This window comes from Microcoleus sp. FACHB-68 (assembly GCF_014695715.1).
Taxonomy (GTDB): domain Bacteria; phylum Cyanobacteriota; class Cyanobacteriia; order Cyanobacteriales; family Oscillatoriaceae; genus FACHB-68.
This window is the reverse complement of the sequence record NZ_JACJOT010000013.1, coordinates 1-230,686: the sequence shown is the minus strand read 5'-3', so window position 1 is coordinate 230,686 and position 230,686 is coordinate 1. Positions and strand designations below refer to the sequence as shown.

The window sequence follows — 230,686 nt, the reverse complement described above, 5'->3', positions numbered from 1 at the left end:
AGGTTTGATAATTATTTTGTACGTCCACATCTACATGAAGACCATCGAGTGGTATGCCGTAATCCCAATACTTCTGAACGACCCATTCAAGCGCCTTCCGATCTTCATATCCGTAGCATCCTTGGTGGTATCCCAAAGCGTAGCGGGGTTTCAGGCGAGAACGACCGACAAGTGAAGTAAAGCCTGACACAATATCAGCCGCTGTATAGCCCAGGAAGCAGTAATAGTCGAGATCGCCGAAGCGAGTCCCGACCATATACCGACTGGAGTTTGCATAGCCGATATCAACCAAAACTTGAGCAGGATTGTCAATATAAATGCCGTAGACGCTATCTTCTTCAGGAACGCCGTTAAATTCAAGGAAGAAGGGATCGGAGTGATAAAGGGGTTCTCGCCCATCCAAAGGTCCGACATTATAGACTTGGCGATAGCGCATATTGTCAAAGTTGAAATAATTGACTTGCGCCGTATTTTTACACAGAGATTTTCCGCCTTGTTCCCCAAATCCAATATATTTAGCCGTTGCTGGCTTTTTAATCGCCTGAATGATAGCGTAGTCTTCTTTTTCGTTACCGTTCAAAGTGTAGTAAATTCCTGGTTCTGCAGTTTCCCAAACTTTGAAGGCTTCTTGCTTGCCAGGATTATACTTGTTAGTGTAGTTGAAGACTTGAATTTTGAAGGGATTGTAAGTAATAACTACCTTCATTTCCAGCCAGATTATTCCATTCTCCTTATAATTTTCATCTTCAGACTTTGTGACTAGCTCGATCCTATCTTCATATTCAAGTTCGTTTTTCTCTATGAAGAAGGGTTCTTGACTTTCCAAAATTGTTCTTAAATCTTCAAAGGTATCCTGAACGACAGAACGGGTGTTTTTAGAAGTGTAATCATCTGCAGTTTTTAAAGGATTAAAGCGAACCCTGAAAATATCTTTTTGCAGGAACTGGAGGAGCATAGAGCAGCGTTTCCCCGCTTCTCCATCAATATTGTCGAACTCGATAATTAATGTCTTGTTCTCTTGATCGAATGATGCAGAAACAGCCTTTTCGAGTTTGTGCCATTTTTTGTAATCAGCAAAGTATTCTTCAACCTTGACAAATCTGTAGGAGTGGGAGTTGGAAATTGAAATGGAATCAGACATCAGAATCTCCTGGATTAAGTCTTAAAAAGCAACTTCAACAAAATACAAACGCATATATTTACGCACTCAACATCAAGAAATAGAAGGGCTATCTCTAAAAATTGAGATGGAAATAAGGACGAGAATCGAATGCCTCAATTTTTCAGCACTGATTAGCTAGCTTTAGTAGGGTAATATTCGATCGCTAACCAAATACAGTCTGTATCGGCATAGTATTGATGCCAAGGATAGACATATTTTTGATTTTCCTGTACCTCACAAAATGGGACAGATGTGGTATACCCCGGACTCATTAACATATCTTCGTAGAGAGAGTCAAATGCTTTAACTTTAAATTTCTGCATTCTTCCCTGACCAAAGATTTGGGTATGAATCTCGATAAAGTCATGCTGGTTATGGATGGCACAATCAGAATTAGAAGGAGCAAACCATAAGTTAACCTTGACAGTAAACCTTTCTTTTTGCTGGGGCGTACTCGATTGTTTGGTCATCAAATACGGATCGAGTTCTACGATTCCCGCATCATCCTTGGGAGAACGCCACAGTGGTACATCTTTGGGAAAACCATCAATCAGATTACCTAATAAATCCCAGTTCGGATCAAAGACGATCTTGCCAATGTTCCTGGTTTCAACCACCTCAAGCAAAAGTAAGGATTCTGCTTTGTGGATGATGGTATCGTTCAGAATAGTGGATGAAAAAGCAGGAATAACGCTGGCAGGAGTTTCGTTGAGGTGGGCATCCGAAGCTTCAGGATTGATGACGATAGTACGGTTTTTGATGGGATAGTTTTCGACGTTTTCCACGTACTTCGCATCTATGTAAGCACCAGAAAAGTTAAGTCGTTTGACTTTGTTGGCTTCCATCAGTTTTTGAGGTTAATTGAAATGACTAATTGTTGGAAATGTAATTGAAGCGATCGCACAGCTTCAAACTCCTCTACTTTTTGGCAAAGTCGTTGTAGTAAACAACAATGGATGGATTTTCTGCACAATAATATCCACCTACCGAATAGCCGATAGTGGCAAAATCTAATCTGCCATCACCATCGAAATCTGCAACAGCGATTCTAGCAGCCGAATCTTCAGAAACACGCCATTTAGCAAACACGCCATTTTTCACATCGATAGCCTTGTAGTAAAACACGCCTTGCCAGGGCATTGGCCCTCTCAAAGCAACCAGAAACTCATCATCGCCATCTTGATCAAAATCTGCACAAACTACAAAATGTCCTGGCCCTTCTCCAATTGCATTAGGATCGCCATAAATATCTAATACAACTCTTTTCCAACCGCAATTAGTTAGAGAAGAATTACTCTCCTTATCCTTGCAGTAAACAACTACTGTATTGCCATGAAATGGTTCGACGGCGGCAATATAGGCAAAATCATCATCTCCTACCTTACCTGCGTCTACATCACCACTACCTTTAAAACCTGTTTTATTTATTTGAGTTATTTCACCCTGGCCAATCGCTTTCCCATACCATACGCCATCTTCTGGACTGAAATAGATCAATGTAATCCCTTCTTCAGAAGCAATCAGTGCAGAATCAAGATTCGAGCCTGACTTGTTTCTATACTTCTTCACAGATACGCCATGAATGACGTGGAAGTAGAGCAAACCAGCATCACTTTCGGGATTTGGTTTTTTATTGTGCGTCTCGTAGTAGTTCTTGTCATATATTTTAAGAATTTCCTCTTTCCACTCTTTTGCTCCATAAAGATCGTCAGGCTGAGTAAATAGCACTATGGGTGTAATAGAGTGAACATCATTTGGTTTCCCAACAATCGGTAGGGCAAGAACTTGCAGTTTTGTTTTTTGGGTAAAATAGCCTACCTTCAGACGGTGCATTGAAGTGGCTCTGCCAATATAATGATTTTTCCAATACGGCTCGGAATTACCTGGATTTTCAAGCCATTCAATTTTGCCTCCTTCGGGATCGCAATTTACCATAGTCTGACCGTATTGGTAACAAATGACGATATCATTGCGACCATCACCGTTGATATCTACATGATGCATACCAACAGGACCAAAATATCTGGCGATTAATGTCTTTTTCCAATCATTGTTTCGATACCAACTTACTTCACCTTGACCGAGTCCATATCCGACGATATCCGGCTTAGAATCGCTATCAATGTTGAATGCTTCTATCCAATAGCCGTCTAAGCGACGATCTTCAACAAGCTGCCGTCTAAATTTAGGGAGAGAAAATTCGTACATTGGCTTCTATTCTGTGGCTGGTTAGTTTTTGAAGCATCTATTTAAACAGACGTTTTTAATGCTTAATTGTGAATTTTCTCATCCACAATCTAAACTCGAATAACTCTAAATAAATGAACCATTATCTTCATTCCCGACAGATTTTTGACAAAGGGCTGAAAATAAGGAAAACGATACAAAGGAGGAGAGCGGGATGAGCGCAAAAATTCTCCCCATCCTTTCCCCACAAGAGGCTGTTGTTGCATCCTCTGCACCGGCAGACAAGAATTCCCCCAACATCCAGGTTCTTCATCAAATTGTGCCAAAGCCAAAATAGCTGTATGCGGCAATTCACACAGCGCTACCTCAACGCACCGATAACCATCACTCTTGACTTCTAACTTCCCTTCAGTTGTTGCAGCAACTCTCACCGACTTTCTGTGCTGCACCGATTGCCAAGGGCAGCAGGCGAAGCCTAATCGCGCTACGTCAATCGATTCCTCTCCCACAGCACTCTCTACTTCCCCCACCGCAACAGATAACGTCACCGTCTCGCCTGTGATCGGTTCAACTCCCGCATAAACCTTGGCTATTTCCCCAGTCGTTGGAACCGATAATTCCGTATTAGTCCCTTCCTCTCCGATAAAATATCCCCTCAACTGCTCTCGCAGAATTTCCCGCGCCTGGGAGATGCGCTTGCAGACATTCTGGTAGGAAATCTCTTGCCGTTGGGCTATTTCTGGATAAGACAATTCCTTATAAAAGTGCATGATAAACGTCTCGCGCAACCTTATTGGTAAATTATCAATGGCACGACGAATCACAATCCTTTTTTCGCCAGTTTCCATTGCACAATAAGGCGTAGCCTCACTCCGTACCAGTCCTTGCTCCTCACTAAAAGCGTAACCTTCTATATCCTCAACTCGATTCGCCCCCCGACTGCGTTCACGATAAATGTCCACGCACAGATTGCGAGTCAGCGTCGTCAGCCATGCCTTTAAATTAGAAATTTCCCCCGCTGCGTACTTTTGCACCTTTTCCCAAGCTTTAAGCATCGCCCGACTCAGGGCATCTTCAGCATCAGTCGGGTTCCCCCCCATCCACTTAATGCAGCAACGGTAAAGATAATCTCCATACTGCTGCCATTGCTGCCAAAACCCTTTCCCTAATTCTTCTGAACTTCCCCGCCGGCTTGATGCACTAAGTGTTTGAAAATCTGACATAAATCAATCACTGGTAGTCAACACAATTGAGGCCAAATAAAACTATTGAAAAACTGTCCCTTCTCGAATCCCAGTTGCATCCCAATTCCTGCAGAAACTCTACCCAAGCAGACAATATCGAATGAGTACCATCAACTAAACAGAGTGTATGACCTGTCCTACAATGGGAATCTGTTTTTTATGGGATGCTCCCCCACACTTACCGCAAAAAGCCTGTGTTCTCACGCTTCCACCTCCCAGGCATAAGGAAGGTGAACCAAAAGCTTGTAGGATGCACATGAGTTCAGCTTACTTGGGAAAAGTCGATAAACCAGGCCATGTCGGGTTTATCGACTTTTGACCAACTCAATAACTGTTACTCCTTAATATGAAATGTGTTTGAGTATGGGGTGTGAGATGAAAGTCGAATTATCATGCTTGTAATGTTCGCAATGAGTCTAACCTCTACCCATAGGGGAATGTCAATAGCAATACGCTGGCAATACTAAAATTTTCTTTTAGGGCTGAGTATTACGACGCTTTAAACCAAGGCTAGACAAAGGCTCCAGATAGAACGAGAGGGAATTTCAACTGTTTGTAAAGGTTTATAAACGTGCTTTCGCGGAGCAGGCTCTACTTAAACGCGAGTACCGCAACTATCGTTTTGAGTGGATGATTCGTATGGGTGGACTCCAAGTTGTACTCGACGGCATTGAGAAAGACAACATTCGATTCGGTTACGATTTTGCTTGAGAGCAACTAGAAACCTTATAACGCCGTGCGTAATTTTTCGCAGCGTGACGACCTCGCTGGCGCTGGTTACGAGCAATGGTTTTGCCCACGTACAAAATCACCCCTGTCTTAGAGCATGTTTCTAAACAATTGTTAAGTTGGCTGAAGTGATTTTCCTAAATGACGTAACATCAAATGAATCATTGCTCCATGAATCATGGCTTGACTCATCTCTGGTAACACTTCATAGTCTTTACTTAAACGTCGATAGTAATTCCAGCAAGCAAAGGTTCGTTCAACAATCCAACGCTTGGGTAAAATCTCAAATCCAGCGCTTTGACGGGCGTTTCACTTCAACCGACGCCCCTGTTAATTGTTTCACCACTCGGGCAAAATTCGCTCCACTAAATCCCTGATCTACCCAGATGACACTGAAGTCTTGTGTGCCGAACTCACAGGCTTCGAGAACAACGCTTGCTCCTGCTAATCGCTCAGCACAACCCGCTTCCAAGACAACGACCCCGATTAAGAGTGCGAGTCTATCGACAAGGGCAACCCGCTTGCGTCCTTTGACCTTTTTAGCTGCTAAGGCTTCGCCTCGCCAAAGGCGAACATAACCGCAGAGTTCCCCCTTTTTTCCGGCGTTTTGACGGATTGGGAATCGAGAACAGAGGCACTGGCTGGCGCTGTTTTCCCGACAGCTTGCCGAACTTGTGTTCTCAATTGGTCATGAATTTGTTGCCAAACACCGAGTCTTTGCCAATAGCGTAAGTAGTTATAGACCGTTTGCCAAGGCGGGAAATCACCCGGCAATCCTCGCCAAGGAATGCCTTCTCGCTGAAGATAAAAAATGGCGTTAAGAATTTCTCTTAAATCGACTTGTCTGGGATGACCAATGACCGGTTTCTCTGGCAGCAAGGGTTCGATAAACTTCCACTCAATGTCAGTTAAGTTGCCCGGATAGGTTTTACGAGACATCTTTGTGAGGCTGAACGCTGACTTCAGCTTGACTCAAAAGTTTGGCTTTGGTTGCTCACTTTTACATTTCTTTAGAAACAGGCTATCACGCACCCCAGGGCAACTCAAGATTTTTTGCCAAAACGCTGCCGCAAGCGGGAGACAAAAATATCCAGCTCTGGTAACTTCAACTGGATAGCCAATACACCAAAAATTGCTAATCCCACCCCACCGGCAAGACAGAGTTGCAGCAGTTGCACCAACAAACCCTCACTTCCTAAAGCCTTCTGAGACAGCCAAAGCGTTCCCCAGCAGGCAGCGCCGGCAAGGACACTCAAACCAGTGAGTGCAAAAATTGGCCCACACCACTCTTGCCAGGATAAACCATGCAGTTTGCGATCAAGCAGCACCAATAGCACCACCATAGAGACAAGGTTGACCCCAACGGTGGCTAACACCAAACCCGGTGCGCCAAATGCCTCAACCATGATGTAATCGAGCACGACATTGAGCAGGATATTCGCCACACTGACTCGAAACGGCGTTTCTCCATCGCCCAAAGCATAAAACACCCGCACCACGACATCGCGTCCCAAATAGACAAACATCCCGATGCTGTAGGCGATGAGCACCGGCGCAACGAATTTAGAAGCATCTGCATTGAAAGCACCGCGTTCGTAAACAACGCGCACGATGGGCACTGCGAGGGTGACCATTAGGGCGCTGAGCGGTAGCATGGTGATGCCGGTGAGGATTAAACCCTGACGGATTCGCACCTTTAACTCTGGCCAATCGGCGGGATCGGCTAGCCGAGAAAACATCGGCAGCATTGGCACCAACAGCACATTGGAAATAATACCGAGGGGTGTTTGCACTAAAAGGCCGGCATATCCCAAGGCAGCCGCCGCTTGGGGGATAAAGGAGGCAAACCACAAATCGGTGTAAACGTTGATTTGCAGCATCCCAGAGGAAAAGGTGGCCGGCCCTAAAATATTCATCACATCCCGCACCCCAGGCTGTTTAAAATCAAACCGCAGGCGCAATGTCCCCATGCCGGCTCGCCACTGGGCGGCAAGTTGCACCAGCCATTGTAAAATCGCTCCAGCCACGGTTCCGAAGGCAAGCACGAGTCCGCCGGTGAGGGCGTACTGCGGCAGTGTAATTTTATTGCCTAACTGTAAAGCCAGCAGTCCTAATCCACCAATGACGGTGACGCTGGAAAACAAAGGACTGATCGACGGCAGCCAATATTGATCCGCTGCATTCAGGGTGCCAAAACCAATGCCAATCAAGCCGGCTAGTAAAGCCATCGGGGCCATGATCCGGAATTGCTGGATGGCGATCTCTCTCGTTTGAAGAATGGTTTGGAATTGTTCTGAATTGATCCCACGCGTTGCTGCCTCTGCCGCCGTTACGTTTAAGCCGGGTGCCACGACGTTAATAAGAGGGCCGGCGAAAATCACTAAACCAACTGTCACCAGCAAAAGCACCCCACCCACCAGCGTGGTGATCGTCTCCACCAATGCCGCTGATTCTTCCTGCTTCCGCTTGGCCAAAACACTGACAATGGCGCTGTGAAATGGCCCGTTAATCCCACCCAACAACACGAATAAAAAGCCAGGAATGACGTATGCGTAGTTATAGGCATCAACAGCAGCACCCACGCCGAAGGCTGCGGCAATTGCTTGCTGGCGCACTAAACCAAAAATTTTGCTAATTAGGGTGGCCACTGCCACAATGCCGGCAATCCCAGCCAGGGAACGAGCGGGTTTTTTGATGTCAGACACGAATTGTTAAAAGTAGCTAAAGTGCTTCACACTATTTAACCTGAATTTGGTAACGCTGACCCCAGGTTGAGCGCCACCGCAATTTTCAAAGCAGGTATCTCGGTACAATAATGCTCTGTTTCGCTCCCTAATTCAGGACAGCGACTCAGCGAATCCAGCTATTGCGGCTAAACACTAACATGATGTCCGATTGGCTTTATCAATATCCACCTCTCTACCCAGGCATTTTGCTCAAGCGTTATAAGCGGTTCTTTGCAGATATTGAACTGGCTTCAGGGGAGGTGATTACGGCACATTGTCCCAACACCGGCCCGATGACTGGTGTCTGCACAATTGGCGCAAACGTGCAAGTCTCTTACAGTGACAATCCTAAGCGTAAGCTGGCTTATACCTGGGAGATGATAGAAGTTTGCGACACCGAACCAACTTGGGTGGGAATTAATACGGCGCTGCCGAACCGAGTCATCAAGCTAGCGTTGGAGAAGCGACTTTTCCCCCAGTTAGGCAATTATGAGCGAATTCAGGGTGAGGTGCCTTATGGTTTGGAAAAGAACAGTCGGGTGGATTTTGTGTTATTTCAATCTCTCGAACAAAGCTACAACTCTGTTCAAGTTAAAGCAGGTTTAAATTCTACCATTTCCCAAAGCAATTTATTGCCACAAGACGGGGAACTAATATCACCTACTTACCTGAATAAATTAAATAACGTTTGTGCTTCTCTCACCTCCGCTTCTCTTCTTCCAAAGTATTCTTTTAATGAAAAGGAATTAACCCTCCCACCTCGCACGATTTATTTAGAAGTGAAAAATACGACATTTACAAATGGCAAATTAGCGCTATTTCCAGATACAGTCACAGAACGAGGACAGAAGCACCTGCGGGAGTTAATGGCGTTATTGCCGGCTATTCGTCCGGTCATGCTTTATTTTATCAATCGCGGTGATTGCACCAGCTTTGCGCCTGGAGATAATACCGATCCGGTTTATGGAAAGCTGTTGCGAGAGGCTGTTGCCAAGAGTTTGGAGATATTGCCTTGCCGGTTTGAAGTGACGCCGGTGGGGATTCGCTATTTGGGTTTGGCTAAGTTTGAGGTGTCAGAAAGTTAGCAAACTGAAACAATCTGATTGGTGACTTAGTGGTATTGTTGAGACTGTTTTAATAAATGCTCTCCTCAAAATCGACGTGACCATTCGTGTTTCGTTCTCTGGGGTTCAAAAAACTTGCCTTGCTTTAGTTGCCGCCGCCGGCAGTTTTGTTGCTAGTGCTCTCATGCCGGTTGATCCCCCTTCAGAACCGGCAACTTTAAATCTAACAAACTTATTCAAGCCGGCAATTAAATTAGATTTAGAGTTTTCCCGTGTAAAAGCAGCCGCGAATCAGCGGGTTGAACAATGGAGAAATTCGATCACTCAAGGGGAAGATGAAGAAAAGAAAAGTTTTTTCTTTTCGTCCCCGGCAAGTTTTCATGGGAAAATTGTCCAGCAGGCAGAATTAGCCGGCCAGGAAAAAGTTATTGCCCTAACATTTGATGATGGCCCTTGGATAGGAACCACAGAAAAGGTATTAAATATACTTAATCAATATCAAGTTAAAGCAACCTTTTTTTGGATCGGGAAACATCTCAAACTTTACCCACATATTGCAAAAAAAGTTGTAGCGGAAGGTCACGCAATTGGCAACCATACTTGGCATCATCCCTACCGCGTAAATACATTCCAAGCGACTAGAGAAATTGAAGACACAGCCACACTCATTTATCAAGTCACAGGCGTAAAAACTTCTTTATTTCGCCCGCCTGGAGGTGTGCTAAATAATGGCTTAGCCGCTTACGCTCAACAACAGAAATATACTGTTATGATGTGGTCTGCTGATTCTAGAGACTGGAACACCGGCATATCAACATCAACGATTATTGACAATGTTCTGCGTAATGCCAGATCGGGGGGAATTGTGCTGCTGCATGATGGGGGAGGCAATCGCTGGCAAACAGTTGAAGCGTTGCCGGTGATTATTGCAGAATTCAAAAATCGTGGCTACAAATTTGTGACGGTGCCAGAGTTGCTACAAATGGAGGAAAATGAAAATAAACTTCAATCGAAATAGAGGATTGTCTTAACATTAATTTTGCAAAGTTTTATGAGATTTTCTAATTTATTTAGTTACAACTAGAGGCAAAAAAATAATTTTTCAATAATGCAATTTGACAAAAATAAATTAAAATAATAATTTGTAAACTTGCGTTTTTGAGAAAGGATGTTAAAGCATATTTTGTTTAAATAGTTGTAAGTGAAATCGCCTAAGATATTCACTGAAAAACAAGTTTAAAAAGTTTGAACTGAGAGCTTTGTTTTTGCACATAAAATAAAGATTGCAAAACATGAGGCCGGCAGCGCTCAGCAGCAGCAAAAAAGAGACAACGATTCCCCTGACGCTTTTTGGATTCGGTCCTTCTAAAAAGGGAAGCGTATAAGACATTTTTTTTAATGCGAGTATGGTCAGTGATCGAAAGTGTCTACCAACGCGATCAAAAAATAGAGTTTCCGATATGCTGTGGAACAGGCTAAGGGACGTTGGTCACGCGAAGACTTGGCTTTTGCCCAATGCCGGCATCACTAACGAGCCTCCTCACATCAAGCATTTTCAACGGGTGCAGTACAGAAAACTCAATAATCGGCAACGCCTATTCGTTACAAAGTCGTACATGAATGTGATTGGTGCCTCTATCGCGATTAGTTTTTTAATGACCGGACTTTCCCAAGGATTGCTGCCGGCACTATCGCTGTCAGAACCGCTTGCGGAAAAACAAGCTTTTTTCCTCTCATCCAAGCTCAACGCAAAAAATTCAGCCGGCCAAGATAGAAGGCTAGCTTTTAAAGACTCTCAAGCGGACACACATATAGAGGATGTGCTAGAAAATCAGTGCCAGAAGGTGCCCTTTGGGGCGGGGATTCCAGGGTTTAAACCGGGGACACCTAAAAGTCATGTCCGTCAAATGTTTGGTGTACCAAGCCGAACGGTGACTGGCTACTGGCCAAATACCACTGCGATGATTTATGACTTAATTCCAGATAAAGTTAGCTTGGGCTTTTTATTTGACACAAATTCTGAGTACCTTCGCCAAACAGAAGCATCCTTTGCCGACTCAGTCGAGTTTGATGCGATCCAGATTACGTTAAACAGTATGCTAGGCTGCCGGCTCAACGAGCAAATTAAACTGGGATTACAACTGGTGCAGAAGGGTCAGTCCAGTCGTTACTTCTTTTTTTTAGAAACCCTAAAAGGAGTGATCGAGCGGGATGAACGCCAGCGCATCTACATCGGTATCTGGGAAGCAGACTTGCACTAAATGAGCGTACCAGGGGAAAGGTGAAACAAACTTTACCCTTCACCCTTTACCCTTCCTGGTTTGCCTTGACTCAGTAAGATTGTCCGCGTCGCTTCTGCGCTTCCTGTTGAGCCTTTTCACTATTCTGACGATAAAGCGCCGCTCGGTTTTGAGCGATTTTGTAGCGGGGATTAGTCGGCGGGACAGTACCCATCAGATCCCCCGCCTGCTGCCATTTCGCGGCAAGGGCCAACCAATCAGCCGGAGATGCGGCAACTTTACCGGCAGCCGAAGCTTGCTCAGCCAGTCTGACAGCATCGGCAAAGCTATCCCGGCTGGGAGAACTCCCTGGCTTGACTGAACCGGCAGGCTTTGGCGTTTGTGCTTGCATCGGGTTGCTCAACTTCAAGCCAAGCCAATTACTGAGCGTCCAGCCCAATACCACTAATAATAAACTGAGGCCCAGACCCCCCACCAAGATGCCGCGCCAGAATTGACGTTGCTCTCGCTCGAAACGAGATGTGACAGTCTGCTGAGGAAAAGCCGGCTCCTCAACATCTCGCTTGCGATCTTCCCTATCTTCTGCGAGTCGTTTCAAAAAGTTCGGCTTGGCGAGCGTAATGTCTTGGGACCAGAGAAGCTGACTTTCGGGATCGCGATTAATTTCTTCTAGCCAGAGTAACTGCTGCTCGCGGACAATGCGACTATTAATTTTTACCCGGTGAATATTACGTGGTGCCAAAGACTCTAAAATCTGCCGGATGCGCTCAACTAAGCTAGATTGTTCAAGCTGTTCGGCCTTCGCCGCCTCGCATAGGAGTTGCAGCACCCCATTTTCCAAAACAGCTCGGGTTCTAACGCCGGAGTGGGCGAGTTTATCATTTAAAACTTGAATAATCGCCGCCACGCTTCCCTGGCGTGCCTGTCGGGCGATGTTATCAATCGAATTTGCCATGTTTTATACAGCCGGTGATTAATCGCTACCCCTGAGTTTTTGACTTAAGTCCTTTAGCCAGATATGCTGGCTTTTTGTTGACGATAGTCCAGGCTCAGAATATAACGAATCATAACGATATTATCAACTGGTTGCTCAGCAGAAATTCGGGAAGAAAGTTTCAAACAGCACCGATAGGTTGTAATCCACTCTGTGGCTAGAGAAGCGCTGTTTTTTGGGCATTGAGCGTCAGATGTCAGCGATGCTTTGCCTACGCGAGTTGCACCGGCATGAGTGCAAGCCGGCAGCAAGTTGTGCCGGTGTTCCCTCAAGCAGCATCTGCCTCCATTCCCGAAGCAGGGTAGAATGCAAGGTGAAAACCTTAAACAGCCGAGGCAAAACAGGGATCTTAATCATGGGCAAAGTGATTCGCGGCCTCATCTTTGTGCTAGATGACAACATTGATACCGATCAAATTATTCCGGCTGAATACCTCACGCTAGTTCCCTCTAAACCGGACGAGTATGAAAAACTGGGTAGCTATGCCTTAATTGGCTTACCAGACCGCTACGGCAAGTTTATCGATCCGGGTGAGATAAAGACCCGTTACCCCATTATTATTGCCGGCGAAAATTTCGGCTGCGGTTCCTCACGAGAACACGCACCCATTGCTTTAGGCGCTGCCGGTGTCGAGGCTGTGATCGCCCTTTCCTACGCTCGCATCTTTTTCCGCAACTGCTCAGCCACCGGCGAACTCTACCCTTGGGAATCCGTTGAGCGGCTGTGCGATCAGTTTGAAACCGGCCAAGAAGTTACCATTGACTTTGAACAAAACCGGCTGGTGAATCACACGCTGGATAAAACCTACGACCTCAAGCCACTGGGAGAAGTTGGCCCCGTCATTGATGCCGGCGGCATTTTTGCTTACGCCCGTCAAACCGGCATGATTGCTGCCAAGCAATCCCGCTGACATTAAAACATTTAAATTACACAAAAAGCGGCACGAAAGTATAAAAGCTTTAAACTTTAAGAAAGCCTTTCCTCTAGCTGCCGCTTTTACATCTATATAATTTAAATGTAAAAATTTTCTCGGCATGGCGTGTATCTGCTAACTTCACCCCCTCTTCTCCTAGCCCCTCTCGCCGGCTTATTGTGCCGACACAGGTTTCATAGTCGTCTCAGTAACTAAAGGTGTTTTTGGCTGATACTCTGGCACAAGACCCTGCAGTTCTGTCCGGATGCCGGCAGGGTCGGCAAGTCGAGCTTGTGCGAACAGCGCTTCCAAGCACGGTTCCAAACAATTCCAGCGAATTTTAGATTCATGAGCACAGAAAATCTTGGGATGGTTTGTCGCTTGAGCATTGGCGCTATCAATCAGCAATTCTTCATGAATCTTTTCTCCAGGTCTTAAGCCGGTGATTTCAATCTCAATGTCCTCTGCCGGTTCCAAACCACTCAAACGAATCATCTGCACAGCCAGATCGTAAATCTTTACAGGTTCACCCATATCCAATAAAAACACCTCACCGCCTTTGGCCATCGCTCCCGCTTGAATCACCAAAGAAGCGGCTTCAGGGATAGACATGAAATAGCGAGTCATCTCTGGATGGGTCACTGTAATGGGTTTACCCTCAGCAATTTGTTGGCGGAACCGGGGGACAACGGAACCGCTACTATCTAGCACATTGCCAAATCGAACCATCGTGAAACAGGTAGGAGTTTTAGGGCGTTCGGCAAGCGCCTGCAAGATCAACTCTGCCACTCGCTTCGTTGCGCCCATAACATTGGTGGGGCGTACTGCCTTATCTGTAGAAATCAAGACAAATTTGCTGACCCCAGACTCCATCGCACAACGGGCTGCGGTTAATGTCCCTAAAACATTATTCCAAATTCCCTGGGCAGGATTTGCTTCCACCAGGGGAACGTGCTTGTAGGCAGCGGCATGATAAACCGTATCAACCTGATATTTACTCAAAACATCCTTGAGCTGGACTGAATCGGTTACACTTCCCAAACAAGCAACTTTGTGAAGTGTGGGATAGTTTTCAGCCAATTCCATGTCAATGCTGTAGAGGGCAAACTCGCCCATTTCATAAAGCACCAAGCATTTAGGGTTCTGTAAAGCGATTTGCCGGCATAACTCAGAGCCTATTGAGCCACCGGCACCCGTGACTAAGACCGAGCGACCCGTCACATTCATCTGTAATAAGTCTAAATTAGGCGCAACTTGTTCGCGGCCTAACAGGTCGGCAATATCAATGTTGCGAATCTTACTAATAGAAACTTTGCCAGCCAGAATCTCTCCGATGCTGGGTACAGTTTTGACGACCACAGCTAAAGACTGCAAGCGCTGTAAAATCTCAAACTTGGTTTTCCCGTCCACAGAAGGCATGGCCAAGAGAATCGTATTAAAATGCTTTTTCTCTCGGAGTTTGGGTAAATCCTGCGGTGAGTAAACATTCAGTCCCTGAACAACTTGGTGATGGAGAGAGGAATTATCATCAACAAAGGCAATCAGGCGATAAGCAGGGTTCGCTGATAAGGATTGTGCCAATTCCGACCCAGATGCCCCTGCCCCGTAAATCACCACTCGTTCTACCGGCGCTGTTGCACAAGCCATCGAGTTGAGTTTGTAAACGAGCCGGCGCAACGAAAGCCGAAACCCAACCACGAACAGCAGGGTCAGCATTCCATCTATAATCAGAACCGAGCGAGGCAGTGACCACAGATCCAGGAAATAAGCGAGGCTAACCAGTGTAGCCGAACTGAGTGCAACTGCTTTAAGCGCCGCAGTTAGCAAAAACTCCAAGCTTGTGTAGCGCAGAATAGGCCGGTAAAGACCCATAACCCGAAAAACAGTGAGTTTAATGCCAATCAGTAAGGCGATTAACCCACTGTAGCGATAGATTTCTGGCACGGAACTCATGGAGCTAAAGCGCAGCCCCAACGCGCTATAGATGGCGACCAACAGCAGCACAGCGTCGATGGCCATGAGAAAATAGCGTTTTTGCCGTCTGGATAGTGAAGAAGCCGCACTCAGAAGCACAGCTTTTATCTGTTGGATTAGCAAGTTCACGGAGACTCTACAAATTGCTATGATTTAATTCGTATTTGTAAAGATTTGCATAAATCTGGCTCTATGTTGCTAAAATCTACCACTCGCCATATCCACATATTCACCGCCGACGTTGAAAACAACGAACTCGTTCCTAACGACCAGGTATTAACCATCGATGTCGATCCAGACAACGAATTGCTCTGGAACCAAGACACCTTGCAGCAGGTCTACCGCAAGTTTGATGAGCTGGTTGAATCCTATAGCGGGCAAGACCTAACAGAATATAACCTCCGCCGGATTGGTTCCGATTTAGAACATTTTGTGCGCTCGCTCCTTCAAAGTGGCCAAATCAGTTACAACTTGAACAGCCGCGCCCTCAACTACAGCATGGGACTTCCTCAAGTGGTTGCCCAAGATAGTTAGAGAGCAGCAGCGCATCCAAGCCATGCCTATTTATACCGCAGCCAAGACCGGCAGCCAAGGAGAGAGCAAGCTGAATTTTCCTCAGATTTTCTTTCCATCGCCCAGATAATGGGTTGGCAGATCAGTGAGATTGCTCACCTTGGTGCCGGCGCTGTAAAAACTGTTTGTGGGCAATTTGACGGTTGGCCATAAACCGGCTCCAAAAACCCGCGATAAACTGATCCATCGTTTCAGAAAGCACCCAAGCGTTGAGGCGCATCATCTGATAATTCATCTCCTGAGACTGCTTCAGCGCTGCGAGTGTTTGATTCATATCCAGGCTATCAGGGCATTCTGGCTCCTCAATGCTGGGATTGGAAAACGGATCAAAATTAGGAGTGGGCATGGCAATTACCAATAGAGGTGAATAAATTGATCTGGTAAGAGGATTTCCTGGGGCTAAGAAAACCTAAAGAGTAAAATCAGGATGAATGCTAGAAAAATACTGGCGCATGGGTGACTAACATCTTTGAGCAAATAATTGGAGCGACTTTAAGTTTTCACTTAAAAGCTCCCTTACCCTTCTGTAAAGGGTAAATTTTTAAAACGAAGTAGTGAAAACGCTCCCCGGCATCCCTTACTAGGACGCTACAATTACTCGCATCCTGAGCGAAAATGAAGAGAAGCCGTTTGTGCGGTACTTTCACCAGCAATCGCCCACCTTTGAAGAATCAGGCACTACAATAAACCACATCTGCAATACTGCAACTTAACAATTAGAGCCTCAACCAGCTAGCTTGATAAGGCGTTTGCTAAGCAAGGCTGTAGCAACAACAGCTGATAGGCGCGAGGAATCCCATGCAAAACGATGCGGCAACAATTGACTGCCCCAAGGCAACCTGTCAGACTTCTAACCCGGAGACTCACAAGTTTTGCCAGAAATGTCGCGCACCCTTACCGCGACGATACCTTTGGGCTGTAGGGAAAGGACTACCCGCCTATAAACCCGGACAGATATTAGCCGATCGCTACTTGCGAAAGTCTGAGCAGATTTTACTGGATACTAAACCAGGATTTCCGCCGGCAATACCAGAAGAAATCCCCGAACCGCTCGCCGCCTATCTTAGATTATTCCCCTACCGGCTGCACATCCCTCAAGTCTATGGACAACTGCATCCGCGCTCAGAAGGCCGGCAAACCCCTGACATTTGGCTGTTAGACCCGGCCCCCGTTGACCTCGATTCCGAAACAGTCAACCTGCAATTGCGCCCGCAGCTAACCACCGCCTGGAAAAATGCCAGCGCCATGCGCCAAATGAATTGGCTGTGGCAGATCGCCCAGTTGTGGCAGCCGTGCAGCACAGAAAACGTGGCTTCCAGTCTGCTCAATCCAGAACTGCTGTGGGTAGAAGGGCCACTCGTTCGATTGTTACAGTTGCAACGTGATCGAACCCCTGCAACCCTAGCGCAACTCGGCCAGATGTGGTCGCAATGGGTGCAAGCAGCAAAACCCCTGGTCGCTCCCTTCCTCAATAAACTATGCCAAATGCTCATAGAAGGGCGAGTGCGAACCGGCGAACATCTCGTCGCTCTTTTAGATCGAGGGCTAGCCATTTGCGGACAAACACAATCTCGCACCTATGAAATTTCCACGCGCACAGACACCGGACCCAGCCGCCGGCGCAATGAAGATGCTTGCTACCCAGTCAGTGGCACTAACCAAACCTCAGCAACCGAATCCTTAACCATTGTTTGCGACGGCATTGGAGGCCATGAAGGGGGCAATGTCGCCTCTGCCATTGCGATTGAAGCTATCCGGCAGCGGGTAAAGCAGTTGCAGTCCCATTCTCAAGATTTAGACCCTCAAAGCCTGATCGCTGAACTAGAAGAATCAGCCTGTGCCGCCAATGATGCGATCAGTGACCGCAACAACGATGAACAGCGTCAAGGTCGCCAGCGGATGGGCACAACCTTGGTTATGGCTTTGGCAAAAGCTCACGAACTTTATATTACCAACATTGGCGACAGTCGAGCTTACTTGATCTCTCACAGCGGCTGCTATCAAGTAACCCTAGACGATGATGTGGCAACTCGTGAAGTGCGGCTGGGCTACGCTCTTTACCGAGATGCCGTACAACAGCCGGCAGCAGGTTCCCTCGTTCAGGCACTGGGAATGGCAGCCTCAGGAATGCTGCACCCCTCGGTTGGGCGCTTTGTAATCGACGAAGATTGTCTTTTTCTCCTGTGTTCCGATGGGCTGAGCGACAACGACCGCGTCGAGCAATACTGGGAAAGTGAAATTCTGCCGGTGTTAACCGGCCAGACCAATGTAGCCACGGCAGCAACCCGATTAATCGCCCTCGGCAACAGCCAAAATGGCCACGATAACGTTACCGTCGGGGTAGTTTGCTGTCGGGTGAAAGAAAACAAGAACGCCAACATCTCTCCTGAATTGCTGCTAGCCCAGCTGGACGCTGCCGACTTACCAGAAAGGACAGCAGCGTCCAATCAGACTGTTTTATCCACTGCCCCCACACAGCTAGTAGAGCGTCCACGTCGAGCCAGTAATCCCCTGCCACTATTGTTGCTCATTACGATGTTACTAGGGCTTCCCGTCCTAGCCTACTGGCTCATCCCAGGAGTCAAAGAAGGGGTCGATCCCTTGATTGGCCGGGTGCCGGTTTCTAACCCCGATCCTGAGCCGGCTACTCCTGTGGTCGATGCCTCTGTAGAGTCCTTAAACGTGGGTTCTCTGATCCGAATTCAAAATTTGGCACCTGAAGCTGTTCAAGGCCAAACTCAACTAGCGCAGTTACTCACCCAACCGGGACAAGCAGATATTGCCGGATCAGTGGCGGCAGGCAGTGTTGTGAAAGTTCTTCGCAAACAGACAACCGCAGATCGGATGAGCTGGCTCCAGCTCCAGGTCTGCTGGATACCGCCCCGAAGTCGGGTTAACTCAGCCGCTAGCCAGCTACAGCCAGCTGAACGTGAAGCTGTGCCCGTTAACAATAACACTGAGCAAAGTTTAAATACTCCCAGTCCCCAGCAAACACCGGCAGTCAAACCCGGCGGCAAAGCCACGACTGCCGAACCAGTCACTCGGCCTCCTGTGCGACAAAATCCGATTGGCTGGATGGCAGAAGAGAAAGTTCGCTCAGTTGCCCTTGCCATTCCCGATCCGAAACCAGAACAGTTGGGTGAGTGCGTTCAAGAACCGGCAGCCGCCCCACCAGCCGCCGCCATACCAACCCCAACTGCTTCTCCACCAGCCGCTACGCCGGCTCCATCTGCCTCTCCCCAGCCAAGTCAGCAGTAACGGAGAGTTTCACCAAATCTAAACAATTTTTCAGGAAAACCTTCCCCTAAAGGAATTGGCATTGACCCGCTCACACTCATCTGGCACCCCACATCTAAGCCCATTGCCACTCTTTAAGACCGTTTTGTGTTGTGCCTGCCGGAAATAAATCGGGCAGTCCCAGCCGGAAGTTCTTCTTGCTGTAAAGGTGTAGGCACCTCAGTCGCAATCTAAAATCTCAATCTAAAATTTAAAATGATAGGAGCCGGCAATTTCCGAGTATAGAGCTGTCTGATGCCCAAACGTTTGACTATCGAGCCTCACTTAAGCCTTAAAGACCTAGAGACTCGCTATCGTAAAGCCAAAGACCCCGTTGCTCGCAGTCATTGGCAGATTGTGTGGCTGTTGGCTCAAGGCAAACCAACCCACTCGGTGGTTGAGGCAACCGGCTATTCTGCCACCTGGGTCAGAAAAATTGCCGGTCGCTATAACCAATGTGGACCCGAAGGACTAGGCGATCGCCGGCACGAAAATCCAGGGGGCGAACCCTTGCTGTCGGAACAGCAGCAGCAACAACTCTGGGAAGCTCTACAAGGCCCAGCCCCCGACGGTGGGCCGTGGAATAGTCGCAAAGTGGCAGAATGGATGGCGACCCAAATCGGGCGTCAGGTATCGGATCAGCGAGGCTGGGATTACCTGCAACGGTTAGATATTAGCGGACAGCGCCCAAGCCGGCGAGAAACGGTTGATAAGTAATGGGGCATGGGGCATGGGGCATGGGGCATGGGGCATGGGGCATGGGGCATGGGATAAGAAACGTTTCTCCCACTCAGGACTCAGGACTCAGGACTCAGGACTCAGGACTCAGATCCTTTCACAAGCCGGTGAGCAGACACAGCAGGAGTGCTTCTGTCCATTCCACAACAGCGCCGTAGGTATCGCCGGTGTGACCTCCTAATTTTCGATTAAACCAAGCGCCGGTAAGTACGGCAATCGCACCGCCACCTAAAGCCATGCCTACGGCAACTAGCCATTGATCACGATTTAGAAGAATTTGTAAGCCACTCAAACCTAGGAGTAGCAACAAACCCGGCAAAAGATCCAGCGGGGAGTGCATAGAAGCTTTGTGAATTGCGCCTTTGCCGGTGGCTTTGAGGTAGGGATAACGAGCAATCGCCACCAGTTGGCCCCATCGGCCCCAACCGGCAACCGCCATCAAGGCTAGCCAGCGATAGCCATCTAAGTCATGCAGCGCGGCTGTTTTGAGCAACAGCAGGGCGACCGCCGCCATTGCCCCAAATGCCCCCGTCACACTATCTGCCATCACTTGCAGACGCCGCTGAGGGTCAGGCACGGCCAGCCCATCGGCAGTATCCATCGCACCATCAAGGTGCAATCCGCCGGTTAAAGCAATCCAAGTGACAACCACTAAGGCTGATCGCGTTAGCACCGGCATTGCTAGCTGCTGTAAGCCGGCATCTAAAAGGCCCAAAAGTCCCCCAATCATGATGCCAATCATTGGGGCCATCCGCGCGATTCCTCGAAATTCTAGCGTCCAAGCCGCTGGCACCGGCAAACAGGTATAAAATGCAATCGCAGCAGCTAGAGTCTCTCCTTGCCGGCGCATAAACTGGATGCTTTCTCTGGCTAACCTTTGATGCTCCGCCATATAAAAATTCCTATTTTTCCTTGTGCAGGGGACTAGCTTGCCCCCCTGACCTGTGCCAGAATTGTACCCAGAACACCTATTCGCTGCCCGTTCCGGTGGGTGTTAATACAAAAATAAGGCTCCCACTGGATGCCGCCGGTTTCGCTGCAAGCAAGGATTTGACACCAGAGGCTTTTCCCCATGAATTCTGATCAATCAAACATCAGGGTGCCCGCCCCCTGTATCATAGACACTGGCATTGTTGTGAACAAGCTAGATATGCGACGCTTGCTCGCCGATCTGGGGCGAGTTCACTACATCCACACCCAAGATGGTAAATGGCAAAGCGAGGGTGAAGGATTTGTGATTGAGGTGTTTGCTGATCCTCATCGCTCTACTCTTGTCGCTAACCACGCTCTTTATCTAAATGTCTACAGTTTTGACTATCTAGAGCTGAAGCGCTCTGGTGACCGGGAAAGTTATTTTGAACTCGTTCAGGATAACCGGCATCTGCAGCTTATCCCCCTCTCTAACCCCCTGCAAGAGCAAAACACCAGCCACTTAAATGCTGCTGCCTTGGAGGCTGTACTCACTGAGGTACTTTCCGCCAAGTTGGATGCTGAAATGGACGACGAAGGAACCTTCCCGTTTTAAAGTTAAGGGTGAAGCACAAACGCATTTGCGTTCAACTGTTAAAGCGCTCAGTTTTTAGCTGACAAATCAATTCAAACCTCTCCAACTGCCTGTTGATTTTTTATTTTGCTTGACAAATTTAAATTTAAATGCTTAAAAACCTGCAGCCATACCCATGCGCGAGCAGGAGTTTTTTTGACGCCTCACGGGCCGGTGGAGACACCTTGCTTTATGCCGGTGGGGACGTTGGCGACTGTAAAAACGGTGACGCCTGACCGGCTGGAAGCAGCAAATGCCCAGATGGTTTTGGCAAATACCTATCATCTTCACCTGCAACCGGGAGAAGAGATCGTTGCCGGTGCCGGCGGCTTGCACCAATTTATGGGGTGGAATGGGCCAATTCTGACGGATTCTGGAGGGTTCCAGGTTTTTAGTTTGAGCAAGCTCCGCACCATCACAGAAGAAGGTGTGACCTTTCGCTCTCCCAGGGATGGCAAACTGATCCACATCACCCCAGAACGCTCGATTCAGATCCAGAATCGACTGGGGGCCGATGTGATTATGGCCTTTGATGAGTGCCCGCCTTACCCCGCTAGCCGGGAAGCGGTTGAGTTAGCGACAGAACGTACTTATCGCTGGTTAGAACGCTGTATAGAAGCGCACCAGCGTCCCGATCAAGCGCTGTTTGGCATTGTTCAGGGGGGGGTCTATCCGGATTTGCGCGTCGCTGCCGCCAAAGCGTTGGCCAAGTTGGAGCTACCGGGTTATGCCATTGGTGGGGTGAGTGTGGGTGAACCGGCAGAATTCATTGCCCAGATCGCTCAAGTCACAGCGCCGCTGCTGCCGGCAGACAAACCCCGCTATCTCATGGGAATCGGCACTTATCGAGAAATGGCCAAAGCCATCGCTGCCGGTGTTGATTTATTTGACTGCGTCATTCCCACCCGTTTTGCCCGTCATGGAGCAGTTCTGGTGCGGGGTGAGCGCTGGAACATTAGAAACGCCCGATTTCGAGAAGATTTTACGCCACTGGATGACACTTGCCCCTGCTATACGTGCACACACTTCAGCCGCGCTTATTTGTGCCATCTTATCCGCAGCAAGGAAATTCTCGGCTACACATTGCTATCGATTCACAACATCACAGAACTGATTCGCTTTAACCGGCAAATTCGCGACGCCATTCTCGCAGATCGCTTTACAACAGAATTTGCCTACTGGTTGAGCGAGGAGCCGGCTCAAGTATGAGCAGCTCATGTTACGATCCATGTCAATTATTAAAACTGTGTTGGAGAGGTAGGTATCTGTATGGACGCAGCACTGCTGTTGGCAAAACTGCCTGAAGCTTACGCAATTTTTGACCCCCTGGTAGATGTTCTACCGATCATCCCCGTATTTTTCCTCCTGCTGGCTTTTGTTTGGCAAGCTGCCGTAGGTTTCAGATAAGAAGAGGGATTAGGGGCTAGGGGCTAAGGGCTAGAGGCTAGGGAAGAGTGGAAGAGTGGAAGAAATGCCTCATCCCTCTACTCTCCCACTCAGCACTCCCCTAACCCCTTGCTTTTACTAAGCGCGGCCTCCTATTGCCTTTTGGAATGCCGGCCTAGAGGATATGCGCTGGATATAATCCACCACAGCCGGGTACTCGCTCAGGTCTAGTTTGAGCATCATGGGGATATAAGCCAAAATAGACCCAACTGCTGCATCTGCGACACTGAACTCCTCACCCAGCAAAAAAGATTGCTTCTGGAAAATTTGATTCAGCGGCGTCATCAACTTCTTCGTTTCACGTTCGCGGCTGGCTTCAACAAAAATCCCTGGCCCTAAGGTAGCATTGGCAAAAATCACCCACTGGTCGATCTCGGCACGTTGTTCTAAGGAAGAAGGCATCTTGCCATACTTCTCGGCCAAGTAAATCAAAATTGCCCCAGACTCCCAAAGTTTTAAATCACCATCCACAATGGCCGGCACTTTACCCATCGGGTTGATGGCCAGGAAATCAGGGTTTAAATGCTCACCAGCTTGCATATCGAGCATGACAAACTCGTAAGGAACTTGAATTTCCTCTAAATACCACTGCACGATTGAGGCGCGACTGCGAGCACCGCCATAGAGTTTTAACACGGATTTAATCCTCAGCCTTAAACACAACGATTATGATGTTAAGGCAATTCCAGCTAAACCAAAGCAGTCAGTGCTGCTGATGTGTTGCTTGACATTAGGTAAGACAAAAATTTAGTTGCATTGCAAGACCCTTGTGCCACAGAACTGCAAAATATTGAGTAAAAAACAGCCCTTTCAAACCGGCTCATTTTGTTGATCCAGTTCTCTACTAGGTTCCAACCTATTATTAATTTTTGTTAAATTTAATGTCTTTAAGTCCATTTATTGACACTGATGTGAATGATTGGCTAAAGTTCCAAATTATTAATTTTTGTTAAAAATATAATTTTTAAGCCAGCTTGTTAAAACTGATGTGTCCGCTTTGCAAGTGCTTTCCTCAGTATTGAACAATCCGTTGAATGATTAGCAGAGAAATCACGGATGCTGCGCTGGGTGAGCGCAGTGTAATCTGGAATTTAGACAGGGTCAGTTGTCCCGGACACGCTCTGTCGTCTTTATGCCCAGAGCGTTGAGGAACCAGTTGCCTGATTTTTTTTCTTCATGTTGCTGACCATCTTGCTAAAGATTTAGCACCCGATGGTAATTCCTTTGTCAAGAATATAAACATAATGCTCAGGATGCCAGCTAGGACTTAACTGTGTGCAATCAATTCACAAGAAACGACATAGATTTGCAGACTCTTAATGAGCAGATGGGAACGCCTGCACATTTAAGTCGATCTTGTCAAGAGGCGAATTCGCGATCTTCAGGACACAGCCCGTTCATACAGGAAGTGTCACTTTCTGAAAGCGCCACGCCTACTAGAAACAGATGTGTGTGTCAGCATAGTATTCAGCGTTTGGTGACAGCGCCAGTTAGGGTAGAGTCTGTTATACCACAGGCACACTGCCCTAGTGAAACCTTTCCTATGCAGGCACACCGAGTGCAACTCATGCAGCAACCGGCCCGTCCCATCGATTTAGGGCAACAAATTGCTCACATTACCCGGACGATCTCTGATCCGGAAACGTTGCTAAACGCAATTGCGACTGCGCTGGGGCAAGCGTTCGAGGCAGATGGCTGCCTGGTTATGGTTCAGCAGAACCATTTGCCCGTACAGGCGATATATGGATATCCTAGCAGCACTCAAGCGGTGCTCAGTTCAGAGCCTGTTCAGCAGATTGCGCCGGCAGCCATGCAAGCGCTGCTGGATGATTCTGACCTTCTCGCCATTTCTAATCTTGAGAGCGATGAGTCCAATCGCTCGAGGGCCGTTCTATGGCAAGCACTGCAAGTCCAGGCGATTTTAGGAATTCAAACACGGTTTCAAGGTCAGGTAAATGGAGGGATCGTTGTGATGCACTCGCAGCCTTACTGTTGGACAGACTCAAATAAAGAGTTGCTGCAAGCAATTTCAGAGCCGGTGGCCATCGCCATGTCTCAAGTTTTACAAGCAGGGGTAATCGGGTCTTTGCAGAAGCAGGTGGGGTCCTTCACCCAACACCGAAACCTGATTAACAAGTTAACTATGGCTATTCATAATGCCTTAGACCTGAATCAGATTCTCCAGATGGCCATTGATGGAGTCGCGCAAACGTTCCAGGTCAATCAAGGTCTGATTTTGCTGTTGAAATATGCAGATCCCTTATTTGCCACTCGCTCTGTGCCGGCACAGGTGAAACGCATTCCCAAGGCTAAGGCAACCATTGTTTGTGAGGCGTCCAGTGGGAGTGAGCTGTTGGCTGCCGGCGAACCAGAACCGCAGCAACCGGCCAGCACCCTGCTAAATCAGTCTTTTTGGGTGTCGGAGTGTGCTTTGTGTACGTCAGCCTTTACAGAGGCCCCCAAGCCCCTCGCCATCGCTGACAAAAGCCAGGTTCTGACTTTAGATTCAGACACAAGGATCTCGTCGATTTTTAATCCAGAGGGAATGCCGGCGCTGCTGTTAGTTCCCTTGGTAGGCGTGCCAAGCGGTTCGATCTCAGCCGGCACTATTTTAGGATTTTTAGCCCTACAGCACTCCTCACCTCGTCCTTGGGCCACAGATGAATTAGAACTCGTAGAATTAGTGAGCGCTCAAGTGAGTACCGCCATTATCCAAACCCAGACAATGCAGCACGTCCAAGCCCTTGTTGAAGAGCGCACCGCTCAATTGCAACGCAGCTTGGAAGTTCAAGGCAAATTGTATGAAAAAACGCGCCAGCAAATTGACCAGCTGCGCCGGCTAAATCAGCTCAAGGATGAATTTTTGGCCACAATGAGTCATGAGCTGCGGACGCCGCTGACAAGTATGACGTTAGCCATCCGAATGTTACGCCAACCAGGGCTGTCAGAAGATCGGCGGGATAGATATCTAGATATTTTAGAGCAGCAATGCAACCAGGAAACCAATCTGATCAACGACTTGCTGACACTACAGAAGTTGGAATCTAATCAAGCTGACCTACAACTAGAAAAGGTAGATTTAAAGCACTTAATCAGTGAGATCAGGCAGCCTTTTGAAAACAAATGGGCTACTAAGAAATTAACACTGCTGTTAGATTTACCCAAGCAAGCCTTGAAAATCCAGACAGATAAAGACAGTTTGAACCGGATTCTTGAAGAACTTTTAACCAATGCCGGCAAGTATGCTGAGCCGGGAACCGCCGTTGTCTTGCGTGCCCATCAGCAAGTTAATCAAAGCAATCATGAATTTGTTTTGAGTGTGTCCAACACCGGCCAAGGAATTTCTCCAGAAGAATTGCCTCATATTTTTGATAAGTTTCGGCGCGGCCAAGGAGTAACGCAACAGGCAATTGCCGGCACCGGCTTAGGGTTAGCTTTGGTCAAGTGTTTAGTGCAGCATTTAAATGCCACCATTAATGTGTCTAGCAGTCCTTTAGACGCTGCCCCCGCTTGGGAAACTTGCTTTACCCTCACCCTTCCCCAGGTTTTTGACAGCTCCAAAATCTAGACACCGCTCAAACTTGGCATTCAATGGTGGTTTATATTGATTATTGGTAGGGTGGGCATTGTTCACCCTATTATTTGTTGCCCGATGGGTAAAAAACTTTTCCTTACAATCAGGACAGTAAGCGGTTTCAAGCCGGCAACGGCATTCATAGATGCCTGAGGGCTTATATAATATCAGTTTAGATGGGTAGCTTTTAAATGTTGCCTTAAACAATTCCTGTCGGCAAATTTCGCCCTGCAAAATCTAGGCAACTATTTTGCAAAAGATCATAAGGGATCTACAAATAAGTAATAATGCTTCAAAAGATCGTACCCCCCAAGCCACTACGCTGGCAACGGCCTCGATATTCTCCCATAGCCCGTCAAATCGATGTTTTTGGGGCCGCCGGCAAGTTTATCTTTTTTTTGTGGTGGGATGGAAATTTTAATCACAAATCTTCAAGGCGTAAAAAGCAACGCGCTCAGTGGTTAGTCAAGACGCTGCTCAATTTAGGGCCGACTTTTATTAAAATTGGGCAGACGCTCTCCACCCGTGCCGATCTGCTCCCCATAGAGTATGTAGAAGCGTTATCGCAGCTGCAAGATCAGGTGCCGGCATTTAGTGGGGAACAAGCAACCGCGCTGGTTGAAGCAGAACTCGGAAATTCTATTTTTGCTTTATATCGGGATTTTGACCGGATTCCCCTTGCGGCTGCCAGTCTGGGACAGGTACACAGGGCACGGCTGCACACAGGAGAAGAAGTCGTCGTCAAAGTACAGCGTCCAGGCTTGCAGCAGTTATTTGATGTGGATGTGATAGCGGTGCGTAAAGTCATGCGCCTTTCCCAGCGCTATTTTTCGTGGACAAAAAAGTACGATTTAGATGCAATTTATAAAGAATTTTTTACGATTTTATATCAAGAAATTGATTATCTACAAGAGGGAAAAAATGCGGATCGCTTCCGCCAAAATTTTCATGGCTACCGGGGCATTATTGTGCCGAAAGTTTATTGGGAATACACGACTAAAAAAGTGCTGACCCTGGAATATTTACCTGGAATCAAGATAGATGACCGTCACACATTGCAAGCGTGTAATATTAACGTTAAAAAGCTTAATCAACTCGGAATTTGTTGTTATTTAAAACAGTTATTGCAGGATGGTTTTTTTCAGGCTGATCCCCATCCGGGAAATCTGGCGGTAAGCCAGGATGGAAGCTTGATTTTCTATGATTTCGGGATGATGGGGGAGGTACACGCTCTGGCAAAAGACCAGATGATTAAAAACTTTTTTGCAGTTTTGAGGAAAGATACTGATGAGGTTCTTGAGACATTAGTTAAAATGGGTTTAATTGAGCCGGTGCCAGATATGACGCCAGTGCGCCGGCTGATTGCATTTCTTTTAGACAAATTCACTGAAAAACCTATAGATTTACAGGCATTTAATGAAATTAAAGGTGAATTGTATGTGATGTTTGAGCAGCAGCCATTTCGCTTGCCGGCGCAGATGACCTTCATTTTAAAAGCATTAACAACGCTTGATGGCATTGCTAGGACACTTGATCCTGAATACAATTTAATGGCAGCCGTTCAGCCTTTTGTGAAAAGTATTACTGCCTCTAAGGGACAGGGCAATACAATCGGCGAACTTGCCAGACAAGCACGAGATTTTATTAAATATAAGTTGAATCAGCCCAGCGGCGCTGAAATTTTAATCGCCCGGTTAGAAAAACGAATTGAAGACGGGGAGTTACAAGTGCGGGTGCGTTCACTAGAGAGTGATCGCGCCCTCAAGCGCATTCATTTAGCGCTTAAAAGCTTAATTTATGCTTGTTTTACAGGATTTATCTTTATTGCCGGCGCGGTGATGCTGGTGGGGAAATTTAAGATTTGGGCAATCGCAGCCTTCAGCGTATCGGGAATTGTCTTTTTGGTGCTGTTGCACTCTTTAATTGTTCTAGGGATTAAGGAAAAACTAGACAAATTGGCTGAAAAATAAAGTAGGGCTTGGTAAAGTCGTGGTTGCCGGCTTTACTGGATTAATACAATAAATTTTAAATCACTTATTTTTTGGTAAGATGATTTTAATCCTTAATACTTTAATAATTATTAGATTAGCAAAATAATAAATTTTAAATTTTCCGAGCTTGCAATCATTGAATTTCGCTTATTCTAAAAAAAATGTTTTTGAAAAATGCGAATATTTTTTCAATGATTTATAAATAATAAATAAAAAATCACCAAACGCGGTCATCTTCCCCTATTTCTCCTAAAATCTCAATGTAGACCAGTCGGAGAAAAACACTTTGAGTCTAACGCTTTATTTCCTCCGCCACGGGCAGACAGCCCGTAGTCGAGAGAATGTCTTTTGCGGTTCCATTGATCCAGAATTAACCTCAGAAGGGCTGGAAATGGCACAAGCTTTTGCAGATGCCTACCGTTCCACACCCTGGAGTGCTATTTTTTCCAGTCCCATGCTGCGAACGAAGGCAACAGCACAACCGCTGTGCGATGCAGTGGGCTTGGAAATGCAACTGCGGGACGGGCTGAAGGAAATTAACTATGGCAAATGGGAAGCTCAAACCGTAGAAACAGTCAGCCGCGAGTATCACGATGACTACATCCGCTGGACAGCCGATCCCGCCTGGTATCCCCCGACTGAGGGAGAATTAGCGGTTGCGATCGCGACTCGCGCTTTGCACGTCATTGAAGAAATCAAGCAGCACTACAACACCGGCAACGTTTTAATTGTCGCCCACAAGGCAACCATCCGAATTATGCTGTGCAGCCTGCTAGGAATTGATGTAGGACGCTTCCGCTTTCGCTTGGGATGTCCAGTCGGATCAGTTAGCATTGTTGAATTTGGCTCTAATGGGCCATTACTTCATAACTTGGCTGATCGCACGCATCTCAGTGAGCGTTTGCGGACATTACCGGGGACATAAACTTACATTTTGTACCGGATTTTTGGCATTTTCTCTCACTGCAATAGCGGTACGAAATTTAACGAAAACAATCAGCCGATATTGTCAGGAAAACAACAGTCTTAAACTGGCAAGCTTGAGAACTTGCCAGTAACCTTTTGTGTAGAACTATTCAGCGTGGAGATTTGCTTGTGGATGCCATATTAGAGAAAGCCTCAGAACTAAAACAAGATGTAATTGAGTTTGTATTTGAGGCAGAAGGAGATTTGGCCGTTGCGCTAGAGGCGTATGTGGCGGCGCAGCCCCATCGAGGAGAGCAATTTGATAGAGCTGAAAGGGATTTGGTGATTGATACTTTTCTAATAGAAGGAAAAGTTGGCGAGAAAACCCCGCTGGAGCTATTTCTAGAAAGCCGGCCCGAATTATCAGAGAGTGAGCGCAATTTAGTGAGAGGTTGGCAGCGCAGCTTCACCAGTTTATTTGCGGTTAGCCAAAATTTACCGGAAGGCTTTGAACTGATGAACTGGTTGACCGCAAAAAACTATACGGTCAAGCCTAATAATCAGCGAGCGCGAGAAGAAATGGCATCCTTTAAGCAGGGAGAAATTTTACTAACGCGAATTGCGCCGGTAACGGAGACTTACTGGATGTTTTCTGGCCCTTGCACGCAAATGGGGAGTTTAGGCAAACCCAAACTGGCTGTGGCAATTGGGAATTTTAAGGATAAATACAGGAAACATCTGTACAGCGACGCGCCAGAATTGCTGGAGCAGGCGTGGCAGTCGGTAGAACAATATCACGAAAATTTTCTTGAGTTTTTCGGCAGTGAGGAAGTGACAATGCCGGGATATCAGTTGAGCAAGAAGATTACTGAGTTTCAGGAAGTGATGACAAAAAAACGTCTGGCAGCAGCCGGCATTGATGAATCTAAATCGCTTTCTGAACTGGCTCAAGAAGCAGGCGTTGAAGAAGAAGAAATTAAAGCTGCGGCAGAAGCTGCCGGCGCTGATTCAAAATCGATTGATAAAATGTTCGATCCCCAACAAGCCGGCAAAATGGTGACGCCAAAGATTGAGCTGCCGGCAGAGTTGAAGAAAGCCGAACAGGTGACGGTTCTTGCTCATCCGCGCTGGGGTCAGATGTTTCTCCCAACCTACAGCCGGTTTAAAACTTTGCTGGAAGCCGAAGACTGGCAAACAGTGGAAGGTGCAGAAAAACTGGTTCGCAAATATCTGGAAGATCCCGCAATTAATGTTTTCATCTGGCGACGGCTGGCTCAGCAGTATCCAACTGGGATGGAAAAGCTGTTGCAAGGTGTCTTAGGGCGTCCCGACTTCAATCTTAAGCAGGATTTAGACGCTCTAATGAAGGAATTTAATAAGCCTTTAGACCCAGAACTTCCAGAAATTGCCAGTGTGCCGGTGCATCTGCACGATCTGTTTCAAGAAGCGATTGCAGAAGTCAATAAATCTCAATCCAAGTCTAAAGGAAACAAGAAGGCGGCAAAAGGTTTTCAACGGTCTTAAACAGCCCTGGAGTAGGCGAAAAAGCTTAGGCGGGATTGCCGGCACAACAGCCCCCTGACTCGTACTGCCGGCAGCCAAACGCGAGGGTTCTGGTCTATATTCTGAGCGACTTCTGCGGTTAGATTAGACGGTTGCATACAAAAATCATATTAGGGGCGGGGAAGCCAAGAAAATGCAGGAGCGTTTAACGTTTAATTTGCTTCCGACTCGCCCCTCATCCTCGCCACAATCTAAAGGATGAAAAACCACTTGCATTTGAATAATTCAGTATTTTTACCGATCACTTAATTAAACGTTATAACTAGAGACAGATTTTAGATAGGAGAATCCCGCCTTTCTAAAATTCGATGCTTAAATAGTAAGAAGAGGGCAGCAGGAGTAAGGGATTTGCGCCGGCCTAACAAAATTGGTGCGAAGATAACGCAGCGGTGGTGTGGTATTTATCTAGGCTTTAAATCAGCCTCATAACAAATCTTTCCCGACTCCAGCGCCCGTCCAGTCACGGATCGGTATGCAAAAGGAGCATTAATATGAAACGACTTTTAACTATCCTTCTGTCTTTGAGCGGTGTTGTGTTCATCAGCACGAATGCACTTGCTAAGGAAGAAAAGCTTTACATCGCCCTTCAAGACAATTCCAACCCAGCTAACAACCAAAGCGTCAGTCAGGCAGAACTGCTGAAACCAATTGAGCCGGCAGTTGATCCTGCACCTCTGCAAATTGCAATTGATGAAGCAAATCAACAGCTACAATCGCCGCGCAGCCGGCAAGGCAACTTAAACATTAACAACGAACCGAGCCTTGTTGAGCCGCTGTGTCTTGAGCCTTGCGCTCCAATACAGTCTAGTCCTGCTGATCGTCCTGACGGAGTAGGGGTGCAATGGCCGGTGAAGTAGCCGATGTTGAGTGTCCAGTGGGGCGGTTGCAATAGTATTTAGTGAGCTGAAAAGCTTTCAGAAGTTTTGGGGCTATTCATCACACAACATGGGATCGCTTCAATGTACGTTACTCTAGGGAAAGATAGTAACTTTCTCTTTTGCTGTGCTGCCTTATCGACGTTCTGCTGCATTTGTTGGCTTAGCTGCTTGCTTGCTGATCTCTGTGACGTCTTGTGCCAATAGCCCCACCGGCAAGGCGCTGGAGCAATCTTTAGCGGCAGATCCCCGACTCCAAGAAAATCCTGCTACCTTCACCCCCCCACCGGCTCAAAGTAGTCGGCCAGATGAGGCTGTCTCTGAGCTGCCGGCTGATTTTCCGAGTGAAATTCCCCTCTATCCAGACGCTGAACTACAGGAAGTTAAGCCGCTGCTTGATGCTGCCGGCAACCCAGATGAACAAGGGCAGGTGACGCGCTGGACGACTTCCGACTCAAGTACATTAGTCCAGAACTTTTACCGCAAGCAGTTTCAAGAAAACAAATGGCAGTTGGCCAGCCAACCGACAGACGACCAGAAAGGCTCATTTGAAACCTCCCTGGATAATTTACAGGTAAAAGTGTTTGTCGAGCCGGCAGGCCAAAAATTAACCGCTGGCGCGAATTTGGTGATCAAGTATCGGCGCGATGGGGGTGAAACCGCCCAGCCGAAACCCGACAAATCACCGACAGCGATTGTCGGCGGATCTACGAGTTCAACAACCGCTTCACCCAGCCCAACCCCAACCGAACCGGCTAAGTCCGGAAGCTTTACAGACTTGAATAAAGCGCCGGCAGAATTGCGCCAGTCTGTTGAAGATTTGGCAGCGTTAGGGGTACTGACGCCAGAAAATGCCGCAGTTAAAACAAAAGAATCGGCTGCCGGTGACAAGTTTGAGCCAAATAAAATCATCACTCGCCGGGAATACGCCCGTTGGCTGGTTGCGGCAAACAATCAAATTCATAGCAACCAGTCGGCGAGAAAAATTCGTTTAGGATTAGAAACCGCTGAACCGGCTTTCTCAGATGTCTCCCGCAAAGATCCGGATTTTGCCGTCATTCAAGGACTCGCCGAAGCCGGCATCATTCCCAGCTCACTTTCTGGAGACGGGACAGATGTCTCGTTTCGCCCCGATGCCCCACTGACGCGGGAGCAACTGCTGCTTTGGAAAGTACCATTAGATACGCGCCGGTCTTTACCAACTGCCTCAACTGAAGCAGTGCAGCAAACGTGGGGTTTCCAAGATGCGGCAAAAATCGATCCCAAGGCATTGCGTGCGGTACAGGCAGATTTCCAGAATGGTGAACTGTCCAATATTCGTCGGTCTTTTGGTTATACAACTCTGTTGCAACCCAGTAAGCCGGTGACTCGCGCAGAAGCCGGTGCAGCGCTTTGGTATTTTGGCTTTCAGGGCGAAGGACTATCTGCCAAAGATTTGCTGCAAACTAAACGTCAGAGCAACTAACGGTTTGGCGGTAAGGCGATCGCAACAGCTTTCCAATTCCTAACTTGATCCGCTGCTACAAGCTGAGCTAACTAGGCCGGTAAAGGCAGAGTCCCATTGAATTTGCACCTTCTCTTGGGAGTCTGCCTTAAAATTACACAACACAGCAGGAAGCACTAAGCGACCTTTAGCCGCAAGAAGCCGGATGTACTTCTGGCTCAGTTTACCAATTTTAAGGCAAACTACAGCCGAGGTCATGTAAATCTAAAGGTTGCTGTGACACATACTTATTGTGTCCCGCTTATCCTTATAATGATGTGGGTCAATCAGCCTTTAAGGGACTACCTCAAACCGCCTAGTTCGTCAACATAATTTCCTAGATGCTCAAAAACTGCATCAAGAAATTTCTAGCAACGAAAGCTGTTCAACGACTCCATTGAGCTAGTTAACCGAAAAGCCTAAATAGTTGACTCGCACAAAAAGTAGCTAAATTCGGGCTAGAGAAAAGGGGCCGTTATATGAACTTGAGCGGCAAAAGTAAGATTTCAGAGATTATTAAAACTGATCAAGCCCAACTGTTGGGAGATTGGCTCTCTGAGCAAGCATCTGTAGGTATCCGCAAAGACCTAATTAGGGAGACAGAACTGCGGGAAGAGTGCAGGGAATTCCTTGAGCTGTTAGCAGTCGCGACTGGCGAGGGTAACTTCAGCAACATTGAATCGCCTGAGTGGCGTAGCGTGCGTGAGATGCTTAGCTCAATTTCGCGATCACGCAGCCAGAAAGGCTTCACGCCATCAGAAACGGCAACGTTTGTTTTCTCTTTGAAGCAACCTTTGTTCACGCGCTTGCGCTCAAAACTTGCACAGGATAGCGAAAGCCTGCTTGAAGAGATTTGGTCGGTTAGTACGCTCTTAGACAAGCTTGGCCTCTGGACAACTGAGAGCTATCAGAAAGCCCGAGAGGAAGTGATCCTGCGCCAGCAAGAAGAACTGATGGAACTGTCAACGCCGGTTGTAAAACTGTGGGATGGCATTTTAGCCCTGCCCATCATTGGCACCCTCGATAGCGCCCGCACCCAAGTGATGATGGAATCTCTCTTGCAGAAGATTGTAGAGACGGGTTCGGAAGTCGCCATCATCGATATTACGGGAGTGCCAACCGTCGATACTCTAACGGCTCAGCACTTACTCAAGACAGTCACTGCGGCTCGTCTGATGGGCGCTGATTGCATCCTGAGCGGGATTCGTCCTCAGATTGCTCAAACGATTGTCTACTTGGGCGTGGATCTCGCTGATGTAATTACCAAGGCGTCCCTAGCCGATGCCTTTCTTCTAGCTCTCAAGCGAACTGGAGCCACGATTTCTCGCTCGCAAACACGCACTTAAGGAGTTTTATGGAACGTATCCCTATACTCCAGATGGGCGACTTCCTTCTGGTGACGATTCAAGTCGATATGCACGATCGCCTAGCGATGGCTTTGCAAGACGACCTGACCAACCGCATTAACCGAACAAGTGCCCGGGGTGTGTTGATAGATATTTCAGCACTGGAGATCGTTGATTCTTTTATTGGACGGATACTGGGAAACATTGCCAAAATGTCGCGTGTACTTGATGCTGAAACGGTCGTTGTTGGAATGCAGCCGGCAGTCGCCATCACGTTGGTAGAGTTGGGACTTTCCTTAACCGGCATTCGCACAGCCTTAAACGTTGAGAAGGGAATGGCACTCCTGCGTAAATCGTTGGAGGCTTCTCCTGGGGGGAGCATAGATGGTCTTGCAGAGGTCTGAAACGATGAGCATCCAGTCCTCCGCAGACGTTGTGATCATCCGGCAAGCCGTGCGTCAGTTTGCGATAGAACTGGGTTTTAGCTTGGTAGATCAGACTAAGATCGTAACGGCGGCAAGTGAGCTGGCACGCAACACGCTAGACTATGGCGGTGGCGGGACTGTAAAACTGGAAGCTCTAGAGCAGGGAATTCGTCGGGGTCTGCGATTGACTTTTGAAGACACTGGCCCAGGGATTCCGGATATTGATCTAGCCCTCAAAGATGGCTTCACAACTGGCGGCGGACTGGGTATGGGTTTAAGTGGGTCAAAGCGACTGGTAAACGAATTCAATATCGTTTCCCGTGTTGGCGAGGGCACAAAGGTGACTATTACAAAGTGGAAGTGAGTTAATCATGAACGATCCCGTCGCTTTGCCCATTTTAGAGTCTAGTCAGGCTGGTGAAGCGCGACGGATAGCGATGGCAATTGCCACTCGTCTCGGCTTCAACGAAACTGAGCGGGGGCAGGTTGGTATTGTAGTAACTGAGGTCGCAAATAATCTAGTTCGGCACGCTAAGGACGGTCTGCTGCTGCTACAGGCTGTAACCAAAAACGACATAACGGGTATGGAAATCCTAGCCTTAGACAAAGGGCCGGGAATCAGCGATATCCAAGAGTGTTTGCGCGACGGTTTTTCTACAGCAGGGACTCCTGGAAATGGTTTGGGGGCAGTTAGCCGCCTTTCTGCTTTTTTTGAGATTCATTCTACTCCCAAGGTGGGGACAGCTTTATTAAGCCACCTCTGGGCTAGCCCCATGCCGGTGAAGCAATCGAACAACAATCTAGAGATTGGTGTCGTGTGCCTGCCAATGGCCGGGGAGGAGGTGCCGGGTGATGGGTGGGCAACCGACCAACAGGCCGGTCGCAGTCTGCTATTAGTCGCAGATGGTCTGGGTCATGGCCCTTTAGCCGCCCAGGCGTCCTTAGAAGCCGTGAGAATATTTCGAGAGAATGTCCGCAAAAGTCCTGCAGAGATTATTGCAGCGGCTCACGCGGCTTTGCGGAGCACTCGTGGAGCCGCTTTAGCGATCGCCGAAGTGGATTTTGAACGACAAGTTGTTCGTTTTGCCGGCGTTGGAAATATCTCTGGCTGCGTTTTTTCTCCCGAAGGAAGCTACAGTATGGTTTCTCACAACGGTACTGTGGGGCATGAGGTGCGTAAGATTCAGGAATTTGTCTATCAGTGGCCTAAAGGAGGGCTTTTGGTAATGCATTCCGATGGGTTGAGTACGCAGTGGCGTTTGGATCGCTATCCTGGTCTTATAACCAGACATCCCAGCCTGATCGCTGGCGTTTTGTACCGAGATTTCTACCGAGGTCGCGATGACGTAACTGTGCTGGTTGCTCGCGAAGAAAACTGAGGGGCAAAGGAACACAGGAGCAGGGGCTAATGAACAATCAGCAATTAGCAATCCTTCTATTAGTAATTGACCAATGACTAATCTCCTCACTGTAGAACTACGCTACGAGCAAGATGTTGTTATGATCCGTCAGCGGGCACGGCAGATTGCTCAAGCTTTGGGGTTTGACTCTCAGGATCAGACACGCATTGCTACTGCTGTATCTGAAATTGCCCGCAACGCCTTCCAATATGCCGGTGGGGGAAAAGTTGAATTGCGGGTGGAGGGCGAATTGCCTCAAAGCCTGATGATTTGCATTCGTGACCAAGGGCCGGGCATCACCAATCTGAAGACTATTCTGGATGGCCAGTATAAATCACAAACCGGCATGGGCTTAGGGATCATTGGCACCAAGCGCCTGATGGATCGGTTTCAAATCACCTCAACCCCAGGGCAAGGAACAGAAGTGCTAATGGCAAAAACCTTGTCTAAGCCGGCACCCATCTTGACAGCAACCCGCTTGGCGCAGATTGTTGATGAGTTAGTCATGAAATCGCCTCAAAATCCATTTGAGGAAATTCAGCAACAAAACCAAGAACTGCTTCGCACCCTAGCAGAACTCGAAAAGCGTCAAGCCGAGTTGGCCCAAGTCAATCGCGAGCTAGAAGATACCAATCGAGGTGTTGTGGCATTATATGCCGAGTTAGACGAAAAAGCAGTTTCCCTGCAGCGAGCCAATGAACTCAAAACTCGCTTCCTCTCTAATATGAGCCATGAGTTTCGCACGCCGCTCAACTCGATTATGTCGCTCTCCAGACTGCTGCTTGATCGGATGGATGGTGAATTGACACCCGATCAAGAAAAGCAAGTAACATTTATCCGTCAATCGGCTGAAGGTCTTTCCGAGTTAGTGAACGACCTTTTAGACTTGGCAAAGGTCGAGGCGGGAAAAATTGTGGTTCATCCGAATGAGTTTGAACTTAGCGATTTATTCGCGACTCTTAGAGGAATGCTGCGCCCACTTCTGACTGATAATTCCTCAATTTCTCTGGTTTTTGAAGAACCTGTTGGCTTTCCCACGCTCCGCACCGATGAGGGCAAAGTTGCCCAAATTCTAAGAAATTTTATTTCTAATGCATTGAAATATACCGAAAAAGGTGAAGTTCGCATTAGAGCAGAACTGGATAGAAACACGGTTGTATTCTCTGTGGCTGATACAGGTATCGGAATTGCTCCTGAGGATACTGAGCGAATCTTTGAAGAATTTATTCAGGTTAATTCTTACCTTCAAAAGCGGGTCAAAGGAACAGGTCTCGGACTGCCACTTTCGCGCAAGTTAGCCGAATTACTTGGAGGCAGTGTCTCTATCAAAAGCTCACAAGGGCTTGGTTCCACGTTTTTTGCCACCCTACCACTTGTTTACAAGACTGATATAGAGGAGGCAGATGAAACCGATGCTCCCTTACAGTTAGATGCGACTCGCTATCCGCTATTAGTTGTAGAAGATAACCCAGAGACACTCTTCATTTATGAGAAGTATTTTGCGGGTTCAAGTTATCAGATGATTCCAGCAAAATCGCTCAAGCAAGTCAACCAAGCTTTTCAAAAGTTTAAGCCACAAGCTGTGCTATTAGACATCTTGCTTGAGGAGCATAATACTTGGGATCTTCTTTCTCAGATGAAAGCAAACGTTGCGACACGAGAGATCCCGATTGTCGTCATCACTGTTGTTGACAATGAGAACAAAGCTCGCGCATTAGGTGCAGATGCCTTTTTTGTTAAACCAGTGGAACGATTAGCCCTTCTCGAAAAACTCAATACTTTAGTCAAGCGAGAGCATTTGCCAAAACTTTTGATTGTTGACGATGACCCAGTATCCCACTATCTACTCAAGCAATATTTAGCCAATTGTATGGGGACTGCTACTGGGAAAAATTGCTTTGATTTTAAGATAATTGAGGCAACTTCAGGGGGCGAAGGCATCCGTTATGCCGGCCAAGAAAATCCTTCTTGCATTTTTCTCGACTTAGTTATGCCAGATATGAGCGGGTTCGAGGTTTTGGAACAGCTAAAAGCCGATCCAGCGACTAAAAATATTCCGGTAATTATTCATACTTCAAAGCTTCTTGAACCAGAGGAGCGCTCGATACTTGTTGAAAACACAGTTGCAATTCTCTCAAAAGAAAGCCCATCGCGTGAAGTGGCGACCTCTCTTGTGCGAGAAGCACTTCTTTTAGCTGGCCTAGGGCTGGAAACTGGAGAGGAAGACCATGTCTGATAGCACCCTTGTCACGATCTTGCACGTAGACGACAACGAAACCAACCGCTATGTCGTCAGTCGGATGCTTCGGAATGCAGGATTTAAGGTTCAAGAGGCTGCCACCGGCTCAATGGCGCTGCAATTGGTCGGGCAGCAGCCGCCCGACTTAATTATCCTTGACGTGCAACTTCCTGACATTAATGGGTTTGAGGTTTGCCACCGGCTCAAGGCAAACCCTGCCACTTCCTTTATTCCCGTGCTGCATCTGTCTGCTAGTTTTGTCGAGAGTAAGGACAAGGCACAAGGGTTAGACAGTGGTGCAGATGGCTATCTAGCCCAGCCGGTGGAGCCAATCGAGTTGCTCGCAACGGTGAAAGCTTTGCTCCGCATCCGAGAGGCTGAAGAGTCGGCACTGGCTTTGGCAAAGGAGTGGCAAACGACATTTAACGCTATGAGCGATGGTGTTTGTTTACTTGACAGGGTTGGAAGAATCTTGCGATCTAACAGCGCCATGACGAATCTTCTAAAAAAATCGTTCGGCGAGATCGAGGGTTGCTTTTATCAGGAGCTAATGCAAGCGCTACTGGGCTGCGTTGAGGTCGCTCCCTTGACTCGTGTTCAGGAGACTCGTCGCCGGGAGAACGAGGAGCTACAGTGTGGGGAACGATGGTTTTCTGTAACGACAGATCCGGTGTTCAATGAGGGGGGAATTTTCACGGGTGCGGTTTATATCGTCGCTGACATTACAGATCGCAAGTGGGCATCAGAAGCACTGCGGGCCAGCGAAGAGCGCTTCCGCCTATTGTTAGAAAATGTGAAAGACTACGCTATTTTCTTCCTCGACACAAAGGGGCTTGTTCTTCGTTGGAGCCTTGGGGCAGAGCGCATTTTAGGTTATCAGGAAGTTGACATCTTGGGTCAACCTTCCTCAATCACCTTTACACCTGAAGACTTAGAGTGCGGGGCCGATAAGCAAGAATTGGAAATAGCAGTAACAGAAGGCCGAGCTGAGAATGAACGCTGGCACGTGCGTAAGGACGGCACCCGTTTCTGGGCAAGTGGTATCGTAACGCCCTTACAAGATGAGGCTGGGCAACTACGCGGCTTTGCTAAACTCATGCGCGACTTCACTGAACGTAAGCAAGCTGAAGACGAACGCAACCAACTACTTGCCTCGGAACAGGAGGCACGCGCGGCAGCGGAGTCAGCAAACCGGATGAAGGATGAGTTTTTGGCAACGCTCTCCCACGAACTGCGCTCACCCCTCAATGCAATGCTGGGGTGGATTCGATTACTCAATACCCGCAAATTTGACGAGGCGACGACTGCGCGGGCGATGGAGACGATTGAACGCAGCGCTAGATCACAAGCTCAGCTCGTGGAGGATTTGCTGGATGTTTCCCGCATTATTCAGGGTAAGTTGTGCCTTAATGTCTGCCCCGTTGAGCTTGCTTTGGTTGTTGAGGCAGCTCTTGATACCGTCCGCCCAGCGGCTGATGCTAAGGCCATTCGACTCCAAAGCATACTCGATCCGGCGGCAGGGCCGGTTGCCGGTGACTCAAACCGCTTGCAGCAGATCATTTGGAATTTGTTATCCAATGCGATTAAGTTCACACCTAAAGGAGGAAGCGTCCAGGTTCGCCTCGAACGAATTAACTCCCATGTTGAAATAACTGTCATTGATACCGGCGTTGGCATCAGCTCTGACTTTGTGCCATTCGTTTTCGACCGCTTTCGGCAAGCGGATAGCTCGATTACGCGGACATACAGCGGGCTTGGTCTTGGTCTAGCGATTGTCCGCCACTTGGTGGAATTGCACGGCGGGACAGTTCGTGCAGACAGTCAAGGTGAGGGGCAGGGAGCAGCATTTATCGTAACGCTTCCGCTTATGCCTGTCCTCATAGAGACGAGGGAAGTAGAAGGGATTCCCCCAAGGGTTGGAAGGAAAGTTCCATTTGATAATCCACCTTCGCTAGAAGGTTTACAACTACTCGTCGTGGACGATGAAGCTGATTCACGTGTGTTTCTCACTACGGTTTTGGAACAGTGCGGAGCTTCTGTGCGTGCCGTTGCATCCGCTGATTCAGCAATTGAGGCCATCAAATTTCTTAAACCAGATGTTCTATTAAGCGATATTGGGATGCCAGAAGAGGATGGCTACACTTTTATCCGTAGAGTACGGGCGTTAAAGGCAGAGCAAGGGGGGCGAATTCCTGCTGTTGCCCTAACCGCATACGCTAGGGCTGAGGATAGGATGCGAGCAATTGCTGCCGGATTTCAAATGCACATCCCTAAACCTGTGGAGCCGGCGGAATTAGCGACTGTGGTGGCGAGTCTTGCTGGACGCACCGGCATTCATTAACTTTAGACGACAATAAAGTTATCTAAGTTGATGAGAACGCAGAAATTTTTCAATGTCTATGTATTTAGGATTCCAAGATATTAACAATATTATTTATGGGTAGTGATCTATTTTAATGACCACCGGCGATCGTCTATTTAAAATAAGTTCATTGTGCCGGTTTAATAAAATTAATTGGGCTAAAACTATCAAAATCATTTTTCTCCGACGACCTGTTGGATGAAACCTAGCCGGACTCCTAAATCTTCCCATCCAAATTAAAGCCTCTTCTACTTTATATCGGCAGCTTCTTCCGTTTTTGGAAATTTGGAAAAATTGACCCGGTATATACTCTCCTTTATTTGCCCAATAAGCATACTTTTCTCCTAGTGTAAAGTAGTGAAATACATTTCTGGCTTTGGATGTTTCTGCTAATTTTTGAGAAACGCCAAGGGAGTTAAACGTAACGGTTGAGCGAATGAAATCTGGGTACTTTACTGCGATTTGTTGAGCGACTTTTCCGCCTAAGCTTTCTCCGATTACGTCTGGCTGATTTCCCGCTTCAGATTGTTGCTTCAGCCAATCCACCGCTCCTTGAGTTTCTGCTGATTTAAAATGCCGTTCCATGCCGGCCATAAAAACATCTGGAGTATCTTCTAGCACTCCCTCGAAAGGATACCATGAGCCGTATCCCCGGATAACCAGAACAGGCGGATTCGTTCCAGAAAGTGGAACTCGACCCTCAGCATAAAAACCCGTCTGGGGATCTTCAAACACTATTTCAATTTTGTATCCCCCTAAAATTTCCTGTCCTTCTAGATGTCTGATATAAATTGAAGGCTCGTTAGGTTTGAGCGCCGTACTGAGTTGGGGTTTTGCGAACTGTTCATAGAGAATATCCAGAGAGTGTCTTCCCGTCGCTGGATCGACAAAATCAAGGCCGGCAGTGCTTGTCGTATCGTCTTTAACTAAAGGCCGGCTAGTTGGATCTAGAGCCGATTCATGTTCGTCAAAATCTTCTGTTGAAAAAATCACATTGCAACTTCCTTTAGATGCTGTCTATACCCAACTTTCCCTGTGTAATAACAGATTACTATTCGTTTTCGTAACTATTATTATTTTGTTTCTATCTTAAAATTCTTTAAGATAAAATCTATGACAATTTTATCTAATTCACCAAGAATAGTAAATATATTCTCGCTCTCGCTTCGTCTCAGGACAGGAATGCCGGCGATGCTAAACTTTAGCATTTCCAGTTTGAACTATTTTTGTCGTTCAATCCCAAGCTTTAGAAAAAACGCTATTTCAGTTTTTCTAAGACTATTGAGCAACAGGCTTAAAAGTGAAAAAGACTTTTTTTGTTTATTGCTCTCGGATTTCCATTAAATTTAAAGCAATTTTTCTAATCTTCTGACTCACTAATTTTTCAGCGGAAATACCAATGATAAAACCGCACAGAAAAACAGTCAGGAGCTTGAGATATAAATTAAAATCTATAAAGATTGACAGCGCCAGCCCAGCAACACCGGCAGCGATATAAACCAAAATCAAAGCGAGTGGCTGATTTTTTAAATCTCGAATGAGCGCCGCATCATGATTGCTAAGTTTCATAGAACCCTGTATTTAATATTTATCTGCGAACTCAAGAAGGTGTTCAACTTTTACTCGTGTTTGAGTTTTCTGGCGCGGATTCGATTTAAAGAAACCGGCACTCGAAAATTAGGTTAACTCAAGCCATTTCCAAATTTCGCTGTGTGACTCCCCCATTGAACGGGCAGAACTACTTTACTGTGACGGCATTTAATAAAGAGGGTTAGGGTGAAACTCAAACCCTACAGAGCCACAGCCGGCACGCTCAGAGCTTTTATAACTCTATCCGCCTATGCCATCTTACTTAAATAAATAATGATAATCATTTATTGTGCTTCGATAGGCAGGGCTAATCTACTGCCAAAGTATTTTCTATCTTACGAAGCCGGCAAGGGGTTGACACTTTGTAACGATTTCGTTACATTTATTTACATAACGTAACAAACCGGAGCAAACAAATGTACACCACCGACGACAATGGCATTCTCAACAACTACGCCACTGAGCCTGATCTGTACTATGCTGAGTTCCCTTCCCCAGAGCAGCAGCGTCAATACGCCTTTGTGGGCGGGTTTGCGACTTTGTTTGTCAGTTTGTTGGTGTTAGTTGCTTTCTCTGCCGGCTAAACGCGAGGTTTTCTGTTTTCTTGTCAATTCTTCTTTAAATTCTTGTTTAAATTCTTTTTTAAGAAGTCTCTGTAGACTCTGTCTCCTAAACTCAGTCGGTTGGCTGAGTTTTTTTTTGTTGATTCACCAGATGCCTTAAAGTAGTAGGCTCGAACACAATAATCTCAGGTAGTGGTATCAGCCAGATTTGTGATCGAGCCTTGTATGGTAATTCTTCATCAGCTTTCAGATTTTATTGGCTGTAATGCTGCAACCGCCGGCTTATCGCCTCGCTATTACTATGAAGGGCGCTGTCCTCAAAGTGGTGAGATCCTGAGACTGCCCCGCACTCCTTTGGTAGAAGCGATCTCCAGAGGTTTAATGCAATACCTTGCCGGCAATGAGTCTTACTCTGGTGAGGGCAAGATGTATGGGGTATTGCTGGTTGAACTGCCGGCAGGCGAACAACGGGTGTTAAAAGCCTTCTCCGGGCTTCTGAATGGTCAAAGTCTTGTGGATGGCTGGGTTCCGCCCATTCCAGGACGCGATCAAGTTGCCCTAGAAGAAGCCGGCACATTGGCTGAATTGGAGGCTATCAAACAGCAACTGATTACCCTTAAGCAACTTCCACAACGGCAACAATACGAAATACTATGTCGTGAGTTTGACCGGCAGTTGCAAGAAATGAGCGCTCATCATCAAGATTGTAAACAGCAACGACAGGAACAACGGCAGAGACTCAGTGAAACGCTGACCGGAGAAACACTCACTGATGCTCTCGAACAACTTGATGAAGAAAGCCGCCGGCAAGGAATTGAGCGACGAAGACTCAAACGCCTGCGAGATGAAGCGTTGCAGCCGATCAAGCAGGAGATTGAACAGGCGGATACGCAGATGAGGGAACTGAAACAACAGCGTAAAGCACTTTCCCGGAAATTGCAGGCTCAGATGCACGCTGCCTACAGCCTGACGAATTTTTCAGGGCAATCTTTATCGTTGCAACAATTGATGCCAGGAGGCTTGATGCCCACCGGCACAGGAGATTGTTGCGCCCCGAAGCTACTTCACTATGCGGCAACCCAAGGTTTAAAACCCCTTGCAATGGCGGAGTTTTGGTGGGGTTCGGCGTCTGTCAGTCAGGACAAAATTCAGGGACAATACTATGGAGCCTGTGCGGAACGCTGTCAGCCATTGATGGGGTTTTTGTTGTCCGGATTAGGGAAAGTGGGAGAGAGGGAGAAATTCACTTTATCACTCGATCCTCGACTCACTGCTTTCTCTGCTGAGATCCCCATTATTTATGAAGATGAATACCTGATTGCGGTAAACAAGCCGGCAGGATTACTATCGGTGCCTGGGCGTTATCGTGATAACCAAGATAGTGTCCTCAGCCGGCTGCGTCATCTGTTGCCGGATGGTATGACATTGGCGGCTGCACATCGTCTAGATCAAGAAACCTCTGGAATTCTTCTGTTAGCACGCGATCTCGACACTTATCGTCAATTGAGCCGGCAGTTTCAACACCGGCAGATTAATAAAGTTTATGAAGCGATCCTTTCGGGTGTGGTGCCGGTGGAAGAAGGTTTCATTGATTTGCCACTGTGGGGAGATCCAGGAAATCGCCCCTATCAGAAAGTGGATCAAACGCGGGGTAAACCTAGTTTGACTCGGTTTCAGGTGATAGCGAGGGAAGGTGGCTACACTCGTGTGGAGTTTGTGCCGGTGACGGGACGCACCCATCAGCTAAGGGTTCACGCGGCTGATGCACGAGGACTGGGAATGCCTATTTTAGGTGATCGCCTTTATGGATGCGATGCGGTTGCCAGCCGGCTACATTTGCACGCCAGAGAAATCAGCTTTGGACATCCCCAATCTGGGCAAACTCTACATCTACAAGCAAATACGCCGTTTTGACAACCATTAAAAGGAGTCCTCAATGAGCCGGCAGATTCCCCGCATCTGGAAATCTTCCAAAACTGGGGGCAACCCTCCTCAACCTAGACAGGGTCATTCTGCCATTCGATCTCAAGACTCCCTGATTATTTTTGGCGGAGAAAATAATGTAACTCACAAAATGCTTTGCGATATTCACCAGCCACAGCAACACTTGTTAAGCTCGTCTTCTTCCAATGTTAAGTTATATGATTATTATCTCCGTGTTTTCCTAAAATTCCAAGCCTGTGTTAAAGTAATGGATAGGAATGAAATTCGGTGGCAGCGTTTGTTTTTAGTATTGACAGGCATTTTCCTTTTGGTATTGGCAGGCTCCTCTCCGAAATCTCACCCTCCACACCTCTTAGATTTTGGAGACAACACATGTCTATTTATGTAGGCAATCTTTCTTACGAAGTTACTCAAGAAGACCTGAGCGCCGTTTTTGCAGAATACGGTTCTGTAAAGCGCGTTCAGCTACCTACTGACCGGGAAACTGGCAGACTCCGTGGCTTTGGTTTTGTGGAAATGAGTAGCGATGCTGAAGAAACGGCAGCTATTGAAGCACTTGACGGTGCTGAGTGGATGGGCCGTGACATGAAAGTGAACAAGGCTAAGCCCCGTGAAGATCGTGGTTCTGGTGGTGGTGGCGGCGGTCGTCGTAACGACAGCTTTTCTCGCCGGTACTAAGCTCTAAGATTAATCACTTTTAGCTCCTCAGTCCTAGCTGATTATAAATCACTTGTCGCTGTCTGAGCTTTGTTAATCTTATTCACTGAATAGTTATCTAGAAAGGCTCAAGCAGCGATGCTTGGGCCTTTTCTATATTCTTGCAGTCGCCAGGAATGATCTCATAAAGTTTGAGTCGCGATTATTGCATCACGTCATCCGTCGCCGGTTCGCCTGGATAAAAGCAATCACTCAAAATATCTTCTAAAGGATAAGGGCAATTTGTCGGGAAGGTTTTTAGAGGCAGGTTTGTTTCTCCCGAAGCTAATGCCAGTCCTTTGGCGTAGGCTGTTTGGAGAGCTTCTTGCAGATAAGGCTTAAGACTCGGATTTTCTTTGAGCAACTCTAATACGTCCATACGCTGGATGCGAATTGTATTCAACCAGCTACGACTTCGTTTTGAGATTTGGTATTCCCATTTAAGCAAATGCCCAATCAAAATACTCAAGCGATTTCTTAATTCCGCGCGTTGTTGTTTTCCCAACGACTCAATTTCCTCGATTAAATTAGACAGATCGAGCCGGCTCCATTGCTGATCTTTAAGGAGTTTTGCTTGTTCCTGCGTCCAGGCATAAAAGTCAGTTTCATAGAGACTGTGCATTGAGGTTTTCGCTGTTTGTTCGGTTTGAGGTGTTTGCATAAAAAGGTGAAAACCTAGCGTTCTTTCCTTAATTCTAAAAAATTAGATTCGCTGCTGGTAAAATCACCCTATCCCAAAAACAATTTGTAAGCCGGATTTTGACTTTCATCCCAATAGCGATAGCCAAGGGTTTCAAGAAATGCCTGCCACTCTTCCATTTCATGAGGAGGAACTTGCATCCCAACAACAATTCGCCCGTAGTCGGCACCGTTGTTGCGATAGTGGAACATACTAATATTCCAATCGGGACTCATAGAACTGACAAATTTCATTAATGCACCGGGACGTTCGGGGAACTCGAAACGGTAGAGTAATTCATGATGAGCGAGGCGAGAACGTCCACCAACCATGTGACGCAGGTGCAATTTCGTGAGTTCGTCATCCGTTAAGTCAAGCGTTTTGAATCCGTAAGCTTCAAAACTTTCTGCCATTTTTGCAGCATCGGCACGGTTTTGAATTTGCACGCCGACAAAAATATGAGCTTCTGTTTCATCCGCAATGCGATAGCTAAATTCAGTCAGATTGCGTCTGCCAAGACATTCACAAAACTTGCGAAGACTGCCCGGTTCTTCGGGAATTGTGACAGCATAAATGGCTTCGCGGCGTTCACCAAATTCTGCTCTTTCTGCTACGAAACGGAGGCGATCAAAGTTCATATTGGCACCGCAGGCAATAGCAATTAAAGTTTGCCCTTCAATTTGCTCCCGTTCAACGTATGCTTTGGCACCGGCGATCGCTAAAGCACCTGCCGGCTCTAAAATTGAGCGCGTATCTTCAAATACGTCTTTAATCGCAGCGCAGGTGGCATCTGTATCGACCAGAATGATTTCATCGACATACTGCTGACACAGCCAAAAGGTTTCTTCTCCAACTTCCCGTACTGCTACCCCATCCGCAAATAAGCCAACCTGGGGTAATCTCACTCGTTTGCCGGCTTTGAGGGATCGATACATGGCATCGGCATCGACAGGTTCTACGCCAATAATTTTAATATCGGGACGAATTCGCTTCACGTAGGCTGCAATCCCAGAAATTAATCCGCCCCCGCCAATCGCCACAAAAATCGCATGAATCGGTTGCTGGCATTGCCGCAAAATTTCCATGCCGATTGTACCCTGGCCGGCAATAACGTGGGGATCGTCAAAGGGATGAATAAAAGTTAAGCCCTTTTCTGCTTCCAGTTGACGGGCAAACGCGTAGGCATCATCGTAAGTATCCCCATGCAATACCACCTCTCCCCCACGGGCTTTAACTGCATCTACTTTCACCTGGGGCGTGGTTACGGGCATGACGATGATCGCGCGGGTTCCTAGCCGACTCGCACCGAGGGCGACGCCTTGGGCATGGTTGCCGGCGGATGCGGCAATGACTCCCTGTGCGAGTTGTGCCGGTGACAAATTCACCATTTTGTTATAAGCCCCCCGCAGCTTGAAGGAAAACACAGACTGCATATCCTCCCGCTTCAGCAGGAGTTTGTTATTCAGCCGTGTAGATAAATTTGGGGCATACTCCAGGGGCGATTCCTGGGCAACATCATAGACACGGGCAGTGAGGATTTGTACCAGGTAGTCGCAATACATGAGGGTCAACAGGTGTGCGAAGGGCGGATGTAAAGAAAATTTTACTTTACTTGGGTTCCCATTCCGTTCACTACGACAGTTTCTCTCGCCTAATCGTTGTACGTTACAACCAACTGGTTCATTATCTTCTTAGCAACGATTTACAATTACTTATAGATAGTTATTAGCAGCTAACGCTATATTTCGGGCCGATTCTGATAGCAGCGTTGCCGATAAATTTGAGCGACTTTATCGCCTGGATTGATACTCAGGCACTCTTCAAACAGTTGCGCCGCCTTATTGAACTGTTTCAGATTGTAGAGCGATAGGGCTTCTGTAAATGATTGTAGGGTATTTAATTTACCAGCTTTAAGTGCCGGCGGGTCAGCTTCAAAGATTTCATAAACTGTGACGGCTTGGGATTTGCCTTTAACATTTACGGTGTCAATCGTGCGAATTGCATAGTCTGCCGGCTTCGTCAATCGTTCATAAGTTTGTTGGGTTATTAATAAGGGCAGGCCATAATTTTTGGTTAAACCTTCTACGCGCGAAGCTAGATTTACCGCATCACTAATTACGGTGCCATCCATGCGATTTTGTCCGCCAACGGTTCCTAACATTAAGGTGCCAGTGTTGATACCGATGCCAATTTGAATGGGATGATAGCCAGAACTGGTGCGATATTGGTTGTATTGGGCAAGCCGGTGGAGCATAGAAATGCCGGCTTTCACGGCATTATCTGCCTCGCCGCTAAATAATGCCATAATTGCATCCCCGATATATTTATCGATAAAACCATTATTTTCAACGATTGCCGGTTCCATGCAAGACAGATAAGAATTAATAAACTTGAAATTCTCCGGCGGAGTAATCCCTTCCGAAATCGTTGTAAAATCGCGGATATCGGAAAATAGAATCGACATTTCTAATTGGACAGAATCTCCTAACTTTGCTTCTGTCAACTTTTGATAACCCAGCAAAGATAAGAATTGATTGGGAACAAAGAGACTTGCTGATCTAGAGAGTTCTAATTCTGCTTCTAAAGCTTGCTCTAAATCCAAGTTAAGTTGAGCAAGCCGGCTCTCATTTTCCCTAACTTCCGTATAAAGCTTAGCATTTTCTATAGAAACTGCCGCTTGAGAAGATAATAGTTTAATCACTTCCACGCGTTCAGCAGTAAACGCGCCGGCTGTGAGATTATTTTCCAGATAAACAATACTCACCAGTTTTCCTTGATTAATCAGGGGTACGCAGAGAACCGATTTCGGCTGATGTTCTTGGATGTACTGATCTTTGGTAAATTGCCCCTCACGAGCCGCATCATTCAAAACCACACTTTCTTGAGTACGGCAGACATAATTGATAATTGCTTGAGAAGCGCTTTGGAACTTCTCAAACGGCATTGATTGAAGTACGTTCACCTGCTCAGAATCGATTGCCCCTTCCGCTTCAATTAGCAGCTTTCCTCGATTTTCTAAAATGAGATAGCCTTTTTGTGCGCCGGCATTTTCAATCAAAATTTTCATCAAGCTAGACAGTAACTTATCCAGCACAATTTCACCTGAAATTGCCTGAGAAGCCTTCATCACTGTGCCAATATCAAGACTGTGTTTTGACCCGGTAGTCGGTGTTGTGGTCGCTTTAGTATTTTGACTACTCTCTTGATTTGCAGCCAATAAGTTGCCGTGTCGCATTTCTAAATGCTTGACCTTGGCCGTTGCTCCCCAAAGCTGATAGCAGTACCGAGCCTCCTGCATATAAGCTTTAGCTGTTAATTCTTTTCCTTGGAATAGATAAAACTTGGCAGCAAGTTCGTAAGCAAGAGCGGCTTCGTGGATGTATTCGTGTTCTTTCGCAAGGGAAATCGCGCGATCATAAAATTCTATGGCTAAGGCATATTTTCCCCTAATTCGACAAATCTCAGCCTCTACCAAATAATATTTATGCAGGTTATTAGCTGGGGCATGGTGTGCCCATTTTTTCATTTTTTTCTGGTTGCTAACAACCTTCTGTATTTGGCGACTTTGTTCTGACTGCTGAGCATCTGTTGCCACGGCTAGACGCGCTAAAGATTCATAAAAATAGAAGTGAACAACTGTGCAAGTAGATGTGTTGCCATCAAGGTATTGTTCACCTAATTCAACATTTTTAATTGCCAGATCTAGTTCACAAAACATAACGCAAAGCATCAATTTATTGAAGTAAAAAATACCAAGTGTGGTGCGATCATTTTGGCTGTTTAGTCTTGGCAGCATCACCTGCTCGTCGAAAGCTTTGCCAATTAAATTACAAGGGTTTTCAATTTTACTTAGCAAATTTAAAACAACTTGATGCACTACGTCTTGCATATTAAAAGCTGTTTCTTGTCCCATTTGACGCAGATTCTGAGCATAAATTTCCATCTCTGGTTCCAATTTCACCAATTCCGAGCCGCTCAGAAAGCTCATGGAGCAGTAGACGTGGATTGCATAGCTACCGAATTGCAAATCTCCTGTTTGCAGTCCAAACGTGTAAACTTCCCGCAGTAAATTTACTACTTCCTTGAGAGGCTCTACCCAGTGCGTGATAAAGGTAGAGACAGTATATCCCGTCATGGTTCTAAAAGCCCTTGCATCAAGTCGGGAGATCACATTAAGAGCGAGTTTACCAAATTGACTGCCACTCTGAATATCTCCAACTACCCCACAGAGAATCATTCCATATAAACTATAGCTAAAAGCAGAGTCACTCGTGTTTCCCCACTTAATAGATAAGTGAATTTGTTGAAACACAATAACTGGCAATAGAAGCGTTGCAGCAAAGTAGGTGGCGGGGGCAATTCTTGTGAGGATACGCATCGCTGCTTTTGGGTAAGGATCACTCATCACCGGCAAGTCCACTAAGCTTGCAATTGATTTAAACCCGATCCTAAACTTTGTTTGCAGCAGTCCCCTTAAAACATCTACTTTATTAGGTTGTTTAGGCAACTTTACTCCTAGTAAATTTAACACTTCTAGTCCAATATTGATGGCTTCATTAAACTTGCTTTGTACAGTCTCTACCAGAATTTTTACCTCATACACTTTCACTGTGTCTAAGACTGTTTTTGCTTGGGACACGACTGCCTCAAAAAATTTCTCCATTAAGACAAAGTCAGCGTTGAGATAGGCAATTTCAGCTGCTTCTGTGTGCAGTGAGAGGGTGAGTTCATACTGTTGCTGCCAGCAATTGGTTGCTAAGAGGTTGATGCCGGTTTGCAAATAACTTAAAGCCGGCTGATAGGCTGCGGATAATTTTGCTTTCTTGCCGACAACTAAGTTTAACTGTGCTAGTTCATTTCTTTCTAGCTGGTTAGAGATCAGTTTAATGCCAAAATTTAGTTGATTAACAATGTCAAAGATTTTCTCTTCTCGTTTGCTTTCAGGAAGATTTTTTAGCAGCAGTTGCCCGATGTGCCGGTGGATAACAGGCTTATCTTGTTCGACAATTAGGGAATAAGCAGCCTGCTGAATTCTATCGTGAACAAATTTATATTCCAGGGATTGGGATGAGACTGTTGGTAATGAGCGAGTGGTGAGTTCAGTTGCATCAATTGCTAATTCTATTTCTCCCATATTGCCAATAGGAACCACTAAATTCTCAGCGACGGCTGGATATAAATCGTCAACCGTTTCTCGCAAAAGTTTAGCGTCAATCAAGGCAAGGGTATTTAAGTTAAATTGATTACCCATGCAGGCAGCTTGCTTTAACAAATCTTGCGTATTTTTTGGCAACTTTTGAATCTTGTCGGCCATGAGTTCAACGACGTTATCGGTGAAGCCGCGCGATTGAATTTGCTCTAAACTCCACTGCCACTGGCGAATTTCAATATCAAATTTTAACAATTCTTCTGTATAAAGTGATTTCAAAAATTCATTCATAAAGAAGGGATTGCCGCCGGTTTTAAACTTCACTAACTCAGCTAAATGCTGAACTCTTTCCGTTTCACACTTGAGGGTATCGCCAATTAGGTGTGTGATAGTTGGTAAGTCTAAGGGCGATAGAAAAATGCGCTCGATAATTGCGCCGGCTTTGGTAATTTCATCTAAAGTTAACATAACCGGATGTGCTGCGGAAACTTCGTTGTCCCGATAGGCACCGATTAAAAATAATCCAGGGGAGGCGGCACTCATTAAAAGCTGCATTAATTTTAACGATGCGCCATCTGCCCACTGCAAATCATCGATAAATAATGCGAGGGGATGTTCAGGTTTCGTAAAGACTTTAATAAAGTTTTGAAAAACTAAATTAAACCGATTTTGAGATTCATTTGGGCCGACTTCTGGGACAGGGGGTTGCTTGCCGATAATTAATTCGATTTCTGGAATGACATCGGTAATGACTTGCCCGTTAATTCCCAAAGCTGTTAATAACTTTTCTCGCCATAGATTTAGTTGCGCTTCACTTTCAGTTAACAGGTTTTTGATTAATTCTTGAAAAGCGATAACAAGGGCGCTATAGGGAATATTACGCTGATATTGGTCGAATTTACCGGAAATGAAATAGCCGCGTTTTTGGGTAATGGGTTTATAAAGTTCTTGTACTAAGACTGATTTACCGATTCCAGAATAGCCGGCAATCAGCATTAGTTCGCTCTGGGCGTGAGTGACGCGCTCAAAAGCGGTTAATAAGGTGGCAACTTCTTGTTCTCTTCCATAGAGTTTTTGCGAAGTTTGAAATCGCTCTGAAATATCTTCACCGGCTAGTTCAAAACTTGCTATTTTCCTCGTTAAATTTAACTGGTTTAAACATTTTTCTAAATCCGCTTTAAGTCCCCAGGCACTTTGATATCTTTCCTCAGCAGTTTTTGCTAAAAGTTTCATGACGATATCTGAGAGAATGGGGGAAATTTCTGGATTTAACTCAGATGGCGACACCGGCACCTTAGCAATATGGTAGTGAACTAATTCCAGCGCATCATCCGTTTCAAAAGGTAATTGATTCGTCAGCAGTTCGTAAAAGGTAACCCCAAGCGAGTAAAAATCTGTGCGATAATCTAAAGCTCGGTTCATCCTGCCGGTTTGTTCCGGCGACATATAAGCTAAAGTACCTTCTAAAACGTTAGGATTTTTTAAAGCCGGTGTTTCCCGCGTTAACTTGGTGGAGATTCCGAAGTCAATAATTTTTAATTGGTTGGTTTCTTTGTTGAAAACAACGTTAGATGGATTAATATCTTTGTGAATAATATTCGCGGCATGAATGTGCCCTAATGCGTCTACTGTTGCAATCGCAATTTTGAGAAATTCCTCTAAAGGAAATTGGCATTGCTGCAGCCAATGCTTCAAAGATATTCCGCCAAAATCTTCGAGAAACATCACCAGGGTATTTTGATATTTCCGTAAGTCATAAGCCTTAACCACTCCTGCCAGATCCAGAGATTGGGTAATGTGATACTCTGTGCGATAGCGACTGAGTTGAGCCGGCGTCGGATAATCTTGTTTAAGAACTTTGAGGATCAGGGGTTGAGCATCTGACTGTCGAATTCCTCGATATACAATGGAGTTGGCGCTTTCATAGATTTGCGCTGTAACAGAAATGCCAGGAATGGTAAGCATATTAATGATTTTTTGACGCCGTAAATAATCACGAATCTATCTTTACATAAATGCAATTACCCTAAAACTTTAATCCTAGCCTAACTTCTCCGTGAGCCGGCACCCTATCACCTGCTATCTATTTCTTTTTTGTATGGAAATTAAGGGTGAGAAGAAAACAGAGAACAAAAATATGAAAGTTTTAGCCTGTCGCTTCGGCGCTGCCGGCAGGCAATACAAAAAACCAGAGTGCATCTCAGTCAAAATATTATTGGAGTGGGAGCATCTTGCTCCCTGAGACGACAAGCGGGCAAGATGCCCGCATTACAAATTTACAAAAATGGGATGATCCCAAAAACCTTTTCTTGTAAACTTTCCCAGCCTCCTACTCAGCACAAACCCGTCAAAAATTTGCCTCGGAGAAGCGCCAACAATTCAAACTTACCCTATGTCACAGACTAACATTCAACGCATCGGAACTACAGGTAAACCCGTATGATCCGAAGCTGCGATAGCGCTCGTCATTTCCACATTCACAACCGGCTGATTCACAAAAAGTTAAGGGGTGAGTGCGCGTTGAAATGCAATAAAACGGCTGGAGCAGTTCGCTTACGGCTTTCTTGGTTTGTTCAATTCTGTGCACTTCGCCGCTGCTAAATTATAAGCAGTTTGGTAATCATTTCCCCCTAACATGACATCGCCATAATACTCGTAAGGGGGATCGCCATGAATCGGCAGCGGGTCGTCCTCTGGATAATCTTCTTTTGATTCTTCTAGAATTGCTTTGAGTTGCTTGACTTTCAAACGCTGTGCGGGAAAGTAATAGAGGTTTTCAGCACTTTGGCCAAGGTGGGGAAAGGTGGGATCGACAATCTGCCCATCTATCTCTATCCAGCTATACTCAATCGGTTTGTACGGCCCTCCAGCTATCGCCAAAAAGCCTTGAACATAGATGGCTCCCTCGGTTGCTAGTGCTGCCTTACAAGCATTGTCAAAGCAGGTTTTAGCTTTGCTCTTGAAGCGCTTTGCAATTTCTCTCGAAAGCATTTCATTTAATGGTTCAGTCATAATGCCTTCCCTCCATGTACGGGAGCTGGATAATGGAAAAATTGGAGACGACAAACCTCTGACATCTCACACCAGTACAGAGGCTAGGTTTGCCAACTGCCGGCCTAGACGAGAGAAAAGAGCGTGAAAGCAATTGATCGCCAGAACAATGTCAACTCTTCTTGCCTACCCCTTGAATATAGTAAATTACTATATCCTCGCCTCACGGCTAGTTTACATTCTAAAACACTTAAAGAAATGTTAGCCATTTACGATGGGCGCATCAACCAATCATTGCTGACTCGACAGGAGCCTGAAAGCGATTAATCTTAACCGCTTAAACATTGAATAAATTTAAGACTCGGTCGTTAAAAAGTGAAGTGCCTCAACTTTTAATATATGATTATAAAATACTTCCTGCATGAGCTTGATAATCAAGAGATGTTCTGGGTTGATGTATTAATTCATTTTACGACTTTCTTTACCGGCTCTGATTTGACCATTTTAAAATGAGTTGGCTGAGAAAAAACTGTCCCGTCTCAGGAGTGTATCAAACGTGAAAACAGTTATCCTCGTTCTCTCTGCTGTAGCCGTGGCCGCTATCGCACCGGCAACCCGAACTTTAGCTGCAATGGCCATTCCCCTTAACGCGTCCTTCGCTCAAGCAATAGATAGCACTTCTGCGCCGGCGATTAATCCAACTGAACTGAATCGCGCTAAAAACCTCGCGCGTCAAGCGGCAGAGATGGCGAACGGCGGCTTAAACGAATATCGTGCTGAAAATTCCATGCACGGCCCTTCTATCGAGTCTCCCTTCGTCGATAACGGCGATGGCACTTGGACATTCACGTTTAAAGGCGGCAGTCCTGGATCGATGACTCCGACAGTGGAAAGCATCGTTACTGTTGATCAAAAAACTCTTCAAGTCACCGTAGACTACAATGGGCCAATCCAGAACCCCTAGCACTATCACTGATTCGTTCTCGCGCCACACTTGCACCGGCAACGGATCAGATCAACTCGGCTGGCGCTGAAATCTCGGATTGGGATAGCTGAATTTTCATCTCTATCATGCCGTGTCTGGTATTTTTCACAGATCCAGAATCGGCCTGATAGCGACAATCCGCCAATTTGTTGAATGACTCCACGAGAAACGAGTGGCTATCCTCTCTTGCCTGATTTAATTCAGACGCATTCATCTCAACATAAAATAAATCGGCAGTGCAGGAGTTGAACCTGCCTATGGCGAATTATGAGTTCGCTGCCTGAACCGCTCGGCCAACTGCCGGAAAAGATTGGTATTAGTATAGCGGATTGCTATCGGACTTAAGGATGAGTGGGCAGTTTTTTTGCCGACTTTCCTAGTCTAGTCCTCTAATCTTACCAAACGTAAAAAAAATTATAACCTAAACCGGCTGCCGGTGTCCACTTATCTGGGCAGGCCGCAATCGTTGACTGCACGTCCTACCGTTTAAATTTCCCGAAGGTCGTGCTAAAACTTTGAAACTACAATAAAGTTTATTGTTGCCCTTAGCATAGCCATTTGGTCACTTCCTCACCAACACCATGAAATTGAATCCAACTGTGGCGCTCACGTTCACTCTACTAGCCCTGATGTTTACAGCCGGCATGGTGAGCGGAACCTGGGGATTTGCCTTAGGTCGTGAAGCACTCAAAGGAATTACGCAGCCGGATGTCCGCCCAACTAATAATGTCGGGAACCGCAAGGGAACTCCGGCCAATCGGGATCAGATGCTCATTCTCAAAGAGCCAGATATCTTGAAAAATGTTAAAGCCCACATGGAAGGCAAGGGGGCGAACACACAAAAAAATCCGGCTGAGAGCGAAGATCAAAAAAATCAGCAGTCTGCTAAACCGGCAGATCCCCAGAGGCGACTGCTGAGCGCCAACAACCAGGAGTTGCCAGAACAATCGCTCCAAAGGGTGAGTCCTTTTCTGGTAAGTTGAAGATTCCGACAGCCCTAGTGAACCAGGCATCGCAGCTTTCGCTCAAGCTGACAGCCGGGTTTCATCAACCCTGGCATTTGCAAATGTCTGGCATCCTAGAGGTGAGCTAAGCAATAGGAATGAAGCGAAAGAGACAAGAGAGAAGCGAGAATTATCCTGGGGAAACTCCCTTGCAACTTCTCGTTTTTTAAGTTTCTCTTTTCACGTTTCAGTCCCCAATCATTAATTAAGCCGGTGCCTGCTTTAAACCCTTTCTCTGTTTGGTGGACGAACACTGCCGCTGTCGCTGTCTTGGAGGCAGCTAACAGCAGTTTAGTGAATCGAACCTCTCCCGCTGTTGACTTAACGCCGTCAGATGTCGCGCTGCGATTGCTATCAGTGTTTCTGCTGATTGCAATCAATGCTTTTTTTGTCACCGCTGAGTTTTCGATGGTGTCGGTTCGGCGATCACGAATTAACCAGTTAGTCGATGCCGGCGATGTCCAAGCAAAAACCGTCCAAGACTTGCAGCGCAGTATAGACCGGCTGCTGTCCACTACTCAGTTAGGAATCACCCTCTCCAGTCTCGCCTTGGGCTGGATCGGTGAAAATACAATGTCTGGACTCGTTGCCGGCACCATTGTGCACCTGCCCCTGCCAATGGCCATGAAGCAGGTTATGGCCCATTCTCTCTCCATCCCCATTGCCTTTTTCCTAGTTGCCTACCTGCAAATTGTTTTAGGCGAGTTGTGCCCCAAATCTGTTGCCTTGCTCTACTCAGAGCAGCTCGCCCGCTTCTTAGGATCGCCCAGTTTAGCCATCGCCCGCATTTTCAACCCCTTTATCTGGATTCTCAATCAATCAACTCGCTGGCTGCTGCGGCTTGTGGGAATTCGCTACACCGGCCAAGGTTGGTATCATCAAGTCACCCCAGAAGAGTTACAGCTGATTATCGCCACCTCCAGCGAGTCCACCGGCTTGCAAGCAGAGGAGCGAGAACTGCTCAATAATGTCTTTGAGTTTGGGGACGTATCAGCTGGGGAAATTATGGTTCCTCGCACCAGTATTTCCGCCCTTCCCACGACAGCCACCTTCCAAATGCTACTGACTGAAGTGGTGGCTAACGGCTATTCCCGTTATCCTGTCATGGAAGAATCCTTAGACGATATTCGCGGCATTATTGACTTCAAAGAGTTGGCTGAGCCTTTATCTCAAGGTATTCTCACCCCACAAACGCCCGTGCAGGCTTGGATGCGACCGGCTCGGTTTGTGCCAGAATACACGCCTCTGCGCGAACTGCTACAGCTGATGCAGCGATCCAACACTTATATGGTGATGATCGTCGATGAATTTGGTGGCACTGCCGGTTTAGTCACGATTAAAGATGTGATTGCTGAAATTATTGGTGATAGCGTAGAGCCGGCAGACACAGAAGAGTTGAACGTAGAAATTTTAGACGACCAAACATTTATTGTGCAGGCTCAACTAGACTTAGAAGAAGTCAACGATCTGCTCAATTTAGAGTTGCCCCTAACCGATGAATACCAAACTCTCGGAGGTTTCCTGATTTATGAAATGCAGAAAATTCCGACAGTTGGGGAGATATTAAAATATCAAGATTTGGAACTCACCGTCATCTCAGCCGAAGGCCCGCGCTTACATAAAATTCAAATTCATCGCCTGGAGTCTTCACCAGAAAGCAAACAGCTTAATCAATATGCAATCGAAGACATCGTAGAAGTGCAGCCTGAACACTCTGAATTTGACGATCCAGGAAATCCTTAAAAATTTTGTTTCAATAATTTAAAGGAATCGTCACCGTGAATGTAGTGCCGGCTCCGGCTTCACTACTCATTGTGATGCTGCCGCCGTGTAATTCCACACACTTTTTTGCAACCCCCAATCCCAAGCCGGCACCGGAAACTTTGCCCACATTTTCTCCCCGATGAAACAACTCAAACAGTCGTTGCTGGTCTTTTAAAAGAATTCCGATGCCTTCATCTTGGATGCGAAAAACAGCAACTTCAGAAGGTTGGAAATTGTCACCGGCAGCCTCTTGATTTTGTCCTAAATTGCTTTTTCGTTCAGGCAATTGATAAGACAATTTAAACCAAACCGTGCTGCCGGCAGGAGAATACTTAATCGCATTTGACAGCAAATTTGTCAAAATAGAATGCAGCAACTTTTCATCCATGCGAGGCATTCCAAATCCTTTGCCACCTTCAAGACGTGATTTGTCTTGCACAGTTGAGGGTGCGAGGGTACGCGGCAAAGAAACATCCCCAGCATCCAAAGTCTCTCTGCCATGACTGACAAAAACGAGCCGGTGCTGATTGTTATCCGCTAACTGCATTTCTTCCACTAAATTTGCACAAAAGTTTTCTAAATTTAGCGGCGCAGGGTTGAACTCAAGTTTTCCAGCTTCTGCCCTAGTAATTGTCATAATATCCGCTAAAAGTTGCGTTAAGCTTTTGGCGGCTGATTGAATTCGCAGGATATTTCTAAGTTTTTTCTCATCCATCCATTCATCCTGACAACTTTCAAGAATTTGAGCTGAAATCAAAATTGTGCTAATAGGCGTGCGAAACTCGTGAGAAGTCATTGAAAAGAAGCGGAGTTTGAGTTCGCTTAATTCTTGTTCTTTTTCTAGCGCCATGCGAGTTTCTTCAGCTCGCTTGCGTTCGGTGATATCGCGAGAATTAACAACAACATTAATCGTTCCCGACAAATCCAAAAATTTCTGACCGATAGCTTCCAGAATAAGCCAAGAACCGTCTTGATGTTGAAAGCGAAACTCAATAGATAGAGCAACCCCCGAATTTTCGATGGCATGAGTGAAAGTCTTAAGGGCAGTCCCCACATCATCCGGGTGAATATATCCAAAAAAGTCTTGATTCACCAAGCTTTCTGGTTTGTATCCTAAAACTTTTTCAACGGATGGACTTTCATAGCGCACTGTGCCGCGTTCGTCCAGAACCGTAATAATATCTAAAGCATTTTCAATCAAGGAACGGAAGCGTTCTTCGCTCTCCCGCACAGCCATTTCAGCTCGTTGGCGCTCGATAATTTCAGCTTGAAGTGATTGATTCGTTGCCGCTAATTCTGCGGTTCGTTCTCCCACTCTAATTTCTAATTTTTCATTCGCCATGCGGAGCGCCTCTTCTGCCTGCCGGCGTTTTTTGTTCTCGCGATGAAGGAGAGAGTAAACTAATAACAGCAGCGCAAAACTAAGGCCGGTGCCAATGGAGCCGGTGAGCATTGCCTGTCTGACGCTAGCTGCGGCGGCAGCTGAGCGTTGTTTTAACAACTGTTGCTCCTCGTTTTGCATCTGCCGGATCTTCTGGCGGATCTCATCCATAATCCTTGTGCCCTCTTCTGTTAGGGCAATCTGCAACGAAGCGCTATTGCGTTGGCTTTGCGACAAGGCGATCGACTCCTTCAAACCAGCCACTTTCTCGGCAATTAAGGGTTCAAGGATATCGAGCCGGCGCTGCTGGTTGGGGTTATCCGCAGTTAACTCTCGCAGATTTTGGATTCGTGGGTTAATTGTTTCAATTGCTGCATTGTAGGGTTTGAGCAGATTCTTATCACTTGTGATAATGTAGCCCCGCCGCCCCGTCTCTGCATCTTTGATAGTAGAAAGCAAACCTTCTAGGGTTACCTGAACCTCGTAGGTGTGCTGCACCCATTTAAAAGTGTCAATCAGTCGAGCCATACTTTGATATGAAATCGCACTAACGCCACTCAAAATGAGCAACGCTAAACTAAACCCGCTTGGAATAATGTTTTTTGAAATCAACTTTTTCATGAAAGTTATCCTCTTTAAAACTAATATTCTTCCATCCTGTAGCAGGAGAAAGTGTGAGCGCTTTCAAATTTCAACACAAATTTAACGATGAAAATTCTTCTGGTAGAAGATGATGTGCGTCTTGCTGAGGCTTTAGCTGAAGCCATCGGAGATCAGCGATATACAGTAGATGTTGTAACGGATGGGGAAGCCGGTTGGCAGCAAGTCACAGGGGTGGATTATGACTTGATTTTGCTAGATGTCATGCTTCCTAAGTTAGATGGAATCGCTCTTTGCCAGCGCCTGCGCTCTCATGGATATGACCTCCCTATCCTCCTGATTACGGCTCGTGACACCAGCACTGATAAAGTTAGAGGCTTGGATGCCGGTGCTGATGATTATGTCGTTAAACCAATCGATCTGGCAGAGTTGTTGGCGCGGATACGCGCTTTGCTGCGCCGGGGGCCTTCAATCCCGGCAATTTTGATCTGGGGGGACTTGCGCCTTGAGCCGAGTACCTATGAAGTCACCTACGCAGGCCAACCTCTGCACTTGACCCCTATAGAATATTCTCTGCTAGAAACTTTTATTCGTAATGGCCGGCGGGTACTGAGCCGGCGGGTACTACTCGAACAAGTTTGGGATGATCGCGATCTTCCAGAAGAAGAAACGGTTAAAGCTCATATCAAAAGCCTACGGCACAAACTCAAGGCTGTGGGAGCGCCGAATGATTTAATAGAGACCGTCCACAGCGTGGGTTACCGGCTCAAACAAGTTCCTTAGTCTGGCCTTTGTTAGAAAGGAACGCTTTATTTTCAGCCGATTGGTATCTTCCCGAAATCTTCCCGATTTCCTGCCCGGTTTTTTTACTTGCACCATCTATCTTTGAAACATAGCGTGCAAACCCAATTGAAGGCGTCCTGATGCTCAACAGCTAAAATGCCTTTCTCAATCGGTTGGGTAAAGCCACTCACAAAAAAGACACAAAGTTAGATGATTATGAAGGCTAAGCTAGATAATATGACGGCTGAAGAACTTCTGAAGCAGTATGAAACAGGGGAAAGGAGTTTTTACAACCTTAACCTAGAGAAAGCAGACTTGCGCGGGGTGAAGCTAGTTGAGGCGGATCTGCGACGGGCCAATCTAGCTGGGGCGGATCTGCGACGGGCCAATTTGACTGGGGCGGATTTATGGCGGGCGGATCTGCGGGGGGCCAACCTGAGAGGGGCAACTTTAACGAGGGCTAACCTGGTTGGGGCAGACTTGACCAATGCCGATTTATCTGGAGCAACATTGATTGAAACAAACTTGACTCAGGCAAACTTGACTTCAGCATTGATGTTTGAGGCAGATTTGTTTATGGCAAATTTGACCGAAGCAATGCTAGCTGGGGCCAACTTGACCAAAGCGATCCTCATCGGGGCTATCTTGGTTGAGGCAATTCTGGTGGCATCAATCCTAGTGAGGGTTAACCTGACAGAAGCGGATCTCAGAGGGGCGAATTTGCTAGAGGTCGATTTGACAGATACAGATTTAACGGTGGCAAAGCTGAAGGGGTTGGTGATGCCAAATGGAAGTATTTACTACTAAACCGGCATTGTCTCAAACTAGGCTGTTGCTTCCATCCAGTGGTGGGGCGTAGGGCAAGGGGTCTGTTAAGCCTAATTCTTCAAAGGCTGCTAGACGCAACCGGCACGAGTCACACACGCCACAAGCTTCTTCTGCGCCGGCATAGCAAGACCAAGTTTGCTGCCAAGGCACTCCCAATTGATTACCCAGTTCGATAATTTCAGTTTTCTTAAGGTCTATTAGGGGCGTCACAATAGTAATTGCCTGTCCTTCTCGCCCCTGTTTAGTTCCCAAGCGGTACACTTCCTGCATGGCTTGGATATAGTCAGGCCGGCAGTCCGGATAGCCGGAATAATCCAAAGCATTAACGCCAATATAAACGCGCTCGGCATTAATTGCCTCAGCATAGGCGACGGCAAAACTTAAAAAGATTGTATTGCGGGCGGGAACATAAGTGATGGGAATATTTACAGCCATCTCTGCCAAACTGCGTTCACTTGGTAAATCCAGCCGGTCGTCCGTCAAGGCAGATCCGCCCCACTGGCGCAAGTCAAAGCTGACAATTTGATGTTCTACAACACCGGCACAGTGGGCGATTTGTGCAGCGGATTCTAACTCTCGCCAGTGTCGCTGCCGGTAATCAAAAGAAAGGGCATAACACTCACAACCATCAGCTTTGGCTTGATACAAAACTGTCGAGGAATCTAATCCCCCAGATAATAAGACAACGGCTTTCATTCAGGTTTAAGGAGTTTTGAGTTTTGAGCTGAAGGAGTTTTGAGTTTTGAGTTGGGAAGAGAAGTTTTGAGTTTTGAGTGCCCATACCGTTCTTGTTGGCAAAGCCTTGACCCATGCCCCATGCCCCATGCCCCATGCCCATTTTAAAACCCAGAATCACTGCTGCTGTAGAAGTGAAGCCGGCCATATCCAAGAAATTGAGCGTGCGCTTTTTCGCCGGCAGGAAAAGCGGTGACGCCAAAAAGATAGATGCCGCTATAACGTGGGTTTTGGTAGGGACGCAGGCCGATTGTGACGGTTTTGCCGGGAGGAATAGGCGGATCAAACCTGACCGAAATACTGCCCGTTTGCGGGTCTTTCGCAACCGGCCCTAGGGCTAATTTCGTGCCTTTGTCCCAGCGCGTTCCTTCAAATGAGCGGGTGTCTTCCAGCTCAAATCGCACTTGATCTGTGCCTTCAGCTTGGTTGAATGTTACCTGCTGAAGCGGTTCGCCGGCATTTTCTGGCACACTTAGGGTGAAATAATAAGTTGCGCCCCAAACATAGGTGCCTTTTTGGGTTGTGGTTGCTTCAACCAAGCGGGGTGGCTGAACAAAATAAACGGTGCCATCTGCCAGCTGAACTGCCGGCAAGGGCGGGCCGGTTATTGCCCAAGTTGCTGCCGAAATTGCTAAGCTTGCTCCTAATCTCGCTACAACACGCATATTTCAATTCCCCATCGGGTTTCAATGCGATTGTCCCTAACAAATTTAAACCGGATTTTTATCAATTATACTTTTCGGCAAGCCGGCGCTGCAAAAATGTCTTAAGAATTCCTAGAATAAATCAGCAGAAATTAACACAATTTTTTTTAAATAAATTGCAGCTTTATTCGTAAAAATACTTCATACTTGTTCGGTCGAATCTTGGCTAAGCTAAAGATAAGGCAGCAAGAGGAAATTCTATGGCGGCTATGTCTCAAAATGAATTCAAGCGACCCTCCTGGCAAACCGTTGTCATTTTTACGCTGGCATTCTGGCTTGGTGCCAGCTTGCTTGTTGATTTCGTAATGATGCCCGGTCTTTATACGGCAGGGATGCTCACTCAACCGGGGTTTGCTTCGGCAGGCTATTCAATTTTCTGGGTGTTTAATCGCCTAGAGTTAGTTGGTGCAGCTTTAGCACTGACGGGGTCATTAGTTCTTCTCAACACCCACTATCTACCGATCTCGCGGGGGCGCACAGCAATTATTTTATCTCTGCTCCTGTTGGCGGTTGCTTTGGTGGATACTTATGGCCTAACCCCTCACATGAGCGCTTTGGGAATGCAGCTAAATTTGTTTGAGCCGGCAACTGAAGTTCCCACCGCAATGAATCAGATGCACGGCAGTTATTGGGTTTTAGAAGCGCTCAAGCTAGCATCAGCAGGGATGCTGTTGAGCTTGTGCTACCGGCAATCACCGGCTGAAGCAATCAGTTAATCGTCTCATTTGATAATGTTTAAAGCCCCTCCGATTCTAGGGGCTTTTGCTTTTTGTGGGGCAAAAGAGGAGGCACACGCTCTTCCCTAATCCCCAACCCCTTCTTCCAAACTTTCAGGCGAATCTTTCTTGGGCCACAGCAGGCGCAAAGCCATAAGTGCAAAGCCAACTGCGGCAACTGTCTTCACTAAACGAGCCGGTAAAAGTTGAGCTGCGCCTTCGCCAACAATCACACCCAGAAAACTAGCTAATAACAAGGCGGCAACGCTTCCCCAAAATACTGTCCAAGGCGATTTAGAACTGCCACTGAGTGCAATTGCTGCTAGTTGACTTTTGTCTCCTAATTCAGACAAAAATACCGTGATAAAACTTAATCCGATTAGTTGCCAGTCCATGATAAGTAGTCCTGAGTGCTGAGTGCTGAGTATATTTAATGGAACGAGCTTTTATCGCAATACATCCCAAAACAGCAGTGCGGAAATCAGGAGCATACTCACACCGGCTGAGGTTTCCAAAGTTTTCGGAGAAAGCCGCTTTGCTAGCCACTGACCTAATAGAACACCGACTAAGCTGGTAGCAACAAGTGCTGTGCCGGCACCGGCAAACACTAGCCAAGGCGAGTGAGATTCGGCACTCATTAGCAATGTTGTGACTTGGGTTTTATCTCCAAGTTCAGCTAGGAAAATAGTTATAAACGTAGACCAAAAAACGGATAATCCCTTGCGCGTCTTCGGTTTTGCCGCCCGTTCTGCTGTCTGAAAACTTTTAATTTCGCTACGTTCAGCCGGCAATGCCTCACCACTATCGTTCAATACTCGCTTGCTTGAGTGTTGGGGGCTATCCAGTCCAGAAACCTGGAACTCAGGAGCCGGCAAGGTTGAAGGCGCAGATAAAAGTTTCACAAGCAATTTTGCTCACCGCTATTAATTTCATATTCCTTTCATTTTCTCAGAAAAGGGGATCAAATATCAAGCCTGCCGGCAGAGATTGCTGATGTGGGGCATAGGGCATGGGGCATGGGGCATAGGGCATGGGGCATGGGGCATGGGGCATGGGACATAGAGAGTGAAAATCTCGGAGTTTTATTCAGGCACTTCTGTGTTGCCGGCAGGCCAAACGCTTACTACCCTCGTCAGGTATAGGGTAGTAAGCGTTTGATGGTAAGAGTAAAAAGGCCGGCAACGCCAGAAGATTGCTTTAAATCCCCACAGCCTGGTCAAATCGGTGCATTTCCAAGCTGCGCTCACCGTACATATCCTCAATATGTTCCCGGCAGCAGTCAATGGCAAACTCGTTTAATTCTTCAGGCTCAATGCCGTATAAATCTTGAAAAACATTAACTTGGACACGGCAGAAGCGAGGCCGATCTTCGTAAATGCGACATTCTCGCGTCGCCCGATCAAAATTAACGCACCACCCATCCTCACCCACCATGCTGAGGTAACGCTCTAGCTCTTCTGGCGATAAATACTCATCCAAATCCGGACGCTCTGAGGGATCGAGGTAGCAGCACGCCCCACATTGCTTTACACATCGCCAAGTGGCCATTGTCAAAACTCACTTTTATGCCTTGTCATTTGAGCTTAACAGGTGGGATTGCAAAGTTCCATTTTTTGCATTTTATTGATTTTTGTAAACTTAATTAAAAAAAATGAGCGCCCAACAGGTAAGATCAAAAGCGGATTTTTCAGCTTAGCCATCCAAATCTGTTGGGTCAAGTCGGGAGGAAGAATGGACTTTTTAACGAGTTTTGTCAGCAACGTTAATTGGGAAGCAATTGTTCAGCTAACATTTGTTGCGATGATCATGCTTTCTGGGCCGATCGTTATCTTTTTGCTGGCTGCTCGCGGCGGCGATATGTAGGTAGCTACCCAGCACCAGCAACTACGAGTTTTACCGGCTGTAGGGGCGAATTCCGGCATTGGTGTCAATTGAAGTTGGGCGGTTGAAACCGCACTCACACAGCCCAAACCCTCGCAGCGTAGGGTAAAAAACCCTTGATGCTTTCTCCTGCCAAGTTGCGCGAGCGATGTGTGATTTTCTGGCTGTAGGGGCGTCAGCCGGGGTGGGTATCGTCTCCCCGGTCGCGTAGCGAAGCGCAATATTCTCTTCGCCCAGATGCTTACAGTTGACACCAATGCTTTCGCTTTTACACCTGTGCTGCCGGCTTCGGTCTTTGCACCACAAGCACAGAACAGGGAGCGTGATGCAAAACATGATTGCTCACACTTCCCATCAACATTTCCGTTAGGGCTGTATGGCCTTGACGCCCGATCACAATTAAGTCCGCACCCCAGTTTCGAGCCACTTCGCAAATGCTCTCACCGGCATCGCCGACTTTGTAATAAGATTCGGTGGCAATTCCCAACTTTGCCGCTTTTTGGCCGTAGGTGTCTATCCATCCTTGCACTTGCTGGAGTTCCTGTTGCAAACGCTCCTGCTGCAACGTTTGTTCCATGACTCCGCCGGTTGGATCGAGACCCATACCACTGCCAACATCAAACCCGATAGAAGACCCCGTTAGCGGCGTGATCTGTCCCTCGTTTTGCCAGTTGATGCAGTGAAACACCATCAGGCTAGCACCTTGTGTTTGGGCAAGCTCCAGGGCTTCCTCAAACACTGTTTCACTTAGGTTTAAGCGATCAATGGCAACCAGCATTTTTTTAAAGCTCATGGTCTGTTTGTTCTCCTAGTTAGGCTCAAGTTTAGTAAAGGCGTTGCGTTCGCTAGAAGTTTAACGCCCGTTTTTATAAAACTTTACACGGTTGTTATATTGAGCTGTATTAACTCGGTTATTTTTAACAGATTTTGATAAATATCCCAAATTAAAACAACACGCTTGTTGCTCCGCTCGATCAGTTGCTCAACTGTGCGATTGCGGGTGAGTTATAGTCGGGCGAGCACTGCAACAAGGCTTTAGAAACGATCCCAACCGGCAGCCCCAAGCCGCCGGCCTGTACTATTTGAGGAGCGAGCGCAAGTGCTGCCGGCATACTCTTTAAGAATTGAGCAAATTGGCAACTCTTTGCCAGATAACTTGTTAGATTTATAAGGTAGTTTTGTCAGTTTATCTTTACAATTAAAGCGATTTCCAGCGGGAATAGCTGAATTTAAACCCTAAAGACACATCCCTATGAGCCAACCCTCTTCACCGTCCCCAACTTCTGAGCAGCCGGTCTTAGAACAAAATGCACAAAAAGATAGTTATGTCAAGCTAGCAATGCGAAACATGGTGCGTAAGCGCGGCACCTCTGTGAAGCATTTTGTGATGACCAGTGCCGGCCTATTGGCTGTCTTGGTTGGTTTGGCTTACCTGACTCGTTAATAACAAAGCGAGGCGGCATGGGAAGCGTAGAATTTGAAGTCAGTGTGCAGGATTATTTCTATGGCGATGACCCGTCAGCCAGCCCGATTAGCGAGGAAACCTGGCAGGATTGGTTCTGCGATTGGTTAGAAATCTTGCACCCGGATATGCCGGCGGCACCGGCTTATGAACTAAGCTTGCGCCTGAGTGACGACGCTGAAATCCAAAGCCTCAACGCTCAGTACCGGCATCGAGATCAAGCCACAGATGTTTTAGCGTTTGCGGCATTGGAGGTAGAATGTCCTCAAGCAGCTATGGTAATTGAGGAGCTGCCCTTATATTTGGGTGATATCGTCATTTCTGTCGATACGGCAAGCCGGCAAGCCCAACAGCAGGGGCACAGCTTAAAAACCGAGCTGGCATGGCTGGCTGCCCACGGTCTTCTGCATCTTTTGGGCTGGGATCACCCAGACGAAGAAAGTTTAACTGAAATGTTAAACCAGCAAGCAACTTTACTGCAGAAAATAGGTCTTATCACTGAAAGCGCAAAAGACGTTCAGTCCTAAGAGTGCAGGCGTACCAAACTTTCAATGAGTAATCCGTCGGAGGCGCGTTAAGCTTAATCGTTATGCAATTAAATGAACGGCCCATCTCATCCGCAACGGCCCACTCTATCTGCGATCAACCTTTACCTCCAACTCCCCTGCCTATGCCTCAAGATATTTCCACCCCGGCTGTCAACAAATCGAATCAGGTGGGGAAAATCAAGCGGGAATTGGCCTGGCGGGTTGCGCCGAACTTACTGATTAGTTTTAAATACGCCTGGGCCGGCCTTTATTACGCCTTCCGCACTCAACGCAACTTTCGCATCCATGTGATTATTGGCAGTTTGGCCATTGCTTTGGGGATTTTTTTAGATCGAAATGCAGTGGAAATGGCCGTGATTGGTCTAACAGTTGGGGCAGTCTTGGCAATGGAATTGTTAAATACTGCAATTGAATCGGTCGTTGACTTAACAGTTCAGCAGGCTTACCACGATCTCGCTAAAATAGCCAAAGACTGTGCGGCTGGGGCAGTGCTGGTTGCAGCATTTGCTGCCGTACTCGTGGCCGGCTCAATTTTGCTGCCGCCACTCATAGCCTTGGTTCAAGAATTAGCCATGAGCTAATTGCGAGAGGAGTGCAAGTTTTGATTATTGTCATTGATAACTACGATAGTTTTACCTACAACCTGGTGCAGTATCTTGGCGAAATCGGCATAGAGTTGCCGGTGGCTGCGGAAATTCAAGTTTATCGCAACGACCAAATTTCTGTAGAGGAAATTCGCAACTCTGGTGCTGCTGGAGTCGTTATTTCCCCTGGCCCAGGTCGCCCGGAAGATGCCGGGATTTCTCTAGAAACCATCGAACAGCTTGGCCCCACCATGCCGATTTTAGGCGTTTGCCTGGGTCATCAAAGCATCGGTCAAGTGTTTGGGGGCAACATTGTCTCTGCGCCAGAGTTAATGCATGGCAAAACCTCCCAGGTGACACACACCGGCGTCGGAGTTTTCCGGGGATTAGAAACACCCATGACCGCAACCCGGTATCATAGTTTGGTGATTGACCGGCCCAGTTGTCCAGATGTGCTGGAAATTACTGCTTGGGTGGATGATGGCACAATTATGGGTGTGCGACACCGGAACTATCCGCACATCGAGGGTGTCCAATTTCATCCAGAAAGTATTCTCACGAATGCCGGCAAACAGTTGTTGAGAAATTTCCTCGAACAGCTGTCATAATCATTGGTTATTTGTCATCAGTCATTTGTCATATAGTTATGATTCCCAACTGACAAACGACGAATGACAAATTAACCAACCACAAACTCACCCACGACAATTAGCAATTAATGATGAAGCGGCGACAGTTAATGCGCTATGCGCGGACAGGTTTTTTGGCGACGCTAGCAACTGGTTTAGCGTCTGGATTGCAAACCTATCAGGCTCAAACCAACGATACGCTTTCTGTCCAATGGCTGGGTCATACTTGCTTTTTGTTTACGAGTGCCGGTCAAAAGGTGTTAGTAAATCCCTTCCGCACTCAAGGTTGCACGGCAGGATATCGTCCGCCTACTGTTGCTTCTGATCTAGTATTAATTAGCTCTCAGCTATTAGATGAAGGGGCAACCGAACAATTACCTGGAAACCCTCGCCTGCTGTATGAATCGGGGGTTTATCAACTCAATGGTAACCAAGTTCAAGGCATTCAAACCCCTCATGATCGCGAGGGTGGCCGACGATTTGGTACGAATACGGCTTGGCGCTGGACTCAAGGAGGAATCAATATTTTACACTTGGGAGGCGCAGCGTCACCGATCAGTGTAGAGCAAAAAATCCTCTTGGCACGCCCCGATTTACTGTTTCTGCCGGTGGGGGGTGGGCCTAAAGCTTATACGCCTCAAGAAGCTAGACAGGCGATGCTGGCGCTGAATCCTAAAATGGTAATTCCTACCCATTATCGCACCCAAGCGGCTGATGCGAATAGTTGCGATCTTGTGGCTATAGAAGAATTTTTAAGCTTGATGAATGAAGCTTCAATTCGCCGAATTAGCAGCGATACGATGACCATCAGTTCTGCGGATTTACCGGCAACTGGGTCGGTGATTTCAGTTTTAAGTTATAACTTTTAGGCAAGTCTAAAAGAATGGCCGGCATCGGTGAGATTTAAGACTTTTTATAAGTTTTGAATTTAACTGCCGGAATTTCAACAAAGTAATAAGTGACAGTGGCGAGCAATCCTGAAGCGATCAGGGTTGCTCCCAATCTTTTAAAATAGGCTTCTAGGGGAATTTCGGACGTAAAAATCGGGTTGAAATTGGCAATAATGGGAAGATGCCACAGATAAACCCCATAAGATAAGTTTCCAAAAACTTCAAATACTCTCAAGGGATTTCTCAAGCAAGCTTTGAATGAAAGCTTTTCATTGCGATAAAATTCTTGATAATTTGCACCAGATTCAAAGGCAAAGATAAAAAAAGATGTCAGCGAGGCGCTTAGAGCCGGCGCAATAAATAATAAAAGTTTTTGGTTATAATATTTGCAATAAGCGGTGGATACATAAAGCAGAACCATCAGAATGACTGCGATTGGGATTTTGATGGTTTTTAAATTCCTTCTGAAATCCACTTTTTCTGAAAAATTTTGAGCAATTTTTTCACTATAAATTAAAGCATTAATGAAAAATCCACACAAAAATGAATCTAAGTTCGTTACTAATGGCGTGTAAATATATCTAACAAAATCAGCAGATTGAGCTTCTGGTGTTTGAGATTGAGCAACGATAATTATCCAAATGGCATATCTTAAACAAAAAGATAAAACAAGCGTTATGAAAATACTCACTAATACTTTGTTTTGGCTGATTAAGCGATGTTTGAAATAAGTAAAGATAAACGGAATAATTAAATAAAATTGAACTTCAGTGGACAAAGACCAAAACGCACCGTTAAAGGTTATGGGTAAAGCTTGATTGTAAGTAAAGGTGCAAATTCTAACTAAATAACCCCAACTTTCATGTTTTAAAAGTTCTGGATAAACAAACAAAATTAAAATGAATACGGTAAAATAATAAAGTGGAAAAATTCTCAGCACTCGGTTGCGGAAAAACTTAATTAATCCTGGCGTATCTGTTGAGTAACGATCCGTGTAAAAGGCTTTACCCATCAGATATCCTGACAGACAAAAGAAAATCCGAACCGCCACGCCGCCGGCACTGAACATTAGCCAGCTTAGATCATAATTTTGATAAAATATTGAGGATCTGGGCGGATCGCAGTGGGCGATGACAACCATTAAGCAGGCAACCCCTCGCAGCGAAAGCAGCGCATCTAAGCGGTTGGAGGTTTTTTTGCTTGGGTTAGAGAAACTCACTATTTTTTAAGGTTTTTTGTAAGTTTTCAGTCTGCCGGCAGGAATTTCTACGAGATAGTAGGTGACGGCTGCAAGTACGGTGGATAAAATCAGTGTTGCCGTTAATCTTGAATAAAAGGCTTCTATGGGAATCTCTGAGGTAAAAATAGGGGCGATATTTTTATTAATGGGCGTATGCCAGATATAAACGCCGTAGGATAAATGACCAAAAATTTCTAAAATTCTTAAGGGGTTTTTCAGGCAAGCATAAAATGAAAGTTTTTCATTGTTTTGATATGCCAAGTAAGAATTCCCAGATTCAAAGGCATAAATGAAGAAAGCGGTAAGAACAGCCGTTAAAACCGGCAACACAAAAAAGAAGGTAGAAGTTCTAATTCCACCACCTCTCCCTGGCAGCCTCCAAAGTTCTTGAAAGTAAATATGATGGGCGGTAAATAAATAGAGAAAGCTCATTAACCCAATGGCAATCGTTTTTAAAGGTAATCGATCTAACCTCAGTTTTTTCCTCAACTTAGGCAAAATTAATAAATTGGAACCGGCTTGCCTCTGAGAGTAAATCCAGGCATTGACTAGAAACCCTAATAAAAAAACATCTAAGTTAGCTAGAACTGGATTGTAAGTATATTTATAATAATAAAAACTTTTAGTTTGCAGCGGTTCTTTCAAAGCAACCCAAACACCCAGCCTCAAAAAGAATGCTAGAGCAATAATTGCACCGGCAGCCAGCAGAATTTGCTTTTTATTTAGTAAACGATATCTGAGTAAGTTATAAATAAAAGGCACAATCAGATAAAACTGCACTTCTGAGGAAATTGCCCAGAAAGTAATATTAAAGTCTGCCGGCGGTAAAACTTGGTTATAAGTAAAGGTTAAAATTCTGACCAGAGAACCCCAATTTTCTAATTTAAGAATGACTGGGTAAACAAAAATACATGAAATTAAAAGTGCAAAATAATAAAGCGGACAAATTCTCAGCAGCCGGTTACGCCAAAAGCTCAACACTCCAGCAACATCTGTGGTATAACGCTCTGTATAAAAAACTTTCCCCATCAAGTACCCAGAAATCCCAAAAAAAATCCAAACCGCTACAATTCCGTGACTAAATAACAGCCAACTAAAATCATAGTTTTTATAAACAATGGCATTTCTAGGCGCAGCACAATGAAAAACCACAATCGCTAAACAAGCAAAACCTCGAAGCGCTTGAAGTGCATCTAAGTGATTAGAGTTATTTTGAAATTGTGCGGCAGAGGGTGCTGCTACGGGTTGCGCCATTAGGAAATTTGTAAAGAAAGGGAAACTAAAATTTTATCAAGCAGTGGTAATTTTTTAATGCCTTATCTTATTTAGGGCTATCCAAAGGTTAAGATATCACAAGAAGTTGAAAAATATGAGTCGTTATGCAAGCAGAATACCGGCAGCGTCGTGAGCAGTTGATGGCGAAGATAGGCACCGGCACCGCAATCTTTCGCAGTGCACCAACCGCCGTGATGCACAATGATGTGGAATATGTTTACCGGCAGGAAAGTGATTTTTTCTATTTAACAGGGTTTAATGAACCGGAAGCGATTGCAGTTTTAGCCCCCCATCACGAAGAACACAAGTTTGTGCTATTCGTCCAACCCAAAGATCCGGAGAAAGAAGTCTGGACAGGATATCGTGCCGGTGTCGAAGGCGCAAAAGAACTTTATGGTGCTGATGAGGCATTTTCCATTGCAGAATTAGAGGAAAAACTGCCTCAGTATATACAAAATGCAGACAAAATTTATTATCGTTTAGGGCGAGATCGCGGTTTTAATGAAACAATTCTTAAACACTGGCAGCGCTTGATGGCGATGTATCCTAAGCGCGGTAAAGGGCCAATTGCGATTGAAGATACCAGCCCGATTTTACACGCAATGCGGCAGATTAAAAGCCCTGCAGAATTAGATTTGATGCGGAAAGCTGCAGTAATCTCGATTGAAGCGCATAACTATGCACGAGAAATTGCGAAACCGGGACGCTATGAATACGAAATTCAGGCAGAAATGGAACACATTTTTCGCTTGCGCGGTGGCAACGGGCCGGCTTATCCCTCAATTGTTGCATCGGGAGAAAATGCGTGTGTTCTGCATTATATCGAAAATAACCGGCAGCTACAAGAGAACGATTTACTGCTAATCGATGCCGGCTGCGCTTATGGTTATTACAACGCCGATATTACCCGCACATTTCCAGTTAGCGGCAAATTTACACCCGAACAAAAGGCGATTTATGAGATTGTCTTAGAAGCGCAATCGCAAGCAATGGAGCAAGTTAAACCGGGAAATCCTTGGAACCAAATGCACGATGCAGCCGTGCGAGTGATCGTAGAAGGATTGATGGAATTAGGATTACTGGATGGCGATATAGAGGAAATTATCAAAGAGGAGAAATACAAACCCTTTTATATGCACCGCACAGGACACTGGTTAGGGTTAGATGTTCATGATGCCGGTGTTTACCAGCATGGGGAACAGGCGCAAATATTGCAACCCGGACAAGTGCTGACAGTTGAACCGGGAATTTATATCAACCCGAATATCAAACCGGCAGAAGGACAACCTGAAGTTGAGAGCCGGTGGCGCGGCATTGGTATTCGCATCGAAGATGATGTTTTAGTAACATCAAATGGGCAGGAAAATTTAACTGCCGGCGTGCCAAAGTAAAAATCTTAGCTCACCGACAGGTTGAGCTAAAGTTAAGTTTGATGGGTGCCTGTCCTGCCACAGCCGCCATTTTCTTTGCGTCTGGGCTTCATGCCAGTTTCATCGTTTATTTTTGGTTGATTTCACCCTGCAAAGATGCTCAAAAAGATTTCCCTGCCGGCACTGTTGTTGCTGCTGCTAGTCGCTTGTCGCCAACCGCCTTATCGTACCAAAGACCTTGGACCGGCAGCACCACCACCCCAACTGCCCGATATCCAGTGTCAAGGACAACTCCCCGAAGCGCTCAAAGAGAAGACAGAAAATTATCGGCTAGCGCAAGAAGCCGACTTTGTACCGTCAATTCGTGAGTATGACGAACAAACCGAAAGGAATTTTACCTGTAGCATCTTCACGGCTGACTTTAACAATGATGGAGCCAGAGAATACGCCCTGTTGCTCGTCGATCCTAAAACATCAAACTTTCGGTTTGAGCTGTTGGTAAATCGAGGCACCGGCAAGTTTGGCACCGCAGTCGTCAAAACCTTCCAACCGGCAACCAAATTAGAGGAAGGCGTCGTTTACACCTCCATGAACTTCAAGCCGGCAGGAGAAAGTGGCCCAGCCCAGCGAGAATATTTTCCCCTCAAAGCTGGAACACCCGAAAGAAAAAGCTTTGAAGCACAACCGGCAATAGAATTATGGCGGGCGCTAGATCCTACTGAAAATGGCCTGCCAAAAAATTTAGAAGTCAGCACCCTTGCGTACTGTTCGGATATTTTTTATTTTGTGAATGGGAAACTAGAAAGAACCAGCGTTTGCGATTGATATTTGTAAAAACAAAATCCATAGTTACTGGTGTAACAAAGCATTCGGTGAGAAATTTTTGCGCTTAAAGCAGTTATGATTTCCCGAATGCTTTCCCCATACAACCCATCCCCAGTTTTCACTCATCGGGAGAGTACAGACTGTGTTACAGCGCATTGCATTACCCCTGCTTTCCGTTCTGGCAATTGTCCCCACCGCAGCCCTCGCTCAACCGGCAACCCTCGAAGCACCCGCTATCCCTGCGCCGGCGGTAACCAAAGTCTTGCCGGCGGATATTGCCGGCGTGCTGCTACTCAATACCACCAAAGACAACTGGGGCACCTTAAATCGATTTAATCCCCTGCCCTTCGAGCTTTCTGGGCCAGGTTTTTTACCCTTTTTGCCGGCAGGCACTAACTTTTTCGCAGATGTCCAACCTTGGGTGGGCGAATGGGCAGCAGTCGCACTGATGATCCCCCAACCGCCAGCAGAAGGACAATTGCCCAATTTTGCCGACAGCACCTTAACCGTTGCGCCGGTGGTTGATGTGGAAGGCGTCAATGCATACGTGGCGAAAGTTAGAGAAACTCAGGGAGAACCCCCGATTGAGCGACAGCACAATGGCATTACAATTTTAGAGTGGCCGGCACAAGAAGCCCCTGTTTTAGAGGAGCCGGTACAAGAACCCGTCCCCACAGAATCACCGGAACCCCTGCCGCAAGAACAATCGCCACCGGCAACGAACCCACCGCAATCCTTATCGTTCTTCAGTCGATTTTTACCTAGCAGTAGTTTACCCCTGCCTTTAGCGCGATTTCTGCCGGCGCAAAACCAGCAAATCGCAGTCGGAAGTGAGCCGGTGGAAGTCCCAGTCCCCCCAACGCCTATCCCTGCACCGCCTGGGAGAGCCGGTATAGCCATTGCCGTCTTACCCGGATATTTCGCAACATCCACAAGCGGCAAAGCCATCGAACAATTTATCGATTCTCAAGCCGGTATCAAACCCCTCGCGGAAGCCGCAAAGTTTCAGCGCACCCTCAAGCACCCGCAGTTTTCAACCTCATTAATGGTGGGATATAGCAATATCGCCGCCGCCGTCCAGATTGTCCCCACCATCAGCCTTCCAACACCCCCAGAGGGAACTCCCCCAGTGCCTCTGCCTTCAGGCGAATTCTACACAGCATTGCTAAAAAATTTAGCAGAAACTTACGACACTTTAGAAGGCTTTGTTTGGGTGCAACCCGAAGGAATTCGCGCTCAATCTGCTGCTTATTACACCACACCCAAGCTAGAGAATGCCACAGAACTCACACTCAATGGCGATGGAATTCTGGCAAAATTACCCGCCTCCACTTATATGTCAAGCAGCAGCCGCAATTTCCAAAAGCAGTGGAGCAGGATGGTAAAGCTATATGGTGAAGAAGGACAATCATTTCTAGATATATTCAGAAACGGCATCCGCAATGCGACTGGGCTAGATCTCGAAGAAGATATTATTTCTTGGATGGATGGAGAATTCTCCCTGTTTTCCTTTCCCACAACCCAAGGATTATTTCCCCAAGCATTACCAGGGTTCAAGCTAGGAATGGGATTAATGGTACAAACCAGCGATCGCCCAGCCGCCGAGAGAATGTTAAACCGGCTGGAAGAATCTGTAACAACATCATCAGGTGGCAACGTCAGCATTACCCGTCGGGAGGGATCGTCCCCCCTCACCAGTTGGGAATCACCCATGCCAGGAAAAGCACCTCAAAGCTTTTTTGCTTATCGCTGGACAGATGACAACACCCTCATCCTCACCACCGGCAGCGGCCCGATGAGCTTGCTAACTCCCGAACCCAGCCAGCCTCTCGCCAACGCCTACATCTTCCAAACTGCCACACAATCTTTCCCACGTCCGAATGAAGGCTACTTTTATCTCAACTGGGGCGCTACACTTTCATTTATCTATACGTTCTTTCCGCTTGACGACAGCGACGCATCCCGCTTTATCAAACAAGGTTTAGGAATGATCCGCAGCTTCAGTGCTAGCAATTCCGCCACCCCAGAAAAAGAACAGTCAGATATTTTACTCGTCATAGCGCCGGCGAAGTGAGTGCTGAGTGCTCAGTGCTGAATCTGCGCTTATCATCTGCGTTTATCTGCGTGCATCTGCGGTTAATAAATCAATATAAATCTACTTATCCTGCCAGACTTATAGATGCCGTCATCCCATCCGGCAACCGCGATGGGTAGCCGAATTATGAGTTAAACCGTTAAACTCATAACTCAAAACTCCACAGTTAAATAAAAATGCTCCCACAAATTAAAGACTTAGCAAAAACCTTAGCGCCTCGCCTCATTGAAATTCGGCGTCACATCCATTCTCATCCAGAATTAAGTGGCCAAGAATACCAGACAGCCGCTTATGTTGCCGGCGTACTCTCTTCCTGCGGCATCCATGTGCGCGAAGCTGTGGGGAAAACCGGCGTGGTTGGGGAACTGCAAGGTGAGGGCACAGATAGCCGGCTGCTAGCGATTCGCACAGATATGGACGCTTTGCCGATTATCGAACGCACCGGCTTAGATTATGCCTCTCGCCAGTCGGGAATTATGCACGCCTGTGGTCACGATGTGCATACAACCGTTGGGCTAGGAACGGCAATGGTGCTCTCTCAGCTAGGAATTCATCTGCCAGGAACCGTGCGCTTTTTATTTCAGCCGGCAGAAGAAATTGCCCAAGGTGCCGAGTGGATGGTGAAAGATGGCGTGATGGAAAACGTCACCAGTATTTTCAGCCTGCACGTTTTTCCCTCAATTCCTGCCGGTTCAGTAGGAATTCGGCATGGCGCATTGACAGCAGCCGCCGATGATATTGAACTCATTATTATCGGCGAATCTGGGCACGGGGCGCGTCCCCATGAGGCGGTTGACGCGATTTGGATTGCTTCGCAAGTAATTACCACTTTGCAGCAAGCCATTAGCCGCACCCAAAATCCTTTGCGCCCTTTGGTGTTAACCATTGGCCAAATTTCCGGAGGCAGAGCACCGAATGTGATTGCCGATCAGGTGAAATTGCTGGGAACCGTGCGATCGCTTCATCCAGAAACTCGCGCCGATTTGCCGGCGTGGATTGAGCGGATTGTCGCCAATGTTTGTAGTGCGTTTGGGGCACGCTATCAACTCAACTATAGGCGTGGAGTGCCTTCGGTACAAAACGATCCGATTCTGACTCAAATCGTGGAGTTAGCCGCCCTAGAGGCGTGGGGTTCCACTCACGTTCAAATTCTACCCGAACCCTCCCTCGGTGCCGAAGATTTTTCGATGTATTTGGAACACGCCCCAGGCACGATGTTTCGGTTGGGAGTCGGTTATCCAGATAAACATAATTATCCTTTACATCATCCCTTATTTGAAGTAGATGAATCGTCAATTGTCACCGGCGTTGTTACTTTAGCCTATGCTGTTTATAAATATTGGCAGCAGCATTAAAATTGGGCATGGGGCATGGGGCATGGGGCATGGGGCATTGGTTTAGCTACAACAGTGTTGATGAATTTTAATAGTTTTAGATAAAAATCCCTTAGTCAGACAGAGTTTATATGAGGCGTGACATCTGCCGATTATTTGGTAGCTGCTGGGGGTATTTTGTTGCTGACTTTGGGTGCCGGTGCTTTAATGGGATGGATCGCTAAGGTCGGAGGAACTATGGAAGCCTTGATCAAAGAAATTGTACAAAAGCTCCACTCTTTACCCAAAGTTAAGATTCTGGAGGTTCTAGATTTTGTTGAATTCTTGGCTTGGAACAAAGAGCGTTTAAATTTACAACAATTAGAAGATGATGCGGTTCAAGGAGATGAAGCGTTTGAAGCGCTGGCTGATCATTTGGCTGATGAATTTAAAAGGTACGCTGGAGATATTGTACCTGTTTTATCAGACGATGCTGTTAGTCGAGCGGGAATCTATGAGGAGCATCCCTGAGTGTGGTTTACTTAATAGATACAAACATACTATTGCGATTTGCAGATCGCTCTCATCCTCTCTATCCTTCAATTAGAACTGCCATCCGAAAGTTTCGTCAAGACGGACACAAGCTACAAGTCACGTCTCAAAATTGCGTTGAGTTTTGGAATGTTGCAACTCGTCCTATGGCGAAAAATGGATTTGGATTAACTCCTTCTAATGCCGAACGACTGTTGCAGTTAATTGAACGGCTTTTTCCTGTGTTGCCTGATAGTTCCAAGGTTTATGAGGAATGGCGTAGGCTAGTTGTTATATTTGGTGTTTCAGGAGTTCAAGTTCACGATGCTCGGCTAGTTGCATCAATGAAAGTTAATGCTATTTCGCATATTCTTACGTTGAATGTAGAGGACTTTAAACGATACATCTCTGAAGGAATCGTAGCAGTTTCACCAGAAAGTGCCGGCGAGACAACCACTTAACAACACTTTAGAGCGGAAGGATCGGGAGATATTGGCTAGGTTTTAAGAAGGGTTTGCACTTGGGATGCCGGCAGATGCTTTGCGGTGGGTGACTAGCGCTTTTGGGGAAGTTTGCTGGGAATTTGATGAAGTAGAATTAGGATAGTCTTGCGAATGTACGAGGTAAAGGCGATCACTAGGGATTACTTGAAAATTATCATGGCTGCTTTAGCTCTTGTTTCGGCGGCTAATGCGGCGGATGGGAGCAACACTTTTTAGATTATTTAAACACTTCTCATGCAAAAAATTAAAGTATCTTTACCAAGTATCTCTGTCACCGCCCTTAATGCTTTGATGTGTTGGGGGATTAACCAGTTTCCGGGAAAATCTGACCTAAATGTTGATCTTAATATAGTTTTGGTTGTAACGATCATATCAATTATTCTCATTGGGGTTGTTAGCAGTCAATCAAGTAACTCATCTTCTTCTGCCGAAACAAATAATCTTCCTTGGTTAGTGGGTTTATTACCGATGATCGGGAGTTTTGTATTGTTTGGCTTACTCAAAAGTAGTTATTTACCTACAAAATTAATTCAATATGTCGGCATCGCTTCTTTATTCCTATTTGTTGCAGGTACTATTTTACCAGTATTCATAATATTTTTTGATGCTTGGCGGGGTAATCAATCAACGCCATCAGAAAAAGTGGTGAAAGACTCGCGCCGAGTTTTACTAAAGGAAATGGAAAGGGAAGTAGCGAAACGGTTAAAAGATAATCTCCATGATCAAACTCGAATTGACTTGATAAAAGAAGATCAACCACAAGCTGTTAACCGAACAGAGCCATTAAAAAAGCAATCAAAACTTCAGGATAAACCAAGATTTAATTTATTATCATTTTTTGGAAAACCTAAGACGGAAGTACCAGAAAATGAAAAAGTTATTAATATTTTTAAGCGCCCTGACATCGACGGCAGACTGTTAATTTTGGGAGAACCTGGTTCCGGCAAAACTACGACTTTATTAGAATTGGCTGAGGAGTTATTGGCTGAGGCTAAACAACCTGAGAATAAAACTATTCCGTTTCTATTTGAACTTTCTAACTGGAAAGACGATAAGTTATCTATTGCAGATTGGTTGGCGGCTGACTTAAAAAATCGGTTCAATATATCTGAAAATGAAACTAAAAATTGGCTGGAAGCGGGTCAGTTATTGCCGCTGCTGGATGGTTTAGATGAATTGGGCTTAGTTCGGCAAACTCAGTGTATTACTAAGATTGATCAATGTTTACAAGAGTATCCAGATTTACAAGTTGCGGTTTGTTGCCGGGTGCAAGAATATCAAACGGGTGAGTCAAAACTTCAGAAATTAGGCTGGGCAATTTGCATACAGCCGTTGACAGATGCCCAAATTGAAAATTACTTGAAAGAACTGCAACGCGCCGATTTATGGTCATCCGTTAAAAGTGACCCGGAAGGTTTATTGACATTAGCAAGAGTTCCCCTATTACTGCATTTAATTCCCATTGCTTATCCAGAAGGATCTTTACAGGTAAATTCAGGGAGACAGCGACCCAATCAACAATATTTAGAAGAAAGCCGCAATCAATTATTTGCGGCATATATTGATAAAAAATTAAAAGAAAAGCCTCATAGTCGCTATTCGGATAAAGATACTAAACGGTGGTTGCAGTGGTTAGCACGAAAACTGAGAGAACGCAAGGAAACTGAGTTTCTCCTGGAAAAAATGCAGCCAGATTTACTCGAATCGCCCAAATACAAACTACTTTATCGGCTGATTGGAGGGCTGATTTTTGGGTTGATTGGAGGGCTAATTTTTGGGCTGATTGTTGGGCTGATTGGAGGGCTGATTGGAGGGCTGATTTTTGGGCTGATTGTTGGGCTGATTTTTGGGCTAGAGCAAAAAATAGAACCTGCGGAAACGATTAGCTGGAACACTCAAAAATTTACTAAAAATCTTATTGGAGGGCTGATTGGAGGGCTGATTGTAGGGCTGATTGGAGGGCTGATTTTCGGGCTAATTAGAAATCTGATGATATGGTTGATTTTTGGGCTGATGATAGGGCTGATTGGAGGGCTGATTGGAGATGAAATAAGAGTTAGGAATCAACCCAATCAAGGCATAATTGAATCAGCAAAAAGTGCCGTATTTTTGAGTTTAGTTACATTTCCTTTCACTGTGTTGTTATTGTCGTTAAGCAACCTGATAAGATTCCAGATAGCTTGGAGTTTACCTTTAATCACCGGCTTTAGTTATGCGCTATTTTTCGGCATTCTTCTAGGGGGTGGCCGTGCTGTTATTGAACACTACACCTTACGGTTTTTATTATGGCGTAGTGGCGCTATTGCCCTCAATTACGTTGACTTTCTTAGCTACGCAGCAGAACGTCGTCTCATCCAACAAGTGGGGGGGCGCTATCGCTTTATTCACGACTTACTGCGCGAACATTTAGCCGGCGGACAACCTTGGCGATGTACCTCTACTCTCACGGATCATGCTGATATTGTAATTGACGTTGCCCTCAGTCCCGATGGCAAAACGATTGCTAGCGCCAGCTATGACAAAACCGTGAAACTGTGGCGTTTATCGGCTGATGGTCAAGCCTCTCTAATCCGGACTTACACAGAACACGCTGCCCCTGTAGGTTGCGTTGCCTTCACTCCCGACAGTCAAACGCTCGTCAGTGGTAGCGATGACAGTACCCTAAAAATTTGGGATATCAAGACGGGGAAATGCGACACGCTGCCGGGGCACTCAGACAAAGTTTGGTGTGTGGCGATTACTGCGGACGGCACAGACCTAGCAAGTGGCAGTCGAGATGGGGTTGTGAAAATTTGGGATCTACCTAAACGGCAGTTAATTCGCAGTATTTCCGCACATTCATTAGGAGTGCCTGGTTTAGCTTTTACTCCTGATGGTCAAATTTTGGTTAGCGGTAGTAGCGATAGAAGTATTAAAGTTTGGGAAACAGCTACAGGTCAACTGCTTCAGACTCTTGCACCTAATTTAACCAAGTTGTGGCAATGGTTCATCATTAGGTTTTGGTATTCATCAGCAGTCTATAGCATTGCTATTAATCCTAATGGTAAAACCCTGGTAAGCAGTAGTGCAGGAGAAGCGGTTGAATTTTGGGATTTAGACACAGGTAAACGCCTTCGCACCCTGCCAGTACATTTCAAGCGTCAATGGCAGGTTGCTCTTAGTCCAGACTGGCAAATTATCGCAGGTATCGGAGAAAATGGAGCGATGCGATTACATCACTTTCCTGCGGGTAAGTTAAGTTGTGTACTCAACGAACATTCTGCCGATGTAACGTCTATTGCTTTTAGTCAAGATGGGCAGTTTATCGTCAGTGGGAGTGAGGATAAAACGATTAAAATTTGGCAGCGAGTTCCTCTCCCCAATTAAACGAGAGTTGTTTAAGTGATCTAAGCATTTGCTCAAAATCCAGAATCAATCGCAAAGGTCTACCGCTATTCCTATCCTGATGACTCATCTATAGCAATTCTAAAGGGAGCATCTCATTTTTGAAAATTTTTAGTAGTGCCGGCATATTGCAGGCTTGCTGTAATCTTAGGGAGCAAGATGCTCCCACTCCCATGTTTTTGCAAATATGAGATGCACCGGCTTAAGATGCCGGCATCTTGCCTGCTAGAAATACATTGACTCAGCAATGCCTCAGCACCCATTAGATTTTCCTAAATATGAAAAAGCCGCCTAGCTAACTTTAGATAGGCGGTTCTTTTACAATCGCTCAGTGATTAGTAACAGAAAAAACTGACTATTTTAAGGCCGGTGAGAGCGGTTAGTCTTTCCTCGCAGACAGACCAACTCTCTCGATCGCACCCGTCCTTATTCACTAAACAAAAACGAAATACTACAAAGAGGAACCTAATCCAGCGTAGGCACCGTAGAAGAAAATACCTACAATCGTAATCACACCCAGGCCGGCGACCGTTGCGACAACCCACAAAGGAATTCTGCCACTTTCAGACACAGCTTTTACCTCTCCATTAAAAACACAGCTGAAGATCGTTAGATCGTTAAATCGAAAAATCGAGATTTATCGCCAGTTAGTTAAAGAAATAACTGGAAAACAAGATACCCAGGCAAAAAATCAGTAACAGGCCCAAGTATAGGGATGTCCGGTTTAACTCTACCGGCTGATTATTCGGGTTGGGAGAGCGAGTCGGCATGAGAAATTACTCCTATCGTTGAATAAATTGCATGGCGGCGATCGCGCCCAAAAAGAAGATCGTCGGCACTCCTAGGGTATGCACTGCCAGCCAGCGAACCGTAAAAATGGGATAAGAAACTGGCTCATTTGCTCGATTGGTCGTCATAATTTAGAACTCCGTTAGGAACTACTTACCGATAAATTGATCAATTTGTTGCTTCGACTCAAAGCGGTCTTGCACAATTGGCAATTCCTGGCGAGTTTGGGTGAAATACTCATTAGGCCGAGGCGTACCGAATACGTCATAAGCCAAACCTGTACTCACAAACAACCAGCCGGCGACAAACAGCATGGGGATGGTGATACTGTGAATCACCCAATAGCGGACACTGGTAATAATGTCCGAAAACGGACGTTCTCCTGTTGAGCCAGACATTCAGATTCCTCCTGCAGACTACTGTTAAAAACTCAATCTCTATGATACGAAACTTGCACAACACTCACAAGCAAGTAATTTTAACCACCGGCAAGACTACTGGCGATTTTTATTAGCATCAGGCAGATGCGGCATTGGCTTGATACTTCAAGAGAATACCTTGTTGACCAATAATAAATCCTTGCTGGGGCGACAAAAAGACAATCTTGTAAAAATTAGAGGGGACATTTTCCACCTCACGGTCTTTTTGCCAGGTTTTACCCCCATCAAAACTGCACAGCAAATTGCCACTGCCGCCGGCTACCCAAACTTCATCAGGTGTTCTGTAGGCTAAATCCAGCAATCCCCAGCTTGTGGACACCTCTGGATGCAGCGGTTCCTCCCACTCTTCCCAGTTTTGGGCACTGCTAAATTGTACCTGACCACCTCTGGCTAACATCCACAACCGGCCATCTTGGGAAAATCCCATATTCTGGACGCGTCGGGAACTGTTGCGATTGTGCGGCATCCAAGCATTCTGACCCGGTTCCCAAGTCGAGTAGAAGTTCCCCTTCGCCGACACGGCAACATATTCCCCATTCGAGGAACGCTGAATATTCCGCACGACGCCGACTGCTTCTTGCACCATCGCTTTCCAGTTCTGGCCGGCATCTGAGGTGCGGTAAATTGCTCCCACATTCGTGGTCATTTCAGCGGATTTCGGGCCAAGTGCCAAAATCGTGTTAGGAGCACCTGGTAGCTTCTCGCTTAAGAGAATACGATTCCAAGACTTGCCCTCATCATCGGTATGCAGCAAGACGGACGGCTGTCCCACAATCCATCCTTCCTTACCAGAAAAGCTAACCGATGTCAATAAAGCTTTTTCCTCATCCAGATCCAAACGTTGTTCTTGCCAAGTTTGGCCGGCATCGGTGGTTTCTAGTAAGGTGGCATTGCTGCCAACGATCCAACCGTGGTTGGGGTCAGAAGTAAAGGCAATATCTTGTAAATTCGCTTCACTGGGCAGGTTGATCACTTGCCAGGGGCTGGAACTGAGAGAGGGGACTTGAGAACATCCCACACAAAGCAGGACGGCTGCTAGTAATAAAACAAGGGGTTTCAAAGGTTTGATGAGCGAGTCTATCACAGTCCAATCTATATATCTGTTAATCGTTTTTTGTTGCATTTAGAACCGGCAGTCTTTCAGTTTCAGCTCAAACGCGAATGCGATCCAACGCTTTCTCCAGTGGATCAAGACTTCATCATTCGAGTAGAATCTTGAAGCCGTCTCACTGTAAGCCATAGAGGCTGAGAAAGAATAGCAAGCCAAGGGCCAGTCCGCCAAAAATCAGCAAACTTTTCTGGGCGGGAGTGAGTGTATTAACACCTAGCCCGTAACCGAGATTTTCCTTAAATCCAGATGCAGTGCCGGCAGCGCCAATATTGTGAAACTGCGAGGTTCGCACCCCACACACCGGGCAGCGCCAATCAGTTGGCAACTCTGTAAACGGCGTTCCGGGCGGAACCTGACGCCCATCGTCTCCCTTGGTTGGTTCGTAAACGTAGCCACAGGCTCGGCATTCGTATCTGTCTAACGTTTGGGAATCAATGGCTTCGGGACTCATGGCTCAGGACGAATAGAGGGTTGGGGGGTTGAGAGCGTGACCGAGGCTCCAGTCCCCGCCACGTCTGCTTGCAGCATAACGATCGTTGATAGTAATAATATTAAAATGTCGCATAATTTTGTTAAAGATTGTCAACGAATCTGCTAAAAAATTAAGCTTTCGGCTGAATTGCTGAGCCGGCAAGCCTTACGACGACTGCTATCGGAAAGGTTAGAAATGAAGCTTCTCAGACACAAGGCATTTAGCTGGGCATGGTGCGGGGATTCGCATCCTGCCACTGCAAGCCTTAGCCCTATATACTGTAATGTAAAGAAGTAGAAACAAACGTACCTTCAGCGAAGCGGTCATTATTAATCGTGTTTGTCCTAAGAGGCTATGAATATTTCCTGGGCTTTCTGCTAATTAGCAGCCTTGTACCCGCATTGGCGCTGACGGCGTCGGCAGTGCTGCGGCCCAAAGGTCTTGGCCCAGAACGGCGTACCACTTATGAGTCCGGCATGGAACCCATTGGAGGCGCTTGGATTCAGTTCAACATCCGGTACTATATGTTTGCGTTGGTCTTCGTGATCTTTGATGTTGAAACTGTTTTCCTCTATCCGTGGGCTGTCGCGTTCCACCGGCTGGGGTTGTTGGCTTTTATTGAAGCCCTGATCTTTATCGCAATTCTGGTGATTGCACTCGTGTATGCGTGGCGCAAAGGAGCCTTAGAATGGTCATGAACACTAATCTTACATCGCCGAACACTTCAGGGGAATCGGGGCAACTGATTAACCCGGTAGGCCGGCCAGAGATCACAAAAGAGCTATCGGAAAATGTGATTCTGACGTCGGTTGATGACCTCTACAACTGGGCACGACTGTCTAGCTTGTGGCCCCTGATGTATGGGACGGCTTGCTGCTTTATTGAGTTTGCCGGCATGATCGGCAGCCGGTTTGACTTTGACCGTTTTGGTCTGGTGCCGCGTGCTAGTCCGCGCCAAGCCGATTTGATTATTACAGCAGGCACGATCACCATGAAATATGCGCCGGCTTTGGTTCGCTTATACGAACAAATGCCGGAACCCAAATACGTGATTGCAATGGGTGCCTGTACGATTACCGGCGGGATGTTCAGTGCCGATTCTCCCACCGCAGTGCGTGGAATCGATAAGCTGATGCCGGTGGATGTGTATATCCCAGGATGTCCGCCGCGTCCGGAAGCGATCATGGATGCAATTATTAAGTTGCGTAAAAAGGTTTCTAATGATTCGCTACAGGAACGGGGCCGGTTACAGCAAAGCCACCGTTTCTACAGCAAGGCACACAATATGAAGCCGGTGCCGGAGATTTTAAACGGCACCTATCTTGCCTCCCCCACTCGCCAAGCACCGCCGAAGGAACTGACAGAAGCGATGGGGATGCCGGTGCCGCCAGCCCTTCAATCTGCTCAGAAGGAGGAAAGCCGTGGCTGAAGAAGGAACGCAAATCGTTGAAGCCGGCAAAATTTCTCAGTGGCTGACACAAAATGAGTTTGCCCATGAGTCGCTGCCGGTAGATCATTCGGGTGTGGAGATTATCAAAGTTGAGCGGGAGTTTTTAATTCCCCTAGCAACTGCCCTCTACGCTTACGGATTTAATTACCTGCAATGTCAAGGCGGTTATGATGCCGGTCCCGGTGAAGATTTGGTTAGTTTCTATCACTTAATTAAACTAAGTGATAATGCGGATCGCCCTGAAGAAGTGCGGGTGAAGGTATTTGTGTCACGGGAAGATCCGAGGCTGCCTTCCCTGTACTGGATTTGGAAGACGGTAGACTGGCAAGAGCGGGAAGCTTACGATATGTATGGCATCATTTATGAAGGACATCCGAATTTAAAACGGATTTTGATGCCAGAAGATTGGGTAGGTTGGCCGCTGCGTAAGGATTATGTCTCTCCAGACTTTTTTGAGTTGCAGGATGCCTATTAAGATTTAGGGCAATTTATCGCAACTTAGTTGTGTTGAATTTAAGTGCCGGCACTCTCTTCTTTTGAGAAGGGGGTGCCAATTTTTTGATGGCTTTACTGAGTGCCGGCTGTTTATTGTTGAGTAAATTACGCGAGGCAGCAGATTTAATATTTTTTAACCGCAGATAAACGCAGATGGGTTACGGGTTGGTGTTGCAGATTTTGCGATTCTCTGTATGTGGGAGTGAGAATCGCTATAGCTGCAAATTCAACTTTCTCAACTACCAATCTTTTGAAGGTTTGCGTTTATCATCATCCCAATCCCAATCATCATCTTGATTTTGTTTCTTGCTTCCATCATCTTGCCTGGGTGCCGGCTCACCAGAAGACGTTGCATTAATCACCCGGTAATCTGCATCATAAACAGATTCCGTTTTTCCCACTTCAGACTCAGCCGGCTCGCGATAGCCGATCGAATAAGTTGAGCCATAGCGGGAAACTGTTTTCGGTTCCTGCGGCACTTCATAAGTTGTGGGATCTCTGCCCAAATCGCGCTCACCGGCACGAGGATCTGCGGGTTGCTCATTCTCCTCCCAATCCTCATCAAACTCGTCATAATCCTCAGCCGGCTCGTCATAATCATCTCGCTCCTCAACACCGGCACGGCGATTAACCGGCTCGTCATAATCATCTCGATCTTCAATACCAGCACGGCGATCAACCGCCCCCTCGGAAATGCCGGCACTCGGAGAAGCCGTTGGTGTGCCCCAGTTATTCTGCAAAACTGTATTAGCCTGGGGAGCCGGTTCTGGTTGCCGGCGTGGCGTTTGAGGCATATAGTCACGCGGGATATGCGGTAAAGGGATCTGCCGGCGAGTTAGCAATTCTCGCTCAAACAAATAATTTGACAGCTGATATAAAGCAGCAATCGCAAAGGATGTCAGCACACCTGCCGCCACAGCACTCAACATCAGCACAGAAAGCGGTAGCGCGAATGATTGCGTCCCCAAAAAGACCACCGGCAGAACAGGCGACGCGTTTTGCCAAGCAAAAATTCCCACTCCTCCGAATACCACCAGTAGCAGTAAACCGCGAAATTCACGCATAATTAATCCTCCACAGTGTTGAGTATCTCGAAGAGTTTTTAGTCAAAAATATTAAACCATTGGCAAAAATTCACCCCTTATCTAAATGATCCACAAAACACTCAGATTCATCGGTATACGCCTAACGGTACGCTGCGCTATCATCTGTGTTTATCTGTGTGCATCTGTGGTTAAAAAATCTTAAAAACAATCATTCTTCACCCTTGACTCTTGCACCGGCAGACACAGAAATCTCAGCTCAATTCACGCTTCTAATGTCCCTCCCACCGGCTTATTGGAATGCAATCAATATCAAGCTGATCGAGAGCGCGAGCCACCACAAAATCAACCAAATCCTCAATCGTTTGCGGGTTGTGATACCAAGCAGGAATCGCCGGCACAATTCTTACCCCCGCTTCCGCCAAAGCCGTCAAATTCCGCAAGTGAATCAAACTCAAAGGCGTCTCGCGGGGCACTATCACCAGTTTACGTCCTTCCTTGATCTGCACATCAGCCGCCCGCTCCAAAAGATCCGAACTCAAACCGGCAGCCAACTTTGCCACCGTACTCATACTGCACGGCATCACGATCATCCCCAAAGTCCGAAACGAGCCGCTGGCAATATTCGCGCCCACATCTTGCCAAGCATGACATCTCAGCTTGCCACCCGTCACATCCCCAGCTTGCTCACGCCAAAATAGCTCCTGTTGCACCGGCTCAGCAGGCATCCGAATATTTTGCTCTGCCTGCCAAACCATATAAGTAGACTTAGAAGCCACCAGCTCAATTGCCCAGTCTGCCTCTAATAAAAACTTAATCGCTCGCACTGCATAAATTAGCCCAGATGCGCCTGAAACACCCAAAATCAGAGGGCGTGTTTTGTTATCCTGTGTCATCAGTTCATTGCGAATAAAGAATAGACTGCCGGGATAGAGTATAAAGAATTCTTTATCCCCTTATCCCGGCTCTGATTCTTCATTAACGATCAACCTCCAAATAAGGGTTGTAAGTGGAACGCTCAGGCTCCTCGTCATCTCCATTTGTAGCTTCACTGCCGCCACCAACCGCAACCAAGTCTATTTGTTGCCGGTAGTAATCCACACTCTTGACTTGAACTTCCACGCGATCGCCGAGCCGGTATTGCTTGCGGTTCTTGCGCCCCACTAGGGTTTGTTGGCGAGAGCGGTATTCATACCAGTCATCTTTCAAAGAAGAGACATGAACCAATCCTTCCACCAGCAATTCTTCAATTTCCACAAAGAACCCGTAAGACTGGACGCCGGTGATCAATCCTGGAAACGTTTCGCCGGTGCGCTCTTTCATTGCACCGGCTTTCTTTAACCCTGCCAGATCCTCCTCAGCTTCCTGGGAGACTTTCTCTCGATCACCGAGATGCCCCACGATGGTAGAGAGCTGTTCTTCGAGTTCGTGCTGCACTTCTGGGGGCAAGACGTTCCAGTTAATTTGGCCTTTAGCGCTACTGTGACGCAAATTAACGCTTTCTTTGACACGAGTCGTGCGGCGATCACGCCCATGTTCAAATACAGCATGGAGGATGCGCTGCACTAGCAAATCTGCGTAACGCTGCACCGGCGAAGTGCAGTGGGTGTATCCAGTGTCTAAGGATAGGCCAAAGTGCGGCCCAGGCGTGGTGCTATAAGTAGCCGGTTTTAAGGTTTCCTGTAGCAGGTAAGTCAGCACGCGTTCAGCAGAGGAGCCGGCAAACTGTTGGGTAAAACCTTGATAATCTTGAGGGCGGACATCTTCCTCATTTTGTAGCTGCAAGTTCATCCCCAGATTGTCAGCCAGTTTAATTAACTCTTGAACATCATCGAAATCGGGCTTTGGCTGTACTCGATAAATTCCTGGCACCATGAGCGCCTGTAAATGGCCGGCTACGATTTGGTTAGTCAGAAGTATTAATTCTGTCACCATTGCACCGGCACTGAGGCGAGGTGAGGCAACAATAACCCCTAACAACCCCTCATCATCAAAGGGAAATTGGCCGACACCGTACTGAGTTGCCGGCAGATTTAGTTCAATCGCGCCCCGTTGCTGCCCCTGTTGCTTGACTGCACGGGAGAGCGCTAACATTTGGTCGAGGACTGGACTGAGCGCCGAGTCTTCATTACGATCCAAAATTTCTTGAGCTTGTTGGGGACTCAGCTGGTGGTCAACTTGAATGATACTGGGTTGAATTTCAAATTCCAGCACTTCTCCTTGAGCGTTCAAGGTGATCAGCACGGAAATAGCAAGCCGTTCTTCTTCGGGTAACAGAGAACAGCGATTTTCTGCCAAAATTTCTGGCAACATAGGAATTGCCGTTTCTCCCAAAAACACGGCGATGCCGCGCTTGCGGGCTTCCCGGTCGAGGGGCGAGTCTGGGGGGACATGATAGGCCACATCCGCAACATGAACACCTAGCCGCCACTGCCCATCTTCCAGGGTTTCTAGGGAGAAGGCGTGTTCTACCGGAGAAGCGCCGGTGCTTAAGCCTTCTTCTTCAGTTTCTGGTTCTTCTTGCTCACGTTGTAAGGATTCAGCTTTGAAAGTGAGAGTCAGCAGCTCACGCAGATCGAGCCGGTTTTTCAAGTCGGCTTTTCGTAGCTGTTTGGGCAAGGCTTTCGCCGCCTTCATCACATTTTCGCTAAAAGAACGCGGCAGATCGTGCTTGCAGCAAACAATGTCTAGGTCGTTAGCATCTTCGGCATCACTACCGAGAATCTGAGCAACGCGTCCCACCGGCGGATAGGAACCGAGGGGATAGCGCATAACTTCGACATGGACAAGATAATCAATGGCTTCTTCTAGGGCGATGCCATTTGAGTTAACTTCAAGTTCAAACAACAGCCGGTCGTCTAAGGGAACGGCTTTATATGCAGCGAGGCCGGTTTGGTTCTTGGCTTGTTTCAATCGCGCTAAGACGCTGGGGTTGGCTCGTTCGAGAACTAACCGCACTTCCCCTTCTGGACTGCGCCGGCGGCTGCCTTCTTTAATGATTTTGACCAGCACTCGATCGCCATTCCAAGCGGAACTGAGATGGCATTCCCGAATGTAAATATCTTCTGATCCTTCCGCATCTTGAATGGCAAAACAAAACCCTTTGCTAGAGCAACGGAGTTTGGCTTCTACGACACCTTCTTCAATCACCCGGCGATACTTGCCGCGATCTTTGACTAAAATGCCAATTTTCTCTAAAGCGTCTAGGACAATTTGGAATTTACGCAGACTTGTCTTGTCCTGGCAACCCAGTTTCTTCTCCAAGACCTTAGGCGCGACCAATTTATCATCCGTAAAGTTTGCCAGTAATGTAGCGATTGAAAATTCCATGCAGCGCTCAATCCTTGTGGTCTCTATTCGATTCTCTCCCCGGCACTATCACTCCACGCGGCGGTAGCTATTAGCCTTGGATGCCCGGATTTGGAAATTTGGATTTTAGATTCAATGCGCTACGCGAACGTCAATCTAAAATCGTCTGTCCGTACCTTTTCCAGGCTTCACTCCCCCTTTCCTCGCGAACAACTTTTAAGGAAGTGCTCGCGCCGAGAACGCTGGAAACAGGCAATCCGATGGCAGAACCTCTCAGTTGCGCTAAGCGCATCTGTTTGGGCATCAGGGTGACATCGTCAGGCACCTCCGACTTTGAATAAACCCGTTTTTCTCGCCCCCGCCATGTTTTAGAACACAGTGATGCAACCAAGGGTCAGGAGCTTGAGCCGGCTTCGAGCGAGTGTCGGAGGGGCTTGAATACCGTGTATTCTTGCACTCTCGTTTTCTTACACGCTGCGGCGCTTCTGTTTTAGCAACCGCTTTGCAGCGACTTTGCTCTAGCTTTAGGGTATATACAGGTCGGATGGAGCGGTGCAATGCCGCGCAGATGTAGTCTTTTAACTATTTTAGTTTTAGCGGGTGCTTTTGGTACATCGGTTTTTTGCACACTATCCTGAAGTTAGGGATTGAGGGTAGATCATTTGTAAACTATGTTTAAGAGGGGCTGTCGTGGTTGCCGGTGGGGTATTCAGTTTTTAATCAGTGGGTGTTGGGGAAAGGCAGGAGAGCATTGCTTGGGCGAGAGGGAAAGTAGAAAATTATGCCTTTAATTTTTCTGATTGACTCAATCGGGATGTTTTCAATCAGGATAGATAGCGTTCTTGGGGAGGCAAATTTCTAAGTTAAATGCTGATTAATTTAGAAATTATTCTACCTTGCCTGAAACCTGGCTCCTTTAAGATTGCGTAAAAAAGGTTTCAACGCTTCAGCGAGTCTATTTCGGGATGCCCTGATTTGAAAGCGAATACCCAATTTAATAAGTAAAGTCTAAAATTTAAAATAGCGCTATCTTCTGAACTTCTGATATTTTTGATGGGAATACTATGTTTTCTCAATTTTTCGCTCGTTATCCAGCCGGCGGTTTAATTTCTGAGTTACTGACGATTGATCACGGCAAATATGTTGTCCGCGCTTTGGTTGTTGTGGAAGGCGTGACGCTGTCTTCGGGGATGGCGGCGGCAGAAACGGTGGAAGTGGCGGAAGATCGAGCTAAAACCCGTGCTTTGAATGTTTTGGGAATTGAAGTGGGAATGCCACAGCCGGCACAGACGCATTCTGTTTCGTCTCAACCGGCTGCAACTTCACCTTTACCGGCACCTTTGACAACGAATTTTCAATCGCAAAAAGGGTTTTCGCCAGATCCTTTGGTGCCGGCTAACTCAGATATGGCTTTTTCCAGAACCTCTCCCCCGCTAGCTGCGCCAACTCGTCCTTCTATTCCTCCCACTTCCCCTGCGCCGGCTTCGGATGAGTGGTTATCTGATTCAAATGGCGATTGGGGAGAGGAGGATGCGATGCCGGCACCGACGCCATCTTTTAATCTTCCAGAAATCGAGCCGGCTGCGACTGAACCGCTATTGCAGGGTTCACAGTTTCACCGTGAGGGTGTTGCGAAGCCGGTGCCTGCCGTTGCTGAAACTGGGAGTGCCGGTGTAGACAAGAAGAAGGATTTATCGAATGAAATTGCCAAAATCAAAGTTGAACTTGAGCGTTTGCACTGGAGTCCTGAGCAGGGAAAAAATCATTTAACTCTAACTTATGGCAAGTCATCTAGCAAACTACTAACTGATGATGAATTGCTTGATTTCTTGCACTATTTAGAATCTCTGCCGGCAGCAAAGTAACAAAAAAAGGTAAAGGGTGAGAGTAGGGGCATGAATCCTATCACGCCTTTACTCTCACCCTTCAATTCCCGCTAAATCGGGTTTCAATTTTCTTAGCCGACAGCAACTGGACGGGTTGCAGAAGGACGCCGATCAATCACTTGATCGATTAAACCGTATTGTCTGGATTCTTCGGGAGACATGAAGAAATCCCGTTCGGTATCTTCTGCAATTTTCTCTATGGGTTGGCCGGTGTGGGCGGCTAGATGCTCATTCAGTCGCCGTTTGTGGTATAATATTTCCTTGGCTTGAATTTCGATATCCGTTGCTTGCCCCTGAGCGCCACCGAGGGGTTGGTGAATCATAATCCGAGAATGGGGCAGACTCATCCGCTTACCCTTTGTGCCGGCACTGAGCAAGAAGGCTCCCATACTGGCAGCTAGGCCGACGCAAATTGTAGACACATCCGAGCGAATGTGGTTCATGGTGTCAAAAATGCCCATGCCGGCTGTCACCGAACCGCCTGGAGAGTTGATGTAGAGGTAAATATCCTTGTCTGGATCTTCAGCTTCTAGAAAAAGCAGTTGAGCAACAATCAAGTTTGCCAAGTCGGAATCAATTTGCGATCCGAGGAAGATGATGCGCTCACGCAGGAGTCGCGAATAGATGTCGAAAGCGCGTTCGCCACGACCTGACTGTTCGATAACGATAGGAATCATGGAGCCTGCCTGTTGACGCAATTTATCTTAGTTATAACCAATTGTAGGTTTAATCTGCCGGTGGTTGCAGCAGGAGGGAGGTAGGGGTTTCTCCCTAGGAGGAGTGCGTCTATAAGCAAGCCGGTGATCAGTAGAGATGTTTGGGGTGTACCCTTTACCCTGTTGCGAAGCACTCGCCTAGATTTGCGATCTGACAAATGCTTCAAGCCGGCTCATTCCCGTTTCAATGGTTGCCATATCGGTTGCGTAAGATAACCGGATGCAATCATCTGCACCAAACGCAATTCCTGGAATGACGGCGACTTGCTGAGATTCAAGTAAGCCATCACAAAATTCTAGAGATTTTAAACCTGTTTTGCTGATATTCGGTAACAGGTAAAAAGCACCATCTGGTTTCGGACAATTTAATCCGGGAATTGCATTGAGAAGTTCATACATAACTTGCCGGCGTTCGGCAAAAGCTTGGCGCATTTCTTCTACACAATCTTGCGATTCTTCTAATGCTGCAATTGCTCCATACTGAGCAAAAGTACAGACGTTCGATGTACTGTGACTTTGAAGGGTTGTCACTGCTTTAATTAAATCTAATGGGCCGGCTAAATAACCCAATCGCCAGCCGGTCATGGAGTAAGCTTTAGCAAAGCCACTACTAATGATTGTGCGATCAAAGATTTCTTTGCCAATCGATCCAATGCTGAGATGTTCTACACCGGCATAGATAATCTTCTCGTAGATTTCATCAGAAACGACTAAGATATCTTTTTCAACCACCACCTCTGCCAGTGCGCGAATTTCATCCGGCGTGTAAACCATGCCGGTGGGATTGGAAGGCGAATTCAGGATAAATAATCGCGTTTTTGGGGTGATCGCTTCTCGCAGTTGAGCCGGCGTGATTTTGTAGTTACTTTCGGCGGTTGCGTGAATAATCACCGGCACACCACTGGCAAGTTTCACCATCTCTGGATAACTCAACCAATAGGGAGCCGGGATGATAACCTCTTCTCCCGGATCGAGCAGCGCCATCATCAAGTTATAAAGAGAATGCTTGCCGCCATTGGTTACGACGACGTTCTCTGGGGCGTAGTCGAGTCCATTATCTTTCTTGAGCTTCCGGGCGATTGCTTCTCGCAACTTGGGTTCACCGGCAGCAGGGCCATATTTAGTTTTACCGGCATCTAGCGCTTGTTTGGCAGCGGCTTTGATATGTGCCGGCGTGTCGAAATCCGGTTCGCCGGCGCTAAAACTGCAAATGTCGATGCCTTCAGCCTTCATCGCCTTTGCCTTAGCCGCGATTGCCAATGTAAGCGAAGGCGCGACCTGACCCACCCGTGCTGCCAGCTTCATCGTTACCCCTAAAAATTTAACTTAAGCACTACAACTATCAGACTTCTAGTTTCTCAGACTATCTCAACATTGCGTGCGAGGTTTATGTTTTTTTACGGTTGCAATGTTTTGATCGCCTGACATTTAGTAGGGACGCACCGGCGTGTGCGCCCCCATCACCCTTGCCTACGGTGTACACACATCTGGTGAGCAACCTCAAAACGCTGCTGGATTTCGCCCCCCTAACCCCCCAATTCTGGGGGGAACCGGAATACAAAGTCCCCCAATTATGGGGGATTTAGGGGGCATATCAATCTCAAAAGTCCCCCAGAATTGGGGGATTTAGGGGGCATATCAACCTCAAACGTCAGTAGAGAAGACTTGTGTGTACACCGTAGATCACGCTTGCTCAAGCAATCGTGACATCGGGTGAGAGATAGACATCTTGGATGGTGTGAAACAGCTTGACGCCTTCCTCGAAGGGACGTTGGAAGGTTTTGCGACCGGAAATTAAGCCAGAACCTCCAGCACGTTTGTTAATCACCGCAGTGCGAACGACTTCGGCAAAGTCGCTTTTACCGGATGCGCCACCTGAGTTGATCAAGCCGGCACGCCCGCAGTAGCAGTTGAGTAACTGATAGCGGGTTAAATCAATCGGGTGATCCGTGGTTAAATCTGAGTAAACCCGATCATGCGTCATACCGTATTTCTTGCCGGCAGCGTCGGAGACAGCTTTATAGCCGTTGTTGACTTCTGGCAGCTTTTGCTTGATGATGTCTGCCTCAATGGTGACGCCGAGATGGTTGGCTTGGCCGGTGAGGTCAGCGGCAATGTGATAGTCTTTGTCTTGCTTGAAAGCGTTGTTGCGGAGATAGCACCAGAGAATCGTTGCCATGCCGTATTCGTGGGCTAAGGCAAAGGCTTCGCTGACTTCTTGAATTTGGCGAGTTGATTGATCGGAACCGAAGTAAATCGTTGCCCCCACGGCGGTTGCCCCCAGATTCCAAGCTTGCTCAACCGAGGCAAACATCACCTGATCGTATTGGTTGGGATAGGTGAGCAGTTCGTTGTGGTTGAGTTTGACAATGAAGGGGATTTTGTGGGCGTATTTGCGAGAAACACTGCCCAAAACGCCCAAGGTGGTGGCGACGGCATTGCAGCCGGCAGCCATCGCCAGCTTAATAATGTTTTCCGGGTCGAAGTAGATGGGGTTGGGGGCAAAAGACGCGCCGGCAGAGTGTTCGATGCCTTGATCCACCGGCAGGATAGAAAGATAGCCGGTGTTTGCCAAGCGCCCGTTGGAGTAAAGCTGCTGGAGACTCCGCAGCACTTGGGGAGAGCGATCGCTGTATGCCCAGATGCGGTCGATAAAATCTGGGCCGGGAAGATGGAGTAAATCTTGAGAAACCTTGGCTTTGTGCGTGAGAAGGTCTTCTGCTTCTGCACCGAGATAAGACTCGATGGTTTTGGGTGCATCTAGAGTTGCGGTCATAGATTTTCCCTCAAAATTTTGACGCTACTGTTTATTGTGGCTTGTGGTTTGGGAAGTTGGGATTTTCTCAACGGGGGTAGATGAGGGGGAAGTGGGAATATGATCGCAAAGGTGCCGGTGTTCTGGGGTGAGATTGGCAGTTGGGTTGTTGAGATAGTCGCGCACCCAATTGCAACCCCGCACCATCAGCTCATCGATATCTTCAATTTGCCACAAGCGAGCAGTGCCGTCCCATAAAGCAGTCACCAGTTGCTTACCGTCTGGGCTAAATATGACGCTGTTGACCACGCTTTTATGGCCTGTAAATGTAGCCAGTTGCTTTCCCGATAAATCCCACAAGCGAGCCGTGTTGTCATCGGAAGCCGTCGCCAGTTGCTTGCCGTCTGGGCTAAATATGACGCTGTTGACTCCTTCTTGATGGCCTGTAAATGTGGCCAGTTGCTTTCCCGATAAATCCCACAAGCGAGCCGTGTTGTCATCGGAAGCCGTCGCCAGTTGCTTGCCGTCTGGGCTAAATATGACGCTGCGGACACTTTCTTGATGGCCTGTAAATGTGGTGAGTTGCTTTCCCGATAAATCCCACAAGCGAGCCGTTTTGTCGAAGGAAGCCGTCGCCAGTTGCTTGCCGTCTGGGCTAAATGTGACGCTGTTGACGAAGCTTAGATGGCCGGTGAATGTGGCTAGTTGCTTTCTCGATAAATCCCACAAGCGAGCCGTGTTGTCCCAGGACGCAGTCGCCAGTTGCTTGCCGTCTGGGCTAAATATGACGCTGCTGACCGAGCTTTCATGGCCCGTGAATGTGGTGAGTTGCTTTCCCGATAAATCCCACAAGCGAGCCGTGTTGTCCCAGGACGCAGTCGCCAGTTGCTTGCCGTCTGGGCTAAATATGACGCTGCTGACCGAGCTTTCATGGCCGGTGAATCTGGCCAGTTGGGTTCCCGATAAATCCCACAAGCGAGCCGTGCCGTCGAAGGAAGCCGTCGCCAGTTGCTTGCCGTCTGGGCTAAATATGACGCTGTTGACCGGGCCTTGATCGCCTGTAAATGTGGCCAGTTGCTTTCCCGATACATCCCACAAGCGAGCCGTGCCGTCCGAGGAAGCGGTGGCCAGTTGTTTACCGTCGGGGCTAAATATGACGCTGTTGACAAAGTTTTCATGGCCTGTAAATGTGGCTAGTTGCTTTCCCGATAAATCCCACAAGCGAGCTGTTTCGTCCCGTGACACAGTCGCTAGTTGCTTGCCGTTGGGGCTAAATATGACGCTGTTGACCACGTCTTGATGGCCGGTGAATGTGGCGAGTTGCTTTCCCGATAAATCCCACAAGCGAGCCGTGTCGTCAAAGGAAGCAGTCGCCAGTTGCTTGCCGTCTGGGCTAAATATGACGCTGCTGACCGAGCTTTCATGGCCTGTAAATGTAGCCAGTTGCTTTCCCGATAAATCCCACAAGCGAGCCGTGCTGTCGTCAAAGGAAGCAGTCGCCAGTTGTTTACCGTCGGGGCTAAATATGACGCTGGTGACCGCGACTTTATGGGCTGTAAACGTGGCCAGTTGCTTTCCCGATAAATCCCACAATTTAACAGTGCCGTCCCCTGATGCAGTCGCCAGTTGCTTGCCGTCGGGGCTAAATATGACGCTGTAGACCGTGCCTTGATGGCCTTCGAGACGGTTTTGCTCTCGCACCTCATAAACTATCTTTTGCAGTGTTCGTCTCACTTGATTTTGCAGTTCTGCATCTGGCCACAATGCTGAATTAAGCTTTTTTCTTGCCTCTAAACTTTTCATGAGTCCGTCTAGCGGTTTATCGGACAAAAAGAGCGTTTCTGAGGTGATGCTCAAAGCCCGAATTTGCTCAAGTTCTGCTTTTCTCCACTGCACTCCTGCAAAAATGGCAAACCCTGCAAAGAATAGGGTGGTTATGGAAGCGGCTGAGAGCAGGCGCTGTATGCGTTGTTTTTCTTGCCGACGTATGCGATCGCGCTTCTGAATCCCAGCATCAATAAATTGATTTTCTTCTTCACTTAACCCACCGAGTCTATCAAACTCTTTTTTCTCTCGCAGTTCGGCCACTTGGGCTAATTTCGAGCCACTCCAGAGTTCATCCTCAGCCTTCACCTTGGAGTCAGCCAGCGCTTTTTTCCAGTTTTTGGCATCTTCACACAAGCGATTTCTAATTAGAATAATTTCTTGGCTATCTTCTATCCATTTTTTCAAGGTATCCCAGGAATTAATCAGCGTTTCATGGGCAATTTCTACCGTCGATTGTTCTTGGCGATTACTGACTAAGAGCTTATTGTCAATGAACTGATTCAGCAGCTTTTGGGAATTCTCACTAAACTCTGAAAGATTCGCCCGCCGGCTTACGGCTTTTCCCCCCACATCGATTTGTTCAGTGGTGCTGGCAATATTCACTAATCTCAGAAATATTTGCTTCGTTGTCTCCTGTTCTTCTGGAGTCAACTTCTTGTAAATCTCATCCACATGACGCTGCAATGCACCCCGAACCCCACCCAAATTCCAATAGGTTTGAGTGTTCAATGTTCGGTCTTGAATATCATCATTTTTCCAAAGTAAATCAAGCGTATATTGTAATAAAGGCAAAGAGCCGGCTTGTCCTTGAACGTTTTGGATAATTTCTTCAACTAATCCCTGCTGGAATACCACCCCATGATTAGCTGCCGGTTGCTCAATGGCTAGGCGCAACTCATCGGTGTGCATATCCGTAACGAGGTGAATATTTTTCTCGGCAATTTTCCCCAGTGCTGGATAAGGACTGAATCGATCAAGAAAATCCGCCCGCATTGCCAAAACAACTTTGACAGATTGATCCTCACTTTCAGCGACATGGACAATTCTATTAATAAATTTTTGACGTTTTTCTAAATCGTGACACAGGGTAAAAATCTCTTCAAACTGATCAACAAAAATAAGCCACTGACACTGATCATTTTTGAGAGTTTTGATAACTTGTATTAAGCTTTCTGAGTCATTTTTAGTTGCAATTTCTGCCTCAGCTTGTTTGTAACCTTTACTAATCAGGCTAATTCGCAGTGATTCAAAGGGATCTCTGTCGGGTGTGAGGGTAAAATCTTGAAAATTGGAGCCAAGTCTTTCTGCCAGTTGCGGAATCAAGCCGGCACGCACAACGGATGATTTCCCACTTCCAGATGCACCCAATAGTAAAATTAGATTACTTTGACTTATGGCTTTAATCAAACTAGCAATTAATTGATCTCGACCGAAAAACAAGTCTTTATCTGAAGACTCGAATCTTTTTAATCCTCGATAAGGTGAAGTTCGGTTCAGGGGACGAGTCTGAATTTCTGAGGCTGTAACTTGAATGATTTGATTAATCGTAAAGACATTTCCATCCCCCATTGAAATGTCACCGAAGGTTTGCACTTGCTGTTGATTGCCTAGCATTTATCTAACCTCCTTGAATGACCTTAAAATTTTTACTTAAAGCCGTAAATACATTTTTTGATGTAGATAAACCTTGGATTTTAAGGACGGGCGAAACACTACCTTAAAATCCAAGGTTGAAAGTAATTTCTAATCGATAAGGCTAAATTGCTTCAAATAAAAATAGCCGAACCAACCAATTTAGCGACTTTAATGGTCGGTTCAATTAATTTTTCAACCCCTTTCAAACCTTTTTCCAGCGCATCAACCGCTTGAGTGATTAAATCTTTATCCGGTTTCGATTTTTTGAGTTCTTCTTCGACAAACTCAATTTTGCTTTGCGCGTCTTTCTTTTCTAAGGCGTTAAGTTTTTCAGTCTGGCTGAGTTCTTGCTTCATAAAATGCAACAATTCAAAAGCTTCTTTTATGTCTGCTTTTCCCCCTTGAATGTTGGCATTCGTTTCAGAGATATTCACAGAACCTTCCGCTGAAAACTGTTCAGCTTTAACTTCATTGCCATCTCCCATCGTAATGTTGCCAAAGGATTGGGATTGTTGAGTCTGTGCTTGAAGATTGGATGTTGCGCCTGCACCCAAAATTACAGATAGCTGAGATTGCAGGGCAGTTTTTTCTTCAGCAGTCAAGCTTTTAATAATGTCGAGAACTTCGTCTACAGTGTACTTTGGCATTGCGATTACCCCACAGAAATAGAAGTTTGTTACAAAAAAATACTTTGATTCCCCTCGGCTCTGGGGAATTTCATTGAAAACTTGCCAAAATCCGGATTGTTTGACTTACCGGCACCCTTGCCAATCCGTAATAACAACATTAACAGCTCCCGTCAAGCACCCTGATCTTGAAACCATCAGCAGCCGGCGCTACAGTAAACCGGATTTTGCAAGTGTTGCCGGCTGACGTAAACTGTGGGGTTAGCAGAGAACATACAAAAGTTAACGCTTCCACTTATGAAAGTAGCCATCACCGGCGCAACCGGCTTTGTCGGCAGTCGTCTTGTCGAAAAACTTCACGCAGACAGACATCAAATTCTGGTACTGACGCGCAGCCAAGATCGCGCGCGGCGCGTGTTTCCATCTGATGCGTACCCAAATGTTGAAATCGTTGCCTACACGCCAACCCAGTCGGGAAAGTGGCAAGAGTCGATTTCAGGATGCGATGGCGTGGTAAACCTTGCCGGCGCACCGATTGCAGATGAACGCTGGACACCGGCACGCAAACAGGAAATACTGGATAGCCGGCAGCTAGGCACACAAAAAATTGTGGAAGCGATCGCTAAGGCAAACCCGAAACCCTCGGTTTTGGTGAATTCCTCTGCCATTGGCTATTACGGAACCAGCGAAACGGCAACCTTTGATGAAAATAGTGGTGCCGGCAACGATTTTCTGGCAGAAGTTTGTCAAGCTTGGGAAGCGGAAGCGCAGAAGGTGAAGGATGCCGGCACCCGCCTCGTTATTCTTCGCACCGGCATTGTTTTAGGCATGGGTGGCGCAGTTGCGAAAATGCTACTTCCGTTTAAATTGTATGCCGGTGGGCCAATTGGATCAGGCCGGCAATGGTTTTCTTGGGTTCACCGGGAGGACTTGGTGAACCTAATCGTGCAAGCGCTAACCCGTCCTGAAATTGAAGGGGTTCTCAACGCCACCGCACCCAACCCGGTTCGCATGAATGAATTTTGCGAAACTTTGGGCCAAGTCATGAACCGGCCTTCTTGGCTGCCGGTGCCCAATTTTGCTTTAGAAGCGCTTTTAGGCGATGCTGCCCAAGTGGTTTTAGAGGGCCAAAAGGTTTTGCCTAAACGTACTTTAGATGCCGGTTTTAATTATCAATATTCTGGCGTGAAGCAAGCATTAGAACAAGTAATCAGCACGTCTGCCTAGAACGGTTTCAAAACATCCCACTTGTTAATTTTTTTGAGAGATGCCGGGATTAGAGAATTCTCTAATTTGTCACAAAAAAATTTAAAGTCAAAAAAATATGGCTGTCTCGAATGAGTACAGCCATTTTGGTAGAATTTTAGCCCCTGAAATTTTTTTATTATTTAGCCAATTGAGCGATGCTGTCTAGGCAAGCACTCAGAGTTTGGAAAAATTCAGCTTTTGTCACAGGTTCGCTGCCATTAAAACTGCCATTGCCCAAAGAATAGCAACCGTAGCGTTCTCCTAAATTTTGCACTGCTACAAAAGAGGGGTCAGCCGGTGAAACCTCAGCCAAGATGCTGGGGGGTTGGCTAGCAGTAGCCGGCGAGTTAAAAATGCTACTACTTACTGCTAACAGCAACACCGTCGCAATTGCAACTAAACCCAGCCACAGCCGGTTTCTTTTTACTTTTTCAAGGAACACTGTTTTTTGGGGCATGAAATTGCCTATAACTTTAGCAGAAAACTTTAAATTCTTTTAAATTAGCACAAACTTATTAATGCTCTTTGAAATTATAAGAGTTTAAAACTCTTAGGACTGAAAATTGCCCAGCCTTCACAAGTTGCTGTCATTTTTCAAAATGAGCTGAGCTAAATTGATTCAGAAAACTTTTTAAATAAATTTCTTGTGTTCGCACAGCCGCACTATCTTGAAAATATTTTTGGCTTGCAAAAATTGCTATTTTATGCAGCGATCTTGTATGGTGCAGATACCTTGCTGCACACCGGCTTTGAGAGAACATTCATAAATCATTCAAAAACTAAATGCAAATGCAGTGCTTGATAGAGCGACAAGAGATTTAGATGTGCAAAAGTAAAATTTTGCGATTATATAAACTTGTAAACGTAGCATATGTATCCTTTAATACGGAATTACCCAGTGAAAAATTGGTGAAATTCTAAGTCATCGCTTCAAAAGGTAAGAACGTGTTTAAAAAGGTACTAACCGGCATCATCGCCCTGTGGATACTCGTTATTCCCCTGATGGGAAATGTCCTTTCCCAAGATGAACCAACTCCAGAGCCGGAGGCAACAGAACTGCTCACTCCTGCCAGCCCTTCTGCGGAACAAACCGTTCCCGCCACTCCCACACCGGCAATATCCGCGCCGGCAACGTCTACCGAGCCGCCGATCGCTCCAGCAGATGCGACTCGCCAACAAGAAACGGCTCCAGCAACCGCAGAGTCTCCTCTTGACACAGGCGATACCGCCTTTATGTTAATCTGCTCAGCCCTAGTCCTGCTGATGACGCCTGGACTGGCGTTTTTCTATGGAGGACTGGTACGCTCTCGCAACGTACTCAACACCATGATGATGAGCCTGCTCCTAATGGCCGTCGTTGGAGTGACTTGGACGCTGTGGGGTTACAGTCTTGCCTTCGCCCCAACTTCAGTCATACCTGGTGTGAACCCCGGAGATGCCGCTACAGTCAATGCCAATCCCATTATTGGGAGCTTAAACTGGCTTGGCTTGAATAACGTGGCATTCGACCAACCCGATCCAGTCGGCTATGCGCCAACGATTCCGCATCAGGTGTTCATGGTTTACCAGATGATGTTTGCCATCATCACCCCGGCGCTGATCTCTGGGGCAATTGTGGAGCGGATAAGTTTTAAAGCCTATTTCTGGTTTATCCTCCTGTGGTCAACCTTAATCTACTCTCCTTTGGCTCACTGGGTTTGGGGTAAAGGCTGGCTCGGTGCGATTGGAGATTTAGACTTTGCCGGCGGCACAGTTGTCCACATCAGTTCCGGTGTTTCTGCGGTGGTTGCCGCTTGGATGATTGGGCCACGCAAAAGCTTTATGGTGCGACCGGCAGCCCCCCATAATGTGCCTTATGTCTTATTGGGAATTGGGTTGCTGTGGTTTGGCTGGTTTGGGTTTAATGCCGGCAGCGCTTTAGCAGCCGGTGGTTTAGCAACCGTTGCTTTTGTGGCGACAATGGTTTCCGCCTCTGCCGGTGGTCTAACTTGGCTGCTGTGGGAATGGATATTGAGAGGCAAGCCAACCGCCATCGGCATTGCCAGCGGCTTTCTAGCGGGATTAGTCGGTATTACCCCAGCAGCCGGATATGTCGCTCCCCTAGGAGCTCTCCTCATCGGATCAATTACTGCAATTTGCTGTTTTTACGCGGTCACCCTGCGCGCGAAATGGCAGTTTGATGACTCTTTAGACACCTTTCCCATTCACGGGGTTGGTGGGACTGTCGGGGCGCTTCTAACCGGCCTTTTTGCCACAAAAGCGGTTAACGCTGCTGGTGATAATGGCTTGTTTTTCGGCAACCCGTCGCAGTTGGTTGAACAAATTATCGCTATCGTCGCCACCTATGTTTTTGCCGGTGTTGGCACCTTTATTATTCTAAAAGTTCTAGGATCATTCATGGAACTGCGAGTTAAGCCGGTCGTTGAAGACCAAGGTGTGGATATCAACGAACATGGTGAAGAAGGTTATGGTGAAGAGTTTGGTTCTGGGCTGAGTTTGGTTAAGGAGTAAGTGAGTTGGGTTTTCCTCGTGAGCGCTTTGTTATTAAATGTCTGCTCACGATTTGTAGCAATGATATCAGCCGGCTGAATTAGCACCTTGCTGCGTTCGCCTTAGTTAAAGCCATAATCTATCACTAGAGCTTATTTACACTGCTGTGATGGATTATGGCTTTACTGATACTAAATTAGCGATTTTAAATGTAAGCTAAATTAATTTTTTAACTCTGTTCAAGTTTTTTGGATTTATTCAATCGTTTAATTGATTAAATTTCAATCAGGTTTTAGTTTTTTAGTTATTCTTGGATAAATTAAATTTTGCATTGCATTGAAGAAATTTTAACCTCGGCTTATAAACTCCAAAAAAAAGATAAAAATGCACCCTATGACAGAAAGTGCTAAGTGCCATCTAATCAATCTCCCTACTACATAGGAAAAGTGTTCTATGGCAATGACATCTATGAATTTAGGGGAGATGCCGGTGTGTTCGCACCCAACTTGAGCTTTTAAAATTATTTTTGCTCGATCAGTTCAACAATTCTATCTAGACAGTTGCTTAACATTTGAGCCACTTCCCCTCTCGTTGCAACACGACGAGGTTGAAAAGTGTTATCTGGATAACCTGTTAGACAAGCATAGCGCTCTACCAAATTTTTGACAGCAGGATAATATTCATCTGTTGGTCACACATCTGCTATCGGTTGAGGTGCCATTTCAGCAATTATGGTAGGAGATTGGCCGGCATCTGCCGGCAATTTAAAAATGCTACCACTGACCGCTAAGAGCAATACAGTTGCAATGGCAGCTAAACTGACTAACAGCCCCTTCCACGGTATTTTTTCTTGAAACATGGTTTTTGCTTGTTTCCTTGTTTCGAGCTAGGAAAGCGCCAATAATTTTAGCACAAAAAATAAGGGTTTTTTAAACAAATGCAGGATTTTAGCAAGTTGGGATATTTTAATTTTAATTAAAATTTTAAGGTTTGATTTGAAAACTCAAAAACTTTAATCAAATAAGTGTGTTATCAGGGTTTTGTAACAAATCATACGTTTTTTTAAAGAAGAGTTTTGTATGATTATTTTAGTGGAATTTTAACCGCGCTAAGAGCAAGCGGTTGCCTCATTTTCTGCCGGCAGCCTGTCTTGATCCAAACCCATCCATAGTTTAACTTCAGCTAACACCCGTCTTGCATTATTTTTTCGCTGATTAACAGAAGCTCGAATGACGATTTAGCGAGCCGGCAGACACACAGAAATATTATAAAAAGTAATGCCGGCCTGAATATGCCTCAGTTTTGTCACATCATCGTGTTTGTTTTCAGCACAAACTAACTTAATTGCTCTGCAAAAGTTAGATGCTGTAAACAATCAATGAATAATCTAGTCATCTATGAGGCGATCATTGCTTGATATCCCTGAGCAATTGGCAGTTCAATCACAAACTCTGTACCTTGTGCCGGTGTTGAATTACATTGCAAACTTCCTCCATGTTTTTCTACAACAATTTGCCAGCTAATTGACAATCCAATTCCAGTCCCTTTGCCTGGAGATTTAGTTGTATAGAAAGGGTCAAAGATGTGTTGAGTGACTTCAGGCGTTATCCCAGAGCCATTATCTTTAATTCGGATAATTACTCGATTACCCTCTGTTACCTGGGTGTTAATCCAAATCCAGCTTGGATAAGCTTTTATTTGTTCCGCGCTCCTGTGTTGGTTAGATTCATCTATAGCATCAATTGCGTTAGCAAGAATATTCATAAAAACTTGATTCAGTTCGCCGCCATAACACTCGACAAGTGGCAAATTAGAAGAATACTCTTTAATGATTTCAATGGCAGGGCGATCTGGCTTAAATTTCAGCCGGTTGTGCAAAATCATCAACGTGCTGTCAATGCCTTCATGGATATTCATTGGCTTCATTTCAAATCCATCTTGGTGCGAGAAACGCCGCAACGACAAAACAATGTCACGAATTCGTTCCGCACCAACCTGCATTGAATTCAGCATTTTAGGCAAGTCTTCAATCAAAAATCCTAGGTCTATATCTTCTGCTTTTTTAGAAATCTTGTATTCAGGATTAGGATAAACTTCTTGATATAAATTGAGCATCTCAAGAAGCTCCTCAATATCATCGCTAACGTGGGAGAGGTTGCCATAAATAAAGTTAACTGGATTGTTAATTTCATGCGCTACGCCGGCAACCATTTGCCCAATAGCAGACATTTTTTCGCTCTGAATTAATTGGCTTTGCGCTTGCTGGAGTTTTACAAGCGAACGCTGCAATGTTTGCTCAGCTAAGCTGCGATCTTCAATTTCCTGTTGTAGACGCCAGTTAGTTTGTGACAACTCTTCGGTTCGCTCTTCCACTCGTCTTTCTAGCTCGTTTGCTAGCTGGTTGCGCTCCGTAACTTCTTGGTGTAATTGTTCGTTTTGAACTTGGAGTTTTTTTGTTAGATTTCGGATGCTCAAATGAGTTTGAACACGAGCTAAAACTTCTTCTTGCTGAAACGGCTTGGTAATGTAATCGACTGCGCCGGCATTAAAGCCTTTAACTTTATTTTCTGTGTCGGCTAATGCTGTCATAAAAATGACAGGAATATCTTTTGTTGATTCAGAAGCTTTTAAATACCGACAGGTTTCAAAGCCATCGATACCCGGCATTAGTACGTCGAGTAAAATTAAGTCAGGCGGAGAATATTCGACCTTTTTAATCGCACTTTGACCACTTCGAGCGACCCAAACTTTATAGCCGGCAGTCGTTAAACAATCAAATAGCAATTGTAAGTTAGTTGGGTTGTCATCGACAATGAGAATTGGGCCAAAATTAGAAGAATCTGCGCTCATGATTGTACCTCCAAGTATTGCTCTACGAACTCGAGAATTTTTTCTTCTTCAAAGTCATTAGCTAACTGAATTAGATGATTAGCAAAAGCAGCGAATTGAGGCGATGAATTCTTAAGCTTTTCAGCTTGCTTTTGAATTTGCTGTAAATCGCCACTCATGGCAAACTCTAAAAAGATCGAAAGTTCTTCAGCAGGAGGCGCAATGACTTCTTTTTCTTGGCTGCTTTCAGGAATCGTTGGGACGGAAGAATCAGGAGCGATCACTTCTAACTCATAAATCCATTCTAAATTAAGCAGGCGGCTTAAGCATTCAAAAAGTTCTTCGGCACGAACTGGCTTCGGGAGAAAAGCATCACATCCTGCGTCTAAACTTCCCTGCGTTTCAGCCTCAAAAACACTGGCAGAGGTGCCGATAATGACCACATTTTTAAGTTCGGGTGATTTGCGAATTCTCCTGATGGCTTCAAAGCCATCCATAACCGGCATAACCAAATCGGTGAAAATGCAATCGGGATGAAAAGCAGCCGCTTTGTTCAAACAGTCTTCACCGTCAGTCGCTTCTCTGACTTCAAATCCCAGAGGTGCTAACAAGTTAGCGACAACAAAGCGATTTTCCCATTTATCATCTACTACTAATATTTTACGTTTAGCGCCGGCATACCCTCGAATAATTTTTTCAGCTTGTTTTTGGTATTTTTCCCATCCTTCAACTTCGGTTAATTCTATATCAAACCAGAAGACACTGCCTTTACCGACAGCACTTTCTACTTTTAATTCGCCCCCCATCATTTCAACTAATTGCCGGCTAATTGCCAATCCTAAGCCGGTTCCTTCGGTTTGATGAGCGGTATCGCCTACCTGCTCGAAGGGCAAAAATATTTTAGATAATTTTTCCGGTGCAATCCCGATGCCGGTGTCTTCTACTTGGAAGCGAATTTTAGTTAGGGGTGATGGGGATGAATTATGAGCAATAAACGATGAATCATTAACGTATCCCACTTTGAAAGTAACGCCGCCCGCTTCGGTAAACTTAACAGCATTTCCCAACAAATTTATCACAATCTGCCGCAATCTTTTTTCATCAGCAAGAATTGCTAGAGGAAGCTGGGTTATGGGTTCGTAGTTTAGGGAAACTCCCTTTTGTTCGGCTCGAATGCGACAAATTTCAACGATGCTTTGAAGAAATTGTGAAAAATGAAACTCTGTCAGGTTGAGATCCATTTTTCCAGCTTCAATCTTTGAAATATCTAAAACATCATTAATTAACATTAAAAGATGTTCGCCGCATTGATGAATAATATTAACGCCTGTCGTTTGTTGGGGCGTTAAGTTTTTGTCACGCTTGAGAATTTGAGCGTAACCTAAAACGCCATTGAGGGGAGTTCTTAATTCATGGCTCATATTGGCGAGAAATTGGCTCTTAGCTCGGTTCGCAGCTTCTGCTGTTTTCTCAGCTCGTTGGCGCTCTTTTATTTCTATCTGTAGGTGCGAATTCTTTTGTTGTAATTCCTCCGTTCTCTCTTCTACTTTGACTTCTAGGGTGTGATACAGTGTGGCATTTTCTATGGCAATTGCGGCTTGCGCGGATAGCATCCGCAATATTTCTACGCGTTTCGGTGTAAAAGCACCGGCAACTAGATTATTTTCCAGGTAAAGAATGGCAGTAACTTTGCCTTGATAGAAGATAGGCGTACACAGTAACGATTTAATTTTGTGTTCGATAATGTAGGCGTCAGCCTTAAAGATTTCCTCAACGCTTGCATCATTTAAAACAACATCTTTCTGAGTTCTGATCACATAATTAAGCACTGAAACAGGTAGCTGCCGGCTGGTTGACACGGGAAGAGATGGCAGCACTTGCACTTCATCTTTAGTCCCCGTTGCTTCTATGAAGAATTCCCCGTTCTTTGGCAAGATGAGTGAGCCGGTTTGTGCGCCGGCATTCTCTATCAAAATTTTCATTAACTTGTCGAGCAAGTTAGACAAAACAATTTCCCCGGCAATTGCCTGCGATGCTTTCATCACCGTTGCCAAGTCGAGAAATTCTGAAATTTCTGAGCCGGTAGAAGTAATGGTTCCCTGAATTGTTTGCATAATTGTCTCGCCGGTCTTTTCAATCATTTTCTGCTTAAGGACTGAGGCGAGTAATTGGGGATATCGTTCTTCTAAATCTTCAACTTTTGCTTTAGCACCCCAACGGATATAACCATAATAAGCATCCGTCATGTAAGTTTTAGCGATCTTGTCTCTGCCAAGGAATAGATGAAACTCTGCCGCCAGTTCATTTGCTAACGCTTCTTCTTGGATATACTTCTGTTCCGCTGCTCCTTTAATTGCTCGCTCATAATAATCCATTGCTTGCTCATTGTGACCCAAAACCCGCGCTTTTTCTGCTACAACCAAGTCATACTTATGCAGACAATTCATCGGCGCGAGAAAAGCCCATTGTTCCATTTTTTCTTGATTCTTATCCACAATATCCAAGTATTGTTCTCGTTCTCGCTCTGAAACATTGGGATATTGAGCTAAAACTGCAAGAGAATAGTAGAAATTGTGTTCCGCATCTTGCATTGAACCGCGTGCGCCATCGACATACTTTTCTGCTAAAGCGGCGTTGACAACAGACCGCTCGTAATCTTTAAACAAATAAAATCGCATCGCTTTGGCCAGATAGACCATAAATATAGTCATATAATTATTGGTGGCAAGCGTCGATTGCAAAATTTCTTCTTCATTCAGTATTTCGCCATTACTGAGGCGGTATTCTTCCTGGGATGCGTCGAGTAAATTTAATGTTATTATTCGCAACGATTTGAGGTAAGGACTGTGCAAATCTTGTTTCAATTTCAGCATTGAATCGAGGTGTTGCGCTTGCTTCTGATTTACAAAGTCCAGCGGTTCCCCAATAAAAAATATGTGGTGACAGTAGTATAAAGAGTTATACCCACTCCACTCTATATCTCCGTTCTCCAGCGCGACTTGAGTCGCCTCCAACATTGGGGCTACGCTTTCCCTAGCGTGTTCTTTCCAGTGTCTGACATGACCGTTGAATAAAGTGGAGACTTTACCGACGCTCGATCGAGCGTCAAATAGATCTAACAGCTTCACTGCTAGTTTTCCAAATCGATATCCAGTCTCAACGCCTGCGGGTGTCGCACAAAGCAACAAAGCATACCCGCCATACGCGCCAGCGGCGATCCCGGAATTACCGTGTTGGCAACAGAGAGTGACCATAGTAAATATAAATTTCGGAAATAAGTCAGGATTTACAAAATAAGCAGACGGAGCGGCAATAATTAAGCTCCGCAGCGCCGCCAGCAGCTCTGGAGCCGTCATTTCTGGCAAATTTGCTAATTCCTCAATATCCGTCTCTCCGGGAGGTTCCTGAGCGAGGAGTATGCCCAGCATATTTAAAACTTGCAGGGCAATATCTACTGTGGCTTGTAGCTTGTTTTGCTGGGAAGAAAACAGCATTTGCAGTTCGTAAACTTTGACGCGATCAAGAACAGTTTTGGCGTGTTCTAGCACTACTTCAGAAAGGGTTTCTGCCCGCTCGAAGTTGATGTTTAGGTATTCCGCAGCCGCCGCTTCCACATACAAGTTCAGAGTCAAATCGTACTGGGTTTCCCAGCTATTTTTCTCTAGGAGTCCTAGCCCCACGGTTAAATACTTAACGGCAGTTTCATAAGCCGTTGCAGCTTTGGCTTTCTGTCCGGCTATAAGATTGAGCGACGCCAGTTCATATTTTTCCGAAACAGTCGTAAGTAAGTCAGTGCCGTAATTCAGTTGGTTGACTAAAGCAAAGATATTTTCTTTTCGTTCTTCAGGCGTTGTATTTTGCAGCAGCAGTTGACCGATTTTTAGGTGGGTCTGTTTTTTCTGTTCATCGGGAATCAAATAATAAGCAGCTTGCTGTACTCGGTCGTGTAAAAACTTGTAGTCTACTTTGATATCGGTTAAAGTAATACCGGCAGATTCCTCCTGAGTAAATGCCAAGGGAATTTTATACTCATTACTCAAGGGCAAAATCAACCCAGCCTGAAGTGCCGGCCACAATTGAGCCGCTGCGGCTAAGGAAAACTCCTCACTAACAACACTCAAAACTTCTAAGTTAAAGGTGTTGCCAATACAAGCTGCCAGCTTTAAAACTTTCTGCGTTTCTACCGGCAGTTTGAGAATATTGCGGGCAATGAGTTCAACGACATTATAATCAGTGAGGCCAATGGCTTGAATTTGCTCAAGATTCCACTGCCACTCCCCCGAAGATAACTCATAAATTAATAAGTTTTCCTGGTAGAGCGTTTTCAGTAGTTGCGTTAAGAAGAAGGGATTACCCTGAGTTTTATTAAAAAGTAGCTCAGATAACGGTTTTGAGCGAACAGATTCATTTAAAGTCTCGGCAATTAATTCTTCAACATGAATCAGTTGTAACGGCTCAAGTACAATATTATTAACCATTGCACCGGCAGCTTGGATCTTCTCAATCGTTTGCACCGTTGGATGGGTGGGAAATACTTCGTTATCCCGATATGCGCCAATGAGTAATAAATATTTGCTATCCGCATCCGTGATCAGCAGTTCGATTAATTTAAGCGAGGCTGAATCTGCCCACTGCAAGTCGTCTAAAAAGACAACGAGGGGGTGTTCTTCGGTTGTAAATACGCTAATAAATTGTTTAAATACTCGGCTGAAACGGTTTTGCGATTCAGTTGCCCCCAGTTCAGGTACGGCAGGCTGTTTGCCGGTAATTAATCCAACTTCGGGAATCACATCAATGATGACTTGCCCGTTACTGCCTAAAGCTGATAAAAGTTTTTCTTTCCAAATGTGAATTTCTGATTCACTTTCGGTAAGTAATTGCTGAATTAATGACTGAAAAGCTTGAATCAGAGATGCAAAAGGAATGTTGCGCTTGAATTGGTCAAATTTGCCGGCAATAAAATAACCCCGTTGCCGGACAATGGGTTTGTGAACTTCATTGACTAGAACAGTTTTGCCAATCCCGGAGTAACCGGAAACCAGCATCATTTCAGTGCTGCCAGAACTGACGCGATCAAAGGTTTCTAACAGGGTTGAAACTTCCGTTTCACGCCCATAAAGTTTTTGGGGGATATTCAATAAACCGGCTTTATCTGCACTGCCGGCTATAAAATCAGAAATCGTGCCGGTTGTTTGCAGTTTGATTAAGCACGTTTCCAGATCAAATTTTAATCCCTCTGCACTTTGATACCGATCTTCGGCGGTTTTAGCTAATAACTTCATAACCAAGCTTGAAACCGCTTCAGGAATTTCTGGATTTAGGTGATGGGGAGGCACCGGCACCTTTGCAATATGACAATGTACTAATTCCAGGGCATCAAGTGTATCAAAAGGCAGTTGACCTGTGAGCATTTCATAAAAAGTAACGCCCAGAGAATAAAAATCTGTGCGGTAGTCAACCGTGCGATTCATCCTTCCCGTTTGCTCAGGAGACATATAGGCAAGGGTGCCTTCTAACAAGTCCGGATGGCTGAGGCTGGGGTTTTCTCGCTCCAATTTTGAAGCAATACTAAAATCAATAATTTTAACTTTGCCGAGTAAGGGAGTAATAATAATATTGTGAGGTTTAATATCTTTATGAATGATATTCTTTTTATGAAGTTCTGCAAGCGTAGAAATTAATTGAATGCCAATCGAAAGAAATGATAAAATTGGGATGGGTTGAGAGTTCATCCAATCTTTGAGCGCAATTCCGCCACAATCTTCTAGCAACAAGGCTAATCCATGCTGATAGCTTTCAAGGCTATAAGCTTTGACAATTCCTTCAATTTCTAAAGGTTGAATAATTTTATATTCATGACGCAAGCGAGTAATATCTTCAAGCGTTGGATACTCAGCGTGTAAAGTTTTGATAATAATGGGCGATTGATCCGATTCTCTCAAACCTCGGTAAATAACGGTTCGGATGCCGGTGTGAATAGATTCGAGTAGTTGATAACCGGGGAGAACAGCATTCATAAAACTTCCAGTTCTAGATAAGAGAATAAAGTGATAAAACCAGAGACAATCGCAGAGTTTGTGCTGAAAGCTTGCCGGCAACCAAAGGAACTGTTGCGTTTAAGCTTGAGTTATAACGCGATCTCGTTTACTCGTTTCAGATGAGCTCGGCTCGACTTGTACTGAGTTATGTGATAAAGACTTTAGGGGTTCTCCCTGAAGTCAGAAAGTCGTTAAGGCCAAAAAACTGTACGAAGGCGTGAGAAACTCATCCAGTATTAAAGTGCCCTGAGTTTTCTATCAAAGTTTTACCGCTTAATAAAACGTTAAAATAGAGTCGCAAAGGCTTGTGTTTAGCAAAATTTTAAAAAAATGTTATAGTTTTTTAAAAAAATTATAGTTTTTATAAATTTGTAAATAACCGAGCCAAAAGTTAAAAATTGCTCAAACTATAAGCTGTGACTCCCAGCAGCCGGCAAACACTCAGCTATCTATCGAGCAAGTTGGAATGAAAGCCTTTTTAGAATTTTATAGCTTGGGAGAAAAACAAGTTAACTTTTCAACCCAATAGAACTTTTTGAACAAGTATTTTATTACGGCAGCCAATTCCAGACAACTTAACAGGTAGTCATAAAAACTTGACACATTAAAATTTTTAGAGTAATTGATTTGTCTGCCGGCATAATCGAGCTAATTTAAAATAGAGAGTTGCCGAGCCAAGAGTATATTTTACTGGCAAAACTTTGAATTCTCGAATTTTATTTACTGCCCCAGCAGCATCCAGTGCGGCCTAACAGCTGGTTGCATCGGCGCTCATCCTGGTTTAAGTCTATAGAATATCTCAGTATAATATATTAATAATGTTTCTTTTAGGGCTATTTCAAAGTCTACCTTCAGACAGGCGAAAATAAGGACCGACAGTTCTTTTACTTAAAAATTATTCCTTTCAAACGATTGACAAATCCAACAATCTGCGACGTCTAGAGATATTGTATTCAAAATTACAAACTATTTCGTAACTAAACTTTATACTTTTGATAGAAGTTAAAAAAAATATTAAACATTAAATTAAGTGTCAACCCAAACGATTAATACTCAATAGCTTGGGCTTGAATCGTCTTCTAAAGACTTGATTGTGTTCCACTATCCATCTTAGCTAAATTTCCATATATGCATCTAGAACTCTGGCCAGGTAAAGTTTATCCTTTAGGCTCGTACTGGGATGGCAAAGGTACAAATTTCGCTTTGTTTTCTGAAAACGCAACAGGTGTGGAGCTTTGTCTATTTGACAAAGACGGTAACGAGAAACGCCTCACCCTGACTGAGGTCGATAACTGGGTTTGGCACTGCTATATACCAGGGGTCGCGCCGGGACAAGCCTATGGATACCGAGTGCATGGACCTTACGATCCAGAGCAAGGCCATCGCTTTAATCCGAATAAACTTCTGATTGACCCCTATGCTAAGGCAATCGATGGGGATGTCGCTAATGGCCCAGAACTCTTTGGCTACTCTTGGGAAGATCCAGACGAAGACCTCTCTTTCAGTGAGAGTGATAGCGCCCACTTGGTGCCGAAGTCGGTTGTGATCGATGAAACGTTTGATTGGGAAGGCGACGAACTGCTGCAAATTCCTTTTCACGAGTCGATTATTTACGAAGTTCATGTCAAAGGCTTTACGCAACTGCAACCGAATATCCCTGAAGAACTGCGCGGCACGTATGCAGGTCTCGCCCATCCCGCTTCGATTGCTCATTTGCAGTCCCTTGGCATTACCGCAGTCGAACTGATGCCGGTGCATCACTTTTTAGCCTATCCCGGACATCTTGCGGACAAAGGACTGAAAAATTACTGGGGTTATGACTCCATCAATTACTTCGCTCCTTACTTTGCCTACAGTTCCGATCAAACACCAGGTAACCAAGTCCGCGAATTTAAGGAAATGGTGAAGGCCCTGCATAAGGCGGGAATTGAGGTCATCTTAGATGTCGTCTACAACCACACCGGCGAAGGCAATCAAAGAGGCCCGACCCTGTCATTTCGCGGCATCGATAATGCCTGTTATTACCAATTGTCCCCAGAAGATCGCCGGTATTACATGGACTTCACCGGCTGCGGCAACACCCTCAACGTCGGCCATCCGCAAATCCTGAAATTAATCATGGATAGCCTGCGCTACTGGGTTACAGATATGCACGTCGATGGGTTCCGCTTCGACCTCGCCTCCGCCCTAGCGCGAGAACTCTTTGAGGTGGATAGTCTGGCCTCTTTCTTTAACATCATCCACCAAGATCCCACCCTCGCCGATGTCAAGCTCATTGCTGAACCTTGGGACGTGGGAGAAGGCGGCTATCAAGTTGGCAACTTCCCCCTGCTGTGGTGCGAGTGGAATGGCAAGTATCGCGACACAGTGCGCGACTTCTGGCGCGGTGAAGATCAAACCCTAGGGGAATTTGCCTACCGTCTCACCGGCAGCTCTGACTTGTATCAGACAAATGGCCGCAGTCCCTATGCCAGTATCAACTTTATCACCGCTCACGATGGCTTCACGCTCTGCGATTTGGTCAGCTACAACGAAAAGCACAATGAAGCAAATGGAGAGGGCAATAATGATGGTGAAAGTCACAACCGTTCCTGGAATTGCGGGGCAGAAGGTGACACGGATGATCCCAACATTTTGCAGTTGCGAGAGCAACAAAAGCGGAATTTCTTAGTAACGCTGATGCTTTCCCAAGGCATTCCCATGATTGTTTATGGGGATGAAATGGAGCGAACCCAAAAGGGTAATAATAATGGCTACTGCCAGGATAATGAAATTTCTTGGGTGAACTGGGACTTTCCAGAAGAAAAAGCCGATCTGTTAGATTTCACTCGCCAGCTCATTTTCTTCCGCCGCAAGCATCCAGTTTTTCGCCGGCGCAAGTGGTTTCAAGGCCGGCCCATCTACGGCAGGACGATCAGCGATCTCGGCTGGTACAACCCTGATGGCAGCGAGATGACTGAAGAGGAGTGGAGTGTTGGTCATGCTAAGGCAGTTGGGATGTTCTTAAATGGAGAAGAAATTCCCAGAGTCGGACCCCAAGGTCAGCGCATCATGGATGAGAGCTTTCTGATATTGTTTAACGCCCACTGGGAATTGATTGAGTTTCAGTTACCAACCGGCTTCCAAGACCGGGAATGGGACGTTGTGATTGATACCAAGGAGCCTCATTTTATTGAACCGGGAAGTATTATTTACACGGCTGATAAGGCTGTGCCGGTTACAGGACGCTCACTGGTCGTGTTGCGCCGGCTGTAGTAGCCTGGGTTGCTCTTGCAACAGTCACACGGAAATTTAACCGTAAAAAGGTAAAAGGTAAAAGCAACTGTTGTTTACCTTTTACCTTTTTTTTTGCAATCAGCTTTTAGTCTTCTGTAGCGCTTCATTTCAGGTAAAGCGTCGGCCACCCTCACTCAACCCGCACGGTGACGCCGGTAGATCGCCCGATGCCGGCACAATTCCACAGGCGCAAAAAATTTATTTGCTCGTCAAAATTCACTCAAACTGCCTTTGCCAAAGGATTTGCCGGGAACTACTGAAATTTTTTTTAACCTCACACCTGCATAATTTTTAACCGTTTACCCAAATAACTAAATAACAGGCCAGAGCGGAAAAAAAGCAAGGCTGGGAAACACTCCTCTTTATACATTGCGTGGAAGAGACGTGACTCAGCTAGCTTTTAATTCCCTCATATTCGCTTGCCAATAATTCTCTTAAATGCCCAAATTTACCCAAATGAAACTCAGAGTTATTATTCTACCAATTTCCCTAATTCTAACCTTATTTTTGGTATATGGGGAAATCTGCAAAGCAGCCACTATCGTTACTACAGGCGCAAACCTGACTGAAGTCGAAAGCGAAAAACTCCTCAATCGCAACAATTCTGAAGAAGACAAGTCACCCTGCAATGATATAAATATGCCTTGTCCCTTATACGGCAATAATTCCCAACCAAATAAGCCAGTGTGCGATGGAGTTATCTGCCCAAAATAATTGGGAAAAAATAAGAGCCGGTATAGGAAATAGAGAATACCGCATCGCATTTATTTCCGTTGCCGTTTGACTGATTAAACCAATTTTGCAAAGGTAGCCGGGATAAAACCCGCTACAGCCATGCAGAATCTTTTTTAACCACGGGTGCATCATTTTTCAATCTGTCAAGATTTTTATAGCCGGCAACACGGCTTAAACCCCCAAATCCCGGCCTCTTAAATTCCCCTGTCGCACCGGCATTCTACAATCAAATAGAAAGAAGCTCGCTAAAGCAGAATCCGGAACGCAAGAGAGAATGGATACAAAAGCTTTCAAACGGACGCTCCAACAGTCAGAAAATTATCATCGCAAAGGATTTGGCCACGAACAGGAAGTTGCCGGCGTCATGAAATCCGCCTACCAAAGCAACCTGATCCAACAAATCCGGGAGAATAACTACAGATTACAGCGCGGCAACGTCACAATTTTGCTAGCTGAAGCCTTTGGCTTTTGCTGGGGAGTTGAACGTGCAGTTGCCATCGCCTACGAAACCCGCCAGCATTTCCCCACGGAAAACCTTTGGATTACCAACGAAATCATCCACAATCCCTCGGTGAATCAACACCTGCAGGATATGCAAGTCAAATTCATCCCGATTGAATCTGGAGAAAAAAACTTTTCTGTCGTAGAAACCGGCGATGTGGTGATTCTCCCTGCCTTTGGTGCCACTGTTGGGGAAATGCAGATCCTCAACGAGAAAGGCTGCAAAATTGTCGATACCACTTGTCCTTGGGTTTCTAAGGTGTGGAATAGCGTTGAAAAGCACAAAAAAGGCGATTACACCTCAATTATTCACGGCAAGTACAACCATGAGGAGACACAGGCAACCAGTTCATTTGCCGGCAAATATCTGGTGGTGTTGAACTTGCGCGAAGCTGAGTATGTTGCAAACTACATCCTCGAAGGCGGGGATCGCGACGAATTCCTCGCTAAATTTAGCAACGCTTGTTCAGCCGGCTTCGATCCCGACAAAGATTTAAAACAAGTTGGTATTGCCAACCAAACCACCATGCTCAAAGGCGAAACTGAGCAAATCGGCAAGCTGTTTGAGCGCACGATGATGAAAAAGTATGGCCCAACGGCGCTAAATCAGCATTTCCTGGCATTCAACACTATTTGCGACGCCACCCAAGAACGGCAAGATGCCATGTTCAAGTTAGTCGATGATAAGCTCGACTTAATGGTAGTAATTGGCGGATTCAACTCTTCTAATACTACCCATCTGCAAGAAATTGCCATTGATCGGGCAATTCCGTCTTATCACATCGACTGTGCGGAACGAATCGGTGCCGGCAATCAAATTGAACATAAACCCCTGCACCGGCAGCTAGAAGTCAAAGAAGAGTGGCTGCCGGCAGGTGACATTGTTGTGGGGATCACCTCTGGCGCGTCCACACCGGATAAAGTTGTCGAAGATGTGATTGAGAAAATTTTTGCCCTGAAATCTGCTGCTGCGGTTTAACCAGCAAGTTGTCAGGATAGAGCAATCCTAACGCTGTAAAAGTAGGTGTCAGGTCTCCGTGGGAAGTGGAACATAAAAAGGTGAAGTACCAAGCAATTGAATTCACACTTCACCTTTTTATGTATTTCTGAACAAAGAAACTCTAGAGCTTGCTAACTGCAGTTGCCGGCACACAAAAACTTAGGTTATGGTAAAATTGACGGTAAAAATAAGTTGTCATGCCTCCCTGGAGGTGAAAACTTCACAGAGATTTAGCAAAACCTTTATCTTTAAACAACTGTTAACTCAAAGATAACATTGGCTAATGTGCAAACACCAGCCCGGTAATATTGGGCGCACAAGCAGCCGCCAAACAGCACTAGAGTGGGCAATCGAACGCCATAACCGAGGTGAATTAATCTTCTGTAAGCTTTACCAGCTAAGACTTCAAAGAATTTATTACCAAACATACAGACGCTTATTAATAATCTTGTCAGCAGACAGTGGATAGCGGGATAGTTTCTCTCGGCTTCCTCTGTGGTGTGACTTCATGACTTGAGTCATAGCCGGTGCTTCCCCATTTCTCCACCAGGGGATCGCTCTGCTGTAGCCTTTTTTAAAATAACCTGCAGAAATATTCGCACAATCAAAAAAAGCAAAAACTTGAACGGGTGATTAGCAAGCTTAACAATGCTAATCACTGATAAATAAACCTCTTGCAAAAATCTAAACAGCTCACATTAAGCGCATTCAAGCGTTAACGTCATCTGCGTTAATCTGCGGTTGAAAAACAAAAAATCAACCTTTGCAAGAAGTCTAGCATTCAAGTCTTGCGTGAGTTCGGTCTAACTCAAAAAATTCAGAAGCGCCTGTACGCTCGACTTTGGCTTTTTTTACCGGCTTTCACCCGACTGCCGACATCTGCGAATACTCTGTGAAGTTACTAAAAAAAATGTGCCGGCAAGATCGAGGAATTCAGACAAATTTTTGTAGACGGTTTCTAAACAAATTGAAAGCCAATAATCCGTTACAACCGGATCACAATTTTTATGACAGTTCTAATCAGACGCCCCTATTCGGGCAAAACCGATCTCAAAGCGATCGCTGAGTTAGTTAATACCTGTGAAACAGTGGGTCAGCTCGATAAAGATACCTCCGTTGCCCACTTACCACTGCAACTCGATGAACCCTCATTTGATAAAGCGCGGGATCTGCGTTTGTGGGAAGACGACACCGGCACACTGATGGGGTTTGGACAGATATCAATGCCGGAAGCGAAAGAAGAGATCGATGGCTACCTCTATTTTTATGTTCACCCCAAGGCACACGAAGATCATCTAGAAACAGATATTATCCGCTGGAGTGAGAGGCGAATGCTGGAAGTCACAAAAGAGCGAGGACTGCCGGCAAAGTTGCGAAGCAGCAGCCGCGATGACATCACAGAGCGGATTGCAGTGCTAGAACAGCACCAGTTTACGGTTGATCGCCACTTCTTAACAATGACGTGCCGGCTGGATCGGGCCATTCCAGCACCCCAATTACCCGCCGGCTTCACCCTGCGTCCCCTAGCCGGTGACAGAGAAATGCAGGCATGGGTGGAATGTTTCAACCAATCATTTATCGATCATTGGAACCACCACGACATGACGGTGACAACCCTGAAGCATTGGCTGAGCGATCCCCACTACATGGCAGATTTAAATTTGATTGCCTTGGCACCCGATGGGACGCTGGCTGCCTTTTGCTATGCCGGCATTAGTCCAGAAGAGAATAGCGAAAACGGAGGTAACGAAGGCTGGATTTACTGGCTGGGTACGGGGCGCAGTTTCCGCAAGTTAGGGCTGGGAAAGGCGCTATTACTGGCGGCAATGCATCAGTTAAAAGCTGCCGGCGTGAGTACGGTGAAACTAGCGGTTGATGCAGATAGCATGACAGGTGCGAGGCGGCTTTATGACTCGGTGGGGTTTGAGCCGGCTCAAACGTGGCTCTCTTATGTGAAGCCGGTGTAACTGTTTGACGTTGTAATTGAATGCCGGCAGGCGGTTTGTCTCGCTTGCAGATCGCCTGCCGGTAGACAATGAGACGAGAAACACCTTAATATTTTTCAGATAAAAAACTGGCTGCTTTTATCTAACTCGGTAAACTTTTCTTAATGCGCTCTCATTTTATATTGCAAGTTTTTTAGGATTTTTTATAACCCACATTTATTTTTTTGTGTGTTTATTTTATGCTTGGTCGTCCCAGCTTGAAATTCTCCTGTTGAGGTTTGAGTTGAGCGCAATAGTAAAATAGATGAGGAGAAATCACCTTACGCTTCTAGGGTTGCATTTAGCGAAAACGTGATAAATTCAGGCTCGTTGTCTATTTAATCAAATGGATTTTATTTTGATTTTTTGCCATCATTTTTAAATAAAAGGATTGAAAACTACAAAAATCATTCTCTCATAAATAGAGAAATTGATTAAAATTATGCGATTTTAATGATAGTCTAACTTCGCAAATATAATTAAAACTTATAGACAAATTTAACAAGACTAATATAGTATCAAGAAAGAAGTAAACAAAGTATCAGTAAACTGTAGTGGACGTTCAATCAATCAAGTCAGATTTAGCCAGAGCTACTGACATAGCGAGAGAAACTGTCGGCAATCCAATGAAACACTTCTGGGTATGACAGATGCAACCAGAGCAAACGTGCCAGTTGCTTTAACGATTGCGGGTTCAGATAGCGGCGGCGGTGCCGGCATCCAAGCAGATATCCGAACATTTGCCTTTCACTGCGTCCACGGCAGCAGCGTCATAACCTGTGTGACAGCGCAGAACACCTTAGGCGTAACACGAGTGGACGCTCTATCACCGCAGGCAGTCGTTGCCCAGATAGAGGCAGTTGCCCAAGATATGGAAGTGCGAGCAACCAAAACAGGGATGTTGCTCAACCAGGAAATTATTGCAGCTGTGGCAGAGCAAGTGGACATTTGGGGTTTAACTAACTTGGTCGTCGATCCCGTGATGGTTTCGCGCACCGGCGCTCAGCTAATTGATGATGACGCCGTTGCAACCCTGCGGGAAAGACTGATCCCCAAGGCTGCGATTGTCACGCCGAATCGGTACGAAGCCCAAATGTTAAGTGGATTAGAAATTCACACCTTAGCAGATATGGAAACTGCGGCCCAGCGCATCTACGATCTAGGGCCGGCAGCCGTCGTTGTCAAAGGCGGAGGAATGAGCGATCATCTGCGCGGTGTCGATGTTTGGTTTGACGGTAAAACACTGGAAACCGTAACAACGGTAACAGTTGATACAACCAACACCCACGGCACCGGCTGCACACTTTCAGCAGCGATCGCAGCCAATTTGGTATTGGGGCACACCTCCCCAATGGCACTCAAACTGGCAAAAGATTACGTCACCGAGGCTTTGAAACACGCCTTATCAATCGGTCAGGGCACCGGGCCGGTGGGACACTTTTTCCCACTTTTACCAACTCAAGGCTAAGCCGGTAAGGGTCAATTATCCCAGATGAAAAGCGCAATAGGCCGGCGTGATTAAATCCGGGTTTATATCAGTTGTCAACCATCAGCGATCAGTGGTAAATAACAACTGATTGCTGACGGTCACAACGAACAGCTGGCAAAAATATTAAGCATACTGAGCAGCGGAATGTATCAAAAACAACAGATTGAAGCCGGCAGTGTTACAAGTCCTGTCCGGGATGCGCTAAAGATGGCTAGCGGACTTTTTTTTGACACAGGAGAGCGTGGATTTAGCACGAGCCTGCTGCGAGAAGCAGAGCGCCGGCGTCACCGAACACATCAGGGAATTATAATGATGCTGCTCGTAAGTTTCCTGATGGGCGGCTACGTTGTTCGTCTGGCGCATCTGCAACTTGTACAAGGCCAACAGAACCGGCAAAAAGCCGAAGGCAACCGCATTCGGCTAGTCCCGATCCGCTCTGAACGCGGCAATATACTCGACCGAAAAGGCAAACTGTTAGCAGCAAACCGGCTATCTCGCGCCGTGTACTTGTGGCCCAAGGAACAACTAGCAACCCAATGGACTCAGACAGCGCAACAGCTGAGTCCTCTGCTGAATATTCCTGCCGAGCAGATCCTGGCAAAATTACAGAAAGCCGGTTTTAAATCGACGATGCCGGTGCGGATCAGCCCGAATATCAATCAAAATGCTTTCGTGGCGCTGGCAGAACGAGCAACAGAATTTCGGGGGGTCGAGATTCGTCCTGAATCTAGCCGTTACTATCCCACCATTGAGTTAGCCGGCCATGTCCTCGGATACATCGGGGAAGCCAGCGAAGAAGACTTGGAAGCCAACCCAGAGTACCCGATGGGGATGCTCGTCGGCAAAATGGGAATCGAACGCATGGCCAACTCTAAGCTAGGTGGAGTTTGGGGCAGCCGTCTAATCGAGGTGGATGCTAGCGGTGAAGAATTGCGCGAAACCGGCGTGGAAAATCCCGTCGCAGGAGAGCCGCTACAATTAACCCTAGACCTGGAACTCCAGAAAACCGCTGAAAAAGCCCTCGCCCAACGTCGAGGCGCGGTCGTTGTATTGGATGTTAAAACCGGCGCTGTTTTAGCAATGGCAAGTGGGCCAAGCTTTGATCCCAACCTGTTCACCCGTCAGGTCAGCGCCGCTGAATGGGATGAACTGCAAAATAAAGACAATCCCTTCCTAAATCGAGCACTTCAAGGCTACCCTCCCGGCAGCACCTTTAAAATCGTCACCGCTGCCGCCGCTATGGAGTCAGGCAAGTTCGCACCCGACTCATACGTGGCGACTGCCGATTCTATAACCATTGGTGGCATCTCGTTCCACGAACATGGGGGCGGTTTTGGCGTGATTGGGTTTGAAGACGCCTTTGCATACAGCAGCAACACCTTTTTCTATCAACTTGGCATAGAAGCCGGCCCAGAAGAGATTGCGAAATGGGGAAAACGGCTGGGGATCGGTGAGACAACCGATTTGAACCTTTTAGGACTTGAAGGCGGTAATCACGGTTCTCTACCGACGCCGGCAGAGAAAGAGCAGCTTTATGGTGAACCTTGGTATGCCGGTGATACAGTCAGTATGTCCATTGGCCAGGGGTTGGTTCTGACGACACCCTTAGAAATGGCTGTGATGGTGGCGACAATTGCCAACGGTGGCAAGCGCGTCAAACCCCATCTGCTGGCTTCTCAAACCAACACGCCGGTGACCAAACCCGAACCGAGCGGCCTCAAACCTGAAACCATTGATGCCATTCGCAAAGGACTAATTGCAGTTGTCCAAAAAGGCACCGGCCAGCAACTCAATGATGGTTCAATTCCCCTCACCGGCGGTAAAACCGGCACTGCTGAAGTCCCCGGACAGGAAGACAACGCTAATTATGTTGCCTTTGGGCCGGCAGAGAATCCAGAAATTGCGATTGCTATAGTCGTGGAAAATGGTGGCTACGGTGGAGTTGCGGCTGCCCCCATCGCTCACGAAATCTTCAAAACTTACTTTAAAAAGTGAAGGGTGAAGCGTGGCTAGGTGCCGGTAGAAGAGTGATGCTCAATCCTGATTTCTGTAGGGGTGGTGCCCCTGTGACTACCCCCTATTCTAATCAGTCTCTGTGAAGCGCAAAAGGTGCAATAAGAACGCATTACTTAACACGAGCGGAAAAGGAATTCCTGGATAAGGATTTGGAATGAAAGATGAAAAGTTAAAAATGAGCAGTTAGACTTTTCTCTTAATATAACAATCCTCTCTGAGGGGTTAATGATCATCGCCCTGAAGTAGTGCGGGCATCTTGCCCGCGAGAAATCTTCCAACTTATTTAAAATTACCATCTTAAAAAATAACAAAGGGTGAAAAGATTATCTCTTCACCCTTCATTCTTCAATGACTTCTAAAGCCTGAAAATCCAGAGTTTTCTGCTATTCACGCTGCAAAATTTATTTTTCTCACCTTACCAGTTCAGTTATATTCTCCTCAACGGGCGGCAGCACAACCTCTGCACGGCTGGAAACCAATGAGTGAGGGCTGTGGAACGTCTTATGAGCCTCTGGATGCTGGCAAGCCACCATTGTTTTAACGTGTTCTGCTTCATCATCGCGGATGTTAACGAACACATCATAAAGGTTATCGACTTTGGGACGCCGTGACTGGGCAACACTACAGCTTTGAAACTCATCAAACATATACAGATCGCCGTCGCGGTAGTAACCGACAGCTACCTGCGGTGCCGGTTGAGCTTTCAGCGTCGCCTCGTTTGTTTTCAAGAATTCATCATAAGTGTGATAAGCGTGCCCTTCTACAAGCTCCATGAAGTGATAGGCAGCACGAGGACTCACGATATAAAGCGCGACAACGACCCAGTAGTAAACAAGCGCCGCACTCCCAGCCAGAAGCCGATCTGTCCATCGGCTGTTACCCCCCAAAGATTCCATGATCAAAAGGTGGTGAAGTTCATTCCAAGATTCGGCAAAATGCACCTTCAGCCAGTCGGCTTTGCGCCACCAACCCAGGCTTTCGTAAAGGTGGAGAACCGACATATAAGCAAAGTAGGGAACTCGTGCGACTGTTTCCAGCACGTAAAAACGCGGATAAGGCCGGTTACGGTAGAGAACGTTGATGACAAATACCAAGACACCAACTAAGAGTCGAATCATAAAATTCTCCCAAAGGAGTAGGGCGATTCGCTGAAATTTCAGCCGAGAGAGTATTGCTTTTTTTTTCCTCTCCTGTATTGATCCTAGTCAGCTATTTAAAAAATGTGCTTAAGTAATAATACTTAAAAGACCCCGATTCAAGATTGCTAACTTTCTCGCTACAGCGCAAAGTGAGAGTTCACAGCCGGTTCAGACAATCGTAAATAAAAAGTGAAGATCGAGCCGGCAGCAAAAATTTAAGGAAAGCCGGTAAAAAACAGAAAAAAAGGGCTTTGAAGTCAAATTCACTTCAAAACCCGTCAGGCGCAGCCATTATTTGCTGCTTAACCCGCTTTTAAGCAAAGATTTAGCATTTCTCACGCCCGGACGCGAGGATAATAACTTCAGCCTCCCAGCTTGATAAACACATCACCCAGGCGAACACCGGCTTCGCCACCTGTACTGCTAACACTGAGTGAGCGCAAATGCTGAAACACAGGTCTCGCTGCTAATTCCACCAGCCTGAGCAGGGGTAATTGCCGCTCGACAATGATCCGAGAGGCCGGCCAGTCAAGATAGACATACCCGTAATTCGGTTGGGGTAGCGGCGCAATTCCTTGCTGGAAGGTGGAACTGGTGAGTAAAGAACCGCCCTGAGCAGCTTTGAGGGCTTCATCCATCGCCTCAAGGTTGGAGGCAAAAATTTCATATTTACCCACCGAGGCGTGTACGCCTCGCACTTGGGCTTTCAGTGTCAGAGGGCCGGCATTCGAGGCATCAGATGAGGCAGTGCTCAGTTTAGTCCAAGCAGAAATCGGTTGATTCTCCAGCATCACAGAGCCAATGCTAAATCCTTGCTGCTTTGCAATGTCATCTAGATGCTCAATGCTTGGGGAAGCGTCAGCCGATTTTTCTGCCACAAAAATCCAATCACCCTGAGAATTACGATTGGCAGCATCCGGGGATCGGGGCAACAGCGCCAAAGCGTATTCGCCTTGTACCCAGCTGAAAATATCCTGCGGCAAATCAATGCCCCAGCGATTGCCCAGCAGGCTCAACGGTCGCTCAATTAAATCCAGCAGGGGATCATCACTCGATAAACCTTCAGAAATCTGAGTCCAGAGTTGGCGCAGATCGCTGCCGGCAGCGAGTGCCCCCACGGATGCCGGAATATAACGCAATGCCTCAACCGGCTTTTCCAAAGCAGGCGCTGCCGGTATCTGCTGCGGATCTTTGAGCAGTAAAGCAGCCTGTGCCAGTAAACCTTGCCGGTTCAATCCCAGAGCAATGGCCACCGTCTCATTTGAAGCCGGTACGCTGTCAGACTCAGAACCGAGCACCGCCAGTTCAGGGCTTTTTAACGCAGCCAGTTGGGGCAAATTAAAGAACGTCAAGCCAATTCGAGGCTGGGTGAGACGATCTAAAGCCTGCCGGTAGGAACTGGAACTTTTCAGATTTAAATCCGGTGCCTGGACGTTATTAATCGCATCGCGCAGCACCTTCGGATGGTTGGCAAACAAGACAAATTGATCACCCACCACTGCACTCGCAACCGCACCAATGCCGCCTTGTTCAGACTTGGCGCGATTATTGTAAATCAGCGTCGTGCCTTCATAAGGTTCAAAGACTAAATCAGTGCCGGCGTTCGCTTTAGAACCCCAAAACAGCTGTAAAAATTCCCGGCTGCGTTCTGGATCGTTCGTGGCAAGCGCTAGGAGATATCCCGGCGCAGAGCCATTTTGGGGATTGCGATCAATATCAATCGTGGTAACAGCCAGGGTGATTTCATCTCCCAGCCAGGGTTGGACATCTCGATCGTAGGTTAAGCCCGTGTTGGCAAGTAAACTATCTTTGAACTGGGCGAGTTCAGCACGCGTTTGCCTACGTTGTGCCGGCGGTGCGGCCAATTGCCCAAAGGCATCAAGCTGTTCTGGATTGACCAGCAAAGATACCATGACAGGTGCCTGGGAAGGCACAAACATCGCGGCAGCCGGTGCAGTTGCCCCCCCGCGAAAAAGAGCCAATGGGCTGTTGCTAATCAACCCGTAAAAACCGCCGGCACTGATTAGCAGCAGCACCAGTACAAAAGCTGCCAAGACAGAAAAAAATGAGCGTTGCTTCATGTTGAGATATGTGCTTTGTCAGTTGTCAGTTGTGTGGCGGGCGGGTGCGCGTTGACCGACTGATTGTCTGCTAAGTAGGGGCGAAGGGTTGCTTGCCCGCACTTCTCGCACCCGCCCGTACCGCTGTTAGCCCCCAGATGTCAGTTACCTTTTGCGCCACAAACGACTGACCTCTGACGGCTGGGGATCAGCCGGGAATGCTTAACCTGAGCGTTTCAAAAAGCGCTTTTATACAATTGTCTCAACCTTGAGGCGGTATGCTAAGAGCATACGCTACGCGACCGCGATGCCCCAATCCAAATTGGATGAACCAGAACCCCCACCTTTAGCAGACGAGCCTGAATCGAGTTCGGTCTTGAATTTTGAACAGTGGATCGAAGCGCTTAAAAGCTCAGATCGGTTGTTCTATAACATGATGGCTATCGAAGTCTGGTCAATTGCTAAAACGATGGATACCTTATTTCCTGGTTTCTGGAACCGCTTTATGACCAATCGCCGCTTTGCCCTCCAAGAGTTTATCAAACAAAAAAAAGCCGCTCAATCTCAAGCGATGCCCTCGCCACCAGATGGGGAACCCTAACTAAGTAAGCCGGCAGTGTCTTACCCAAGCTGGTGAGGCTTCCCAAATTGTTTAACAATTATTTTCGATTTGTGTGCATGGCTGCCGCGCCACCCCGAAAGCAGAGTTAAGATGGGCTAAGAGCGATCCTTGCTGCACGCAGCCTGAACTGGCTCGGCTGGGAGACAAACCACTCTCAAGATTTTAGGCGGTCTTCCCACGATGAAAATTTTACTCGTAGAGGATGATGAACACCTCGCGCTAGTGCTGCAGGCAGTCCTCACAGAACAACATCACACGGTTGATGTGGCCCCAGATGGCCAAACAGGTTGGGCTTTAGCAGAAACGTTTACTTATGACTTGGTCTTGCTAGATGTGATGCTGCCTAATCTTGATGGGATCAGTCTCTGCCGGCGTTTACGAGCTGCAAAGATGAGTATGCCGATTCTGCTGCTAACGGCGAAGCATACCAGTGATGATAAGGTCATGGGATTTGATGCCGGCGCTGATGACTACGTTGTCAAGCCTTTCGACCCTCAAGAATTGGTCGCTCGTATTCGAGCATTACTACGCCGGGGAAGTTCTCCGTTGCCCCTGGTACTGGAGTGGGGTTCACTGCACCTTGATCCCAGCACTTGTGAGGTCAAATATGAAGAGCAAGTCTTGCATCTGACACCGAAGGAGTACGGACTGTTAGAACTGTTTCTGCGAAACAGCACGCGCGTTTTTAGTCGCAGTGCTATTTTAGAACAGTTGTGGTCGTTTGAAGAACCACCGGCAGAGGAAACAGTCAGAGCACATATTAAAGGTTTGCGGCAGAAGCTTAAAGGAGCCGGTGCTCCCACTGATTTGATCGAGACGGTTTATGGTTTGGGTTATCGCCTCAAGCCCCTCAATACTGCGCGTAGTGAAGATTCAGGGGGGTTGAATGAACCGTTAAAAGTCTCCCATTCAATCGCTTCTGAGGCTTCAAACCGGCACTCAGGGCGAACGCGCGGCACGGCTACAACCCTTGGGCCGGCTGCGAAACCCTTAACACTCAACACCGCGCCGGCTCCAAGTGTCCCCTCAGCAACCCAGCAGCAAACGCAAGCGGCTGTCAACCGGCTGTGGGAACAATTCAAAGGCCCAATCAAAAACCGCGTAAATGTTATAGAGGATGCAATCGTTGCGCTGGAAAAAGGCCGGCTGAGTGATGAATTGCTCAAAGACGCTGGACACGCAGCCCACAAACTGAGCGGATCGTTAGGCACCTATGGTTTTCCAGAAGGCTCCAGACTGGCCCAGAAGTTGGAACACGTGTTTTTTTCGGGTTCGGTGAGTCAAGACCAAGTGCCGCAACTGTTTGAGTTAGTCAGGGCACTGCGGGCAGAACTTGAACACAAGCCACTTGAGCGCAGCCCTGCGCCGGCACAATTACCTTCCACTTCTTCCAATGAGCCTTCGGTGCTGTTGGTGATTGAAAGCGACGAACAACTGACTGAACAACTGGTGACAGAGGTTCGCGCTTTGGGGATGCGCTCAAAAGTCGCTCCAGACTGGACGACTGCCAGAGATGCAATTGCTAGCGAAAATTCTGATGTGGTGGTGCTTGATCTTTCCTCTGCTGAGACGGCTTCTGAAGGCTTGCAGCTGCTCAGTGAACTGACCAACCGTTCGCCATCTCTGCCGGTGTTGGTGATCACCGGCAGAGATGGATTTGCTGATCGGCTGGAAGTGGCCCGCCGGGGCGGACGTGCTTTTTTGCAAAAGCCGGTTTCATCGTCTCAAATCACAGATGTTGTAGTGGATGTGCTACAGCGTTTTCACACGCACCAGTCGAAAGTGATGATAGTGGATGATGATCCTCATGTGCAGGCGGCACTGCGAACGTTACTGAAACCTTGGGGGTTTAAACTGACGGCTTTAGAAGATCCCCACCAGTTTTGGGATACTCTGGAAAGTTGTATGCCCGATCTGCTGATTCTAGATGTTGAAATGCCTCAGTTAAGTGGGATTGAACTGTGTCAGGTGGTGCGGAATGAACCGCGCTGGAGTGGTCTGCCGGTGCTGTTCCTGACGGCGCACACGGATGCTGACACGGTGCATCAGGTGTTTGCTTGCGGGGGCGATGACTATGTGACGAAGCCGGTGGTAGGGCCAGAACTGGTGACTCGCATCCTCAACCGTTTAGAGCGGACTCAGCTACTGCGGACTATGGCGGAAACTGATCCGCTGACCGGCTTGGCAAATCGGCGCAAGTCAATTCAGGATCTTAACCAGTTATTGCGTCTAGGAGACAGGTACAATCAACCTCTGTGCTTCGCGATCATAGATTTAGACCATTTTAAGCAGGTTAATGATTCGTACGGTCATGCTGCCGGCGATACGGTGTTGCGCCGGCTGGGAGAAATGCTGTTGCGGACATTCCGCAGTGAAGATGTTGTGGCTCGTTGGGGCGGCGAAGAGTTTATTGTGGGAATGTACGGCATGACGAAAAAACATGGGGTGGCACGGTTGGTGGAATTTTTAGCTTTATGGCGGCAGGAGTTGTTTCCTGACTCAAATGGTAGTGAGTTTGCGGTGACGTTCAGTGCCGGTGTGGCGGAATATCCTCTGGAGGGTAGTGATCTGCAACTGCTTTACCGCTGTGCCGATAAAGCACTTTACCAAGCCAAAGCTGCCGGTCGTAATTGTATAATGCCGGCTATTGGCAACTAAAGAAAACAAAGGATAACTGAGACACCGTGTTTTTCAGCGTTGTTATTCCCACTTATAATCGCCGGCCTATTCTAGAAAAGTGCCTAAAAGCTTTGGAATGTCAGCAGCTTATTCGTAATAGCGCTGTCGCCGGCTATGAAGTTGTGGTGGTCGATGATGGTTCAAGCGATCGCACCTTAGAATGGTTGGCGGAACACTCAGATGAGTTTCCCCACGTTCGCACCTTTTCTCAAAACCACCAAGGGCCGGCTGCTGCGAGGAATTTGGGGGTGGAAAAGGCTGCCGGTGACACAATTATTTTTATTGATAGCGATTTAGTTGTTACTGAAACTTTCCTGCAAGCACACGCAGACGCACTCGTTCAGGGAACTCAGGAATTTGATCGCGTCTTTACCTACGGACGCGTTATCAATACTTGCAACTTTGATAACCCCACCTCTGAACCTTACAAACTCACCGATTTTTCAGCCGCCTATTTTGCCACCGGCAATGTCGCCATCTCCCGTCAATGGTTAGAGAAAGCCGGCTTATTTGATACCCGCTTTCAACTCTACGGATGGGAAGATTTAGAACTCGGTGTCAGACTCAAACAACTAGGATTAAAACTCATTAAATGTCCTGATGCTGTGGGCTATCACTGGCATCCACCCTTCTCTTTATCCCAGCTTCCTAACTTAATTGATAAAGAAATTCAACGGGGTCGTATGGGTGTTTTGTTTTATCAGAAACATCCCACCTGGGAAGTACGAATGATGATTCAAATGACGGGGTTGCATCGGCTGCTTTGGGGAATTCTTTCTCTCGGCGGCACCCTCAACGAACGCACAATGGCGGCGTTTTTGCAATGGTTAATTGACCAAGGGAAACCCCAGCTTGCTTTAGAAATTGCCCGAATTTTTCTCAACTGGTACAACGTAAAAGGAGTTTATGCCGCTTATGCAGAAGCCCAGCACAAACAATAAGTTAATATTTTTTAATTTGATGAAATTAAGATAAATATTGCGCTACGACAGTAACTATTTTAATAGCTCAGACTCGTATTGAAAATATCCTTTGTTTATACCGGCAGCACACTGCGCTATCATCTGTGTTTATCTGTGTATGCTTATGCCTACGGCCCGCTACGCTTAACGGCCCGCTGCGCTATCATCTGTGGTTTTATCTCCTCTTAAAAACTTTTTTCAAAAGTTTAATATAAGATCATTGAATCTTTAAGAGGCCAGTCATAACCGGCTTGGGAATTACCTCATGTATTGTTATTCAGCGAGACTTTCCATTCACAAGCAACCGACTTGTGTTAACCTAATAAGGTTGTCTAATCTCACACATCCAGGGTTTCGGGTGTTTCCTTAGGGAAATCCGCCTGGATGGAAGGTTAACCCGAATTAGGAGATTGAAAAGTCATGGCAGTCGTTTCATTGGCTCAGCTATTAGAGTCAGGGGTTCACTTTGGGCATCAGACCCGCCGGTGGAATCCCAAGATGTCCCGTTATATCTTCACAGAGCGTAACGGCGTTCACATCATAGACTTAGTGCAGACCGCCCAACTGATAGAAAATGCATACGATTATATGCGGAATTCTTCAGAGCAGGGCAAGAAGTTTCTGTTTGTGGGCACAAAGCGTCAAGCTGCCGGTATTATCGCTCAAGAAGCCTTACGCTGCGGTGCATACTTCGTCAACCAACGCTGGTTGGGGGGAATGCTGACCAACTGGACGACGATCAAAAGTCGTGTGGATCGCTTGAAAGAACTCGAACGCCTAGAAGAAACCGGCGCACTCGATCTGCGACCCAAAAAAGAAGCCTCCATGCTGCGCCGCGAACTGGGCAAATTGCAGAAATATCTGGGCGGCATTAAAAGTATGCGGAAAATTCCAGATATCGTGGTGATCGTAGACCAGAAGCGGGAATACAACGCAGTACAAGAGTGCCAGAAGTTAGATATCCCCATTGTGTCGCTGTTAGATACGAACTGCGATCCCGATGTGGTAGATATCCCGATTCCGGCGAATGACGATGCCATCCGGTCGATTAAGCTAATATTAGGCAAACTCGCTGATGCCATCTATGAAGGGCGTCATGGTGAACTCGACACCGTAGCCGAAGAGGACTACGAGGACTACGGAGATAGCGACGACGAGTTTGACGATGACGAGAGCTATGAAGGCGACTCGTATACCGAGACCGACGACGAGGAAACTGAGGAATAAGGACGCTAGGGTTAGAGACTGGAGACTAGACTCTAGCTTCTAGTCTCTAGCCTAAGCGCCTGTATCGTGGTACTTGTTAACAGATTCAAGTAGGGATTAAGGCAAGATGGCGGAAATATCTGCGAAAATCGTCAAAGAGCTGCGTGAAAAAACCGGCGCTGGCATGATGGATTGCAAAAAAGCGCTGACAGAAAATGATGGCGATCTAGCCAAAGCGAGTGAATGGCTGCGGCAAAAAGGCATCACCTCAGCGGATAAAAAATCTGGACGCGTGGCAGCAGAAGGACTGGTCGGCAGCTACATCCACACCGGCGGTCGAGTTGGTGTGCTGGTAGAAGTTAACTGCGAAACCGACTTTGTGGCCCGTCGCGAAGAGTTCCAAAACTTGGTGCGCAATATTGCCATGCAAATTGCCGCTTGCCCGAACGTAGAGTACGTGAAGGTAGACGAGATCCCATCAGACGTGGCCGAGAAGGAAAAAGCGATTGAAATGGGCCGCGACGATTTGGGGAACAAGCCAGAAAATATCAAAGAAAAGATCGTTTTAGGCCGGATTGAGAAGCGCTTGAAAGAGATGTCTTTGATGGATCAACCCTATATTCGGGATCAAAATATCACCGTTGAAGAATTGGTGAAGCAAGCCGTCTCCCAACTGGGTGAAAATATCCAGGTGCGTCGCTTTGTGCGGTTTGTGCTGGGTGAAGGCATCGAAAAGCAAGAGAGCAACTTTGCTGAAGAAGTGGCTGCTCAAATGGGTAGCAAATAATAAGAATCAGGAGTCAGAATTCAGCATTCAGAAGCAATTCTGGCTCCTGCATTCTATCTTCTGAATTCTGGAAGTTATGGCGAAAGCACTTGAGCAAATTGAGCGGGATATTGCAGAGTTGGAGCAAGCGGTTGCAGAACTCGCACAAGAATTTTATAGTACCTATTCCAACTATTTGACAGCCTTTGGGCAAGCTGTGCGGCAGCAGTTAATTTTAGCCGGCTATCACCTTTGCACCCAAGGCCATCCAGAGGCATTTCTTAAGCTTTCTTACAGCCAGCGGCAAGAACTACAGCAAGACCTACGGAAGGTAGCCGAGAAGGCTCAACAACAGCTGCTCACGGCGTTACTTTTCCCAACAGCGAACCCAGCGCCGGCACCGCCGCCGCCTACACTTGGGCTGGCTACACTGCTCGAACCCCCAGAAACAGAGCCATTGACGCCTTTTGATCCGCTGTCTGTACAAAGTGAGCCAGAAGCATCAGCCAGCAGCCCTTTAGAAGCTGTCTTCACAACCGAGTTAAACTTAGAACCTACAGAAATATCGGCCACCCCGACGTCTACAGCACTGAGCAATGAACCGACCGGCCCGATAAACAACCCGGCGCAACTGGCAAAGTGGCAAGAGAAAATCGAAAAATCCATCATTAAAACCCTGCAAACAGCCTCTCGCCGAGCAAATCGAGTATTACAACAGGCGGGCGTTATCTCCAAGAAATTGCCCGAACCCGTTCTAGAAGCGGCGATGAAAGCAGAAGCCGCTGAGGCCGTGGCAGGGCCGCCCAACCTATTAAACTTATTGGTGGAAACCGAAAATTCTCAGGAGTCTAGTTCCACGATGACTCAACTGCTAGCCATTCATCTGCGCTTGTCTGAGATTGAATTTGCCGATTCAACAGTCATGGCCGGTCGCAACCAAATTCGCAAGCTTTCAGCAAAGGCAACTCAACTCGGACGCGACTATCAGAAAAAGCAGCGAGAACGGGCAGTTGCAGAAGCAGAGGCGGCGTGGCGATCTAGCTGGTTTGAGGAATAACGCTGAAGTGGTAGAGACCTGTTTTGAGTGTTAATTTATCTGCAAAACCGGCCCTTACATTGCTCAGTGATTCGCTCATCGCTAAAGCGCTCATCCCTCATTAAAGATTGCTCATTCCTACCACTCACCGACCGCTGAGCCATGATCGACGACAAACCAGATTGGGTGCGATTGCAAAAAGCTCTGTCAATTGAGGCAGAGAACGGCTTTAGTGACTTGGTGGGTAAACAATACCGATTTAGTGAGTTTCTCCACCTGAGTTTCAGCCAAGTGCCGGCAGCCTTATCGCCGAATGACCGGCAGCGGTGGGAGGAAGTGGCCACAGCCTTTGCCGGCTATCCCGAACTGAGTGTTGAGCAGAGACAGGGTTTAATTGCACAGACCCGAATGTTTCTGCTTCAGATGCAGCGAGTTGTGCTGCGGCGGGACGGCAATCAGGAGCCGGAAAGTGAGGATAAAGCATCTTCAAGCGCAAATGTCAAGCAACCCAAAACCGCACCTTTGGCACCGGCAGCGAGCAGTTCTACTTCAACTGCCTCCCTGGATCAACCGCTTACTCGTTTGTCTGGAATCGGGCCAAGAAACGGCGAACGCTTGGCCAGCTTAGGTTTATACACCGTGCGGGATCTGCTTTACTACTACCCCCGCGACCATATTGACTATGCGCGTCAGGTGAATATCCGCGATTTAGAACCGGGAGAGACGGTGACAATTGTGGCAACGGTGAAGCGCAGCAATTGCTACAGCAGTCCCAAAAACAAGAAATTAACAATTCTAGAACTGGTTCTGAAAGACAGCACCGGCCAACTTAAAATTAGTCGCTTTTTTGCCGGTCGCATGAGCAATCGCGGGTGGCAAGAACAACAACGGCGAATGTACCCTGCCGGTGCAGTGATTGCAGCGTCGGGGTTGGTGAAAGCGAATAAATATGGCTTGACTCTGGACAATCCAGAAATGGAAGTTTTAGACAACAGCACCGGCTCGATAGAGTCGATGAAGATCGGGCGGGTGTTGCCGGTTTATCCCCTGACGGAGGGTGTAGGGGCCGATATCGTCCGAAAGGCGGTGCTGGCAGCGATGCCGGCAGTTAACCAGATTCAGGATGCGATGCCGGCTGGTTTGCGAGATCGCTACGGCTTGATGAAGTTGAAGGAGGCCATTTCCAATATTCACTTCCCAACTGATCGCGATATTTTGGCAGAAGCGCGACGCCGGCTGGTTTTTGATGAGTTTTTCTATCTTCAGTTGGGATTGCTGAGCCGCAGAGCCAATCAGCGCCAAGTTCAGAATAGTGCGATTTTGGCCTCTACCGGCCAGTTGATCAATGATTTCTACAAAGTATTACCGTTTAAACTCACAAACGCTCAGCAGCGAGTGGTCAATGATATCCTGAACGATTTGCAGAAGCCGGAACCGATGAACCGGCTCGTGCAGGGGGATGTGGGTGCCGGTAAGACGGTGGTTGCCGTGGTGGCAATGCTGGCGGCGATTCAATCCGGCTACCAGGCAGCGTTGATGGCTCCCACGGAAGTGCTGGCAGAGCAGCATTATCGCAAGTTGGTATCGTGGTTAAATTTGCTACACCTGCCGGTGGAATTACTGACGGGTTCGACAAAAACGGCTAAGCGGCGAGAAATTCACGCGCAGTTGGAAACGGGGGAACTGCCGGTGTTGGTGGGGACTCACGCGCTGATTCAAGAAGGGGTGAATTTTCACCAGCTAGGATTGATTGTGATCGATGAACAGCACCGTTTTGGGGTACAGCAACGGGCGAAGTTGCAGCAAAAAGGTGTGGAAGGGGTGGCTCATGTACTGACAATGACAGCAACGCCAATTCCGAGAACTCTTGCCCTGACGCTGCACGGGGATTTGGATGTGAGCCAAATTGATGAATTACCACCAGGCCGACAAGCGATTCAAACCACAGTTTTAGCCGGCAGTGAGCGGCAAAATGCTTACGATCTGTTGCGTCGGGAAATTGTGCAAGGCCGGCAAGCCTATGTGGTGCTGCCGTTGGTGGAAGAGTCGGAAAAGCTGGATTTAAAGTCAGCGATTGAAGAGTATCAGCACTTACAGGATGTGATTTTTCCAGATGTGCCGGTGGGATTGCTGCACGGGCGTTTGAATTCGGCCCAGAAGGAAGACGCAATTGGCAAGTTTCGCGATGGCCACACGAAGATTCTCGTTTCTACAACAGTCGTGGAAGTCGGGGTGGATGTGCCCAATGCTACCGTGATGCTGATTGAAAATGCGGAGCGATTCGGGTTGTCTCAGTTGCACCAGTTACGGGGTCGCATTGGTCGGGGTGCCCACAAATCCTTCTGTTTGCTGATGGCCAATCCCAAGGCAACGGCGGATGCGAAGCAGCGGTTGCAGGTATTGGAACAGTCCCAGGATGGATTTTTTATTTCCGAGATGGATATGCGATTGCGTGGACCCGGTCAGGTGATGGGAACGCGGCAGTCTGGGTTGCCAGATTTTGTGCTGGCTAGTTTGGTGGACGATCAGGAGATTTTGGTGCTGGCGCGGGATGCGGCGGAGAAGGTGATGCAGAAGGATGCAACGCTGGATACTTGGCCCCGGTTAAAGCGAGAGTTGGAATTACGCTATGAGCGAATGCTGGGTGGGGCAATTTGGACGTGATCGATCATGATCGGTTATTTAAGGAGTTATTATCCACATTTTTTGTGGAGTTTTTGGAGTTATTTTTTCCAGAGGTTATTGCATATTTAGATAGTAATTCTCTAGAAACTGTGGATAAAGAGATATTTACAGATGTGACGGCTGGGGAGCAATATGAAGCTGATTTGGTGATGAAGGCTCGATTTAGGGAGCAAGAATCTTTTTTTCTAATTCATGTGGAAAATCAGGCTTCTAAGCAGTCGGAGTTTAGCCGGCGAATGTTTCGTTATTTTGCCCGTTTGTATGAGAAATTTGGGTTGCCGGTGTATCCAATTGCTTTATTTTCCTATGATGCGCCGCAACGTCCAGAACCAAATTTTCATCGCGTGGAATTCCCGGATAAGGTGGTTTTGGAGTTCAACTATGGGGTGATTCAGCTAAATCGCTTAAATTGGCGAGATTTCTTGCGACACCAAAATCCGGTGGCGAGTGCGCTGATGGCTAAAATGAATATAGCGCCGGCAGATCGTCCGAGAGTAAAAGCTGAGTGTCTGCGATTGTTAGCAACTTTGCGACTAGATCGAGCGCGGATGCAATTAATTTCCGGATTTATTGACACTTATTTGCGCCTGAATGCTGAGGAGAGAGAGATTTTTCGGGCTGAGATTGGTAGCATTGAACCAGAGGAACGGGAGGAAGTTATGCAAATTGTCACTAGCTGGATGGAAGAAGGGATTCAACAAGGACTTCAACAAGGACTGCAACAAGGAAGACAGGAAGGAGAGTTAGCGCTGATTATGCGCCTACTCAACCGGCGACTCGGTACAGTTGAGCTACAGTTGCAAGAGCGCATTCAACAGTTATCAATTTCTCAATTAGAGGATTTAGCAGAGGCGTTGCTAGATTTTTCCCAGGTTGGGGATTTAGTGAATTGGCTGGATAGTCAGCAGTTAGCTCAAGGATAGGCTGAATGAGACGCTAACATTCGATAAGCTGAATATGCCCCTAGCGGGTAAATGCCTATAAATAATCCGTAAGATATGGAGTGTTCACTTTGCAATGAGAACGCTCCACTTTTTCCTAATTTTCTATCAATTTAACTGAATTTTATAAAATTCCTCTACTCATAACCCACCGGCTCAATTAAATAAGTTGTCCATTTTTGCTCATTCCCATTGCCGGCAGGAATCGCTAAGCGCCAAGTTTGAGCTTGTTGCTGACGTTGCAAATACACATCAAACGGCTTATTTCGCTGGAAGTTTTCTTTAGCCGGCAACTTAATTTTTAAATCATAATTTCCGCGAAGTCGGAACGCCTGTAAATCTTCAATCACCAGCGGTTCTCGCTTCTTAACTCCAATGCGAGTAATTTCTAATTCTGGTGGCTGAGAAAGACCCAATTGCCGCACCAATTGCTGTTGAGTTTGGTTGACCTGCATTGTGATTGCTTGCTCGACTAAATGAATACCGGGGCCAGGGCCAACTGCCTGACAAGCACTTAGCAGTGTTATCAAAATTGCGGTCAAAATGAGTCTGAGCATCTGTTTTCCTCTCCTTTGTTTTATCTATCTGCCATCTTTCAGCATTCTCGCTAAGCCGGCAAACCCAACCAGAAATCAATTTTGGCTAATCGCTATAGTTAGTTAAAACCGGCTCACAATCCTAATGCCTAAACTTATAGGACTTTTCCTATTAGCGCGAGGTTTAAACGCTTCGCTACTTGCCGGCGCTAGGATAGGCTTTTGCAACTCTACTTCTCAAATTAACAATGTCTAAGCAAACCCTTGGCCTCAGCGATCGCATCTACGATTATTTATTATCAGCTTCCTTGCGAGAAATCGGCATCCTCCACCGGCTGCGAGAAGAAACGGCCAATCATCCCTATGCAATGATGCAAATTTCACCGGAACAAGGTCAGTTTATGGCACTCATAGTGCAGCTGCTAGGAGCGAAAAAAACCCTGGAAGTTGGTGTTTTTACCGGCTACAGTTCCTTAACAGTCGCCTTGGCACTTCCCCCTGATGGCAAGATTATTGCTTGTGATGTGAGTGAAGAATATACCACCATTGCGCGTCGCTACTGGCAGGAAGCCGGTGTGGCGGAAAAAATTGATTTAAAACTGGCACCGGCACTCCAAACCCTAGATAACCTTTTGGCAGCCGGTGAAGCCGGCACCTTTGATTTTGCCTTCATCGATGCCGATAAAGAAAACTATGATGCCTACTATGAGCGAGCACTGCAACTCGTTCGCACCGGCGGCTTAATTGCCATTGATAACGTCCTGTGGGGTGGGCGAGTTGCCGATCCTCAAGTTCAAGATAACAGCACGCAAGCCATCCGAAGGCTAAACGAAAAACTGCACCAAGACGAACGAATCACTCTTAGCTTGGTTCCGATTGCCGATGGACTCACCTTAGCCTTGAAACGCTAACATTTCTCTTTAGCGCAGGGTGAACAAGATCCCCACACCCGCCAGCGCGACTAAAACCCCAAAAATCGCCCGGAGGCTAACCGACTCTCCCACCCAGATGGCTAGAGGAATCACAAATAGGGGACTTGTGGCACCGAGGGTTTGGGCAATGCCTGCCGGCGCAAATTTTAGAGAGATTTGTTGCAGCCAAATTCCTAAATAGGTACTGGCAAAGGCGGTTAACACAATCACTCCCAACACCTGCTGCGATCGCAACAATTTGTGTGAGATTTCCAGGCGCTGGCGTCTCAGCAATACCCACAGCAGCAGCGCCAGCACCCCAGCCACCAACCGAATCAGCGTACTCCACAAGGGGCTAATACTCGTATTCGCCAATGCCGCACGGGAGAGAACTGCTCCAATTGCCTGTGACAGTGCTGCCAACAATGCCCAGCCAATGCCTTGCCGGAGGTGGGTTGTGTCGCTATTTACGCCATTTACCCGTTCGCCAATCACCCAAGCGACGCCGATAATGGTTAATAAAATTCCACACCAAGCGCCGGTGCTGAGGGTTTCCTGAAGAAAGCTGAGGGCGAGAATGGCGGCTAATGGGGGCGCGAGGGTTTGCTCAAGTAACAGTGCGCGTCGTGGCCCGATTGAGGTGAGGGCGGCGAAATAAGCGGTATCTCCTAAGCCGATTCCCAACGCGCCGCTGAGGGTCAGCAGGGCGAAGGCAGAGGGGTTGATTGCCGGCATCACATCGGCAAAATTTCCCGTCGCGACTGCACGCAACAATAAGGTGAGGACAATTAGTGCGATCGCAATGACGCCTTTACTCAGGTTTAATTCTAGTGGTGGGATGCGCCGGCCAACGCGAGTATAGACGACAGACGAGACTGCCCACACCAATGCGGCAGTCAGGGCTGCGAGTTCTCCTTTGACATCGGTTAGCCAGACAGGCAAATGAATCATTACGATTTTAAAGTTTAGATTGTAAGCGAACGCATATCGAATTCGTATTTTAGGCGAGCATACCCGCTTGCACTCCTTCATAGAGCAATTCAATGCTTAGTCACTTCTTCTCTAGTGGGAAGAACTAGCAGAAGAGGGCAAGGAGTGCTAATGCCGGCTCTAAATAGGCAGCTAATAACAATAATTCTATCCAAAGTTGTATTAATTTTTGAAAGCAAATATTGCAGACTGGAGATGAAACCAAGTTCAGCAAAACTCAGTCAATATCATTGAGGCAATCAGCGGGTGCGTCGCAAAAAAAACTGGCCTGCTTGCGACCAATATAGAGCTATAAACAAAGATAAAAGCGATAAGGATGAAGGGTAAAGGATGAAACTTTACTTTCAGGTTTGACTGTTCGTCTTTATGGCAAGGGCCACTGTTTGTAAACTCTAGAAAATTCCCTCAAGTAGACGGACATCTGTGAGGAAATGTAACTTCTGTAACAATATTTAATCCTCCCGATGTAATAAATATAACCATCTGCTGTTTTGCAAAATGGTATCAATTTTATTAATCAAGAAACCATTTAGGAGTTGGCTATGAGCTATACATTCGACATCCTAGGGGTATCTCCCGTTCTGTACTTCTTCAATCAACAACAAGAAATTTTGCAGCAACAACCGCGCCCGCGTGTGGAATATGTGGGAACTCACAAGTGCACGCTGGATGCTTTTATTGAATCCATTGAGACGGTTTCCCCAAATCTGGATTGGGAGATGCCTGAGGTGGTGGACACTGTGATAGATTTCTGGATGAATAATTCTGAGCGAATTCAGTATTGGCGAGAGCGTTTGAAGGATGCCGGTCGAGAAAATCTTTTAGTGGCTAGAGTTGGCGATGTCAAATCACTCCAGGAAACCTTTGAATCGCTCTTTGGTAAAAACATTTAATCTAGAATTCTATTCCTCTTAGTCTTTCTCCCCATCTTTCCCGCTTCCCCATAGGGATTTTTTCGGGGAGAAGGGAGTTGTGGGGGTTAGAGGCTTCTACTCCCAAAGACTCAAACATCTGAGCGAAATTGGCAAAAATTTTGTGGGACTTTGAAAGCTAGACGCTCCCTGTTTGCTTCACTCTTAAAATTAAAGCAGGCATTACTTAATCGCAATGCCCGCCTTAACTTTATGATTTAATTAGCACAAAGTGGAATAATCTAGTGTGCTGTTTCCGCCCAGAGCGACTTGATTTAGCGGAAACGTCTCTTGCGTCGAGCGGCAACGGCTTTGCGCTTGCGTTTTTCTATGGGCGTTTCAAAATGCCGACGACTTTTGACATCTGCCAAAATTCCGTCTCTGGAAACTTGGCGTTTAAACCGGCGTAAAGCTGAGTCAATTCCTTCATTTTCGCCGAGAACAACTTGGGTCATTCTTTCTCCTTGATTACTACAATGATTAAATGGTCGGTTGTCAGTTGTTCACCACGAGTGACGACCATCCCCTATCGCCTTTTAGCGAAGGGGAGACGTCAGTGATGAAATTTGCTGCCTTAGTAACGGTCTCGCGAGGATCTTCCGCCGTAACCGCCGCCGCCGCCTCGGTTTCCTCCACCGCCGCGACCTCCGCCCCCTCCATCTTCACGGGGTTTGGCTTTGTTTACTTTGAGGTCACGACCCATCCACTCAGCGCCATCTAAAGCTTCTATTGCCGCTGTTTCTTCAGCATCGGTTTCCATTTCGACAAAACCAAAACCGCGTGGGCGACCTGTTTCACGATCGGTGGGCAGATTAACCCGCTTGACGGTTCCGTACTCAGCAAAAACAGAGACGAGATCCTCTTGCGTTACTTCGTAGGACAAGTTACCTACATAGATCGACATGGAATAGCTCCAACATTAAAAAGTGTAGAGATTCAGTTTCAGAGATATGCCTGCCGATACACAAGAAAACATTCTATGGCGATTCCGCAGCCAAGAAACAATCTTACAACTGAATCTAATTTACAAATAGTACCTTAACACATTAAGTTTTGTCTGCCTCAGCAACAGTTTGTTAGCTGAAAGGGTCTGTTACAGCCGGCCCCGTCCCTGGTGTCTCTGGCAGATTGGTTGAGCAGCCCTTGCACGCCCACTATAACTGAGGAGTGGCGTAAGCGCACTTGTCTGTTTCACCCGGATGCCGGTAGAAGTCTGGCAATCTTGGCTATTGCGAACAGCGGATGCGGAATCTGTTTGCCTGAGTGTTCAACTGTGTTAATTTGTTTATGTTTTTTTATGTTATATCCTTCCGGATTTCTAAGCTATTCGAGAGAATTGGCTTGGTTAAATTACCAAAATCCCGCCACCCTGGATGTGAGGAGTGAGGCAGACATTATATGGCAGAGCGTGACTCAATTGGCTGGCAGCAACAAACATTATTTGCACTCGCTGCCGCCGCCGGCTTGTTCAGCATCGGTATGCACTTACCTTGGCGGCAAGCTTTATCTCAAAATCCACTCCTAGCAGCCATCCAATCCACCGGGCAGAAACAGCCAACCCCAGCAGAAGTCAGGGCACGAACCGTGGGTCCTCCAGCCCCCCTGATCTATTCACCGCCGGCAAGATTTCAAGGACAGATTATCTATCATTCCCAACTGCCTAGTAAAGAAAAAGTCATTGCCCTCACCTTTGATGATGGGCCGTGGATAGAAACGCCAAAAGTGTTAGGAATTTTAAAAGAATATGACGTGAAGGCTACTTTCTTCATGATTGGGCAACACGTACAAACCTATCCAGATATTGCTAAACAAGTTGTTGCAGCAGGGCACGCACTTGGCAATCACACTTGGCATCATTACACCCATCAGATGGATGGGGCGACAGCAGCAGCAGAAATTGACAATACATCGAATCGCATTTTCCAGGTGACGGGGGTAAAAACCCAGCTTTTTCGCCCACCGGCAGGCCGGCTGGAGAATGGCTTAGCCGAGTACGCACGAAACCAGAAGAATTCGGTTGTTATGTGGTCAGTAGATCCTCTGGACTGGTTGGAAAGTACCTCGCCACAATCATTAGTAAAAGCGGTACTTGATAATGCCCAGCCGGGTGGAATTGTGCTATTGCATGATGGGGGAGGCAACCGCACAAGAACATTGCAAGCTTTGCCGCCAATTATTGCTGAATTGAAACAGCGTGGCTACCGATTTGTATCAGTACAGGAGTTGCTAGAAATGGAAGATCGGGAAATGAACGCGATAGATGAAGTTGAAGCTAAAGCTAAAGCAGACAATTTGAAACAGCAACTTTGAGCGTAGGGGAGGGTTTTGCAAAGAGCCGATTTTATTCAATCAAAGAATTTTTGCAACCTCTCCCTTATATCCAAAGTATTTACTTTTACTACTGAAATATCTGCCTATTCCTTCTGTGTGTATTTGTGGTTAAAAAATCAAATTTTTCAAAAGTTTTAACCAATAACCGAGAAAAATCCTTTCATCAAGGTGCTGGATTTGGATATCGAGCGTGTACCGCCTCCAAATCCGCCAGAATTTCCTGATTTAGCACCACCTCAACACTTTCTAAATTTTCCTTCAACTGTTCAAGAGTTGTTGCCCCAATAATCGTGCCGGTGACAAACCAACGCGAACGGACAAATGCCAATGCCATTTTAGCCGGACTCAAGTGATATTTGCCGGCAATTTCTACATAAGCTGCGACAGCCTCAGTTATATTTGGTTTGAGATACCGGCTGCTAAAGTTGGAAAATAAAGTCATCCGTGCGTTTGCTGGTGACGCTTGCTGGTACTTGCCGGTGAGTGTGCCAAATCCTAGAGGACTGTAAGCGAGTAATCCCACATTTTCGCGCCGGCAGGTTTCTGCTAAGGCACCCTCAAAGACGCGGTTGAGCAAATTATAAGCGTTCTGAATGGAAACTACCGGCGACAATCCTAACTGCTTGGATAAGTGACAGAACTGACACACGCCCCAAGGCGTTTCATTGCTCAAACCTAGATAGCGAATCTTGCCGGCTTTAATTAAGTCCGCAAAAATCGTAAGCTGTTCGGCAATGGGTATAGTTTCGCGTTCTAAATTGGGTTCATAAACTGTTTGACCAAACAAGGGAACATAGCGGTCTGGCCAGTGAATTTGGTATAAATCAATATAATCGGTTTGCAGTCGTTTCAGGCTGTCATTTACTGCTTGCTCAACATTGCGCCGGTTAATTGCCCTATTTTTTCCTCGAATCCAAGACATACTGCGGGTAGGGCCGGCAATTTTTGTGGCGATAATTAACCGATCCCGTTCCTGTTTTGTTAACCACTGCCCAATATATTCTTCAGTGAGTCCCTGCGTTTCTTGTCGTGCCGGCACTGGATACATTTCAGCGGCATCAATAAAATTCACCCCACAGGCAACCGCATAATCAAGCTGCTGATGGGCTTCCTCAATTGTGCTTTGTTGCCCATAAGTCATTGTGCCGAGGCAAATTTCAGAAATTGATAAGTCGCTTTGACCAAGTTGCTTGTATTGCATTAGTAGATTTTAGATAGTAGATTTTGAAACGATTGATATGAACATCGAAATTTTGTTTTTCTGGGTTCAAATTACTTAGAATGCAATTTTTAAATAAACTTTATTTTTTTAAAGTTAATTTTTATGATATTATTTAAAAATAAAAAAGTAATCTTAAAATTTGAATTAGCAAAAATCTATCTTGTATAATTAATACCACAATTTTTACTTAAAAATAAAGTTTAAATAAAAAATTTTAGTTAATTCTAATTTAACAAAATTGATTACCTCTAAAAAAAAGCAAGAAATTAAGTTTTTCATTTTTTTGCAATGAGAAAATAAGTCGTCATCTCGCCTTTACCTTTAACATTGATGATTCCCCGCTCTTCAAACTGATACCGATCTTTCAAACATTCGTAAGTCGAGCGGGTGACTTGAATGCTGCCGGCAATTCCTTGAGATTCCATACGACTTGCCATGTTTACCGTATCTCCCCACAAGTCATAAATAAACTTTTTGATCCCAATTACCCCCGCAACCACAGGGCCGCTGCTAATGCCAATACGAATTCGACAGGATTGCCCCATCCGAGCGTTAAATTGGGTTAATGCTTGTTGCATATCTAGGGCCATATTAGCAATCGCGTGGGCATGATCTTTTCGAGGCACCGGCAGGCCGGCAACAACCATGTAAGCGTCCCCAATGGTTTTAATTTTCTCTAACCCATGATCCTCCGCTAGGTGGTCAAATGCCGAAAAGATTTGGTTAAGGAACTCCACTAATTCGGGGGGTGAAATTTGTGAGGAAAGCTCTGTAAAACCCACGATATCTGCAAATAAAACTGTGACATCTGTAAAACTTTCGGCAATCGTTTGGTGATCTTGCTTCAACCGAATGGCAATAGACTCTGGCAAAACATTAAGCAACAGACGTTCTGAGCGTTCCTGTTCTGCTTTCAGTTCCATGTATGCAAGTTCTAATTCTTGGCGAGCGTTAAATTCTGCTCGCTGGACGCGCTCATATAAATATACTGAAAGATTGCAAATAAAACAGATCCAAAAAATATACAAATATAAGACTGCCGGCGTCATCCAAGATCCCGGCATTTTGACCTGTAAATTCAGCGCTGCTGTGGTGCCAACACAGTAAATAAATACTCCTAATTGAGAGATCAAGTGCAAACGCCAATGTACCGGCATCAGCGTTGCTTGACCAAAAAACATTAAAGGCCACACAAGAATAGAAGGCTCTAAAACCCCGCTCAATGTCCCTCTAATTTGTGGGCTAAGTGTGACAGACCAAGAGAAAATTAGGAACGCTAAACCTGGATACTTTTTACCCAGTGGTGATCGCAGCAATGCGAAACATAGCAGCAGACTCAATTCAACACTAATTTGCGTCACCACCCAAGTAAACTTAAACTGGTCTTGTTTAAAGAAATAATTTCTTACCTCAAGGCCGGTAAATGTCAAGAAAGAGGTGAAGGCAATCCACAATCCCAGACGCAGCCGGCTTTGCATAAAGCTGTGCCGCCACGTTCCGTAATCACCGGCTTTAGACACAGATTGAGTCCAAAGCAGAGGCGTCAGTATGTTTCTAACGCGTGCCTCTAGCCACGTCTTCCCCACAAATTTTTGTTTCATTGCTGGTGTTTCGTGCTCTTAGCTTGTGTGTGCCGGCGATTTCCCTACAGGGAGAAGTCAACAGAGAGTATTTTGTTTCACCCTTCCCTCTTTTTCCTTTAGCCAACCTTCCTATAGTTGTACCCTAGTTATTCTACCTCTTGCAAAGCTGCAAAGAATTAACCTCTCATTCAATGGCGTTTAGTTAAAAACACCTCTTACAAAAGCGAAAAAGCTCAAGGTTTATCCTGAGTGAAGCCCAGAAAAAAAGAGCAAGATTGCTAATAATTTAGCTCTCTACTCCTGAAAATGCTCACCTGTTAGCTGCCAGTGGTGAACAATTTTTTCTTACACCCTTTACCGTTTCAGTCTCATCTTGCTTATTCGTGTCCTGTGGACTAGCAACAACACCCCGTTATGTGGTATTTCTTACTGTCTGTGCAATTCAAGAAGAGGAGAGAGACTGCATGGCCGGCAGTGAGCTTCGTGCCGATATTTGGATCAGCGAGTACATTACGCCTTGGGACATTTATGTTCACGGTGTAACGCGAGTCCTCGCCTACAAAAAAACTGATTTTCAGGAAATGTACGTCGTGGAAACCGGCGCTTACGGCAAAGGATTGGTACTCGACGGCAAATGGCAATCATGCACCGGCGACGAGTTTCTCTACCACGAGCCACTCGTACACCCCGCTATGATATTTCAGGGGGAACCCAAGAAAGTGCTCGTCCTCGGCGGCGGTGAAGGCGCAACAGTGCGGGAAGTGCTGCGCTGGAAAAGCGTTGAGAAAGTCGCCATGATTGACATTGATGGCGAAGTGGTGGAAGCTTGCCGCCAGCATTTGCCGGAAATGCACCAAAATGCTTTTGACGATCCTCGTACCGAAGTTGTCATCGGTGACGCTTTGCATTTCTTAGATACCACCGATGAGCAATGGGATGTGGTCATTTCCGATCTCTCCGATCCCATCGAATCTGGGCCATCTTTCCAGCTATTTACGAAGGAATATTTCGAGAAAGTCCAGCGCGTGCTCTCACCAACCGGGTTTTTTGTGGTGCAAGCAGGGCCGGTTTCTCCGTCTGAAATGAAGCTTCACGCCCGAATTGTGCGAACTCTCAACTCGGTTTTCCCCAACGTGAAATCTTACACCAGCTACATCCCCACCTATGGATCTCCTTGGGGTTTTGCGCTAGCTTCTGCCTCGCCGATTAATACCCGTCCTGAGCCGGTTAAAATTGACGAAATTTTAGCTGAGCACACCACTGGCGGGTTGCGGATGTTTGACGGCACGACCCTGCTGGGAATTTTGCAGGTGCCGGCTCATTTGCGGCGGGCGATTGAGTCAGAAACTCAAGTTTATACAATGGCAGAACCTCCGAAATTCTTCGGTAAAGGATCTGTCAGTAAAGGTGAGAATGCTTAAGGGCAATTAAGGCCAAAATTAGGGGATTAGGGGATTAGAAGTTCTCTATTCCCCGCTCAATAAATTTATTTTGAAAGTTAGGGAGTTGATATTTTTTATGTCAAGCTTTCCTAATTTAAAGTCCCTACAAATTAAAATATAAGGTTATTTGTTATAAAATAGTAAGCTTCTAGTTACAGCCGAGGCATCTTCTCGTTCCCGCGACTGAGTGAAGTTAAAATATAAAAAAATATAAATCTAGGGTTACAAGATCCTAAAATAGCCAGAGCAAAAAAAATGTCTAATATAATTCACGCCCCAGTGGGATTTGTATCGGGGGCTACTTATCCGTTTCGAGCGCTTGTCTTCTTAAGTCGCACCCCGCGTCTTTGGGGCTATGTGCTGGTTCCCATTTTAGTCAATATTGTCGCCGGCATTGGTTTGTATGTCGGATTACTTTTGCCAGGATTAAATGGAATTGATGGCTTAGTTGCAAACCTAGATGCCCGTACAGATGCCTTAATTGCCGGCTTACCGGCTTGGTTATCCGTGCTGGATTTTCTAGACACTGGGTTAGGTTGGTTGCTGCGCTTTCTGTTAGTCGCACTCCTACTCGTTGCCATCGGCTTTTTACTGGTGCAATTTGGCGTTATTCTCGGTTCACCTTGGTATGGGCAACTTTCCGAACAGTTGGAATTGTCACGCACAGGTAAGCTGCCGAAAGCAGAGGGCGGAGTGGCTGCCATCCCTCGCGATATTGGGCGGGCGCTAATGTTTGAATTAAATAAATTACTGCTTTTAATTCAGATAGGTTTGCCCTTGTTGCTGCTGAATTTTTTACCGGGATTTGGCACAGCAATTGCAAGTGTCGGCGGCATTGTATTAGCGGCAACACTTGTCTGTTTAGATTTTCTAGATGCGCCTTTAGAACGCAGACGCTTGAGTTTTAAAGATAAGTTGGGAATCATTCGTCGCAGTTTGCCGGCTTCTGCGAGTTTTGCCCTTGTTTGTTTAGGATTAATCAGTATTCCCTTATTCAATCTTTTGGCGGTTCCCCTCTGCGTCACATCGGGAACGCTGTTTTTCTGTGATCAGATTTGGCCGAGTTTTAATGAGGGATTAGAGAATCAAGAGTAAACACTGCGATTTTAGATTTTTCACACCAAGTTTATTTGCCGGCAGTTGGAGAATGAGAATCTAAAATCTGTAAACTTTCGCCTGAAGATTTCTGGAAAATAGTGATCCGTCTTTAATTGGTGGGTATGCTAGGTGAGAAGGATATGTCAAAGGTTCCTCTCAGCCTTAACCCTTAAATATTTTTAGGCGCACTATGAAATCTCGATATTGGCTCCTTATCTGCATCCTTTTCATTTTATCTGTCAAGGCAATTCAATTTAAGTCTGACTTGGCTGAAGGTTGGAATAACCGAGGCATTACATTAGATAGGTTAAAACGCTACGATGATGCGGTTGCCTCTTATGATAAGGCCATTCAAATTAAGCCTGACTTGGCTGCTGTTTGGTATAATCGAGGTAATGCGCTAAGTAAGTTAAAACGCTACGAAGAAGCAGTTGCTTCTTATGACAAGACAATTCAATTTAAGCCAAATGATCCTGATGCTTGGAATAACCGAGGTATTGCGCTAAGGTACTTGAAACGCTACGAAGAAGCAGTTGCTTCTTATGATAAGGCCATTCAATTTAATCCAAATGATCCTGATGCTTGGCATAATCGAGGCATTGCGCTAGATGAGTTAAAAGACTACGAAGAAGCGGTTGCTTCTTATGATAAGGCCATTCAATTTAAGCCTAACTTTGCTGATGCTTGGTATAATCAAGGCATTGCCTTAAGGTACTTAAAACGCTATGAAGAAGCGGTTGCTTCTTATGACAAGGCCATTCAATTTAAGCCAAATGATCCTGATGCTTGGCATAATCGAGGCATTACGCTAAGTGAATTGAAACGCTACGAAGAAGCGGTTACTTCTTATGATAAGGCAATTAAAATTAAGCCTGACTTGGCTGAGGCTTGGTATAACCGAGGCTTTGTGCTAGATGAGTTGAAACGCTACGATGATGCGGTTGCTTCTTATGATAAGGCAATTAAAATTAAGCCTGATTATGCTGAGGCTTGGAATAACCGAGGCTTTGCGCTAGATGAGTTGAAACGCTACGATGATGCGGTTGCTTCTTATGACAAGGCCATTCAATTTAAGCCTGACTTGGCTGATGCGTGGAATAACAGAGGAGCTGCGCTATATTTGCAGGGACGAAATAAAGAAGCCCTTGAGTCTATAGAGAAGGCGCTGCAAATTAATCCCAACTTTCAAAAAGCCCAAAATTCAAAAAAAATTATTTTACAACAGTTTGGGCGCTAAAAATAAAAGTAAATTTATTGTTGTTACCTGAAGCAATTTTGTCTTAGCTAATATCATTTCAGGTTGAAAAACCCTAATAAATTTTTAGGCTGGATCAATAATTTAGGATGGGTTTGATTTAGAGGAAGTGAGCCGGTATGAGATAAGAGCGAGTCGTTTGCTAAATTCACCAGCATCAAGTAAAAATGTTCGTAAATGAGAGATTAATCAACCAAAGCGAGGAAAACCACAATGGAACGGGAAGACAAAATTAAAGAACAGTTTGATCGCGCTGCCGGCGCTTATAGCACGTCGCCAATTTTTGCGAAAGGACACGATCTTAAACTGATGGTAGAAGCCGCAAAACCGGCAGCCGATATGACGGTTCTCGATGTCGGATGTGCAGCCGGCCACACTGCATTTGCCTTCGCACCTCACGTCCGAGAAGTTATCGGGGTCGATATCAGTCAGGGAATGCTTGCAGAAGCCTCCCAGCAAGCCGATGCGCGAAATATTACCAATGTGAATTTCCAAGAAGCGATCGCATCCTCACTTCCGTTTGCAGATCAGCAATTTGATATCGTTACCTGCCGGTATGTTGCTCATCATTTTCCTAGTTTAATGCCGGCAATGACTGAAATGTGCCGAGTCCTCAAAGCCGGGGGACAGTTTCTTTTAGTAGATATCATTTCACCCGAAGAACCGGAACTCGCAGCCTTTATTAACCAAGTTGAATTGCTGCGCGATCCGTCTCACAGTCGTGACTGGATGATCTCCGAGTGGCAGGCAGCAGGAGAAGAGATCGGAATGCCATTAAATGCGATTGCACAATGGGACTTACCGATTGATTTTGCCGACTGGACGGCGCGGCAGCAGACGCCACCCGATGCGATCACCCAACTTGAAACACTTTTAGATAGCGCCTCGCCGGCAGTCCAGTCAGCCTTTTCAATTGTCAAAAAACCTCAGCGTTCATTCCACCTTTGGTCAGTTCTTTTGCAAGGAACGAAATAAAAATCTTTTCCCTTGTTCAAAAACTGAATGATTCGATTTCGCAGAAATCAGCAAAATATCTATTTCTGCCGTCCCTGAAATTCACGCAATTTTGGGAATTTTCTGCTTTCCATGCAATATGACAGCGAATGGGAATTAAGCTTTTGACACCGGCTTCAAAAACAGCCAACTCACAAAGAAGAAAGATGCTGTAAATAATTGCACCAGATCCAAAGCAGATAAATAGCCATCAGAGAACGAAGCAATGCTTCTATCGGTGATGCCAAATACCCAAGAGGAGATGCCTAAAAGCCAAATCCCATTTCGGAGGTTTCCTAAAAAGATTGAGAGTTCGGAAGGTTGCTGATTATCCATGTTTTCCGCCCTTTTTCTTGAAATATCTCGATTAATCAACCGTTTCAAGGGCTTCAGGTCTTGTTCGAGTTCCTTCACTCCCTTTGTAACTTCATGTTAAGAAATGTTTTTTTTGATTGCCATAATTCTAAAGAAGGACTTATGCACGATTTGGCGTCTGTGATATCTACCGAAAGATAGAGTTACTCGCTTTGGCTCAAGACCTTACAAGCACCGCAAATCATCCAGCAAAATCAGATTTGCTGATTTATGGCCGATTTTTGCAGATTGAGCAGCCGGTAGCCGGGAAGCCGGTTGTGAAGCTTTTAAAGTAAAAGAGTAAAGAGTAAGTGTCACCGAGCTAAAACAATGGTGAGAAAAATTACACTTTGGCTGCTGTGGGCCGGCTTTATCGTCTATGCTTTCTTGCTGACTCCGGAACGCCAAGCCGCTTCGATCACGCTGCTGAAGAATTTATTTACCCTTCAGTGGGCTGCAATCAACCCGATTATTCTGTCCATATTCGCTTTAATTGGCATTTTGCTGCTGATTTATAGCTGTGTTCTGTTTATTGATGGCAGAATGCAAAAGATTCCTTTCTGGCCCTTTGTCGCTGCCGGCGCGGGAACCGGCGTGATTGGCTTAATTCCGTATTTGGCGCTACGCGAATCAAATCAAACATTTTCTGGCGACAAGGATGCCTTTCTTAAATTAATGGACTCGCGCTGGACGGGCGTAATTCTCAGCCTCAATACCTTGGCTTTGCTTGCGTTTGGTTGGCTAGCCGGCGACTGGGGAGATTTTGTCAGACAGTTTCACAGCAGCCGGTTTGTCAATGCCATGACTGTGGCGTTTTGCTTGTTCTGCGTGCTCTTTCCCACTGTGCTAGGCGATGACATGGCGCGACGTGGAATTAAGGATCAACCCGTTTTCTGGGCAGTCGCACTGGTGCCACTGTTGGGACCATTAGTTTACTTGTGCCTACGTCCGCCCTTATCGGTTTCTACTGATGCCGGTGTGCGTCAGGCAAGCGCGGCTACGCTATCTTAGTTGGAGTTGAATGACACGTTCGGTCAGCATTTTTTGCCGCAACGTGTCTCTACTCAAACACCGTCTCACAACGAGAGACTCAAGAATGAACAGTTTTCCATACCCCAAGAAGCCTTAAAGTAGTTCCTCTACAACGCCAGGTAGATTTATTTTGACACAGTATTTCTACCTATTTGCTGAGTCGGAAAACAACCATTGACTCTAACATATCTTTCTTCTAAAATATCCTTATAAAGAAAAAAAGCAACGCGGCATTGGCTGGGAAATGTTGGCTTGTGTGTCCTAGCTTTTAGAATACGCACCTTTAACATCTTTGACGTTAGCCGATTGAGGTTAATACTATCACATCTTCACTCAAATAAACTTGAGGGTTTAATTTTTTATTACTTCATGAAATTTTTAGGGTTCCATATTTAAAAAACGCCGAGCTGAGAAATGATTTCACCCCTAGGTTATAAAATTGAGGCGCAACTTTATGTTATTTAATAGCTCAACTTTTATCATTTTCGTTTTAATTACTTTCTTTATTTATTATATTCCCCAAGTTCAAAAAATACAAGTTCCGATCTTAATTGCTGCTAGCTTCATCTTTTATGGTTGGAGTTCACCGGCACTTCTCATTTTACTCCTTGTGTCGATCCTGATTAATGGCATTACTAGCTACAAAGTTGCCAGCGCTTCTCAAACCCGGGAGCGTTTTTTTTGGGCATTGATCGGAGTCGTTGCCAATTTATCGGTTCTCGCTCTTTTTAAGTACGGCGCATTACTTACCAACCTTTCCCTTAAAATCTTTAACGTATCCCAGACACCGGAAGAAGGTTTAATTGCGGTACTTCTACATTTACCTTTACCAATAGGGATTTCGTTTTATACATTTGAAGGAATTAGTTTGGTAGTTGACGTATTTCGTCATCAAAATTTGGTGGCAGCAGGAACCTCGCTGCCGACCCGTTCCTTGGTTAACGCTAATTTGAAAAATCACTTAGTTAACACTTCATTCTTTCTGGCCTTCTTTCCGCAGATTTTATCAGGGCCAATCGTGAGGGCAAATGATTTTTATAACCAAGTCAAGCCTAAGTTTATTCAAAATATCCCTTGGCCGATTGTTTTCCGTTCTTTAGTTTACGGATATTTTTTAAAAATGGTCGTTGCCGATAATTTAAAAGACTATACATTTTGGATTAACTATCCCTACTATCAAGGATTAGGAACCCTAACAAATTTAGTCTTGCTGTTCGGCTACTCAATGCAAATTTTTGCAGATTTCGCCGGCTACTCTTTAATTGCAATCGGTTTAGGTGCCGCCTTTGGTTATACCCTACCGGACAACTTCAATTTTCCTTATATTTCTCGCTCCCTTTCTGAATTTTGGCGACGCTGGCACATCTCCTTATCAACTTGGTTGCGAGATTACTTATATGTCCCTTTGGGAGGTAATCGAAAAGGGGAAGTTAGAACTTACATTAATTTGATGGTTGTAATGACTTTGGGAGGACTCTGGCACGGCGCAGCTTGGAGTTACGCAGTCTGGGGGATTTTTCATGGCATTGGACTGGCATTGGAAAGGTTCTTTTTTGGCCGGCTAAAATCGAGTAAAAAACCTCAAGACGAGTTGCCGGCTTGGAAAAAGTTTTGGATTGATTCACTTCAAGTTTTATTCGTTTTCTGCTTTGTTTCCTTGGGATGGCTTTTGTTTAAATTGCCTCGGTTTGAACAAGCTATGGACTTTTTGATGACTTTGTCTCGAAATATCTGGATCAAGCCGGATTTTAACCATATCCTTCCTGTGTTCATTTTGTCGCTGCCGGTTATCCTGTATCATTTACCTCATTTTCCTACCTTACAAACTTCTCAAACTAAAAGTTTAAATACTGTAAAGACGAAGCGCTGGCGTCTGCTAGAAGACGTGGTGATGGGGATCATGGTGGCACTTTTAATTTTGAATAAGGGGAGCGCTAATGAGTTTATCTACTTCCAATTCTGAAACTGATTCTGTTAATTCTACCTCAGAGATTCATTCTATCTACAGAGCAATAGGCATCGGCTTACTTTTGCTGTTGGGGTATCATGTTTTAGTGAAACAGGGAGTAGTACCGGCAACTTCGGGAATTAATCAGGCGCAACGAAATGTGATTAAAGCGCAAAAATATGTTTACGGAAATCCCTCACCAAAGCTGATTTTAGTGGGTAGTTCTCTAACCGCTAGTATTACAGCCAAGCACATCGGCAATCATGTAATTAATTTAGGGATGGCGGGGGGTTCCAGTCAAACCGGCTTGGAAATTGTGAAAAGAGAAAAATTAAAATCAGCGATTTTACTGGTAGAAATTAACGAAACAATTGAGCGCCAACTCGATCAGCAATTGCTAGACTCGATTTATAAGCCGATGCCACACTTCAGCCAGCTTTATTTTCCCATGTTGCGGCAGGAATACAAGCCCGTGGATATTTTAGTTCAAGCGATTTTTAATGGCTTGAAATCGTCTCAGAAAGAAGAGAAAGACGAGCCGCCGGCACAAACGGAAAACTTCAATCCAAAATTGAAAGAAAAAGTCCTGGCACAAAAAATCAGCGATAAGATGCAGCCGCTATCGGAAGATGAGCAGCAAACCTTAAAAAGTGCAGCGAAATCAATTAAAACTCAAATCGCAGAACTGCAAAAACAAGGGTTACGAATTATCCTCTATGATTTGCCAGGAGAAAAGCAAGTTAAGAACACGATACAGGAAAAACAAATACAACAAATCATGCGAGAAGAGTTTCCGGCAGATACTTATGAATGGCTGCCGGCACCGACTTCTAAAAATTGGGTAACTTCAGACGGAAGCCATTTAGTCAGTTCGGACGCGCAAGCCTATGCTGTTTTCCTACGAGATAAACTACTAAAGACGCCTTTTTCTGTACCTGGCAACACGGGAACAACACAGCAAGAATGACTATCGCTATTGATTTTGGCACGAGCAACACCGTCATCGCTCGCTGGAACCCAGCCACCCAGCAGGCAGAAACACTGAAACTGCCGGCTCTCTCCGTGCAGTTGGCACAGAATCCTCCTTTAATTCCGAGTTTGGTGTATGTTGAAAATGCCGCGCATGGTGAGATCGTTGCCGGTCAGGCAGTGCGCGACAAGGGACTTGACCTCAAAAACGATCCCCGCTTTTTCCGCAGCTTTAAGCGGGGAATTGGCACCGATATTCAAGGATTTCTCCCCGAACTCGATGGCAAAATTGTCACGTTTGAGCAAGTTGGAGAGTGGTTTTTAAGCCAAATTATCGACCAAATGAAAATGATTTGGCCCGATGTCGGTGAATCCCTAGTATTAACCGTGCCGGTGGACAGCTTTGAAGCTTACCGGCATTGGCTGGGTAACGTCTGTCAAAGACTGCCGGTGGAGGTGGTGCGGATGCTAGATGAACCCACCGCCGCCGCTTTAGGCTACGGACTGGCAGACCGGCAGCTTTTGCTGGTGGTAGACTTCGGGGGTGGAACCTTGGATCTGTCGCTGGTGCGCTTAGATGCCGGCGCTAGTGCCGGTTCCAGCAAAAAACCGCTTGGTTTCATTCTCAAATGGGGTGAAAAAACCCTGGCTGAATCTTCCGCACAAAAGGTAAAAACTGCCCGCGTTTTGGCAAAAGCCGGCCTTAATTTAGGCGGAACTGATATTGACAACTGGCTCGTTGATTACTTCGTCGCCAATCAAGGTTTAACGAAAGCTCCCTTAACCACTCGCTTAGCCGAACGCTTAAAAATTCAACTTTCTTTGCAGCGACAGGCGAGTGAAGTTTATTTCGATGATAAAACTTTAGAAAGTTACGAATTGCAACTAGATCGCGCCGGCTTTGAGGAAATTCTTAAAGAACACGAGTTTTTTGAAAATCTTGATGAAGCGATGACTCAAGTTTTGCAACAAGCACGGCGACAAGGCATCGAAGTTTCAGATATTGATGCAGTTTTATTAGTCGGCGGCACTGTTCAAATTCCATCGGTTCAAACTTGGGTGCAGCAATATTTTGATGCTGATAAAATTCGTTGTGAAAAACCATTTGAAGCAATCGCAACCGGCGCTTTGCAACTCACTCAGGGCATAGAAATCAAAGATTTTCTCTACCACAGTTACGGCATTCGCTACTGGAACCGGCGCGAAAACTGCCACAGTTGGCATCCATTAATTCAAGCCGGCCAGTCTTACCCCATGAGCGACTCGGTAGAATTAGTCTTAGGTGCTTCTGTGGAAAATCAACCGAGCATTGAATTAATTATTGGCGAATTAGGCGCACAAACCGGCGGCACAGAAGTGTATTTCGACGGGGATCGTTTAGTCACGCGCAATTTAGCAAGTGGTCAAACTGCAGTGCAACCCCTCAACGATAAAGAAGGCGCACGCAGTATCGCTAAATTGACGCCTCCCGGCTTTCCAGGCAGCGATCGCGTCCGAGTTCAATTCCAAGTTGATGATCGGCGCTTCCTCAAAATTACGGTGGAAGACTTGCTCACCAATCAAACTTTATTGGAAGATAAGCCGGTTGTCCAATTAAGTTAAAAATCAGACTAAAAGCTGAGATTAATTCCCCTTAAGGGGCGATGAATAATCTCAGCTTTATTAAAGCTTTGAAGTTAACAAAAAGTGTCTGATTCAATCGGCTTTTGATCCGACAGATGCTTCGCCTTGTCCCTCAAAGCTGGTGTTGGGTTCGCTTCTACTGAGCTTTTGATCCGACAGATGCTTTGCCTTGTCCCTCAGAGTTGGTGTTGGGTTCGCTTCGCTCAACCCAACCTACTCAGCTTTTGCTATTAGCCCGGAAATTAATTTCCGGGCAAGCTTGCTAGGTGCTGTTGAAATTACTGCAAAATTTCAGTTAACCGCACGTTGCAATTTATTTGTGCACAATAATCGGCGTTCCCACATCTGCCCAGTTAAATAACCATTCTGCATGATTAACTGCAACGTTGGTGCAACCATGACTGACGGGAGTGCCAAACTTGTTATGCCAGTACGCGCCGTGAATTGCGTAACCGCCATAATAATACATGGTGAAAGGCACATCAGGAACGTCATAGTCGTCCCCTTGCATTCTGGCAACCCGATGCTTGGTTTGAACGGCAAACGTGCCGGTAGGAGTGGGGGTTCCGTCTTTGCCGGTGGAAATGACGATGGCGTAGACGCTTTTATCACCTTCCCAGGCAACTAACCGCTGCTTTGCTAAGTCAATTTCAATCCAGCGCTGACTAGATTCTTGGAGATTTAAAATAGCGTTCGCAATTTTATTATGCTCAGCATCTGCAAAGGCAGGCTCTGCTAAAAAAGGAGCTGACCAAGCACAAAAGGTAGAAACAATTAGCGAGGCACCGGCCCAGAATGTGCCTGATCGACGCCACCAAGAAGAGTTGTTTGTGCTATTCATCGTTTACCACTCCTGGGATTTTAAAACTGTAAAGCTTCTCATCTGCCTTTCCAGCATTTAACTACAAATGCTTACCTGCTAATTTCGGCAAATCTGGAGAATTTCTTTGGATAAGCTGTTAAGCCGGCAAGCACCCTTTTAAAATTATCAGCGATCCATTATTAATTAGCAATTAGCCAACCGCTAGCCGCGCTTTAAGCTTTGCAAAAGGTTATGCGCCCGTTGTGCGATCGCCTCCCAATCTCGCGCCGCCACCCATTGTTTGGGAAATAAATCGCCGGCTAAACCCACCGCCACCGCACCGGCTTCGATAAATTCTCTGGCATTGTCTAAGGTGACGCCGCCGGTGGGAATCAGGGGAATGTCGCCGAGTGGTCCCTGCAAGCTTTTAATATAGCCGGCACCCCCTACCGCTGAAATGGGAAACACTTTCACCGCGCCGGCACCGGCTTGCCAACCCCTGACAATTTCTGTGGGGGAAAGTGCTCCTGGCACAATCGGGATGCCGGCAGCAACTGCCGTCTGAATCATCGCCTCCTCTGTGTGAGGTGTGAATAAAAATTGAGCGCCGGCTGCGATCGCTTCTTTTGACTGATCGCAGGTTAACAAAGTGCCGGTGCCGATCGTACATTCTGGCAATTCGGATCGCAATTGGGCAATCAGTGCGCCGGCGCGATCGCTATTCCAAGTTATTTCAATTAAACGCATCCCGCCGGCGGCAACTGCCTTAGCCAGGTGGCAACCAAGTTCCATCTGGGGGGAACGAATCACCGCAATAGCGCGATGCTCTTGCAACAGAGTTAACCAAGGAGAATCGAATATGTTCACAGTTTGCGATAGACTCAGTTTTTTGCGAGCGATATTTTAAAATATCAGCCTATTAAATCAGTCTCTAGGGAGAGCGAGTCGGGGCACTCAAACTTTTATATTTTTCTTATATTAATAATTTGCGGGGATAACAGCATGGCTCTGGTCAAACTGGAAGACTTTTATCCCAACTATCGCCAAAAAGTTTTAGGCGGCAAAGACATTCAAGCGTTTGATGTGTATGCAGGGCAGACGGATGAAAAAATCGGCACCGTTTGCGATGATGTCGTCGATCTAACAGGCCGATTCCGCTATTTGGTAATTGATACAAGCAATTGGGGCATTGAGAAAAAAGTTTTGATACCCGTTGGTTGCTGCCGGCTCGACAATCGCACACGACGCGTTGATGCCCTAGGTATTCTTAACAAAAAGCACATAGAAGAATTACCAGAGTATGCTGATGGTATCACCGTTGATTACAATTATGAAGATTCTCCAAATCAAGTTACGCTCCCACCAGAGAATTCGCCCAAATTTGAAGGCAATCAATCCACCCTTCCTCCTAAAAAAGTAAACCTGCCGATCTCTAAAGTCAATCAACCGGAAAATCAAACGCTTCACCTCTACGAAGAACGCCTAATTGCTAATAAATTTTGCCATCAGACAGGGGAGATTGTTATTGCCAAGCGCGTAAAAGCCAAAACTGTTGAAGTTTCAGTGCCGGTTGAAAAAGAGCGAATAGTGATTGAAAGAACAACACCTACAGATATCAGTTGCGTGATGCCGGCTAATGAAATTGCCTTCCGCACCGGGGAAGTTCTCCGCATCAAAATTTATGAAGAAACCGCTGATATTCACAAAGAATTCTTTGTGCGTGAACAAGTCACGATTAAAAAAGAAGTTGAGCGCCACACAGTAGAGGCAACAGCAACCTTAAGGCGAGAAGAGTTAGAAGTGAACACTGAAAGCTTGGCTGCCGGCGAAGAAAACCCCAAAGCATTTTAATACTTCCATGTAGTAAGCTAGGTTTTCAATCAATGATATCTGCTGACTGAATCAAAAATTTAAATACTAAAAATAGCCATCTCTTTTTGTAACCTGAGATACATAACTTTCATGATTATGTAAAGCATCTAGCGTAGAGATTAACCATTATAACCTGATTTGTTTATAAAATACTGCGGCGCTACAGTTAATTGAAGGGCCATTTTTCTATTAAAATCTATTAAAAATTTTTAGACTCGTGATTTATATTTCTTAATAATTTATCCTGCTACTTTAGGAAGATAACTCCCAATTAGTAATTTTAACCTTTCTTACCTGAGGGAGATAACTAATCCCTAATAGTTTCCTAGGATGGTATATGTAGATACAGGGAAGGAAAAAAAAGTTATGGCTCTTGTAAAATTAGAAGATTTTTACCCCAATTACAGAGACGAGATTTTTGGCGGCGATGATATTAAAGGCTTAGATGTCTACGCCGGCACATCAGAAGAAAAGATTGGCACGATCCATGATGCATTAGTGGATGAGTCAGGACGCTTCCGCTATTTAGTCCTAGACACAGGTTTCTGGGTGTTTGGCAAGAAGGTGTTACTGCCTATCGGTTCTTGCCGCATCGATTATGATGCACGGCGCGTTTACGCCACCAATCTGCTGAACAAAGAACAAGCAGAAAGACTACCTGCCTACGACGAACTACAACCGATTGACTACGATCACGAAGAGCAAGTCAGAGACGTTTATCGCGCGCCCGCCACAACTGCCGGTGCGACTGCCGGTGCGACTGCCGGTGCGACTGCCGTTCAACCGACTGCCAACACCAATGATCGTGACACCTACACCTATGATCGTGAACCGGCTCTCTACAATATGAACGAGCGCGATCATGCAACCTTAAGACTGTACGAAGAACGCCTAATTGCCAACAAAACTCGTCAAAAAACAGGTGAAGTTACAGTTGGTAAGCGCGTTGAAACTGAAACAGCACGCGCTTCTGTGCCCATCGAAAGAGAGCGTGTAGTGATTGAGCGCACAACGCCGACAAGTAGCACTCCTGTTGCTCCGGGTGATGCAAACTTCCAAGCCGGAGAAGTGGCACACATGGAAGTTTACGAAGAAATACCAGACATCCACAAAGAAGCCTTTGTGCGCGAAGAAGTCGGTGTGCGTAAAGAAATCGAGCGCGAAACCGTTGATGCAGAAGAAACCTTGCGCCGCGAAGAGTTAGATGTTCAAGCGGAAGGCCGTACGATTGTAAACAAAGGCCCTGAAGATTCCGGCAATCGTAGCATTTAAATAGCCCTTAACCACACATTCGGTAAGGCAGTTCTTTAGCTGAACTCAGGAATTAACAACCGTGCAGGCGGAGCGCATTTTTAGCTCTGCCTGTGCTTTTCAATAAAAAATAAGGAAACCGGAAAAATGGTAAATCAAGCACCCGAAACCAATGCTCGGCTTAAGAGTATGGTAGAAAAACTGACAATTCAGTTAACAAATTTAGCGGTAAGAGACAATCAAGGACTATTGGTGGGTCAAATAAAAAATGTTAATCTCGCTCCCAGCGGCCAAATTAATTTAGTGGTCGCTGATCTGACGACTCAGCAAAGTTCCCGCTTGTTTCTGTTAAATAGCAAGCTCATCCAATATATTGATTACGCGAATAAATCAGTCTTTATAAACCTTACTCCCGCTCAAATTGAGCAACTACCTGAATATAGATCGCTCCAGACATCAGAGATCACTCCTTCAGACCTTCCACCTCGACCCATTGACCAGCCACCGGCATCATCTGAAGCAACCCCACTTCAGATGAATACTCAAAGCACAAACGAACATTTAATGCATGGGTCTGAAGGTTTGCCAGAAGTCGTGGCAGAACACGAAATTCGCTTGCTAGAAGAGCGGCTGGTTATTGACCGCAGCAAACAAAAAATTGGCGAAGTTATTGTTCGCAAAGAAGTTGAAACTCGGATAGTTGAAGTTCCAGTTCGACGCGAAAAACTTATTATTGAACAAGTTGGGCCAGAACACAAACAACTGGCTGAAATTGATTTAGGGCAAGGAGAAGTGACCGGCATCGAGTTGCTTGACGGCGCGGTTTCTGATACTCAACCCGTTATCAAAGGTGAATTTAATTCTCCAGAAGTTGCCAGTAAAATTTTAAAAGCGATTGCCGACCGGCCTAATCACGGATGCGCGAAAGTGCGGATAGAAATTGTGATGGAAGATGCAGAACTTCTGCCAACGTACCAGCAGTGGTTAACTCGCTACTCCGATAACGCTTAAGATTGCCCTCAACCTTACCTTTGCCTGATCTGTGTAGCTCAACGATTCCAATGAGCCAATTTGCACAAGGCTGCGCCGGCTTGTAACTGAAGGGAAGCGCGAGTTTTGCATTCTGCCGGCAGCGCTTAGTGAGCGATCTCTTCCCTTCCTTCATCGTTCGATTGGGTGTGCCGAAAAACAAAAAACGCCCAACAACTGGGCGTATCCATCAGGGTGCATCTATGTTTTAAGTCTAACCCCTCAGGGGTGTAACCCAGCAGGCTTTGTCAAAAGTTTACGTTATTATGAAATCTTCGTAAATTACAAGCCGGCAAAGGTTCGTCTCAGCCAAACCAAACGCCGAAAATAAAAAACGCCCAAAACTGGGCGCGTCCATCAGGGTGCATCTACATGAATTCAATTTAGCACTTGGGGGGTCTAACCCCTCAGTTGCTTAATAAAACTTTACAAATAAGCGGGAAATTTGGGTGCCGGCTGGATTGGGTGTAAAAAACGCCGAAAATAAAAAACGCCCAAAACTGGGCGCGTCCATCAGGGTGCATCTACATGAATTCAATTTAGCACTTGGGGGGTCTAACCCCTCAGTTGCTTAATAAAACTTTACAAATAAGCGGGAAATTTGGGTGCCGGCTGGATTGGGTGTAAAAAACGCCGAAAATAAAAAACGCCCAAAACTGGGCGCGTCCATCAGGGTGCATCTACATGAATTCAATTTAGCACTTGGGGGGTCTAACCCCTCAGTTGCTTAATAAAACTTTACAATCTGGGGGCAGATGAGGAATTCTCTGCATTTCTTCCCCTCTTCCCTAGCCCTTGTGCTCTCTGACTCGATAGCCGATATCACGGCGGTAGTACCGGCCTTCAAATTGAACGCACTCCACAGCCGCGTAAGCACGGGCAAAGGCATCGTCAAAGGTTTCGCCCGTAGCAGTGACGTTCAAAACCCGCCCGCCATCTGTTTGCACTTCATTGTTGTTGAGTCGGGTGCCGGCATGGAAAACAGTCGCGCCTTGGGCTTGCGCGGCATCAATGCCGGTGATTAAGTCACCTTTTTGATAATTGCCGGGATAACCGCCTGCCGCCATCACCACACAGGCAGATGCCCCCGGTTTCCAGCGCACCGGCACCTGATCAAGTTGCTGCTTCGCACACGCCACCATCAAATCTTCCAGAGGCGTCTCTAGCAGCGGCAAAATTGCTTGGGTTTCCGGATCACCAAACCGGCAGTTAAATTCCAGCACTTTGATGTGGCCCGTATTTGTAATCATCAAGCCGGCATACAAAACGCCCCGGTAGTCAATTCCCCGTGCTTGCAGCGTTGCGAGTGCCGGCTGCAAAACTTGCTGCTGAATTTGCTCCATTAACGCTGGCGTCACTAGAGGTGCCGGTGCATAGGCTCCCATGCCGCCCGTATTTGGCCCTGTATCGCCCTCGCCAACCGCTTTGTGATCTTGAGCCGGCAGCAAAGGAATCACAGTTTTGCCATCTGTCAGCGCCAAAACTGAAACCTCTTGTCCCGCCAAAAATTCTTCAATCACCAAACATTCGCCGGCTAGCCCAAACTGACCGCTAAATGACTGCTCTATTGCCGCCTGAGCCTCCTCAACCGTCGCCGCAACCGTCACCCCCTTGCCGGCAGCCAGTCCATCTGCCTTCACCACAATTGGTGCTCCTCGCTCAGCGACATAAGCAAAAGCCGCCTCGGTTTCCTCATCCGTAAACACCGCCGACTGTGCTGTAGAAATTCCAGCTTCCAGCATCAAACTCTTCGCCCAAGATTTGCTCGCCTCAATCTGAGCGCCGGCTTGAGTGGGGCCAAACACCGTTAAATTCTGCTGCTGCAGATAGTCCGTAATTCCCATTGCCAAGGGCAGCTCTGGGCCAATCACCACTAGAGAAACCTCATGTTCCAAAGCAGCGCGTTTAATTCCCTCAAAATCATCAACCGTCAGGGGCAAATTCACACAGCGATCCATCGTCGCCGTGCCCCCATTTCCCGGAACACAAACCACCTGCTGAACTTGCGATCCTTGCAGTAGCTTCCAAGCGATAGCGTGTTCACGCCCCCCATTGCCAACAATCAAAACCTTCACGTTAGTCCTCTGCCCGATCAATTTAAGCCGCCAAGCTTGCGCCGCAGGCCGTTGCACTCTATCATCCTATGCCATTGCTGATTTCTTCTTACATTCCTAGTAACAGTTCTTTGGCGCTTAGCGTTTCGCTGCAATTTTTTATGAAAAAGTGATAAATTCTCCCAATCTCTCTTTGTCAATCTTTCCTTCTCAAGCGCGACCCTGCACCTTCAATACAAAATGGTTTTAAGGTCTATGACTACAAGTATCGTCACCGGCGCGGCTGGTTTTATCGGTTCTCATCTTGCTGAAACCCTGCTCAATCGCGGCGAGCGGGTAATCGGAATTGATTGTTTCACCGATTACTATGACCCCACCTTAAAGCGCAAAAATATCGCTTACTTAGAAGCTCACCCAAATTTTGAATTAATTGAAGGCGATATTCAAACCTTGCCCTGGCCGGCACTGTTGTATGATGCCGAAGTCATTTACCATCAGGCAGCCCAAGCCGGTGTTCGCGCCAGTTGGGGTGAAGGTTTCCGCCTCTACACCGAGCGCAATATTAACGCCACACAAGTAATGCTAGAGGCAGCGAAGGACGCAAAAAACCTCAAACGGTTTGTATTTGCTTCGAGTTCTTCGGTGTATGGAAATGCAGAAACCATGCCAACCAGTGAAGCCGCTTGTCCTCAGCCGGTTTCCCCTTACGGAATTACAAAATTAGCCGCTGAACGTCTGTGCTGGCTATATTACAAAAACTTTGGTGTGCCCACTTGTGCGCTGCGTTACTTCACCGTTTATGGCCCACGCCAGCGCCCAGATATGGCATTTCATAAATTTTTCAAAGCCGTTTTAGAAGGAGAAGCGATTGCTATTTATGGAGATGGCCGGCAAACGCGAGATTTTACCTTTGTCAGCGATGCCGTTGCCGCGAATTTAGCCGCAGCCACCGCGCCGGCAGCCATCGGCGAAGTCTTCAATATCGGTGGCGGCAGTCGTGTTGCCTTAACAGAAATTATCGACACCATCGAACAAATTGCCGGTCGTCCCGTTCACCGAAATTATGCAGAATCAGCCATCGGCGATGCACGTCACACCAGCGCCGATGCCTCCAAAGCCCAGCAAATCCTTAACTATCAACCAAAAGTTTCCCTGTTTGAAGGTTTAACCCACGAATGGCAGTGGATTCAAGGATTGTACGCATACTGCTCACATCCTTAAAAATCGCAGATAAACGCAGATAAAATCCAAATTTATCTGCGTTTATCTGCGTGCATCTGCGGTTAAAAAATCAATACTACCGGCTGCGATGCCCTAAAATTGCCGTCGGCGCAAGCGGCTCAATATCCGGATCAAACCCGCCCACTTGATTCGTCCGAATCAACCATAAAGCAGCACCATGACGTAATAAAATTGCCGCCATTTCATCATGTGCTCGCCTCGGTAACATGGTTCGCCAAGTCGTTATTGCCTTAATAATCACCGTCATCAAATCATCCTCACGATTTGCGCCGGCACCCCCTAAAACATTTTTATACCAGTCAGAACGAACCGTTCCAAAAGGAATTAAATTTTTTTCCAAGGATCTTGCTAAATCCACCAGCTTGCCAAATCGCATCGCTTGTGAATTGTGCGGATGCCGGCGCAGCCAATCTTGAATATGACGGTTAGATTCAACCGCTGCCTCGATACGTTCAATGGTGATATAAAGTGCTTGATTGGAGTCTTGTACGCAAGATTTTGAGGGAGTGACAATTGCCGCGCCGGTGCCATCTCCTATTCTGTAACGTGCCGTCATCATTTCCATTTGCCGGCAAAATTCAGTCATGGGTGACAGCTTAATGCCATCAAAATCATAATCTTGAGTGATGGCATCGTATTTCACAATTACATCAGAAACAGGTCGATTTCCTAACCAACCCCGCCTTAAATCTCCCATGTAGCTAAACCATTTAATTCTGCCGGCAATAATTCCATCCACGTTGTGAGCATATACTTGCCGGTATTCAATATCAAAGCGCAAATCATCCGTGAAGGAATCACGAACCACAGAAGCGATGCCGTAGGAAAAATGACCCGTAACAATTCCAAACATTGTCGGTTCAGCTTTTTTACCCGCAATCGCACCAAAAGCATGAATGACAATGGCTTTATCTCCTTCCTGCCAGTAGGCGTTTACCTCAGAATTCTGATGGGATGCCGGCAATAAACATACAGTTTTACCCGTACCTTTTTTTGCCGCTGTCTTTTTCCAATTTTCCTGCCTTATAAAATGTTTAGCAGCCGGCAAACCGAAATACATTTCATCAGGTTGCAGACGCATCAAAGCACGGGGTTCAATTGCTTGCGTGACAAATAAACCTCCAGCATCTCTTTCGCCATAAATATACCAGCCGGCTGCATTTAAGGGAGATTTTTCTATTAAATAATTGGTTGATCTAGGAACTTCATGCCGATCCGGTGGCGCTTGGGGAATCCGAATCAGTTCTAAAGGGCCATCAAATTGTCTAGAAGTTTTATTAAAATGACGTACCACAAATTTATCACTGCCGGCACTAAACGGTCTTAAAATAGTAACCAGGGCAAAAATGCGACCGCTAATTTGCACCGGCTCTTGAGTAATTATTAAAGCCGGTTTGCCGGTGCGTTCCGTTCCAACAACCACTGGATCGGGTAGCATCACGATTACATCATCTTCCGGACGTGCGCCGGCTAAGGATTCCAAAGGGCCAACCCGCTTCCAATGATTTAATCGAATCGGATGGATCGAACCTGTTTTTTGCTGTTCTAGGGTTGCTTTGGTAAACTGGACATCTCGCGTCACCGACTCAACAAACGCTTGCACTTGGGGTTCAGAACTCCACCGCAACCAGACAACTTTTCCGATCAAATTTTGATGGGCATAATCGGCGTTTTGGACTTCAAAAAGCACCGATCCATCTAACTGACGCTGTTCCTTTGCCGGTAAAATTAACCGTCCTGTCCATAAACCAATCGGTTGATAAAGTTGTGCGGCAGCAATTTGATTTGCCGGCTCACTGATTTGCCTCGCTATCACATCTTGCAAAGGCTCTAAGGGTTCATCTGCCGGCACAAAGTCCCAGCGTCTAGCGACCGTTTGCTGTTGCCGGTTCCGGTAAACCAGAAACAAAACCCCCGCCAAAACTAGCAGCGTTAAACCTAGGGCTAAAGCGTCAGTAACCGCCATAAAAAGCTAAACAATAAGAGTTCAAACTAATGTAAAAACTATTAAAACAAATATTGCGTTCTTGTAAATCTAGATTGTGATATTCAGCCGAGTTTTAGAAGTTAATTAACCATTTTTTGTGCAATTTTCGTAAAATCCAAAAAGCAGAAAAAAGGCAAAAATTAGAATAAAAAATATTTATTTTGCCTTCTATCCTGCACTTTTACGCCCTAAATGGTCTTTGACATTTCTGCCGGCTAGCCTACCAGTGAGCTTGAGGGCCGGCCCAAACATTGCTAACAGTGCGACCAAAAACAACGGGTTGATCATCCTTCGCCGGCACCGTTTCACCGCTAATATCCACCGCCCACAAAGGCCACTGTAGACTTCCCATATTACCGGCACGGAATAACGCTCGATTGGGATAGGTTTGACTCCAGCCTAATAAAACTGCATTCGTGTAATTAATTTGGCTAGGTGCAAGAGTGCTGATGCGGTTGAGATGCCGGTCCCAAACGACAGCGTAGTCGGAAGCATCTGAAGTGCTAAACATCGCCTCAAATTCCCGCGCTAGAATGCGATCGCCGGCTGGTGACCAAGCAATTGGAATTAAAATCGCCACGCTTCCCGGCAAATCCGCTCCATCACTATTAGAAAATGGATGAGCAGCCAAGGGAGAATCAGCCATTATCGTGTGCAAATCTCCTGTTTGCAGATTTTCTACAAACATCACACTGCTAACATGACTGCGAAACAATTCCGGCTGTACTTGCATTTGGATGCGACTATAAGCCGCATATTTTCCATCAGGAGAAATGAGTGACTGGGTGCGATAATAGCGCAGCCCAAACCCAAGTGTCTTACTCACCTCGGCGTGTGTCGTTAATATCCACGTCCAAGGCACAGGATGAGGACTATTCAGGGGATCAAGCTGCACGGGTGATTGAGTCATAGTCGTAGCCGCCGCAGGGACTTCTTTTATTTCCGTTGTTTCGGAAGGTAAGATTGTTGCTCCCGCAGCCCGATCTAGGATAGATAAGCTTAGAGCCACCACCGGCAAAGCCATCAGCAAAATACTTAGAAGTCGGCTAGGTCGTTTGTGAGACCCGCCAAAGGGAAATATGCAGTTAAACATTTAGCTAGGTTGATATAGGGCGTCTGGTGGTGTGAGGAGCAACGCCAAGGAGGGCATCCTTTATTTCTACCTATCTTTAACAAGGTTATCCGGTCTGAAGGGATTTTTAATAAAACTGTTAGGATACTTAACCTTTGAGGGTTTCAAGCTTCCAGTTTTTCTTTTTTGATGGGAATTTTTTAGGCAAAAATATGATTCCAATCTTAATAGTGAGCGTAAATATCCTGTCTGCCAACCCAAATTTTTGAGCGTAGTGTTTAGAAAAAAGTGCTGAGTTTAGAGCGTAAGCCAGGGTTTTGTAATACACTCGCAGCTTTTGGCTGTAGTGCGCCGGCTTTTAAGAGCCGGCAATAGAATTGAGGAGAGATGGGTTCTGTTTCCTAGGTAATGGGTGTTAAATCTCTACAACTAGAATAACGGCTACACAAGTGAGAAAATCAAATCAATGACTCATACCCAAGCCGGTTATGATCGGGTTCAGAGAAAGCCAAAAGATATTGCGTTCTCCCAGAAGAGAGGAGCGCAAAAATCTCATGGCACCGTGCTTTGGCACGATTAAACAAATGACTGTTTGTGAAGAAGTTGAATAGATTTTTACATAACCTCCCCAACATGGGAGATATATGAAAACAGTTCACTAACCGATTGATTGAGACTATGCCTCCTCATCTACATCGCCTTAGCGTTATTACTGCAACCTTGCTCATCTCTTTGAGTTTTCCGTTACCACTGGTAAGGAATACTTGGGGAAGTGGTGCTGCATGGGCACAGGCGCAGACAAGAGAAGAACCCAGAGATCAGGCATTGCGGCTGTATCAAGTAGGTCTTCAGCAATTCAATCAAGGTCAGTTTCGAGAAGCTTTAGAGACGTTTCAAAGTGTTTTAGTGATTGTCAGAGAAATTGGTAACAAGGCAGGGGAAGGTAAAGTGTTCAACAATATTGGGGTAGTTTACGACAACCTAGGACAGTACCCCAAAGCATTGGAGTCTTATCAACAAGCCTTAGCCATTTACCAAGAAATTGGTGACAAAGAAGGAGAAGGTACGACGCTCAACAATATTGGGTTTGTTTACGACAACCTGGGACAGTACCCCAAAGCCTTGGAATATTATCAACAAGCCTTAGCTATTGACCAAGAAATTGGTGACAAGGCAGGGGAAGGTAAAGTGTTCAACAATATTGGGTCAGTTTACGCCAACCTAGGACAGTACCCCCAAGCCTTGGAGTCTTATCAACAAGCTTTAGCCATTGTCAAAGAAATTGGTGACAAGGCAGGAGAAGGTAAGATGCTCAACAATATTGGGTTTGTTTACGACAGCCTAGGACAGTACCCTGAAGCCTTGGAGTATTATCAACAAGCTTTAGCCATTGCCAAAGAAATTGGTGACAAGGCAGGGGAAGGTACGAGGCTCAACAATATTGGGTTTGTTTACGACAACCTAGGACAGTACCCTAAAGCTTTGGAGTCTTATCAACAAGCTTTAGTCATTGCCAAAGAAATTGGTGACAAGGCGATGCAAGGTACGATGCTCAACAATATTGGGTTAGTTTACGACGGCCTAGGACAGTACCCCAAAGCCTTAGAGTATTATCAACAATCCTTAGCCATTCGCAAAGAAATTGGTGACAAGGCAGGAGAAGGGACGGCGCTCACGAATATTGGGTCAGTTCATCACAGCCTAGGACAGTATCCCAAAGCGTTTGAGTCTTATCAACAAGCCTTAGCTATTCACCAAGAAATTGGTAACAAGGCACAAGAAGGTATAACGCTCAACAATATTGGGTTAGTTTACAGCAGCCTAGGACAGTACCCCAAAGCTTTGGAGTCTTATCAACCAGCTTTAGCCATTGTCAAAGAAATTGGTGACAAGACAACAGAAGGGACGGCGCTCACGAATATTGGGTCAGTTTACGCCAACCTAGGACAGTACCCCAAAGCCTTGGAGTCTTATCAACAAGCCTTAGCTATTCACCAAGAAATTGGTAATAAGGCAGGAGAAGGTACAGCACTCAACAATATTGGGTTTGTTTACTTCAACCTAGGACAGTACCCCAAAGCCTTGGAGTATTATCAAGCAGCTTTAGCTATTCACCAAGAAACTGGTAATAAGGCGGAAGAAGGTACAACGCTCAACAATATTGGGTTTGTTTACGACAACCTAGGACAGTACCCTAAAGCTTTGGAGTCTTATCAACAAGCTTTAGTCATTGCCAAAGAAATTGGTGGTAAGGCGATGCAAGGTACGATGCTCAACAATATTGGATTTGTTCACCATACTCAAGGTAAATATTCCCAAGCCGAAACCACCTTATTGGCAGCTATTGAGGTTTTGGAACCACTGCGATCACCAGAATTAAAAGATGACCAAAAAATCTCCATTTTTGAACAGCAAGCTACTACCTACCGCTTTCTGCAACAAGCTTTGGTTGCACAAAATAAATTTGTTGAAGCACTCTTAATTGCTGAACGCAGTCGCGGTCGTGCTTTGGTGGAGTTATTAGACTCCAAGCTCTCACAAAACCCCAACAATCAACCCAATCTCAAACCCCCAACCCTTCCAGAAATTCAGCAAATTGCCTCCCAGCAAAACGCTACCCTTGTTCAATATTCGATTATTTATGAACAATACCAAAATCAAGGAAAACAAGAATGGCAGCAATCAAAACTCTACATTTGGGTCATTAAACCCACAGGTGAAATTGCCTATAAGCAAGTAGACCTGAAAAAATTATTGAACACCTCCCTACAAGACCTCGTTACCACCAGCCGTGATGATATCGGTGTGAGAAGTCGCAGTATCTTTGAAGTAACTACCACAAATCCCCTACCCGAAAACTCAACCGAAAAATTACAACAACTCCACCAACTCCTAATTGCACCCATTGCCGGCTTGCTCCCAAAAAATCCTGATGACCGAGTCATCTTCATCCCACAAGAATCGCTGTTTCTCGTCCCCTTCCCCGCACTGCAAGACGAGCAAGGCAAATACTTAATTGAAAAACATACCATCCTCACCGCACCGGCAATTCAAGTTCTAGACTTAACCCACAGGCAGAAGCACAACACTCAAAGGTCAGTCAAGGATGTGCTAGTTGTGGGCAATCCTACCATGCCCAAAATTCAAATCGGAGAATTAGTTGCAAACTTAGATCCTCTTCCTGGCGCAGAAAGGGAAGCGATTCAAATTGCCAAACTCTTCAACACCGAAGCACTGATAGGTAGCAAAGCCACCAAAACAACGGTGATGGAGAAAATGCAACAAGCACGCATCATTCATCTGGCGACCCACGGCTTACTTGATGATTTTAAAGGATTTGGTATACCGGGAGCCATCGCGCTTGCTCCTCTAGGCAAACCTGATGATGTGATCGATGGTTTACTCACTGCCGGCGAAATATTTGACATGAAACTGCAAGCTGATTTAGTTGTCCTCAGCGCCTGCGACACCGGACGCGGTGACATTAAAGGCGATGGTGTAGTTGGCTTATCTCGCTCTTTAATTGCTGCGGGAGTCCCGAGCGTCCTGGTATCGCTGTGGGCAGTTAATGATAATTCTACTGCCTTTTTAATGAATGAATTTTATCGCTATCTACAACAAAATCCTGACAAAGCTGTTGCTCTACGTCAAGCCATGCTCACCACCATGAAAGAATATCCCAATCCTAAACAATGGGCGGCATTTACGCTGATCGGCGAGGCGAATTGAAGTTTTATAAATATTTCAATTAACCCTTAATCTTTCTAAATTCATCGCCCCCTAAATCCACGCCAGTTGCTCCACTTGGGGAGACCCCAAGACCGCACTGGCTCCCCAATTCTGGGGGACTTTAAATGCCGGTTCCCCAAAAGTTGATTTGCCCCCTAAATCCACGCCAGTTGCTCCACTTGGGGAAACCCCAAGACCGCACTGGCTCCCCAATTCTGGGGGACTTTAAATGCCGGTTCCCCCCAGAATTGGGGGGCTAGGGGGGCGACATCCAGCGTTTTACTGATAAGTCGCTAATCAATTTTTATCTCTATTGTCATGCCTTTAATGTCTGAATTGGGGTAGGAATCGATATAAGATTTTGCAATTAACTTCAACGCTTCAGCGTAGCTAAATGCTGCTGCTAGTTGCTTCCAAGTCGGTGAACCTTTTAATTTAATCCCGCGCTCTTTAGCGGCACGCCGGCAGCCATTATAAGAGCCGTAGAGTTTTAGCAATTCGTCTTTTTCAGTCAGTGATGGGGCTGCTGGCAATGCGGGAAGTGGAGTTTTTAAATCGGGCGTTTCCTGAACAATTTGCCGTTCCAATTCATTAACAGCGACTTGAGCAACTGTGAAGATTGCAGCCGCATTCTCCAGTTCTTTCTGCTGATTTTCCTTAAGCTGTTCTAATAAGTCATTAATTCGCTTTCTACCCATGTTCAATCACCTAATAAAGATCGATTTACCGATGCAGGATCAGTATGCATTTGTGGCCGAGCCTTGCGATCATCTTCCGTGCTGGCTTGCGTGGGTAGCTGGGGCACAGATGCCGGCTTAATTTCTTCAGGTGGGTTTTCTTCCTTCCACCATGAAACAATTGCGCCAACGGCTCGAAGGAACTTGAAAAATCGGCCTGGAAGGGTCACAAAATCCCACTGTGTCTGAGATTCGTTCTGAACATCAGAAACCTCATCAAACACCTGCGTGAGTTCATTCAAATGATTTGACATCTTGCCCATTTCTTGCTCTAGTTGAGAAACAATGAACTGGTTATTGTCAGCTAATTGGTGTTTTTCTAAAGCCAGTTGGTTAATAAACCCATGCAAGCGCTCAACATCTGCTTTGAGTGTGAGAGCAGATTGTTTGTGTTCTTGATTGCGGCGAAGTAATTGAGCGCGGCTGCGGTTGCTGAAAATCAAGGACGCTCTCATTTCCTCGTAAACTTGTCGGGCTTCAGCGCTACTAACATTTTCGATTGTTTTAGGAAAATCGGCGGCTGAGCGAAATCGGGCTGCTGGTTGTTCAGGGTTTTTGGGCATGATGATTGATTGATGTTTAAGTAGAAGTTTGTCATTGCTAGATTGAATCTAGCAAGCTAGACATCCAACGCTGCACAGGATTGTTCCATTTAGAGTATTGTCACTAAGCCATGCGGCGATAGAACTGAATCAGGGCGTGCCGGCAAAGATCGCTTCAAACCATCTCTGGCAGGTGGGATTTGTTGATGCCGGCATAGGGAAGAGACAGGATAACGGCAATACAAACATCGCGGATTTTGCTTAATATTCCCCTAATACCAGGTAAACTACCGCCAGTGTGATAATTGTCATGAGCCGGCTACAATGTCGCAAAAAACCAGCTCATAAAGTTTCCGCCTCAATGCCGGCTCATCAATAGAAACTTGTGAATGTATATGGCTGCCTCAGTTGCTAATGCTGCCTTGCAAGCATTCTCAAAGCACTTCTTAGCTTGCTATTGATGTGCTTCGCCATTTCTATTAAACCTGTTTAATCTAACGGTTCGGTCATAATACTTTTTTCTCGGATAAGCTAGCCGTTATTCGATAACAGATTATTTCTCGGTATAACAATATTTTTTTATTGAGGTTTAATAATATAAGAGCGGCATTAATCTTGCCTAAATCAACAGAGTTAAAATTAATACAACTTCTATAATTACCGATTATTTTAACTACACTAACCTTTTCTAACCTCTACTCTTATCAAAAATTGAAGAATCTTCTATTCGGGCGATATAAATGTTTTTTACCGCCCAATCATTTGGAACTTGACAAAAACCCAGCTTGCTATAGCTAGAGTAATTCTTCAATTTCGCGCAGTAGCGCTTCGTCAGAATAAGATTTTTCCCACTCACCTTGAAGCTCAAGCCGCACCGATTGAGCACCCCCACTCGGCGTACAGACAACCCAATAGGCATCGTCTTTTCCTTTAACCTGAGCGGCGGCGCGGTTCTCTGACTCATCTGACAAACCCGAAAAAGCCTGAACACACGTCCAGGTAACGCCTTTAGTGTCTGTAACTTCTCGCGGCATGGCGATTCTCCCTTCTGGTCACATCTTTACACCTCAACTATTTTCCCGCTTTGTTACCCCCGTAGTGCACCCCCTAAGGACGAGCATAGTAATTGAACACCGGCATCTCTGGGAGGATGTCAAAACTTGGGAATTTAGCGGCGTCTCACTTTACTGTTGCATCTTCCTGCTCGCCCTCATCCCTATGGGTGAACTCACCGAAGGATTGTCAAACCCTCCAAAGCGATGAACTGCTTGGGCGATGGTGACGAGGGGTGTTGCCCCCTAATCTAGGAAGTGTAGAGATTCAACCCACCCAAACAACTATGCAACTCACTGATAAGCAACTTTCTTCTACCCAAGCCACAGCTCAACTGAACAAGCCTCTCCTGGTACTCGGATCAACAGGTGACGCCGTTATAGAACTGCAAAAGCTCCTTAATCACTGGGGTTACTGCCCTGTGGTTGACGGGATCTTTGCGCCGGCAACCTTAGAATTTGTGAAAGCCTTTCAGCGCCGCGTCTTCCTCACAGCCGATGGCATTGTCGGGAATTTAACCTGGCAAGCACTGTACACCGGCGCTCCTATTAATATGCCGGTTTTACAACGGGGAAGCAAAGGTCAAGCAGTCATGACAGTTCAGGAAACCCTGCAAATTATTGGCCAATACACGGGCCTGATTGACGGTGATTTTGGCCCCATGACTGACAGCGCCGTTCGCAGTTTCCAAGCAAATGCCGGTTTAGTCGCTGATGGCATTGTTGGTTCTCGGACTTGGTATGCCTTGAGCAAAATTTTCGCACCAACCGGGTGCTAAATAGCCAGCTATCGAACTTCAGCAGGGGTGAACAACTTCCCTGCTGAGGCTCGTTGGGCGTTAGTATTAGCAGCTAAGAAAACTATCGCTATCCTCTGTAATTTGTGAATAATTATTACTCAGAAAAGCTTGGCGTGCAAGCCTCTTTCCCGCTAAAAATATGACAAAAGATTTAGTAGAATTACTATACTAAGAGTAAAAATGATTCGGGAATACGAAGAAAAAGACCTAGAGGAAGTGTTGTCCGTATGGGCAGATGCGTCGGAATTAGCTCATTCATTTCTGAGCAATGAATTCTTGGCGTCAGAGAGAAAAAGCATCTCAGAAATTTATTTGCCTAATGCAGAAACGTGGGTTTTTGAAGTAGATGGTTGTGTCGTTGGGTTTATCTCCCTACTCGGAAATGAAGTGGGTGGTTTTTTTGTCGATCCAAAACGACACGGTCACGGTATTGGCCGTGCGCTCATGGATCATGCTAAAGAACTCAGAGAAAATCTTGAAGTAGAGGTGTTTTCCGCTAATTCAATCGGTCGAGCGTTTTATGACAAATATGGTTTCATTTTATTAGAAGAAAAAATACATCATCAAACCGGCTTCGATTTATTAAGGTTAAGGTTAGCGGTTAATAAGTCACTGTAGCCGGCTACATTTAGCGGCTGCGGCTTAATTCTCATAATTTAAAATGCCCGTTCATTATGCGTCAGCTTACCAAGTAACGCGATCTCGCAACTTCTCTAAGATTTTTGGGCCAACTCCAGGTACACGATCCAAATCTTCAACAGATGTAAAGGGTTTTTGCTGCCGCGCCGCGACGATCTGCTGGGCTAATTTTGGCCCCACTCCTGGCAATGACTCTAATTCTTGCTCAGTGGCTGTGTTGAGATTGATTCGCTGTTCAGTTTGAGTCTTGTCTTGCCGGCTAATAGCCAATGGAGAACCCGAAGGAACCGGCTTGCCTTGTGAGGGAGTTTGGGAGGCTACAGCCGGCACACACTGTTGCTGTAGCGCCTGCACTCTTCGCTGAATTATCACCGGCACCCCCAACTGAGCACCGGCATAAAGTCGTTCAAATTCCCGCTTAAAATGGGCGGCAACGGTCGGACTTTGAACCACCAGCACCGTTTCATCGTTGCCGGTGTTAGCCGCATCACTCCAATTATGAGAACCGGCAATTGTCGTTGTATCATCCACAACTGCAAATTTGTGATGCAACAAATCTCCAGGCGGCAGCATTGGCACCCCAACCGTTGTAATTGGATTTTTCCAGGGCCGGTTGTTGGGTTCATATTTGCAATTATCACCCAGAGCAACCCCCATCATATCCAACCCCTCGCTATAACTTCTATGAGCAAAACTCGAATCAATTAACGCCCGAACTTCGACGCCTTGCTGACGAGAAGTTTCAAGAATATTGGCAAGTTGCTGTTCAGAAAATACAAATAAAGCAAGATTAATTGATTGACTTGCCGCAGCTAATGTTTGGCCGATAAATCCATTAGGAGTTTGGTTCCAAGGGACGCTTTTAGAGACTGGAGAAAATTGCACCGTAACAGTCGTTTGACCTAATTGAACTTGTCGTGCCGGTCGAAACGGTTTTTTCACCCCAAATTTACTATCTAATTTACCTGCCGGCCCGTCGCCCCACATCAGATTAAATTCTTGAGTAAATGAAGCAGCCACCTCAGAACTATCAATTTTTAGCAAATTATTCGCATTGCCTCGACTATCAGCCGATTTAAAATCCCCATGAATATCACTACTCGTGAAATTCGCTGAAGTGAGGATTATCGTTGCACCATCAACGATCACAAATTTGTGATGCATCAAATTGCTGCCTTTTGATCCGTCGGCTGTATCATCAATGAGCGCGATGCCGGCATCACGTAATAGAACTAAAGCATCTCTTTGCTTAATTTCATCTGGACTCAGCTCATTATCGCCGTTGATATCAACTAAACGCCGAAATTCGCTGTAGCGATCACTCTCGCGTTCCGGCAGTTCTTTAACTTCGGCGGGTGTGAACGTACTCCAAGGCCGGCTGTAGTTATTTTCCAGAATTAATCGCACCTTCACCCCAGCTTTGTGACGCTCAACAATCGCTTTGGCAATTTCAGGTAAGCGCAACTCTTGAACCGCAACATCTAGCGTCGAACGAGCGCTAGCAATTGTATCGACAATTAACCGTTCTAAATCATCACCGGCACGCTGGTAACGCCGGTAAGGCTCAGTATACTCAGCCGTTTGTGAGTGATTGAAATAGACCTGAACAAAAGCATCTTGCGGCAGAGGAGCCAGTCGCTGCGGTTGGGGCTGCCGGCCTTTACAAGCAGCGAGAGTCAGTGCCAGCAAAAAGGCATAGCTTAAACGCCGATGAGTTGAGGAAAGTATCTGCACAGGCCGTATTGATTTTAGGTTGAGATTTTCCAAAATGTAAAACTCATAAATCTTATAATATGATGAGCTTTCACTTTTAGGAAATTTATTAAACGAAATCATTAATCCATCGAACTTGCTATTAGGCAATTATCGGTTATCACTGGCAACGAATTTTAAAATAACAGAGTTAACAAAATAGCCGCAATCGCCTAACCAGAAGGCTTTCGCTAGGCTTCCCAAAAGTTCGCGCATCCCACTTCCCCACACCCAACGAAAAAGATTTTTCAACATAACAGCGATTGAAAAGTTAAAGTAAGATCAAACTTATGAAGTAAGAACTCTCAGCGATGGGGCAGATTGCACGTCTTGTCCAGCTGTCTTGATGACGCGAAGTGTCTTTAGAGCAGCGGCAATTTTACAGGTGTGTGGGTCTGAACCAACACCACTGTTTTATGCCAAGAAGAAAGAAGACATTTCTGTGTGGACATCAGGGGTATGGTCAAGGGTGCCATCGGTGCGCTCAAGTACGGACGGCACGGGAAAAACATGACCGAGCACGTGCGGAAAAACAAGAAAGAAAACAGGAGTGGGAGGCGTCATTTGCCGAAGATCCCATTGATCTAAGAAACCTGCCTGACCATGTGGTGGTTAAGGCACGCGCTATCATCGCCGGCTTGATGACGAGCCGAAATTATAGAGAATTTGGGGGCAAGCGTCTGCGCCATGATCGCTTCATCATCAGTATCCCTGTAACCCGCAACTACCGGATGCTATGCCGTGACTGCGGGACTTTTTTAGTTCCAGAAGAAGTGCTTTCTCACGAAGAGTACAACGTATGTAAGCCGGGAAGTTAGGGGGATTGGGGATGGGGCATGGGGCATTGGGCATTGGGCATGGGGCATTGGGCATTGGGCAAGGCTTCGCCAACCTAGAGGTATGGGCACTCAGGACTCAGCACTCAGCACTCAGGACTCAGCACTCAGCACTCTCTACCTCTGATTTGTTGAGAAAGTAGCTTCACCGGCTCTAGCAGCTATATGCTGAAAAAGAGGCAGCCTGCAGCCCTCGCATTCTATCGCGCTTAGAAATCATGCAAATTTATTTGGATTACAGCGCCACAACCCCGCCGCGCCAAGAGGCGATCGTCGCTATGCAAAATGCCCTGACTCAACAGTGGGGCAATCCCTCCAGCATCCACGAGTGGGGGCAAAGAGCCGCAACGGTGGTGGAAATGGCCAGAAACCAAGTGGCCGGCCTACTGAATGCGCCTTCCCCAGATTCAATAATTTTTACTTCTGGCGGCACAGAGGCCAACAATTTAGCGATTTTGGGGGTTGCCAGACGCTACAAAACGCCTCAGCATCTGATTATTTCCAGTGTGGAGCATTCAGCGGTGACGGCACCGGCAGCTTTATTAGAGCAGTGGGGATGGCAAGTGAGCCGGCTGCCAGTGGATGCTCAAGGACGCATCGATCCGAGCGATTTAAAAGATGCCCTGCGCCCGAATACTGTTTTGGTGTCCGTGATCTATGGGCAAAGCGAGGTGGGGACGCTGCAACCGATTCAAGTGCTAGGCGATATCACCCGCGCTCACGGGGCGCTGTTTCACACCGATGCGGTTCAAGTTGCCGGTCGCCTGCCGGTGGATGTGAAACAATTGCCGGTCGATTTACTCTCGCTTTCCAGCCATAAAATTTATGGCCCTCAAGGAGCCGGTGCCCTTTATGTCCGCGCCGGCATTGAGTTAGTCCCGTTGCTGAGCGGGGGCGGCCAAGAATTTATGCTGCGTTCTGGAACCCAAGCAGTGCCGGCTATTGCGGGGTTTGGCGTAGCGGCTGAGCTGGCGCAGCAAGAAATGACGGCGGAGATTCCCCGGCTGATCCAGTTGCGTGACCGCTTGTTTGACCAAATGGCGGGGACTGCAGGTCTCGTGCCAACCGGCCACCGCTGGCACCGGCTACCCCACCACGTTAGTTTTTGCCTCACCAACACTTGCACCTCAGAACCGATCACCGGCAGAACGCTGGTGCGCCAGATGAACATGGCCGGTATTGCCATCAGTTCTGGATCGGCTTGCAGTAGCGGCAAACTTAACCCCAGCCCCGTCTTGCTAGCAATGGGATACAGCGAGCCGGCTGCCACCGCTGCCATCCGCCTCACCCTCGGACGAGAGACAACAGAAGCAGATGTGGACTGGACGGCAATGGCACTCAGGCAAGTTTTGACACGGCTGATGCCAGTAAAATTGGCTGTTAGCTGTTAGGAATGATGCCTAACCGATCAACCCCAACGTTAAATAGATGAAGATGGCTGAAATTCCCAAGGATTTAGATGAAGCGATCGCCCAAGCGCAAGCCGCGACGAAAGCCGCACTCGCTGATGGCCTCCGCCGGCTGCAAGTTGAAATCGTGATTCCCGAACTTAAAGCCCAGCCCGTTGCTGAAAAATTTATCCCGGCGCTGACAGAAGATTTTGGTGAGCATCTGAAAGTTTATTTCCCTGATGCCGGTGCCGCCGCCCTAGCCCGTCGGGACTGGGGAGAGACGCCTTTTGTCGTGCGCGGCATGAGCGAAATTAAAGGGCAAATGCAACCGGGTGACGAAGCGTTCCTGTTTGTGGAGCCTTCCTCCGTCGAGGTGAACGAACTTGAGAAAATGTGCCAAGAAGCCGGTGATCGCCCGGTTGTGCTGTTACTGCCCCGGATGGAAAATATAGCAGTGATCGGCATTGGTGTTGCAGGGCGTAACTTGAGAGAGCGCTTCCTCAACTCGCTGGAGTCGTGTTACTACATTAGAAACCTAGAGGGAGCCGCTCTATTCCGCTGTTACCCGTCTCCGTGGCAGGTTTGGCTGGAAGCCGGTGATACTTTCGAGCTGGTTTCTGAGACAGCCACCAAGCCGGTGGGAGATGTCTTAGAGCAAATTTTGGCTAAAGCTACTGGCTCACCAGACTCGCAAGAACAACCACCCCAACCAAAACGTCAAGATTTTCTCTCAACACTTAAGAGTTTTATGCGTGCCCTTAAACAGTAGGGAAGCCTACAATTAAATTAAGCCCCAGTTATCGGTTGCGGATTCACTTAGCTAGGGGCTGTAGTGTTACCCCGAAGCGCTACCCCCTGTTTTTAGCCAGAGACTTTTTTTAATGAGCGAAATAACTCACCGACGCATTTTTATTGGCGATGTACATGGCCATTACGATGGTCTGATGGTTCTGTTGGATGCAGTTGCCCCTGGAGCAGACGATCACGTTTATTTCGTGGGTGACTTGATTGATCGCGGGCCTCAAAGCGCTGATGTTGTGGAGTTTGTGCGGCAAAGTGGCTATGGGTGCGTTTTGGGCAACCACGAGCAACTGTTACTCGATTCCTTCCCCAACGGACGCCATAACAAAGCGGCTCTGGAGGCATGGCTCTACAGTGGGGGGCGGGCGACGATGGCGAGTTATGGAAAAGCCGGCATTCCAATGGCTCATTTGGAATGGATGCGGAGACTTCCGCTTTATCTAGACTTGGGCGATATCTGGTTAGTTCATGCCGGCGTTGAGCCTAATCTCCCTTTGGAAAAACAAACGCCTGAGCAGTTTTGCTGGATACGCGAGGAATTCCACCGCAGCACTAAACCTTACTTTCCCGATAAACTGATCATCACCGGCCACACGATTACGTTTACCTTACCGGGGGTAGCTGCCGGCGAACTCGCTCAAGGGCAAGGATGGCTCGATATCGATACCGGCGTCTATCATCCCATCAGTGGTTGGTTAACCGGCGTTGACATCACTGAGCAAAAAGTTTATCAAGTCAATGTGTTTCAGTACAGTATTCGCACGTTACCTCTGGATGAAGCGATCAGACAGATTCAACCAGAACGGGTACTGATGAAGTGAAACGCGAACGGTTAAGTTCAATTCAAGCAAATTGAATATTGCTTGGGAAGACGCGATATAAACGAAGCCCGCGCCCAGAGGGATTGACAAAAGATTGAGAAATTTTTCCCCTATGGACGCGGTTTTGATTGGTGTGGCTGCGGTTTTAACCGGCAACTAACTTACTATAATAACTGCTGAACTTTTGCTTTGTAGGCTGCACTGTCTTGCCCATCTCCCACGCTAGCTTGGGCAGGGTCAAGACTTTGTTTAATCGCTGCGATCCGATCTTCGGTTGCTGGGTGAGAGCTTAAAAAGGTTGGGGCTGAACGACCTTTACCCAGCAGTTTTTCAAAAAAGCCGATCATGCCAGATTGAGCGTAGCCGGCTCCTTTTAATGCCATCAAACCTGTTCGATCCGCTTCATATTCATAATTACGGCTTCTAGGCAACCGCAGGGCGACTTGCACCCCAAGTCTAACGGCTGTATTGCGATCCATACCGGCAGCGGAGGCCAGTCCTTGCTCAATAGAGGCTTTTCTGATGCCCTTGAGGACGTGCTTGCCGGAAATATGCCCAATTTCGTGGCCTATGACACTGGCGAGTTGGGATTCGTTATCGGCAGCTTTAATTAAGCCGGTGTTGACATAAACAAAACCCCCCACCGTCGCAAAGGCATTGATGCTATCGTCTGTCACCACTTGAAAGGTATAGGGAATATTAGGCCGATCACTTTGAGCAGCCAACCGCTGACCAATTTGGTCAATATACTTATTCAGTTCCGCGTTTCGGCTGATCTTCACCTCACGACGTAGCTGGCTGTTTATCTGCTTGCCAAATTCAACTTCTTTTTCATCAGACATATTGGCAATCTGAATTCCCTGAATCACCTGAATTCCGCCACGAAATATGTCTCCGATGGAAATCGCCTGGGTGGGATAAGAGGAACCTACTGTCACGCTTATGGCGACGACGACAGACAGCAACGCATAGAACCAGCGCCGATGGGAAGAACGGGAAATCAAAGACAAAGGATTAAACATACTAGCTGTGTGAGGAAACTCTATATCAACAACGATTCTTTAAGGATCGACTGATCAAGTCTAGTTTAGTGTTCCCTACCACAGAATGGTAGTATCGGGCAAGCTCCTAGATATAAAACTCTCGGCAAACTTTAAAAGTCACCTGAAGTAGAGCGCCGGCAGTGGTAATCTCTGTGTTAGTTTAGACAACTGTGACTGTTTGGTCAGGACAATTTTCTATGAAGCTTTTAGATTCTCAAGGGCGCTTATTCGGTAAAATTAGCATCCTCGATGTGGGGGCTGCACTGGTGATTCTGCTGGTAGTTGTGGGGATTTTCTTCTTTCCTGGCACCTCTGGTTCTGTGGCTCAAGTCAATGTCACCACCAAACCTGTTGAGGTTGATTTGATTGTCCGAGGGCTGAGTGTGCGCGATCCCAAAGCTTTGATCCAAGAGTTTGAAAAAACGAAGACGACAAATGTGATTATTCGCAATCAGCCCCACGGTAAGATTGATATTAAATCAGTACAACTTCTAGACAAAATGTTGGCAGTCCCCCAACCCGATGGCTCGGTTAAGCCAAAACCAGATCCAAGAGTTGAGGAGAATTTCAGCAGCAATCTGCTGATCACACTGATGGGCAAAGCTCAAATTACTGAAACTGGGCCGGTATTGGGTAATAGTAAACTGAAAATTGGAACGCCGGTTGAACTTGAAGGTTTTACCTATAACTTCAATTCCAGCGTGATTGATGTGCGAGTGCTAGACAAATAGCAGGACAATCAAACAATCAGTTAAGGGAAAGCCGTTGTGCTGGATAAGTTGCCGGCAAAGCGCTTCTTAAGGTTCTGCTAATTTCTACTGCCCTCACGAACCGGCAGCCAAGTCCATGCTTCAAGATCCTGCAATTCGCAATCCTATCGCTATCAGTTTTGGCGCGATTGCCGGTGCCCTCAGTCGCTATTACTTGACTTTGTGGTTTGCACAGCGTTTCGGCACCGGCTTTCCCTACGGCACCTTTTTTATCAATCTCACCGGCTGTTTTGGCATGGGCTTATTTATGACCCTAGCTTTAGAACGGCTGACAACTATTCCCCCAGAAGTGCGGTTGTTAGTTACCACCGGCTTCTTGGGGGCTTACACAACTTTCTCCACCTATGGGTTAGAGAGTGTTGTCTTATTACGCAATCAGCACTTTCTGACAGCCGGTTTTTATTGGATAGGCAGTGCTTTTCTAGGACTCATCTGTGTTCAATTGGGCGTTTTTCTAGGCCGGTTGGGGAAATAATGCGGAATTTTCAGCGGTTATTTGTCTTCAATTGCTTACTTTGCAGAAGCCAATCAGCGAATACTACTGATCTTGAGATCGCTGAGATTTCACCCGATTAATTTCTCGTTGCAATTCCTCAACCTGCCGGCGCAATACATCCACATCATTATCATTGCTGGATGTCTCTGATTGCACCTCAACCGATCCCTCAGCGCTTGCGCGGCGATAATTGCCGGCACGAATTTGACGGTAATCTTCCGATTTTGACCACTCTTGCAAATAGTGAACCCGCTCAACCGTGAAAGGATGGCTGAGAAACACATTTTGAGCGATGTTATTATAAAGCAAAAACTTATACACTTGATTCAAGCTGTCTTGGTCGAGTTGCTGATACCTTTCGGCTTGACGGAGAAACTCCTCTAAACTGCACTCGTTACTGTGTCGAACACTGCCGCCGGCAAGCTTCATCATTGCCAGCATCACCGGATTCAAATTATCCGTAACCAAAAAAGCCGCTCTATCCGCAGACAATTCTGCTTTTCGCATCCATTCATAAAACGCTAAAATCAACCCCCGACTCACTATATTGCCGATTCCAAACGTCAAATCCCCAATAAAAAAAGCAACTTCCATTGCCCACCGCGCCATCTGAATTAAGGTCGTGTGACCGCATTTAATATGCCCTAATTCATGAGCTATTACAGTCCGAATTTCCTCATCAGTTAGTAAGTCTAAAAGGCCAGAATTTAAAATTACAGAAGGCTGTTCTTGCCCAATTGCATGAGCATTTGCCTGGGGATTTTGAGCGATAAATAATGAAGGTTCAGGGTAAATATCTAAATCCCGCACGCATTCCCGAAATATATTATACAGGCTAGCATACTGGCGGGGTCCCACTTGAATGCTGTTGCCCATTAAAAAAACGAACTGGGGGCGTTCATAAACAAATTCTACAAATTTGCGGGCCACCATATCAAAGCCCGGTAAACTGCGTAAAGCTTGCTCAGCTTCGCGATCAAGGGGATGACGAAAGGCTTCGCTAGAGATTCCAGGGTAAGAAGGCATAATAAGGGTTTTCGCGACCGATGGCGTTCAATATAAATACTAATATATTGGCAAATGCGAGAAGCATTCAACAACTGTCAATACTTCTCCTGACAAGACAGCACATGGGAATGGCTGTTTTCCAAAAAAAATCCTCCTTCGTCAGGAGGCTGGCATTACCCAAATTTTTCTTGAGGCCGGTTTGGAGAATTTATTCTCGATTCTCGCTACAATCTCTAGTTAAACGGAACCCTTCATTTAATGTGGGCCATCATTAGAGGAAAAGGAGTTGTGAAAAGTTATCCGTGTCACCTCAACCTGCTCTTTCTATTATTTACTCTTTTGCAGAGTTTTCGCTTGTTCCAAGGCGATTTCTTTGAGAACCTGAGAAGAACTCATATTCGACGACCCTTCAATTGCTTTCACTGCTAAATCTTGCACCTGTTTGAGCGCAGATTCAAGCTGTCTGGAAAGGCTAAGAATCCGCGAGTCCTGAGTTTGAATTGTCTGTTCTAAAGACTGCATTTTCAATTCATATAAACGCTTTTGACCTTCCACTTCCTTAGCATACAAATCAGCACTAACCTTCGCTTGATAGTGGCCAATTCCTTTGCCTTCTTCGGTTGCCTTCTTAATTGCCGCCTCCTTATCTTTAGCAAAAGCTTCTACCTTAGCTTTTGCTTCTTCATATTGTTTCTCGCGTTCGGCAATTTGTTTTTCCCGCTCAGCCCATTCTTTCTCTTTTATCTTCTTAATTTCTTCTAGTTCTGTATACAAGCTGTTTTGCTGCAACTCATATTCATCTGTATTGAGCTGACGTTGAAGTTTGAGTTCGTATTGATATTCTTGAGCATCCCGGTGGCGCGTTGTACTATATAAATCATTGCGCTCTTTAATCGCTCGTTTGTATTCTTCTTGCTCTTTATCCCAAGCCTTTTTCTGCTCCTGCTTTTCTTGTTCAACAGTCTCACGGCTTTGACTTAATTCTTCATAAAACTCTTTAGAGCTTTCTTCATATTCTTGAATTAATGTCTCTAAAGTATCTTCCGTAACTTGCAGCTCGTGCAGTTCTTCTAATTGCTTAAGTTCCGCTGCTACAGATTGCCGAACTTCTGCTAGTTGAGAAGCCTCTAAAGTCAGTTGTTCAGATAACTCGCTGACAGCGCTCCCTAAATTTAATTGAATTTTGGCCAGACTTTCAATCGTTTGATTCATCTTTTGTTGAGCGACCTGGCCTTGATTCATCACTTTTTGGGGTTCTCCCTGCGGTTGATTAATCGGTTTTTGAGAAGTGGCTGCTTTCTGTTCTTTTTGCAGTTTATCCAGTTCAGATTTGATCGCTATTTTTTCCTGGTTTAGTTCTTCAAATGCTTTTAGAATTTCATCTTTTGTACTTTTCGTGTTGATCTTCTTCGTCATAATTGATCTCCAAAAGGGGTAAAGTGAAGGGTAAACAGGGAAAGACAATCGCACCGAATAGATGTGCCGGCGGCTTTGATAAAGAAACGAAGAAAAAACTCGCCTTTACTCCCGATATCTAGCTTTTTGCTTTTTCCTGAGAACCCGTATTATTGGAAGAAGTCGCAAACGCTCGCATAGAGAGGTCTTGTGCTTGCTTCAGCGTCGCTTGAAGTTGGGATGAAATATCCGCAATTTGTTCGGATTGCCTTTGAATTGTCTCTTCTAGAGACTGGATTTCTAATTGATAACCTTCATCAGTTTTATCCCACTCTTTCTTAAATAAATCAGCCTTTACTTTCGCATCTCGATTAACCTCTTCAATTGCTTTTTTCCGGGCTTCGTCTTCCGCTTTCTTCAATTCTTCTGGCATCGTTGCTACTTTTTGTTGGTATTCTTCAAATAATTTTTGATTCGCCGCCAATACTTTTTCACGCTCAGTCCATTGTTTTTGATTGGCTTGCTCAGTTGCAAGCAACTCTCTTTCTTGTTTCCGGGCGCGATCTTCATACTCATCTGTTTCAATTTTGCGCGTGCGTTCGATTTTATATTGATAATCCTCTGCTTCCTGCCGGCGCTCTTTAATTAAGATTTCATTTTGTTCTTGAACGGAGATTTCATATTCCTCTCCCTCTTTCTGCCAAGCCTTTTTCTTTTCAGCTTTGTCTTTTTCAAGCGCTTCTCGGTGAGCGGATGCCGCTTGTTCTAAGGCTTTTAAGGTTGCCTGGTGTTCTTGATTTAAAATATGCAGGGCATCTGCTACAATTCTGATTTGCTGGAACTCTTGTAAGTTCTGAGTTTCAATTTCTAGCGCTCGCTTAAGTTCGTCAAGTTTTGAGGTTTCTGTAGCTAATTTTTCTGACAAGCCGGTGACAATGCTGCCAAACTCTAACTGTAGATCAGCAAGACCTTTAACAATGCTATCAATAGTATAGGTGGAAGCAACTTCAAGAAGCTGTTTATTCTGTTCTTTCGCCGCTTCTTCTTCTTTCGTTGCTACTTTTGAGTCGATTTTTTTGCGCTCAGCGATCAGTTGATTAAATGCTTCGATGATTTTGGCTTTACTGTCTTTGGCTGCCACTTTGTTCATATTTATTTTCCTCGGATAATGTTGTGATGTGAGGGGATTTTTAGCGAGCCTAAGCTTGATTTAGAGCGTGTTGACTTTTTTATCAACACACCTATACTAACTGATGTTGATTTTTTAGTCAAGTTTCTCAGTAAAATTAGCTAAAAGCTTTGTAGCGTAAAGGTTCTAGCCATCGAAGAGAAGCTAGGCGCTGGGTTTCTAGGGGCGCAGGGGAGAGAAGGTGGACTGACAGCAGTGGGACTCACCGGCACATCATTCCAAACCCAATAAAGGTATGGATTTTTAACCGGCTCAACTAATTCATTTAAATGCCAAAAAGAGTTTGCAGTCGTTTGCGAACCCAAATAAACGGCGTTTCTTCCGAAGAACCTTCGGGTAATAATCCTAAATTGCGGAGTGCTTGTTGGCGTTCAGATAATTTTTGAGCAAGCTGATCGGCTAAACCTGGATGCCCCACCAAAAGTTTCTGGAGATCGTGACGTTCTACAACAAAAAGAATCGAGTCTTCTAAGGTGCGAACGCTTGCTGAGCGAGGCGTTCCCATCAGCAAAGACATCTCCCCAAAAAACTCACCTTCATGAAGTGTAGCGATGTATTTTCCAATTTTTTGAGAAAAGACTTCAACCGAGCCGGTGAGAATAATATAAAAAGACTCTCCGGGGCCATTTTCTTGGCAAACAACTTGGCCGGAAGGAAACAGTTGCCGGTATCCGTATTCAATCAATTGCCGTAATTCCAAATCCGAACATTGCTCAAAATAAGTCACGCGCCGCAATAAATCTCGGAGTGTCCAATTATTCGGTGATTTTGGCGATGAATTTGTAGGGGGTGCGGGAGTGGGATGTTGAGCCGGCATTTTGCCGTTCGTTGCTTCATCAGGATTGCTTTTATTAAACAAAGCACCCAGTTCATCTATATTGCGGATATACAAATTTCGCTGCGGGAAAGGAATTGAAATTCCTCGATGACGAAATTCATGTTCAATGCGAAAATGCAAAGCACTTTTAATCGGATCACTCTCATGAGGCTGATCTATCCAAACTAAAAGTTCAAATTTCAAATCACTTTCAGCGAATCCTTTAAACCACACCTTCGGAGAAGGATAGGATAATACACTCGATTCCATCCTAGCAGCGGCGAGCAATGCCTCTGTGACGAGAATCGGGTCAGTTCCGTAGTCAACTCCTACGGGGATATGAATGCAGCATTTAGGATCACGATAGCTCCAGTTAATAATATTATTTTCAACAAACCGAATATTCGGAACAATCACAAATACTCCATCTATGGTACGAACAATTGTAGAGCGAATCGAAATATTTTCAACCGTTCCTAATAAATCATCAACTTCAATAAAATCTCCAACTTTAATTGGTCGCTCGAATAAAAGTGTTAAACCGCTGATAAAATTGCTCGCTAAATTTTGCAAGGAAAAACCTAAGCCAATTCCCAAGACGCCGGCTAAGACTGCGATTGAGCTGAAATTAATCCCGACTGATTGCAGAACAATTAAACAGCCTAGGGCAGTCAGCGAATAGCTAATGACTGCGGCAATGGCTTCTCGGCTGCCCCGGTCGAATCCCATGCGAATTAACAGCCGATGTTTTAGCCACACGCTGAAGGCGCGAGAAATAAGAAAGACAATGAGAATTAAAAGAATAAGCTGGAATATTAAACCAAGAGAAAAACTTTTGTCACCGATATCAAACAGGCGGGCGTTCAAAAGTTTGAAACACTCGGAAAATATTTTCTGTGCTTGATTAAAAATCCACTTCATTGTTTACTCTAGGTATTCGCAGTTTGATTTTTACCGACAGTTAGCAAGCCAGCAGATGCAGGTTTTGATAGTCAATACCAAATAGTAACCTTATGAGGGGAAAATCCATCCTTTTTTAACCGGCTTTCCCCATGCGCTGAAGTGAGAGAAATGCGTAAGTTCGGTTAAAAATTCACCGGCATCCGGATCAAGGGCAGCGGATGTAGCAAAAGAACCCCGCTATGCTACCGTACAGTCTGGTAGCCTGAGCATAACCGGCAAGGGCAACGCGTTCACTCAAGCGTGTCATAAGGTTTAATAGAAGCATCTAGCTGACAACTTCAGCCATCAGCGCCGGGAAAGCCCTAAGGGCAAACGCCGCTTCAGGCAACCAAAACAGAAGGCTCAAGGCAGACTCAATTAAAGCAGTTGCGATCCTTGAAGAGCCAGACAACTCTAGACTAAAGGCAGCAACCTATGTAGGACGGGATTAGGAGGGACAGTTTTGACAGAGAATAACAATCTATCCTTTCCCATCCACGCCATGTCGCGGCGCGAACTGCGGGAGTTAGTGAGATCGCAGCTACAAGCGCTGCTACAACAAGGCGACTTCAAAGGCGCGAAAGCGATTTTAGTGCCGGTGCAGCCGCCAGACATCGCAGAAGCCATCGAAGGCTTGCCAGAAGCGATGCAAGTCATCGCCTTCCGCTTGCTTTCAAAAGACGAAGCAACTGAAGTTTACGAACATCTCGACTCCAGCGTGCAACAACTGCTGCTGGAGGAGTTCAAGCGCCAGGAAGTGCTCGACATTGTCGATAAAATGTCGCCCGATGACCGAGCGCGGCTGTTTGATGAACTACCGGCAACCGTTGTCCGGCGTTTAGGCGAACAACTGTCGCCATCGGAATGGCAAGCAACCTCACTGCTATTAGGCTATGAAGCCGGCACAGCAGGGCGGATTATGACGCCAGAGTATATCTCGCTCAAAGAAAGCTTTACCGTCAGCCAAACCCTGGAACGGATTCGCGCCTTAGCGCCCGTCACAGAGATCGTTTATTACCTATATATCACCGATACTGCCCGCCGGCTCACCGGCATTCTGTCCCTGCGGGATCTCGTCACCTCCCAGCCAGACCAGACGATTGGGGAAATTATGACCCGCGAGGTCGTCTCAGTCAACACCAGTGATAATCAAGAAGAAGTTGCCCGACTCATCCAGCGCTATGACTTTTTAGCGGTGCCGGTGGTGGATCGCGAACAGCGGCTAGTGGGCATTATCACCGTTGATGACGTAATCGATATTTTAGAAGAAGAAACCACCAAAGATATTTATGCCTTGGGTGGCGTGCAGTCCGACGGAGACAATTATTTCCAGACAAATTTAATTACCGTCGCCCGTAGACGAGTGCTCTGGCTGTTAGTCTTGCTACTAACCAATACCGTCACAGGCACTATTATCAAATCACAAGAAGGAATTTTGCAGCAGGTGGTGTCGCTAGCTGCGTTTATTCCCTTACTCGTCGGCACCGGCGGCAACGTCGGGGCGCAGTCCTCCACCGTCGTGATTCGGGGTTTAAATACCGATGAAATTCGGGCAATGGGACCCGTCCAGGTCGTTATCCGAGAAGCAATGGCTGGGGCATTGCTAGGGGCAATGCTGGGGGCGATCGCAACTGTCTGGGCAACCTTCCTCCAAGAAAGTGTGTTAGTCGCGATTACAGTCGGAATTAGTCTAGTGGCAATCGCCATTTTGGCATCCATTGCCGGTTCGGCACTGCCGTTTATTTTTCGTTCCTTGAAACTAGACCCCGCGTTGATGTCGGCCCCATTTATCACCACAGCCGTTGATGTGTTGGGCGTCGTTATTTACTTCAACTTAGCGCGACTAATTTTGCAGTTGTAGATTGGGCGGAGGTTTATTAAACCGGCACTCCACTAAATTTTTAGGTAGAGAGAGGGGGAAAGAGAGAGGGAGAGAGGAATTCACCGATTTTGAAGCACTCCCATAAAATCTCGAATGAGATGGGTGATCGCTGACAAATGGTTTCAGGTTCACCGCAAATAACAATTTGCAACCGCACCCTCAAATCAGTCACACTGCTTAAGCAAACAGCCAACACTTATACTTTTCGCCCCAACAGCGCTAGGCTAAAAAGGAGAATTTAAACATCGCGAAATCCCCCCAGGAGGCCAGCATCCGATCCAATTTAGACATCCTTATCCTAAACATTCAAGGCTTTTGGAACAGGTAAGTAACGATGAGCCTTAGCGCGTCCATCACTGCAATGATTCAGAACGCTTTCTTCAGCTTTCTTAAACTGTGCAATACTTCTCATCGGCTTGAGATAGCAGAGTATATCGCACTCATTTGCTCAATCGTTGGGTTAATTGCGGCTGTAATATCCGGGCAGATCATCTTTGCCGTTGTTCCCCTAACGAGTTCCGTCGCGCTGAACCTGCTCAACCGTTACCGCTACGACCGGCTCAATTCACGGCGGACGTCGGCGGCTATTATGCGGGTGCAGCAGCAATTTTCCGAAGAGATGCAACTGCTACAAGCCTCAGTGCCAGGAATACCGGCTTCCTCCCCACTGCCTGATAGCGCTCGTGGCACCCAGACCTATCCTACAGGAAGCACCGAGATGCCAAAAAAACCTGCTTCGCAACAGGAAGCGCCCGACCTGAACCCAATTTATCAAAATATCGCCCAGCTACAAGAAGAGTGCGCCACTGTGCAGGAATCTGTCAGCAGCGTTATTCACTATCTCAATAGCTCATCCGTTGTAGAACGGGTTGACCGCTTGGAACGGACGATGGCCCAGTTGTCGGAACGCCTTGCTAGTTTGGCTAACCAAATAGAAACCGCCATGCAGCGCCGGTGGGACGACAAGCAACAGCCACCGGCACCGGCAGCCGAACAACCCCGCGCCTCCAAAAAGAAAAAATCCGCCGCCCCAGAATCGACCCAAAAAGAGCCGGCAGCCCCCACCGCGACAGCCGAAGCAACCGCGCCCCAACCCACCGCAAAATCCATTCTCCTGCCCAGCTTTGTCAGTCAATCCCTCAATCAAAACTGGCGCTGCGTGCGTACCCTCACCGGACATACCGACTGGGTGAGTGGCTTGGCGATTAGCGCCGATGGCCAGCACTTGGTCAGCGGCAGTTTTGACAAAACCCTGAAAATTTGGCAGCCGTACACCGGCGAGTTGCTACATACCCTATCGGCTCATACCAAAGGCATTTTTTCCGTCGCCATCACCCCAGATAGTCAGATTGTGGCGAGCGGGAGCTGGGATGAGACAATCAAACTGTGGAAGCTAGAAACCGGGGAATTGATGGATACCCTGGCCGGCCATTCCGGCTCCGTGCGCTCCATCACCATCAGCCCCGATGGTAAAATGCTTGCCAGTGGCAGTTTTGACGAAACGATTAAGCTGTGGGAATTGAACACCGGCGTCTTGCAAAGCCGGCTCACGGATTATTCCGGGCCGGTTTACGCCCTGCAATTTAGCCCGAACGGGGAATTTCTCGCCAGTGGCGGCGGCGACGGACTGATCCATCTGTGGCAAATGCACACCGGCGAACATATCGGCACCCTCACGGGAAATTTAGATTTTGTTTGGTCACTCAGCTTTAGTCCCGATACGTCATATCTCGCCAGCGGCAACGGCAACGGCACCGTTAAACTGTGGGAGTTGGACACCGGCGATCTAATCGCCACCCTCGCCGAGCATTCCGGGCCGGTTTACTCGGTCGCATTCACCCCCGATGGGCAAACCCTGCTCAGTGGCAGTGCCGACGGCACCGTTAAAATCTGGGATAGGGCATCCGGCAAGCGAGTGCACACCCTGGCAGAGGATAGCAAACCCGCGATCTCCCTAGCCATCAGCCCTTCGGGTCAACTCCTCGCCATCGGCAGCGCCAACGGCACAATCAAAATTTGGCAGCGAGATTAAACAAAGTTCGTGAAAACCCGTAATGTGCTGGAAATTGCAGAGTTTGTATCCCTCGCCGGCTCAGTCGCGGGATCGGTTGCGGCTGTGTTTTTCCAGCAACTTGCCTATGCAGTCGCGCCCCTGTCGCTGTCGCTGCTGCTCAACTGGACAAACCGGCAGCGGTTTGAGCTACAGACTCGCCAACAAACCACAGCAGCGATCACTCAGTTAAACGAGCAACTCTCTAGCCTCGATGCGGCAAAACAGCAGTGGGCAGAAGCGTTAACTTCTGTGATTCAACGCTTGGAACACGAAGCCCAAAGTATTGAACCGGGGCGGGATCTGTCCGGCTTACTCTCAGAAATTGAGCAACTGAAAAACCGGCAAACCACCCTAGAAAAATGGCTGGCACCCATTCAAATTCAGTTAGACGGCTTGCGAGAGCAATTTACAAGCCGGCCTGAACTTGAGCAGATTGAAAATTTAGCCCGCGTGATTGTGGCGCTGCAACAATACCTTGACCGGCTGCCCCCACCCAGTGAAGCACAACTGCCGGTGGTAGATTTACAAAAGCAGGTAGAACTTGCGATTGCGAGCATTCCCGCTCAAGTTGAGGCTGCCGGTCATAATCTCATGGAGGAGATTGAACGGCAATTTCAAGTCATTCAGCAGCCTTATGAATATGAGCTGGTGATGAAGCGCGAACGCAGTCACTCTTTGCTCCTAGAAGCCCTGGAAAAAGCCCAAGACCGGCTGATCGTCGTCTGTCCCTGGCTGAGGCGTAGCCGGCTTGATGACAGCATGATGCGTCACTTTAGGGCACTGCTAGATCGCAACTGTTGCGTTGAGATCGGCTGGGGACAACCCACGGATGTGGAAACGCCGGCAGAATATGCCGCCGGCATCCATCAGTTGCAACAGCTCGTGAGAGAATATCCGGATCGCTTTAAGCTGAAAGGATTGGCGACGCATGAGAATTTTTTAGTGTGCGATTGCGCCTTTGCCTGGGTGGGCAGTCATGATGTTCTTAATGCCGGCACCCAACGGGATCGCCCAGAGGTGGGAGTTCGCACCACTGATCCCCGGATCATTGAAGAATTGATCCAACGCTTTGACGAAGCCCAACCGTTAAATTTACCAAACAGCCGGCTTATCCCAACCTCCCTCGACCAATTTGCCGATGCAGAAGAACCTTCTGAACCGCTACTCGAAGATTGAGCCGGTTACGAAAGCAAAAATTAAGTCTTTGGGAGGAAGTTAAAAAGCTTTAATATCTTGCATTATTCTCAAATTAGAACAATCGCTCAATTTTTTCGTTAGCCATTTCTATCCTGTAACATGGTTGGAAACCACAGATTTTAGGGAACTAGGCTGTAGGGGGTGATAACTCTTCAAGGGAGCGCGTTACTTTTTGGCATCCGGATCTCAGCGGTTTTTAATTGTTTAACATTTAAAAGAATTATTGATGAGAGCGTTAATTAGCTTAAGTGAGATATTTTAAATAAAACTTTGAAAAATATGTAAATTAGAGTATAAGAATATACGGGAATTATCCGAAAATCTGCTATAAATTCATAATGCAAGTTAAATGCAGGAAAAGACCTCAGAAAATCTCAAAATGAACTCGGCAAGATTTGGCTGCGCGATTGAGGCAAAATAGAAGGCAACTATCAGGCAAAATGTGATGGGGTTCTAGAAGTAGGTGAATTATGAAAAACAGCTGGCTAGAGATTGCAGAATATATCACCATTGCTGGTTCAATCGCTGGATCGGCTGTTGCAGTGCTGTCGCAGCAGCTGGTGTACGCAGCAGCGCCGGTGTCTGCGTCGCTGTTACTGAACCTGCTAAACCGGCGGCGGCTAGAGGAACTGGCACCGCCCAGCCCAAACGGAGACGTGACTCAAATTCACCGGCAACTTTCCACCGAGGTGGAATCGCTACGCGCCTCAGTCAGAAGATTGCCCACTCATGAAGAACTCAGAGGCGTTAAAGAAGCGCTTCAGATAGAAATGCGCCGGTTAGAAGGGCTGGAAACAGCAGAAGGCAGTGCGGCTGGAGAGATATCCCACATTCACAACCAGTATTCCAGCTTGCTTGAAGCCGTTGCCACCGTGAGCAACCGTTTAGAAGAATTTCCACCGGCATCAAGAGTGGAAGGTTTAGAAAAAGCCTTTGCCCGAACCACAGAAGAACTCGCGCAACTGGAAAACGAAGTCACCCAACTTCAAACCAACCTACAAAACCGGCAAGCTCAAAGCTCAACAGAAGAGCAAGTCCTAACAGCACAAGCTTACTCGCTCCTAGAGCAACAACTTGAACAGTTAAGAACAACCTTAGCCCAAGTCCAGCAAGACGCCCAAAATCGGGTGCCGGCGCAAGATTTTAACTCCCTAGTGGCAGCGATGCAGGTGCTTGAGCAAGCCGTAGCACCCGCTGCTGGGGCAATCTCAGACATCCAGGCGCAGCTAGACGCATTGAGCGAACAAGTCAACCGGCAGTCCAACGAAACACTACAAACCACTACCCTACAGCAGCTAGAAGAAATTAGAGGAGCGCTGGCAGGGTTAGAGCGCCGGATTGATTTAGAAAAGGAAAATTTCACCGCCACCGCAGCGCTAAGCTCAGAAACCACAGAATTAGCCGGCATTGAAGCACTCGCCCCACTGAGCAATGCGGTAGAGGATATGCGACTGGAATTAGACGATTTGAGATCGCAGATCAGGCAACGCAGTGGGGTAACATTGCCAGCCGACATCTCCCAGCAGTTAGAGGAACTGCGAGCATCTTTAAGCGAACTAACTCAGCGTGTAGAAACCGTTAGCACTAACACATCTGCTGAAACCGCAGATGTAGCCGGCAGCGAAGCACTCGCCCCCCTGAGCAATGCGCTAGAGGATATGCGACTGGAATTAGACGATTTGAGATCGCAGATCAGACAGCGTAGCGGGGTAACACTGCCAACCGGCATCTCCGAGCAGTTAGACGAACTCAGGGTATCTTTAAGCGAACTAACTAAGCGTGTAGAAACCGGCAGCATTAACACATCTGGTGAAACCACAGAATTAGCCGGCAGCGAAGCACTCGCCCCCCTGAGCAATGCGCTAGAGGATATGCGGCTGGAATTAGACGATTTGAGATCGCAAATCAAACAGCGCAGTGGGGTAACATTACCAGCCGGCATCTCCGAGCAGTTAGACGAACTCAGGGCATCTTTAAGCGAACTAACTCAGCGTGTAGAAACCGGCAGTATTAACACATCTGCTGAAACCGCAGATGTAGCCGGCAGCGAAGCAATCGCCCCCCTGAGCAATGCGCTAGAGGATATGCGGCTGGAATTAGACGATTTGAGATCGCAGATCAGGCAGCGCAGCGGAGTAACATTACCAGCCGGCATCTCCGAGCAGTTAGAGGAACTGCGAGCATCTTTAAGCGAACTAACTCAGCGTGTAGAAACCGTTAGCACTACCACATCTGAAACCGCAGATGTAGCCGGCAGCGAAGCAATCGCCCCCCTGAGCAATGCGCTAGAGGATATGCGGCTGGAATTAGACGACTTGAGATCGCAGATCAGGCAACGCACTGGGGTAACATTGCCAGCCGGCATCTCCGAGCAGTTAGACGAACTCAGGGTATCTTTAAGCGAACTAACTCAGCGTGTAGAAACCGGCAGTATTAACACATCTGCTGAAACCGCAGATGTAGCCGGCAGCGAAGCACTCGCTCCCCTAAGCAATGCGCTAGAGGATATGCGACTGGAATTAGACGACTTGAGATCGCAGCTCAGGCAACGCACTGGGGTAACATTGCCAGCCGGCATCTCCGAGCAGCTAGACGAACTCAGAGAATCCTTCAACCAGTTAAACCGGCGTGTGGATCAACCGGCATCTGCTCAAACCGCAGATTTAGCCGGCATTGAAGAAGTCCTAGCCAAAATCGCCCAATCTGTTGCCGACTCAAAAGCGCAAATAGAAAGCCGACTCATCCAGTTGGAAGCGCGAGAAATCAACCCCCTGGGGCAAGATGTTGCTCAGCTGCAACACGAGTATGCCAGCTTACTCGCCTCCATTGCCGGTTTAATTGCACGACTCGACAGTTTGCCACCGGCATCAAGGTTAGACAATTTAGAAACAACCTTAGCCCAACTGGTGCAAAGAATCGAAACCCTGCCAACCGAGAGCGTGGAGCAACCCATGCCGGTAAACCCCGCCATTGAGGGGCAAATTGAGGAATTCAGGAGTGCCTTAGCCGAATTAGAGCGCACTATCCAAAATCCCGCCCCTCAAGCAGCAACAACCACAGCCTTAGAGGAAACTGTCGCCGAAATTCAAGCCGAACTGGACAACTTGAGAGCGCAAGTCAACCAGCCTTTAGCAGCAATTGTGCCGGTAGACAGCCGACTGGAAATAGAAGAAGTCCGAGGAGTCGTTGATGCGCTCAACCGGCGTATCGATGACTTACCGCTGCCAGAACCCGTAGATTTCACCGGCGTTGAAGAAGTTTTAGGCAAAATCGCCGAATCCGTCGCAGAAGCAAAAGCCCGGATGGAAAACCGGCTTGCCCAGCTAGAAGCAGAAATCCACAATTTCGCTGATCTCGAACCCGTACCGGGCAACCTTTTGGAGTTGAGAGAACAGTATGCCGGCTTGCTAGAATCGGTTGCCGGCGTCACCACACGCCTAGAAAGCAGCCCATCTGCCGCGAAGATAGACGAGTTGGAAAGAGCCATCACCGAGGCTTGGGAAAGAATCGCTTATCTGCAAACAGCCTTCGCCGAACAACAATCTGCACCCGCCTCTGTGGAGGTAGAGCAGCAGTTGGGGGAGTTAAGAAGCGCTCTGGGGCAGCTAGAAAGCTCTCTAGAGCATTTGGCGACAAAAGCCGAAGTTCAGCAACATCTGGGAGACATCCAGAAGTTAGTCAGTGAGCTGCGGCAACAAACAGCCGGTGCGAATACAGATTGGCAGCAATTGCGCCAAGACGTTCAATCCTTGCAACAACAAGTTGAAACCTTGCCCGTAGAACTTCAAGAGCGCATCAGTGCGGAACTGCAAGAACCCCTCAACGCCCTGAGTGAGCAGTTTAACCAGCGTCCCGAAAGGCAGCAGATAGAAGAGTTGCGCGAATCCCTCACCCAACTTTATCGGCGCATCAACGTAGAAACGCAAAATTACTCCTCTGAGCCGGCATCGACTGGATCTGCCGATTTGACTGAGGTGGAAAGCATCTTAACTAAGATTGCCGAAGCAGTTGCGGAAGCGAAATCTCAGATGGAAAGTCGCATTGCCGAGATCCAATCGGTTGATGTCGATTCCCTGCAAGGAGATATCTCCGGATTGCACGCCGCCCTAGATCGCTTAGAAACCGGGCACATCGCCGCTTTAGAGGAAGCGATCACCCGACTGCAAACAGATTTGGAGACGGTTTCTAACCGTCCTACCTCAGATTTTCCCTCGCTAGGTATGTCGGCACTATTACCCGTCGCGTCTGGATTGAATCCAGATGTCGAGAGCGGGTTAGCCGGCGCAACCACCGAACTTGCCAATATTCAACTGTTGGTGACTCAAGCCGTGGAAAATCAGTTGGGTGAGATTAACCAGCTGCTCAAAGCCCTACAAACTTGGGAATTCAAGTTAGTATTTGACCGTCCGGGGATTCGAGCCGTGTTGGAAGAAGCCCTAGAAACCACCCAAGAGCGACTGATTGTTGTTTGCCCTTGGGTGAGCCGATCCAGCCTCGATGGCGACTTGCTGAGGAAATTTGAGGCATTTCTAGAGCGAAATGGCCGGCTAGATATTGGCTGGGGCAACCTCAAAGATATTGATAGCGGTGAGTTTCCGCGAAAAACAGACCGGCAGTGGCAAAGCAACGACGAGAGCGATACTTTGTATGACGCGCTCAACGACTTGGAACAGTTGCAGAGCAAATATCCCAGCCAACTGCGGTTAAAAGTTCTGGGAACCAACGAAAACTACTTAGTGAGTGATAGCACCAGTGCTATGCTCACCACTCACAACTTCCTCAGCGCCGGTGCCGGTTTCCCCGAACGCGAAGTCGGCGTACTCACCACCGATCCCCGGATTATCCAAGGTTTAATTGACCGCTTTGACGATCCGGTTCTCAACCCCAACAACGCCTACGCTTACCGAAAACGCGGGTTTGAGCGCTTAGATAGCGGAGATGCCCCGTCTGCAATTGAAGATTACACGCAAGCATTGGAACTCGATGCCAACAATGCCAACGTCTATAACAACCGAGGCGTCGCCCGCTCAAATCTCGGAGAGCACGCTGCCGCCATCGAGGATTACACCCAAGCCTTGCTGATTAATCCCAACGAGGGCGCTTATTACTTCAACCGAGGTTTTTCCCGATCTCACATAGCAGAATACGCCGGCGCAATTGCAGACTTCACCGAAGCAATTCGCCTGCTGCCTGAAGATGCAGACTCCTACTTCCAGCGCGGTGAAGCGTATCGGCTATTAGGACAATATCAAAACGCAGTTGCAGATTACACCCAAGCCTTGCAACTCAATCCACGAGATGCAATTGCACACAACAACCGGGGATTAGCATACTATGAGCTAGGAAATCGGCAGGCAGCCATTGAAGATTACAATCACGCACTACAGATTAATCCTGATGATGCCGTTGCATACTTCAACCGAGGGATTGCCTTCGCTGCCGGCGGAGATTATGCCGGTGCAATTGCAGACTTTAACCACACCCTGACACACCATCTTGATCATGCCGGTGCCTATCATAACCGAGGATTAGCCCGTGCAGAAATCGGAGATCGGCCAAAAGCGATTGAAGATATACAAAACGCCGCCCACCTCTTTTCCACTAAAGGAGACACCGACAGCGCCCAACAAGCCCTAGAAACCCTCAAAAAACTGCAATCGTAGCCAATCTACAGACTGCAAAATCCCAACAAAAACGCAGATAAATCATCCGTATTTATCTGCGTTTATCTGCGTTTATCTGCAGTTAAAAAAATCAAATACTTTGTTTCTGAACAGAACGCCCTTGCTACCTTCTCAACACCCATCATCATCGAAGGCGCATAGCATCAACCAAAAACCCTAGAAAATAACAACTTATTCCATAACAGTGGAAAGTTCATCCACAATCTTCACCCGTCCCCGACTCACAGAATGCAACAGCCGGTCAATTGAAAATCTTTCCTCTTCATCAAGCGATTCATCCAAAACCGCTGCCATCAACCCATAACGATCAGCAAGCGTAATAGAACCAGAGATAGTCACTTCAGCGAACAGATCAGAGATAGCGGAGGGAAGAAGGATTGTGGGAGAGGTCATGATGATGGGTTGAACTCGATGTATCTAATATCTCGCCTTTTTCTGAAGTCTTGCGTGATGTAACCCGTTCATCGTTTGTGATAGTTCAAGGTCGAGCACGTGATAGAAACAAAATAACCAAGTGACAGACTTTTTCTATCTGAGTGATGTGTATCACACCTTTGGGAAGGGATGAAGCATGGGGAATCGAACTTTTTTTATCACCGGCATCTCACCGGCAAGCGTGAATAGATGTATCAGCCTTCAGCGCGAAAAAAACTGACATGACACAAAATACAACCGTTGCAGCCATCCAAACAGCCTTCTCAGAAGACAGATCCACCAACATCACCCGCATCAGTCATCTCGTACGGGAGGCAGCCGGCAAAGGTGCCCAAATAATTTTGCCCCCGGAACTGTTTGAGGGACATTACTTTTGCCGAGAGGAACGAGAGCAATTCTTTAACAACGCCCATCCCCTAGAGGGACATCCCACGATTGCCCACTTTCAGCAGTTAGCTGAGGAATTAAACGTCGTTGTGCCGGTGTCATTTTTTGAAAAAACCGGCCCTGCTTACTACAACAGTGTGGCGATCATCGATGCCGGTGGCTCAGTCTTGGGAGTTTACCGCAAAAGCCACATTCCCGACGGCCCAGGCTACGAAGAAAAATTTTACTTCCGCCCTGGAAATACCGGCTTTCGAGTCTGGACAACTCGTTTTGGCCGGCTTGGCGTTGGAATTTGCTGGGATCAGTGGTTTCCAGAGTGTGCTCGCTCAATGGTACTCATGGGAGCCGAACTTTTACTTTATCCCACAGCCATTGGCACTGAACCCCAAGATTTAACTCTAGATACTAAAGATCCTTGGCAGCGAGTTATGATCGGCCATGCCGTCGCCAATACTGTGCCGGTTGTTGCAGCAAACCGTGTCGGGTGCGAAGGCGGACAAACTTTTTATGGTCATTCCTTTATCGCTAACCACCGGGGAGACAAAGTTGCAGAACTCGGACGGGTAGACGAAGGCATCATTTACACCACATTTAACCTAGCCGAAATTGCCCTAAGCCGCGCCTCATTCGGCTTATTCCGTGATCGCCGGCCTGAACTTTATAGCACACTCACCACTGCCGACGGAACCACTTAATTTCCCAAAAATTTTCTAATCCCCTCATCCGGGACTCTAATCCCAACGATTGCTGCCGGTGGGTAAAGATGTTATACATTTTCTTGCCGGCTCTAAAAAATACCCAATCTTGCCGGCTTCGGTCAACGGTAGATCACAGAAACATCATTCAAAATGGTATCAAATCGGAAGTTATACTAACATCTAGCAGACTGAGTGCCTGGATTGCAATTTTAACCCGCAGACGGCCCTTTCGGGAAACAGTTAGGGACAAAGATAAGGCACCCGGTTAAACACTTACCACCGACACGTTGGCTGGTTGCCGGCAGCCCTCTTGCCTTGGCTGAAAGTGTGGTTGCCGGTGAATTAATAAGGAAAAGCGTCGAGATTCTTCAGCAGATCCTCTAGATATGCTTGTGGGTTCGTCGTCTCGATGGCCGCTTTCTTCGCTTTATCCTTAATCGACTTGAGTACCAAACGCACAACCCAAGAGGACAGGCGCGGGTTGTTATCTATCTCCGAGATCAACGCATCTAAATCGTTAATCATGGCCATCAGGTGCAGGTTGCTGTCTTGTAACATGGCTGAGGCTATCTCCCATTTTTTGTTTTAACGATTCACGGTAACTACGACAGGAAAACACTGTCAGAGGGTTGAGGAACTTAGTAACATCGGGTGCTACTAAAATACGATTCACGCCCTTTATTTCTGCCTATAAAGTAAAAAATTCAAGGGGACAGGTATGCAAGTTTTGTGCCACTCCTTTAGCCGGCTCAAAAACCTGAAGGAAAATCAGGTTCAACCCTTTTTGAAAAACAGGTGCGAAGCCTTACCCATCAAAAACTTTTAACTGGGTGTGCCAGAGGTGACAAGTTTTTAGCAGCCACCAGCGGATGTCGGTGAGAGTGGACACTTTGGAAATTGGCACAAGTTACGGGACAGGGGAGAGGGGCTAAGGAGAGTTAGGAAACAGGAGGGAGGAAAGGGGCAATAGGACTGTCGGCAGATGAAGGGACAAGCGCTGTCCCGCCTGTGCTAAGGGATAAAGGATAGAAGACAACTGATATTTTGAGGTGCAATCTTGAACTACACTACAGCCATGCGGAATACAGAACCATCAATCAAAGCTGTGAGGAACTCTCAGAACCAGGGTCAGCGGCTAGAGCTGGCAGAATACGCCTCCCTAATTGCCTCCGGGGTAGGAACAATTGTCGCCGCCGTATCGGGACAAGTTGTATATGCTGCAGCCCCGCTGACGCTCGCCCTCTCACTGAATATGGTTAACCGGCAGCGATTTCTGGCACAGACAAAGGCAATTGAGCAAAGCACGAGCGCAGCCATTTCGCTTTTAGAACACGAACTGCGAGGCGACATTCAATCGGTGCGAAGCTCATCACAAAGTACACCGGCATCCGAACGCCTTCGGGATCTCGAAGCCTCAATGCTCAGGCTAAGTACGCTGTGGGTTCAGCTACAACAACGGCTTGAGCGCTCATCTGCGTCTTTACAAGATCCACAGATTCAGCAAGAGTTTGCAATTGTTCGCAGAGCAATCGTCCGGTTACGCGACAGCACGAATGTAAATATCGCGGAAGTTCGTCAAAGTCTGGCGGAGGAAATTGAGTCCCTGCGGCAGATGGTAAGGCAGCCGGCACAGCAGGCAGAATTGTCAACCGCAACATCTCAACTCGCCCCAGCCGATGAAGTGCCGGCTCAAATCGCTCAATTACAGCAGCGAGTGGAACAGCTAGAGCTGAAGAACCAGGAGATTGTCAAGCCCTATATCAAGCGCCTCGTCATGGAGGTGAAGCAACTGCAACAGCAATCGGACACCGAACCGATTAAAACTGCCCTCGCCGACTTGAGCGTGCAGATTGAGAATCTTGCCAAAGAACTCGAAGCCCAAATCGATCCGCACCAAATGCAAGGGATGCACTCCGCCCTATCTAGACTCTCAGAAAATATCGCCGAAAGGCACCGCGTTCCCGGAATCGAGCCGCAGCCGGTTAGAAGTATTGAAACCTAAGCCCATGCAGCCTAGGATCTTGGAAATTGCGACCAACAATATTTGAACCGGCTGATTGTCTATTTTGTGCCTAAATGTTGCAGATTACATCTTCCACTAACCTCAACATTCTGCTCGAAAATCTCCTGTTTCTAGTTATTTCCACCTCTTTTTTGGGGTTTGTCGGTTTTTTGTGGAGAGAATCAAAGCCTTTTAGCCTTCCGCAAACGCTGCCGGCGTGGTTTTCTGCATGGTTAGCTGTTGTGCTGGTGGTAGGCTTGGCGCTGCCTTTGGTGGTAATGATTCTGTGGGGCGTGTGGTGGGGCAATCGAAGCGTGTTACAAGCCTTGATTCCCTACTTTGTCATGCTAGGGTTGCAAATTCTATCCGAACGAGTAACCCTGAAACAATTTCACTCGTGCGTATGGGTGTTGATTCCTTGTCTCTACCTGCCTTACCGCTTCTGGCAGCTATATATTGGATTGACACTCGTCAGTTTTGATACTCGGTTAATTTGGGTACAAAGGTTATTAGCTGTCGAGATCGTCCTTTGGATTTTTAACTACGGCGTCCACCTGTCGCAGATTCCACGCCTTCTGCGTTGGGAAGTTCAGCCGCAAAGTGATGGTTGAAAAACTTCAACATCCGTTCTCAAACCTGAATGTTTACTGAAAACTCGGTGCAATCGCGCCTAAAATTGCGGGAAGGCATTTTAAGCGACCTGAAATTATGCAGAAGATAGAACCCTCACTCCAAACTGTGACAAATACTCTCAGCCGCCGGCATTGGTTAGAGCTGGCAGAGTACGCATCGGTTGCCGGCTCGGCTGTGGGAACGCTGGCGGCGGCAGTCTCCCAGCAGTTTGTCTTCGCCGCTGCTCCTCTCACTTTAGCGGTGTCTCTCAACCTGCTTAATCGCTCTCGAATGGCGCAACAACCGCGTCTGCCTGAGCCGGCTGCCATCAATTCCCTGACTTCCAGCTTTGATGATTTATTCCCCTTTTCCCAACCTCCAGAGTTGTTTGATTCGCCTGGGATTCAAGATGAAATTGCTCACCTGCGGCAGTCCCTAACACAGTTGGGGGAAACCACTGCGGCTGCGATGGTGGAAGTTCGCCAGCAGCTAGCCCAGATGCGCCAAAGTGTGTCTCATTCAGAATCTAACGATCTCAACCCCATTTACCAGGCGCTCTCCCAACTGCAAGCTGTGACTGAACGTTTGGAGAATCAAGCATTTCAAGAAGACGACTGGGAACGGCTGAATGTCCGATTGTTATTGATGCAAGAAGCGATTGCGGATCTGAAAAATACTACCATTCAGATACAAGAGCGTGAAAATGAACCCTCAGATTTTAATGATATTGAAGCAGTCATCGCCCAGATCCACGCGGCTTGGCAGACGCAGATTGATGAGCTGATCGGGCGTCTTGAGCAATTGGAACATAAGAATCGAGAAATTATCAAACCCTACCTGCAGCGTTTGGTTTCCGAGGTGAAGCAGCTCCAGAAGCAATCGGTTAAGGCGGGACGTTCTTAAAAGTTTGTGTGAGATAAAACATTTAAATTGCATTTGTGACCGCTTGATAAGTAAAAAACAGCCCTCAAGACAAGGGGCTGAAATCGTTGCAGACAAAGTAAAATGCGAGGAAACAATGAACGCAAAATAAAATAATTTCTGATCATTTATCTGCAGTTTTTACTTTTTAAAATTTAATAAAATATGCAATTTAAATGTTTTATCTGGAGACGTTATTTCCAGAAAATTGACCGTAATTGGATAGAAGCGGTGCCGGCAAAGTCTCGATAGGAGAAATTTTATATTTCTACTGTAGTGGGATGGAGGCAAACCGGCTGACAATTATCATAAAGAATGGAGCCGATTAGAACTGTTTCATGCGAAATCACCGTCAGTGGCTAGAAATTGTTGAATATCTCTCAATCGCTGGATCGGCGGTGGGAACTGTGGTTGCTGTGGCGTCACAGCAAGTCGTCTATGCAGCGACACCGATTTCGCTGTCGTTGTTGCTGAATCTGCTGAATCGTCGCCGGCTGGAGAATTTGCCGGCAGCCGGTGGCACAAGTGAGATTATCCAGGTACAGCGCCAACTTTTAGGCGAGGTGGAATCTGTGCGCCGGCAACTTTCAGCGATGCCGGTTCAGGATGCCGGTGCAAATATAACCGTGTTGCGGCAGCTATCGGAACAAATTACGGATTTGCCAACCCTGCAAGCACAACTTGCACAGATTAATCACCGGCTTGATACAGAAAAGCAAAATTTTGAGCCGGTGCCGGTTAACTCTAATTTAGAGCAACAAATTGAGGAATTAAGAATTGGGTTAATTCGAGCCATCGAACAAATCGCTCATCAGCAGCATGAAGCTCAAAATGGAGCGCCAAGACAGGATCTCATGCGGCTATTTACCCAAATGGAGACGCTACAGCAGCAGCAAATTATTCTCAAGCAAACAGTCGCACCGATAGAAGGGGCGCTTACAGGTTTTATGGGCTATTTGGACGCCCATAGTGAGCAATTTAACCGGCGTATTGGAACATTTGAGGTTGCAACTGAAAGGCAGGTGGCAGAGTTAAGAGAAACGCTGACACAGATGCAACAGCGACTCAATGAAGATCGGCAAAATTTGGCGTCGATGCCGGCTACTTCAGAATCTATTGATTTGAGGAATATAGAAACTGCGTTAGCGCAACTTTCAGAAGAACTCGCAGCGCTGCCGGCGCAAATGCCAAGCAGAAACGCTTCACCTGAAACATTTGATTATAATTTAATTCAAGAAGAAATTGCGAAATTGCTGCAAAGCCGGCTCGATTTTAATCCAATTCGAGAAGAACTTGCGAAATTGCGAAGCCAGTATGCAGATTTACAAGAATCTGTTGATAATTTAGCTGAGCGTTTAAACGGAGAAAAGCAGCTTAGCAGTGGCAGAGTGTCTGGTGAACCAGAAAGAAAGAAAGAGCCAATTATTCTTCAGCCGGCAGCAGACGAGAAACCTGCTGAAAAAAGACGAGAAATTGAGCCAGCGCCAGCTATTTTTGTGGAGCCGGCATCAAAATCAAAACCGAAACTTTGGCGGTGTGTGAAGACACTTACGGGACATTCAAGCGCCGTCACCTGCCTTGCTATCAGTGCCGGCGGAAACCAGCTCGCAACGGGAAGTTATAAAGAAATTAAGCTTTGGAATTTAAAGACGGGTGAAGAACTTCAAACTCTGGCTATGCAGTCAGAAGCGATGTCAGTTTCCGCTCTAGCTTTTAGCCCAAATGCCGAGATTATTGCCTCTGCAAATGCCGATATTGAGATATGGAATTTAAGAACCGGCCAACAAATTCGCACCCTGGAAACTTCTTGCTGGGCTTTATCGGTTGCGATTAGTCCGGATGGTAAAATTCTCGTTAGCGGGGGTGAAGATCCCGTTGATGAAACGGGTTCAATTCAGATATGGAAGTTGGAAACTGGAGAACTTCTCCACGATTTAGGCCCAGATGTGATTGATTCAGTTGCCATTAGTCCAGATGGTCAAATTTTAGCAAGTGCCGGTCTCAAGGGAGTAGACGAAGATGAAATCGAGGAAATCGACGAAGCCGGTTTAATTCAGTTGCGGCGTTTGGATACCGGCAAAGTGCTTCATACCTTAACTGATCCTTCTGGAAAGGTTTATTCAGTAGCGATCAGTGCGGATGGAAAAGTGCTGGCGAGTGGCAGTCATAATGGAACCGTAAAGCTATGGAATTTGAGGACAGGAGAGTTATTGCGTACCCTTGCCGGTCATTCGCTGCCGGTTCATTCTGTTGCTATTAGTTCTGATGGAAAAATTCTGGCAAGTGGCAGTAGCGATCAAACCGTTAAATTGTGGAATTTGCAGACTGGAGAATTGCTGCAAACACTAACTGAGCACTCCGAGAAAGTTTCTTCAGTGGCGTTCAGTCCGGATGGTCAAATTCTGGTAAGTTGCAGCAGTGATATGACGATTAAGGTGTGCCGGTGTGATTGATTTGGGAATTAGATTAAATGTCCTGATAGGAACCTTACCAAGTTCAAACGAGATGAATTTAGAAAATCCTGCATCTAAAGCTTTACTGGCCTTCCTTGAGTCCGAAATATCCCAAAATCGTGCTCTTGGCGACTATCAAACTATGCTAAGGGCTTTATGGAATAAACGAGAAAATCCAACCCTAACTCAGATACCAACAAAATTGCCAGTTGGATACCGGAGCCTTGCTGTACGAGAGTACGTGCGCCAGCAGTACGGTGCTTTACTACCATACTGGGGGCCAACGGCCATTCGGGGTGATTTAACCGAGAAGAAAGCACATATCAGTACCTTTATTAGCCTTGTCAACGAGTTACCAAATGACGTGGTTGAAGTCAATAAAGTGTTAGAGTGTGCCGCGAAAATAGTGGCGAATTACATTAATGCTAAATCTCCTATTATCGAATTAGCGGCAGCAACCGAACCACAACGGGTATTGAACCAGTTACTTGCCACAAAAAGTCATGGTCGCATTCAGCAGGGCATTGTCTATGCGCTTCTTAAAGTCCTCCATGAGGGAGTTCCTAGGATTACTGTCCGCACAAAGGCAGTATTCGCTGGCGACGTCCAGAGCGGACGACGAGGCGACGTTGATGTAATTGAAAATGAAGATAAAATTCGGGCAGTATTCGAGGTTAAAGCTCAACGGTTAAATGTAAATATCTATGAAGATGTTGTTCGCACGCATACAGCCACTGGAGAACGAGATTATCCAGTATTTATTTTGGCTGATGACTTTAAAATGGATGCATTTAACGAGTACCAAGATGTTTTTCTAGTAAGGCTGCGAGACTTTTGTCTGACTATTTTAGCAGAGATTGTTTCATCAAAAGGAATCTCTTCTAATGAGTCAATTCGTAGGATTTTAGACGTTTACAACAGCGACTTCTGTGATTTCATTCAAAAAGATCGGACGCTGAGAGTTGACTACTAAATAACGCTTAATTTCTTTGCCTATCCAAGTAATAACTGGTACGGCAACAGCATCTCCAAAAGCATAACGCCCAACGCTCTGACTCTCTGGTATCCAAAAGCTATCTTCAACTCCTTGAAGGCGTCCATACTCGCGTGCAGTCATATACCGCATTTTAACTTGATCGGGCAAGACAACGATGAGGATTTGCCGGCTGCTACCACCTGATCCAGTTCGCAAGCAACCAGCAATTCCATCGTCTCTAGTTTCTAGGCAAACTAAGCCTTTACGCATCCGACGATAGGCACTCAAGTAAACAGTTTGTCCGCTTGAACGTGCCACTTGCCGGGCTGTTTCTAAACGCTTTTTACTGTTGCACCTGATGTAGGACAATTCCCGAAGCAACTGAGTTTCTCTAAACCATTCTTGATGATTTCTTGTGTCTACTAAATCTCCAATAATACTTTCTCTAATAGCTGGCAACGGAGATAAATTTAAAAATCCCCAAGATATATCTGGATTAGAGAAAAATACCTTCTGTACTGACATCGGACGACAAGGATGCTGGAAAGCCCGACTGTTTTCTTTCGTTACTTCAGTCAGATTCCCAACTTTGCCAAGATTCATACCGATAATAAAAACACGGGGACGACTTTGAGGGAGAAAGTGTACGGCGTCAACAACAAGAACATCACACGAATAACTTAATTGATTAAGCGATACAAGAATATTTCGGATATCTTGGCCCTTCGATGAAGTTAAAAGACCAGGAACATTTTCTATCAGTACAACTGGCGGTAGCCGTTTGTTAGTGGCAAGCTCTTTGAGTATTCGCATAAACTCAAAGAAGGTGCCACTGCGATTACCTGCTAGACCCTGCCGATTCCCAGCTAGTGACAGATCCTGACAAGGAAATGAGGCTGTTACTAAACTGACATCAGGAACGTTGCTGGCGTACAGATTAGCTATGTTGTCAATCAGGAGGTGGTCATTGCCAAAATTTTTGCTGTATATTTCACCTTTGACTTGATCGTTGTCATTTGCTAACACGCACTGCCAACCAGCTCTCTCAAGACCCTTACGCACTAAACCAATTCCAGCAAAAAATTCAGCAAATTTTAGTAAATTTTCGTCCGTGGCTGACTGTAGCGTTTTAAGCTTCATAAAGCTATACGTTCTTTCCGATTCCAAAGCGTGATATTAGTCAATTTACTATAAAACCTTTCAATATTGTTTTGATAATTTATGATAAAGGAATTTTAATTTATAGAGGAGCCAAAAATCGTAAGCTTTAATAAGTTACTGCACCGGCGCAACCAAAACCTAATTGCCCAAAGCATATTTTTAGAAAATTTAGATGAAATCTAGCCGTAGAACACTCTTAAAAGCCTTTCTAGTTGGATTAGCTGCCCCGTTTTTCAACCGGCAGCCGGCACACTCGCAGCAAAGCCAAGACTTCGCCGACAAGTATACAGCAACCACGACACCGGCAGCCAATCCCACCGCAGCAGAAAACCAAAAACATGGCACAAAGGACTGGCAACTAACCAACCCAGCCAGAAAGCAAGAAATTGAAGGTTACGCCTCTCTCACCAGTGTCAATCGCGGCTCACAAATTAAGCTTTTTGTCAATACGAAAGAACCCAATTATACGATTGAGGTTTTTCGGATGGGTTGGTATGGAGGTGCCGGCGCACGTCGCATGAGTGATCCGATTACTCGAACAGGAATTAGACAGCCGGCACCCATTGAAGATCAAGCTTCTGGATTGATTGAATGCAACTGGAACGAGCCATATATTCTGGAAATTCCTAATAACCCAGATGACGCTACAGATTGGGCAAGTGGGGTTTATTTAGCTAAATTGACTGCCGGCAAAACAGGCAAACAAAGTTACATTATTTTTGTGGTGCGCGATGACAGGCGCAAGTCCGATATTCTCTTTCAATCAAGCGTTACAACTTATCAAGCTTATAACAACTGGGGCGGCAAATCTCTTTACCGATGGAATAGTAAAAGCAAACAAGCTTATAAAGTATCATTTAACCGGCCTTATGCTGTTAGCCCTAACCCTAAAGCTGCTTATGGTGTCGGGGCCGGCGAATTTTTAACCAACTTTCAACCCTATAGAAGAGTCTCTAGTGCCGCCTGGGAATATAACATGGTGCGCTGGCTAGAACGAGAAGGCTATGATGTCACCTATGCCACCAACGTTGACACCCACTTCAATTCTTATTTGTTGCCGGCACACAAAGTTTTTCTTTCTGTCGGGCATGATGAATACTGGTCATGGCAAATGCGGCAAAATGTAGAATCAGCAAGGGATAAAGGTGTTAACTTAGGATTTTTTTCATCAAACACTTGTTTCTGGCAAATTCGATTTGAACCGAGCCGAATTAGCCGCGATTTAAACCGCACCATTGTTGGCTATAAAGAAATGATTGCGAAAGATCCCTATATCCAAAATGGAGACCCGGAAATAAATGTCCGTGCAACAACTTTGTGGCGATATCAACCCGTAAATCGCCCCGAAGATGCCTTCATTGGTGTCATGTACGAAACCTTTCAAGTCGATGCCGATCTTGTTATAGATAATGCCCCAGAATGGCTGCTTGCCGGCACAAATTTAAACAAGGGCGATCGCTTACCAGGACTTCTCGGTTATGAAGTGGATCGGATGTTTGGTAACGCCCCGAAAAATACAATTCGCCTTTGTCACTCGCCCTATTCTCATGAGAATGGAACCCGCTATGCTGATATGACGGCTTATACAACTGATAGCGGTGCCCTTGTTTTTGCCACCGGCTCTATGCAATGGAATTGGGGATTAGACGACTATAACGCACCTGATTTGCGTTCATCCCGCCTCAACCCCGCAGCCGAGCAAATTACCCGCAATGTTTTGGCGCAAATGCAAGTGAAAACTTAGCCGTAGAAGCAAAACATCAATTTTAAAGGTCTGCCGGTGTATCTGGCGCAACCTCAATGCCACCAACTTCTCTGACTGTCTGCTGATCCGTGATTAAATCGCTTAACTCTTCAATTTTGACGCCGATATCCTGGCAAGCTTGCTTCAACTCTCGCTTAAACGTGTTGAGATCCGTACCGTAACCACATAGGTGCGCGGCAGTTTCAATTCCCTGAGCGGCATTTGCTTTAGCGCAGTCAATCAGCTCAAGACCCTGAAGGGGTGTGGGTGATGCCATAGTTTGAGGGTTTTTTTTAGTTTATAGCCACCAGCAATTTACCAAATAGCCGGTGCCGGCTCATCCATCTTTGGTGATAAACCGATCTGGAGCGCTCAAGCGCTGACATCGTCGCACCCGTCGCAACACCCACCTAGGATTAAAAGCCGGCGGCGCAGAAGAATTCAATCCCCATATTCTGAATCACTCAATGGGAAAGCTAGCAATGTCTATAACGAAGCCAAGAGCCACTAATCTGTCCGGTGCATACGTTTATTAGGCACTACTGCCAGAGTAAGTATACGGGAATGACTGCACGAAATCATACTGCTTCAATGTCTGACACCAATGTACCAAAGAGAGATTTTACAAAAGTTAGAGCCTCTTTGTTGTCCATTAATAGTTTCCGTACAGCCCCCTCATACTGTTCACGCTTTTGGAATCCAAGCTCCTTTACAATCTTGTCTAGAGCAGGTGTTTCACGAACTGGATATTGTGAAATGATTACTACCAGATTGGCATCATTAAGTAAATTTTGTAATCGGTCACGTTCTTTTGTGACATACTCAGCCACATTGATGGAAACATTGATGGGTGTCCCAGCACCAATGTCTGTTTTTTTAGGCAGTTGCCGAAAAAACTCCTCACGAATTGCCTTTTCAGCAGTTTGCTCACTCAGGCGTTGAATATGTGGCTTGATTGCCTGAATAGCAGCAGTTTTAGCATTATCAAGGTATGTGGAAGAAGCACCTCCGATAACACTTGCATGGCGCTGTGTAATAAGGTCTTGAATATGTGGATGGTAATATATCGACTCAACTGAGAAGACTGAAAGGGCGTATATGCCCTTCTCTTTAAGCCGATTAATTTCAGTTTCTGGTCGCCGATCATTATCAACAATACCAAAAGCATAAACCCAGTGAAGATTAGCAGAGTCCCGGATGCTAGAAACGGTATGTTCGACATCTCGGCAGCTTGATTTTGCCACAATGGAGACATTTGGAAACACTAGACTGTAAAGCGGCTTATCAAGACTTCGCTCAGTGCCTTCAACAAAGAGAATCTTTCTACGCGCACCAAGGATATCCTTCTTGATGTCATCATCAATTTCAGTTTCAGGAAGAACAAGATCTGCGTCCCAACTATTTACAGAAGATCCAGCATAGGTGCAGCCCCGAATCAGCAATGTACGTGAGCTGGGATTGTCGAGGGGCAGCATCACATCATGTGTAGATACTATGAATGCACAATCATCTCGATTAGAGAACAAAAGTGTCAGAAGTGGTGAAATGATGGAGCGGTGAAGGTGGCGCTCTGGCTCATCAATTAGCACTAAAGTACCACTCTTAACAGTCAATACGTTCGCCGCGATTAATAGGGCGTTACGTTCACCATCCGAGAGTTCCGCAATGCTGTATGGATCACTTCCACTTTTAATTGCAACTACCTGCTCGCTTTCACGGACAGATATCTCAATAGGAATATTTGAAAGCTCTAAAAGCTCGTTGATAATCTGTATAGGAGCATTTTTCTTTGAAAGAGTCTTTGCCAGCTCAATATTGTTAGCATCCACTGCACCAGCAATTGATCGAGAACGCACGTTCTCAGCGTCAATGAGGTTATAAATAGCAATACTTGCACGGTAGTTACCATAATCATCTTTCCAGCGTGAATCTACGCTGGTGTCCACGCTTCGTATGTTGTCTTCATAGTTTCGCTTTTGCTGAGGCGATAAATCCATTGCACTGGAAGAAAACCAAGTTTGACGATGCGCCGATATCCGTCGCGCCTTATCAGGATAAAGGCTATATAACCGTTGCATCAGGCTGGACTTGCCAGTACCGTTGGCACCAAGAACAAACAGGATTTCTCCTAGGTTGATAGTGAGATTGAGTAGTTCACCTGTAGAGCGAGGGATAGCCAAATTGAAGGACATGATTGCTTGACCGTTTAGACTTTTGTCATTTTAGACAAAATAAAGTCGAAAGAGGATGGCAGTGCTTTACTAACTACCTAACTATTAGTTGTGTCGCCATTGCAACAGAACACCCCATTACAGCTTATAAAATAACAAACATTTAATCTGTAAACTTACGCTTTTCCACCGGCTCCACCTAAATTGTGCAAAATCCCGAAGTCACTGCCCTTCCCGCAATTTCGCGAGCCGCTCCCAAAGGCTTGACATCCTTTTTACATTTTAAATTAGTCAGGCTATCCAAATTCCACTTCATTAAATTTCGAGCAAACTTTCCCAAAAGCGCTATTCGCCCTCTGCAAAGCGTGTACCGGCTCTCACAAATAAACCGGCAACCCAAGGGCAAATTCTTCTTAAAACTAAAGTCAACCTATCCATTAAAAGGATAGAGAGAATGAGAGTGATCGGCAAACTGTAAGAGTATGTTTGTATAACAACACTACTCATTTTCTAAGGGCAGGGATGGGGGCGCTGGGGGCACAACACGACGCTCAACGCTGACTTTACGGCTTTCCCGCTGAGTCTGCATTTCCATTGCCACCGCTTCCACCTGAACGTCTAAACTGCCGTAGGGAACCGCTAATTCAACGGTTGCCTCTAACTCGCCCCAGATGCTGCTGGAAAATTCCGTTAACCAGTAAGGGCCATCGAGTACGGAACGCGCTTGCCGGTCTTGCAGCCAGACTTTGACATAAATGCGGGGCACAATTTCAGGCAGTCTCACAGCCACTTTAACCGGCCTGCCGGCCACTAAATTTTCCTTGGGAACTTCTAAAACCGGCGCGGGAACCGGCTCATCTTCAGGCAACAAAGCTGGATTTGCCTCTTCAGGCGTTGGGGGGTTAATGCTTCGCAAACGCCTGAGATTAGAGGGACGTGCCGGTTCTAGCGGCTCATCATCCACCACAATCTCTCGCGCTTCCCACTCGGAAACCGTCTGAGGAGGCGATTCTGCCGGCTCGATCTCGCTCTCCTCACTAGGGGATGCTTCTTGAAACGAGGATACCTCTGTTTTCAGCCATTCTGACAACTCCTCATCATTGGCCAAAGCATTTAGTCGTGTCCAGAAGCGTTCTGGCAGCTTCAATGATTTAAAAGCCGCATCCACCGGCGACGAGGGCGCGGCTGCCGGTGGTTCTTGTACAACCCGCATTTCAGGCCGTTCAACCTCAGCCGTTTCCGCTTCTGCCCGGTTGGGTAAGACTTCTAAATTGGGTTGTGTTTCCGCCGGCAGCGTTTCCTGTGGGGTTTCGCTGGTTTCAGCCGGTGCCTCTACGCCTTTTTGGGTGCGGTTGATCGGCACCACCTTGCTATTAGGTGCGTTTGGGCGGGAAAAGGTCGGCAAATCCAACGGTTTCGAGACAGTCTTCCCCGCTTCAGGTTTATGCAGCAGGGGAGGCAACACCCGATCTGTCGAAGGTTGGAACTGAACCGGCTGAGGGTTTTGCATCGTGTCCACCAGTTCTGAGAAAGACTGGTGAAGCGCTTCGATGTGGTGTTTCGGGTAAGGGTATTCCGACAGATCCACAACATCTTGGTCGCTTAATTCTTCCGAGATCGCGCCCAGCAAGTCCTCAACATCGGCTGTAATTGTAAAAGATTTCGTATCTAGCGCATCGGGACTGCCATCGTAAACACTAATTTGCCCCAAAATCAGACGGGTATCGCTCTCCACCGGAATTTCTAGCGCATAGGCAAATGGCACCGGCGGCTGAATTTGGGGCAGTGATTGCCGCACACTCATTACTAACTGCGAACTTTGAGGATCACGCAGTTGAATATGCACTTCTGCCGATCTTAAGGGAAGCGCATCCTTGACGCCATCAGCAACATCAACCCGTCCAGATACCGTCAGCGGTTGCCCCTGACGCACCATATAGGTGGTTCGGTTCAGGATTAGCTGTAGCGGTTGCCGGCTTCCTGTTGTGGCTGCCGGCTCATCGGGTAAATCCCTGGAATTGTCGGACTCTTCCTCAGAATTGTTAATAATTGCCTGCAACCTCTGCGCTGCCGGCTTCATCGGCACTAATCGCACAGGGGACACAATCGGTTGGGTAACGGTTGGTTCGGGAGTTGCCGGCTCAATATCCTCTGTAAGCATTGCCGGCACTTCTGGGAGATCCGCACTTTCTGACAATGCCGGCTCATTCGACTCTAGAGGCGCGGCATCTTCATCAATGGGCAACACTTCCAGCTTGACAGATTGTTGCCAGCTACTCCCCATCAGATCGGACATGACATCGCCGCCGCTGCATCGCAACTCCCACAACCCCGGTTTAAGGCGCGTAAAGGGAATAACCACGACCAATCCTTCAGCGCTAGTGCGGCGCGAACGCTTTTGAACTCGTCGTTTGGGCGGGACTTCATCGGTGCAATCATGAGTCACGCGAATTTCCACAGCCTCATTCGCACGCTCAGAACGGGCGACAACCCGATACCGGCCTTCTAAAATTTCCACATCGGGAGATTCGAGGGGCAGCCAAGCGCGATCGCCTTCTTTTTGGATCAGAAATTCCCAGTATTCCATCGCTAGCAGCACGAATAGTGCACTGACAGACCAGACCTTTTTAGTCAGTTTAACCTAGTCTGGGAAAGATGCAGCAATCCCACTAACCGGGCCAAATTCTGGAATTTCTGCTTCATGTGTGGGTTGTTGGTTGCGCCGGCCCTCACGTCGCGAAGCAGTTTGTTTAAGTTCAGCAGATGCGAAGCGATAAAGGCCGGCTGCAACACCGGCTTGTCCATCAATTTAAAAAAGTAGCGTCGGCATCTTGCCCCCTAGATATTTTAGATTGCTATATTCGGCATGATTTCTATATTGCAATTTAAATAATTTGTCAACAAATATTAGCATGAAAAGCTTTTTACACAAGTATATTGTCTTATAAAAATGATAAAATATGAGCAAAATACAGTTTTGAAACTGCTGGTAAACAGCCTTGGAAAAATGAAAAAGGCAAAAGAAATACATGACTTCTTTTGCCTTTAACTTTTGTTTTTTGATCTATTTAGAAAAAATAGGGATTACCATGCTTGATTGCTCCGTGTTTGTGAGGAATTGTAAGCATGAGAATTACCGAGATAAGCCATTGGATCGACAGCGCCTTGACCGGCTACACGCAGTTCAAAGTGCAAATGAGGGCCGGTGCTATAGCCGGTGCTGCCCATCTCTGAGATTTGCTGACCTTGCTGCACTCGCTGGCCGGCACGTACCCAAATCCGGTCATTGTGGGCGTAGCGCGTGATACTTCCATCAGGATGTTGAATTTCAACTAAATTGCCATAACCGCCCTCATCCCAAGCGGCATAGGTTACAACTCCAGCAGCCGCAGCAACGATTCGCGTTCCAATCGGGCCGGCAATATCAATCCCGTTGTGCATCCGTCCCCAGCGCCAGCCATAGCCTGAACTTAACTGCCCTTGAGCCGGCCAGATATACCCCTGCACAGGAGAGTTGGGCAAATAAGTATCTGGGGCAGACAGGGGCGGCAATTCAGCGCCATTGTTAGAGCGATAAGTTTGAACATTATCTCTCAAGCTATCAAGACGAGTGTTAATTCTGCCGGCCTTGGTTGTAGTTTGATTCGCCGAGGTAGCAGCAGGCGGCTGGGAATTTACGGGTACTCGGCGCACTTGCTCAACTTCAACCCTTTGTTGGCGGCTATTTGCGGATTGTGAAGCCAACTGGGGTGCCGGTGATGACGTTTGCGGTTGATTCACCGGCTGTAAAATTGCGGCCCCTTCTGCTGTATGAGTGATTTGAGTAGCAGTTTCTGTGCCGGTGGCAAACACGACAGTGGGTTGGGCTTGATTATTTGAGTTATACCTCGAATCAGCGGCTGTTTGTGTCTGGGAGATTCGGGTTTTAAAAGCAGAGTTCGACTTGTGGGGAGTGGCAATCTCCCTGCTTGAGTTTACCGACGTCTGGGCTGAGGCGCTCTGACTTGTGCTGGTATTGCAGATTAACTGCTGGGCGGCAAGGACAGCAAGTGTGCTAATGGCAACAAAGCGGAGATGCATGAAGTTAGCTTATTGTGTGAAACAGCATTAAGAGTCAATTGAATTTGCTAGAAGAAGCGGCTCACGTTACAGGTGGAATGCTGGCGTGCTTTTAGAAAAAGAATATTTACAAGGATGAGGGCGCTTTCTAAAATCCGCCCTTCGTTATCTGCCAGCTGTTGGCTAAGTTAGATGCAGTCCTTGTGTAGAGTTCCACCTTTGAACGTCGCACTAACTCCTAAAAAATTTATTTGATAAAAATCCACTCAAATGAAGCGTGCGAGCAGAGCGCTGGGGGATTGAAGGTTTTTCAAGTTCAAATCTTTCGGTCATAGTAGGCTCCTGATAGTTGACTGTGATTGCCCCCGCCAAACCCTTGGGGGCAGCACACTCTTTTCATTCGCAGTTGCCAAAGATGGTTCCGGGCATAATTTTTAACCGCTCAGATAAGAAATCTTGTAAAGATAATTTTTCACTCTTAAGCTCACGCTTCAAACCCAATACTCGCCGGCTCAAGAGTCGTTTTACACCGGCAGCATAGTTTTTGCCGGCAAAGAAAAAAATCAGTAGCTTCACGGATAAATTATCTATATAATTCAGCAAACCCAATTATTTGTGAGCCTTTGCGCTTCAACGCAGCGGCGATAAGGAACACTTTATGAAGCCCAGTGCGAGCAAGATTGCTAGATTGAAGTTCATCCGCCAACCGCTACAAGCATTTATTCTGGGACTTTGCCTCGCCGGCGGTGGCGCACTCGCCCAAACGCTGCCGGTGCCCAGTAATCTGATTAACCTCAACTCTACAGAGGGAGAAAAGCTGCTAATGGACAGCAAAGCCCGACAGGACTATTGGCCATTAAGTATGCAGTTTGTCACCCAAGATAACTTGGCTTACTGCGGCGTCGCCAGCAGTGTCATGGTGTTGAATGCCTTATCTGTGCCGGCACCGGAGGCACCTGAATTTGGTTCTTTCCGGATGTTTACGCAAAACAACTTTTTTAACGAACAAACCCGGAAAGTGGTAACGCCTGAAGTTGTCTCGCGTCAGGGTATGACGCTGGGGCAGTTGGGACAGTTGTTAGAAAGCTATCCCGTCACAGCGGAGGTTCACTACACCAGTGATAGCAGTTTGGAGGAATTTCGCACTCAAGCCATGAAAAATTTACAAGAACCCGGAAATTTTGTTTTGGTTAACTACTTGCGAAGTGATATTGGGCAAGAAAAAGGGGGGCATATTTCTCCTCTGGGGGCTTATAACGAACAGAGTGATCGGTTTTTAATTTTGGATGTGTCGCGCTACAAATATCCGCCGGTGTGGGTGACAACCGCTGAACTTTGGAAGGCGATGAATACGACAGATTCGGATTCGGGTAAAACGCGAGGCTTTCTATTAGTGAGTCCTCAGTAAATAATTTGTTGAGAATTTTCCGGCAAAAATCCGCCCCATCTGAATTTAAAACCACAGATTAACACAGATAAATTATCTGTGGGGCGGACATTTCATTGTGTTTAAGATTTATAGTTTAAAAGCGATTAATTATACTTTTACAATATGTTCGCAACTGCTGAATTGCGCTGGTTTTATCAGGGAATACTGCCGAACGAAATGATAAACTGGTTCCAGTCTGAGCGTGCCGGCGCACAATTAGAACTGCCAGAAGAACGTGAAGATTTATATTTGTATGCTGCTGGCTGTGAGTATTTAAATATCAAACTCAGAGAGGAGCGTTTAGAAGTTAAATGGCGGCAAGCAGAATTAGGTGAGTTGAGTTTTGGCAATGCGGGGGAAGGTAAGGCTGAAAAATGGGTTAAGTGGATTTGTGAAGCACCACCGGCACAGAGTTTGATAACCGCAGTACCGATGGAAACAGGCGAGTGGATGAGGGTGAAAAAAAGCCGAATGCAGCGTCAGTATCAAGTTTTATCGGATGAATCTATAATTTCAGTGCCGATGGATGCAGAGATCAACCAAGGCTGCACGGTTGAACTCACCCAGTTGAATGTTAATGGTGAGGCGTGGTGGAGTCTGGCTTTTGAAGCGTTTGGAGAAGACGAAAACCTGATAACTCCCCTGCATGAAGTGGTTGAGTGGGTGGCTAAAACTTATCGTGGGCTGCCGGTTCAAACGGCCAGTTCTTATGGCTACCCCAAATGGCTTTCGATGACGCTTAATCGATAGTGCAACTCTATAAAAAATTATAAAGACAATTGAAAACCCCATTTCTTTATGAGAAAATGGGGGAGATTGGCTTAAGACTTATTTCAAAGTAATATTGATAGAGCTGCTGAGCGCAGAACGCACACCCTTAAAAAACTAAGGTATCCTAAACAGGTAAGCAAACAACGCGTCCAAAAACCCTTTGGCTAACTAAACGGCGAGCCTTACATCTTTAGAACTACGGAAAAAGTAGTTTTATGGAGGAGGGTTCTTTAAAAAAAAGAAAGGACTTACGCATTTTGTGAGAATAGATACTACAGATCGAATTTCACTAAACTGCTAAATTCAACCGGCAGCCGGTAAAAGTTAGGCTGCGTAAGTCCACAAGGGCTTAGCGATAGTCAGAACGCACCACATCCGGGTCACGCTCGGTGGTGTAGGTACGGGCAGGTTCTTGGCGCTTACGAGCCAAACCAGCTAAACCAGCCAGACCTAACAAACCTAACCAACCCCAGTCAAAATCGCGGTCATCTTCGGTAGTATTAACGTCTTGAGTGGGAGCGGTGTAAGTCGTATCGGGAGAAGTTGTCGTTGTATTAGTTTGAGCAGAGGCGGGTAGAACTACAGGCACAATGGCTAAACTAGCAGCAATAACGCCGGCTTTTAGGGCTTGGGAAACTTTTGAACTGTTCATAAATTTAACTCCACTGAATCTCTTAACTAAATGTATCAATTGCCTTTAAAAAAGAAATCAATCTAGAGATAGAAACACCCTCTACTCCCATTGCAGCGTTAAACGCTCAAAAAAAGTTTGCGGTAAACTCTAAAGGGGAACCTTGGTAAAGTTCAGGATTTATCTGAGAAGCTTTAATCAGCAAGGCTTTCAAACTGTCTTTTTTGATGACTTCCTTTTGATTAATCCCAATTAACTCTGCGCGGATGAGACTGCTGGGTCACATTTGCTGCTTTTGCTCTCACTCCCCAGAAGGATAGCGGGAAAAGACAGCTTGCAAATCAGCCGTTGCACGTGGGCCAAATTTTGGCTATTTATTAACCAGACTCAGCATCTGTAAATACTATTGCTAGGCAAAACCGGCCTGCTTTATCAGGGCCAATGCTTTAACTTGTGCAGTTCAGAGAAAGCCGGCACTTACAAATAAGCACGATGTCACACCTGTAGCTGTAACACCTGAGCCTGCCGGCAGTAAAACAACGGTATATAAGCCAAGTTAGGCTGATAGCGCCTCCGATTGCTCCATAAACCCGCCTTTTATTCATACTCACAGCCATAATGACTCGCCTTTAAAAGGCTTGCCACAACCGAGCTAAACAACGGGAAATCAGCAAAAACAGAAAATCCCGCATTTTTATAATTAAATCTTATGTGTTAATCGATACGGAGTCAGACTGCCGGCGGCAACACCCGTACCTAAAGCCAGGAGGATAGAAAGGTACACTCAGGAGTTCTTAGCCCTTTCTACGCCACGCTTTGAAAATTTTGGGCTTTGACGCGTTCAAAAATTCCAGCTTTCAATTCTCCTGATGTAAGTTTTTGCCTATATCCCATAAGAAATACTAAAATGATAGGTAAATCTACAGAGCTTGGAATGCGTTATGGCTGGCGTCGAGTCTCAGAACCATGCGTCCCTTTCCCTCAGAGAGTTGCAAGTTGTTGAATTGGTAGCTGCGGGCTTGACAAACCAAGAGATTGCCGAGCAGCTAGAAATCAGCAAACGCACGGTTGATAATCATATCAGCAATATCTTGACCAAAACGGCGACTCATAACCGTGTGGCCTTGGTGCGGTGGGCTTTGCAATCGGGTAAGGTTTGTATTAATGAAGTCAACTGTTGCATAATTCCCCTGCCTAGCACTCATAATGAGGTGGTTGTGGAGCAAGAGTGAGCAGTTTGTAGCATGAGCGAGCAAACACTGCAGACCGCTGGGGAAAAACAGCTGCGGTACGAAGTCCAATGGCCGCGACTGCCTTTAGCCGTGTACCGGGAAATCGCGGCGCATTTGCGTCAAGTCGCCGGCGTGGAAACGGGTTTGACACCCCAACAGTCCCAGCAGTTTGATTATAGTCAAAGTCAAGTTGGGGGTTTGTGGATTCAGTACGCCGAAACCGTTGATTGGGCTGATCGTCAGCAAGTGGATCGGATTTTAGCTTACTATAGCAATCGCTATGGAGCTTTGGAAGTGAATAGGCACTAGGAACTGAGAAATTTGCTCAGGACTGGGGACTAGGGACTAAGAACTGAAAAATTCACTCAGAACTTAGAACTCAGGACTCAAGACTCAGGACTAACGTTTAGCTTTTCACTTCTTTGGCTGACTTTTGACTTTTGACATTTTACTTTTGAGTAATGGGCGCAATTCAAGCATTAAGGGGAACGCGGGACATCCTGCCCGAAGAAATTGGCTATTGGCAGCGGGTCGAATTTGTGGCGCGAAAAATTTTGAACAGCGCCGCTTATCGGGAAATTCGCACTCCCATTTTTGAGGATACAGCGCTGTTTGAGCGGGGAATAGGGGAAGCCACAGATGTTGTGGGGAAGGAAATGTACACCTTCAACGACAAAGCGACTCCCCCCCGTTCCCTTACCCTGCGTCCCGAAGGAACTGCTGGCGTGGTGCGGGCTTTTATCCAAAATAGTCTCTACGCCCAAGGCGGCGTTCAGCGTCTTTGGTACACCGGCCCGATGTTTCGCTACGAAAACCCACAAGCAGGCCGGCAACGGCAATTTCATCAGATTGGGGTGGAGGTTTTAGGCAGCGCTGATTCCAGGGCGGATGCGGAGGTAATTGCGCTGGCAACTGACATTTTGCAAACCCTGGGACTGAAGAATCTGCGCCTATCCCTTAACTCTGTAGGAAATCCAGAAGACCGGCAGCGCTACCGGCAAGCTTTAATCGACTATTTAACACCCTTCAAAGAAGCCTTAGATCCGGATTCCCAAGACCGGCTGACTCGTAATCCTCTGCGAATTTTAGATAGTAAGGTGGAACGCACCCAAGAAATTGCCAAGGATGCACCCAGTATTTTGGATTATCTGGGTGATGAGTCGCGCCGGCACTTCGATCAGGTGCGACAGTTATTAAGCGATTTGGGAATTGCTTACGAACTCAATCCCCGGCTGGTGCGAGGGTTAGATTATTACACCCACACGGCATTTGAAATTCAGTCAGATGATTTAGGTGCTCAAGCCACGGTCTGCGGTGGTGGGCGCTATGATGGCTTGGTGGCCGAATTGGGTGGGCCACAAACACCGGCTGTCGGCTGGGCAATCGGGATGGAACGCTTGATTATCCTGCTGCAACAGTTGCAAACTCAGACGACACCGGCACTAGATTTTTATCTAGTTTCCAGAGGCGATGGCGCAGAAGCACAAGGCTTAACACTTGCTCAAAAGCTACGCGGTGCCGGCTTTAGTGTGGAATTAGACTTAAGCGGCAGTGCGTTTGGCAAGCAATTTAAACGGGCTGATCGCAGTGGGGCGAAGGCTTGTTTGGTGTTAGGCGATGCAGAGGCTGAGAGTCAGACTGTGCAGCTCAAGTGGTTGGCCACAGGAGAGCAAAGTTCGATCTCACAAAGCGACTTACTAGAAAAAACAGAAGAGTGGCGCAGCCGGCTGGAGGGGTAAAAGCGCCGGTTTCAGGTTGTGTGGGGCTGCATTATCAAGCCGGCAATAGGGATTTTTCAGCCCCTAATCCCATGCCCCATGCCCCATGCCCTATGCCCGAATGCCCCATTCCCCTTAACTCCTGCCGGTAGTAGACAGCCCCTCCACAATAATAGAGGGCGTGTAACAAGCGCCGTTCCAGTCGGCATCACTGCCAAGTTCGAGCACTTGCTTCAGGGCGGTATAAACGTTGCCGGCTACCATAGTGTCTTTAACGCGACCGATAATTTCGCCGTTTTTAATTCGGTAGCCGAGATCGACATTAATCGAAAAGTCGCCAGACAGGCCGGCACCGCCACCCAGCATTTGATCCACCACAATGGCGTCATCTAGCTGGGCGATCAGTTGCTCTAAGTCTCGCGATCCGGGTTGTATGAGTAAATTAAATAAACCTGGCGTGGGATAACTGCCTAAACCGGGGCGAAATCCGTTGCCGGTGGTGCCGTTACCTAAAATTCGTCCCGTGGTGTGATCGGTGTAGAACAGCTGCAAAATGCCATTTTGAATAAAGACTAGAGAGTGCGTTGGCGTGCCTTCATCGTCAAAAGGGCAGCTAAACGGGCCGACATCTGGGTCTTGGAAAATGGTAAGGGCGTTGGAAATCACAGCTTCGCCAAGGTGATCACTCCAAGGCGAGGATTTTTCGATAACCAGTTTGCCATTAAGAGCGGCCTGGACTGTACCCCAAAGCATATCAGCAGCTTTAGAGGTAAACAACACCGGCACACGACCTGTCGGCGATGGCACATTTTCCTTTGACCAATCTAACCGCTGCAAAATTCGCTGGGCGAGGATTGCCGGTTCTAGGTGTCCCCGCTGGGTTTGACCGTCGCCAACACTCAAAAAATCATCGCCGCGCACCCATTCACCGGAGAGGTAACAACTGAGTGTGGTGTCGGTGTAACTGCAATCTAAGCCAAGCGAGTTGAGCAGGCGAGTGCTTTCGACTTCACAATCCCACTCAGCGCTACACAAAACCTCTGGATAAGGGTCGCGAACCAAGGCAATTGCTTCTTTGCCCCAATTCACCAGCACCTCAACCGGCACCGCTTCTCCTACATCGGGGTAAGAAGATGCTTGAGCTGCGGTGAGTTCTATATTTTCCGGTTGATTAAGCTGACTGAGGGCAATGGCACGATCCACTAAGTTTTGGGCATCCACCGGCCCGTAGGCAACGGCTAGCCCCGGACGCCCCCCGCGCCACAGCCTCAGCGCCGTCCCTTCAGATTGGGCGCTTTCTAACTGTTTGAGCCGGTTGGCTTCAAAAAACACGGGTCGCGATAGCGATCGCGATTGAAATACCTCAGCAGCTTCCGCCCCTGATTTTGCCGCTAATTCCAGCAGCTGTTCTGCCGACGCTTCTAGTTGCAAATTCTCAGAACCCATATCAATTTTTAGCGATTAGCTGTTAGCAATTAACCATTAGGCAACTGTCAATCGGATGTGGGTAAAGTATGTTTCCTGTCGATAAAAGCAAATGAATTTGGCGGCCACACGAACAAAACATTCTAAGGGACACTGGTTTTATATCCACAGTCCGCTTAAAGTGACTTTGCTTATATGGTCGCGATTTTTAATCGCCAGGTACTTTACAAACCCGATCTAACAGCTAACAGCTAATTGCACTGAAATCACTTTACGATAGATTGAGTTCCTCTAACAGCCAAAATCCGGCAAAAGATTCTGATTGCGGGCTGGACTGGACTGCTAAAAAATGCACCATTTGTGCTTTTTGCTTGGCGTCGTCAAATCCTTTCGCCTCTGCTTGGAGTTGCGGGTTGGTGAGGTTGGCCAGAATCCATCGGTCACTGGCACCTGTTTCCAACACGATTCGGGCGGGTGAGTTGAGGTCAACTTTGAGGAAAGCCAACTCTAGCCCGGAAATCCAGCCGGCTAAGGCTAAGGCTCTGGGTGAGAAAATGATGAGGCCAGGAATGGGAGTTTCTGGCGTCAATTGGGGCACTAAGCTGTGTTCGCCTAAAATTGGGAAAGCTTCGCCGAAGTCAATTTCCCACTCGTGCATCTCCTCAAAGGCGCTGGCTTCTAAGGTGACAAAGGCCCACTTCTGGCCAACTAAGGCGTCTGGCAAAGCTCGCGGTGCCGGTGATTCCATGCGGACAGACGCTGCCGGTGCCATCAGCTGAAAACCGGCTTCCTTGGGATAAACCTCTTGCATCCGCTGCTGCAGCCACCGATGCAGTGCAATTGTGTGCCGGCTGGGTTTGGCATCAAGCCCCAACTCTTTGCACGCTTTGAGGATCATGTTATTCATCTGCCGGCGAAAGAAGCGAATTTTTGCCGGCGGTGCCGGTGCTTTAGAGATCGCTTCTTCAAGTGCTGCCCGCAACCAAGCAGAATTGACCTGGCTACTGGGACAAAACTGCGCGTAGCGAAACAGCGACTCTGGGGCGCGGCGCGTGTCCAAAGGACTTTCGCACACGACAAGTTCCCAAAGCTTTTTTTGTTGCTCGTCCAAAATAGGCCGAGAGTAGAAATCTAATTCCCAAACCGTTGCCATGTTAAGCCGTTCAAATCTTGCCTGTTTCTTTTTCCATCATACGGGTGAAATGTCTTTGTCCTGCTTCGGGTTGTTGTGGCAGCTAGATTCAGCGGCGGATGAGGGGGAGAGTGGGAGATGAGGTGATGGATCGAGAACTGTTTTCGTTTGCAGCAATTGCAGCGTTGTGGCAAATCTAAGTTTGATACACAACTTGATCCTGCCAGGATTTTTAGTCCGGTATCAAAACCGGCTTTGCTATTAAATGCTCAGTTGCTGATTCCTCGCTTCCTACTTAAAGAACTTTGTAGAGGAAGAAAGTTAAAACTTTTGAAGGTGAGTTTCTGAGAAATTTGCTCGCGATTTTAACACAAAATGGAATGAGATTATATTATCTGATTTTGAGATGAGCGATAAAAGACAAATTGCGGTCAAGGCAAAATAGTTGTAATTAACCAAACAAAAAAATTTTTATGATTCACATTGATGGCTCTTATGGTGAAGGTGGCGGGCAGGTTCTTCGTACTTCCCTGAGTTTGTCTGCGATCACCGGCACGCCTATCCGCATTGAAGGGATTCGTGCGGGACGCCCTAAGCCTGGAATGGCAGCCCAGCATTTAACTTGCGTGCGGGCAGCCGCCGCGATTTGTAATGCCCAATTGCGAGGCGATAAGTTGGGTTCGATGATGTTGGAGTTCACACCCACCGGCTCTGTGCGAGCAGGACAGTATACCTTTGATGTCATGACAGCCGGTGCGCTGACTTTAATTTTGCAGACGATTTTGTTGCCTCTGGCGCTAACGACGGGTGACTCGGTGGTGACGCTGCGGGGAGGCACTCACGTTCCTTTTAGCCCCCCATTTACTTACATTGAACAAGTTTATCTGCCGGTGCTTGCGGGGATGGGCGTCGAGGCTAGGGTGGGGTTAAATGCTTGGGGTTGGTATCCCAAGGGCGGGGGAGAGGCGGAATTACGGTTAAGTGGCGGTAACAGCTTGAGTGGTTTAAATTTAATCGAGCGAGGCAATTTGCGGCGGGTTCGGGGACTGGCGGTGGTTACGGAACTTGCGTCTCACATTCCGCAGCGGATGGCAAACCGTGCTGAGAATTTGTTGCGCTCTCAAAACCTCATCGCCAACGTGCAGGCGTTGCGAGAACGAGGTGTGGCACCGGGTGCGGGGATTTTTTTAACGGCTGAGTATGAAAAGAGTTTAGCTGGGTTTGGTGCAGTCGGGCGTGTGGGGTTGCCGGCTGAAAAGGTAGCGGAAATAGCGGCTGAGGAATTACTGGATTTTCATCACAATGGTGCGCCGGTGGATGTGCATTTGGCAGATCAGTTGCTGTTACCGGCAGCTTTGGCAACGGAGGCGAGTCAGTATCGAGTGGCGGAAATTAGCACTCACTTAACAACAAATGCTTGGGTGATTGAGCAATTTGTGCCGGCGAAAATAATTATTGATGAAGAGACTCAAATAATTTCAGTAACGCCTGTTGCTAAATAAAAAGAGATGCCGGCTTGAGATTGGCAACACTGGGCTGAATCGAATAGTTTAAATATAGGGATTTTTTCAAGTCAGTGCAAAATGTCTAGTTACGTCAGCTTAAAGAAAACTGGATTCGGGTGGAAATTTGGCAGTGAGGCGGCTCTAGAAGATTTCGTTTGGGCCAATTTAGAGCCTCTATTAGGCTTAACTCCCTTGAAGCGGCAATACTCTATTAACGGTCAATTCTGTGACATTTTAGCCCTAGGTAAGAATAAACAGTTAGTGGTGCTGGAGCTGAAAAATGCTGAAGATCGATACATTGTCCAGCAACTAACTCGTTATTATGATGGATTGCTAGAAGAAAAACCCTTTGCTCAAGAGGTGGACTACACACACCCTGTTCATTTAGTGGCAATTCAACCGAGTTTTCACAGAGATAACTTTACAGATAGAAAGTATCATTCCCTTTTATTTGAGTTTTTAAAATTTCACATAAGTCAAACAGAAGAAGGTTTGAATTGGCAGTTAATCAATCTGGAGAATGGCCAAAATTATCAAGTACAAATTCCTCAACAGGAAAGAGAGCCAAATGAAGAAGATATACCTATTCCTCCTAAAGCACTTCAGAAACTCTTGATGAAATGCCCCCCTGAACAACAGGAAGAGATATTGAGAATTAGGCGTAAAATTCTTACTTTTGATAGGCGTATGCAGGAAATGGCTGGTGCTGGCAGTATTAAGTATGGAAACGGAAATAGCAAAACAAGTAAATTCTGTGCTGAGTTCTGCGCTGATAGCAAAGGCAATTTTTTGATGTTTTTGTGGCTTCCTTTGAAAGGTCTGACAAGTGAAAAAATAGGTAGAGCAAGAATCTGGACAAATTGGGAAGGAATTGCCTTAATCGAAGGGTATGTAGTAACGGGAATCGGCCCCAAGATAACCTCACGCAAAAAAGTAATAGCCAATTTAACAGAAAAAATCAGAAAAGCTCATCAAACACAAAGTTCCGCTAAAAGTTTTTTTAGATTAAATGGAAAGATGATCCGCTTAGCAACTGATGGGCCTACTACCAGACAATACTGTAAAGAAACTAATAGAATTGCGCGAGAAATTTCTGAGTCAAAGCCAATAACCGATGAAGAAATTGCTTTACTTGATTTTTTTGAAGATTGGACATTGCAAGTGACTCAATCACCCTATAAATCTTTAGAAGATTTGCTTGAGCTAGCTTTAGGAAAATGGCTGGCAAGGCTTTAATCTTAACTGCAATGAGGGTACATTCACCCATAGCGTCTATTGTTCCTTAAACACAAAAACAGATTTAGTAAACTAAAAGCCGGTATTTGTCGGCCTTATTTACAATTCACTCCGGCAATTCACCAAAGCGTTCCCGATAACGAGCTAATTGCGCTTCTAGTTCCGCCGTACGCTGTTGAGCTGCCTCAGCCTCTTCCTGGGGTGTTGGCAGCAAAACCCCATCCAACGTTTCCCAGCGCAACCACTCGGCATTTACGTCTGCATAAGTTCCTTCCCAGCGCACCAATGCTAACTGTAAATGCCGGCTAATCAAACGATTTTGTTCATCAATTTCAACCGGCTCATAAATCCCTCTCACTAAAACAAAACCTGCCAACTCGCCACTATAGGGATCGAACCAATAATATTCAGGCACTCGTAACTGATTTTGATAAATTAATTTTTTATCGCCTTTATCTTTTTCTGCTGTACTATCTGATAACAACTCAATTACTAAGTCTGGCCCTTTTCCCTCCTGCCAAACGACCCAACTTTTGCGCTCTCGCTTGGGCACATCTAGCACTACAAAAACATCTGGCCCTCGAAAGTCTTGATTGCGTACCTGTGCCTCACTAAAATACACAAACATATTGCCGGCGACAAAAACATCCTGACGTTGTTTCCACAACAGCCGCAATGGATGAATTAGCATCTCCATCTGTAGTACATGGCGCAAGCTTTCCATAGGCACCCCGTCATCGTAAGGAAGTTCGTCCTCTGTCGGAGGAATCGTCACGCCATACTCGGCTAGCTCAGCTAGTGTCATTTCCTCTTGCATAGAGTTTCACCTAGTTGTGATTTCGGCTACTCACTATTTTAATTTAAATCAACCCTATTTAAGCAGTTATTATAAGTAACTATTGCAAGGTTTAATAACTATCTATAACGGTTCTCGATTGAATGAGGTAGAATAGAGAGCAAGAAAAGGTAAAAAGGCTTTGACTTGACAATAACTATGAGACCCTACAGTCTTGATCTGCGCCAGAAAATTATC

General features: G+C 46.6%; 189 protein-coding genes, 1 tRNA gene and 1 pseudogene (1 of these 191 cut by a window edge). 109 read left to right on the top strand and 82 right to left on the bottom strand.

What is annotated here, in order from left to right; all coding sequences use genetic code 11:
• The 6 genes and pseudogenes from H6F73_RS18760 to murJ all read right to left on the bottom strand — a co-directional run.
• On the bottom strand, positions 1 to 1,141 hold the start of the coding sequence (locus H6F73_RS18760) for a TIM-barrel domain-containing protein (RefSeq protein WP_190760292.1). The gene continues 2,039 nt to the left of window position 1, outside the view; 1,141 of the gene's 3,180 nt are visible here — the first part of the coding sequence; the start codon lies at positions 1,139 to 1,141; the stop codon falls past the left edge of the window.
• A gap of 152 nt (positions 1,142 to 1,293) precedes the next feature.
• Positions 1,294 to 2,007, bottom strand: coding sequence for a hypothetical protein (locus H6F73_RS18755; RefSeq protein ID WP_190760291.1), 714 nt, complete (start codon positions 2,005 to 2,007; stop codon positions 1,294 to 1,296).
• A gap of 73 nt (positions 2,008 to 2,080) precedes the next feature.
• Entirely contained in the window at positions 2,081 to 3,370 is a 1,290-nt protein-coding gene (locus H6F73_RS18750) for a VCBS repeat-containing protein (protein WP_190760290.1), read from the bottom strand.
• 89 nt (positions 3,371 to 3,459) lie between these two features.
• A complete protein-coding gene (locus H6F73_RS18745) occupies positions 3,460 to 4,572 on the bottom strand; it encodes a sigma-70 family RNA polymerase sigma factor (RefSeq protein WP_190760289.1) in 1,113 nt (370 codons plus the stop codon).
• Between the two features lie 864 nt (positions 4,573 to 5,436).
• Positions 5,437 to 6,261 (bottom strand): annotated as a pseudogene (locus H6F73_RS18740) (IS5 family transposase).
• 104 nt (positions 6,262 to 6,365) lie between these two features.
• On the bottom strand, positions 6,366 to 8,027 hold the full coding sequence (murJ, locus tag H6F73_RS18735) for a murein biosynthesis integral membrane protein MurJ (protein ID WP_190760288.1): 1,662 nt from the start codon (positions 8,025 to 8,027) through the stop codon (positions 6,366 to 6,368).
• A gap of 179 nt (positions 8,028 to 8,206) precedes the next feature.
• Here murJ and sfsA point away from each other — a divergent pair, with 179 nt between their 5' ends.
• The 3 genes from sfsA to H6F73_RS26100 all read left to right on the top strand — a co-directional run bounded on the left by sfsA (position 8,207) and on the right by H6F73_RS26100 (position 11,373).
• Entirely contained in the window at positions 8,207 to 9,133 is a 927-nt protein-coding gene (gene sfsA, locus H6F73_RS26665; protein ID WP_190760287.1) for a DNA/RNA nuclease SfsA, read from the top strand.
• 76 nt (positions 9,134 to 9,209) lie between these two features.
• On the top strand, positions 9,210 to 10,130 hold the full coding sequence (locus H6F73_RS18725) for a polysaccharide deacetylase family protein (RefSeq protein ID WP_347239571.1): 921 nt from the start codon (positions 9,210 to 9,212) through the stop codon (positions 10,128 to 10,130).
• Positions 10,131 to 10,572: 442 nt separating this feature from the next.
• Positions 10,573 to 11,373, top strand: coding sequence for a hypothetical protein (locus H6F73_RS26100; RefSeq protein WP_199330664.1), 801 nt, complete (start codon positions 10,573 to 10,575; stop codon positions 11,371 to 11,373).
• 70 nt (positions 11,374 to 11,443) lie between these two features.
• Here the strand turns inward: H6F73_RS26100 and H6F73_RS18715 are convergent, their stop codons facing one another.
• Positions 11,444 to 12,307, bottom strand: a complete 864-nt coding sequence (locus tag H6F73_RS18715; RefSeq protein WP_190760286.1) for a hypothetical protein — start codon at positions 12,305 to 12,307, stop codon at positions 11,444 to 11,446.
• Between the two features lie 232 nt (positions 12,308 to 12,539).
• Here H6F73_RS18715 and H6F73_RS18710 point away from each other — a divergent pair, with 232 nt between their 5' ends.
• Complete coding sequence (locus H6F73_RS18710; RefSeq protein ID WP_242072540.1) at positions 12,540 to 13,256, top strand: 3-isopropylmalate dehydratase; 717 nt, start codon at positions 12,540 to 12,542, stop codon at positions 13,254 to 13,256.
• Positions 13,257 to 13,433: 177 nt separating this feature from the next.
• Here the strand turns inward: H6F73_RS18710 and H6F73_RS18705 are convergent, their stop codons facing one another.
• Positions 13,434 to 15,362 (bottom strand): nucleoside-diphosphate sugar epimerase/dehydratase, encoded by a 1,929-nt coding sequence (locus tag H6F73_RS18705; protein ID WP_347239570.1) that lies wholly within the window; start codon positions 15,360 to 15,362, stop codon positions 13,434 to 13,436.
• A gap of 63 nt (positions 15,363 to 15,425) precedes the next feature.
• Here H6F73_RS18705 and H6F73_RS18700 point away from each other — a divergent pair, with 63 nt between their 5' ends.
• Positions 15,426 to 15,767 carry an NAD(P)H-quinone oxidoreductase subunit M gene (locus tag H6F73_RS18700; RefSeq protein WP_190760285.1) on the top strand — a complete coding sequence of 114 codons (342 nt, stop codon included), beginning with the start codon at positions 15,426 to 15,428 and terminating at the stop codon, positions 15,765 to 15,767.
• Between the two features lie 121 nt (positions 15,768 to 15,888).
• On the opposite strand, the gene H6F73_RS18695 is transcribed toward H6F73_RS18700, so the two are convergent.
• Positions 15,889 to 16,152, bottom strand: a complete 264-nt coding sequence (locus H6F73_RS18695) for a hypothetical protein (protein WP_190760284.1) — start codon at positions 16,150 to 16,152, stop codon at positions 15,889 to 15,891.
• 452 nt (positions 16,153 to 16,604) lie between these two features.
• Here H6F73_RS18695 and H6F73_RS18690 point away from each other — a divergent pair, with 452 nt between their 5' ends.
• The gene (locus H6F73_RS18690) at positions 16,605 to 19,064 is read left to right on the top strand and encodes a protein phosphatase 2C domain-containing protein (protein WP_190760283.1); all 2,460 of its coding nucleotides are present in this window, start codon (positions 16,605 to 16,607) and stop codon (positions 19,062 to 19,064) included.
• A gap of 273 nt (positions 19,065 to 19,337) precedes the next feature.
• The gene (locus H6F73_RS18685; RefSeq protein WP_190760282.1) at positions 19,338 to 19,799 is read left to right on the top strand and encodes a helix-turn-helix domain-containing protein; all 462 of its coding nucleotides are present in this window, start codon (positions 19,338 to 19,340) and stop codon (positions 19,797 to 19,799) included.
• 118 nt (positions 19,800 to 19,917) lie between these two features.
• Here the strand turns inward: H6F73_RS18685 and cobS are convergent, their stop codons facing one another.
• Positions 19,918 to 20,670 carry an adenosylcobinamide-GDP ribazoletransferase gene (gene cobS / locus H6F73_RS18680; RefSeq protein ID WP_242072566.1) on the bottom strand — a complete coding sequence of 251 codons (753 nt, stop codon included), beginning with the start codon at positions 20,668 to 20,670 and terminating at the stop codon, positions 19,918 to 19,920.
• A gap of 222 nt (positions 20,671 to 20,892) precedes the next feature.
• Here cobS and H6F73_RS18675 point away from each other — a divergent pair, with 222 nt between their 5' ends.
• The 3 genes from H6F73_RS18675 (at position 20,893) to H6F73_RS18665 (ending at position 22,770) form a co-directional block, all read left to right on the top strand.
• Entirely contained in the window at positions 20,893 to 21,345 is a 453-nt protein-coding gene (locus H6F73_RS18675) for a hypothetical protein (RefSeq protein ID WP_190760280.1), read from the top strand.
• A gap of 105 nt (positions 21,346 to 21,450) precedes the next feature.
• Entirely contained in the window at positions 21,451 to 22,572 is a 1,122-nt protein-coding gene (gene tgt / locus H6F73_RS18670; protein WP_190760279.1) for a tRNA guanosine(34) transglycosylase Tgt, read from the top strand.
• Between the two features lie 60 nt (positions 22,573 to 22,632).
• The gene (locus tag H6F73_RS18665) at positions 22,633 to 22,770 is read left to right on the top strand and encodes a photosystem II reaction center protein K (protein WP_190674408.1); all 138 of its coding nucleotides are present in this window, start codon (positions 22,633 to 22,635) and stop codon (positions 22,768 to 22,770) included.
• Between the two features lie 117 nt (positions 22,771 to 22,887).
• Here H6F73_RS18665 and H6F73_RS18660 read toward each other — a convergent pair whose 3' ends face one another.
• Positions 22,888 to 23,445 carry a glutathione S-transferase N-terminal domain-containing protein gene (locus H6F73_RS18660; RefSeq protein WP_190760278.1) on the bottom strand — a complete coding sequence of 186 codons (558 nt, stop codon included), beginning with the start codon at positions 23,443 to 23,445 and terminating at the stop codon, positions 22,888 to 22,890.
• 907 nt (positions 23,446 to 24,352) lie between these two features.
• Here H6F73_RS18660 and H6F73_RS18655 point away from each other — a divergent pair.
• From H6F73_RS18655 to H6F73_RS18600, 12 genes are all read left to right on the top strand, one after another.
• Positions 24,353 to 26,377, top strand: coding sequence for an ATP-binding protein (locus tag H6F73_RS18655; RefSeq protein WP_190760277.1), 2,025 nt, complete (start codon positions 24,353 to 24,355; stop codon positions 26,375 to 26,377).
• Positions 26,378 to 26,670: 293 nt separating this feature from the next.
• Positions 26,671 to 28,353 (top strand): AarF/ABC1/UbiB kinase family protein, encoded by a 1,683-nt coding sequence (locus tag H6F73_RS18650; protein ID WP_190760276.1) that lies wholly within the window; start codon positions 26,671 to 26,673, stop codon positions 28,351 to 28,353.
• Between the two features lie 307 nt (positions 28,354 to 28,660).
• On the top strand, positions 28,661 to 29,299 hold the full coding sequence (locus H6F73_RS18645) for a histidine phosphatase family protein (protein WP_190760275.1): 639 nt from the start codon (positions 28,661 to 28,663) through the stop codon (positions 29,297 to 29,299).
• Between the two features lie 170 nt (positions 29,300 to 29,469).
• The gene (locus tag H6F73_RS18640) at positions 29,470 to 30,804 is read left to right on the top strand and encodes a hypothetical protein (protein WP_190760274.1); all 1,335 of its coding nucleotides are present in this window, start codon (positions 29,470 to 29,472) and stop codon (positions 30,802 to 30,804) included.
• 530 nt (positions 30,805 to 31,334) lie between these two features.
• Positions 31,335 to 31,700: a hypothetical protein gene (locus H6F73_RS18635; protein ID WP_190760273.1), complete on the top strand. Its 366-nt coding sequence runs from the start codon at positions 31,335 to 31,337 to the stop codon at positions 31,698 to 31,700.
• Between the two features lie 145 nt (positions 31,701 to 31,845).
• The gene (locus H6F73_RS18630) at positions 31,846 to 33,183 is read left to right on the top strand and encodes an S-layer homology domain-containing protein (protein ID WP_190760272.1); all 1,338 of its coding nucleotides are present in this window, start codon (positions 31,846 to 31,848) and stop codon (positions 33,181 to 33,183) included.
• A gap of 497 nt (positions 33,184 to 33,680) precedes the next feature.
• Positions 33,681 to 34,547: an STAS domain-containing protein gene (locus H6F73_RS18625; RefSeq protein WP_190760271.1), complete on the top strand. Its 867-nt coding sequence runs from the start codon at positions 33,681 to 33,683 to the stop codon at positions 34,545 to 34,547.
• 8 nt (positions 34,548 to 34,555) lie between these two features.
• Positions 34,556 to 34,951: an STAS domain-containing protein gene (locus H6F73_RS18620; RefSeq protein WP_190760270.1), complete on the top strand. Its 396-nt coding sequence runs from the start codon at positions 34,556 to 34,558 to the stop codon at positions 34,949 to 34,951.
• A 4-nt stretch (positions 34,952 to 34,955) separates the two neighbouring features.
• Positions 34,956 to 35,336, top strand: coding sequence for an anti-sigma regulatory factor (locus H6F73_RS18615; RefSeq protein WP_190760269.1), 381 nt, complete (start codon positions 34,956 to 34,958; stop codon positions 35,334 to 35,336).
• Positions 35,337 to 35,343: 7 nt separating this feature from the next.
• The gene (locus H6F73_RS18610; RefSeq protein WP_190760268.1) at positions 35,344 to 36,351 is read left to right on the top strand and encodes an ATP-binding SpoIIE family protein phosphatase; all 1,008 of its coding nucleotides are present in this window, start codon (positions 35,344 to 35,346) and stop codon (positions 36,349 to 36,351) included.
• Positions 36,352 to 36,424: 73 nt separating this feature from the next.
• Complete coding sequence (locus H6F73_RS18605; protein ID WP_190760267.1) at positions 36,425 to 38,608, top strand: ATP-binding protein; 2,184 nt, start codon at positions 36,425 to 36,427, stop codon at positions 38,606 to 38,608.
• Complete coding sequence (locus H6F73_RS18600) at positions 38,601 to 40,952, top strand: response regulator (RefSeq protein ID WP_190760266.1); 2,352 nt, start codon at positions 38,601 to 38,603, stop codon at positions 40,950 to 40,952. Before H6F73_RS18605 ends, H6F73_RS18600 begins: the two co-directional genes overlap by 8 nt.
• A gap of 93 nt (positions 40,953 to 41,045) precedes the next feature.
• On the opposite strand, the gene H6F73_RS18595 is transcribed toward H6F73_RS18600, so the two are convergent.
• Positions 41,046 to 41,966, bottom strand: a complete 921-nt coding sequence (locus H6F73_RS18595; protein WP_347239569.1) for an alpha/beta hydrolase — start codon at positions 41,964 to 41,966, stop codon at positions 41,046 to 41,048.
• A 327-nt stretch (positions 41,967 to 42,293) separates the two neighbouring features.
• Entirely contained in the window at positions 42,294 to 42,542 is a 249-nt protein-coding gene (locus H6F73_RS18590; protein WP_190760265.1) for a hypothetical protein, read from the bottom strand.
• Between the two features lie 437 nt (positions 42,543 to 42,979).
• Between H6F73_RS18590 and H6F73_RS18585 the strand changes: the two genes are divergently transcribed.
• The 3 genes from H6F73_RS18585 (at position 42,980) to H6F73_RS18575 (ending at position 45,748) form a co-directional block, all read left to right on the top strand.
• On the top strand, positions 42,980 to 43,147 hold the full coding sequence (locus H6F73_RS18585; protein ID WP_190760264.1) for a ssl1498 family light-harvesting-like protein: 168 nt from the start codon (positions 42,980 to 42,982) through the stop codon (positions 43,145 to 43,147).
• A gap of 204 nt (positions 43,148 to 43,351) precedes the next feature.
• Positions 43,352 to 45,040, top strand: a complete 1,689-nt coding sequence (locus H6F73_RS18580; RefSeq protein ID WP_190760263.1) for an RluA family pseudouridine synthase — start codon at positions 43,352 to 43,354, stop codon at positions 45,038 to 45,040.
• A gap of 402 nt (positions 45,041 to 45,442) precedes the next feature.
• Positions 45,443 to 45,748: an RNA-binding protein gene (locus H6F73_RS18575; protein ID WP_190760262.1), complete on the top strand. Its 306-nt coding sequence runs from the start codon at positions 45,443 to 45,445 to the stop codon at positions 45,746 to 45,748.
• 181 nt (positions 45,749 to 45,929) lie between these two features.
• On the opposite strand, the gene H6F73_RS18570 is transcribed toward H6F73_RS18575, so the two are convergent.
• From H6F73_RS18570 to H6F73_RS18555, 4 genes are all read right to left on the bottom strand, one after another.
• A complete protein-coding gene (locus H6F73_RS18570) occupies positions 45,930 to 46,427 on the bottom strand; it encodes a DUF29 domain-containing protein (RefSeq protein ID WP_190760261.1) in 498 nt (165 codons plus the stop codon).
• Positions 46,428 to 46,495: 68 nt separating this feature from the next.
• Positions 46,496 to 48,007: a threonine ammonia-lyase, biosynthetic gene (gene ilvA / locus H6F73_RS18565; RefSeq protein ID WP_190760260.1), complete on the bottom strand. Its 1,512-nt coding sequence runs from the start codon at positions 48,005 to 48,007 to the stop codon at positions 46,496 to 46,498.
• Positions 48,008 to 48,183: 176 nt separating this feature from the next.
• The gene (locus tag H6F73_RS18560; RefSeq protein ID WP_190760259.1) at positions 48,184 to 53,559 is read right to left on the bottom strand and encodes an AAA family ATPase; all 5,376 of its coding nucleotides are present in this window, start codon (positions 53,557 to 53,559) and stop codon (positions 48,184 to 48,186) included.
• 588 nt (positions 53,560 to 54,147) lie between these two features.
• Positions 54,148 to 54,606: a hypothetical protein gene (locus H6F73_RS18555; protein WP_190760258.1), complete on the bottom strand. Its 459-nt coding sequence runs from the start codon at positions 54,604 to 54,606 to the stop codon at positions 54,148 to 54,150.
• A 535-nt stretch (positions 54,607 to 55,141) separates the two neighbouring features.
• Here H6F73_RS18555 and H6F73_RS18550 point away from each other — a divergent pair.
• The gene (locus H6F73_RS18550; RefSeq protein WP_347239568.1) at positions 55,142 to 55,549 is read left to right on the top strand and encodes a hypothetical protein; all 408 of its coding nucleotides are present in this window, start codon (positions 55,142 to 55,144) and stop codon (positions 55,547 to 55,549) included.
• A 251-nt stretch (positions 55,550 to 55,800) separates the two neighbouring features.
• On the opposite strand, the gene H6F73_RS18545 is transcribed toward H6F73_RS18550, so the two are convergent.
• Positions 55,801 to 55,873 (bottom strand) — tRNA-Ile (locus H6F73_RS18545).
• A 278-nt stretch (positions 55,874 to 56,151) separates the two neighbouring features.
• Between H6F73_RS18545 and H6F73_RS18540 the strand changes: the two genes are divergently transcribed.
• Positions 56,152 to 56,553, top strand: a complete 402-nt coding sequence (locus H6F73_RS18540) for a hypothetical protein (protein WP_242072539.1) — start codon at positions 56,152 to 56,154, stop codon at positions 56,551 to 56,553.
• A 315-nt stretch (positions 56,554 to 56,868) separates the two neighbouring features.
• A complete protein-coding gene (locus H6F73_RS18535; RefSeq protein WP_347239567.1) occupies positions 56,869 to 58,317 on the top strand; it encodes a hemolysin family protein in 1,449 nt (482 codons plus the stop codon).
• Between the two features lie 10 nt (positions 58,318 to 58,327).
• Here H6F73_RS18535 and H6F73_RS18530 read toward each other — a convergent pair whose 3' ends face one another.
• Complete coding sequence (locus H6F73_RS18530; protein WP_190760257.1) at positions 58,328 to 60,340, bottom strand: CHASE3 domain-containing protein; 2,013 nt, start codon at positions 60,338 to 60,340, stop codon at positions 58,328 to 58,330.
• 87 nt (positions 60,341 to 60,427) lie between these two features.
• On the opposite strand from H6F73_RS18530, the gene H6F73_RS18525 reads away from it, so the two are divergent.
• Positions 60,428 to 61,102: a response regulator transcription factor gene (locus tag H6F73_RS18525; protein ID WP_190760256.1), complete on the top strand. Its 675-nt coding sequence runs from the start codon at positions 60,428 to 60,430 to the stop codon at positions 61,100 to 61,102.
• 216 nt (positions 61,103 to 61,318) lie between these two features.
• Positions 61,319 to 61,909, top strand: a complete 591-nt coding sequence (locus tag H6F73_RS18520) for a pentapeptide repeat-containing protein (RefSeq protein ID WP_190760255.1) — start codon at positions 61,319 to 61,321, stop codon at positions 61,907 to 61,909.
• A 12-nt stretch (positions 61,910 to 61,921) separates the two neighbouring features.
• On the opposite strand, the gene queC is transcribed toward H6F73_RS18520, so the two are convergent.
• Positions 61,922 to 62,626 carry a 7-cyano-7-deazaguanine synthase QueC gene (gene queC, locus H6F73_RS18515; RefSeq protein WP_190760254.1) on the bottom strand — a complete coding sequence of 235 codons (705 nt, stop codon included), beginning with the start codon at positions 62,624 to 62,626 and terminating at the stop codon, positions 61,922 to 61,924.
• Between the two features lie 143 nt (positions 62,627 to 62,769).
• Positions 62,770 to 63,330: a DUF2808 domain-containing protein gene (locus tag H6F73_RS18510; RefSeq protein WP_190760253.1), complete on the bottom strand. Its 561-nt coding sequence runs from the start codon at positions 63,328 to 63,330 to the stop codon at positions 62,770 to 62,772.
• Positions 63,331 to 63,569: 239 nt separating this feature from the next.
• Here H6F73_RS18510 and H6F73_RS18505 point away from each other — a divergent pair, with 239 nt between their 5' ends.
• Complete coding sequence (locus H6F73_RS18505; RefSeq protein ID WP_190760252.1) at positions 63,570 to 64,085, top strand: DUF4149 domain-containing protein; 516 nt, start codon at positions 63,570 to 63,572, stop codon at positions 64,083 to 64,085.
• An 86-nt stretch (positions 64,086 to 64,171) separates the two neighbouring features.
• Here H6F73_RS18505 and H6F73_RS18500 read toward each other — a convergent pair whose 3' ends face one another.
• The gene (locus H6F73_RS18500; protein WP_190760251.1) at positions 64,172 to 64,480 is read right to left on the bottom strand and encodes a TMEM165/GDT1 family protein; all 309 of its coding nucleotides are present in this window, start codon (positions 64,478 to 64,480) and stop codon (positions 64,172 to 64,174) included.
• A 51-nt stretch (positions 64,481 to 64,531) separates the two neighbouring features.
• The gene (locus tag H6F73_RS18495; protein ID WP_347239583.1) at positions 64,532 to 64,855 is read right to left on the bottom strand and encodes a TMEM165/GDT1 family protein; all 324 of its coding nucleotides are present in this window, start codon (positions 64,853 to 64,855) and stop codon (positions 64,532 to 64,534) included.
• A gap of 225 nt (positions 64,856 to 65,080) precedes the next feature.
• On the opposite strand from H6F73_RS18495, the gene H6F73_RS18490 reads away from it, so the two are divergent.
• Positions 65,081 to 65,227: a hypothetical protein gene (locus tag H6F73_RS18490; protein WP_190760249.1), complete on the top strand. Its 147-nt coding sequence runs from the start codon at positions 65,081 to 65,083 to the stop codon at positions 65,225 to 65,227.
• A 55-nt stretch (positions 65,228 to 65,282) separates the two neighbouring features.
• On the opposite strand, the gene H6F73_RS18485 is transcribed toward H6F73_RS18490, so the two are convergent.
• On the bottom strand, positions 65,283 to 65,633 hold the full coding sequence (locus H6F73_RS18485) for a YkgJ family cysteine cluster protein (protein ID WP_190760248.1): 351 nt from the start codon (positions 65,631 to 65,633) through the stop codon (positions 65,283 to 65,285).
• A gap of 183 nt (positions 65,634 to 65,816) precedes the next feature.
• On the opposite strand from H6F73_RS18485, the gene H6F73_RS18480 reads away from it, so the two are divergent.
• On the top strand, positions 65,817 to 65,948 hold the full coding sequence (locus H6F73_RS18480) for a photosystem II reaction center protein Ycf12 (protein WP_190760247.1): 132 nt from the start codon (positions 65,817 to 65,819) through the stop codon (positions 65,946 to 65,948).
• Positions 65,949 to 66,234: 286 nt separating this feature from the next.
• Here H6F73_RS18480 and H6F73_RS18475 read toward each other — a convergent pair whose 3' ends face one another.
• Both H6F73_RS18475 and H6F73_RS18470 read right to left on the bottom strand, forming a co-directional pair.
• Positions 66,235 to 66,759, bottom strand: a complete 525-nt coding sequence (locus H6F73_RS18475) for a universal stress protein (protein WP_190760246.1) — start codon at positions 66,757 to 66,759, stop codon at positions 66,235 to 66,237.
• A gap of 181 nt (positions 66,760 to 66,940) precedes the next feature.
• A complete protein-coding gene (locus H6F73_RS18470; protein WP_190760245.1) occupies positions 66,941 to 67,078 on the bottom strand; it encodes a hypothetical protein in 138 nt (45 codons plus the stop codon).
• A gap of 140 nt (positions 67,079 to 67,218) precedes the next feature.
• Between H6F73_RS18470 and H6F73_RS18465 the strand changes: the two genes are divergently transcribed.
• The 5 genes from H6F73_RS18465 to H6F73_RS18445 all read left to right on the top strand — a co-directional run bounded on the left by H6F73_RS18465 (position 67,219) and on the right by H6F73_RS18445 (position 70,058).
• A complete protein-coding gene (locus H6F73_RS18465; RefSeq protein ID WP_190760244.1) occupies positions 67,219 to 67,410 on the top strand; it encodes a DUF3285 domain-containing protein in 192 nt (63 codons plus the stop codon).
• 17 nt (positions 67,411 to 67,427) lie between these two features.
• Positions 67,428 to 67,955 (top strand): rRNA maturation RNase YbeY, encoded by a 528-nt coding sequence (ybeY, locus tag H6F73_RS18460; RefSeq protein WP_190760243.1) that lies wholly within the window; start codon positions 67,428 to 67,430, stop codon positions 67,953 to 67,955.
• A 143-nt stretch (positions 67,956 to 68,098) separates the two neighbouring features.
• Positions 68,099 to 68,557 (top strand): diacylglycerol kinase family protein, encoded by a 459-nt coding sequence (locus H6F73_RS18455; protein ID WP_190760616.1) that lies wholly within the window; start codon positions 68,099 to 68,101, stop codon positions 68,555 to 68,557.
• Positions 68,558 to 68,577: 20 nt separating this feature from the next.
• The gene (locus H6F73_RS18450; protein ID WP_190760242.1) at positions 68,578 to 69,168 is read left to right on the top strand and encodes an aminodeoxychorismate/anthranilate synthase component II; all 591 of its coding nucleotides are present in this window, start codon (positions 68,578 to 68,580) and stop codon (positions 69,166 to 69,168) included.
• A gap of 113 nt (positions 69,169 to 69,281) precedes the next feature.
• Complete coding sequence (locus H6F73_RS18445) at positions 69,282 to 70,058, top strand: MBL fold metallo-hydrolase (protein WP_190760615.1); 777 nt, start codon at positions 69,282 to 69,284, stop codon at positions 70,056 to 70,058.
• 34 nt (positions 70,059 to 70,092) lie between these two features.
• Here H6F73_RS18445 and H6F73_RS18440 read toward each other — a convergent pair whose 3' ends face one another.
• Both H6F73_RS18440 and H6F73_RS18435 read right to left on the bottom strand, forming a co-directional pair.
• Positions 70,093 to 71,298 (bottom strand): acyltransferase, encoded by a 1,206-nt coding sequence (locus H6F73_RS18440; protein ID WP_347239566.1) that lies wholly within the window; start codon positions 71,296 to 71,298, stop codon positions 70,093 to 70,095.
• Positions 71,299 to 71,304: 6 nt separating this feature from the next.
• Positions 71,305 to 72,573, bottom strand: a complete 1,269-nt coding sequence (locus H6F73_RS18435; protein ID WP_190760241.1) for an acyltransferase — start codon at positions 72,571 to 72,573, stop codon at positions 71,305 to 71,307.
• Between the two features lie 125 nt (positions 72,574 to 72,698).
• Between H6F73_RS18435 and H6F73_RS18430 the strand changes: the two genes are divergently transcribed.
• The 7 genes from H6F73_RS18430 to H6F73_RS18400 all read left to right on the top strand — a co-directional run bounded on the left by H6F73_RS18430 (position 72,699) and on the right by H6F73_RS18400 (position 82,597).
• On the top strand, positions 72,699 to 73,985 hold the full coding sequence (locus tag H6F73_RS18430; protein WP_190760240.1) for an aminopeptidase P N-terminal domain-containing protein: 1,287 nt from the start codon (positions 72,699 to 72,701) through the stop codon (positions 73,983 to 73,985).
• A gap of 135 nt (positions 73,986 to 74,120) precedes the next feature.
• Positions 74,121 to 74,789: a hypothetical protein gene (locus H6F73_RS18425; RefSeq protein WP_190760239.1), complete on the top strand. Its 669-nt coding sequence runs from the start codon at positions 74,121 to 74,123 to the stop codon at positions 74,787 to 74,789.
• A 142-nt stretch (positions 74,790 to 74,931) separates the two neighbouring features.
• Complete coding sequence (locus tag H6F73_RS18420; protein ID WP_190760238.1) at positions 74,932 to 76,863, top strand: DUF3352 domain-containing protein; 1,932 nt, start codon at positions 74,932 to 74,934, stop codon at positions 76,861 to 76,863.
• Positions 76,864 to 77,060: 197 nt separating this feature from the next.
• A complete protein-coding gene (locus tag H6F73_RS18415) occupies positions 77,061 to 78,239 on the top strand; it encodes a M20 family metallopeptidase (protein ID WP_190760237.1) in 1,179 nt (392 codons plus the stop codon).
• Positions 78,240 to 78,356: 117 nt separating this feature from the next.
• Complete coding sequence (locus tag H6F73_RS18410; protein ID WP_190760236.1) at positions 78,357 to 78,728, top strand: hypothetical protein; 372 nt, start codon at positions 78,357 to 78,359, stop codon at positions 78,726 to 78,728.
• Between the two features lie 2 nt (positions 78,729 to 78,730).
• Positions 78,731 to 79,189, top strand: coding sequence for a PIN domain-containing protein (locus H6F73_RS18405; protein WP_190760235.1), 459 nt, complete (start codon positions 78,731 to 78,733; stop codon positions 79,187 to 79,189).
• A gap of 276 nt (positions 79,190 to 79,465) precedes the next feature.
• A complete protein-coding gene (locus tag H6F73_RS18400) occupies positions 79,466 to 82,597 on the top strand; it encodes an NACHT domain-containing protein (protein ID WP_190760234.1) in 3,132 nt (1,043 codons plus the stop codon).
• A gap of 469 nt (positions 82,598 to 83,066) precedes the next feature.
• Here H6F73_RS18400 and H6F73_RS18395 read toward each other — a convergent pair whose 3' ends face one another.
• The 6 genes from H6F73_RS18395 to H6F73_RS18370 all read right to left on the bottom strand — a co-directional run bounded on the left by H6F73_RS18395 (position 83,067) and on the right by H6F73_RS18370 (position 85,406).
• Complete coding sequence (locus H6F73_RS18395) at positions 83,067 to 83,186, bottom strand: photosystem II reaction center protein J (RefSeq protein WP_190674544.1); 120 nt, start codon at positions 83,184 to 83,186, stop codon at positions 83,067 to 83,069.
• A gap of 76 nt (positions 83,187 to 83,262) precedes the next feature.
• Positions 83,263 to 83,385, bottom strand: coding sequence for a photosystem II reaction center protein L (locus H6F73_RS18390; RefSeq protein ID WP_190674547.1), 123 nt, complete (start codon positions 83,383 to 83,385; stop codon positions 83,263 to 83,265).
• A 12-nt stretch (positions 83,386 to 83,397) separates the two neighbouring features.
• On the bottom strand, positions 83,398 to 83,532 hold the full coding sequence (gene psbF / locus H6F73_RS18385; RefSeq protein WP_190674550.1) for a cytochrome b559 subunit beta: 135 nt from the start codon (positions 83,530 to 83,532) through the stop codon (positions 83,398 to 83,400).
• A gap of 21 nt (positions 83,533 to 83,553) precedes the next feature.
• On the bottom strand, positions 83,554 to 83,802 hold the full coding sequence (gene psbE / locus H6F73_RS18380; protein WP_190760233.1) for a cytochrome b559 subunit alpha: 249 nt from the start codon (positions 83,800 to 83,802) through the stop codon (positions 83,554 to 83,556).
• 118 nt (positions 83,803 to 83,920) lie between these two features.
• Complete coding sequence (locus tag H6F73_RS18375; RefSeq protein ID WP_190760232.1) at positions 83,921 to 84,967, bottom strand: photosynthesis system II assembly factor Ycf48; 1,047 nt, start codon at positions 84,965 to 84,967, stop codon at positions 83,921 to 83,923.
• A gap of 103 nt (positions 84,968 to 85,070) precedes the next feature.
• Positions 85,071 to 85,406, bottom strand: a complete 336-nt coding sequence (locus H6F73_RS18370) for a rubredoxin (protein WP_190760231.1) — start codon at positions 85,404 to 85,406, stop codon at positions 85,071 to 85,073.
• A gap of 356 nt (positions 85,407 to 85,762) precedes the next feature.
• Here H6F73_RS18370 and ndhC point away from each other — a divergent pair, with 356 nt between their 5' ends.
• Genes ndhC through H6F73_RS18355 form a run of 3 tightly spaced genes read left to right on the top strand, consistent with a single transcriptional unit; the run spans position 85,763 to position 87,352 of the window.
• Positions 85,763 to 86,125 (top strand): photosynthetic/respiratory NAD(P)H-quinone oxidoreductase subunit C, encoded by a 363-nt coding sequence (gene ndhC, locus H6F73_RS18365; protein ID WP_190760230.1) that lies wholly within the window; start codon positions 85,763 to 85,765, stop codon positions 86,123 to 86,125.
• Positions 86,116 to 86,856 carry an NADH-quinone oxidoreductase subunit NuoB gene (nuoB, locus tag H6F73_RS18360; protein WP_190760229.1) on the top strand — a complete coding sequence of 247 codons (741 nt, stop codon included), beginning with the start codon at positions 86,116 to 86,118 and terminating at the stop codon, positions 86,854 to 86,856. Before ndhC ends, nuoB begins: the two co-directional genes overlap by 10 nt.
• Complete coding sequence (locus tag H6F73_RS18355) at positions 86,849 to 87,352, top strand: NAD(P)H-quinone oxidoreductase subunit J (protein ID WP_190760228.1); 504 nt, start codon at positions 86,849 to 86,851, stop codon at positions 87,350 to 87,352. The genes nuoB and H6F73_RS18355 overlap by 8 nt, the downstream gene beginning before the upstream one ends.
• A 259-nt stretch (positions 87,353 to 87,611) precedes the next feature.
• On the opposite strand, the gene H6F73_RS18350 is transcribed toward H6F73_RS18355, so the two are convergent.
• From H6F73_RS18350 to H6F73_RS18335, 4 genes are all read right to left on the bottom strand, one after another.
• Entirely contained in the window at positions 87,612 to 88,436 is an 825-nt protein-coding gene (locus tag H6F73_RS18350; protein ID WP_190760227.1) for a LapA family protein, read from the bottom strand.
• A gap of 251 nt (positions 88,437 to 88,687) precedes the next feature.
• The gene (locus H6F73_RS18345) at positions 88,688 to 89,311 is read right to left on the bottom strand and encodes a flavin prenyltransferase UbiX (RefSeq protein WP_190760226.1); all 624 of its coding nucleotides are present in this window, start codon (positions 89,309 to 89,311) and stop codon (positions 88,688 to 88,690) included.
• 82 nt (positions 89,312 to 89,393) lie between these two features.
• A complete protein-coding gene (locus H6F73_RS18340) occupies positions 89,394 to 91,745 on the bottom strand; it encodes a ribonuclease R family protein (protein ID WP_190760225.1) in 2,352 nt (783 codons plus the stop codon).
• 130 nt (positions 91,746 to 91,875) lie between these two features.
• Positions 91,876 to 92,049: a hypothetical protein gene (locus H6F73_RS18335; RefSeq protein WP_190760224.1), complete on the bottom strand. Its 174-nt coding sequence runs from the start codon at positions 92,047 to 92,049 to the stop codon at positions 91,876 to 91,878.
• 739 nt (positions 92,050 to 92,788) lie between these two features.
• On the opposite strand from H6F73_RS18335, the gene H6F73_RS18330 reads away from it, so the two are divergent.
• Entirely contained in the window at positions 92,789 to 93,589 is an 801-nt protein-coding gene (locus tag H6F73_RS18330; RefSeq protein WP_190760223.1) for a hypothetical protein, read from the top strand.
• Between the two features lie 92 nt (positions 93,590 to 93,681).
• Here the strand turns inward: H6F73_RS18330 and clpP are convergent, their stop codons facing one another.
• The 5 genes from clpP to H6F73_RS18305 all read right to left on the bottom strand — a co-directional run bounded on the left by clpP (position 93,682) and on the right by H6F73_RS18305 (position 101,190).
• A complete protein-coding gene (gene clpP / locus H6F73_RS18325) occupies positions 93,682 to 94,308 on the bottom strand; it encodes an ATP-dependent Clp endopeptidase proteolytic subunit ClpP (RefSeq protein ID WP_305076156.1) in 627 nt (208 codons plus the stop codon).
• 156 nt (positions 94,309 to 94,464) lie between these two features.
• The gene (locus tag H6F73_RS18320; RefSeq protein WP_190760222.1) at positions 94,465 to 95,631 is read right to left on the bottom strand and encodes a pyridoxal phosphate-dependent aminotransferase; all 1,167 of its coding nucleotides are present in this window, start codon (positions 95,629 to 95,631) and stop codon (positions 94,465 to 94,467) included.
• Between the two features lie 388 nt (positions 95,632 to 96,019).
• Positions 96,020 to 97,102: a class I fructose-bisphosphate aldolase gene (locus tag H6F73_RS18315; protein ID WP_190760221.1), complete on the bottom strand. Its 1,083-nt coding sequence runs from the start codon at positions 97,100 to 97,102 to the stop codon at positions 96,020 to 96,022.
• A 24-nt stretch (positions 97,103 to 97,126) separates the two neighbouring features.
• On the bottom strand, positions 97,127 to 100,522 hold the full coding sequence (locus H6F73_RS18310) for a hypothetical protein (protein ID WP_190760220.1): 3,396 nt from the start codon (positions 100,520 to 100,522) through the stop codon (positions 97,127 to 97,129).
• 152 nt (positions 100,523 to 100,674) lie between these two features.
• Positions 100,675 to 101,190 (bottom strand): hypothetical protein, encoded by a 516-nt coding sequence (locus H6F73_RS18305; protein WP_190760219.1) that lies wholly within the window; start codon positions 101,188 to 101,190, stop codon positions 100,675 to 100,677.
• A 276-nt stretch (positions 101,191 to 101,466) separates the two neighbouring features.
• On the opposite strand from H6F73_RS18305, the gene H6F73_RS18300 reads away from it, so the two are divergent.
• The gene (locus H6F73_RS18300) at positions 101,467 to 102,396 is read left to right on the top strand and encodes a TIGR01777 family oxidoreductase (protein ID WP_190760218.1); all 930 of its coding nucleotides are present in this window, start codon (positions 101,467 to 101,469) and stop codon (positions 102,394 to 102,396) included.
• Positions 102,397 to 102,553: 157 nt separating this feature from the next.
• Here H6F73_RS18300 and H6F73_RS18295 read toward each other — a convergent pair whose 3' ends face one another.
• Positions 102,554 to 102,874: a hypothetical protein gene (locus H6F73_RS18295; RefSeq protein ID WP_190760217.1), complete on the bottom strand. Its 321-nt coding sequence runs from the start codon at positions 102,872 to 102,874 to the stop codon at positions 102,554 to 102,556.
• A gap of 488 nt (positions 102,875 to 103,362) precedes the next feature.
• On the opposite strand from H6F73_RS18295, the gene amt reads away from it, so the two are divergent.
• Entirely contained in the window at positions 103,363 to 104,928 is a 1,566-nt protein-coding gene (gene amt / locus H6F73_RS18290; RefSeq protein WP_347239565.1) for an ammonium transporter, read from the top strand.
• Positions 104,929 to 105,598: 670 nt separating this feature from the next.
• Here the strand turns inward: amt and H6F73_RS18280 are convergent.
• The 3 genes from H6F73_RS18280 to H6F73_RS18270 form a co-directional block, all read right to left on the bottom strand.
• Positions 105,599 to 105,766 carry a hypothetical protein gene (locus tag H6F73_RS18280; RefSeq protein ID WP_190760215.1) on the bottom strand — a complete coding sequence of 56 codons (168 nt, stop codon included), beginning with the start codon at positions 105,764 to 105,766 and terminating at the stop codon, positions 105,599 to 105,601.
• Between the two features lie 536 nt (positions 105,767 to 106,302).
• Positions 106,303 to 107,757, bottom strand: coding sequence for a response regulator (locus H6F73_RS18275; RefSeq protein WP_190760214.1), 1,455 nt, complete (start codon positions 107,755 to 107,757; stop codon positions 106,303 to 106,305).
• Positions 107,754 to 113,753 (bottom strand): AAA family ATPase, encoded by a 6,000-nt coding sequence (locus tag H6F73_RS18270; RefSeq protein WP_190760213.1) that lies wholly within the window; start codon positions 113,751 to 113,753, stop codon positions 107,754 to 107,756. The genes H6F73_RS18275 and H6F73_RS18270 overlap by 4 nt, the downstream gene beginning before the upstream one ends.
• Before the next feature lie 1,149 nt (positions 113,754 to 114,902).
• Between H6F73_RS18270 and glgX the strand changes: the two genes are divergently transcribed.
• The 5 genes from glgX (at position 114,903) to mrdA (ending at position 124,755) form a co-directional block, all read left to right on the top strand.
• Positions 114,903 to 117,029 carry a glycogen debranching protein GlgX gene (gene glgX, locus H6F73_RS18265; RefSeq protein WP_190760212.1) on the top strand — a complete coding sequence of 709 codons (2,127 nt, stop codon included), beginning with the start codon at positions 114,903 to 114,905 and terminating at the stop codon, positions 117,027 to 117,029.
• A 1,030-nt stretch (positions 117,030 to 118,059) separates the two neighbouring features.
• Positions 118,060 to 119,265, top strand: a complete 1,206-nt coding sequence (locus H6F73_RS18260; RefSeq protein ID WP_190760211.1) for a 4-hydroxy-3-methylbut-2-enyl diphosphate reductase — start codon at positions 118,060 to 118,062, stop codon at positions 119,263 to 119,265.
• Positions 119,266 to 120,293: 1,028 nt separating this feature from the next.
• Complete coding sequence (locus H6F73_RS18255; protein WP_190760210.1) at positions 120,294 to 121,253, top strand: GNAT family N-acetyltransferase; 960 nt, start codon at positions 120,294 to 120,296, stop codon at positions 121,251 to 121,253.
• Positions 121,254 to 121,914: 661 nt separating this feature from the next.
• Complete coding sequence (gene thiD / locus H6F73_RS18250; protein WP_190760209.1) at positions 121,915 to 122,739, top strand: bifunctional hydroxymethylpyrimidine kinase/phosphomethylpyrimidine kinase; 825 nt, start codon at positions 121,915 to 121,917, stop codon at positions 122,737 to 122,739.
• Between the two features lie 165 nt (positions 122,740 to 122,904).
• Positions 122,905 to 124,755, top strand: coding sequence for a penicillin-binding protein 2 (gene mrdA, locus H6F73_RS18245; protein ID WP_190760208.1), 1,851 nt, complete (start codon positions 122,905 to 122,907; stop codon positions 124,753 to 124,755).
• A gap of 431 nt (positions 124,756 to 125,186) precedes the next feature.
• Here mrdA and H6F73_RS18240 read toward each other — a convergent pair whose 3' ends face one another.
• Together H6F73_RS18240 and H6F73_RS18235 are read right to left on the bottom strand one after the other, a co-directional pair.
• The gene (locus H6F73_RS18240; RefSeq protein ID WP_190760207.1) at positions 125,187 to 125,894 is read right to left on the bottom strand and encodes an alternative oxidase; all 708 of its coding nucleotides are present in this window, start codon (positions 125,892 to 125,894) and stop codon (positions 125,187 to 125,189) included.
• A 383-nt stretch (positions 125,895 to 126,277) separates the two neighbouring features.
• On the bottom strand, positions 126,278 to 127,996 hold the full coding sequence (locus H6F73_RS18235) for a DUF3352 domain-containing protein (protein ID WP_190760206.1): 1,719 nt from the start codon (positions 127,994 to 127,996) through the stop codon (positions 126,278 to 126,280).
• Between the two features lie 286 nt (positions 127,997 to 128,282).
• On the opposite strand from H6F73_RS18235, the gene H6F73_RS18230 reads away from it, so the two are divergent.
• The 8 genes from H6F73_RS18230 (at position 128,283) to H6F73_RS18195 (ending at position 138,854) form a co-directional block, all read left to right on the top strand.
• Positions 128,283 to 128,576 (top strand): hypothetical protein, encoded by a 294-nt coding sequence (locus tag H6F73_RS18230; protein WP_242072538.1) that lies wholly within the window; start codon positions 128,283 to 128,285, stop codon positions 128,574 to 128,576.
• A gap of 201 nt (positions 128,577 to 128,777) precedes the next feature.
• On the top strand, positions 128,778 to 131,255 hold the full coding sequence (locus H6F73_RS18225) for a response regulator (RefSeq protein WP_190760205.1): 2,478 nt from the start codon (positions 128,778 to 128,780) through the stop codon (positions 131,253 to 131,255).
• A 26-nt stretch (positions 131,256 to 131,281) separates the two neighbouring features.
• On the top strand, positions 131,282 to 132,217 hold the full coding sequence (locus tag H6F73_RS18220) for a glycosyltransferase (RefSeq protein WP_190760204.1): 936 nt from the start codon (positions 131,282 to 131,284) through the stop codon (positions 132,215 to 132,217).
• A gap of 441 nt (positions 132,218 to 132,658) precedes the next feature.
• Positions 132,659 to 133,465: a 30S ribosomal protein S2 gene (gene rpsB / locus H6F73_RS18215; protein WP_190760203.1), complete on the top strand. Its 807-nt coding sequence runs from the start codon at positions 132,659 to 132,661 to the stop codon at positions 133,463 to 133,465.
• A 106-nt stretch (positions 133,466 to 133,571) separates the two neighbouring features.
• Positions 133,572 to 134,231: a translation elongation factor Ts gene (gene tsf / locus H6F73_RS18210; protein WP_190760202.1), complete on the top strand. Its 660-nt coding sequence runs from the start codon at positions 133,572 to 133,574 to the stop codon at positions 134,229 to 134,231.
• Between the two features lie 76 nt (positions 134,232 to 134,307).
• On the top strand, positions 134,308 to 135,267 hold the full coding sequence (locus H6F73_RS18205) for a hypothetical protein (protein ID WP_190760201.1): 960 nt from the start codon (positions 134,308 to 134,310) through the stop codon (positions 135,265 to 135,267).
• A 141-nt stretch (positions 135,268 to 135,408) separates the two neighbouring features.
• Complete coding sequence (gene recG, locus H6F73_RS18200; RefSeq protein ID WP_190760200.1) at positions 135,409 to 137,910, top strand: ATP-dependent DNA helicase RecG; 2,502 nt, start codon at positions 135,409 to 135,411, stop codon at positions 137,908 to 137,910.
• Complete coding sequence (locus tag H6F73_RS18195) at positions 137,907 to 138,854, top strand: DUF4351 domain-containing protein (protein WP_190760199.1); 948 nt, start codon at positions 137,907 to 137,909, stop codon at positions 138,852 to 138,854. The genes recG and H6F73_RS18195 overlap by 4 nt, the downstream gene beginning before the upstream one ends.
• A gap of 155 nt (positions 138,855 to 139,009) precedes the next feature.
• Here the strand turns inward: H6F73_RS18195 and H6F73_RS18190 are convergent, their stop codons facing one another.
• Complete coding sequence (locus H6F73_RS18190; protein ID WP_190760198.1) at positions 139,010 to 139,429, bottom strand: hypothetical protein; 420 nt, start codon at positions 139,427 to 139,429, stop codon at positions 139,010 to 139,012.
• A 227-nt stretch (positions 139,430 to 139,656) separates the two neighbouring features.
• Between H6F73_RS18190 and H6F73_RS18185 the strand changes: the two genes are divergently transcribed.
• Entirely contained in the window at positions 139,657 to 140,319 is a 663-nt protein-coding gene (locus tag H6F73_RS18185; protein WP_190760197.1) for a class I SAM-dependent methyltransferase, read from the top strand.
• A gap of 9 nt (positions 140,320 to 140,328) precedes the next feature.
• Here H6F73_RS18185 and H6F73_RS18180 read toward each other — a convergent pair whose 3' ends face one another.
• Positions 140,329 to 141,270 carry a DMT family transporter gene (locus H6F73_RS18180; RefSeq protein WP_190760196.1) on the bottom strand — a complete coding sequence of 314 codons (942 nt, stop codon included), beginning with the start codon at positions 141,268 to 141,270 and terminating at the stop codon, positions 140,329 to 140,331.
• 581 nt (positions 141,271 to 141,851) lie between these two features.
• On the opposite strand from H6F73_RS18180, the gene H6F73_RS18175 reads away from it, so the two are divergent.
• On the top strand, positions 141,852 to 142,202 hold the full coding sequence (locus H6F73_RS18175) for a hypothetical protein (RefSeq protein WP_190760195.1): 351 nt from the start codon (positions 141,852 to 141,854) through the stop codon (positions 142,200 to 142,202).
• 293 nt (positions 142,203 to 142,495) lie between these two features.
• On the opposite strand, the gene rpsU is transcribed toward H6F73_RS18175, so the two are convergent.
• Together rpsU and H6F73_RS18165 are read right to left on the bottom strand one after the other, a co-directional pair.
• A complete protein-coding gene (rpsU, locus tag H6F73_RS18170; RefSeq protein WP_190760194.1) occupies positions 142,496 to 142,675 on the bottom strand; it encodes a 30S ribosomal protein S21 in 180 nt (59 codons plus the stop codon).
• A gap of 119 nt (positions 142,676 to 142,794) precedes the next feature.
• Positions 142,795 to 143,124 (bottom strand): RNA-binding protein, encoded by a 330-nt coding sequence (locus H6F73_RS18165; protein ID WP_190760193.1) that lies wholly within the window; start codon positions 143,122 to 143,124, stop codon positions 142,795 to 142,797.
• A gap of 494 nt (positions 143,125 to 143,618) precedes the next feature.
• On the opposite strand from H6F73_RS18165, the gene H6F73_RS18160 reads away from it, so the two are divergent.
• The gene (locus tag H6F73_RS18160; RefSeq protein ID WP_190760192.1) at positions 143,619 to 144,530 is read left to right on the top strand and encodes a polysaccharide deacetylase family protein; all 912 of its coding nucleotides are present in this window, start codon (positions 143,619 to 143,621) and stop codon (positions 144,528 to 144,530) included.
• A 184-nt stretch (positions 144,531 to 144,714) separates the two neighbouring features.
• Here the strand turns inward: H6F73_RS18160 and H6F73_RS18155 are convergent, their stop codons facing one another.
• Together H6F73_RS18155 and H6F73_RS18150 are read right to left on the bottom strand one after the other, a co-directional pair.
• Positions 144,715 to 145,752, bottom strand: a complete 1,038-nt coding sequence (locus H6F73_RS18155) for an NADP(H)-dependent aldo-keto reductase (protein WP_190760191.1) — start codon at positions 145,750 to 145,752, stop codon at positions 144,715 to 144,717.
• A 296-nt stretch (positions 145,753 to 146,048) separates the two neighbouring features.
• Entirely contained in the window at positions 146,049 to 147,251 is a 1,203-nt protein-coding gene (locus H6F73_RS18150) for an adenylate cyclase (protein WP_242072558.1), read from the bottom strand.
• 569 nt (positions 147,252 to 147,820) lie between these two features.
• Here H6F73_RS18150 and speE point away from each other — a divergent pair.
• From speE to H6F73_RS18130, 4 genes are all read left to right on the top strand, one after another.
• On the top strand, positions 147,821 to 148,777 hold the full coding sequence (gene speE / locus H6F73_RS18145; RefSeq protein ID WP_190760611.1) for a polyamine aminopropyltransferase: 957 nt from the start codon (positions 147,821 to 147,823) through the stop codon (positions 148,775 to 148,777).
• 276 nt (positions 148,778 to 149,053) lie between these two features.
• On the top strand, positions 149,054 to 149,893 hold the full coding sequence (locus H6F73_RS18140; protein WP_190760189.1) for an EI24 domain-containing protein: 840 nt from the start codon (positions 149,054 to 149,056) through the stop codon (positions 149,891 to 149,893).
• 193 nt (positions 149,894 to 150,086) lie between these two features.
• Positions 150,087 to 151,133: a tetratricopeptide repeat protein gene (locus H6F73_RS18135; RefSeq protein WP_190760188.1), complete on the top strand. Its 1,047-nt coding sequence runs from the start codon at positions 150,087 to 150,089 to the stop codon at positions 151,131 to 151,133.
• A gap of 231 nt (positions 151,134 to 151,364) precedes the next feature.
• Positions 151,365 to 152,126: a methyltransferase domain-containing protein gene (locus H6F73_RS18130; protein WP_190760187.1), complete on the top strand. Its 762-nt coding sequence runs from the start codon at positions 151,365 to 151,367 to the stop codon at positions 152,124 to 152,126.
• Between the two features lie 135 nt (positions 152,127 to 152,261).
• On the opposite strand, the gene H6F73_RS18125 is transcribed toward H6F73_RS18130, so the two are convergent.
• Entirely contained in the window at positions 152,262 to 152,480 is a 219-nt protein-coding gene (locus tag H6F73_RS18125; RefSeq protein ID WP_190760186.1) for a hypothetical protein, read from the bottom strand.
• 348 nt (positions 152,481 to 152,828) lie between these two features.
• Here H6F73_RS18125 and H6F73_RS18120 point away from each other — a divergent pair, with 348 nt between their 5' ends.
• The 4 genes from H6F73_RS18120 to H6F73_RS18105 all read left to right on the top strand — a co-directional run bounded on the left by H6F73_RS18120 (position 152,829) and on the right by H6F73_RS18105 (position 158,049).
• Positions 152,829 to 153,509 carry a hypothetical protein gene (locus H6F73_RS18120; RefSeq protein WP_190760185.1) on the top strand — a complete coding sequence of 227 codons (681 nt, stop codon included), beginning with the start codon at positions 152,829 to 152,831 and terminating at the stop codon, positions 153,507 to 153,509.
• 475 nt (positions 153,510 to 153,984) lie between these two features.
• A complete protein-coding gene (locus H6F73_RS18115; RefSeq protein ID WP_190760184.1) occupies positions 153,985 to 155,493 on the top strand; it encodes an MBOAT family protein in 1,509 nt (502 codons plus the stop codon).
• Positions 155,468 to 156,445 (top strand): hypothetical protein, encoded by a 978-nt coding sequence (locus H6F73_RS18110; protein ID WP_190760183.1) that lies wholly within the window; start codon positions 155,468 to 155,470, stop codon positions 156,443 to 156,445. Before H6F73_RS18115 ends, H6F73_RS18110 begins: the two co-directional genes overlap by 26 nt.
• Positions 156,442 to 158,049 (top strand): Hsp70 family protein, encoded by a 1,608-nt coding sequence (locus tag H6F73_RS18105; RefSeq protein ID WP_190760182.1) that lies wholly within the window; start codon positions 156,442 to 156,444, stop codon positions 158,047 to 158,049. The genes H6F73_RS18110 and H6F73_RS18105 overlap by 4 nt, the downstream gene beginning before the upstream one ends.
• Before the next feature lie 334 nt (positions 158,050 to 158,383).
• On the opposite strand, the gene H6F73_RS18100 is transcribed toward H6F73_RS18105, so the two are convergent.
• Positions 158,384 to 158,911 carry a L,D-transpeptidase gene (locus tag H6F73_RS18100; protein ID WP_190760181.1) on the bottom strand — a complete coding sequence of 176 codons (528 nt, stop codon included), beginning with the start codon at positions 158,909 to 158,911 and terminating at the stop codon, positions 158,384 to 158,386.
• A 183-nt stretch (positions 158,912 to 159,094) separates the two neighbouring features.
• Positions 159,095 to 159,733: a bifunctional 4-hydroxy-2-oxoglutarate aldolase/2-dehydro-3-deoxy-phosphogluconate aldolase gene (locus H6F73_RS18095; RefSeq protein WP_190760610.1), complete on the bottom strand. Its 639-nt coding sequence runs from the start codon at positions 159,731 to 159,733 to the stop codon at positions 159,095 to 159,097.
• A 141-nt stretch (positions 159,734 to 159,874) separates the two neighbouring features.
• Here H6F73_RS18095 and H6F73_RS18090 point away from each other — a divergent pair, with 141 nt between their 5' ends.
• The 3 genes from H6F73_RS18090 to H6F73_RS26660 all read left to right on the top strand — a co-directional run bounded on the left by H6F73_RS18090 (position 159,875) and on the right by H6F73_RS26660 (position 163,006).
• A complete protein-coding gene (locus H6F73_RS18090) occupies positions 159,875 to 160,723 on the top strand; it encodes a DUF2382 domain-containing protein (RefSeq protein ID WP_190760180.1) in 849 nt (282 codons plus the stop codon).
• 387 nt (positions 160,724 to 161,110) lie between these two features.
• Positions 161,111 to 162,016, top strand: coding sequence for a DUF2382 domain-containing protein (locus H6F73_RS18085; RefSeq protein ID WP_190760179.1), 906 nt, complete (start codon positions 161,111 to 161,113; stop codon positions 162,014 to 162,016).
• A 126-nt stretch (positions 162,017 to 162,142) separates the two neighbouring features.
• Positions 162,143 to 163,006, top strand: coding sequence for a DUF2382 domain-containing protein (locus H6F73_RS26660; RefSeq protein ID WP_190760178.1), 864 nt, complete (start codon positions 162,143 to 162,145; stop codon positions 163,004 to 163,006).
• 806 nt (positions 163,007 to 163,812) lie between these two features.
• Here the strand turns inward: H6F73_RS26660 and purD are convergent.
• Positions 163,813 to 165,099, bottom strand: coding sequence for a phosphoribosylamine--glycine ligase (gene purD / locus H6F73_RS18075; RefSeq protein ID WP_190760177.1), 1,287 nt, complete (start codon positions 165,097 to 165,099; stop codon positions 163,813 to 163,815).
• Positions 165,100 to 165,333: 234 nt separating this feature from the next.
• Between purD and H6F73_RS18070 the strand changes: the two genes are divergently transcribed.
• Positions 165,334 to 166,299: an NAD-dependent epimerase/dehydratase family protein gene (locus H6F73_RS18070; protein ID WP_190760176.1), complete on the top strand. Its 966-nt coding sequence runs from the start codon at positions 165,334 to 165,336 to the stop codon at positions 166,297 to 166,299.
• A gap of 76 nt (positions 166,300 to 166,375) precedes the next feature.
• Here H6F73_RS18070 and H6F73_RS18065 read toward each other — a convergent pair whose 3' ends face one another.
• The gene (locus tag H6F73_RS18065; protein WP_190760175.1) at positions 166,376 to 168,286 is read right to left on the bottom strand and encodes an abortive infection protein; all 1,911 of its coding nucleotides are present in this window, start codon (positions 168,284 to 168,286) and stop codon (positions 166,376 to 166,378) included.
• Positions 168,287 to 168,527: 241 nt separating this feature from the next.
• Positions 168,528 to 169,400, bottom strand: a complete 873-nt coding sequence (locus H6F73_RS18060) for a hypothetical protein (RefSeq protein WP_242072537.1) — start codon at positions 169,398 to 169,400, stop codon at positions 168,528 to 168,530.
• Positions 169,401 to 170,057: 657 nt separating this feature from the next.
• Here H6F73_RS18060 and H6F73_RS18055 point away from each other — a divergent pair.
• Complete coding sequence (locus H6F73_RS18055; protein WP_190760174.1) at positions 170,058 to 173,108, top strand: tetratricopeptide repeat protein; 3,051 nt, start codon at positions 170,058 to 170,060, stop codon at positions 173,106 to 173,108.
• Between the two features lie 293 nt (positions 173,109 to 173,401).
• On the opposite strand, the gene H6F73_RS18050 is transcribed toward H6F73_RS18055, so the two are convergent.
• Both H6F73_RS18050 and H6F73_RS18045 read right to left on the bottom strand, forming a co-directional pair.
• Positions 173,402 to 173,806: a hypothetical protein gene (locus tag H6F73_RS18050; RefSeq protein ID WP_190760173.1), complete on the bottom strand. Its 405-nt coding sequence runs from the start codon at positions 173,804 to 173,806 to the stop codon at positions 173,402 to 173,404.
• 2 nt (positions 173,807 to 173,808) lie between these two features.
• On the bottom strand, positions 173,809 to 174,408 hold the full coding sequence (locus H6F73_RS18045) for a hypothetical protein (RefSeq protein WP_190760172.1): 600 nt from the start codon (positions 174,406 to 174,408) through the stop codon (positions 173,809 to 173,811).
• A gap of 97 nt (positions 174,409 to 174,505) precedes the next feature.
• On the opposite strand from H6F73_RS18045, the gene H6F73_RS18040 reads away from it, so the two are divergent.
• Positions 174,506 to 174,652 carry a hypothetical protein gene (locus H6F73_RS18040; RefSeq protein ID WP_190760171.1) on the top strand — a complete coding sequence of 49 codons (147 nt, stop codon included), beginning with the start codon at positions 174,506 to 174,508 and terminating at the stop codon, positions 174,650 to 174,652.
• 529 nt (positions 174,653 to 175,181) lie between these two features.
• Here the strand turns inward: H6F73_RS18040 and H6F73_RS18035 are convergent.
• A complete protein-coding gene (locus H6F73_RS18035; RefSeq protein WP_190760170.1) occupies positions 175,182 to 175,421 on the bottom strand; it encodes a hypothetical protein in 240 nt (79 codons plus the stop codon).
• Positions 175,422 to 175,726: 305 nt separating this feature from the next.
• Between H6F73_RS18035 and H6F73_RS18030 the strand changes: the two genes are divergently transcribed.
• Positions 175,727 to 176,218 carry a peptidoglycan-binding protein gene (locus H6F73_RS18030; RefSeq protein WP_190760169.1) on the top strand — a complete coding sequence of 164 codons (492 nt, stop codon included), beginning with the start codon at positions 175,727 to 175,729 and terminating at the stop codon, positions 176,216 to 176,218.
• Positions 176,219 to 176,419: 201 nt separating this feature from the next.
• The gene (locus H6F73_RS18025; protein WP_190760168.1) at positions 176,420 to 176,857 is read left to right on the top strand and encodes a GNAT family N-acetyltransferase; all 438 of its coding nucleotides are present in this window, start codon (positions 176,420 to 176,422) and stop codon (positions 176,855 to 176,857) included.
• 66 nt (positions 176,858 to 176,923) lie between these two features.
• On the opposite strand, the gene H6F73_RS18020 is transcribed toward H6F73_RS18025, so the two are convergent.
• A complete protein-coding gene (locus tag H6F73_RS18020; protein ID WP_242072555.1) occupies positions 176,924 to 178,564 on the bottom strand; it encodes a DUF655 domain-containing protein in 1,641 nt (546 codons plus the stop codon).
• A 482-nt stretch (positions 178,565 to 179,046) separates the two neighbouring features.
• Here H6F73_RS18020 and H6F73_RS18015 point away from each other — a divergent pair, with 482 nt between their 5' ends.
• The 5 genes from H6F73_RS18015 to H6F73_RS17995 all read left to right on the top strand — a co-directional run bounded on the left by H6F73_RS18015 (position 179,047) and on the right by H6F73_RS17995 (position 182,479).
• Positions 179,047 to 179,448, top strand: coding sequence for a hypothetical protein (locus tag H6F73_RS18015; RefSeq protein WP_190760166.1), 402 nt, complete (start codon positions 179,047 to 179,049; stop codon positions 179,446 to 179,448).
• Between the two features lie 11 nt (positions 179,449 to 179,459).
• A complete protein-coding gene (locus tag H6F73_RS18010) occupies positions 179,460 to 179,609 on the top strand; it encodes a hypothetical protein (RefSeq protein WP_190760165.1) in 150 nt (49 codons plus the stop codon).
• Positions 179,610 to 179,684: 75 nt separating this feature from the next.
• Entirely contained in the window at positions 179,685 to 180,857 is a 1,173-nt protein-coding gene (locus H6F73_RS18005; RefSeq protein ID WP_190760164.1) for a cysteine desulfurase family protein, read from the top strand.
• 43 nt (positions 180,858 to 180,900) lie between these two features.
• Positions 180,901 to 181,626: a DUF1995 family protein gene (locus H6F73_RS18000; RefSeq protein ID WP_190760163.1), complete on the top strand. Its 726-nt coding sequence runs from the start codon at positions 180,901 to 180,903 to the stop codon at positions 181,624 to 181,626.
• A gap of 121 nt (positions 181,627 to 181,747) precedes the next feature.
• A complete protein-coding gene (locus H6F73_RS17995) occupies positions 181,748 to 182,479 on the top strand; it encodes a metallophosphoesterase family protein (RefSeq protein ID WP_347239582.1) in 732 nt (243 codons plus the stop codon).
• A gap of 164 nt (positions 182,480 to 182,643) precedes the next feature.
• Here H6F73_RS17995 and H6F73_RS17990 read toward each other — a convergent pair whose 3' ends face one another.
• Positions 182,644 to 183,501, bottom strand: a complete 858-nt coding sequence (locus H6F73_RS17990) for a M48 family metallopeptidase (protein WP_190760161.1) — start codon at positions 183,499 to 183,501, stop codon at positions 182,644 to 182,646.
• A 218-nt stretch (positions 183,502 to 183,719) separates the two neighbouring features.
• On the opposite strand from H6F73_RS17990, the gene H6F73_RS17985 reads away from it, so the two are divergent.
• Complete coding sequence (locus H6F73_RS17985; RefSeq protein WP_190760160.1) at positions 183,720 to 184,253, top strand: DUF4330 domain-containing protein; 534 nt, start codon at positions 183,720 to 183,722, stop codon at positions 184,251 to 184,253.
• A gap of 115 nt (positions 184,254 to 184,368) precedes the next feature.
• Entirely contained in the window at positions 184,369 to 184,767 is a 399-nt protein-coding gene (gene crcB, locus H6F73_RS17980) for a fluoride efflux transporter CrcB (protein ID WP_190760159.1), read from the top strand.
• Positions 184,768 to 184,830: 63 nt separating this feature from the next.
• Here the strand turns inward: crcB and H6F73_RS17975 are convergent, their stop codons facing one another.
• From H6F73_RS17975 to H6F73_RS17960, 4 genes are all read right to left on the bottom strand, one after another.
• The gene (locus tag H6F73_RS17975) at positions 184,831 to 185,814 is read right to left on the bottom strand and encodes a M48 family metallopeptidase (RefSeq protein WP_190760158.1); all 984 of its coding nucleotides are present in this window, start codon (positions 185,812 to 185,814) and stop codon (positions 184,831 to 184,833) included.
• Positions 185,815 to 186,123: 309 nt separating this feature from the next.
• Positions 186,124 to 187,212 carry a hypothetical protein gene (locus tag H6F73_RS17970; RefSeq protein ID WP_199330661.1) on the bottom strand — a complete coding sequence of 363 codons (1,089 nt, stop codon included), beginning with the start codon at positions 187,210 to 187,212 and terminating at the stop codon, positions 186,124 to 186,126.
• Positions 187,213 to 187,330: 118 nt separating this feature from the next.
• Positions 187,331 to 188,341, bottom strand: a complete 1,011-nt coding sequence (locus H6F73_RS17965) for a hypothetical protein (RefSeq protein WP_190760157.1) — start codon at positions 188,339 to 188,341, stop codon at positions 187,331 to 187,333.
• Between the two features lie 304 nt (positions 188,342 to 188,645).
• Entirely contained in the window at positions 188,646 to 190,118 is a 1,473-nt protein-coding gene (locus H6F73_RS17960) for a mechanosensitive ion channel domain-containing protein (RefSeq protein ID WP_190760156.1), read from the bottom strand.
• A gap of 523 nt (positions 190,119 to 190,641) precedes the next feature.
• Between H6F73_RS17960 and mgtE the strand changes: the two genes are divergently transcribed.
• The 4 genes from mgtE (at position 190,642) to H6F73_RS17940 (ending at position 200,934) form a co-directional block, all read left to right on the top strand.
• Positions 190,642 to 192,000, top strand: a complete 1,359-nt coding sequence (mgtE, locus tag H6F73_RS17955; RefSeq protein WP_190760607.1) for a magnesium transporter — start codon at positions 190,642 to 190,644, stop codon at positions 191,998 to 192,000.
• A gap of 355 nt (positions 192,001 to 192,355) precedes the next feature.
• Complete coding sequence (locus H6F73_RS17950; RefSeq protein WP_190760155.1) at positions 192,356 to 194,053, top strand: WD40 repeat domain-containing protein; 1,698 nt, start codon at positions 192,356 to 192,358, stop codon at positions 194,051 to 194,053.
• 9 nt (positions 194,054 to 194,062) lie between these two features.
• Entirely contained in the window at positions 194,063 to 195,250 is a 1,188-nt protein-coding gene (locus H6F73_RS17945) for a phospholipase D-like domain-containing protein (RefSeq protein WP_190760154.1), read from the top strand.
• A gap of 491 nt (positions 195,251 to 195,741) precedes the next feature.
• Positions 195,742 to 200,934 carry a tetratricopeptide repeat protein gene (locus tag H6F73_RS17940; RefSeq protein ID WP_190760153.1) on the top strand — a complete coding sequence of 1,731 codons (5,193 nt, stop codon included), beginning with the start codon at positions 195,742 to 195,744 and terminating at the stop codon, positions 200,932 to 200,934.
• A gap of 192 nt (positions 200,935 to 201,126) precedes the next feature.
• Here the strand turns inward: H6F73_RS17940 and H6F73_RS17935 are convergent, their stop codons facing one another.
• Positions 201,127 to 201,348 carry a hypothetical protein gene (locus tag H6F73_RS17935; protein WP_190760152.1) on the bottom strand — a complete coding sequence of 74 codons (222 nt, stop codon included), beginning with the start codon at positions 201,346 to 201,348 and terminating at the stop codon, positions 201,127 to 201,129.
• Between the two features lie 263 nt (positions 201,349 to 201,611).
• On the opposite strand from H6F73_RS17935, the gene aguB reads away from it, so the two are divergent.
• On the top strand, positions 201,612 to 202,472 hold the full coding sequence (gene aguB, locus H6F73_RS17930; RefSeq protein WP_190760151.1) for an N-carbamoylputrescine amidase: 861 nt from the start codon (positions 201,612 to 201,614) through the stop codon (positions 202,470 to 202,472).
• 345 nt (positions 202,473 to 202,817) lie between these two features.
• Here the strand turns inward: aguB and H6F73_RS17925 are convergent, their stop codons facing one another.
• Entirely contained in the window at positions 202,818 to 203,033 is a 216-nt protein-coding gene (locus H6F73_RS17925) for a hypothetical protein (RefSeq protein WP_190760150.1), read from the bottom strand.
• Between the two features lie 499 nt (positions 203,034 to 203,532).
• Between H6F73_RS17925 and H6F73_RS17920 the strand changes: the two genes are divergently transcribed.
• From H6F73_RS17920 to H6F73_RS17900, 5 genes are all read left to right on the top strand, one after another.
• Positions 203,533 to 204,477, top strand: a complete 945-nt coding sequence (locus tag H6F73_RS17920; RefSeq protein ID WP_190760149.1) for a hypothetical protein — start codon at positions 203,533 to 203,535, stop codon at positions 204,475 to 204,477.
• A gap of 74 nt (positions 204,478 to 204,551) precedes the next feature.
• The gene (locus tag H6F73_RS17915) at positions 204,552 to 205,088 is read left to right on the top strand and encodes a hypothetical protein (protein ID WP_190760148.1); all 537 of its coding nucleotides are present in this window, start codon (positions 204,552 to 204,554) and stop codon (positions 205,086 to 205,088) included.
• A 97-nt stretch (positions 205,089 to 205,185) separates the two neighbouring features.
• The gene (locus tag H6F73_RS17910; protein ID WP_190760147.1) at positions 205,186 to 205,992 is read left to right on the top strand and encodes a hypothetical protein; all 807 of its coding nucleotides are present in this window, start codon (positions 205,186 to 205,188) and stop codon (positions 205,990 to 205,992) included.
• Positions 205,993 to 206,348: 356 nt separating this feature from the next.
• On the top strand, positions 206,349 to 208,463 hold the full coding sequence (locus H6F73_RS17905) for a WD40 repeat domain-containing protein (RefSeq protein ID WP_190760146.1): 2,115 nt from the start codon (positions 206,349 to 206,351) through the stop codon (positions 208,461 to 208,463).
• Positions 208,456 to 209,436, top strand: a complete 981-nt coding sequence (locus tag H6F73_RS17900; RefSeq protein WP_190760145.1) for a hypothetical protein — start codon at positions 208,456 to 208,458, stop codon at positions 209,434 to 209,436. Before H6F73_RS17905 ends, H6F73_RS17900 begins: the two co-directional genes overlap by 8 nt.
• Here H6F73_RS17900 and dcm read toward each other — a convergent pair.
• A complete protein-coding gene (gene dcm, locus H6F73_RS17895) occupies positions 209,368 to 210,579 on the bottom strand; it encodes a DNA (cytosine-5-)-methyltransferase (protein ID WP_190760144.1) in 1,212 nt (403 codons plus the stop codon). The two genes, H6F73_RS17900 and dcm, sit on opposite strands and share 69 nt — an antisense overlap.
• A gap of 193 nt (positions 210,580 to 210,772) precedes the next feature.
• On the opposite strand from dcm, the gene H6F73_RS17890 reads away from it, so the two are divergent.
• Positions 210,773 to 212,344, top strand: a complete 1,572-nt coding sequence (locus H6F73_RS17890; RefSeq protein WP_190760143.1) for a N,N-dimethylformamidase beta subunit family domain-containing protein — start codon at positions 210,773 to 210,775, stop codon at positions 212,342 to 212,344.
• Positions 212,345 to 212,366: 22 nt separating this feature from the next.
• Here H6F73_RS17890 and H6F73_RS17885 read toward each other — a convergent pair whose 3' ends face one another.
• From H6F73_RS17885 to H6F73_RS17875, 3 genes are all read right to left on the bottom strand, one after another.
• Positions 212,367 to 212,621, bottom strand: coding sequence for a hypothetical protein (locus tag H6F73_RS17885; RefSeq protein ID WP_147685487.1), 255 nt, complete (start codon positions 212,619 to 212,621; stop codon positions 212,367 to 212,369).
• A gap of 301 nt (positions 212,622 to 212,922) precedes the next feature.
• The gene (locus H6F73_RS17880; RefSeq protein WP_190760142.1) at positions 212,923 to 214,536 is read right to left on the bottom strand and encodes an AAA family ATPase; all 1,614 of its coding nucleotides are present in this window, start codon (positions 214,534 to 214,536) and stop codon (positions 212,923 to 212,925) included.
• A 478-nt stretch (positions 214,537 to 215,014) separates the two neighbouring features.
• Entirely contained in the window at positions 215,015 to 217,114 is a 2,100-nt protein-coding gene (locus H6F73_RS17875) for a hypothetical protein (RefSeq protein WP_190760141.1), read from the bottom strand.
• A 164-nt stretch (positions 217,115 to 217,278) separates the two neighbouring features.
• On the opposite strand from H6F73_RS17875, the gene H6F73_RS27070 reads away from it, so the two are divergent.
• Positions 217,279 to 217,404 carry a hypothetical protein gene (locus H6F73_RS27070; protein ID WP_277882626.1) on the top strand — a complete coding sequence of 42 codons (126 nt, stop codon included), beginning with the start codon at positions 217,279 to 217,281 and terminating at the stop codon, positions 217,402 to 217,404.
• Positions 217,405 to 217,599: 195 nt separating this feature from the next.
• Here H6F73_RS27070 and H6F73_RS17870 read toward each other — a convergent pair whose 3' ends face one another.
• Together H6F73_RS17870 and H6F73_RS17865 are read right to left on the bottom strand one after the other, a co-directional pair.
• Complete coding sequence (locus tag H6F73_RS17870; protein WP_190760140.1) at positions 217,600 to 218,595, bottom strand: M23 family metallopeptidase; 996 nt, start codon at positions 218,593 to 218,595, stop codon at positions 217,600 to 217,602.
• A 375-nt stretch (positions 218,596 to 218,970) separates the two neighbouring features.
• Entirely contained in the window at positions 218,971 to 219,150 is a 180-nt protein-coding gene (locus H6F73_RS17865; protein WP_190760139.1) for a hypothetical protein, read from the bottom strand.
• 82 nt (positions 219,151 to 219,232) lie between these two features.
• On the opposite strand from H6F73_RS17865, the gene H6F73_RS17860 reads away from it, so the two are divergent.
• Both H6F73_RS17860 and H6F73_RS17855 read left to right on the top strand, forming a co-directional pair.
• Positions 219,233 to 219,982, top strand: coding sequence for a phytochelatin synthase family protein (locus tag H6F73_RS17860; RefSeq protein WP_190760138.1), 750 nt, complete (start codon positions 219,233 to 219,235; stop codon positions 219,980 to 219,982).
• A 198-nt stretch (positions 219,983 to 220,180) separates the two neighbouring features.
• Complete coding sequence (locus tag H6F73_RS17855; RefSeq protein ID WP_242072536.1) at positions 220,181 to 220,753, top strand: hypothetical protein; 573 nt, start codon at positions 220,181 to 220,183, stop codon at positions 220,751 to 220,753.
• A gap of 370 nt (positions 220,754 to 221,123) precedes the next feature.
• On the opposite strand, the gene H6F73_RS17850 is transcribed toward H6F73_RS17855, so the two are convergent.
• Positions 221,124 to 221,426, bottom strand: a complete 303-nt coding sequence (locus H6F73_RS17850) for a WGxxGxxG family protein (RefSeq protein WP_190760136.1) — start codon at positions 221,424 to 221,426, stop codon at positions 221,124 to 221,126.
• A gap of 920 nt (positions 221,427 to 222,346) precedes the next feature.
• Between H6F73_RS17850 and H6F73_RS17845 the strand changes: the two genes are divergently transcribed.
• The 3 genes from H6F73_RS17845 to hisS all read left to right on the top strand — a co-directional run bounded on the left by H6F73_RS17845 (position 222,347) and on the right by hisS (position 224,376).
• Positions 222,347 to 222,637 (top strand): LuxR C-terminal-related transcriptional regulator, encoded by a 291-nt coding sequence (locus H6F73_RS17845; protein WP_190674877.1) that lies wholly within the window; start codon positions 222,347 to 222,349, stop codon positions 222,635 to 222,637.
• Between the two features lie 12 nt (positions 222,638 to 222,649).
• A complete protein-coding gene (locus tag H6F73_RS17840; protein ID WP_190760135.1) occupies positions 222,650 to 222,946 on the top strand; it encodes a hypothetical protein in 297 nt (98 codons plus the stop codon).
• 152 nt (positions 222,947 to 223,098) lie between these two features.
• Positions 223,099 to 224,376 carry a histidine--tRNA ligase gene (gene hisS, locus H6F73_RS17835; RefSeq protein ID WP_190760134.1) on the top strand — a complete coding sequence of 426 codons (1,278 nt, stop codon included), beginning with the start codon at positions 223,099 to 223,101 and terminating at the stop codon, positions 224,374 to 224,376.
• 114 nt (positions 224,377 to 224,490) lie between these two features.
• Here hisS and H6F73_RS17830 read toward each other — a convergent pair whose 3' ends face one another.
• Together H6F73_RS17830 and H6F73_RS17825 are read right to left on the bottom strand one after the other, a co-directional pair.
• The gene (locus H6F73_RS17830; protein ID WP_190760133.1) at positions 224,491 to 225,801 is read right to left on the bottom strand and encodes a TldD/PmbA family protein; all 1,311 of its coding nucleotides are present in this window, start codon (positions 225,799 to 225,801) and stop codon (positions 224,491 to 224,493) included.
• Positions 225,802 to 226,051: 250 nt separating this feature from the next.
• Positions 226,052 to 226,933 carry a Tab2/Atab2 family RNA-binding protein gene (locus H6F73_RS17825; protein WP_190760132.1) on the bottom strand — a complete coding sequence of 294 codons (882 nt, stop codon included), beginning with the start codon at positions 226,931 to 226,933 and terminating at the stop codon, positions 226,052 to 226,054.
• Between the two features lie 452 nt (positions 226,934 to 227,385).
• Between H6F73_RS17825 and rtcA the strand changes: the two genes are divergently transcribed.
• Both rtcA and H6F73_RS17815 read left to right on the top strand, forming a co-directional pair.
• Positions 227,386 to 228,414 (top strand): RNA 3'-terminal phosphate cyclase, encoded by a 1,029-nt coding sequence (gene rtcA / locus H6F73_RS17820; protein ID WP_190760131.1) that lies wholly within the window; start codon positions 227,386 to 227,388, stop codon positions 228,412 to 228,414.
• A gap of 81 nt (positions 228,415 to 228,495) precedes the next feature.
• Entirely contained in the window at positions 228,496 to 229,653 is a 1,158-nt protein-coding gene (locus H6F73_RS17815) for an endonuclease NucS domain-containing protein (protein WP_190760130.1), read from the top strand.
• A 106-nt stretch (positions 229,654 to 229,759) separates the two neighbouring features.
• Here the strand turns inward: H6F73_RS17815 and H6F73_RS17810 are convergent, their stop codons facing one another.
• The gene (locus H6F73_RS17810) at positions 229,760 to 230,458 is read right to left on the bottom strand and encodes a Uma2 family endonuclease (RefSeq protein WP_190760606.1); all 699 of its coding nucleotides are present in this window, start codon (positions 230,456 to 230,458) and stop codon (positions 229,760 to 229,762) included.
• Between the last annotated feature and the right edge of the window lie 228 nt (positions 230,459 to 230,686).

Bases quoted from the DNA above. Each gene is read 5' to 3' on its own strand.
- H6F73_RS18525 (WP_190760256.1), top strand. From the start codon at position 60,428: ATGAAAATTCTTCTGGTAGAAGATGATGTGCGTCTTGCTGAGGCTTTA.
- H6F73_RS18695 (WP_190760284.1), bottom strand. From the start codon at position 16,152: ATGCCCACTCCTAATTTTGATCCGTTTTCCAATCCCAGCATTGAGGAG.
- H6F73_RS18625 (WP_190760271.1), top strand. From the start codon at position 33,681: ATGAACTTGAGCGGCAAAAGTAAGATTTCAGAGATTATTAAAACTGAT.
- H6F73_RS26100 (WP_199330664.1), top strand. From the start codon at position 10,573: ATGCTGTGGAACAGGCTAAGGGACGTTGGTCACGCGAAGACTTGGCTT.
- H6F73_RS18675 (WP_190760280.1), top strand. From the start codon at position 20,893: ATGAATTCTGATCAATCAAACATCAGGGTGCCCGCCCCCTGTATCATA.
- H6F73_RS18225 (WP_190760205.1), top strand. From the start codon at position 128,778: ATGAAAATTTTACTCGTAGAGGATGATGAACACCTCGCGCTAGTGCTG.
- H6F73_RS18555 (WP_190760258.1), bottom strand. From the start codon at position 54,606: ATGACTGAACCATTAAATGAAATGCTTTCGAGAGAAATTGCAAAGCGC.
- H6F73_RS18115 (WP_190760184.1), top strand. From the start codon at position 153,985: ATGTTATTTAATAGCTCAACTTTTATCATTTTCGTTTTAATTACTTTC.
- H6F73_RS18030 (WP_190760169.1), top strand. From the start codon at position 175,727: ATGCAACTCACTGATAAGCAACTTTCTTCTACCCAAGCCACAGCTCAA.
- H6F73_RS18690 (WP_190760283.1), top strand. From the start codon at position 16,605: ATGCAAAACGATGCGGCAACAATTGACTGCCCCAAGGCAACCTGTCAG.
- thiD (WP_190760209.1), top strand. From the start codon at position 121,915: ATGACAGATGCAACCAGAGCAAACGTGCCAGTTGCTTTAACGATTGCG.
- H6F73_RS18135 (WP_190760188.1), top strand. From the start codon at position 150,087: ATGAAATCTCGATATTGGCTCCTTATCTGCATCCTTTTCATTTTATCT.
- ilvA (WP_190760260.1), bottom strand. From the start codon at position 48,007: ATGTATTGCGACTACCTGGTACAAATCCTCACTGCCCGTGTCTATGAT.
- H6F73_RS18415 (WP_190760237.1), top strand. From the start codon at position 77,061: ATGCTCCCACAAATTAAAGACTTAGCAAAAACCTTAGCGCCTCGCCTC.
- H6F73_RS18035 (WP_190760170.1), bottom strand. From the start codon at position 175,421: ATGCCGCGAGAAGTTACAGACACTAAAGGCGTTACCTGGACGTGTGTT.
- H6F73_RS18505 (WP_190760252.1), top strand. From the start codon at position 63,570: ATGGCGGCTATGTCTCAAAATGAATTCAAGCGACCCTCCTGGCAAACC.
- H6F73_RS18230 (WP_242072538.1), top strand. From the start codon at position 128,283: ATGCCCCAATCCAAATTGGATGAACCAGAACCCCCACCTTTAGCAGAC.
- H6F73_RS17915 (WP_190760148.1), top strand. From the start codon at position 204,552: ATGTTGCAGATTACATCTTCCACTAACCTCAACATTCTGCTCGAAAAT.
- H6F73_RS17965 (WP_190760157.1), bottom strand. From the start codon at position 188,341: ATGAACAAAGTGGCAGCCAAAGACAGTAAAGCCAAAATCATCGAAGCA.
- queC (WP_190760254.1), bottom strand. From the start codon at position 62,626: ATGAAAGCCGTTGTCTTATTATCTGGGGGATTAGATTCCTCGACAGTT.
- H6F73_RS18315 (WP_190760221.1), bottom strand. From the start codon at position 97,102: ATGACCGCAACTCTAGATGCACCCAAAACCATCGAGTCTTATCTCGGT.
- tsf (WP_190760202.1), top strand. From the start codon at position 133,572: ATGGCGGAAATATCTGCGAAAATCGTCAAAGAGCTGCGTGAAAAAACC.
- H6F73_RS18710 (WP_242072540.1), top strand. From the start codon at position 12,540: ATGTCAGCGATGCTTTGCCTACGCGAGTTGCACCGGCATGAGTGCAAG.
- H6F73_RS26660 (WP_190760178.1), top strand. From the start codon at position 162,143: ATGGTAAATCAAGCACCCGAAACCAATGCTCGGCTTAAGAGTATGGTA.
- H6F73_RS18300 (WP_190760218.1), top strand. From the start codon at position 101,467: ATGAAAGTAGCCATCACCGGCGCAACCGGCTTTGTCGGCAGTCGTCTT.
- H6F73_RS18280 (WP_190760215.1), bottom strand. From the start codon at position 105,766: ATGTTTCAAGAAAAAATACCGTGGAAGGGGCTGTTAGTCAGTTTAGCT.
- H6F73_RS18685 (WP_190760282.1), top strand. From the start codon at position 19,338: ATGCCCAAACGTTTGACTATCGAGCCTCACTTAAGCCTTAAAGACCTA.
- H6F73_RS17880 (WP_190760142.1), bottom strand. From the start codon at position 214,536: ATGTCCTTCAATTTGGCTATCCCTCGCTCTACAGGTGAACTACTCAAT.
- H6F73_RS18340 (WP_190760225.1), bottom strand. From the start codon at position 91,745: ATGGAATTTTCAATCGCTACATTACTGGCAAACTTTACGGATGATAAA.
- H6F73_RS18120 (WP_190760185.1), top strand. From the start codon at position 152,829: ATGGTGAGAAAAATTACACTTTGGCTGCTGTGGGCCGGCTTTATCGTC.
- H6F73_RS18090 (WP_190760180.1), top strand. From the start codon at position 159,875: ATGGCTCTGGTCAAACTGGAAGACTTTTATCCCAACTATCGCCAAAAA.
- H6F73_RS18165 (WP_190760193.1), bottom strand. From the start codon at position 143,124: ATGTCGATCTATGTAGGTAACTTGTCCTACGAAGTAACGCAAGAGGAT.
- H6F73_RS18570 (WP_190760261.1), bottom strand. From the start codon at position 46,427: ATGCAAACACCTCAAACCGAACAAACAGCGAAAACCTCAATGCACAGT.
- glgX (WP_190760212.1), top strand. From the start codon at position 114,903: ATGCATCTAGAACTCTGGCCAGGTAAAGTTTATCCTTTAGGCTCGTAC.
- H6F73_RS27070 (WP_277882626.1), top strand. From the start codon at position 217,279: ATGCGAAGCGATAAAGGCCGGCTGCAACACCGGCTTGTCCATCAATTT.
- H6F73_RS18430 (WP_190760240.1), top strand. From the start codon at position 72,699: ATGCAAGCAGAATACCGGCAGCGTCGTGAGCAGTTGATGGCGAAGATA.
- H6F73_RS17810 (WP_190760606.1), bottom strand. From the start codon at position 230,458: ATGACACTAGCTGAGCTAGCCGAGTATGGCGTGACGATTCCTCCGACA.
- H6F73_RS18125 (WP_190760186.1), bottom strand. From the start codon at position 152,480: ATGGATAATCAGCAACCTTCCGAACTCTCAATCTTTTTAGGAAACCTC.
- H6F73_RS18445 (WP_190760615.1), top strand. From the start codon at position 69,282: ATGAAGCGGCGACAGTTAATGCGCTATGCGCGGACAGGTTTTTTGGCG.
- H6F73_RS18455 (WP_190760616.1), top strand. From the start codon at position 68,099: ATGCCTCAAGATATTTCCACCCCGGCTGTCAACAAATCGAATCAGGTG.
- H6F73_RS18435 (WP_190760241.1), bottom strand. From the start codon at position 72,573: ATGGCGCAACCCGTAGCAGCACCCTCTGCCGCACAATTTCAAAATAAC.
- H6F73_RS18475 (WP_190760246.1), bottom strand. From the start codon at position 66,759: ATGAGCTTTAAAAAAATGCTGGTTGCCATTGATCGCTTAAACCTAAGT.
- H6F73_RS18350 (WP_190760227.1), bottom strand. From the start codon at position 88,436: ATGCGTGAATTTCGCGGTTTACTGCTACTGGTGGTATTCGGAGGAGTG.
- H6F73_RS18330 (WP_190760223.1), top strand. From the start codon at position 92,789: ATGTTTTCTCAATTTTTCGCTCGTTATCCAGCCGGCGGTTTAATTTCT.
- H6F73_RS18070 (WP_190760176.1), top strand. From the start codon at position 165,334: ATGACTACAAGTATCGTCACCGGCGCGGCTGGTTTTATCGGTTCTCAT.
- H6F73_RS18470 (WP_190760245.1), bottom strand. From the start codon at position 67,078: ATGCCGGCAGCACTTGCGCTCGCTCCTCAAATAGTACAGGCCGGCGGC.
- H6F73_RS18650 (WP_190760276.1), top strand. From the start codon at position 26,671: ATGCTTCAAAAGATCGTACCCCCCAAGCCACTACGCTGGCAACGGCCT.
- H6F73_RS17825 (WP_190760132.1), bottom strand. From the start codon at position 226,933: ATGGCAACGGTTTGGGAATTAGATTTCTACTCTCGGCCTATTTTGGAC.
- H6F73_RS18015 (WP_190760166.1), top strand. From the start codon at position 179,047: ATGCCAAGAAGAAAGAAGACATTTCTGTGTGGACATCAGGGGTATGGT.
- sfsA (WP_190760287.1), top strand. From the start codon at position 8,207: ATGATGTCCGATTGGCTTTATCAATATCCACCTCTCTACCCAGGCATT.
- hisS (WP_190760134.1), top strand. From the start codon at position 223,099: ATGGGCGCAATTCAAGCATTAAGGGGAACGCGGGACATCCTGCCCGAA.
- H6F73_RS18500 (WP_190760251.1), bottom strand. From the start codon at position 64,480: ATGGACTGGCAACTAATCGGATTAAGTTTTATCACGGTATTTTTGTCT.
- H6F73_RS18130 (WP_190760187.1), top strand. From the start codon at position 151,365: ATGGAACGGGAAGACAAAATTAAAGAACAGTTTGATCGCGCTGCCGGC.
- H6F73_RS18615 (WP_190760269.1), top strand. From the start codon at position 34,956: ATGAGCATCCAGTCCTCCGCAGACGTTGTGATCATCCGGCAAGCCGTG.
- H6F73_RS18270 (WP_190760213.1), bottom strand. From the start codon at position 113,753: ATGAATGCTGTTCTCCCCGGTTATCAACTACTCGAATCTATTCACACC.
- H6F73_RS18160 (WP_190760192.1), top strand. From the start codon at position 143,619: ATGGCAGAGCGTGACTCAATTGGCTGGCAGCAACAAACATTATTTGCA.
- H6F73_RS18590 (WP_190760265.1), bottom strand. From the start codon at position 42,542: ATGAAACTTAGCAATCATGATGCGGCGCTCATTCGAGATTTAAAAAAT.
- H6F73_RS18205 (WP_190760201.1), top strand. From the start codon at position 134,308: ATGGCGAAAGCACTTGAGCAAATTGAGCGGGATATTGCAGAGTTGGAG.
- H6F73_RS17885 (WP_147685487.1), bottom strand. From the start codon at position 212,621: ATGGCATCACCCACACCCCTTCAGGGTCTTGAGCTGATTGACTGCGCT.
- rtcA (WP_190760131.1), top strand. From the start codon at position 227,386: ATGATTCACATTGATGGCTCTTATGGTGAAGGTGGCGGGCAGGTTCTT.
- H6F73_RS18610 (WP_190760268.1), top strand. From the start codon at position 35,344: ATGAACGATCCCGTCGCTTTGCCCATTTTAGAGTCTAGTCAGGCTGGT.
- mgtE (WP_190760607.1), top strand. From the start codon at position 190,642: ATGTCGCGGCGCGAACTGCGGGAGTTAGTGAGATCGCAGCTACAAGCG.
- H6F73_RS18425 (WP_190760239.1), top strand. From the start codon at position 74,121: ATGCTCAAAAAGATTTCCCTGCCGGCACTGTTGTTGCTGCTGCTAGTC.
- H6F73_RS18100 (WP_190760181.1), bottom strand. From the start codon at position 158,911: ATGAATAGCACAAACAACTCTTCTTGGTGGCGTCGATCAGGCACATTC.
- H6F73_RS17890 (WP_190760143.1), top strand. From the start codon at position 210,773: ATGAAATCTAGCCGTAGAACACTCTTAAAAGCCTTTCTAGTTGGATTA.
- H6F73_RS17925 (WP_190760150.1), bottom strand. From the start codon at position 203,033: ATGTTACAAGACAGCAACCTGCACCTGATGGCCATGATTAACGATTTA.
- H6F73_RS18755 (WP_190760291.1), bottom strand. From the start codon at position 2,007: ATGGAAGCCAACAAAGTCAAACGACTTAACTTTTCTGGTGCTTACATA.
- H6F73_RS17840 (WP_190760135.1), top strand. From the start codon at position 222,650: ATGAGCGAGCAAACACTGCAGACCGCTGGGGAAAAACAGCTGCGGTAC.
- H6F73_RS17910 (WP_190760147.1), top strand. From the start codon at position 205,186: ATGCAGAAGATAGAACCCTCACTCCAAACTGTGACAAATACTCTCAGC.
- H6F73_RS18600 (WP_190760266.1), top strand. From the start codon at position 38,601: ATGTCTGATAGCACCCTTGTCACGATCTTGCACGTAGACGACAACGAA.
- speE (WP_190760611.1), top strand. From the start codon at position 147,821: ATGGCCGGCAGTGAGCTTCGTGCCGATATTTGGATCAGCGAGTACATT.
- H6F73_RS17860 (WP_190760138.1), top strand. From the start codon at position 219,233: ATGAAGCCCAGTGCGAGCAAGATTGCTAGATTGAAGTTCATCCGCCAA.
- H6F73_RS18050 (WP_190760173.1), bottom strand. From the start codon at position 173,806: ATGGGTAGAAAGCGAATTAATGACTTATTAGAACAGCTTAAGGAAAAT.
- H6F73_RS18295 (WP_190760217.1), bottom strand. From the start codon at position 102,874: ATGCCCCAAAAAACAGTGTTCCTTGAAAAAGTAAAAAGAAACCGGCTG.
- mrdA (WP_190760208.1), top strand. From the start codon at position 122,905: ATGTATCAAAAACAACAGATTGAAGCCGGCAGTGTTACAAGTCCTGTC.
- H6F73_RS18140 (WP_190760189.1), top strand. From the start codon at position 149,054: ATGTCTAATATAATTCACGCCCCAGTGGGATTTGTATCGGGGGCTACT.
- H6F73_RS18605 (WP_190760267.1), top strand. From the start codon at position 36,425: ATGACTAATCTCCTCACTGTAGAACTACGCTACGAGCAAGATGTTGTT.
- H6F73_RS17870 (WP_190760140.1), bottom strand. From the start codon at position 218,595: ATGCATCTCCGCTTTGTTGCCATTAGCACACTTGCTGTCCTTGCCGCC.
- H6F73_RS17935 (WP_190760152.1), bottom strand. From the start codon at position 201,348: ATGACCTCTCCCACAATCCTTCTTCCCTCCGCTATCTCTGATCTGTTC.
- H6F73_RS18150 (WP_242072558.1), bottom strand. From the start codon at position 147,251: ATGCAAAGCCGGCTGCGTCTGGGATTGTGGATTGCCTTCACCTCTTTC.
- H6F73_RS18580 (WP_190760263.1), top strand. From the start codon at position 43,352: ATGGTAATTCTTCATCAGCTTTCAGATTTTATTGGCTGTAATGCTGCA.
- H6F73_RS18000 (WP_190760163.1), top strand. From the start codon at position 180,901: ATGGCTGAAATTCCCAAGGATTTAGATGAAGCGATCGCCCAAGCGCAA.
- H6F73_RS18105 (WP_190760182.1), top strand. From the start codon at position 156,442: ATGACTATCGCTATTGATTTTGGCACGAGCAACACCGTCATCGCTCGC.
- nuoB (WP_190760229.1), top strand. From the start codon at position 86,116: ATGGTCATGAACACTAATCTTACATCGCCGAACACTTCAGGGGAATCG.
- H6F73_RS18665 (WP_190674408.1), top strand. From the start codon at position 22,633: ATGGACGCAGCACTGCTGTTGGCAAAACTGCCTGAAGCTTACGCAATT.
- H6F73_RS17975 (WP_190760158.1), bottom strand. From the start codon at position 185,814: ATGCCTTCTTACCCTGGAATCTCTAGCGAAGCCTTTCGTCATCCCCTT.
- H6F73_RS18155 (WP_190760191.1), bottom strand. From the start codon at position 145,752: ATGCAATACAAGCAACTTGGTCAAAGCGACTTATCAATTTCTGAAATT.
- H6F73_RS18085 (WP_190760179.1), top strand. From the start codon at position 161,111: ATGGCTCTTGTAAAATTAGAAGATTTTTACCCCAATTACAGAGACGAG.
- H6F73_RS18520 (WP_190760255.1), top strand. From the start codon at position 61,319: ATGAAGGCTAAGCTAGATAATATGACGGCTGAAGAACTTCTGAAGCAG.
- cobS (WP_242072566.1), bottom strand. From the start codon at position 20,670: ATGCGCCGGCAAGGAGAGACTCTAGCTGCTGCGATTGCATTTTATACC.
- H6F73_RS18240 (WP_190760207.1), bottom strand. From the start codon at position 125,894: ATGATTCGACTCTTAGTTGGTGTCTTGGTATTTGTCATCAACGTTCTC.
- crcB (WP_190760159.1), top strand. From the start codon at position 184,369: ATGCTTCAAGATCCTGCAATTCGCAATCCTATCGCTATCAGTTTTGGC.
- H6F73_RS18320 (WP_190760222.1), bottom strand. From the start codon at position 95,631: ATGAAGCTGGCAGCACGGGTGGGTCAGGTCGCGCCTTCGCTTACATTG.
- H6F73_RS18745 (WP_190760289.1), bottom strand. From the start codon at position 4,572: ATGTCAGATTTTCAAACACTTAGTGCATCAAGCCGGCGGGGAAGTTCA.
- H6F73_RS17950 (WP_190760155.1), top strand. From the start codon at position 192,356: ATGAGCCTTAGCGCGTCCATCACTGCAATGATTCAGAACGCTTTCTTC.
- H6F73_RS17830 (WP_190760133.1), bottom strand. From the start codon at position 225,801: ATGGGTTCTGAGAATTTGCAACTAGAAGCGTCGGCAGAACAGCTGCTG.
- dcm (WP_190760144.1), bottom strand. From the start codon at position 210,579: ATGAAGCTTAAAACGCTACAGTCAGCCACGGACGAAAATTTACTAAAA.
- H6F73_RS18620 (WP_190760270.1), top strand. From the start codon at position 34,556: ATGGAACGTATCCCTATACTCCAGATGGGCGACTTCCTTCTGGTGACG.
- H6F73_RS18390 (WP_190674547.1), bottom strand. From the start codon at position 83,385: ATGCCGACTCGCTCTCCCAACCCGAATAATCAGCCGGTAGAGTTAAAC.
- H6F73_RS17815 (WP_190760130.1), top strand. From the start codon at position 228,496: ATGTCTAGTTACGTCAGCTTAAAGAAAACTGGATTCGGGTGGAAATTT.
- H6F73_RS17960 (WP_190760156.1), bottom strand. From the start codon at position 190,118: ATGAAGTGGATTTTTAATCAAGCACAGAAAATATTTTCCGAGTGTTTC.
- H6F73_RS18655 (WP_190760277.1), top strand. From the start codon at position 24,353: ATGCAGGCACACCGAGTGCAACTCATGCAGCAACCGGCCCGTCCCATC.
- H6F73_RS18305 (WP_190760219.1), bottom strand. From the start codon at position 101,190: ATGCCAAAGTACACTGTAGACGAAGTTCTCGACATTATTAAAAGCTTG.
- H6F73_RS17970 (WP_199330661.1), bottom strand. From the start codon at position 187,212: ATGACGAAGAAGATCAACACGAAAAGTACAAAAGATGAAATTCTAAAA.
- H6F73_RS18375 (WP_190760232.1), bottom strand. From the start codon at position 84,967: ATGCAACAAAAAACGATTAACAGATATATAGATTGGACTGTGATAGAC.
- H6F73_RS18175 (WP_190760195.1), top strand. From the start codon at position 141,852: ATGAGCTATACATTCGACATCCTAGGGGTATCTCCCGTTCTGTACTTC.
- H6F73_RS17940 (WP_190760153.1), top strand. From the start codon at position 195,742: ATGAAAAACAGCTGGCTAGAGATTGCAGAATATATCACCATTGCTGGT.
- H6F73_RS17905 (WP_190760146.1), top strand. From the start codon at position 206,349: ATGCGAAATCACCGTCAGTGGCTAGAAATTGTTGAATATCTCTCAATC.
- rpsB (WP_190760203.1), top strand. From the start codon at position 132,659: ATGGCAGTCGTTTCATTGGCTCAGCTATTAGAGTCAGGGGTTCACTTT.
- H6F73_RS18530 (WP_190760257.1), bottom strand. From the start codon at position 60,340: ATGAAAAAGTTGATTTCAAAAAACATTATTCCAAGCGGGTTTAGTTTA.
- H6F73_RS18750 (WP_190760290.1), bottom strand. From the start codon at position 3,370: ATGTACGAATTTTCTCTCCCTAAATTTAGACGGCAGCTTGTTGAAGAT.
- H6F73_RS18010 (WP_190760165.1), top strand. From the start codon at position 179,460: ATGGGGCATGGGGCATTGGGCATTGGGCATGGGGCATTGGGCATTGGG.
- psbE (WP_190760233.1), bottom strand. From the start codon at position 83,802: ATGTCTGGCTCAACAGGAGAACGTCCGTTTTCGGACATTATTACCAGT.
- H6F73_RS18465 (WP_190760244.1), top strand. From the start codon at position 67,219: ATGAGCCAACCCTCTTCACCGTCCCCAACTTCTGAGCAGCCGGTCTTA.
- aguB (WP_190760151.1), top strand. From the start codon at position 201,612: ATGACACAAAATACAACCGTTGCAGCCATCCAAACAGCCTTCTCAGAA.
- H6F73_RS18005 (WP_190760164.1), top strand. From the start codon at position 179,685: ATGCAAATTTATTTGGATTACAGCGCCACAACCCCGCCGCGCCAAGAG.
- H6F73_RS18260 (WP_190760211.1), top strand. From the start codon at position 118,060: ATGGATACAAAAGCTTTCAAACGGACGCTCCAACAGTCAGAAAATTAT.
- ybeY (WP_190760243.1), top strand. From the start codon at position 67,428: ATGGGAAGCGTAGAATTTGAAGTCAGTGTGCAGGATTATTTCTATGGC.
- H6F73_RS18700 (WP_190760285.1), top strand. From the start codon at position 15,426: ATGTTGCTAAAATCTACCACTCGCCATATCCACATATTCACCGCCGAC.
- H6F73_RS18185 (WP_190760197.1), top strand. From the start codon at position 139,657: ATGTCTAAGCAAACCCTTGGCCTCAGCGATCGCATCTACGATTATTTA.
- H6F73_RS18045 (WP_190760172.1), bottom strand. From the start codon at position 174,408: ATGCCCAAAAACCCTGAACAACCAGCAGCCCGATTTCGCTCAGCCGCC.
- H6F73_RS18055 (WP_190760174.1), top strand. From the start codon at position 170,058: ATGCCTCCTCATCTACATCGCCTTAGCGTTATTACTGCAACCTTGCTC.
- H6F73_RS18255 (WP_190760210.1), top strand. From the start codon at position 120,294: ATGACAGTTCTAATCAGACGCCCCTATTCGGGCAAAACCGATCTCAAA.
- H6F73_RS18370 (WP_190760231.1), bottom strand. From the start codon at position 85,406: ATGAGTCCCGAAGCCATTGATTCCCAAACGTTAGACAGATACGAATGC.
- H6F73_RS18065 (WP_190760175.1), bottom strand. From the start codon at position 168,286: ATGGCGGTTACTGACGCTTTAGCCCTAGGTTTAACGCTGCTAGTTTTG.
- recG (WP_190760200.1), top strand. From the start codon at position 135,409: ATGATCGACGACAAACCAGATTGGGTGCGATTGCAAAAAGCTCTGTCA.
- H6F73_RS18190 (WP_190760198.1), bottom strand. From the start codon at position 139,429: ATGCTCAGACTCATTTTGACCGCAATTTTGATAACACTGCTAAGTGCT.
- H6F73_RS18480 (WP_190760247.1), top strand. From the start codon at position 65,817: ATGGACTTTTTAACGAGTTTTGTCAGCAACGTTAATTGGGAAGCAATT.
- H6F73_RS18345 (WP_190760226.1), bottom strand. From the start codon at position 89,311: ATGACACAGGATAACAAAACACGCCCTCTGATTTTGGGTGTTTCAGGC.
- H6F73_RS18025 (WP_190760168.1), top strand. From the start codon at position 176,420: ATGATTCGGGAATACGAAGAAAAAGACCTAGAGGAAGTGTTGTCCGTA.
- H6F73_RS18635 (WP_190760273.1), top strand. From the start codon at position 31,335: ATGAAACGACTTTTAACTATCCTTCTGTCTTTGAGCGGTGTTGTGTTC.
- H6F73_RS18715 (WP_190760286.1), bottom strand. From the start codon at position 12,307: ATGGCAAATTCGATTGATAACATCGCCCGACAGGCACGCCAGGGAAGC.
- rpsU (WP_190760194.1), bottom strand. From the start codon at position 142,675: ATGACCCAAGTTGTTCTCGGCGAAAATGAAGGAATTGACTCAGCTTTA.
- H6F73_RS18060 (WP_242072537.1), bottom strand. From the start codon at position 169,400: ATGTTTAACTGCATATTTCCCTTTGGCGGGTCTCACAAACGACCTAGC.
- H6F73_RS17850 (WP_190760136.1), bottom strand. From the start codon at position 221,426: ATGAACAGTTCAAAAGTTTCCCAAGCCCTAAAAGCCGGCGTTATTGCT.
- H6F73_RS18400 (WP_190760234.1), top strand. From the start codon at position 79,466: ATGCAAAAAATTAAAGTATCTTTACCAAGTATCTCTGTCACCGCCCTT.
- H6F73_RS18235 (WP_190760206.1), bottom strand. From the start codon at position 127,996: ATGAAGCAACGCTCATTTTTTTCTGTCTTGGCAGCTTTTGTACTGGTG.
- H6F73_RS17845 (WP_190674877.1), top strand. From the start codon at position 222,347: ATGGCTGGCGTCGAGTCTCAGAACCATGCGTCCCTTTCCCTCAGAGAG.
- H6F73_RS17990 (WP_190760161.1), bottom strand. From the start codon at position 183,501: ATGTTTAATCCTTTGTCTTTGATTTCCCGTTCTTCCCATCGGCGCTGG.
- H6F73_RS18575 (WP_190760262.1), top strand. From the start codon at position 45,443: ATGTCTATTTATGTAGGCAATCTTTCTTACGAAGTTACTCAAGAAGAC.
- H6F73_RS18110 (WP_190760183.1), top strand. From the start codon at position 155,468: ATGAGTTTATCTACTTCCAATTCTGAAACTGATTCTGTTAATTCTACC.
- H6F73_RS18585 (WP_190760264.1), top strand. From the start codon at position 42,980: ATGTACACCACCGACGACAATGGCATTCTCAACAACTACGCCACTGAG.
- H6F73_RS18510 (WP_190760253.1), bottom strand. From the start codon at position 63,330: ATGCGTGTTGTAGCGAGATTAGGAGCAAGCTTAGCAATTTCGGCAGCA.
- psbF (WP_190674550.1), bottom strand. From the start codon at position 83,532: ATGACGACCAATCGAGCAAATGAGCCAGTTTCTTATCCCATTTTTACG.
- H6F73_RS18540 (WP_242072539.1), top strand. From the start codon at position 56,152: ATGAAATTGAATCCAACTGTGGCGCTCACGTTCACTCTACTAGCCCTG.
- H6F73_RS18275 (WP_190760214.1), bottom strand. From the start codon at position 107,757: ATGAGCGCAGATTCTTCTAATTTTGGCCCAATTCTCATTGTCGATGAC.
- H6F73_RS17855 (WP_242072536.1), top strand. From the start codon at position 220,181: ATGATAAACTGGTTCCAGTCTGAGCGTGCCGGCGCACAATTAGAACTG.
- H6F73_RS18560 (WP_190760259.1), bottom strand. From the start codon at position 53,559: ATGCTTACCATTCCTGGCATTTCTGTTACAGCGCAAATCTATGAAAGC.
- H6F73_RS17985 (WP_190760160.1), top strand. From the start codon at position 183,720: ATGAAGCTTTTAGATTCTCAAGGGCGCTTATTCGGTAAAATTAGCATC.
- H6F73_RS18310 (WP_190760220.1), bottom strand. From the start codon at position 100,522: ATGCTAGGCAATCAACAGCAAGTGCAAACCTTCGGTGACATTTCAATG.
- H6F73_RS18485 (WP_190760248.1), bottom strand. From the start codon at position 65,633: ATGGCCACTTGGCGATGTGTAAAGCAATGTGGGGCGTGCTGCTACCTC.
- H6F73_RS18180 (WP_190760196.1), bottom strand. From the start codon at position 141,270: ATGATTCATTTGCCTGTCTGGCTAACCGATGTCAAAGGAGAACTCGCA.